The organism is Prosthecobacter sp. Pr1 (genome assembly GCF_057652315.1).
Window position 1 is genome coordinate 1 of sequence record NZ_JBYFBS010000014.1, and the last position, 181,927, is coordinate 181,927.

Annotated in this window: 134 protein-coding genes, 1 tRNA gene and 1 riboswitch; of the genes, 67 read left to right on the forward strand and 68 right to left on the reverse strand. The window is 59.8% G+C overall.

What is annotated here, in order from left to right; all coding sequences use genetic code 11:
- Window positions 1-12 precede the first annotated feature (12 nt).
- The 5 genes from AC24GY_RS20180 to AC24GY_RS20200 all read right to left on the reverse strand — a co-directional run bounded on the left by AC24GY_RS20180 (window position 13) and on the right by AC24GY_RS20200 (window position 2,995).
- Complete coding sequence (locus AC24GY_RS20180) at window positions 13-285, reverse strand: hypothetical protein (RefSeq protein ID WP_487686670.1); 273 nt, start codon at window positions 283-285, stop codon at window positions 13-15.
- A 331-nt stretch (window positions 286-616) separates the two neighbouring features.
- Window positions 617-1,555 carry a hypothetical protein gene (locus tag AC24GY_RS20185; protein ID WP_487686671.1) on the reverse strand — a complete coding sequence of 313 codons (939 nt, stop codon included), beginning with the start codon at window positions 1,553-1,555 and terminating at the stop codon, window positions 617-619.
- A gap of 18 nt (window positions 1,556-1,573) precedes the next feature.
- Window positions 1,574-1,912 (reverse strand): hypothetical protein, encoded by a 339-nt coding sequence (locus tag AC24GY_RS20190; protein ID WP_487686672.1) that lies wholly within the window; start codon window positions 1,910-1,912, stop codon window positions 1,574-1,576.
- 120 nt (window positions 1,913-2,032) lie between these two features.
- Window positions 2,033-2,644, reverse strand: a complete 612-nt coding sequence (locus tag AC24GY_RS20195; protein WP_422316389.1) for a hypothetical protein — start codon at window positions 2,642-2,644, stop codon at window positions 2,033-2,035.
- Between the two features lie 18 nt (window positions 2,645-2,662).
- Window positions 2,663-2,995, reverse strand: a complete 333-nt coding sequence (locus AC24GY_RS20200; RefSeq protein ID WP_487686673.1) for a hypothetical protein — start codon at window positions 2,993-2,995, stop codon at window positions 2,663-2,665.
- 109 nt (window positions 2,996-3,104) lie between these two features.
- Between AC24GY_RS20200 and AC24GY_RS20205 the strand changes: the two genes are divergently transcribed.
- Window positions 3,105-3,914 (forward strand): ParA family protein, encoded by an 810-nt coding sequence (locus tag AC24GY_RS20205; RefSeq protein WP_422316393.1) that lies wholly within the window; start codon window positions 3,105-3,107, stop codon window positions 3,912-3,914.
- Window positions 3,895-4,812 (forward strand): hypothetical protein, encoded by a 918-nt coding sequence (locus tag AC24GY_RS20210; protein WP_487686674.1) that lies wholly within the window; start codon window positions 3,895-3,897, stop codon window positions 4,810-4,812. Before AC24GY_RS20205 ends, AC24GY_RS20210 begins: the two co-directional genes overlap by 20 nt.
- 27 nt (window positions 4,813-4,839) lie before the next feature.
- Here AC24GY_RS20210 and AC24GY_RS20215 read toward each other — a convergent pair whose 3' ends face one another.
- Window positions 4,840-7,449 carry a protein kinase domain-containing protein gene (locus AC24GY_RS20215; RefSeq protein ID WP_487686675.1) on the reverse strand — a complete coding sequence of 870 codons (2,610 nt, stop codon included), beginning with the start codon at window positions 7,447-7,449 and terminating at the stop codon, window positions 4,840-4,842.
- A 189-nt stretch (window positions 7,450-7,638) separates the two neighbouring features.
- Between AC24GY_RS20215 and AC24GY_RS20220 the strand changes: the two genes are divergently transcribed.
- Together AC24GY_RS20220 and rpiB are read left to right on the forward strand one after the other, a co-directional pair.
- Window positions 7,639-8,115 (forward strand): low molecular weight protein arginine phosphatase, encoded by a 477-nt coding sequence (locus AC24GY_RS20220; protein WP_422316399.1) that lies wholly within the window; start codon window positions 7,639-7,641, stop codon window positions 8,113-8,115.
- Window positions 8,112-9,869, forward strand: a complete 1,758-nt coding sequence (gene rpiB / locus AC24GY_RS20225; protein WP_487686676.1) for a ribose 5-phosphate isomerase B — start codon at window positions 8,112-8,114, stop codon at window positions 9,867-9,869. The genes AC24GY_RS20220 and rpiB overlap by 4 nt, the downstream gene beginning before the upstream one ends.
- 105 nt (window positions 9,870-9,974) lie before the next feature.
- On the opposite strand, the gene AC24GY_RS20230 is transcribed toward rpiB, so the two are convergent.
- The 4 genes from AC24GY_RS20230 to AC24GY_RS20245 form a co-directional block, all read right to left on the reverse strand.
- The gene (locus AC24GY_RS20230; RefSeq protein WP_461527305.1) at window positions 9,975-10,859 is read right to left on the reverse strand and encodes a CvfB family protein; all 885 of its coding nucleotides are present in this window, start codon (window positions 10,857-10,859) and stop codon (window positions 9,975-9,977) included.
- Between the two features lie 39 nt (window positions 10,860-10,898).
- On the reverse strand, window positions 10,899-12,122 hold the full coding sequence (locus tag AC24GY_RS20235; protein ID WP_487686677.1) for an outer membrane protein assembly factor BamB family protein: 1,224 nt from the start codon (window positions 12,120-12,122) through the stop codon (window positions 10,899-10,901).
- Window positions 12,123-12,136: 14 nt separating this feature from the next.
- Window positions 12,137-13,147, reverse strand: a complete 1,011-nt coding sequence (gene tsaD, locus AC24GY_RS20240) for a tRNA (adenosine(37)-N6)-threonylcarbamoyltransferase complex transferase subunit TsaD (protein ID WP_422316407.1) — start codon at window positions 13,145-13,147, stop codon at window positions 12,137-12,139.
- Between the two features lie 896 nt (window positions 13,148-14,043).
- Window positions 14,044-16,974 carry a PQQ-dependent sugar dehydrogenase gene (locus AC24GY_RS20245; RefSeq protein ID WP_487686678.1) on the reverse strand — a complete coding sequence of 977 codons (2,931 nt, stop codon included), beginning with the start codon at window positions 16,972-16,974 and terminating at the stop codon, window positions 14,044-14,046.
- Window positions 16,975-16,994: 20 nt separating this feature from the next.
- Here AC24GY_RS20245 and AC24GY_RS20250 point away from each other — a divergent pair, with 20 nt between their 5' ends.
- The 3 genes from AC24GY_RS20250 (at window position 16,995) to AC24GY_RS20260 (ending at window position 19,652) form a co-directional block, all read left to right on the forward strand.
- A complete protein-coding gene (locus tag AC24GY_RS20250; RefSeq protein ID WP_487686679.1) occupies window positions 16,995-17,858 on the forward strand; it encodes a hypothetical protein in 864 nt (287 codons plus the stop codon).
- A gap of 87 nt (window positions 17,859-17,945) precedes the next feature.
- Window positions 17,946-18,947 carry a sugar phosphate isomerase/epimerase family protein gene (locus AC24GY_RS20255; RefSeq protein ID WP_487686680.1) on the forward strand — a complete coding sequence of 334 codons (1,002 nt, stop codon included), beginning with the start codon at window positions 17,946-17,948 and terminating at the stop codon, window positions 18,945-18,947.
- A 111-nt stretch (window positions 18,948-19,058) separates the two neighbouring features.
- Window positions 19,059-19,652 carry a Uma2 family endonuclease gene (locus tag AC24GY_RS20260; RefSeq protein WP_487686681.1) on the forward strand — a complete coding sequence of 198 codons (594 nt, stop codon included), beginning with the start codon at window positions 19,059-19,061 and terminating at the stop codon, window positions 19,650-19,652.
- Window positions 19,653-19,671: 19 nt separating this feature from the next.
- Here AC24GY_RS20260 and AC24GY_RS20265 read toward each other — a convergent pair whose 3' ends face one another.
- Complete coding sequence (locus tag AC24GY_RS20265) at window positions 19,672-21,027, reverse strand: neutral/alkaline non-lysosomal ceramidase N-terminal domain-containing protein (RefSeq protein ID WP_487686682.1); 1,356 nt, start codon at window positions 21,025-21,027, stop codon at window positions 19,672-19,674.
- Between the two features lie 5 nt (window positions 21,028-21,032).
- Window positions 21,033-22,253, reverse strand: coding sequence for a PQQ-binding-like beta-propeller repeat protein (locus tag AC24GY_RS20270; protein WP_487686683.1), 1,221 nt, complete (start codon window positions 22,251-22,253; stop codon window positions 21,033-21,035).
- A gap of 167 nt (window positions 22,254-22,420) precedes the next feature.
- Here AC24GY_RS20270 and AC24GY_RS20275 point away from each other — a divergent pair, with 167 nt between their 5' ends.
- Both AC24GY_RS20275 and AC24GY_RS20280 read left to right on the forward strand, forming a co-directional pair.
- On the forward strand, window positions 22,421-24,793 hold the full coding sequence (locus tag AC24GY_RS20275) for a Tex family protein (protein WP_487686684.1): 2,373 nt from the start codon (window positions 22,421-22,423) through the stop codon (window positions 24,791-24,793).
- A 53-nt stretch (window positions 24,794-24,846) separates the two neighbouring features.
- Window positions 24,847-25,419 carry a hypothetical protein gene (locus tag AC24GY_RS20280; RefSeq protein WP_422315023.1) on the forward strand — a complete coding sequence of 191 codons (573 nt, stop codon included), beginning with the start codon at window positions 24,847-24,849 and terminating at the stop codon, window positions 25,417-25,419.
- Window positions 25,420-25,509: 90 nt separating this feature from the next.
- On the opposite strand, the gene AC24GY_RS20285 is transcribed toward AC24GY_RS20280, so the two are convergent.
- The 7 genes from AC24GY_RS20285 to AC24GY_RS20315 all read right to left on the reverse strand — a co-directional run bounded on the left by AC24GY_RS20285 (window position 25,510) and on the right by AC24GY_RS20315 (window position 31,854).
- On the reverse strand, window positions 25,510-25,794 hold the full coding sequence (locus AC24GY_RS20285; protein WP_422315021.1) for a hypothetical protein: 285 nt from the start codon (window positions 25,792-25,794) through the stop codon (window positions 25,510-25,512).
- Between the two features lie 136 nt (window positions 25,795-25,930).
- Entirely contained in the window at window positions 25,931-26,632 is a 702-nt protein-coding gene (locus tag AC24GY_RS20290; RefSeq protein ID WP_487686685.1) for a hypothetical protein, read from the reverse strand.
- A 166-nt stretch (window positions 26,633-26,798) separates the two neighbouring features.
- Window positions 26,799-27,977: a radical SAM protein gene (locus AC24GY_RS20295; RefSeq protein WP_487686686.1), complete on the reverse strand. Its 1,179-nt coding sequence runs from the start codon at window positions 27,975-27,977 to the stop codon at window positions 26,799-26,801.
- Window positions 27,978-28,048: 71 nt separating this feature from the next.
- Window positions 28,049-29,518: an ammonium transporter gene (locus tag AC24GY_RS20300; protein WP_487686687.1), complete on the reverse strand. Its 1,470-nt coding sequence runs from the start codon at window positions 29,516-29,518 to the stop codon at window positions 28,049-28,051.
- 15 nt (window positions 29,519-29,533) lie between these two features.
- The gene (locus tag AC24GY_RS20305) at window positions 29,534-30,235 is read right to left on the reverse strand and encodes a hypothetical protein (RefSeq protein ID WP_422315013.1); all 702 of its coding nucleotides are present in this window, start codon (window positions 30,233-30,235) and stop codon (window positions 29,534-29,536) included.
- Between the two features lie 13 nt (window positions 30,236-30,248).
- The gene (locus AC24GY_RS20310; protein ID WP_487686688.1) at window positions 30,249-30,614 is read right to left on the reverse strand and encodes a hypothetical protein; all 366 of its coding nucleotides are present in this window, start codon (window positions 30,612-30,614) and stop codon (window positions 30,249-30,251) included.
- Window positions 30,615-30,774: 160 nt separating this feature from the next.
- Window positions 30,775-31,854 (reverse strand): pyridoxal-phosphate-dependent aminotransferase family protein, encoded by a 1,080-nt coding sequence (locus AC24GY_RS20315; protein WP_461527290.1) that lies wholly within the window; start codon window positions 31,852-31,854, stop codon window positions 30,775-30,777.
- A 143-nt stretch (window positions 31,855-31,997) separates the two neighbouring features.
- Between AC24GY_RS20315 and AC24GY_RS20320 the strand changes: the two genes are divergently transcribed.
- Window positions 31,998-32,771: a hypothetical protein gene (locus AC24GY_RS20320; RefSeq protein ID WP_487686689.1), complete on the forward strand. Its 774-nt coding sequence runs from the start codon at window positions 31,998-32,000 to the stop codon at window positions 32,769-32,771.
- Between the two features lie 404 nt (window positions 32,772-33,175).
- On the opposite strand, the gene AC24GY_RS20325 is transcribed toward AC24GY_RS20320, so the two are convergent.
- Both AC24GY_RS20325 and AC24GY_RS20330 read right to left on the reverse strand, forming a co-directional pair.
- The gene (locus tag AC24GY_RS20325; RefSeq protein WP_487686690.1) at window positions 33,176-33,394 is read right to left on the reverse strand and encodes an addiction module protein; all 219 of its coding nucleotides are present in this window, start codon (window positions 33,392-33,394) and stop codon (window positions 33,176-33,178) included.
- 42 nt (window positions 33,395-33,436) lie between these two features.
- A complete protein-coding gene (locus AC24GY_RS20330) occupies window positions 33,437-34,333 on the reverse strand; it encodes a sugar phosphate isomerase/epimerase family protein (protein ID WP_487686691.1) in 897 nt (298 codons plus the stop codon).
- 47 nt (window positions 34,334-34,380) lie between these two features.
- Here AC24GY_RS20330 and AC24GY_RS20335 point away from each other — a divergent pair, with 47 nt between their 5' ends.
- The 4 genes from AC24GY_RS20335 to AC24GY_RS20350 are packed head-to-tail and all read left to right on the forward strand — an operon-like array spanning window position 34,381 to window position 37,340.
- Window positions 34,381-35,181 carry an SDR family NAD(P)-dependent oxidoreductase gene (locus AC24GY_RS20335; RefSeq protein ID WP_487686770.1) on the forward strand — a complete coding sequence of 267 codons (801 nt, stop codon included), beginning with the start codon at window positions 34,381-34,383 and terminating at the stop codon, window positions 35,179-35,181.
- 43 nt (window positions 35,182-35,224) lie between these two features.
- Window positions 35,225-36,160, forward strand: a complete 936-nt coding sequence (locus AC24GY_RS20340) for an ROK family protein (protein WP_487686692.1) — start codon at window positions 35,225-35,227, stop codon at window positions 36,158-36,160.
- Window positions 36,157-36,936: a sugar isomerase domain-containing protein gene (locus AC24GY_RS20345; protein WP_487686693.1), complete on the forward strand. Its 780-nt coding sequence runs from the start codon at window positions 36,157-36,159 to the stop codon at window positions 36,934-36,936. The genes AC24GY_RS20340 and AC24GY_RS20345 overlap by 4 nt, the downstream gene beginning before the upstream one ends.
- Entirely contained in the window at window positions 36,933-37,340 is a 408-nt protein-coding gene (locus AC24GY_RS20350) for a hypothetical protein (protein WP_422314996.1), read from the forward strand. The genes AC24GY_RS20345 and AC24GY_RS20350 overlap by 4 nt, the downstream gene beginning before the upstream one ends.
- A gap of 21 nt (window positions 37,341-37,361) precedes the next feature.
- On the opposite strand, the gene AC24GY_RS20355 is transcribed toward AC24GY_RS20350, so the two are convergent.
- Window positions 37,362-38,150, reverse strand: a complete 789-nt coding sequence (locus tag AC24GY_RS20355; RefSeq protein ID WP_422314994.1) for a PEP-CTERM sorting domain-containing protein — start codon at window positions 38,148-38,150, stop codon at window positions 37,362-37,364.
- Window positions 38,151-38,370: 220 nt separating this feature from the next.
- On the opposite strand from AC24GY_RS20355, the gene AC24GY_RS20360 reads away from it, so the two are divergent.
- Window positions 38,371-39,408, forward strand: coding sequence for a methionine synthase (locus AC24GY_RS20360; RefSeq protein ID WP_487686694.1), 1,038 nt, complete (start codon window positions 38,371-38,373; stop codon window positions 39,406-39,408).
- A 36-nt stretch (window positions 39,409-39,444) separates the two neighbouring features.
- On the forward strand, window positions 39,445-39,720 hold the full coding sequence (locus AC24GY_RS20365) for a hypothetical protein (protein WP_422314990.1): 276 nt from the start codon (window positions 39,445-39,447) through the stop codon (window positions 39,718-39,720).
- A 20-nt stretch (window positions 39,721-39,740) separates the two neighbouring features.
- Here the strand turns inward: AC24GY_RS20365 and AC24GY_RS20370 are convergent, their stop codons facing one another.
- The gene (locus AC24GY_RS20370) at window positions 39,741-40,571 is read right to left on the reverse strand and encodes a PP2C family protein-serine/threonine phosphatase (RefSeq protein WP_487686695.1); all 831 of its coding nucleotides are present in this window, start codon (window positions 40,569-40,571) and stop codon (window positions 39,741-39,743) included.
- Window positions 40,568-41,671: an aldose epimerase family protein gene (locus AC24GY_RS20375; protein WP_487686696.1), complete on the reverse strand. Its 1,104-nt coding sequence runs from the start codon at window positions 41,669-41,671 to the stop codon at window positions 40,568-40,570. The genes AC24GY_RS20370 and AC24GY_RS20375 overlap by 4 nt, the downstream gene beginning before the upstream one ends.
- Before the next feature lie 149 nt (window positions 41,672-41,820).
- Here AC24GY_RS20375 and AC24GY_RS20380 point away from each other — a divergent pair, with 149 nt between their 5' ends.
- Window positions 41,821-44,982 (forward strand): protein kinase domain-containing protein, encoded by a 3,162-nt coding sequence (locus AC24GY_RS20380; RefSeq protein ID WP_487686697.1) that lies wholly within the window; start codon window positions 41,821-41,823, stop codon window positions 44,980-44,982.
- Complete coding sequence (locus AC24GY_RS20385) at window positions 44,979-45,695, forward strand: RNA polymerase sigma factor (RefSeq protein ID WP_487686698.1); 717 nt, start codon at window positions 44,979-44,981, stop codon at window positions 45,693-45,695. The genes AC24GY_RS20380 and AC24GY_RS20385 overlap by 4 nt, the downstream gene beginning before the upstream one ends.
- Before the next feature lie 56 nt (window positions 45,696-45,751).
- On the opposite strand, the gene aspS is transcribed toward AC24GY_RS20385, so the two are convergent.
- Window positions 45,752-47,590, reverse strand: a complete 1,839-nt coding sequence (gene aspS / locus AC24GY_RS20390; protein ID WP_487686699.1) for an aspartate--tRNA ligase — start codon at window positions 47,588-47,590, stop codon at window positions 45,752-45,754.
- A gap of 409 nt (window positions 47,591-47,999) precedes the next feature.
- Here aspS and AC24GY_RS20395 point away from each other — a divergent pair, with 409 nt between their 5' ends.
- Window positions 48,000-48,596, forward strand: a complete 597-nt coding sequence (locus AC24GY_RS20395) for a sigma-70 family RNA polymerase sigma factor (protein WP_487686700.1) — start codon at window positions 48,000-48,002, stop codon at window positions 48,594-48,596.
- A 104-nt stretch (window positions 48,597-48,700) separates the two neighbouring features.
- Here the strand turns inward: AC24GY_RS20395 and dtd are convergent, their stop codons facing one another.
- From dtd to AC24GY_RS20430, 7 genes are all read right to left on the reverse strand, one after another.
- Entirely contained in the window at window positions 48,701-49,153 is a 453-nt protein-coding gene (gene dtd, locus AC24GY_RS20400) for a D-aminoacyl-tRNA deacylase (RefSeq protein WP_422315664.1), read from the reverse strand.
- Window positions 49,154-49,158: 5 nt separating this feature from the next.
- Complete coding sequence (locus AC24GY_RS20405) at window positions 49,159-49,539, reverse strand: HNH endonuclease (RefSeq protein ID WP_487686701.1); 381 nt, start codon at window positions 49,537-49,539, stop codon at window positions 49,159-49,161.
- Entirely contained in the window at window positions 49,536-49,793 is a 258-nt protein-coding gene (locus AC24GY_RS20410) for a hypothetical protein (RefSeq protein ID WP_422315660.1), read from the reverse strand. The genes AC24GY_RS20405 and AC24GY_RS20410 overlap by 4 nt, the downstream gene beginning before the upstream one ends.
- A gap of 55 nt (window positions 49,794-49,848) precedes the next feature.
- Entirely contained in the window at window positions 49,849-50,772 is a 924-nt protein-coding gene (locus tag AC24GY_RS20415) for an amidohydrolase family protein (protein ID WP_487686702.1), read from the reverse strand.
- 76 nt (window positions 50,773-50,848) lie between these two features.
- Window positions 50,849-51,115 carry a type II toxin-antitoxin system RelE/ParE family toxin gene (locus tag AC24GY_RS20420; protein WP_487686771.1) on the reverse strand — a complete coding sequence of 89 codons (267 nt, stop codon included), beginning with the start codon at window positions 51,113-51,115 and terminating at the stop codon, window positions 50,849-50,851.
- 40 nt (window positions 51,116-51,155) lie between these two features.
- Window positions 51,156-51,362, reverse strand: a complete 207-nt coding sequence (locus tag AC24GY_RS20425) for a hypothetical protein (protein ID WP_397384028.1) — start codon at window positions 51,360-51,362, stop codon at window positions 51,156-51,158.
- 57 nt (window positions 51,363-51,419) lie between these two features.
- Window positions 51,420-52,652 (reverse strand): thymidine phosphorylase, encoded by a 1,233-nt coding sequence (locus AC24GY_RS20430; RefSeq protein WP_487686703.1) that lies wholly within the window; start codon window positions 52,650-52,652, stop codon window positions 51,420-51,422.
- A gap of 77 nt (window positions 52,653-52,729) precedes the next feature.
- Between AC24GY_RS20430 and AC24GY_RS20435 the strand changes: the two genes are divergently transcribed.
- Window positions 52,730-55,165 carry a PSD1 and planctomycete cytochrome C domain-containing protein gene (locus tag AC24GY_RS20435; RefSeq protein ID WP_487686704.1) on the forward strand — a complete coding sequence of 812 codons (2,436 nt, stop codon included), beginning with the start codon at window positions 52,730-52,732 and terminating at the stop codon, window positions 55,163-55,165.
- 80 nt (window positions 55,166-55,245) lie between these two features.
- Here AC24GY_RS20435 and AC24GY_RS20440 read toward each other — a convergent pair whose 3' ends face one another.
- Window positions 55,246-55,875 carry a hypothetical protein gene (locus tag AC24GY_RS20440; protein ID WP_487686705.1) on the reverse strand — a complete coding sequence of 210 codons (630 nt, stop codon included), beginning with the start codon at window positions 55,873-55,875 and terminating at the stop codon, window positions 55,246-55,248.
- A gap of 70 nt (window positions 55,876-55,945) precedes the next feature.
- Window positions 55,946-56,089: a DUF3309 family protein gene (locus AC24GY_RS20445; RefSeq protein WP_422315646.1), complete on the reverse strand. Its 144-nt coding sequence runs from the start codon at window positions 56,087-56,089 to the stop codon at window positions 55,946-55,948.
- A gap of 322 nt (window positions 56,090-56,411) precedes the next feature.
- On the opposite strand from AC24GY_RS20445, the gene AC24GY_RS20450 reads away from it, so the two are divergent.
- Entirely contained in the window at window positions 56,412-56,894 is a 483-nt protein-coding gene (locus AC24GY_RS20450) for a L,D-transpeptidase family protein (RefSeq protein WP_487686706.1), read from the forward strand.
- Between the two features lie 37 nt (window positions 56,895-56,931).
- Window positions 56,932-57,087, forward strand: a complete 156-nt coding sequence (locus AC24GY_RS20455) for a hypothetical protein (RefSeq protein ID WP_422315642.1) — start codon at window positions 56,932-56,934, stop codon at window positions 57,085-57,087.
- Between the two features lie 140 nt (window positions 57,088-57,227).
- On the opposite strand, the gene AC24GY_RS20460 is transcribed toward AC24GY_RS20455, so the two are convergent.
- The 7 genes from AC24GY_RS20460 to AC24GY_RS20490 all read right to left on the reverse strand — a co-directional run bounded on the left by AC24GY_RS20460 (window position 57,228) and on the right by AC24GY_RS20490 (window position 65,830).
- On the reverse strand, window positions 57,228-58,013 hold the full coding sequence (locus AC24GY_RS20460) for a hypothetical protein (protein ID WP_487686707.1): 786 nt from the start codon (window positions 58,011-58,013) through the stop codon (window positions 57,228-57,230).
- Between the two features lie 50 nt (window positions 58,014-58,063).
- Window positions 58,064-59,473 (reverse strand): pyruvate kinase, encoded by a 1,410-nt coding sequence (pyk, locus tag AC24GY_RS20465; protein WP_487686708.1) that lies wholly within the window; start codon window positions 59,471-59,473, stop codon window positions 58,064-58,066.
- Between the two features lie 184 nt (window positions 59,474-59,657).
- Window positions 59,658-60,449 carry a TatD family hydrolase gene (locus tag AC24GY_RS20470; RefSeq protein ID WP_487686709.1) on the reverse strand — a complete coding sequence of 264 codons (792 nt, stop codon included), beginning with the start codon at window positions 60,447-60,449 and terminating at the stop codon, window positions 59,658-59,660.
- A gap of 102 nt (window positions 60,450-60,551) precedes the next feature.
- On the reverse strand, window positions 60,552-62,300 hold the full coding sequence (locus tag AC24GY_RS20475) for a Do family serine endopeptidase (protein WP_487686710.1): 1,749 nt from the start codon (window positions 62,298-62,300) through the stop codon (window positions 60,552-60,554).
- A 418-nt stretch (window positions 62,301-62,718) separates the two neighbouring features.
- On the reverse strand, window positions 62,719-63,747 hold the full coding sequence (locus AC24GY_RS20480) for a Gfo/Idh/MocA family protein (RefSeq protein WP_487686711.1): 1,029 nt from the start codon (window positions 63,745-63,747) through the stop codon (window positions 62,719-62,721).
- Between the two features lie 376 nt (window positions 63,748-64,123).
- Entirely contained in the window at window positions 64,124-64,315 is a 192-nt protein-coding gene (locus AC24GY_RS20485; protein WP_487686712.1) for an addiction module protein, read from the reverse strand.
- A gap of 213 nt (window positions 64,316-64,528) precedes the next feature.
- Window positions 64,529-65,830, reverse strand: a complete 1,302-nt coding sequence (locus AC24GY_RS20490) for an outer membrane protein assembly factor BamB family protein (protein ID WP_487686713.1) — start codon at window positions 65,828-65,830, stop codon at window positions 64,529-64,531.
- Window positions 65,831-66,099: 269 nt separating this feature from the next.
- Here AC24GY_RS20490 and AC24GY_RS20495 point away from each other — a divergent pair, with 269 nt between their 5' ends.
- Complete coding sequence (locus tag AC24GY_RS20495) at window positions 66,100-66,354, forward strand: hypothetical protein (protein WP_487686714.1); 255 nt, start codon at window positions 66,100-66,102, stop codon at window positions 66,352-66,354.
- Window positions 66,355-66,561: 207 nt separating this feature from the next.
- Here the strand turns inward: AC24GY_RS20495 and AC24GY_RS20500 are convergent, their stop codons facing one another.
- Both AC24GY_RS20500 and AC24GY_RS20505 read right to left on the reverse strand, forming a co-directional pair.
- Window positions 66,562-66,975 carry a hypothetical protein gene (locus AC24GY_RS20500; RefSeq protein WP_487686715.1) on the reverse strand — a complete coding sequence of 138 codons (414 nt, stop codon included), beginning with the start codon at window positions 66,973-66,975 and terminating at the stop codon, window positions 66,562-66,564.
- Between the two features lie 129 nt (window positions 66,976-67,104).
- Window positions 67,105-68,607: a cellulose synthase family protein gene (locus tag AC24GY_RS20505; protein WP_487686716.1), complete on the reverse strand. Its 1,503-nt coding sequence runs from the start codon at window positions 68,605-68,607 to the stop codon at window positions 67,105-67,107.
- Between the two features lie 249 nt (window positions 68,608-68,856).
- On the opposite strand from AC24GY_RS20505, the gene AC24GY_RS20510 reads away from it, so the two are divergent.
- From AC24GY_RS20510 to AC24GY_RS20520, 3 genes are all read left to right on the forward strand, one after another.
- Window positions 68,857-69,657, forward strand: coding sequence for a class I SAM-dependent methyltransferase (locus AC24GY_RS20510; protein WP_487686717.1), 801 nt, complete (start codon window positions 68,857-68,859; stop codon window positions 69,655-69,657).
- A gap of 303 nt (window positions 69,658-69,960) precedes the next feature.
- Entirely contained in the window at window positions 69,961-70,938 is a 978-nt protein-coding gene (locus AC24GY_RS20515; RefSeq protein WP_487686718.1) for a GDSL-type esterase/lipase family protein, read from the forward strand.
- Window positions 70,939-71,127: 189 nt separating this feature from the next.
- Complete coding sequence (locus AC24GY_RS20520; protein ID WP_487686719.1) at window positions 71,128-71,568, forward strand: tetratricopeptide repeat protein; 441 nt, start codon at window positions 71,128-71,130, stop codon at window positions 71,566-71,568.
- A gap of 24 nt (window positions 71,569-71,592) precedes the next feature.
- On the opposite strand, the gene AC24GY_RS20525 is transcribed toward AC24GY_RS20520, so the two are convergent.
- Together AC24GY_RS20525 and AC24GY_RS20530 are read right to left on the reverse strand one after the other, a co-directional pair.
- Complete coding sequence (locus AC24GY_RS20525; protein WP_487686720.1) at window positions 71,593-71,991, reverse strand: PIN domain-containing protein; 399 nt, start codon at window positions 71,989-71,991, stop codon at window positions 71,593-71,595.
- Window positions 71,988-72,218 (reverse strand): hypothetical protein, encoded by a 231-nt coding sequence (locus tag AC24GY_RS20530; RefSeq protein WP_487686721.1) that lies wholly within the window; start codon window positions 72,216-72,218, stop codon window positions 71,988-71,990. Before AC24GY_RS20530 ends, AC24GY_RS20525 begins: the two co-directional genes overlap by 4 nt.
- 162 nt (window positions 72,219-72,380) lie before the next feature.
- On the opposite strand from AC24GY_RS20530, the gene AC24GY_RS20535 reads away from it, so the two are divergent.
- From AC24GY_RS20535 to AC24GY_RS20560, 6 genes are all read left to right on the forward strand, one after another.
- The gene (locus AC24GY_RS20535; RefSeq protein ID WP_487686722.1) at window positions 72,381-72,695 is read left to right on the forward strand and encodes an outer membrane protein assembly factor BamB family protein; all 315 of its coding nucleotides are present in this window, start codon (window positions 72,381-72,383) and stop codon (window positions 72,693-72,695) included.
- Between the two features lie 568 nt (window positions 72,696-73,263).
- Window positions 73,264-73,728, forward strand: coding sequence for a very short patch repair endonuclease (locus AC24GY_RS20540; protein WP_487686723.1), 465 nt, complete (start codon window positions 73,264-73,266; stop codon window positions 73,726-73,728).
- Window positions 73,729-73,988: 260 nt separating this feature from the next.
- Window positions 73,989-74,216: a helix-turn-helix domain-containing protein gene (locus AC24GY_RS20545; RefSeq protein WP_487686724.1), complete on the forward strand. Its 228-nt coding sequence runs from the start codon at window positions 73,989-73,991 to the stop codon at window positions 74,214-74,216.
- A complete protein-coding gene (dcm, locus tag AC24GY_RS20550; protein WP_487686725.1) occupies window positions 74,213-75,349 on the forward strand; it encodes a DNA (cytosine-5-)-methyltransferase in 1,137 nt (378 codons plus the stop codon). The genes AC24GY_RS20545 and dcm overlap by 4 nt, the downstream gene beginning before the upstream one ends.
- Entirely contained in the window at window positions 75,346-76,539 is a 1,194-nt protein-coding gene (locus tag AC24GY_RS20555; protein ID WP_487686726.1) for a type II restriction endonuclease, read from the forward strand. The genes dcm and AC24GY_RS20555 overlap by 4 nt, the downstream gene beginning before the upstream one ends.
- Window positions 76,540-76,628: 89 nt before the next feature.
- Window positions 76,629-77,537: an HNH endonuclease gene (locus AC24GY_RS20560; RefSeq protein ID WP_487686727.1), complete on the forward strand. Its 909-nt coding sequence runs from the start codon at window positions 76,629-76,631 to the stop codon at window positions 77,535-77,537.
- Between the two features lie 1,017 nt (window positions 77,538-78,554).
- On the opposite strand, the gene AC24GY_RS20565 is transcribed toward AC24GY_RS20560, so the two are convergent.
- The 5 genes from AC24GY_RS20565 to AC24GY_RS20585 all read right to left on the reverse strand — a co-directional run bounded on the left by AC24GY_RS20565 (window position 78,555) and on the right by AC24GY_RS20585 (window position 84,253).
- A complete protein-coding gene (locus tag AC24GY_RS20565; RefSeq protein WP_487686728.1) occupies window positions 78,555-79,496 on the reverse strand; it encodes an AAA family ATPase in 942 nt (313 codons plus the stop codon).
- A 46-nt stretch (window positions 79,497-79,542) separates the two neighbouring features.
- Window positions 79,543-82,407 carry an autotransporter domain-containing protein gene (locus AC24GY_RS20570; protein WP_487686729.1) on the reverse strand — a complete coding sequence of 955 codons (2,865 nt, stop codon included), beginning with the start codon at window positions 82,405-82,407 and terminating at the stop codon, window positions 79,543-79,545.
- A 449-nt stretch (window positions 82,408-82,856) separates the two neighbouring features.
- Entirely contained in the window at window positions 82,857-83,684 is an 828-nt protein-coding gene (locus AC24GY_RS20575; RefSeq protein ID WP_487686730.1) for a hypothetical protein, read from the reverse strand.
- A gap of 90 nt (window positions 83,685-83,774) precedes the next feature.
- Window positions 83,775-84,080, reverse strand: a complete 306-nt coding sequence (locus AC24GY_RS20580; RefSeq protein ID WP_422321991.1) for a type II toxin-antitoxin system PemK/MazF family toxin — start codon at window positions 84,078-84,080, stop codon at window positions 83,775-83,777.
- Between the two features lie 5 nt (window positions 84,081-84,085).
- Window positions 84,086-84,253, reverse strand: coding sequence for a hypothetical protein (locus AC24GY_RS20585; RefSeq protein WP_487686731.1), 168 nt, complete (start codon window positions 84,251-84,253; stop codon window positions 84,086-84,088).
- Between the two features lie 180 nt (window positions 84,254-84,433).
- On the opposite strand from AC24GY_RS20585, the gene AC24GY_RS20590 reads away from it, so the two are divergent.
- From AC24GY_RS20590 to AC24GY_RS20635, 10 genes are all read left to right on the forward strand, one after another.
- A complete protein-coding gene (locus tag AC24GY_RS20590) occupies window positions 84,434-87,847 on the forward strand; it encodes a PVC-type heme-binding CxxCH protein (protein ID WP_487686732.1) in 3,414 nt (1,137 codons plus the stop codon).
- A 328-nt stretch (window positions 87,848-88,175) separates the two neighbouring features.
- A complete protein-coding gene (locus tag AC24GY_RS20595; protein ID WP_487686733.1) occupies window positions 88,176-119,552 on the forward strand; it encodes an autotransporter-associated beta strand repeat-containing protein in 31,377 nt (10,458 codons plus the stop codon).
- A gap of 220 nt (window positions 119,553-119,772) precedes the next feature.
- Complete coding sequence (gene vccA / locus AC24GY_RS20600) at window positions 119,773-124,839, forward strand: Verru_Chthon cassette protein A (protein WP_487686772.1); 5,067 nt, start codon at window positions 119,773-119,775, stop codon at window positions 124,837-124,839.
- A 42-nt stretch (window positions 124,840-124,881) separates the two neighbouring features.
- Window positions 124,882-125,355 (forward strand): Verru_Chthon cassette protein B, encoded by a 474-nt coding sequence (gene vccB / locus AC24GY_RS20605; protein ID WP_422321995.1) that lies wholly within the window; start codon window positions 124,882-124,884, stop codon window positions 125,353-125,355.
- Window positions 125,356-125,367: 12 nt separating this feature from the next.
- Window positions 125,368-126,579, forward strand: coding sequence for a Verru_Chthon cassette protein C (vccC, locus tag AC24GY_RS20610; RefSeq protein ID WP_487686734.1), 1,212 nt, complete (start codon window positions 125,368-125,370; stop codon window positions 126,577-126,579).
- A gap of 40 nt (window positions 126,580-126,619) precedes the next feature.
- The gene (gene vccD, locus AC24GY_RS20615) at window positions 126,620-127,351 is read left to right on the forward strand and encodes a Verru_Chthon cassette protein D (protein WP_422321997.1); all 732 of its coding nucleotides are present in this window, start codon (window positions 126,620-126,622) and stop codon (window positions 127,349-127,351) included.
- An 83-nt stretch (window positions 127,352-127,434) separates the two neighbouring features.
- Complete coding sequence (gene guaB / locus AC24GY_RS20620; RefSeq protein ID WP_487686735.1) at window positions 127,435-128,892, forward strand: IMP dehydrogenase; 1,458 nt, start codon at window positions 127,435-127,437, stop codon at window positions 128,890-128,892.
- 51 nt (window positions 128,893-128,943) lie between these two features.
- Entirely contained in the window at window positions 128,944-130,464 is a 1,521-nt protein-coding gene (guaA, locus tag AC24GY_RS20625) for a glutamine-hydrolyzing GMP synthase (protein ID WP_487686736.1), read from the forward strand.
- Between the two features lie 4 nt (window positions 130,465-130,468).
- Window positions 130,469-131,104, forward strand: coding sequence for a dTMP kinase (tmk, locus tag AC24GY_RS20630; protein ID WP_487686737.1), 636 nt, complete (start codon window positions 130,469-130,471; stop codon window positions 131,102-131,104).
- Window positions 131,094-132,089 carry a hypothetical protein gene (locus AC24GY_RS20635; RefSeq protein WP_487686738.1) on the forward strand — a complete coding sequence of 332 codons (996 nt, stop codon included), beginning with the start codon at window positions 131,094-131,096 and terminating at the stop codon, window positions 132,087-132,089. The genes tmk and AC24GY_RS20635 overlap by 11 nt, the downstream gene beginning before the upstream one ends.
- A gap of 9 nt (window positions 132,090-132,098) precedes the next feature.
- On the opposite strand, the gene AC24GY_RS20640 is transcribed toward AC24GY_RS20635, so the two are convergent.
- The gene (locus AC24GY_RS20640; protein ID WP_487686739.1) at window positions 132,099-133,163 is read right to left on the reverse strand and encodes a substrate-binding domain-containing protein; all 1,065 of its coding nucleotides are present in this window, start codon (window positions 133,161-133,163) and stop codon (window positions 132,099-132,101) included.
- A 92-nt stretch (window positions 133,164-133,255) separates the two neighbouring features.
- On the opposite strand from AC24GY_RS20640, the gene AC24GY_RS20645 reads away from it, so the two are divergent.
- The 4 genes from AC24GY_RS20645 to AC24GY_RS20660 are packed head-to-tail and all read left to right on the forward strand — an operon-like array spanning window position 133,256 to window position 136,424.
- Window positions 133,256-133,999: an RraA family protein gene (locus AC24GY_RS20645; protein ID WP_487686740.1), complete on the forward strand. Its 744-nt coding sequence runs from the start codon at window positions 133,256-133,258 to the stop codon at window positions 133,997-133,999.
- Between the two features lie 41 nt (window positions 134,000-134,040).
- Window positions 134,041-135,249 (forward strand): sialidase family protein, encoded by a 1,209-nt coding sequence (locus tag AC24GY_RS20650; RefSeq protein ID WP_487686741.1) that lies wholly within the window; start codon window positions 134,041-134,043, stop codon window positions 135,247-135,249.
- A 6-nt stretch (window positions 135,250-135,255) separates the two neighbouring features.
- Window positions 135,256-135,759 (forward strand): hypothetical protein, encoded by a 504-nt coding sequence (locus AC24GY_RS20655; protein WP_487686742.1) that lies wholly within the window; start codon window positions 135,256-135,258, stop codon window positions 135,757-135,759.
- A gap of 17 nt (window positions 135,760-135,776) precedes the next feature.
- Window positions 135,777-136,424 carry a metallophosphoesterase gene (locus tag AC24GY_RS20660; RefSeq protein ID WP_487686743.1) on the forward strand — a complete coding sequence of 216 codons (648 nt, stop codon included), beginning with the start codon at window positions 135,777-135,779 and terminating at the stop codon, window positions 136,422-136,424.
- A 3-nt stretch (window positions 136,425-136,427) separates the two neighbouring features.
- Here AC24GY_RS20660 and AC24GY_RS20665 read toward each other — a convergent pair whose 3' ends face one another.
- Complete coding sequence (locus tag AC24GY_RS20665) at window positions 136,428-136,688, reverse strand: ArsR/SmtB family transcription factor (protein ID WP_487686744.1); 261 nt, start codon at window positions 136,686-136,688, stop codon at window positions 136,428-136,430.
- A 151-nt stretch (window positions 136,689-136,839) separates the two neighbouring features.
- On the opposite strand from AC24GY_RS20665, the gene AC24GY_RS20670 reads away from it, so the two are divergent.
- The 3 genes from AC24GY_RS20670 to AC24GY_RS20680 are packed head-to-tail and all read left to right on the forward strand — an operon-like array spanning window position 136,840 to window position 139,990.
- Window positions 136,840-137,889 carry an alkene reductase gene (locus AC24GY_RS20670; RefSeq protein ID WP_487686745.1) on the forward strand — a complete coding sequence of 350 codons (1,050 nt, stop codon included), beginning with the start codon at window positions 136,840-136,842 and terminating at the stop codon, window positions 137,887-137,889.
- Window positions 137,886-138,905 carry an LLM class flavin-dependent oxidoreductase gene (locus AC24GY_RS20675; protein ID WP_487686746.1) on the forward strand — a complete coding sequence of 340 codons (1,020 nt, stop codon included), beginning with the start codon at window positions 137,886-137,888 and terminating at the stop codon, window positions 138,903-138,905. The genes AC24GY_RS20670 and AC24GY_RS20675 overlap by 4 nt, the downstream gene beginning before the upstream one ends.
- A gap of 50 nt (window positions 138,906-138,955) precedes the next feature.
- Window positions 138,956-139,990, forward strand: a complete 1,035-nt coding sequence (locus tag AC24GY_RS20680) for an aldo/keto reductase (RefSeq protein ID WP_487686747.1) — start codon at window positions 138,956-138,958, stop codon at window positions 139,988-139,990.
- Window positions 139,991-140,191: 201 nt separating this feature from the next.
- Here AC24GY_RS20680 and AC24GY_RS20685 read toward each other — a convergent pair whose 3' ends face one another.
- Window positions 140,192-141,100, reverse strand: a complete 909-nt coding sequence (locus AC24GY_RS20685; RefSeq protein WP_487686748.1) for an alpha/beta hydrolase fold domain-containing protein — start codon at window positions 141,098-141,100, stop codon at window positions 140,192-140,194.
- Between the two features lie 161 nt (window positions 141,101-141,261).
- On the opposite strand from AC24GY_RS20685, the gene AC24GY_RS20690 reads away from it, so the two are divergent.
- The 5 genes from AC24GY_RS20690 to AC24GY_RS20710 all read left to right on the forward strand — a co-directional run bounded on the left by AC24GY_RS20690 (window position 141,262) and on the right by AC24GY_RS20710 (window position 147,081).
- Window positions 141,262-141,948 (forward strand): sialate O-acetylesterase family protein, encoded by a 687-nt coding sequence (locus tag AC24GY_RS20690; protein ID WP_422322011.1) that lies wholly within the window; start codon window positions 141,262-141,264, stop codon window positions 141,946-141,948.
- The gene (locus AC24GY_RS20695) at window positions 141,938-142,084 is read left to right on the forward strand and encodes a hypothetical protein (RefSeq protein WP_422322012.1); all 147 of its coding nucleotides are present in this window, start codon (window positions 141,938-141,940) and stop codon (window positions 142,082-142,084) included. Before AC24GY_RS20690 ends, AC24GY_RS20695 begins: the two co-directional genes overlap by 11 nt.
- A gap of 22 nt (window positions 142,085-142,106) precedes the next feature.
- The gene (locus tag AC24GY_RS20700) at window positions 142,107-143,735 is read left to right on the forward strand and encodes a glycoside hydrolase family protein (RefSeq protein WP_422322013.1); all 1,629 of its coding nucleotides are present in this window, start codon (window positions 142,107-142,109) and stop codon (window positions 143,733-143,735) included.
- A 44-nt stretch (window positions 143,736-143,779) separates the two neighbouring features.
- Window positions 143,780-145,480, forward strand: coding sequence for an FAD-dependent oxidoreductase (locus AC24GY_RS20705; protein WP_487686749.1), 1,701 nt, complete (start codon window positions 143,780-143,782; stop codon window positions 145,478-145,480).
- Between the two features lie 74 nt (window positions 145,481-145,554).
- Entirely contained in the window at window positions 145,555-147,081 is a 1,527-nt protein-coding gene (locus AC24GY_RS20710; RefSeq protein ID WP_487686750.1) for a pyridoxal-phosphate dependent enzyme, read from the forward strand.
- A 221-nt stretch (window positions 147,082-147,302) separates the two neighbouring features.
- Here the strand turns inward: AC24GY_RS20710 and AC24GY_RS20715 are convergent.
- From AC24GY_RS20715 to AC24GY_RS20730, 4 genes are all read right to left on the reverse strand, one after another.
- Window positions 147,303-147,376, reverse strand: a tRNA-Gly gene (locus tag AC24GY_RS20715).
- 62 nt (window positions 147,377-147,438) lie between these two features.
- Window positions 147,439-147,894, reverse strand: coding sequence for a hypothetical protein (locus AC24GY_RS20720; RefSeq protein WP_422322017.1), 456 nt, complete (start codon window positions 147,892-147,894; stop codon window positions 147,439-147,441).
- Between the two features lie 119 nt (window positions 147,895-148,013).
- A complete protein-coding gene (locus AC24GY_RS20725; protein WP_487686751.1) occupies window positions 148,014-149,807 on the reverse strand; it encodes an SPFH domain-containing protein in 1,794 nt (597 codons plus the stop codon).
- A gap of 41 nt (window positions 149,808-149,848) precedes the next feature.
- The gene (locus AC24GY_RS20730; protein ID WP_422315336.1) at window positions 149,849-150,367 is read right to left on the reverse strand and encodes a PH domain-containing protein; all 519 of its coding nucleotides are present in this window, start codon (window positions 150,365-150,367) and stop codon (window positions 149,849-149,851) included.
- A 349-nt stretch (window positions 150,368-150,716) separates the two neighbouring features.
- Window positions 150,717-150,886, reverse strand: a riboswitch (cyclic di-AMP (ydaO/yuaA leader).
- 226 nt (window positions 150,887-151,112) lie between these two features.
- Between AC24GY_RS20730 and AC24GY_RS20735 the strand changes: the two genes are divergently transcribed.
- From AC24GY_RS20735 to AC24GY_RS20760, 6 genes are all read left to right on the forward strand, one after another.
- Entirely contained in the window at window positions 151,113-152,243 is a 1,131-nt protein-coding gene (locus tag AC24GY_RS20735) for a tetratricopeptide repeat protein (RefSeq protein ID WP_487686752.1), read from the forward strand.
- 164 nt (window positions 152,244-152,407) lie between these two features.
- A complete protein-coding gene (locus tag AC24GY_RS20740; protein WP_487686753.1) occupies window positions 152,408-154,177 on the forward strand; it encodes a polyprenyl synthetase family protein in 1,770 nt (589 codons plus the stop codon).
- A gap of 149 nt (window positions 154,178-154,326) precedes the next feature.
- A complete protein-coding gene (locus tag AC24GY_RS20745) occupies window positions 154,327-157,482 on the forward strand; it encodes a WD40 repeat domain-containing protein (protein ID WP_487686754.1) in 3,156 nt (1,051 codons plus the stop codon).
- A 67-nt stretch (window positions 157,483-157,549) separates the two neighbouring features.
- Complete coding sequence (locus AC24GY_RS20750) at window positions 157,550-159,028, forward strand: sulfatase (RefSeq protein ID WP_487686755.1); 1,479 nt, start codon at window positions 157,550-157,552, stop codon at window positions 159,026-159,028.
- Between the two features lie 3 nt (window positions 159,029-159,031).
- The gene (locus AC24GY_RS20755) at window positions 159,032-160,129 is read left to right on the forward strand and encodes a sensor histidine kinase (protein ID WP_487686756.1); all 1,098 of its coding nucleotides are present in this window, start codon (window positions 159,032-159,034) and stop codon (window positions 160,127-160,129) included.
- Complete coding sequence (locus AC24GY_RS20760) at window positions 160,126-161,373, forward strand: sigma-54-dependent transcriptional regulator (protein WP_487686757.1); 1,248 nt, start codon at window positions 160,126-160,128, stop codon at window positions 161,371-161,373. Before AC24GY_RS20755 ends, AC24GY_RS20760 begins: the two co-directional genes overlap by 4 nt.
- Window positions 161,374-161,564: 191 nt before the next feature.
- Here AC24GY_RS20760 and ggt read toward each other — a convergent pair whose 3' ends face one another.
- Together ggt and AC24GY_RS20770 are read right to left on the reverse strand one after the other, a co-directional pair.
- The gene (gene ggt / locus AC24GY_RS20765) at window positions 161,565-163,226 is read right to left on the reverse strand and encodes a gamma-glutamyltransferase (protein ID WP_487686758.1); all 1,662 of its coding nucleotides are present in this window, start codon (window positions 163,224-163,226) and stop codon (window positions 161,565-161,567) included.
- A gap of 69 nt (window positions 163,227-163,295) precedes the next feature.
- Complete coding sequence (locus AC24GY_RS20770) at window positions 163,296-163,742, reverse strand: PEP-CTERM sorting domain-containing protein (protein WP_487686759.1); 447 nt, start codon at window positions 163,740-163,742, stop codon at window positions 163,296-163,298.
- Here AC24GY_RS20770 and AC24GY_RS20775 point away from each other — a divergent pair.
- Both AC24GY_RS20775 and lpxD read left to right on the forward strand, forming a co-directional pair.
- Window positions 163,741-165,063, forward strand: a complete 1,323-nt coding sequence (locus AC24GY_RS20775) for a homoserine dehydrogenase (RefSeq protein WP_422320406.1) — start codon at window positions 163,741-163,743, stop codon at window positions 165,061-165,063. The two genes, AC24GY_RS20770 and AC24GY_RS20775, sit on opposite strands and share 2 nt — an antisense overlap.
- A 75-nt stretch (window positions 165,064-165,138) precedes the next feature.
- The gene (lpxD, locus tag AC24GY_RS20780) at window positions 165,139-166,176 is read left to right on the forward strand and encodes a UDP-3-O-(3-hydroxymyristoyl)glucosamine N-acyltransferase (RefSeq protein WP_487686760.1); all 1,038 of its coding nucleotides are present in this window, start codon (window positions 165,139-165,141) and stop codon (window positions 166,174-166,176) included.
- An 818-nt stretch (window positions 166,177-166,994) separates the two neighbouring features.
- Here lpxD and AC24GY_RS20785 read toward each other — a convergent pair.
- The 6 genes from AC24GY_RS20785 to AC24GY_RS20810 are packed head-to-tail and all read right to left on the reverse strand — an operon-like array spanning window position 166,995 to window position 173,276.
- Window positions 166,995-167,741: a CAAX prenyl protease-related protein gene (locus AC24GY_RS20785; RefSeq protein ID WP_487686761.1), complete on the reverse strand. Its 747-nt coding sequence runs from the start codon at window positions 167,739-167,741 to the stop codon at window positions 166,995-166,997.
- A 13-nt stretch (window positions 167,742-167,754) separates the two neighbouring features.
- On the reverse strand, window positions 167,755-169,044 hold the full coding sequence (locus AC24GY_RS20790) for an NAD(P)/FAD-dependent oxidoreductase (RefSeq protein ID WP_487686762.1): 1,290 nt from the start codon (window positions 169,042-169,044) through the stop codon (window positions 167,755-167,757).
- Window positions 169,045-169,047: 3 nt separating this feature from the next.
- Entirely contained in the window at window positions 169,048-170,418 is a 1,371-nt protein-coding gene (locus AC24GY_RS20795) for a class I adenylate-forming enzyme family protein (RefSeq protein WP_487686763.1), read from the reverse strand.
- Window positions 170,415-171,680 (reverse strand): FAD-dependent oxidoreductase, encoded by a 1,266-nt coding sequence (locus tag AC24GY_RS20800; protein ID WP_422320401.1) that lies wholly within the window; start codon window positions 171,678-171,680, stop codon window positions 170,415-170,417. Before AC24GY_RS20800 ends, AC24GY_RS20795 begins: the two co-directional genes overlap by 4 nt.
- Before the next feature lie 7 nt (window positions 171,681-171,687).
- Window positions 171,688-173,025: a hypothetical protein gene (locus AC24GY_RS20805; protein ID WP_422320400.1), complete on the reverse strand. Its 1,338-nt coding sequence runs from the start codon at window positions 173,023-173,025 to the stop codon at window positions 171,688-171,690.
- Window positions 173,022-173,276 (reverse strand): acyl carrier protein, encoded by a 255-nt coding sequence (locus AC24GY_RS20810; protein ID WP_422320399.1) that lies wholly within the window; start codon window positions 173,274-173,276, stop codon window positions 173,022-173,024. Before AC24GY_RS20810 ends, AC24GY_RS20805 begins: the two co-directional genes overlap by 4 nt.
- 101 nt (window positions 173,277-173,377) lie before the next feature.
- Between AC24GY_RS20810 and AC24GY_RS20815 the strand changes: the two genes are divergently transcribed.
- Together AC24GY_RS20815 and AC24GY_RS20820 are read left to right on the forward strand one after the other, a co-directional pair.
- On the forward strand, window positions 173,378-173,620 hold the full coding sequence (locus AC24GY_RS20815; RefSeq protein WP_422320398.1) for a UPF0175 family protein: 243 nt from the start codon (window positions 173,378-173,380) through the stop codon (window positions 173,618-173,620).
- On the forward strand, window positions 173,617-174,102 hold the full coding sequence (locus tag AC24GY_RS20820; RefSeq protein WP_422320397.1) for a PIN domain-containing protein: 486 nt from the start codon (window positions 173,617-173,619) through the stop codon (window positions 174,100-174,102). The genes AC24GY_RS20815 and AC24GY_RS20820 overlap by 4 nt, the downstream gene beginning before the upstream one ends.
- Window positions 174,103-174,118: 16 nt before the next feature.
- Here AC24GY_RS20820 and AC24GY_RS20825 read toward each other — a convergent pair whose 3' ends face one another.
- Genes AC24GY_RS20825 through AC24GY_RS20835 form a run of 3 tightly spaced genes read right to left on the reverse strand, consistent with a single transcriptional unit; the run spans window position 174,119 to window position 178,398 of the window.
- Window positions 174,119-176,257, reverse strand: coding sequence for a fused MFS/spermidine synthase (locus AC24GY_RS20825; protein WP_487686764.1), 2,139 nt, complete (start codon window positions 176,255-176,257; stop codon window positions 174,119-174,121).
- Between the two features lie 4 nt (window positions 176,258-176,261).
- Complete coding sequence (locus AC24GY_RS20830; protein WP_487686765.1) at window positions 176,262-177,104, reverse strand: sugar phosphate isomerase/epimerase family protein; 843 nt, start codon at window positions 177,102-177,104, stop codon at window positions 176,262-176,264.
- Between the two features lie 52 nt (window positions 177,105-177,156).
- Window positions 177,157-178,398 carry an RsmB/NOP family class I SAM-dependent RNA methyltransferase gene (locus AC24GY_RS20835; RefSeq protein ID WP_487686766.1) on the reverse strand — a complete coding sequence of 414 codons (1,242 nt, stop codon included), beginning with the start codon at window positions 178,396-178,398 and terminating at the stop codon, window positions 177,157-177,159.
- A 138-nt stretch (window positions 178,399-178,536) separates the two neighbouring features.
- Between AC24GY_RS20835 and AC24GY_RS20840 the strand changes: the two genes are divergently transcribed.
- The 3 genes from AC24GY_RS20840 (at window position 178,537) to AC24GY_RS20850 (ending at window position 181,904) form a co-directional block, all read left to right on the forward strand.
- Complete coding sequence (locus tag AC24GY_RS20840; RefSeq protein WP_487686767.1) at window positions 178,537-179,703, forward strand: pyridoxal phosphate-dependent aminotransferase; 1,167 nt, start codon at window positions 178,537-178,539, stop codon at window positions 179,701-179,703.
- Window positions 179,704-179,761: 58 nt separating this feature from the next.
- On the forward strand, window positions 179,762-180,742 hold the full coding sequence (cysK, locus tag AC24GY_RS20845) for a cysteine synthase A (RefSeq protein WP_487686768.1): 981 nt from the start codon (window positions 179,762-179,764) through the stop codon (window positions 180,740-180,742).
- A gap of 115 nt (window positions 180,743-180,857) precedes the next feature.
- On the forward strand, window positions 180,858-181,904 hold the full coding sequence (locus tag AC24GY_RS20850) for a tetratricopeptide repeat protein (RefSeq protein ID WP_487686769.1): 1,047 nt from the start codon (window positions 180,858-180,860) through the stop codon (window positions 181,902-181,904).
- Window positions 181,905-181,927: the final 23 nt, after the last annotated feature.

The window sequence follows — 181,927 nt, forward strand, 5'->3', positions numbered from 1 at the left end:
ATTGAACTTTTTTCAGCAGATCATCACCCTGGGTGCATTTTTTTTCAGCCCGGCCAGAGCCTGTTCGATTGCGGCATTGTATTTCACCCATTCCATATCCTGTTGAGTCCGCACATTCAGGTCGATGGTATTGTTGCCATGGACCAGTTCTGCGTCGAGCTGTCGCAGCTCTTCATTGCCTTGAAGGAACTCTGCTTCCAAACCAGCCTGTTGTTTAGACATGGACTCATTTTTATCACAGGAGGCTGCCAATAGAATGTGCCAGCCAAAGCAGTGAAAATGCATGGGTAGTTCATGTTAAATATTCTTAGCATCAGACCATGGGGTGTCAAAAGTGACAAGAAAAAATGCCACGGCTTATGCCGGGTGTTTGGATGAAAGCAAACGCGTCAGTAGCGGCACCCAGCCTCGAAGAGGTCATTTCGAATTTAGGCACGATGGCGGCAGCCCCTGCGGTAGCACGGTGGAAATCACCATTGGGTAACGGATGCAGCAACCCCGCCAATCCTTAACCAACCGAAACTGTGAGTGTGTAGCGGCAGACTTTTGATGCGATGATAAGTGGCTTCATGGCTCATTTCACTCCGCCGAATCCGAAGATGGCGGAGCTTGGGCGTTACCTGCCTCTTATCGCATAGTCGAGTTCGACGGCGAGCTTTCCACGTTCTTCAACCAAGCCGGCCTTTTGATTCTGCAGCAAAGCTGCTTGGGCTAGATTTTTATTCGCATTGTCAGTGTGCCGGGTGGAGGGGACCCCGCGCAATTTGGCTGTCTCAGCCAGTGTCTGATGGCTTTTTGCCGCAGATAAATATTGCGCCGCTAAACCGGCGCAGTTTGCAATGCGTGAATCCAACTCAGCCATCCGCAATTTGATGCTTTTTATCTTGGAATCATCAACGGTGATTTTTTTGGCCATGGTGCTTGCGGAAGGCGAACTGCCAAGTATTTCGAGGGGCGGGATTGATAAATTGTTGACGCCGTCCATTCCTGACTCTTCCAGCAAGGATGTTTGGGCATGCTGAATCATGGAGACAAGAGCATTCGGCCCCAGATCATATTGGTCCTTCAAATTTTCAGGAGCCTGATCGGCTGGAATTGTGCCCACGCCATCAGCATGGATGTAAGAAATTCCGGACTCTTCCACTTTACGAATTTTAACGTTAAGCAGAGTTTTGCCGTTGGCTAATTTGATCTCTCCCAGCTCGGTACCGGGCGCGTTGTTTCTCGTTCTCTCCACCGATTCTTGCATGGAATCGAGGGCATATTTTAAGTCGCTCTCAGCCTTATGATAACGCTGCCCCAAAGTTTCTTGTGTCTCGAGAAGAGCGGTGTTTTTGTCAGCCTCAGCCTTGATTTTGTTTACAATTCGCTCTTTTTCGCTCCAAGCTTTTTTTCTAAGGGTTAGCAGGTCCTTCATGCTTGTCAGCTTGGACTGGCTCTGTTGCAGCGCTAAAGTAGCATCATCCACCTTGCCTTGGTGGTGGATATAATAACTAAACGAAATAATGAGGCTGACCAGAAAAAGAGTGGCCCAGATTTTTGCTTCTTCAAACATGATGACCGATGGCTAAATTTAGTACAGGTATTTGGCTTTGTAGGTGTCCAAACGAGGGCGAAATACACTCATCGCAGCTTCGGCTTCGGAGCATTTTTTGCTGAGTTCAGCGAGCTTTGCCTCCAATTCCGCATTCTTTTTCACCGACTCTTCCAAGTGGCGCTCCAAGGTCATTCCGTCCGCTAAAGGAATGGTCCGAAGCCCATCAAATTTGGCATCAATCGAGACCATTTCTTTACTGATTTGCTGAATCTCCACTTCGAGCTTGGACCGCTCATTATTCAAAGTGCCAACTTTATCGCAGGAACTTGCAAAAAGAGTGGCTGCGAGGCCAGTTAAGATTAGGGGGCGGTACATTAGGTAATGTTGTGGAGATGCTAGGAATGAATGAATCTTCTGATTATAAATACATTTAGAAACAATGTTTGCATGCGGAAAGTGGTGCAAAGAGAGCCTCTTGGAGAGCCAAAAGAAACTCTACAAGCCCTGGGGCTTGCCAGATGGGGCTGATTTGGAGGTCGTCGGCGCACTGAGCTCATCAAGCAGGCGCAGCAGGCCGACATGGATGGACTTCGGGCCTAGGTCATACTTCTGCACCAACTCCACCGGCAGCTCTTCGGTTTTTGCCTGCAGATTGGCCACCCCATCTTCGTGCAGAAAAGAGACCGAATTGTCGTTGATCTTGAAGATTTTGGCATTGTACAGGGCTGAACGGCCTGGCAGCCTGAGTTCCGGTATCACGGTGCCGATGGCGAATGTGCGGGTGTTCTCCACAGCTGCCACCATGGAATCTGCCATGTATTTGATTTCGCCGGTCAGTTTGCGCTCTTTGGCGTCCAGAAGGTCGCGCTGCCGAATGACCTCCGTCATTCGTGCTTCCAGCTGATCCACCTTGTCTTTGGCGGCTTTGATCTCAGTCCATTCCTGCCGGCGCAGCTCCGCGGTTTCTCGAGCAGCGCCGGCCTGGGATTTCAATTCGGCAAGCTCCGCCTTGAGTTTGTCGAGCTTGGAAAGGTAGTCGCAGCCGCCGATGATGCAGGCGAGCAAAAGCAGGGCCTTGAGAAAGGAGCTGAAACGGAATTCAAACACGGTGTTTTGTGGTGTGGCTTACTGAGGTTGCGAGGCTTTGAATGCTTCAGCGGCCGGCTTGAGCTTGGCGAACTCGGTTTCAATGGCGGAGAGCTTGCGCTCCCTGGGGCCATTGACAAATTCCAACGGACGCAGCTGGTTCTCTTTGATCTGGCCCTGTTCGAGAAGATGCATCAATCCCTCCCTGCCACCGAGTGCGGCGATGTCTTTATCGTACTGCCGGGTGGCTGATTCGTCCGTTTTCAATGTGGCGTCCAGTGCGGCGATTTCACGCTTGAGCTCCGTGTGCCGGTCACAAGACAGGCTCGTCAAACAGAGCACCAGACAACAAAAGAATGGAGGCAGTTTCATGAAAGGGGGCAGGGCAGATCCCCACCGGCGGAGAACCGCAGGATTTAATCTTGAATGGTCTGCCGCGCAACTTCCTTGCCATTCGCCAAACCCATCCTAGCATCGACGTGTGATAGCGATTGCAACAGCGAGTCAGAAAGGCGGCGTGGGTAAAACCACGTTGTGCATCAACCTCGCCTACTCACTGGCGCGGCGTGGCTGGCGCGTGCTGTTGATCGACACGGATCCGCAGGGCGGAGTGGGCTTGTCGCTGGCGAAGAGCACCAAGGCGCGTGAGGGCTTTCATGAGTTTCTCGTTCGAGGCGGGGATTTGAACAAAATGGTGGTGCCAACGCGGCTCCCAGAGCTGGAGATCGTACCCGCCGGGCAGTATGACACCTGCGCACGGCAGGGATGGTCGGCTCATGAGGTGCCGGCTCGGCTGGCCGATTTGCTGAGGGGGGCCGAACTGCGAGGTGTCGATGTCGTCCTGATGGATACAGCGGCCGGGATGAGCAGCACGACGGAAGCAGTGGTGAAGGCCTGTGATTTTGTGGTGCTGCCCCAGCAGGCCGAGCCACTGGCGATACGCAGCGTGCCGCATTTGCTGGAGACTCTGGCGCGTTTTCGTGCAGAGGGGGCTGGTGTGCGTGTTGCGGGCATTTTGCTGACGATGGTGATGCGGGAAAATGAGATGAGCCTGAAGGTTGCGCGGGAGCTGCGCGAAATGCTGCCTGCAAACCTGATGTTTCAGCAGAGCATTCCGCGCCTGTCCTCGTTTCTCGAAGCGAGTGCTTTGGGGGTGCCTGTGGCGCTGACAAAGCGCAACCCGCCGCCCGAAGCGTTGATTTTTGACCAGATTGCCGCAGAGCTGGAGCAGCGGATTGGATTGACCCACGAACGTGAAAGGGAGCATGGCCATGCAAGTCTCATGGATTGATGCCGAGCGGATCAAGGCGCTGGTGGCGCAGATCGCACCTCAGGAGGCAGGCGAGGAAGAAACATCAGGCTTGATTGAGATAGATACGACTCCAGAATCCTTGCTTGGTAATGCAGCCGAGGCCTGGGGGTTTGCCATGGACTGGCAGGAACCATCCTTGAGGCCAGAGCCTGTGGTCGCAGAGGCTGAAACATTGGCTGACGAATCAGAGCCACCGGCAGCGATGGAAGATGAAACGGATGATGACGAGCATGGTCTGTCCATTCCCAACCCGGCTGCCGCGCTGCCCCTGAGTCGAATCCGTGACAAGCTGCGTGCGATTCGCCAGCGTGCGACTGACGCGGGCATCCTCACCCGCATGAGCGAGAGTGTGGCAGTGGAGCCACCAGCCAAGGAACGAATCACAGTGTTTGCTCCTCCTCATGATGGAAGTGGCCACCCCGAGGAGACCGAATTCTGCAATGAAGAAGACGCAGATGATGCTGTGCCCGAATTCACGGCCGTTTCTCCTCAGACAGCCGCTTTTAAAATTCCGCAAGGCTCGCGTGAAGTGCGACTGGCTGCATTTGCCGGCTGGGCGCGACAGGTTCTGCATGATGGGGGCGGACAGCTTCTTGTGATGAGTGATGACGGTGAAGTCCTGTGGGGTGGGGAGGCGAAAGCCGGGCTGGTGCTTTCCACCATGATGGCCTGTGGAGCGGCGATCCGTGCGAGCGCGATGTCCGCTTGTGAAACGCCTCCGGTGATTCACCAGCCGCTGGCATCTGGGAAAGTGCTCACTGTGATCCCGTGTGAAACGTCCGCGGGGATGGTACATGCCGCGGTGGCTGCTCCTGCGGGGCTGAGTCATGAACAGGCACACCTCCTGCGTGGCGCCCTGTGTGATGTGATGAACTGAGAGGAGCTGCCCTGAAAGGGCGTCTGGCTACTTCTTAAACAGAACCAGTTCGTTGATTCCCCAGTAGCTGCTTGCTGTACCCAGCTGAGTGATGCGCACAAAGCGTGCTTTCTGCGGTGTCTTGAAAACGATCTCGGTCACAACGTTCCCATCTCCCTGGGCATCCGTGGGATTCCATTGTGTGCCGTTGGATGACACTTCGATTTTGTACTTGCGCGGGTAGTCCTGATTGCTGGCCTGGCTGTCGAGCGCCAGTCCGGCGATATTTTCCTCGGTGGGCAGTTCGACGGTGAACCACTCGCCGCCCTTCATGGGAACTCCCGTGGCCCAACGGGACCCTGTATTGTTGTCCACAGCCTTTGCGCAGTCTTCTTTTTTGAGGCTGGCGTTCAGTTTCCAGGCACTGCGCGGCTCGATCCAGGCAAGCCTCGTTCTCAGCCGAGTGTTGAGGGGCGGGGGAGCTGCGGGCTGGAAGTACCAATCACGCACTCGTCCGTCGATGAGCTGGGTCTGGTCGGGCTTCAAGGTAATGGAGTACACGAAGAGTTCTGCCAGATAGCCGCTGAATTGATCCTGTGGGCTGACGCTTCCACCACTGCTGTCCTGACCACGTCCGATCAGCAGCCAGTTGAGCGGCTTGGAAGGAGCGGTGGACTTGCCGCCGGAGGAGGTGAAGGTCTTGCCATCGGCATCTCGTGCACGGAGCTCCACGAGGCCCGTGCTGGCGTTCCAGCTCACAAAGGCGAGGCAGGCCAGCGTGCCGTTCACATCCTTGGAGGTCAACGTTGGGCTTCCGCCTGCGTTTTTAACTTCTGCCACGAGGTTTTTCTTCTCATCCACCAGCAGAGATACCGTGGTGCCATCATCATTGCCAAGGGTGAAAACACGCATGGGAAGCTTTGCCGCATCGGCTTGAAAGGCGATGACGACGGTGAGTCCTTTATCGTTGGGTACTCCGACATCCTTGCTTCCGAAGGGCATGTTCTGCGTTTCAGTGCCCGTGTCATCAAGCTCCAGGATGCAGGGTTTGCCATTGTGAGAATGGAAATCGAGCACGACTCGCCCCGGCTTGGGGGTGCCACCGGTGGCGGCTTCGGGCCAGTTGGCGCGCTTGGGTGCGTAGTCTGGACTCTTCTGATAGCTGCGCAGAATGTTGTCGCCGCCGCGTTCAGAAAGGTCATGCCATTCGATGACCGGCTCGTTTGGGTTGGCTTGGGCGGGTTTGCCGTCGGCGCCTTTGCGGTTGGTCAGGTTGGCGGTGTTGCCCACATAGAAGAGGGAGATGCCACGATCCACAGGAGGAAACGGTCGGTCCTGCGGGAGCTGGTAGCTGACGGGGGGCGGATTGGACGAGATGCCTATAGCTGACAGCGCGGAATTGCTGGAAGATGAAGCGCCGGGCTTTTTGCCGAAGAAAAAGCAGCCGCCGATGCCCAGCACGATGATGCCTCCGCCAATAATGGCGATTTGTTTGATCAGCTTCGCGTTTGTCTGAATGAATGAAGCCGAAGCCGAAGCCGAAGACGAAGGGCGGACCGCCGATGGCGGGCGCTGCATCGCTGTCGTGCGCCCGGTTCCAGGTCTGCGCGGCGCAGGGGCCAGCGGCGTCGTGAGTGCGGCGAGCTCAACAACAGGCTGCGCCTCGGGAATGACTTCCACGGCCACCGGTTCAGCATAGACGGGTTGAGCTTCGGGGGGAGGATAATATCCTGTCAGCGGCACCGTGCCCGTTCCCGGAGGCATGCCAGGCGGCATATAAATGGGCGGCGGCGCGTACATGCCCATCCAGGGACCGTAGGGCACCATGGTGGGCATTTTTTCCCAGGCGCGGAATTCTTCGATGGCCTGCTGTGCGTTGGCCGGACGGTCATCAGGCTTTTGGGCCATGAGGCGCGCGCACCAAGCTCCCAGCCACTGCGGTACATGCGGGGCGATTTCATGCAGCGGCACCAGGATGTGGTCGATGTGCTTGTCAATGACCTCGGCCATCGAAGCTCCATCGAACGCCTTTCTGCCTGAGAGAGCTTCATAGAAAACACAGCCCAGTGAATAGAGATCGGTGCGCTCATCCACGGGCTCGCGTGTCAGCTGCTCGGGAGCCATGTAGTAAATGGATCCCATCACCGTGCCTTCCTGGTCTTCCGTCTGCTTGCGGGCGCGCAGCCCTGCACGTGCGAGACCGAAGTCGATGATCTTCGCCTGCATACGGCCCCCGGGAAGACGCTCCACCTTGATGTTCTCCGGTTTGATGTCCCGATGAAGGATGTGGTGCTGGTGCGCTGCGAGCAGGCCTTCAAGCGTCTGCGAGGCCAGCTCTTTAAAATCGTCGTAGGGCAGCGGTCCACGGGCGACGACATCGGCGAGGTCTTCACCCTGCAGAAGTTCCATCACAATGAACAATCCCTCGTCATCGCTCGCCACATCGAAGATGGTCACGATGTTCGGATTGCGCAGGGAGGCGAGTGCATCGGCCTCACGTCGCAGCTCGGAAGCGACGCCTTTGTCGACGTCAGCTTCGTTGGCGGTCAGCAGTCGTTTGACAGCGACCCAGCGCTTCAACTGGCTGTCATAAGCGCGGAAGACGGCTCCAACGCCGCCCATGCCGAGCTTTTCATATATTTTATATCGTTCCGCCATCCGATGTTTAAGCGCTTGAAAATAAGAGGAACAGAAGCAAAGCCCATGAGCCTCCCCTTTGGCAAGCGGGATATTCCACGAAAATGCTTATGAGCAGAAACTGCTCCGCCTTTGACAAAATGATGGTGTCGCGACACACTGACCTCCCCCGTCTGCTCTGGCGGGATCGAACCAAACCCGCTCAGCATCTTGAAAAACGTTCTTTTTGTCTGCACTGGCAACACCTGCCGCAGCCCGATGGCGGAAGCGCTTTTCCGTGATCTGGTCAGGGAACGCACTGACTATCAGGTCTCCAGCGCAGGTGTGGCAGCGGCACCCGGCATGCCTGCCAGCAAACACACGGCGGCTTTGCTGAAGGAGCGCGGTCTCGATCTTGCCAGTTTCCAGAGCCGCATGCTTGACCAGAAAACCTTGGAACAGGCCACGCATGTATTTGCAATGTCCTCGCATCACATGGCGGCCATCGCGGATGAATTTCCCGAGCAGGCTGACAAAGTTTACCTTGTCTCTGAATTTGCAGCCGAAGACGCCCTGCGCGGCAGGGATGTTTCCGACCCTTTTGGGCAGGGCCGTTCAGCGTATGAAGAGACGCTGCGCAGCCTGGAAAAAATACTGCCCAGCCTGATTGCTTACATCGACCAGACCTGGAAGCAAAATGATGGATGACAGCAGCCATCGCCCACCCATCTTCGACCCTCACCCCAACGCGAAAAAAAATGACCAGCAATCCCAACGGCAGCCCTCCCCATAAACTCGCCATCGCCGCCGACCATGGCGGAGTGGAATTGAAAAATGCCGTCGTCGCACACCTGCAATCCGCCGGCTATGGCGTTGAGGATCTGGGAGTGAATTCACACGATTCCGTCGATTACCCTGATTACGCCGAAGTGGTCGCTGACAAGGTGTTGTCTGGCGAGGCTGACGCCGGCATTTTGGTGTGCACCACGGGCATCGGCATGTGCATCGCTGCGAACCGTCATGTGGGCATTCAGGCGTCGCTGGTCAGCGATGCTCAGACCGCCGCCATCACGCGCGAGCACAACAACTCCAATGTGCTGTGCCTTTCTGGCAAAAACACCCCTGCGGCCACCGCGAATGAGATCGTGGACACATGGCTGAAAACCCCCTTTGCTGGTGGCCGTCATGGCCGCCGGGTGGACAAGATGAACGCGCAGCCGCACCCGCTCGATATTTTGGAAGCGAATGATCCCGCCGTCGCCGACATCATTCGTGGCGAGCAGCACCGTCAGCAGGACCACATCGAGCTCATTGCGAGTGAAAACTTCACCAGCAAGTCGGTCATGGCCGCCCAAGGCAGCTGCCTCACGAACAAGTATGCCGAAGGCTATCCCGGCAAGCGCTGGTACGGCGGTTGCGAGGAAGTCGATAAAGTCGAGCAGCTTGCCATCGATCGCGCGTGCGAGTTATTTGGAGCCAAATTCGCCAATGTGCAGCCGCACTCCGGTTCACAGGCCAATGCTGCGGTCTATTTCAGCGTGCTTCAGCCCGGCGACAAGGTGCTGGGCATGAACCTCGCCCACGGTGGTCACCTCACCCACGGTAACCCTGCCAACTTCTCCGGCCGCTTCTACAATTTCTGCCAGTACGGTGTGAACCAGGAAAACGAACTCATCGACTACGACGAGCTCGCCGAAGTCGCCCTGCGGGAGCAGCCCAAAATGATCACCGCTGGTGCCAGCGCCTACCCGCGCATCATCGATTTCAAAAGGATGAGCGAGATCGCCAAGAGCGTGGGTGCTTATCTGTTTGTGGATATGGCCCACATCGCTGGTCTGGTGGCCGGTGGCGCCCATCCCTCCCCGATGGAGCATGCAGATTTCGTCACCACCACCACGCACAAGAGCCTTCGCGGCCCGCGTGGCGGCATGATCCTCACCAATCGCGAGGACCTCTTCAAAAAGATCCAGAGCCAGGTCTTCCCCGGCGTCCAAGGGGGCCCTCTAATGCACGTCATTGCCGCCAAGGCAGTCTGCTTCGGCGAATGCCTCAAGCCCGGCTTCAAGGACTACACCGCCCAAATTGTCAAAAACGCTCAGGCCCTTGCGGCTGCTCTCGCCGCACTCGGTTACCGCATCGTCAGCGGTGGCACGGACAACCACCTCATGCTCGTCGATCTCCGTCCGAAAGGCCTCAATGGCAAGGTTGCCAGCGAGACCCTCGACAAGGCTGCGATCACCGTGAACAAAAACGGCATTCCCTTCGACACCGAGAAGATCACCCTCGGCGGTGGTATTCGCGTCGGCACTCCTGCCGTCACCACCCGCGGCATGAAGGAAGCTGAGATGAAGCAGATCGCCGCCTGGATCGACCGTGCGCTCACGAATCGTGACGACGAAGCCGCTCTGGCTCAAATCCGCAAGGAAGTCAGCGAGATGAACCAGCGTTTCCCGCTGCCTTGAGCTGCGATTGAGTGAGTTATTTTGGAGGGAGCGCCTGGCAACGGGCGCTCCTTTTTATTGGCGCCTGCGGTGGACAGTGTGCCGGACAAGGCTCAGCAGGCCGCTTCAGCCCTTTTTGACAGAAGGCTTCCAATCACCTTCTTTTGCCTCACGAACGTCGAGGGATGCGATGCCCGGACGGGTAAACTCGATGCGGCGCTGTTTGTAGAGCGAGCCGAGTGCTTGCTTGAACGCCTTTTTGCTGGCTTCGAAGTGGCTGCGAATGGCTTCGGGATGGCTGTCGTCGTCAAAGTCGAGTTTGCCTCCGTTGTTCTTGAGCGCTTCGAGAATGCGGTCCGTCAGTGACGCGACGCGCTGATAGCCTGAGGCATCGAGGCTGAGGTCGATCTTGCCGCTGGGATGCACCGCGCTGACGAAGCCGTTGATTCGTTGTCCGACCTGCAGTGGTGCGCCGATATTCGTGTGATACAGCAGTCCGACATGTGTTCCCGCCACAATGGCATTGTAGCCTAGTGGTGTGCGGGCGGTGATCAGCAAAGGTACAGGCTGCGCCGGTTTGAACGGCGGGCGCTCGCGGCTCAGGTGCCGGTTCAGGCGTGTGGTGGCGATGATGCGGTCCGTTTTCTCATCCAGCATGATGTAGGCCACGACCTTGTCGCCCACGTACACCTGATCCGCCTGCTCACGAAATGGCAGCAGCAGATCTTTGAGCAGCCCCCAGTTCAAAAACGCTCCGATGTTACGATTCACACTCACGACTTCCAGCGTGGCAAATTCGCCAACCATGGCAAACGGCACTTCCGTGGTGGCCACGAGACGGTCCTCGGAATCACGGTAAATGAACACGTCCAGGGCATCGCCAAGGCTGGTGCCCTTGGGGATGTAACGGTTTGGCAGCAGAATCTCACCATGATCACCCCCATCCAGATAAATGCCGTGCGGCGTACTGTGAAGAACGATGAGGGAGTTGCGTTTGCCGATTTGAGCCATGCAGCGCAGACTAGACGCGCCTGCGGATCAATCCAGCGCCTACTTCACCTTCAGCACGACCAGTTTCTCCGCATCCCGGGCGTAAAGCTGGCCATTCGAGTAGGCGTCATGGCTGCGATGTCCCGCGCGGGTGATCTGGCTTCGTTGCAGGAGATTGAATTTCTTCGGGTCAGCGGTGAAGATCCACAATTCACCGGCTTCGCTGTGCAGCAGGATTTTGTCTCCCACCAGAATCAGTGTGCCGCCCTGGAGGCGGTCCGGCGCTTCCCAGGCGATCTTGCCATCGGCCACGGAGATGCAGCGCAGCGTCATGCCGCTCTCTTGCCTGCCGTGCAGGCCAAACACATGTCCGGCGTGATAAACTGGCGTGGTGTAGTGGCAGTCGAGAGTGTCGGCTTTTTTCCACACGTTGGTCAGTTTGCGTTCAGCCTTGTTCCACTGCCACAGGCCGGCTCCTACATCATACGCGGCGGTGAAAAGCAGCCTGCCATCTCCGCAGGGCACTGGAGCAGCCGCATTGACGGAGGCATCAATCTGGGCGCGGAAGTAGTCATCCGCCAGCACCTTGCCATCGCTGGTTTGCGTCAGGAGGACACCACGTCGGGTGAAAAAGGCGCTTATTCCCGGATCTCCGGTGAGCAGCAGGGGGGAGGAATAACTCGCTTCATCTTCCGTGGCCTGCCAGACGAGTTTTCCCGTGGCAAGATCCAGCGCGATGATGCCCGCCCCGCCCTTCGCATTCTTGCCACCCACATTGAGCAGCACCTTGCCATCCGTGACGAGCGGTGAGCAGGCGCGGCCAAAGTACCCCTGCGGCGATTCGAGTTCGGCGACGGTGTCATAACTCCAGATGAGTTCGCCTGTCTTGAAATCGAGCGCCTGGACCATGCCCTCCGGTCCATGGGTGATGACTTTGCCCGCAGCGATGCAAGGCACGGCGCGGGGGCCGTTGTCGAACCCAAAGCTGTCGCGGTAGGCAGTAGGGCAGGCATGTTTCCAGAGGGATTTGCCATCGGCGGCTGCCAGCGCTTCGGTGATGATCTCGCCGCCCTGGCGGTGGGTCATGATCACGCAGTTGTCGCAGACCACTGCTCCGGCATGACCGCTGCCCAGCATGCGCTTCCACACGATCTCGGGTTCAGCACTGCCGACGATGGCGGTTTCATCAGTGGCGGTGCAGTTGCGCAGCGGGCCGAGAAACTGCGGCCAGTCGCCTGCCTGGAGGCTGGTGAATGCGCAGAGGCAAAGAAAGATCGGGCGCATAAAAATGAGGGGGATTAGCTGACGAGGGAGAGATTGGGATCCACATCCGCCTCCAAGGGGGAGGTGTGGCCAATGCTGAAACGTTGCGCAGCGGCGAATGCAATCATGCCCGCATTGTCGGTGCAAAGATCCGGCCTTGCGAGCAGCAGTTGCAGGCCTGCTTTGGCGCAGCGCGCAGTGAGCGCCGCCCGCAGGCCACGGTTGCAGCTGACCCCGCCGCTCACGGTGACAAGCGTCTCCCCGCATTGCTTGGCCGCGAGCACCAGTTTTTCGACCAGCACCTCGATGATCGCCGCCTGCACACTGGCGCTGAGATCTGCCAGCACCTGTTCGCTCTTCAGGTCGACTCGTGGCAGTTCATACAGCACGGCGGTCTTCAAGCCGCTGAAACTGAACTCCAGGCTGCGGCCATCCAGGAAGCTCCGCGGAAAGGCGAAGGCTGTTGGATCGCCACGTGTGGCCAGCTTGTCGATCTCCGGCCCGCCGGGGTAGGGGAGTCCAATCATTTTGGCCACCTTGTCAAAAGCCTCGCCTGCGGCGTCATCACGCGTGCGCCCCAGCAGTTCATAGCTGCCCACGCCACGCACCCGAACCAGCATTGTGTGTCCGCCGCTGACGATGAGCGCCACACAGGCGCGTACCGGGCCGTTGCCATCCATAAAGGGGGAGAGCAGGTGGCCCTCCATGTGATTCACGGCCAGGAAAGGCTTGTTTTCAGAGATGGCCAGCGCCTTGGCCATGGACGTTCCAATGAGCAGAGAACTCACAAGCCCCGGACCGCTGGTGGCTGCAAAAGCTGACATGTCGCCGAGCGTTTTTCCGGCGTCAGCCAGGACCTGCTGAACCAGCGGCCGCACGTGGAGGATGTGATTGCGTGAGGCCACCTCCGGCACGACTCCGCCATACTGGCGGTGAATTTCAATCTGTGACGCGATCCTTCCAGCGATCAGCTCGCCGTCCAGGGTACAGATGGCCGCAGCAGTCTCATCGCAGGAGGATTCAAGGGCGAGCAGGCAGTCTGGCATGGCAGTCCATCAATGAAGTATAAACAGGTGTCCAGCATCCGGAATTCGGCGCTGAAAGGGTGAAAAAAGAAGCCGCCGTCCCCCGGTTGGGTGGGGAACGGCGGCGCAATGTGACAGTTGCCTGTCAGACTAGAGCTTGTGACCGTCTTTGCAGTCGGCCTTCGCTTTGGCGTCGCACTTCGCACATGCCGTCTTTAGCTGGAACAGGATGCATGAAGCATCACGGACGCAGCGACAGAACAGTGGCAAGACGGATCATTAAATGATCACACGTAAGTTTCACAACCAGCCGCACTAGGCGGCCGAGTGCTTACTTGCCGCTGTGCACTGGTGGTGGCGGCGGCGGAGGAGCAGGCTGCTGGCAAGCGGAGAGGACGGCGGAAGCCGCGATGAGGGCAAGGATAGCGATTTTCATGTGTGTGGGTGTTAACCTGTTTGTTAAGCTTCCCATCCACCAGACTCCTGGCAGCGGGATTTTTCGAGATTAACGACAACTTCTGTTTTTGCAAACAGCCAAATGCATTCTCTGCGAAAACGCGCAAGGGAGGCATAGGAAAGGGGATACTTGGGACTACCATAATGTTAGACTGTGTTTTGATGAGAATCACCCATAGGGCCCGTTCTCTCCCAAGCCGTAGGCCATGCCCAAGACTTCACCGTCATCTTCCGAGAAAAAGATGCGCAGAGGTCTGCAGCAAACCTCACAGTCATAGTCCACATCGCATGGCACCTCGTTATAGGATGGGGTAGAAACCTCAAATTCCTGAAAACAGCTCGGGCAGGTGACTGGGGTGGTATGCATCAATGATATTTGAACGCATCATCCTCGTCCGGTGTATGCAGTTTCTTGTGGGTTAGAGCGGGGGGAATGGGCGTGTCGCAAAGGGGGTATGTGCCTATCTCAAGCCCGCCAAGAACGCCATGAGGTCTGCGGCTTCCTGCTCAGTCATGCTTTGCAGCAGCCCTTCGGGCATCAGGGACACCGGCTGCGGCTGCTGACTTTTGATTTGGTCACGTTGGATCGTTTGCGGCTGTCCGGTGGGGAGCTTGAGAGTGATCGTCCTTTCATCGGAATGGGTGACGAAACCACTTTGCACGCTGCCGTCCTTCAATGTGACGAGCCAGGTCTCGTAACCCTTGGCGATGTTTTTTGAGGGCTTATGCAGGCTTTCGAGGATTTGCTCACGCGTCAGTCGCGCCCCCACCTTGCTCAGATCCGGGCCGAAATCGCGGCCGATGCCGTTGACGATATGGCAGGCCAGGCAGGTGGCCAGCTTGCCGCTCATGCTGACGAGTTCACTGCCGCGCTTTGCATCACCTTGGACGGCGAGGAGCTTTTTCGCGTCGAAATTCACGCCGAGGGTCTTCACCCGCTGCTCAGGCGGCAGGAAGCGCTCGAACAAGGAAGTGATGTTCGGATCACCACTCGCCATCGCGGCTTTGATGGCGGCCTCACGCCGTGGCTGAGGGATCTGCCCGGTGGACACGGCCATCATTAGGTGAGTCGGTGAACTGCGGAACCAATGCAGGGGATCGGCGTGGATCCGGTATTGGTTTTCCGGATGTTTGCCGGAGAGCAGCTCGGCCTCATATCCGGAGTCTGCCTGCTGCAGCATGTCTTCTTCGCTGACATAGCTTTCTGCGGGGCCTTTCTTGGGGTAGATGCTCGAAATCCAATCCCATAGTAGCTTCAGGCCATCAGGGTCTGGGTCATGCGCGCCGATCATCGGCATATGTCCGCTGCCTGTCCGTGCAATGCGCTGAAACAGGATGCTGCGGTGAGGAGCCCACGGATAGATTACGGCTGGATCACTGATGCCAAGATCTCCCCGCTTCGGCTTTTCATAGATTGTCATCGTCTCCGCTGTGGGCAGATCGAAGTTCACCATCAGCGGCACGCTGCCGCCGCCGTGGCGACGGTGGCAATGGGCGCAGTTGGCATGCAGCCAGGAGCGTGCGCGGGATTCGAGATCAGCCTTGGTGTCTCGACTGGAGACTAGGTGGTTTTGCAACCGTCCAAGAAAAGGGCCATCGAACAAAGCTGATGCTTCGGCTGGTTTCTTGCCGCCAATGCTGACAAGCTGATCCGGCTGAAATCCAAGAGCGAAGCCGCTCCAGTTGTTGTGACATCGGGCGCATTCGGCGCGGCCATGGATGCGCCAGGGCTGCTTTTGCGCGGTGAACTCGGCACCATCGACGTCGACGAGCTCAGCATCCGTGCCTTGGTCATTCCAGCGGTAGGAATAGCCGTTCCAAGTCTCGCCATCGAAATGGAGCACTTGGGTTTCGATACGCTGCTGGGTGGCTGTCCAGGTGATGGTCCGGGCGAGCACGGACTCGGCGGGCCATTCGACTTTGTAGTTCGGCTTCGCGGGATTGCCGCTGGTGGTGGTGCGGATGCTTTTGCCTTCCGGCAGGGCGATGAAGCGTGTGGCAGTGGCGCCGTCTTGCCACATCGGTTCGGCAATCTCAAAGTTCAGCACGCCTGTGGCGGGTGTCTGCGCAGCGGTGTCTTTGAACAAGCCTGTGTCGCTGAGTTTCCGCGGAAACTGGCTCGGTTTGCCGACGGCAAGGTTGGGTGCCAGGCGGTAGATTCGTGTGCTGTTTTCCCAGTTCATCCAGTACACCTCACCATCCTCGCTTTGTCCGAAGGTGACGATCTTGTGGGGAGTGTCGGCAATTTCCTCACGGCGCGTGACTTGTTTGCCGTCATGCCAGAGCGCCCAGATTTTGCCGGTTTCGTAGTCGCCGTAGATGTAGGCTCCGTTCAATTCAGGAAAGCGGGTGCCGTGATAGACATAGCCGCCGGTGATGCTCGCGGCCTCGGTGTGCGGATGTGCAGCCACGGGCGGGATGATGGGCTCGGGGCGTTGGGTTTCTGGCTTGATCGGCTGGCTTGCTTCATACGCGCTCCAGCCATGGTTGCCTCCGCGTTGCACGAGGTGGATCATCTCCCACAGCTCCCAGCCGACGTCCCCGCACCATAGGCGGCCTTGGGAGTCAAAGCTGATCTTCCAAGGATTGCGAAAGCCGAAGGCCCAGATTTCCGGCATGGCCTTGGGTGTTTTTAAGAAGGGATTGTCGGCTGGAATGGCATACGCTTTGCCATTTTCCTGATGATCCACGTCGATGCGCAGGATGGAGGACAGCAGATCGCTGATGTCCTGCCCTGTGTTCAGCGGGTCAGGTGGGGAGGGGACTTCAGCGTCGCCGGTGGAGATGTAGAGCTTGCCGTCTGGGCCGAACTGAAGAGAGGCCCCATTGTGGCCGCCGCTGCGCCATGTCAGCAGCACGGTCTCCGACTTGGGATCAAGCACCGGCGGCTCTTGCTGCGTGAGTTTGAAGCGCGAGAGCTTGGTGCCGTCGGGTACTTTGTCGCCGTAGGCATAGCAGAGGAAGACATGGCCGTTCTCCTTCCACTGCGGATGAAACGCGATGCCGTAGGCGTATTGCAGCGCGGGATGCTCCGGCTTGAGATCGATGAGCAGGTCTTTGGCGCTGACGTCAGGTGCGTCCTTGAAGCTCCAGATTTTGCCTCCCTTTTCGACGGCGACAAAACGCTGCGCGCCGGGTACGGCGATCATCTCCAAAGCATCCTGAAGTGGGATTGAGGCAAAAGTCTGCTCAGCAATGAAGGGTTTCGGCGCTTCAGGTGAACCATGGACGTGTGAGGTGGTCCATTGCGCATGAGTCGCGGCGGTGAAGGCGAGGCAGAGGAGAAACACACGGTGCATTTTTGCATCATGGAATGAACCGGCGGCATTCGCCAAGCATGAAATGAGTGCGCTCTGCCGGGGCTGGTACTTGCGGCTTGTGCTGGCGCGCATGCCTTTGGTAGTCTCCCAGCATGCATGCCCCGCTGCGTTACCTGCTGTTTTTGCTCATCTCCGTTCATCTGAACGCCGCTGACACTTCCGGCGGACCAGTGGACTTGGGCACCCCCTCTTCGCTTCGCACCGGCACTCTGCTGCGGGAAAAGCGCGAAGTGCGCGTGCAGGAGGGCAAAGGGCGCATGCAGAAGTCCAGTTCTGCCAATAACTTTTTCTGCCGCTTCGTTCAGCAGGTTAACCTCGTCCGGCGTCTGATGGGAACTGACACCGAGGAGGTGCAGGTGCGCGAGATGCTCTGCGAACTGATCAATTACAACGGCCCCGCCCCGCAGCCTGCCGAACAGGCCGGGCCCTTGGTGGGCAAAACCCTCCGTCTGCGCAAATCAGATGGAAAATGGAAATGCGCCTTGGTCGGAGGGAAGCCCACGGCAGAGCAGCAGAAGTTCCTCAATGATCTGGCATTCACCAGACTTTTGCTGGAGATCCCGGAGGCGTGCCTTCTCAATCAGACGCGAAAAGCCGGTGAGACGTGGAAAGTCAGCATCAATGAATCCAGCGGCAAGGACTACGGCGCGGTGGTCGCGGAGGACATCGAATGCACCCTGGTCGCCGTGGATGAGCGCTCCGACGGTTCGCAGGCAACCGTCCATATGGTCGGCAAGTTCACCATGGAGCGGCCCATGAATTACCTCAGCCGCATCGAGGTCGCTTTCGACATCACCCTCGTCCGCCGCCTCTCCGACATGCTGGATGTGAGCACCAAAATATCTGGCACCTTCAAGAATATCGCCCAAGTCAACGACGCGGAAGGCAAGCCGGCGGAGCTGATCCTTGAGCTCCCCTATACCCTCGTCCGTACCCAGGCGATCGAGCGCAAATAGCCGCCCCTCGCAAAAAATCGTCATTCACAGTCGACTTTCGCCAATCTTTCTCCTTCTTCCCCGCCTCAACTCAACCACACACCCGACATGCCACGCCCCGTCACTCTCTTCACCGGCCAGTGGGCCGATCTTTCCGTTGATACCATGATCCAGAAGGCCAAGGCTTTCGGTTATGACGGTGTCGAACTCGCCTGCTGGGGCGACCACTTCGAAGTGGACAAGGCCGATCAGGCCTACTGCGATGCCAAGCGCGCCAAACTGAAAGCCGCAGGCATGCAGTGCCACGCCATCTCCACCCATCTCGTTGGTCAGGCCGTGTGCGACAACATTGACCCACGTCACGCCCAGATTCTTCCCGGCCATATCTATGGTGACGGCAATCCTGAAGGCGTCCGTCAGCGTGCCGCTGAAGAGCTCATCAAGACCGCACACGCCGCCAAGCGTTTCGGCGTCAGTGTCGTCAACGGCTTCACCGGCAGCAGCATCTGGCACCTCGTCTACTCCTTCCCGCCGAACCTCCCCGGCCAGATCGACGCCGGCTACAAGGACTTCGCCAAGCGCTTCACCCCGATCTTCGATGAGTATCAAAAGCTCGGCATTCGCTACGCGCTCGAAGTGCATCCCACCGAGATCGCCTTTGACATCGCCAGCGCCGAGCGCGCGCTGCAGGCCGTCGATTACCATCCTGCCTTCGGCTTCAACTACGACCCGAGCCACTTCGGCTACCAAGGCGTGGATTACATCAAGTTCCTCTACAAGTTCAGCGACCGCATTTTCCACGTGCACATGAAGGACGTCGCCTGGGGCATCGGTGACGGCACCGCTGGCGTCTTCGGTGGCCACGTCGATTTCCACAAGCCAAGCCGTTACTGGGACTTCAAGTCCGTGGGCCGTGGCAACATCAACTTCGAACGCATCATCCGCGCTCTCAACGACATCGACTACGGTGGACCGCTGAGCGTCGAGTGGGAAGACGGCGCCATGGACCGCGAGTTCGGCGCCGCCGAATCCGCCGCCTTCGTGAAGAAGATCGACTTCCCGCCATCGAAGATCATCTTCGACGCGCAGTTCGCTGAGAACAGCAAGTGATGGGGGCGCACGCTCGTGCGCAACATTCGCAACTCTTTGACAGCCCGGGATCATCTCCCGGGCCGTTTTCGTTGATTGAATCAAATTCCCAAAGTGGTAGGCTTCTCCACCATGGGCATCGCAAAAGCCAAAACCAAATACACTGTAGAGCAGTACTACGACTTGGAAGAAAACGAGGTGTACAAGAGCGAGTTTCACGACGGCGATATATTCGCCATGGCAGGGGGCAGTTTGGAGCACAGCTTGATCGTGGCCAGCCTGCTTCGTGAACTTGGCATCAGGCTCAAAGGTAAAACCTGCATGCCATGTGACAGCAATTTGCGCATCAAAGTTCCCACCACCGGTCTAGTCACCTACCCGGACGCCTCGGTATTTTGCAAGAAAATCGAATTCGATCCCAAGGACAAGCGCCAGCAGACTGCGATCAATCCGACCATCGTCTTTGAAGTGCTTCCCAAGTCCACTGAGAGCTACGATCGCGGCAAGAAGGCGGAGAACTACCGTCAGCTTGAATCTCTAAAAGCCTATGTGCTTGTTTCCCAAACCAGCGCTCACATAGAGATTTACGAACGTCACGGTGACGGATTCTGGTTCCTCACCGAAGCCAAGGGACTCGATCAAGAACTCTCCATCAAAAGCCTCGGCATCCAGCTTCCACTGGCCGAAGTCTATGACCGAATAAAGTTCGGGAAGAAAAACTCCTGAGCGCTGGCCAGTTTCATTTTCACTCCACTGCTTTCCGCAGTTCCATCACCGTGTTGACGATATTCTCCTCCGTCTTGTCGCTCCAGCGCGTGGGGTGTGAGCCGTAGATCATGGCACCACCACCTTCGTAGCCGCCTTCCTGCCAGATACGCAGACTGGGGATGTAGGCCATGACGTCGTTGGTGTAGCCGCTGACCCAGACGATGGGATCTTTAATGTCCTGTTTGAGGCGGAGTGAGTAATCCACAACGACTTCACCGCCGAGCGTGACCCACGTGAGTTCGTTGCCAAGGCGAAGCACCTGTACGGGATAAGGATAGGTCGGGGACAGAGGACCTTCGTCGGCGATGCGCTGGAGCACGCGGGTGGCATGCGTGACCTGCCATTTGTTCGTGGACTTCTGTTCTTCAAGGAGCTGCTCGCGGGTGGGCAGCTTGTCATAGGCCAGTGGGATCTCGCGATACGCGGCGCGGATGTTGCCCTTGATGCGCTGCATGTGGGTTTCCAGCGCGGCCTGCACAGAGGTGGCGAGCGACTTGCCGTGGGTTTGTGCGAGTTCCGTTTTTTTGCGCGGGTAGGGGTTCTGATCGCCGCTGCATCCATTCGCAAACATCGCCACCGCATCGGGGTGCGCTTTTTCAATTTCCTGCTGCGCATAGCCCGCGTAGTCGCCGCTGAATTTTTGATGACCCAGCGTGGTGCAGTGGCAGGAGTAGCCAAAGATGATCGCGATGTCCTTGCCATCTGCGCTGCTGGCTTTGAGCACGGGCACCGTTTGATCCACCGAGCCTTTCGGATTCGGGAAATTGTTCCAGCCGCCTTTGCCGTCCGGCGTGCGGCGGTTCATGGAGACACCACAGCGGGCCGTGCTGTAGTCGAGATGTGCTGGCACTGATTTTTGCAGCGCTTCACCGACGAGTTTGACCAAGGTGTTTTCCAACTGGGCCATGTATTCAGCCGCTTCTTTCTCACGCAGCGCCAGATCATCTGCGCCATGAATCTTGCTCGTGCGCAGTTCCGGTCCGCTGTGCGTGTGGGAGGCGTTGATGGCGAGGTTCGCCGGTTCGATGCCGTAGTCTTTTTTCACCCGCTCAGCGATGGCAAGGCGCAGATTTCTCGGCACGCCGATCAAATCCATGGTGATGAGAACGAAGCGCCCGCCTGCCTGATCCGTGAGCACCAATGCTTTCGCGAACAAATCCAGCTCCACACCTTCGGAGGGTTTGGTGCGTCCTGCATAACCTGCCATCCACATCGGTTTGTCCGGGGTGATTTTTGCTGAGGCCGCGCCGGCTTTCCAGGCGGGCGCCTCGGTCACAACAGGGACGGCGGCGATAACGAAAACACAGAGGAGAAGAGGCAGCCAGAGTTTCATACTCACTACCAAAGCCGCCAGGCTGACAATTCTTTATCGCTGCGCGCAAATACCCTGTTTCCCGCGAATGCCGGATGTGCCCAGGTTTTGCCGATGATCTGCCAGCGGGCCAGTTCCTCGCGTTTGTCGGGCTTCAGCGTGACATAGACGAGTTCACCGCTGGCGTTGAGCAAGGCGGCGAGGTTGGTTGATTCCTGCATCCACACAAGAGACATCTGCGGATTGCTCTCCTTCGGAGTGAGTGAGTTGTCATCGCTCCAGAGGATTCTGCCGGTCTTGAGCTCGAAGGCTTGGAGACCGCGAGTCTTGTCGAGCATGTAAACGACGCCGTCTTTGTACAATGGAGCCGACATGAGGCCGCAGATCTCGGTTTGATTTTCCCACAGCAGCTCGGGAGTCTTTTCGAGTTGAAGCGCCTTCGCGCCATGCCAGTAGCCCGAGACGAGAAGAATGCCGTCACGATAGAGCGGTTGCGCGATGCTGACGCCATACGTGATCTTGTATGGAACGAGCCAGTTCACCCGACCGCTGTCTGGATCAAGGCTCTGCACATGCTCCGGTCCCCACGCGATGAGCTGACGAGTGCCCATATGCGAAATGATCTCCGGCGTGCAATAACCCGCTGCATCTGGGCCGCCGCGCCAGACTTCCTTGCCGGATGTTTTGTCCAAGGCGATGACGGAGCCTGCATTTGCCCCGACATGAAGGAGCACTCGATTCCCATCGATCACCGGCGACGCTGCAAAACCCCACTTTGGAATCTTCGCCCCGAAGGTTTCGACCGTGTCCACCTGCCATACCACCTGGCCCGTCACAGCATCGAGACACGATGCCACACCCGTCGCACCCAGGGCGTAGGCCCTGCCATCGGAAATGTTCACCGATGAACGCGGCCCGGTCCCGTACTCCATGCTGCCGTAGCTGACCTCCCAGCTGTGCTGCCAGATATTTGTGCCGCTCTCAGCATCGAAACACAGAATGCGTTCGATCTCTTTGGGAGTCTTGAGCCGGTCCATCACATACACCCGTCCGTTGCTTGCAGTGACACCGCCGAACCCGGCGCTGATCTCTTTTTTCCAAAGTCTCTCGGGCTCTTTCCTGGCAATGTCCGCCGGGATATCCTTCGGATTCCAGCCTCCATCCGCATTCGGCCCACGCCAGCGCGGCCAGTCCTCAGCGGCAGATGCAAGGGTTGAAACCAGAAAAGCCACAAAAAAATTCTTCATGCTGCTTCAATACGAAGCCGCCTTGGAAATTTCGCAACACGATGTCAAGCCATGGCTCCGACAAAAGTTTTTCACATGTGATCTTGAATGGTTGCTGCCCGTGATCGTCTCGCTAACTCCACTGATCCCAACCGGATTTTTATCCTTCACTTTTCCCTTTTCCAACCATGTCTGCTGCTAACGAACTCAACATCAATGTCACCCACGTCGAACGTGTCGCCAAAGAGCTGGGCCTGCGGGCCATCCAGGTCGGCGCGACGGCCAAACTCTTTGCCGATGGCGCCACCGTGCCCTTCATCGCCCGTTACCGAAAGGAGGCCACCGGGTCTCTGGATGAAGTGCAAATTCAGAACATTCAGGAGCGCATGACGCAGCTCGTGGCGCTGGATGACCGCCGCACCGCGATTGTGAAATCACTCGAAGAACGCAAGCTGATGACCGACGTCCTGCGCGCGAAGATCGACAAGGCCGAGACGATGAATACGCTGGAGGACATCTTTGCGCCGTTCCGTCCGAAGCGCCGCACACGCGCCACGATCGCGAAGGAAAAAGGTCTGGAGCCGCTGGCGGACTTCATTGAGGCCAACCTCATGACCCACGGCGTGGATCTGAATGGCGAAGTGGTGAAGTATGTGAACCCGGACCACGAAAACGAAGAGCTGCGCGTCAAGGACGCCAACGACGCGCTGAGTGGTGCGCGCGACATCATCGCGGAGCGCATCAGCGATCATGCGGATGCTCGTGCCACCTTGCGCAAATTTTTCGCGGAGCAGTCCACGGTCGTTTCCAAGGTCATGTTTGGAAAAGAAAAGGACGAAGAGGCGCAGAAGTTCCGCGACTACTTCGACTGGAGCGAGCCGCTGAAGGCCATCCCATCTCACCGCATGCTCGCCATTCGTCGTGGAGAAAAAGAAGGCTTCTTGCTCATGCGCATCCAGCCTGCGGAAGACACCGCGATCAAGTTGATCGAAAACCTTTTTGTCAAAGGCGGCAATGCCTGCTCTGACCAGATGAAGCTGGCATGCGCCGACAGCTACAAGCGCCTGCTGAGCTCCAGCATGGAGACGGAAGCGCGTCTTGAATCGAAGAAGAAGGCTGACACCGAGGCTGTGCGCGTGTTTGCCGACAACCTGCGCGAGCTGCTGCTGGCGGCGCCGCTGGGACAGAAGCGTGTTCTCGGCATCGACCCCGGCTTCCGCACGGGCTGCAAAGTCGTCGTCCTTGATGCTCAGGGCCAGCTTCTCTACAACGATGTGATCTACCTGCTCGGCGAGGGCAGTGGCTTGCTGCACGCGAAAAATTTGGTGCTCAATCTGGTGGATCGTTACAAGATCCAGGCCATTGCCATCGGCAATGGCACCGCCAGCCGTGAGACGGAAATGTTCGTGAAGAAGATCGGCGTGCCGGCCTCAATTCCGGTGATCATGGTGAACGAAAGCGGCGCCTCCATTTACAGCGCCAGCGAAGTCGCGCGTGAGGAGTTCCCCAATCATGACGTCACGGTGCGTGGTTCCGTTTCCATCGCCCGCCGTCTCATGGACCCGCTCGCGGAACTGGTGAAGCTCGATCCGAAATCCATCGGCGTCGGCCAGTATCAGCACGACGTGGATCAGAACCAGCTCAAGACCAGTCTCGATCATGTGGTCATCAGTGCGGTGAACGGCGTCGGTGTGGAGCTGAACACGGCCAGCAAGCAACTGCTCAGCTATGTGTCCGGTTTGAACAGCGCGCATGCGGCCAACATCGTGGCCTTCCGCAATGAGAACGGCCCGTTCAAGAGCCGCAAGGATCTCATGAAGGTGCCAAGACTGGGCGACAAAGCGTTCGAGCAGGCGGCAGGCTTCCTGCGCATTCGTGATGCCGTGCATCCGCTGGATGCCAGCGCGGTGCACCCAGAGCGCTACCCTCTCGTCGAGAAAATGGCGGCTGACATCGGCTGCACGGTGCCGGAGCTCATGCAGCGTGCGGACCTGCGCCAGAAGATCGACCTCAAGAAGTATGTGAGCCAGGACGTGGGTCTGCCAACGCTGCAGGACATCATGAATGAGCTCGCCAAGCCAGGCCGCGATCCGCGCAAGCAGTTCGAAGTCTTCAGCTTCGCCGACGGCGTGAACGACATGAAGGATCTCACCGTGGGCATGAAGCTGCCGGGCATCGTGACGAACGTAACGGCCTTTGGCGCTTTTGTGGACATCGGCGTGCATCAGGACGGCCTCGTGCATGTGAGCCAGCTCAGTGACACCTTTGTGCGTGATGCTGCGGAAGTCGTGAAAGTGGCGCAGCGTGTGCAGGTCACGGTCACGGAAGTGGACATTCCGCGCAAACGCATCGCCCTGAGCATGAAATCCAAGCCAGACTTTGAGAAGAAGCAGGGGGCCGCAGGGCCACGTCCTGCGGGTGGGCCTGGCGGCGGCGGTCAGCGCAGCTTTTCCAGCGGTGGTGGTGGCCAGCGCAGCTCCGGCGGCGGCATGGGCAATCCCTTTGGCGGCGGCGGTGGTGGCGACTGGTTCACTGCGGCTGCGGCCAAGGGGAAGAAGTAGTTTCAGCCGACTGCATTCTTGCCAGTCCGTGATCTTCCCATACGATTCAGCTTATGAAATCAGCCCATCTCCTCACACTGGCTCTGCCGCTGCTTCTCACGCAATGCGTGGATCCTTATCAAGGTCCGAACGGTGCTGATCCCTATGCGAATCCGTACCGCCAGGACATGCGGGACCAAGGTTCGCAGATGAACAGCATGGCGTTTGAGCGTGGCCAGCAGGACGGGCAGATGGATGCCCAGCAGGGCCAGAGCCAGAACTACCAGCGCTATCCATCACGCTATGACCGCAATACCGAGATGGCTTACCGCGATGCATACAATCAAAGCTATAGCCTGACGATGAACAGCCGCCGAGAAGTCGGGGGCTATCCGAATCAGGGCATGGCCCAGCCACCTGCGCAAAATGTGCCGCAGCAGCAGGCACCGCGTGATCCGACCTACAACCAAGGTTACGACTATGGTCTGCGTGACCGCACAGGCGGACGGGTGGCCGATCCTTCGGCGCAGGTAGGGCGCTATGATCCGCGCTATCGCTCCAGCTTTGAACGCGGCTATTACGACGGCTACAATTCAAGCTCCTCCGGCGGTGGTTCAGGTGCAGGCGGGAACTTGTGGTTCCGCTAAGCGGGGCCGGAAGCGCATCAGCACAAAAAAACACCGTCACGGCAGGCCATGACGGTGGTCTTGTTTTGAAATGACTGCGCGGCTAACCGGTTATTCCTGGGCAGCAGCTTCAGGAGCGGCGGTCTCAGCAACTTCAACGGCCGGAGCTGCGACTTCAAGGGCTGGAGTGGCTTCGGCGGCGACTTCAGCAGCCTTGGGCTTGGTGGTGGCCTTCTTGACGGCAGCTTTCTTGGCTGGAGCCTTCTTGGCGGTTTTGGCTTCGGATTTAACGGCGCGTGCTTTGCGGGAGACGCCGGCCTTGGCCAGAGCTTTCTTGCGGGCAAGATAGAGCTTACGGCGGCGGCGTTTGATGACTTTGTTCAGTTGTTGACCCATGATGGATGATCGGTTGTCGTTTGCGGTTTTGAGGGCGGCAAGAGTTCCACTGATCAAGGTCGAATCAAGATCAAATGCAGTCCGCCCCCGGTTTCCCGGGGTTCGAGCGCGGTGAAACCCTCTTTTGGAGCAGTTTTCAGGGTTTTTTGTCCTCGGCTTTGGGCTCCTCGCTGGCCTTGGGGGCCTCGGGCTTGGATTCCAATCGCGATTCCACGCTGTTTGCAGCCTGCTGGGTTGGCGGTACTTTGAACAATTTGCCAGTGTAGGGGCACTTCACGGTCTGGCCGGCACTCATGCCGGAAACATCCACCAGCTGCGTTTTGCCGGCGAAGGGGCTGTTCACCATGTTGATACGGCCCGGGACTGGGGCGCCGTAGGGCAGGCTTTCAGTGGTGGCTTCGGCACTGTCAGTGTTTTTTGGTGCCGGGCTGACGGGAGGCGGATTGTGCGCGATGCGCGGAGGAGCCGTGTGGACAGGTTCTTCCACCGGAATTTTCACATCCGGGCTGCGTACCAGCGAGGAACTGCTCGACCGCTTACGAGGCACATACCTGGAACTGCCCAATCCCGTGGAGAGCGTGCTGAAATAGTTGTTGGGCGTGTAACCGGTGCCGTAGCGAGGGCGCTGAGTGTAGGAGGAGTAACGGTGGGCGTACAAAGCACCGGTGCGGAATGGCGGTGACGGTCTCGCAGAGGTCAGGTAGGGAATCAGTCCGTTCGTCTGAATGCTGTGCCAGGCCTCCCTGGGTGGCATGGCGCACTGGACCAGAAGGACGACCGGCGTCAGCATGGCGAACATGCGCGCAACACAGGCGGTGGGGCAACGCGAAGCTTTCATGGATTTTAAGAAGATGAAGGTGATGACGTTGATGCGAAGTGTAACTTCACACAACGCCTGACCATGCTTGCAGGAGTATGCCCAAAGGGCAAGACAACAGCGTCGTAAAATCCAGTGATTACGATGTAATTCGCTAAATTTCCATACCAGCTAAACTGGATATTTTTTAAGCCGCTTGAGCGATGCCTATCTCTTGATCATTGAGATAGCAGGATGGGTCAGGCGCCCACAGATCGCCGGTCATTTGCAGAGCGCGCACGCGGAAGCCGCCACCGCAGACATCCAGGAAACTGCATTGCGCGCACTTGCCAGTCAGGTGCTGTTTGCGATCCCGCAGGGCATTGAGCGTGGCGTTGTCGCGATTGCTCCAGATGTCGCTGAACTTGCGGTCCTTCACGTTCCCCAGCGTGAGTTCATGCCAGAACTGGTCGGGGTGCACATTGCCCTGGGTGTCGATGTTGCTGATGCCGGTGCCGCTGCTGTTCGCACCGCCGCCGTTCCAGGTGAGCAGTTCCATCGCACGTGCGGCACGTTCGGGGTTCTCCCGTTTCAGACGCATGTAGAGGTAGGGGCCGTCGACAGGTTGATCGACGGTCAAAACCTCACGGGGCTTGCCGCTCGCGGCCCACTTGGCGGTGCGATCGAGGATCTTGTCGATGGCTCCGCGTGTCTCCTCGTGCGGCACTTCCATGAGATCGGCACCACGACCGCTGTAAACGAGGTGGTAAAAGCAGACGCGCTCGATGTCCTCCTTCTCGATGAAGTCGAGGATGGATTCGATGTCGGCGATGTTGTGACGGGAGAGCGTGAGGCGCAGGCCCACCTTCTGGCCCACCGCCTTGCAGTTCCGAAACGCAGCCACCGCTTTGTCAAAGGCTCCCACCTTGCCACGGAAGTGGTCGTGCGTGGCACCCATGCCATCGAGCGAGATGCCGACGTAGGAGAAGCCGATGTCCTTGATGCGCTGCGCCCACTCGGGATTGATCAGCGTGCCGTTGGTGGAAAGCGTGAGACGCAGGCCCTTGCCCGTGGCGTATTCGGCCAGTTCAAAGAAATGCGGATGGATCGTGGGTTCGCCGCCGGAAAGCAGCAGGGCGGGCACTTTGTACTCGGCGAGGTCATCGATGACGGCTTTGCACTGCTCCCAACTGAGTTCACCGGGGTAGAATTTCGAATCAGAATCTTGGTAGCAATGGACGCACTTCAGATTGCAGCGGCGGGTGATGTTCCAGACGACAATGGGCCGGCGCTCAGCGGCGGAAGTCGGGGAACCGTGGCCGCGGCCATAGCGCAGGTGGTCCATGGGCTGGGCGACATCACAGTAAAGACGGGTGAGATTGATCATGACCCGGAATCAACGCACAACCGCGTCCGGGTCGCGCCGCCGATCTTGCGCATTGCGTGACCTAGGTTGCCTCAGGCCTGTTCCGTGGTCTGGAAGTCGGGGTAGGCGTTGGCGGCGTGCTCGGCAAAGTCGAGCCCGTCGATCTGCTCATTGTCCGTGGCGCGCAGGCCGACGAGCTTGTCCACCAGCTTGAAGATGGCAAAGCAGATGGTGAACGCGGAGAGCGTGACAGAAAAGGTGCCCAGCGCCTGCACGCCGAGCTTGTGCGCATCAAAGCCGTCCTGATTGAAGAGGGCCACGCTGAGGGTTCCCCACCAGCCATTCGCGAGATGCACCGGCACCGCGCCCACGGCATCGTCGATCTGCATGCGCTCCAGCGCGATGGTGGCCACCGTGGTGATGATGCCCGCGATCAAACCGACGACTAAGGCGGAGGCGGGAGAAATATTGGCGCAGCAGGCGGTGACTCCGACGGCCCCACCCAGCGAACCGTTGAGCGTGATGCCCACGTCCGGCCGGCCTTGCACAAACCACATGGAAATCATGGCGGAAAGGGCGGCTGCCGCAGGAGCGATGGTGGTGTTCACCGCGATGCGGCCAATCGTGCCGTTGCCGATGAGGGTGGAACCGGCATTGAAGCCAAACCAGCCAAACCACAGGATGAACACCCCGAAAGCGGCGAGTGGAATATTATGACCAGCGATCAGTCGCGGCGTGCCGTCCTTGGCGAAGCGGCCATGCCTTGCTCCGACGACCAGAATGCCAGCCAGTGCGCATGCACCACCGCAGCCATGCACCACCGTGGATCCGGCGAAATCGACGAAGCCCAGCGCTTCCAGCCAGCCCTTTTCTCCGCCGACTCCAAACGCGCCGCCGAAGCTGCCCCAGGCCCAATGCCCACCGAGCGGATACACAAGGCCCGCCAGCAGGCCAGCATAAATCAGGTAGCCGACGAATTTCGTGCGCTCCGCCATGGCTCCGGAAACAATGGTGCAGGCGGTGCCGGCGAAAACGACCTGGAAGAACCAGAAGGCCCACAGCTTGTCGTCTGCCGCGTGATTGGAGATCCAGAAACTGTCACTGCCGATCCAGCCGCCCGCGCTGGTGCCGAACATCAAGCCAAAGCCGATGAACAGGAAGACGATGGCGCTGATGCAGAAGTCGAGGAAGTTCTTCATGATGATGTTGATGCTGTTTTTCGCCCGTGCGAATCCCAGTTCCACCATCGCAAATCCGGCCTGCATCACAAAGACCAGCGCTCCCGTGGCCACCATCCAGACATAGTTCAGATTCATCTGCACCGTCTCAATGTCAGACTTCAGGGCTGCGTCTGCCGGCGTGCTGGCAACAGCGGGAGCCGCCGCGGCGGGTGCGGTCGCAGGTTTCACGGCTCTGGCCACCTCACTCAGGGTGCCCTGGCTGGCATCCAGCTTTTGAATGATGGTGTCGAGCTTGGCCTCGATCTTGGCGCTGCCTTCCTGGGCAGACGCACAGGTGAGCAGTGTGATGAAGGCAAAAAGGCAGGCGCGGAAGTGCAGCATGTGTGTGGGTCAGGTTCAGAATTTCAAATGTTCCATCGAGGCGTCGAGTTCGACGAGCAGCTGACGGCGTTTCGAAGTGTTCGGCACATGCTCGATCACGCTGATGGCGAGCTTGCGCACCTCCGTGGCGGAAAGGCGGTAGGGGTCGGGGATTTTCGCTTCGTCAATGGTGCGTTGGATCAGATTGCTGGCCTGCGCACGGCCCATGACCTTGCCCAGCACGCCTTCCACGCATTTGCGCACAGCTCCCCACTGATTGACGGTCGTTTCTGCTTTTTCGGTGAGCTGGGAGAGAGCACGCGGACTTGTGACGACGAGTTCTTCGATGCCGTCTGCCGGCGGCTTTGAAGCTGGCTGCGCCTCCGTAGAGGCATCGTTCAGCACCTTGGCGTGATCATTGAGCATCACCGATGCGGCGCTGGCCGCGAGATCGGAGTCTGCACGTGAGGTGAGGAAGAACAGCATCACCGCTTCATCCTGCGTCACAATGAGCAGGGAGCCGCCGTCAAATTCCAGGAAGACCTGGTGCATTTTTCGACGCACCTGGCGGTAGCCGTCGAGCATCTGGATGATGATTTCACGCAGGTTCTCCGCACGCGTGTCGGAGAAGGGCATCTGCCGGTGGATGGTGTTGCGGCCTTTGAAAAGCATTACGCCTGCCACGCCGTCGAGGCGTTGCAGGGAGGCTGCGGAGGTGATCACAGAATTCAAACTCATGAGGAAATCGGGATCAGCGTGCCAGTGACTCGCGCACCTGTTTGATCGACCGGCGGTTGTTGCTGATCATTCCGTGCCAGCTGCCAGTCTTTTCCCCCGTGCTGATGGATGTCTGACCATCCCTGTCTTCCACGATGGCGATTTCCAAACGGCGCATGCCGAGCGTCTCCGCCAGCTTGTCTGCGAAGTACCCAACATATTTCACCTCGCCGGCGAAACGCTGGGCGGACTCGGTGTCGCCACCTGACAGAGTTTCGCGTCCCTGAAAGGACTCCATCTTGATCAGACCAGGATCGGGTTCCATGCGGACGATGTTGCTGGGTTGCGCACCCGCAGCGTGGCGGGCTGATGAGATCGGAATGATGCGAGTTGGTTCCATCTGAATGCTTATTCAAAGCATCCCGCGTGCCAACATGCCGCACACCTCGTAACAGCTTTGTGAATACAGGCTGGCGCACAAAAAAGAACGGCCCTGATTTCTCAGGGCCGTTCGGCAATGGATGAATCACCCTCACGGGGTGAAATGAGGTGGGTATCGACTAGAGCTTGGCGAGGCTGTCATCCAGCGCGGCGATGACCGTGCTGATGCTGGCTTCGGACTCGTCGCCCATGTTGGAGACGCGGAAGGTCTTGCCCTTCAGCTTGCCGTAGCCGCCGTCGATGATCATGCTGTGGTTCTTCTTCAGCAGGGCGATGAAGGCCGCCACGTCGATGCCCTTGTTGTTCGCCACGCAGGTCAGGGACTTGGAGCGGAAGCCTTCAGGGGCGAAGAATTCGAAGCCGTTGCGGCGCACCCACTCGTGCACCATGCCGTTGAGCTTGGCGTGGCGGGCGTAGCGGTTGTCCACGCCTTCGGCGAAGATCTTCTGCAACTGGTGGCGCAGGCCGTAGATCAGGGAAATGCACGGCGTGCTCGGCGTCATGCTCTTCTCGCCGTTGGCCTTGAACTCCAGGAAGTCAAAGTAGTAGCCGCGGTCGTTGATCGTGGCCGCACGTGCCATCGCCGCTTCGGAAGCGGTGAAGAGGGCAAGACCCGGAGGCAGTGCGAAGGCCTTCTGGCTGCCGGTCAGCAGCACGTCGATGCCGAGTTCGTCGAAATTCACCGGCACAGTGGTGAAGCCGGACACGGAATCCGTGATGAACATCACATCCGGGTACTTCTTCTTCAGCGCGGCGATTTCCGCGATGGGACTGAGCACGCCGGTGGAGGTCTCGTTGTGGATGAAGGTCACTGCGTCGAACTCACCCGTGGCCAGGCGCTTGTCGATCTCGTCAGCACGCACGGGCTGGCCCCACTCCACGGTGTAGGCTTCAGCTTCCTTGCCGCAGCGCTTGGAAACGTCCAGCCACTTGTCGGAGAAGGCGCCGTTGCAGCAGTTGAGGACCTTTTTCTTCACCAGATTGCGGATGGAACCCTCCATCACGCCCCAGGCGGAGGAAGTGCTCAGAAACACCTGCTGTTTCGTGCCGAAGAGAGTCTGCAGCATCGGCTGGATCTCGGCGTAAAGGTCCTGAAACCCCTTGCCGCGGTGCCCGATCATTGGCTGCGCCATCGCAGCATAGGTGTCAGGGCTGACTTCAACGGGTCCAGGGATGTAAAGTTTGACGTGGGTGCTCATGCTTGGTGGAAGGGGGAAGGCGAGTGTAGAAGGCCCGCCCGTCTGCGCAAGCCCGAGAAACTGGCGTTTGCATCCAGGCATTGCCGCCTGCGGCACATCTTGACAGGGGAGGCGGCTTTTCATACAAACGCAGTCATCATCCCATGCGTCCATTCATTATCACCGTCTTTGTGCTCTTATGCATTCTGTCAGCCAAGGCAGTGATGTTCTACAATGATTCAAAATTCATAGACTTCACGAAAATCACCAAAGACGACCCTCGCATCACAATAGCACCTTCAGACAAACTGAATTACACCCAAAACGGTCTGGGCTGGGATGGAGACAGTCAAGCATCACGAGACGGCTCCTTCACCACGGCTCCGATTGCCGTCGGAACCGACTGGCGCCCAGCGACAGGTGTCACGCTAGTGGGAGAGGTCGGTCCTGTCTCTGAGGAATTCAAATCACATGGACGGCTTTTTGCCCGGTACAGCCCGGATAAAAAGAATTGGTCAACCTGGCAGAATCTCCCTGCCGCATTAGAGCCGAGGATTCTCTCTCACGTATCAGGGCAGAAATCACGAGGCAAGGGGCTCCAGTTTTCGGGAAGGTTGCAGGTTCCCAAAATAGAACAAAGCCGTTATAAAGAATTGTTTCGGGAGTATCAAATGCTCAATATACCTTGGGCAAGCGACGAGGAGGCCGCTGTTAAATGGATTTTGAAGCAGGATCCGGACTTCTTCTCCAGGAATCTGCCTTTCATCGGCTACGTTCAATTTCATTTTGAGGGATCGTTCAGAGGCGGAGTGCGCGTCACGTCTTTCGAATACGATATTCAGAGTTCTGTTGGTGGTATACACGCTTCACCCAAAGATCCGAATGCATATAAGAATAGGGGAGGTCCTTGGCGTTTTGATGCCACGAAAGAAAAGTGAGGCTCAAGTCCGCCCCGGCCACCACTAGCGTCGCGAAGTTGCCCACGTGGGCCTCGCGGAAGCTTTTGAGCACGGCGGCATCCTTGGGGTTGCTGGTCAAGGCAGCCGCCCTTGCATCTCGCGCCACAAATCGTCTGGATCACAACGCAGATCGGCCACGCCAATGACCACGATGTCACGTGGCTCGGGTACGTAAAAGAGGGCCAGTTGGCGGCGGCGCAAAATCAGTCGCCTTACTGGAAACCGCCACTGTGCTGTCATCAGCGGGAAGCAAAGCAGCAATGCCGCTGCTCTTTCGACCTCTGAAAGCAGACGAACTCAAAAGCCTTCAGCATGATCCTCAGCAATGGCATAAAACCGCTGCATGTCGGCCTCGGCAGCCCATGTCCAAATCAACTCGCGCTTCATGCACGGGAGGCCAGGATGCGCGCCTTCACCTCGCTCCATGGCGATACATGCTCAGGATGCTGCAGATACTCTTGCCAGCGCTGTTCCACGAAAGCCGCAAGCTCCGGGTTTTCATTAGCCGTATCGTCCGTCACGTCCTGCCAAAGCTCGGCCATGAGGGTCAGCTTGTCCTCGTCAGGCAGTTGCGCGATCTCAGGGAAGCGTTCGGCGATCATGTGCTGAGAATAAGGGTATGGAGGCGGGCAGTCAAGGTGGCGTCACGCCCAGCCCAGCCACCCACTCAGCGTCTTCATATCCCTCACATGCGCCTCGCGGAATTCCTTCAGCACAGCTGGGTCCTTCGGATCGCCCTTGAGATACTCCAGATGCAGCGAAATCGGGCCGGTGTAGCCGGTTTTCATGAGCATTTTGCCGTAGGCGGGGTCCACCTGGCCTTCGCCGATGGGGACGGTCACGAGCTTGCGGCCGTCCCATTTGAAATCTTTGAAATAGGCGGCGCCGATGTGGTCTTTGACGAGGTTGAACTCCAGGGGCCAGGACAGGCCGCCTTCGCAGGTGGAATGCAGGATGTCGTAGGCGAAGCTGAAGTCCGCCGCCGGATACTCGCGCATGATGGAGTAGATGTCCCACACGGGCGCGCCGAAGTAGTCCTTGCCGCTGTGATTTTGAAACATGGGCTGGATGCCGATCTCCTTGCACAGGGCCACGAGGTCCTTGATCTTGGGGCGCACGGCCTGAAGCTGCTCCCAGATGGGCTGCTTGAGATCGTACTTGTAGTAGTTCATGCGGAAGCGCTTCACGCCCAGCTTGGCCGCTGTGCGCAGCACCTCCTCCGTGCGCTGCTCCTTGCTCACCTCATTGATGCCGGAGGTCAGGATGGTCATTTCCAGGCCCTGCTTTTTCAGCGCCTCGATGTACTTCGGCAGCTCATCCACCACCTTTTCCGGCTCGATGTGCCCTTTGGGGCGGATCGGTGACTCCACACCATTGAAGCCCGCCTCCGCGCCCAGACTGGCGATGTCATCAAAGCTCAGGCCTTGCAGGTGCTTGGTGAAAAAACACACGGTGTTCTTCGATTTCGGCGTTTCCGCCATCAGCGGAGCCGTAAAAGCCAAACTTGAGAGGTTGCGCAGGAAAGTACGTCGTGTGTTCATGAGTGAGCTTGAACAACGACATCGCACGTCCGACTCCTTCACTCAACATGCATTCCGTCTCCGGCCAGAACATCATCCTCATGGGCGGCACCACAGGCCTGGGCCTGTCTGCGGCAAAAAAGCTCGTGGCCACCGGTGCGCGGGTGGTGGTGACAAGCCGCACGCAGGAGAATGTGGACGCCGCTCTGGCAGAACTCGGCCCTCAGGCACGGGGCTTTGCCGCCGATGCCGCCACCCCGGAGGCCGCGGAGCGTGCGGTAGAGCTGACTGTCAGCGAATTTGGCCGTCTGGATGCACTCTACCACGTCGCTGGCGGCAGTGGCCGCAGCCGGGGAGACGGCCCCCTGCATGAAATGACCGACGAGGGCTTGGACTACACGCTCGCTCTCAATTTGAACTCCGTCATCTACTCCAATCGCGCCGCTGTGAAGCAGTTCCTCAAGCAGGGTGGCGGCGGGGTGATCCTCAACATGGCCAGCGTGCTCGGCTACTCGCCCTCCGCGCAGTTCTTTGCCTCGCATGCCTACGCAGCGGCCAAGGCGGGCGTCATCGGCTTCAGCAAGTCCATCGCCGCGTATTACGCCCCACAGAACATCCGCGTGAATGTGATCGCTCCCGCGCTGGTGGAGACGCCCATGTCCAAACGCGCCGCCGGCAATGAAGAGATCATGACCTTCATCAAAACCAAGCAGCCCCTCGACGGCGGCCGCATCGGCCACCCCAAAGACTGCGATGCTGCGGCGCTGATGCTGCTCTCTGCCGATTCCAAATTCATCACCGGCCAAGTCCTGGCCGTGGACGGCGGGTGGACGGTGAGCGAAGGACAGATTCCGGATGCTCGATGCTAGATTCTAGATGCTTGATTCAACAGCCACGACCATTGAAGGCCGCATGACTTCCTCCATCCAGCATTCAGCAGCGAGCAACCAGCATCTAGCCATCGGCATCGACCTCGGCGGTACGAACATCAAGGCCGCGCTTGTTGAAACGGCCAGCGCTCGCACCGTGGCCACGCTTTCGAAACCCACCCGCGATGGCGAGTTCGACGGCGACACGCCGCGTTTTGCCCTGACCGTGCGTGAGATCGTGCAAGAGTTTGAAGCGCAGGCCGGGCAAAAGCTCCGCGTCGGCCTCTCTGCGCCCGGGCTGGCGAATCCCGACGGTCACTGCATCGACTGGATGCCGGGCCGCATGCATGGGCTGGAAAAATTCCACTGGTCCACTTTTCTGGAGCGCGACTGCCGCGTGCTGAATGACGCCCACGCCGCGCTGCTCGGCGAAGTGTGGGCTGGAGCTGCGAAGGACACGCAGGATGCTTTCATGCTCACGCTCGGCACGGGTGTCGGCGGAGCGATCTGGAGTGGAGGGCGTCTGCTCAAAGGCAGGATCGGCAGGGCAGGGCATCTCGGCCACATCACCATCGATGCGAATGCACCGTGCGATGATTTCAATACACCGGGCAGTCTCGAAGATGCCATCGGCAATCAAACAATAGGCCAGCGCGGTGAAGGACGTTACGCCAACACCCATGCGCTGCTCGATGCCTTCAGCGCGGGCGATGAACATGCCGCCAAAGTTTGGCATACCTCCGTGCGCCATCTCGCTGCTGCTATTGCCTCGCTCATCAACGTGCTCGATCCCGAAGTCGTCATCGTCGGCGGTGGCATTGCCGTCGGTGCCGGTGCCCGTCTGTTTGATCCACTGCAACAAGCCCTCACCGGTTTCGAATGGCGGCCCGGCGGCCATCAGGCCCGCATCATTCCTGCCCAGCTCGGCGACAGCGCCGGATGCCTCGGTTCCGTTTTCAATCTCCTGCAACACTCATGACTCCCGCCCTCCAATACCTCGAAGCCAGCCAAGGCCTTCTCAATCGCGTCCGCGAGCAGCTTCCGCTCATCCAGCAGGCCGCCGACATGTTCGCAAAGACGATCCTCGCCGGACAGATGGTGCACGTCTTTGGCTCCGGCCACAGCCGCATTTTGGTGGAGGAAATGTGGCCACGTTATGGTTCCTTTCCCGGCTTCAATCCCATCGTCGAGCTCTCCCTGACCTTCCACAATCTCGTCGTCGGCGCGAACGGCCAGCGGCAGGCCATGTTCCTCGAAAACGTCAGCGGCTTGGCGAACCGCATCCTGCGGAATTTCGATCTTCAGCCCGGCGACAGCGCCCTCGTCATCTCCAGCAGCGGCTGCAATGTCGTCCCGGTGGAAATGGCCGAAGAATTCCAACGGCGCGGCGTCAAAGTCGTCGCCATCATCAGCACCACGCACAGCGAGGCCAGCACCAGCCGCCACCGCGATGGCAAAAAGCTGCAGGACTTCTCAGACATCGTCCTCGATACAGGCGCACCGGTTGGCGATGCCATGATCAAGATTGAAAATCTCGACACCCCAGTCGCCCCTGGCAGCACCGTGGGCGGTTGCCTGCTGGTGAATGCCGTCAAAGCCGAAGTGGCCGACCGGCTGGTCAAAGCCGGCCAGCCACCGAAGGTGCTCACAGCGGGAGCCGTCGTCGGTGCTGCGAAAGCGACGGAGCTGTTTGAAGCCGCTTACGACGAGCACGCGAGGCGAATCGCCAAGTATTATGCGAAGCTGGGGGCATGAAGACTTTCAAAATGTTATCAGGAACGCAGCGATGCCTGAGACTCTGTGGTCCAGTGTATCTCTTGTTTTTGGTGACATGCTTGCCGGGTTATTTTTTCCAAGTTCAGTTTTTACAGTCGGTGTGGGCAGGGATTGCCATGCCCGCCCACATGACAGCGCTGATGATGGATCAGTGCGTGGCCGAAATTGCGGGTGGTTATGATTCCAAAAGGGACATGGTGGTTTTTTACTTATCCTATGCCGCTGCGGCACTTGTTTGGATTGTTTGCGCCCTGAGCCCATGGTGGCTGTTTGTCCGCATGACAATGGGCAAAAGGCTGTGCCTCCAAGTGGCGATACTGGCGGCTGGTTACTTGATGTCTTTTCTCCTCGCCGTATTTCTTGATTTCCCCACGCCAGACTGACTTGTGAGGCTCATCTGGGCATTAGCCCACCCCCAGCCGTCTCCTGCGGAGCAGCATCAGCACACCCACGGAGGCGATCAGCACGCTGCCGCCGGGCTCTGGCACGGGAGTGGCGGATATATTCAGGTTCGAGATGGTGGCAAAGTCGGTGCCGAGGCTCAGTGCGGTGGCGCCGACCTGCGCATCACCAATGAACCGCACGCCAATGGGGCCGCTGGGAGCTGTGCCATCCAAGATGTAGTCCAGGTTAACGGTGCCTGTCGTGACACCCGAGCCCAGCAGGCCGGCGATGTTGATCTGGGAAGTGTTGTTGGTGCTCGTCAGCGTGTTTCCCAGTCCGTCGATCAGTTCAAAGCTGAAACTCGGGTTCAATCCCGCCACGGAGCTGAGCAGGCCGTTGTTGCCATCCACATCAAAGCTCACGCTGTAATGGGTGTTGGGGGTGTAGTTGAGAACGTCCCCGGGAGTGTCGAAATAAGCCACCGCCTGCCATCCATAGTGAATGCTGGTGCCGGCTCCCAGGAGGCCGAGCAATGAATTGTTGTCGTTGCTGATCTGAAACTGCAGGGCTGATCCTGTCAACGCCACCTGCGCGGCGGATTCGGTCAGGCTAAGGAGAATCGTCGCGTTGGCACCTCCCTGGGCGGTGAGATCCCACAGCCCCCGGGTTGCAGTGGTGGATCCGTTTGAAAGAGTGATCGAGACCAGCCCTCCGCCCGGGACATCGTAAGTAACGGGTGCGGAAGAGGGGAAAATCGAGCTGTAGCTGCTGCCGGTGCCGACGATTGGCGTTTGGGCATTAAGTGACAAAATAGTAAGCAAATTAGTTAATATAAACAAAATGAATGGGTTAGTTTTCATAAGGATGTAAGTTTTCAAAAGTACTCTACGAACTTAGTTAAGTATGCGTGTGCTAAACTAAGATTTAATTTAGAAGCGGATGAGACGAATGAACCTTCCCGCCGCATCGGTTGTGTTTTGCCGCTTGGCTTTGACGCTGAGTTACTTGCGCCGTTATGCTGGGCTCATCATGCAATCCCAACCCCTACGCACCTCCGTCATTGGCAGTTATCCGTTTCCCGGCTGGCTTGAATTTTCGGCCCGGCATCTCGCGGAATTCGGCAGCGCCGACATCGCGGAAATGCAGGATGATGCTGCTCAGGTGGCCATTCAGGATCAAGTCGCCTCTGGGCTGGACGTCATCACGGATGGCGAGCAGACGCGATTTGACTTCAATTTGTCCTTCTACGGTTTCATCGAGGGCATCGCACTGGAGCCTGCCAGTCCGCGACGCTTTGGACCGCCAGCGCATGATCAGCGCGGCAAGCATGAGATCGTGGGCGAACTGCGCGCCCCACGGGGTCTGGGCGTCGTGGAGGAGTTCGAGCGCCTGCAGCGTCTGGCCTCACACACCGGCAAGCGCTTGAAGGTCTCCGTACCCGGGCCCTACACGCTCAGTGGACGGCTGTCACCGAACGCACAGTACAAAGACCGCTACGCCATTACCGAAGCGCTGTTGCCCATTGTGAATCAGGAGATCGCGAATCTCGTGGCGGCGGGTGCTGAGGAAATCTGCGTCGATGAGCCCAGCATGAGCTGCTACGGCTACCGTGAAGACACGAAGCGCTTCGTGGACATCTTCAACCGCACCGTGAGCAGTGGCTACGGCAAGGCGCGCATCTGCACGCACCTCTGTTTCGGCAATTTCAAAGGTCATCCCGTCGGCTGGCGCAAATACGCGCCGCTGTTCCCCGCCTTCCTCGATCTGCATTGCGATGAGGTGCACGTGGAGATGGCGAACCGCGAATACGCCGAACTGGAAGTCATCAAACCGATGGCCGAACGCTATGACGTGGCCGTGGGCATCATCGACGTGAAGAGCTACCACATCGAAACACCGGAACAGATCGCCGATGCGGTGCGCGCCTGCTTGAAGCATGCGCCTGCTGACAAGCTGGTGTTTGCGCCGGACTGCGGCCTCAGCCAGACCGCTCGCTGGGCGGCCAAGAAGAAGCTCGCGAGCATGGTGGCGGGGGTGGACATCGTGAAAAAGGAGCTGGGATTGTAACGGCAAGATCTACAGCCTTGGGCTAGTTCAGCCGTCATGGAGACTCCGACGAAAGCAACACCGGCAGGCTGTGTCATCGGCTTGGTTGGCATTGCTCTTGTTGGTTATGCCATCGTCTGCGGGTGGGTCTGTTATCTCGGCATTCAATCCACCGAAATCGTAGAGAAAGGAAGTCTGCTGCGCTTCTACGGCATCTCGTGCGGAGTGTCGCTTATAGGCGGCCTCTGGCTGCTGCGTCTTGGCTGGCGCATAGCCCTGGAGTCGGACATGTCCGACCTAGATGATCCAGGCAAGCCGACGCTGCGCTTTTGAGTTTTGCGAGTTGCCGCCGGTTACCCGATCTTCACCACACCCACCGTCGTGTTGTCCTGACGGTCGTTGTTGATGCGGCGGATGGCGAAGATGATCGCATCGGCGATCTTGTCCGCCGTGGTGTGCTTGCCAAAGCTGAGCAGTTCTTCCAGCGCCTTGTGGGTGAGAGTGAAGATGCCATCGCTGGCAGCGATGACGATGTCACCTTTCTTCAGGGCCCAGGGTTCGGAGGGCGTGTCGATCATCGCCAGCGGCATGCCCAGCAACGCGGCTTGCAGCGTGTGGCGGTCGGGGTGATTTTCGGCTTCCTCACGGGTGATCTCACCGCGATCTGCACGGGCATCAATCAGCGGGGAAAGGCTGTGGTCGGCATTGAGGCGATGCAGCACGCCATCGCGAAAGAGGAAGAGCGGCGAGTCGCCCACGCTGATCCATTCCATCGTCTTCGGCGTGATGAGCACACCCACCATCGTGGTGCCCATGGGCGGAGCCACGCTGGGCATGCGGCTGGTGATGATGCCGAGGGTCTCATTCGCCGTTTCCACGGCATGCTTGAGCTTCCATGAGGGCGGGCCGTCCTGCTCATGGTAGGCACGCACAAAGGCGTTCACCCCGATGTAGCTGGCCACGCTGCCGCCGGCATGCGCGCCGAGTCCATCGCCAATGACGAGAAGCAGGCGCTCAAGGCTGCGCTCCTCGGGTTCGGCGGCGTCGGCAAAGGCATAGTAGTCTTCCTGGTTGTCACGCCGGCCCCGATACTGCCTCGCGGCAAAATCCTGCTCCTGGATGAAGGCAGGTGGCTGAGATTCAAACAGGGGGACTCGATCGGTCAGGACGGTGGTGGCGCTCACTCGGCGGAAAACTGGTAAATCGTGGTGCTGCTGAATTTTTCACCCGGGCGCAGGGTTGCGCTGGGGAAGGAGGGATGATTCGGACTGTCGGGATAATGCTGCGTTTCCAGGCAGAAGCCATGACGCTTTGCATAAATATGCCCCGCTTTGCCCGGCACGCCATTCAGGTGGTTGCCGGTGTAAAGCTGCACCCCGGGCTCCGTGGTGCGCACGGTCATCACCCGGCCGCTGGTGGGTTCCTTCACCGTGGCGGCCAGTTTCAGGCCGGTGCCAGAGAGGACGTAGTTGTGATCGTAGCCGATGCCTTGGACGAGCGGTTTGAAATCCGCGCCGATGCGTTCGCCGATCTCATGCGGGGTGGTGAAGTCCAACGGCGTGCCCTTGATGCTGGTGATCTCTCCCGTGGGGATGAGGTCGTCATCGGTGGCGGTGATTTGCTCCGTCGGAAGCGTCAGTTCGTGGCTGAGGATGTCGCCGCTGCCTTCACCGGCCAGATTGAAGTAGGCGTGGTTCGTCAGGTTCAGCACCGTGGGCTTGTCCGTGGTGGCGTGGTAGTCGATCTTCAGGCTGTTGTCCTCGGTCAGCGTGTAGGTCACGGTGCATTGCAGTGTGCCGGGGTAGCCTTCCTCGCCATCCGGGCTGGTGTAGCTGAGTGCCACGCCGCTGGGGGTCGGTTTCGCGGACCAGAGCTTTTTGTCGAAGCCCTCTTTACCACCGTGAAGCTGGTGCTTGCCGGAGTTGGCGGTCACCGGGTACTCCACGCCATCGAGCTTGAACTTCGCATGGCCGATGCGGTTCGCATAACGGCCCGCGATGCAGCCGAAGAAGGGGTTTTTGCCAAGATAGCCGTCCAGCGTGTCAAAGCCGAGCACGACATCGGAGAACCTGCCGTTTTTGTCGGCCACCTTCACCGCGACGATGTAGGCGCCCCAGTTGGTGAGACTGACCTCCATGCCCTTCGAATTCCGCAGTGTGAAGAGTTTCACTTCCTCACCCGCCGGGGTTTTTCCCCAGATGGAGGATTCAACACTGGCAGCAGGTGACGAACCGGAGATCGACATGAAAAGCAGGAAGAGGGTTGGTAGCGCGAGGAGGCGCATGGTGGCGGGTTGGGGAAGTTGGATCGCGAGTGTGACGGTACTGCTCGATTTTCGCAAGAAGGGATTCCATGACCCGGCATGAAGTTTCTGGCCTGCACCGCATGATCGTGTGTAACCTCCGCTGCCACATTCCCCATGCAGCTGGTATCATGGACTCTTCCACGCCCTCATCCGATCCCTTCCACGGACTGAACCCTGCCGACCTGATGGCCGCTGCCGCCATGCCGACGGACGGCGGAGCCGACACGCTCCCTCTCACCCCGCGTGACCTGCCTACGCTGGCGGAAATCGCCGCTGCGTTTCCCGATCTCGAAATCCTCGATCTCATCGGCCATGGCGGCATGAGCGCGGTGTTCCGTGCGCGGCAGCCGAGGCTCGACCGCATGGTGGCGCTCAAGGTGCTGCCCAAATCCCTCGCCGCCACGCCGGGGTTTGCGGAGCGCTTCACACGGGAGGGGCGCGTGCTCGCACGGCTCAGCCACCCCAACATCGTGACCGTGCATGACTTTGGGGAGAGCGGCGGCTTCTGCTTCCTCATCATGGAATACGTCGATGGGGTGAACCTGCGGCAGGCCATGCGTGCCGGCCGCTTCACCCCGGAGCAGGCGCTGAACATCATCCCCGTGATGTGTGAAGCATTGCAATACGCCCACAGCCAGGGCGTGCTGCACCGTGACATCAAACCGGAGAACATCCTGCTAGATACGAAGGGCAGGGTGAAGATCGCCGACTTCGGCATCGCCAAGATCCTCAACGAGGACGGCGACGGTGGCATGATGCTCACGCAGAGCGGCGCCAAGCTCGGCACCGCGCCTTATATGGCGCCGGAGCAGATCGAGAAGCCCGGCAGCGTGGATCACCGTGCGGACATCTACAGCCTCGGCGTGGTCTTCTATGAGATGCTCACCGGCGAGCTGCCGCTGGGCCGCTTTGCCGCACCGTCCGAAAAATCTGCCGTGAATGGCAACATGGACGAGGTCGTCTTTCGTGCGCTGGCCAAAGACCGTGCCATGCGCCAGCAAAGCGCGGGTGAGTTCAAAACACAGATTGAAGGCATCGCCTCCATGCCGCCGCAGATGCGGCGCTCGCTGGCCCTGCGGTTCAGCAGCTTTGAGTACAAGTCCAAGCGCACGCTGCTGGGCAGGCCGCTGCTGCACATCACTTCAGGCATTGATCCCACGACGGGGCGCAAGCGCACGGCACGAGGCTTCTTTGCCTTCGGAGACCGTGCCGTGGGAGTGGTGGCCTTTGGTGGTTATGCGCGTGGCTTGTTCGCCTGTGGTGGCATGGCAGTTGGTTTTTTTGCTCTCGGTGGCATGAGCATTGGCCTCATCTCCTGGGGGGGATTCGCCCTTGCATTGCTGCTGGCCTATGGCGGCCTGAGCGTCGGCTTTTTATCCGCAGGCGGCCTGGCTGTGGGCTGGGAGGCGGCGGGAGGTTTGGCGGCAGGTGTGCATGCGTATGGCGGACAGGTTTTTGCTCTTGTCAGCGGCATGGGCGGCCAGGTTCACGCACCTCAAGTGATCAAGAATCTCACGGAGGCGCCGCCCCTGCTGCTATGGCTGGTGCAGGCCACCAATCAAACCGCTTCCATGGTGACGTGGATCTGGCTGCCAATGATGATCCCATCCGTGCTCATGCCGTGGTGGGCGCGCAGGCAGCTCGAATTTGAAGCGCAGGGCGGTGCCCAACGTGCGACCGCATGGCATGAGCGCCCCTCGCGTGTGCTCTGGTTAATTCCAGCTGTTGTCCCCTTGTTTCTGTCTCTCAGCTGGATGACGCTCCACTGGGTGCATGCGAGCCAGACGGGTGTGACCGCGCAAACCTTGGTCGCGTCCGGGATTGAAATCATTGGCAGCATCCTTGCAGTGGTCAGCCTGCCGCTCTGGCTGCGTCTGGTGCCGATGAACTCCTTTTACGGCGTGCGCCTGCCCTCGACCTTTCTGTCCGACGAGCGCTGGTATGATGTGAACGCCGTTTTTGGAAAGCATCTCTATGGCTGGTCGCTCACCGTCGTCGCTGCGGGCATCGCGGGCATTTATCAATTGCCGCGCCATCAGGACGCCTACTCATGGGCTGCCATCACGCTCACGTTGGTGGCCGTTGCAGCCTCGGTGGTGTCCACACTGGTGTGGATGCACCGGCATCCGGTGGGCCGTCCTGCCATCAAGCCTCATCGGCTGGTGCGGAATCTCGAGCTTGTCATCCCGGTGGTCGTGCTGATGCTGTTCGTCCGCTCGTTCATCGCCCGGCCCTATTTTATTCCGAGTGGCAATGAACCGGGGGTGGCTAAAAACAGCCGTTGGATCGCCTCGCATCTCGACACCGGTTTTGCCCAGGGAGACCTCATCGCCTATGCACATGAGAACGGGCAGACCTGGCTGGCGCGTGTGGTTGCTGTCGAATCCAAAGGCTTGCATCTGAAACGCGGTGGCAATCCGGAGGAGTTCTTCATGCCGTGGGAGAAGATCATCGGGAAGATGCTGTTTCCGTATTATTCGCCGAATGAGTTAAAGGGGGCCGGTCTCACTCCAGCCGTTTCGCCGACAAGTCCGGTCATTGAAGGAAGTGCCTCTGCGCTGCAGCACAAACCTGTGCTGAAGTTCACGCGTCTCAAACAAAACCGCAAGGAGTGGCAGTGGCCGGTTTACACTCCTCAGGGCAGGCCTGTGCCCGCAAACGAGTCCGAACCGCTGATCGAGAAATCAACAGGCGGGGATGTAGAAAACCAAAGCGATGAGACCTGCTGGCTGCAGCTCTGGTTTGGGCATCCAGACTTTGATCAGTACAGTGTGCTGAGGGTGGACATCACAGACGTGAACGGCCAGCCCTTGCTAGATCGAGATGCAGATATTGCCGGACCTGGCTGGTCGTCTGACAAGCCGACGCCTTTTTTTAAAAGCCTGGTCATCAGCCCAGGCCGTCGCGGCAAACTGCCCGAGAAGGTGCGCATCGTGCTGCACTACAGCATTGGGCCGTGGAAATACGGCTCCAATGTTCCTACTGACTTCAATGGCTCCATGGCTCTTGGAGATGGCTGCCTGCTTGCTGCATTGGGTGAAGATCATGATCAGCGTGCTTTTCTCGCGTGGTCCAAATTTGAAGATGAGACCAGCTATGATGGGGTGGCTTTGCTGGAGAACGGAACCTCTTTGGGCTCTGTCGGCAAGTCCAGCAGCGGAACCCACAACAGCGTGACTGAAAGAATTTATTTCCTGACACATCTGCGAGAGGTGGAACGCTTTCGAATACGCAGCCGGAAAATTCAAACGGTCACGTTCGACTCGGTGGTTATTCCTCCCCTCCCATGACCTCCTCCTTCCACGAAACCCGCTGGACGCTCGTCTCACGTTCACGCGGCGAGGACACGCAGGCGAAGGTGGCGCTCAGTGAACTGTGTGAGGCCTACTACGCCCCGGTGATGGCGTTTCTGCGGCGGGATGGGCGTGCTGAAGATGTGGCCCGTGATCTGGCGCATGACTTCTTTGCCAAGCTGCTCGCGGGTGGGACCATTGACGGGGCCGATCCTTTGCGTGGGAAATTTCGCAGCTACCTGCTCACGGTCTTGAAGCGCTTTGCTGCCAACCAACGCGAGCATGATCGCGCGGCCAAGCGCGGCGGTGGCCAGATCCATGCTGTGATCGACGGTGAGTCCGACACGACGGGCGCGGGCCTGCAAATCGCCGACACGCGCACTGAGGCGCCGGATGCGGCCTTTGACCGCCAGTGGGCGCTGACCTTGCTCGCGCGTGCGCTGGCACGTTTGGAGTCCGAGATGCGGGATGAAGGCAGGTCAGAGCACTTTGATGTGTTGAAACCATGGCTGACAGCAGAAGCCGATGCGACGCCGCAAAGCGCGGTGGCCACGAAACTCGGCATGAGCATCGAAGCCATCAAAGTGGCCGTGCATCGCCTGCGGAAACGCTTCCGCGAGGCTGTGAAAGCAGAGATCGCGCAAACGGTCAGTGATACGGATACGGTGCGCGAAGAAATGGACTCGCTGATGGCGGCGCTGAGAAAATAAAAATCCCCTGTCCTTGCGGAACAGGGGATCTCGCGTTGCACAGCAACAAAGGAACTTTACGCCACCGGCGCAGCAGCAACTGCGGTCTCCGGCTTCTTCTCCTTCCAGGTGCTCTGGATGTAGATTTCGCGCAGGGTCTTGAAGTCGATGTTCGTCGGGCTGTCGGTCATCAAGTCGCTGCCCTTGTTGTTTTTCGGGAAGGCGATGACTTCGCGGATGCTGTCTTCACCGCTCACCAGCATGGCGATTCGGTCCAGACCCAGGGCGAGGCCGCCGTGAGGCGGTGCACCGAAGCGGAAGGCGTCGAGCAGATGGCCAAACTTGTGGGCCTGCTCTTCTTCGTTCACGCCGAGGACGCTGAACATCTTGGCCTGCAGATCCTTCTCGTGGATTCGGATGGAGCCGCCGCCGAGTTCGTAGCCGTTGAGCACCACGTCATAAGCTTCGGCGCGCACCTTGCCGTATTCGCCGGCGTCCATGAGCGGGATGTCTTCCGTCTTCGGACGGGTGAAGGGATGATGCACGGCCACCCAGCTCTGCGTTTCAGCATCGTGGGCCAGCAATGGGAAATCGACAACCCAGAGGAAGTTGAAGGCGGTGCTGTCCTTGGTCAGCGCGGTCATGTTGGCGATCTCGACGCGCACGCGGCCGAGGATGTCGCAGGCTTCCTGCCAGGTGCCGGCGTAGAAGAACACGATGTCGTTTTCCACGACACCGAGCTTGGCGATGAGCGCCTTCTGCTCCTCTTCGCTGAAGAACTTCCACAGCGGGCTCTTGTATTCGAGCACGCCATTCGCATCGCGCTCCACCTTGATGAAGGCGAGCTGCTTCACCTTCATGCCTGCCTGTGTGGCGATCTCGTTGAGACGAATCATCTGACCGGTGGTGATACCGGCGAAGCCCTTGGCGTTGATGGCGCGCACGACGCCGCCATTTTCAATGGTGCTGCGGAAAATTTTGAAGCCGCTGCTGGCGAAGACGTCGGCCATGTCCACGATCTCGTTGCCGTAGCGCGTGTCTGGCTTGTCGGAGCCGTAGCGGTCCATGGCTTCCTGATACGTCATGCGTGGGAAGGGTGTGGGGATGTCGCGGTCGGTGCCGGCTTTGAACATTTTGACCAGCAGGTCTTCGACAAGGTTCAGGATGTCATCGCGCTCGATGAAGCTGGCCTCGATGTCGATCTGGGTGAACTCAGGCTGGCGGTCGGCGCGCAGGTCTTCATCGCGGAAGCAGCGGGCGATCTGGAAGTAGCGCTCAAGTCCGGCCACCATCATGAGCTGCTTGTACTGCTGCGGGGCCTGCGGCAGCGCGTAGAAGCGGCCGGGGTTCAGGCGGGCAGGCACGAGGAAGTCGCGCGCGCCTTCGGGCGTCGGGTTGCTCAGGATCGGTGTTTCCACCTCGATGAAGCCTGCGGCGTCGAGGCAGTTGCGTGCTGCGTTGGTGATCTTGTGGCGCGTGCGGATGTTCTTGCTCATGCGCTCGCGGCGCAGGTCCAGGTAGCGGTACTTCATCCGCATGTCTTCGTTGGACAGCTCACGGTCCAGTTGGAAGGGCAGCACGTCGGCCTTGTTGAGCACTTTGCACTCGGTGGCCACGATTTCGATGGCGCCGGTGCCAAGCTTGGAGTTTTCCGTGCCGACGAGGCGTGCAGCCACCTTGCCGGTGATCTGCAGCACGTCTTCGTCACGCAGGTGATGGCTCTGGGCGGCGAGCTCGGCGTTCTCTTCCGGGCGGAAAACGACCTGGGTCAGGCCTTCGCGGTCGCGCAGGTCAATGAAGATGACGCCGCCATGGTCGCGGGCCGAATTCACCCAGCCACAGAGTGTGACAGTCTGGCCGATGTGCTCTGAGCGGACGGCGTTGCAGTGAAAGGTACGGTAGGCGTTGGGGATCATGGCTGAAAAAGGGCGCGTAGAGTCGGCGGATTCGGCCTGCGTGCAAGGGGTAAGGCAGGGCCAAAATCCATGCCGGGGACAGGGAGGAGGAAGGGCGATCTCCTCCGATTGGCATGGGAGCGCACTTCCCGAGCCGGGGCGAATTTACCCGAGTATCAGATTTGTACATCCAGATCCGGGCGTTCGGCGGATTAACATGGTGCCTACCCCAGCAGCTCTTTTTTCAGTTTTAGGTCAACGTGCAGGAATAATACGATGTCCATACCTCCTACAAATTGGTGGCTTTAGCACCGCTGCGGGCTCCAAAGTTAGACAAAATTCGATATTAAATTAGACAAAACAGAAACAAATCTTTGACGAAAGGGTGTTTGTCGCAATTATTCTCCGTTGTCAGGTAACTCCAATCACCATGAACATGACTGAAATTTCCCCTGAGGTTGACCCCAATGTTGTCGAAGACATCCGCCTCCTGAAGCGCATCTCGGAACGCGATTCCGCCAGCTTCCAGACTTTCTACAAGAAGTACAGCGGCCTCATCTTCGCCTCGATCTCCAACGTCTTGAACGACCACCACGACACGGAGGACGTCATGCAGGAGGTCCTCGTGCAGGTCTGGAACAAGGCCCACCTCTACGAACCCCGTAAAGGCAAGCCGCTCACTTGGCTGACGACTTTGGCCCGCAATCGTGCCATCGACCGCATCCGCTCCAAGCAGCGCCGCTCACGCCTGAACGACGACTTCGAGTCCGAAAACAAGAAGGACCAATACGAGTTTGAGCCTTCTGGCCACGAAAACCTCGAGTTCAAGGAGCGCGACACCATCCTTCACAGTGCCGTTTCCCGCCTCACGCAGGATCAGCGCGAAGCCATCGAGCTGACCTACTTCACCGGACTCACCCAGGCCGAGGTGGCCGAGCGCCTCCACGAGCCGCTGGGCACCATCAAAGCCCGCATTCGTCGCGGCGTGAACCGGCTGGAAACGCTGGTAAAGCCACGGCTGGCCTAACTTTCCAACCCCCAAAACTTGGAAAACCAAATGAGAAGAGCGGACTTCGGTCCGCTCTTTTTATGTTTGAAAAAGCAGCCTTGTTTCTGTGCAACGAGGCAACTTCACTCCCGAGCCCGCGAATCGATGCAGATGGTCACCGGCCCGTCGTTGACCAGCGCCACCTTCATGTCAGCCCCGAAGATGCCGCGCGCCACGGGCTTGCCCATCTCGGCCTCCAGTAGCGCCAGAAACTGCTCATAGAGTGGGATCGCGGTCTCAGGACGTGCAGCGCGAATGAAACTGGGGCGATTGCCCTTCTTCGTGCTGGCATGCAGCGTGAACTGGCTCACCACCAGCAGCTCCCCGCCGATGTCCTTCACACTGAGGTTCATCTTGCCCTCCGCATCGCCAAAGATGCGCATCTGCGTGAGCTTCTGCACCAGCCATGTCGCATCCTCCGACGTGTCCTCATGTTCGATGCCCGCGAGGATCATCAAGCCCATGCCGATCTGGCCGGTGATGGTGTCATCGACGGTGACGGAGGCAGAGGAGACGCGTTGGAGGACGAGGCGCATATGTTTTAACCAGCAGCACGGAGATCTAGCTGATCTGCGGAGTTTATGTTCAAGACCTGAATGGTCGTCCGTCCAACTGCGGTCTTGCCAGTGAGGCGGATTCCCTGCCATGCAAAGTGGTCATTCCAGTTTTGGAGACGAGGATGAAACAGCTCGGTCACTGTGCCAGACAGAGGGTCAATGCCCGTGAGATTAGATCCTTTGTGCAAATTGCAGTCGATGCATGCGAGAGCGAGGTTGTCAGCATCATCGGAACCCCCGTGTTTTCGCGGGCGGATGTGCTCAATATGAAGAGCGGCCAATGGTGAATCGTCCTGATGCAGGCGGCAGTATTCGCAGCGCAAGCCTGCTCGTTGGCGAACGAATGCTCTCGTCGCTTCGGTCACGAGGCTCTCTCAGATTGCATTTTCCGGGCCTGCCGACGGAGTGTGGCTACAAATTTGTTGGCCTGAACATAGCCTTCATATTCATCGCGTTCGTCATCGGTCAATTTATCTTCGGTGGACTTGGTGGCAAGTTCCTCAATGCGGGCGCTCAAGGCTTGATCTGGTTTCACTGCCAGCACAGCCGCCTCCTTGCCAGGGAGCAGGAGGTTGAGCAACGGATGCACGCCGCGATGGAAGGCAGACTGAGTACTCATAAATCTATTTTAAGATGTATCAACGGGGTGGTCAATCCATAGAAGAGGTGCCGTTTTACCTTCGTTCCACCCACCGATATGCCGCCTTCGAATTCTTCCAGAAATACTTTTCGCAGGCCTCAGCTCCTTTGGCGCGGAAGTACTCGTCCACCACTTTGAAAACGACATCATACGGCGCTCCTTTGTCAGAGACGGGCCAGTCGCTGCCGTAGATGAGGCGGTCGGGGCCGAAGGATTCCCAAAGGTGGTCGAGGATGGGGAGGTAGTAGGCGGTGTCGCTCGGGGCCTTGCCGTAGTCGCACTTCACCTGCTCCACGAGGGCGGAGACTTTCATGAAGACATTCGGCTGCTTGGCCACGGTGCGGACGTTTTCCCTCCATTCGGGACGCAGGGACTGGGGATCGCCGGAGGCACCGAGGTGATTGATGAGGACGCGCAGGTCGGGCACATCGGAGGCGAGTTTGGCGGCGTGAGGCAGGTAGGCGGGCGAGCCGTTCAAATCGAGCTCTAGGCCATGCTTAGCCAGCTCTTTGGCTCCGGCGAGCACGGCATCCTGTTTCGCGGCATCCTGCAGAAACGCGCCGCTCCAGCGCACCCCGCGGAAGATCGGATTCGCAGCGAAGCGCTCCAGATGGCCTGCAAACTCCGAGCCCGGATCGAGATGACCGACGAATCCCACGATGCTCTTTTCTTTCGCGGCGAGATCGAGAATCCACTGGTTGTCCTCCACCAGAGGGCTTGCTTCGACAACGACGGTTTCTTTGACGCCATGCGGCGCTGCCACCGCGAGCCAGTCGGCAGGCAGCACGGTGCGGTACAAAGGAGTGCCCTTGCCCGGCCATGGCACGCCACCGGGGCGCGTGGGGTCATAGAAATGCGTGTGCGTGTCGATGATCCGCGTCGCAGGCGGAGCGGCCTCAGCGGATTCATGCAGCAGGGCGGCGGCGGTGGTGGTCTGGAGAAAACGGCGGCGGTTCATGGGGAGAGGTACGGGCACACGTAAGCTTCTCAAGCATGGAGATTTTTCGCTGACTTTTTCCGCCAATGTTATGAAATCACGCTCCACCTGCGTCCAAATCCTGCACATGCCGATGGCCGTGCCAGAAGCGCAGGACGTGAACGACGTTCTCGGCTGAGTCGATCCGGTAGATGATCTTGTAGCTGCCTTTGAAGACTAAAACCTCTCGCGTGTCTGGTAGGACAGCCACACGCACAGGGCGACCACTTTGTGCGCGCAGTGGCGATGACAGTTCTGTTTCTGCTGTCTCGATAAGGTTGGGACGTACTGCTCTCCGCGGTCTGGCTCGCCATGCAGGAACCAGTAGTCGTCGATCTCATGAAGATCGTTGAGCGCCGAATCGGTCAGGCGGACTTGGAACGACGTTGAGCCCATTTGTGTTCCAGCAGCTCCCGGGCTTCCGCCAGGGGGCGTTCACGCCCGTTTCGCACATCATCCTCGGCCACGGCGATGTCGCGCAGCAGCCGGGCGTCATCATGCAGCTCGCGCCAGGCAGGCGAATCCTCCGGCAGCTCGGCCAGCCAGGACAAGGTTTGCTCTTTGGTGCTCATGTCCGCAAAACTAACATCGGTCTCTCCACCCGCAACCGAGGATTGGCGGGTGGCAGATCAGACGATGCTGATGTACTCCTGCAAAATGTCGAGCGTGCGAAACAGCGCGCCTTTGGTGCGGGCATGCACGCGCAGCAGTACATCGCCGGTTTGTACCTGCGTGCCGGTCTTGGCGATTTGATCGCAACCGACGGCGTAGTCGATGGCGTCGGCGGCTTTGGAGCGGCCTGCGCCGAGTTCGAGGACGGCCTGGCCGATGCCACCGGCATCCATGCGCATCAGCGTGCCGCTGGCGGTGGCCTTGAGTTCGCCGATGAACGGCGCGCGATGCACGGTGCTCATCTTCTCCAGTGCTTCCACGTTGCCGCCCTGGGCAGCGACCATTTGTTGAAACTTTCGCCATGCATCACCGCTGTGCAGCAGGGCGGCGAGATCGGAGCGGGAGGAAATGGAAACGGCGGAGGCGAGGTCGAGCACGATGTCCTCCAGATCCTGCGGGCCGTGGCCTTTGAGGCAGCGCACGCATTCGGCGACTTCCAGCGCATTGCCGGCGGATTCGCCCGTGGGCTCGTTCATCTCGCTCAGGCGCACGCTGGAGCGCACGCCCATGGCCTGGCCGACAGTGACGAGGCTGTGGGCGAGTCGATGGGCCTCCTCCTGCGTTTTCATGAAAGCTCCGCTGCCCCACTTCACATCCAGCACGAGGCGGTTCAGCCCTTCGGCGAGTTTTTTGCTCATGATGCTCGCGGTGATGAGCGGCACGCTTGGCACGGTGCCGGTGACATCGCGCAGGGCGTAGAGCTTTTTGTCCGCAGGGCAGATGCCGGCGGTCTGGCCGACCATGACGCAGCCGATGCGGTCGATGACGTTGTGAATCTCCACCTCATTGAGCTGCGTGCGAAAGCCGGGGATGCTTTCAAGCTTGTCCAAGGTGCCGCCGGTGATGCCGAGACCGCGACCGGAGATCATGGGCACCCACACGTTGTCGCAGGCCAGCAGTGGGGCGAGGATGAGTGAAGTTTTGTCGCCAATGCCGCCAGTGCTGTGTTTGTCCACGCGCATGGGGTCGTGGTCGTTCCACAGCAGCATGCTGCCGCTGTGCAGCATGGCTTCGGTGAGCGCGGCGGTTTCCTCCGTTGTCATGTCGCGGAAAAAGATCGCCATCGCCAGGGCGCTCATCTGGTACTCCGGCATGTCTCCGCGAGTGAAGGCGCTGATGACGAAGTGGATCTCCTCGGAGGTGAGGGTGCCGCCGTCGCGCTTGTGCTCGATGAGGGTGGGGATGTGCATTGGCCGCATGCTAGGATCGGCCACGCGTGTTTGGCAATACTGAACCTGCGGACATCGTATGCTCATTTCGTCCAACCATGCGTGTCCTTTGCGTTCTCCTCCTTTCCAGCTCCGCTCTCTCTGCGGCGGCGATTGATTTCTCGCGGGACATCCAGCCGATCCTTTCGGACAAATGCTACTTCTGCCACGGCCCGGATGCCAAGGAACGTAAAGGCGATCTGCGGCTGGATGTCGAGAAAGACGCGAAAGATGTGAAGGACGGCGTGGCGGCCATTCGTCCGGGCAAGAGCCATGAGAGCTCCTTGATCGAACGCATCTTCAGCAGTGATCCGGAAGAAGTGATGCCCACACCCAAGAGCAATCGCACGCTGACGGATGCGCAGAAGCAGTTGCTCAAGCAGTGGATCGACGAAGGAGCGAAGTGGGGCACGCATTGGGCATTCAAGCGCATCGAACGCCCCAAGGTGCCAGACGCGGGCGCAAAGCATCCCATTGATGCCTTTGTGCGGGCGAAACTGGCAGAGAAGGGGATGAAGCCTTCGCCGCGCGCCGATGCGGTGGCCTTGCTGCGTCGTGTGTCTTTGGATCTGACCGGGCTGCCTCCGACAGCGGATGAACTGAAGGAGCCGTATGGCAAAGCGGTTGAGCGCCTGCTGAATTCACCACGCTTTGGTGAGCGCTGGGCCTGGGACTGGCTGGATGCGGCGCGCTATGCAGACACCAACGGGTACCAGGGCGATCCTGAGCGCACCATGTGGCCGTGGCGTGACTGGGTGGTGAAGGCGATCAATGAAAACATGCCCTATGACCGGTTCACGGTCTGGCAGCTTGGTGGCGATTTGCTTCCCGATGCAACGCCTGAGCAAAAGCTGGCCACGGGTTTCAACCGCAACCACATGATCAACGGCGAGGGCGGACGCATTGCGGAAGAGACGCGGGTGGAGAATGTCATGGATCGCGTAGAGACGACCGGCACCGTGTGGCTGGGGCTGACGATGGGCTGCACGAAGTGCCACGATCACAAATTCGATCCGCTGACGATGCGCGATTATTACGGCCTCTACGATGTCTTCAACCAAACGAGCGAGGACGGCATTGGCCGCAGCGGTCAGGCGGCTCCGGCGATGGACATGTCAACGCCTGCCGAACTCGAACGGGTGAAAACGACCACGGAAAAAGTGAAGCAAGTCGCAGCGGAGGTGGAGGCGTTTGAGCTGACCAAATGGCCGCGTCCCGCAGGCAAACCGCTGACGGAATCCGATGCGATCAAGCTGCCTGGAAACCTGCCGAGTTACATCGCCAAAACGGAGCCGAAGAACCGGGGCGTGGATCCTCTGCTGGAGGCGGTGAACTATTTCAAAGACAAGGACGCAGGGTACACCAAGCTGCTGCAGAAGCTCCTCGCCGCTGTGCGTGCGCGCGTTTCAGCCACCAACGCCGTCACCAAGGTGATGGTCATGGACACCACACCCAAGGTGCGTGAGACCTTTGTGCTGGAGAAAGGCGCGTATGACAAGCCCAGCACGACCAAGGTCAGCTTCAATGTGCCCGCGAGTCTGCCAGCAATGAAGCCTGACGCACCGCGCAACCGCCTGGGCCTCGCGCAATGGATCGTGAACCGTGATAATCCGCTCACGGCGCGTGTGACGGTGAACCGCTTCTGGCAGGCCTTCTTTGGTGTGGGGCTGGTGAAGACGGCGGAGGATTTCGGTTTGCAGGGCGAGGAGCCACCGCAGCGCGAACTGCTCGACTGGCTGGCCTCCGAGTTCATCGACAGCGGCTGGGATGTGAAGGCGCTGATGAGGCTGATCGTGACGAGCGAGACCTACCAGCAGTCATCGAAAATCAAAGACGCGCAGGTCGATCCGGAGAACCGCTATCTGGCGCGTGGGCCGCGCTTTCGCCTGCCTTCGTGGATGCTGCGGGATCAGGCCTTGTTTGTGGCGGGTCTGCTGCAGGACAAGCTCGGCGGCCCGGCGGTCAAGCCCTACCAGCCCGAGGGCATCTGGGAGGAGGCGACCTTTGGCAAGAAGAGCTACGTGCAGGATCACGGTGATGCGCTCTACCGCCGCACGCTGTACATTTTCTGGCGGCGCATCGTAGGGCCCACCATGCTGTTCGACAACTCCGCGCGGCAGACCTGCGTGATCAAAGCCACCCGCACGAACACGCCGCTGCAGGCGCTGGTCACTTTGAACGACGTGACCTACGTGGAAGCCGCCCGCGTGCTGGCACAGCGAGTCTTGCTGGCAAATCGTGGAAATGAAGACGCGGCGCTCGTGCATGCGTTTCGTCTCGTCACCTGCCGTCAGCCTGCCAAAGCGGAAGCGGCGCTGCTGAAGGTGCAGCTTGGCAAATTGCGGGCGCAGCAGTCAGATCGTGCTGCGGCGCTGAAACTGCTGGCAGTGGGTGAGTCGAAGCGGGATGAATCGATCGATGCCATCGAGCACGCCGCGTGGACGAGCCTGTGCCTCATGCTGCTGAACTTGGACGAGGCGGTGACGAAGGAGTGAAAAGTTGCCTTGTTGCTGTGCAAAAAAGGGTGGAGAAGCCGCGAAGCCTCTCCACCCGGAGTCTGATTCAAACCCGCTGTTTAGCGGCGGTCTGAAGACTTGTTCCAGCCTTCACGATGCTCCGAACGACCACCGGACGAATGGCCGCCCGAGGAATGATTGCCGGACGAATGGTTGCCCGAGGAGTGGCCGCCCGAAGGGTGGTTGTTCGAGGGGAAGCTGCTCGTCGGATGGTAGTTCGAAGGGCGATTGTTCGACGGATAGCTGCCCGATGGGCGGTAGCCCGAAGGGCGCACGTTTGACGGATAGCTGTTGGACGGGCGGAAGCTGGAGGGGGAGCCGCTCGAAGGACGGTAGCTGGAGGGGTAGTTGCTCGAAGGACGGTAGCTCGATGGATGGACGCCAGGATGCGAGTGGTTCTGGTGCTGGCCGCCGTAGTAGTACTGCCCGTTGTGGTAGTAGCGGTTCGAGTACTGCCTGCCCTGATAGCTGTATCTGCCGGTTTGATACTGGCCGCCGGAAAAGTAGCGGCCCTGGTAGTAGTAGGCGCTGCCGGAGTAATTCCGCGGCAGGGTGGAGTAGGTGTTGAAGCCACCACCATAGCCGCCACCGTTGGAATAGCCCCCTCCGCCCATCATCGGATCCACACAGGACGCGAGGTTCAAGGTGGCGATGGCGGGAATGAGGAGAAGAAAAGGACGGAGTTTCATGAAGTTTGGGTAACGGACGGGGTGGGGTGTGTTGAGCGGACGATCGGCCGCGAAGAGGGTGGACTGGAGTTTAAATCCGTCCGGTGAGGAGCAATACGATGAGGATGATGACAAGGAGACTTGCACCACCGCCGACATAATGATTGCCGGAACGGAAACCGTAGCCACCACCACCGATAAGCAACAGAATGAGCAAGATGAGGAGAAGATTCATGGAAGGGGAGTTGTGTAAGGGGTTGAGGATGAATCGGAGGCTGGAACCAAAGCGGACGTCGTATTAAAAAATACCTTGCGGGTGTTTCATGCGGCTGCCCGGGCGAGATCCCATGCAGGAAATCGCATGCCGAGAAGGCTGATTGGAGAGTTCATCCGATTAGATGACAGACGCTGATGCCGAGATCCATGGGGTGAACACCTCATCGCATCAGCCACACCTGCTCTTCATGATGTCCTCAATGCCCTCCATCTTCTCCCATGGCTGTTCCTGCCTTCTCGCTGCTGCCCTCCTTTGCCTGCTCCCGGGCTGTGTCGGGCCCATGCCCCCGACTCCGCCTGTTGCCGTCGAAGAGTCCTTTTGGAACGGCGACTACATGAGCGGCAAACCTTCCATCCGCATCAGCCTTTCGCAGCAGCGCGCCTTCTTCTACAAAGACGGCCAGCTTACCGGCATGTCGCGCATTTCTTCAGGGCGTGAAGGACTCGATACGGTGACGGGGAAATTTAAAATCATCGAAAAAGACATCGATCATGTGTCCTCCTTGTTTGGCGATTACGTGGATGCCAATGGAAACGTGATCCAGAAGGATGTGGACACCAGCAAGGACCCCAAGCCCAAGGGGGCGATCTATGACGGCGCCAAGATGCCGTATTTCATGCGCATCGTCGGCGGCACCGGCATGCATGAGGGATACCTGCCGGGTTACGCCGCCTCGCACGGCTGCATCCGCATGCCCGGCTTCATGGCCGCCGCCTTCTTCCACGCTGTGGAGGTGGGCACGCCTGTGAGCATCGAGCCCTGAACTGATTTTTGGACTTCAACTCAAACCGGACAAACCTATGAACATCACCAAAAATCGCGGCCTGCTCGCGCTGGCCATCTACCTCATCATCGTCGGCTTTATTGGCGCATTTAACGTCAGCCTCGGCGCGCTCAGCATCCTGGTGCCCATTCTCGCCATCGTGGCAGGTGTGCTGCTGATCATGGAGAAGTGATCTGGGCGAGGAGGGCTCCAGCCAAGGCGCGGGGGTCTCTGACCCCCGGTATGGGTTTGGCTGCCGTGTGCGTTGCAAAGCGGTGGGAATGAAACGGGGGCGGAGACCCCGTCACCTTGGGCTGCGATGGCCTTGCCGCCTTAGAAGCTGATGTACTCCAGCGGCACATCCGTTCTGGCCTTGAGCTTGAACTCCCTGTCCACCATGCAGGGGGCTTCGGGCAGGGAGAGGATTTCTTTGGTGAACTTCGCGCTGGTGTCAGGGCTGGCCTCCACGTGGAGGATGCTGCCTGCTGCATCCCGAATGATGAGGACGTAGCCGTAGCTTTTCACCCCGGCATCCGGCGAGTCGCCGCCTACAAAGTAGGTGAGGCGCACGGGCTGCGTGGTGTGCACCATCTTGGACTGGGGGCGGATGGAGATGTCAAACTCCTCCTTTTGCAGCACGATGAGGTCGCCGTTGCGGTCGGAGGTGTTTTTGCCCAGAATGAGGGCCAGTCCGCAGGCATTCTGCAGGTCGCGGTTCACCTCCTGGTTGCTGAGGTTGAAGTTGTAAGTGTGCTCAAAGGTGCGCTGGTAGGGGTCTCCGCCGCTGCGGTTGCTCTTGGCCGGCTGGGTCTGGCAGACCAGGCGGTATTTCTGCACAGGGGCCGAGGGGATCGCTGCTATGGGTGCAGGAGCCGTGGCCAGGTCCGGGTGCTGCGCCGCCCAGGTGGCGATGTAGGCGCTGTCCTCCTTGCAGAGGGTCTTGCGGTTGATGGTAAGGGTCTGCTGATCGCTGCTGCGCTTCAGGGTCACATTGTCCCCTGAAACGGCGGTGATCTCTGCCTCCATCAGCGAGCCCGCGAGACTGACGAACACACGGGTGTCCGCCAGCGCCATGGGGGCGATGAGGAAGGACAGAACTAGCAGGCGGACGGATCGCATGGGCAGGAATACGGCTGACACCGCCCTAATCTGCCGGATGCCGCACGCTTTCAAGCCTCGCGCAGCAGAATCGCATCCACATTGATGCCATCGTAGAGTGCATCGCTGAGAATGACGAGGGGATCGCCGTGCTTGATGAGCTTTTCTATGCGCAGCAGGTCCAGAGCGTTGCGGATGGCCGCCTCGGGATCGCCCTCGGTGAACTGCAGCACGAAGGGGTTCACGCCACGGGCGGTGACCAGCGTGCGGCTGACGTGCAGATTGGGCGTGAAGGCAAAGATGGGGGCAAATTCGGGGCGCTGATGCGCAAGCAGATGCGCCATGACGCCACGGATGGTGAAGACGAGCAGCTTGCTGCCGGGGATGCTGTTGGCCAGCAGGATGGCGGCCTTCACGGTCTTGTGCTTGTTGGTCTTGAGCGGGGCATCGCTGGCAAAGCGGCCTGAGGGATACTTTTGTTCGATGCGGCTGATCACGGTGTCCAGCACCTCCACGCATTTCTCCGGGTAGCGGCCCACGCTGGTTTCACCGCTGAGCATCACGCAGTCCACCTGCTCGATGACGGCGTTGAAGATGTCGGTGACTTCCGCTCGGGTGGGCACCGGGTTTTCGATCATGCTTTCGAGCATCTGCGTGGCCACGATGACCTTGCGGCCATGGTAGGAGCAGCGCTCCACGATCTGGCGCTGGATGAGCGGCAGGTCCTCGATGGGGCACTCGCTGCCGAGATCCCCACGGGCGATCATGATGCCGCCGGAGGCCTCCACGAGGGCGTCGATGTTGTCGATGGCCTGCTGGTTCTCGATCTTGGCGATGACGCGCGCCTTGCTCTGCTTCTGCTCTAGGAGGAGCTGCAGGTGCTGCAGATGCCCGGGCTCACGGGCGAAGCTGAGGGCGAAGAAATCCACGCCCAGCTCCACGCCGAGATCGAGATCGGCGTAGTCCTTTTGAGTGAGCGGGGGCAGGCGCACGGGCACGCCGGGCAGATTGATGTGGCGGCGGGATTTCATCTCGCCCTTGGTCATGACGGTGCCGATGACGCGGAGGGTGGAGACCTCGGTGGCCTTCACCTGGATCATGCCGCCGTCCACCATGATGGTGTCGCCGACTTTGAGGTCCTTGCCCAGCTCCGGGTAGTTCACGCTGACGGAATAGGGCGTGCTCGGGGGAACTTCGGCCTTGCAGCGAAATTCCACGGTGTCTCCCACCAAAAGCTGCCAGGGCTGCTCCACATCGCCGGTGCGGATGCTGGGGCCGGTGAGGTCCATCAGGACGGCGATTTCGCGCTTGGAGGCGGCGGCGGCCTCGCGGACGCGGGCATAAACGGTGCGCACCCAGTCATGGGAGGCGTGGCTCATGTTCAGGCGGATGACGTCGGCACCTTTGGCGATGAGATTGGCAAGGACTTCAGGACTCTCCGTGGCAGGTCCGAGAGTGCAGAGGATTTTGGTTTTGCGCATGGATGGCATAATGAAAGCAGGGGACGGGCCAGCGTTGGCCCTGATGTGTCCGAAAGCAAGGCGCACCTCGCAACGGGGCTGGAACATCCGATGCCGGTTTGATGAGGATGGCCGCAAAAAGGCGCAAAAAAGATCACAAAAAGTGGGTCGCTTTGGGAGACTGAAAGCAGCGCCCTGTGTCCCTTTATCCAAACAAGGCCCGGTAGTTCCCGGCGATGACCTCCTCCAGCTCAGCCACTTCCATCCCGCGCACCTGCGCGAGGAGCTCGTAGCTTACGCGGAGGTTGGCGGGGTGGTTGAGGGCTTTGCCATCGGCGGCTTGCAGCGGGTGGGGGTTCAGCTCATCCGGCGGCCACATGTCGGGGGCGTCGGTTTCGGTGAGGAGGCGGTCGAGGGGGACGGCTTTGAAAACGGCGAGCTGCGCGGCTTTGCGCGGGTGGCCGAAGTAGGGGCTGAGGGAGAAGTAGGCACCGAGCTTGACGAAGCCGGGGATCATCTCGGCGGGGCCGCCGTAGGAGTGGAGGAGGAAGCCGCGGCGTGGCAGCGGGGTGCTGCGCAGGGTTTCCTCCAGAAGGCCGAAGGCGCGCAGGCAGTGGATGGTGGCGGGGCGGTCGAGCTCCACGGCGAGGGCAAGCTGCGTGCGCAAGCAATCGAGCTGCGCGTCGATGTCGGGGTTTTCGATCCAGCGGTCGAGACCGATCTCGCCGACGACGGCCTGGGGATGCTCTACCAGAAGATGCTTGAGTGTGGTGGCCCAGTCCTGGGTGCGTTCTTTGACATACCAAGGGTGCAGGCCAAAGGCGGGGCGAATGAAGGAGTGCTGGCGGGCGAGGTCTGCCACGGCGGGCCAGTCTTCCTCGCAGGAGCCGTTCACGATCATCTCCGCCAGTCCGGTCTGCGGCAGCGTGGCGAGGATCTCCTCACGCCACGGGTCGAGGCGCTCGTCCTGGAGGTGATTGTGGGCGTCGAAAAGCAAGGATGAAGGATGAATTATGAAGGATGAAAAAAGCCCGTGCACACTTTGCGGTATGCACGGGCTTGGTGGAGGCATTCGAAGGGCTGGCAGCCCGTTGCGCGATCAGTTGTTTCCAATCATGAGCAGCATGGTGTCGCCTTTGCGCCAGACGCGGAGGAGGACGGTTTTGTCGCTGCCTTTGGCCAGGGTGCGGGCTTCGGCGGCGTTGGTCACGGGCTTGCGGTTCACGTGGGAGATGACGTCGCTTTCTTCCACGCCCATGGCGGCGGCGCGGCTGTCGGCGTCCACCTTGGTGACGATGACGCCGGTGACGTTGTCAGGGATGTCGTGGCGCTCACGCAGGGCCGGGGTGAGGGTCTGGACGGTGACGCCGGAGACGAGTTCGCTGATGTTGTCCTTGGCCTGGCCGCCGGGGGCACCGGGGCGTGGGATGCCGCGCTGTCCGCTGCTGAGCTCGGAGAGGGCCTCCTCGGGCAGGGCTTCCAGCGTGGCGTTCAGGGTGAGGCGTTTGCCGCCGCGCATGACTTCGATGGGGATCTGGCTGCCGGGCTTGGTGCCGCTGACGATGAGGCGCAGACGGCTGCTGCTGTCCACGCGCTGATTGTTAATGGAGACGATGATGTCCTCCAGCTGGATGCCGGCTTTTTCGGCGGGGGAATCGGCACCGACCATCATGACGACTGCGCCGCCCTGCTCTTTAAAGCCGAGGCGTTCTGCGAGAGCGCCGTCGAGATCGGTGATCTGCACGCCGAGGAAGCCGCGCTGCACGGCGCCGTCGTCCAGCAGGTCTTCCACGATGTGGAGGGCCATGTTGATGGGGATGGCGAAGCCGATGCCGGCATTCATGCCGGTGCGGGAGAGAATGGCGGTGCTGATGCCGACGACGCGGCCCATGGCATCCACCAGCGGGCCGCCGGAGTTGCCGGGATTGATGGAGGCATCGGTCTGGATGAAATCTTCGTAGCCCTGGACACGACCGCCGCGGCCGTTGCCCTTGCCCACGATGCCTTCATTGCTGCGGCCCAAAGCGCTGACGATGCCCTGCGTGACGGAGCGGCTGAGCTCCATGGGCGCACCGGCGGCGAGGACGATGTCGCCCACGCGGAGCTTGGAGCTGTCTCCCAGAGTGGCGGGGGTGAGGCCGGTGGCGTCGATCTTGATGAGGGCGACGTCCGTAAGCGGGTCCGTGCCGATGACGGTGGCGCGGTAGGTTTTGGAGGTGCCGTTCACATCCACATCCACGTCGATCTTTTTGGCATCTGCCACGACGTGGTTGTTGGTGATGATATAGCCGTCCGGGGTGATGATCATGCCGGAGCCGACGCCTTGGGACTGATGGGCGTCATCATCGGGGGCTGGCTGCTGCGGGCGCTGGGGCTGCTGCGGCTGGCCACGGCGGCGCGGTGCCGGTGCGGGCTCGTCGTCTTCATTCATGCCGCCGCCGAAGGGATCCGTGCCGCCGCCGGGGGCGCCGAAGAAGCGGTAGAAGAAGGGACGGAGCTGCGGCGGGATCTGGTCCACTTCCGGTGCCTTGATGGGCGTGGAAGAGTGGATGGTGACGACGCTGGGCAGGATCTTTTCCACCACGGTGGCGTAGCTCATCTGCAGCTGGCCGTTGTTCGGCAGCAGGCTGGGGTCACGCAGGATCTTCGCGGAGAAATTCGCCGTCAGAGGCTCCTTCGAATCCGCAGGGGGCATCAGCGTTGGCGGTGCCACAGGCTTTGTCGATGCGGGAGGCGGCAATGCGCCCGGCGGCAGTGCTCCGGGCTGCTGGGCGTGGACGCCGGGCAGTCCTGACGCCAGCATGCCGGCGCAGGTGAACGCAATGCAGAGACGAGGTTGGGTCTTCATGGAGTGGTTTTGGGGGTGGGATATTTCAGCGGTTCTTTGAGGAGCGCATGATTCTCAGACGTAGTGACGCAGGGAATGTTGAACATATTTGGGCGAAAGAAAGGGACTCTTTCACATCGCCCGCCGCAGATACATAGGTCGGTCCTGGCGGCGTTTGGGGCTTCCCGGTACTACGGTGCTCGTGCCTGAAAGAGGGGCGTTAATCGTGGGGCAGCATCGCAGAAGCAGAGATTTTCATCGCGAATGGCGGGACCACTCCGGACGTAGGTTGGGTGTGTTTGGCGGGCTGCAGCCATCCTATTCATCCGCAGCCCCCTCCGCCAAACCGCCCGACTGCGAGGACGTTCGCACGCCCCGGCGCCTGCCGAGCGCTCACGGACGGACGGGCGGGCTGTCGCCACACGCATCCCACGACTTCTTACTTGCGCGCTTCGGCCAGGGCCTTGTCCATCACTTCCTTGAGGGTGACCTCGGCTCCGCCGCGGCGTTTGCTTTCGTCGGCGGCTTCCATGAAGGCGTAGATTTCCAGTGTTTCTTCAGGGCTCACAGGAGCGACGCCGGTGCGAAAAAAGTGCACGACGGAGTAGAGCAGGGGATCGTAGCCGTCGTAGGTGCCGATGGCGGCCTCGCCCTTCTCACCGATGGCCTTGCCGCCGTAGCCTTTGGATTCTGTGAAGGTGCCGGTGCGGCCGCCTTCCCAGGTGCCGGTGACGGTGATGCGGGCGACGGTCTGCTTGGTCTCCACCTTCGTGACCTTGTCCACGGTGGTGACTTCCTCCATGACGGTGCCGCGCTTCACGCTCTGGCAGCCGGTGCCCATGACGGTGAAGAGGGACTCCACGCCGTGGATGCCATACCAGAAGAGATCCGGGTGGTGGGGCTCCAGGCTGGCGGGGCTGGAGGTGCTGGCTTGCTTCACCTTGCCGATGCTGCCGCCGCGCACAGCCTGCGTGCCTTTGCCAAAACGCAGTGAGGATGAGGAGAACACGGGAATGCTGGCCTTCTTGGAGGCATCGAGAATCTTGATGGCATCGACGAGGGTGCCAGCGATGGGTTTGTCGAGGAAGACCGGCTTGTGCGCCTCGATGCACGGCAGCACCTGCTCCAGGTGCACGCGGCCGTCGTTGGATTCGAGGAAGACGACGTCCACTTTGTCGAGCAGTTCATGGATGCTGGGGACGATCTCCACGCCCAGGTCCTTGACCTTCTGCGTGTACTCCGGCACGCGCTCCGTGCTGGAGGGGATGTCCTTGGAGCCCTGCGCATACGCGGCCACGAGGCGCACGCCCATGACCTCCGGCTTCTGCGGCGTGGTGTTCAGCGTCTTGGTGAAGGCCAGCACGTGGGAGGTGTCCAGCCCGATGATGCCGGCGCGGATGTTCTGGGCGCTGGCATGGAGAGAAAGCAGCGCGGAAGCGCCGACGACGAAGAGCAGGGTGCGAATCATGGCCGAGGACTACGCAGCACGTGGGGCGGCCTTTCGGCAGGGTTTCGGGGAGAAATTGCCTGCGTAGGAGAAACCGCCGCTGCGCAGCACAAAAGGACTGAAACAGGTGCGAAAAAGCGGTGGGGGAACAGGAGCGGCGGTGGGCGGCAGAGGTTGGCCGCAAAGAGACGCAAAAAAGCGCAAAAGGAGAAGGCGCTGTGGTTATTGAGGGCGGACAGACCTGTCTGTTCGGTCTGAACAGACCCATTCATTGCAGGTTCGACTCTGCGGAAGATGCCGCTTCAGGGTCTCATTTTTTTTGCGCTTCTTTGCGGCCAATGATTCGGGCCTTCAGTGAGGCCTAGTACGCCTTACCGCTGCGGTTGCGCCACTAGTCTCATGCCAGGCGCTTGATGCCGAGTTCGGCAAACAAGGCATCGGTGCCACACTGCAACTCTGCACCTGAGATGAGTGTGACGCGCCCTTCTTTCACGTCCTTCACACGCTCGGTCACTTCGGCATCCCATACTGATTCAACAGCGTCAGAATCCTCTCCGATCCAAGGAATGTGTTCAATGATCACCGGCATGGCTGGATTGTATCAAACGGTACGCGGATTGTCGAGGGGGCGAATCACCGTGGCGAGGAGTCCTGCCGCATGCGCGGGGAATCTGGCCATGCAGCCTGATCTGGCTCGTCGGGGACTCCATGTGGCGGGTACGCGCACTCTGCGGTCACTCCCAGGTCGGATTTTTGTGCCTTTTTGCGCCTCTTTGCGGCCAATGATTCGGGCCTTGCGCCCCTACCTCACCCCCACGCAATACACAGCCTTGTTGCTGCGCAGAATCAGCAGGTCTCCGCTGATTGCAGGGGTGCCGTTGAAGTGGGTGGTGTCGCTGGCGAATTCGTTGGTGCTGAGCAGCTCGTAGGTGGGCTTGGCGGCGAGGACGAAGGCACCGTTGCGGCGGGAGACGCAGATGAGCTTGTCGCCGATGAGCACGGGGGAGGCGTAGAAGGGCTTGCCACCGCCTCGTGAGCCCATGGCGGCGCGCTCGCGGTAGACGTCCTGGCCGGTTTTGGCGTCGATGCAGATCGCGAAGCCCTGATCGTTGATGACATAGAGGTGGCCGTCTTTGAGGATGGGCGTGGGGACGTAGGAGCTGGAGCTGCTGTCCCAGAGAATGGCCTTGGGGCCGAGATCGCCTTTGCCGCCGATCTTGATGGCGGTGCTGCGCGTGGCGGGGAAACCGCCGAAGACATAGACTGTGTCGCCACCGGGGACGAGGCAGGGGGAGACGTTGCCGGTGAGGCCGTGTGTGGCATACCAGCGCAGCTTGCCGGTGTTGGGATTCATGCCCCACAGCTCCTGCGGCACGGCGATGACGAGATCGTCCCCGCCATCGCGCTTGAGGATGTTGGGCGTGCCGTAGGCCATGCCGAAATCGCCCTCGGCTTTCCACACGATTTTGCCGGTGGCTTTGTCCAGGCCGAAGATCGTCTGGCTTTCGTCGTTGGCGTTCACGATGAGCAGATTTCCATGAATGATGGGGCTCGCTGCGGAACCCCAGCGCCGCTGGCCGGAGCTGGTGCCGCAGGAGGTCTGCCAGAGCTGCTTGCCCTGGAGGTCAAAGGCCAGTGCGCCGCTCTTGCCGAAGAAGACGTAGACGCGCTCGCCATCCGTCACGGGCGTGTGGGTGGCGTAGCCGTGCTCGGTGATGAAGCCGGTGAAAGGATCCTCCACCGCGGCGCTGGGTACCTTGGCGTCCCACAGCACCTTGCCATCGGCGCGGTTGAGGCAGAGCAGATGCCGCACGAGCTGGCGCATGTCGTCCGCGCCCGGTTTGTCGCCGTAACCGGTCCAGCAGGTGACGAAGACGCGCTCTCCGAGCACGATGGGGCTGGAGGCACCTGGCCCGGGCATGTCGGCTTTCCAGAGCAGGTTCTCCGTGTCGCTCCACTTCAGCGGCACCTTCGATTCCGTGACGATGGCCGCACCGGTGGGGCCAAGAAAGCGCGGCCAGTCATTGCCAGCGGCGGTGAGAAGCGTGGGCGTGGCAAGCGCGAACGTGAGGGCGGAGGCGAAGGCGCGGGAGAGCAATTTCATGCGGGGAGGGATAACCCGGAGAGGGCGGGAAAGTTACGCGGGGGAATGCGGGAAGGATGGAGCGCGGAATTTATTCCGCAGCACTCCGCAGCAGGTGGCGCTCTGAGTTTCGCGTGCCGGCCGTTCACACCGAGGATTGGTCTGTTTGTGCGATGCCGTGTGGAGTCCCACCCGCTGGGGGCTTGCGACCTGCTGCGGACTGAAGTCCGCGCCCCGGACTGCTTGCCGAATTCGCAGCAACGGGATAAGTTCGCCCCAGCCATCAAACAATGATGATCGCCGACTCAATGCCCCCGGAACACCTTGCTCGATTCATGGATCTGGTCAGCGTCAAATATGGCGTGTGCCTGTCGGTCGATGCCCGCCGCTCCATCCTAGACCGTGAGGTGCTGGAGATGAAAGAGATCCCCAGACTGCTGCTGGAAAGCGAAGGCCCGGGCGAATGGTGGGATCTACATCTGTTGCGAAGCATCCGTGACGAGCTGTACAGGTTCAGCTCGGCCTGCGAGAGCATGGAAGAGTGACGAGTCCATGAAAGCGCGTGGCGCTGCCATGATCGTTCGGCGCTAAGCCGGCTCATAAGTTCAGCTCCGGAAGCGCGTAGCGCTGGCACAATGGTAGCCGTGGGTGCCAACCCACGGTTCGCGCATCAACACATCGTTTCCAAGCCGTAGAACCGCGTAGCGGTGACACATCACACTGCATTCCGCCAGCAACTGAGGTGTGTCTCTTCAATGAGTCACCAGTTCAGAGTTTGCGCATGAGGCTTCGGCGCGGACGTACTTATCGGCATGCGTTATGAAAGGAGTCAAAAAGGGTGCCAGTGACGGGTCCCCCGACAGTCCGATAACGTTCAGGGCCAGCAACAGTTCCTGGCCATCGAGATTCGCGAGTTTTTCGGCGATGGGAAGCAGGCTCAAGTTCGACGCTTCGGGACGGAGGAGTCCCATTTTCAGAACGCTCAAAGCTTCACAACGAAATTCAGAGGATTTGTGGGATAAGGCAAGATGCAGCACGTGTTGCAGCACGCCTGGAATATCATAATCAGGTTTGTAGGCTTCGAAGAGGTCATCGGCGAAATTAAGCCATGCAGTGATCCGTGCCGGATCATCCTCGCTGTTGGGAAAGGAAGGTTCGATGCTCATGATGCATTCCCTGAATTTTGGCAGAATTTGTTTTCCTACACTCCGCTGCTTTCACCCATAGTCTGACGGTTAGGGGCAGAGCCCGGGAAAGCAAAAGCCGTTTCGATTTAAAAACCTAACCGAGTCTTCTCACACCTCCACCGGCACCGGCTGCGGTGCTTGAAACGCGGACATCGAAAACCGTTTCATCAGCGATCCGGCGGCCACGTACCCGAAGCCGAAGAAGAACAGCAGGAGGAAGGGAATGCTGCCCCACTGGCCGCGCTGGGCGGCGAGGGCGATCATCCAGCCGAAGTAGCCGGTAAGCAGGACTTCGATCCACAGGGCGATGGACTTGCCGGCCTTGTAGCGGGAGCGCTGCTTGCTGGCCTGCGCTTTGTTTTCCATGCCGTATTTCGGCGTGCGGACGAATTCGGACGACTGATTCAGCAGCGCCTCCAGCACGGCCTTGCCGTTGTTGATGCTCATGCCGATGCCGAGGGCGAGCAGCATGGGCACATACGGCAGGGTTTTGAGCCAGCCCCAGCGGCCCTGGGCGCCCTGCGCGGTCATGTAAAAGATGATGACGCTGAGGGAGGCGAAGAAGAACACGGGCACGTCCACAAATACGGCCTTGTGCCACGAGCTGCCCATCACGAAATTCGCGGGGTACATCAGCACCAGGGTGCAAAGCGTGAGCAGGTAGGCGAAGTTTGACGTGAGGTGGGAGGTGGCCTCGATCTTCAGGCTCAGCGGGATGTCGCTGCGCCACACGTTGCCGAGGGTCTTTTTGCACACCTGGATGGAGCCCTTGGTCCAGCGGTGCTGCTGGCTCTTGAAGCCGTCCATGTCCGGCGGGAGCTCGGCGGGGACGACGACGTCCTTGAGGTAGATGAATTTCCAGCCCTTGAGCTGCGCGCGGTAGCTGAGGTCCAGGTCTTCCGTGAGGGTGTCGTGCTGCCAGCCGCCGCCGGTTTCGATGGCGGCTCTGCGCCAGATGCCGGCGGTGCCGTTGAAGTTGAGGAATTCGCCGTGGCGGCTGCGGGCCGTCTGCTCCAGCACGAGGTGGCCGTCGAGGAAAAGCGCCTGCAGCTTGGTGAGCAGGGAGAAATTCTTGTTCAGGTGTCCCCAGCGCGCCTGCACCATGCCGACTTTCTCGTCGGTGAAGTGGTGGATCACCTGCTTGAGGTAGTCCGGGGCGGGCTGGAAGTCGGCGTCGAAAATGCAGATGTACTCGCCCTTGGCGGTGGCCATGCCTTCGTCCAGAGCGCCGGCCTTGAAGCCGTTGCGGTTCGTACGGTGGCGGTACTCGATGTCGTAGCCCTTGGCCTTCAGGTCGGCGGAAAGCTTCTCGGCGTGCGGGGCGGTTTCGTCCGTGGAATCGTCCAGCACCTGGATCTGCAGGCGGTCGCGCGGATAGTCCAGGGCGCTGACGGTGCGCAGGAGGTTTTCCACCACGTGGAGCTCGTTGAAAATGGGGAGCTGCACGGTGATGACGGGCAGTTCGGCGAACTCATGGGGCGGCACCGGCACGTCCATGCGGTGTTTCCAATAATGGTATAACACCTTGATTCTGTGCGCGCCAAAGGCGGACAGGGCGGTGAAAACGAGGATGTAGCTGGTAAACCAGAAGAAATTATCCCAAACAATCATATCAGAAGGGGAAGCAGGGCACGGGGGCGCAATCAATCTCCACCAGTTCGAAACAATCAAGCAGCATTTCGGGTGCCAGAGGGAGAGGGATTTTTAAGCGGCTTGTGGAGCGGGGCGCTACTTGCCATGAAAAGGAGGCCTTGAACGGCAGCAGGGCGGAATGAGGAGTGACGTAGCGAAGCCCATTCGGCATTTGGCATTCGTCATTCCAATCTGGCGCACCTTCCCAAACTCGCCATCCTCCCTCCCATGCCCACCGAACAGCGCGACTGGTACGACACGCCCCTCTACTACGACATCGTCTTTGACGACGGCACCGTGCGCGAGGCGGACTTTCTGGAGGAGGCCTACGCCCAGTACGCCACGCCCGCCAAGGGCCACCGCCTGCTGGAGCCCGCCTGCGGCAGCGGCCGCCTGGCGCTGGAGCTGGCCCGGCGCGGCTGGGAGGTCAGCGGGTTCGATGGCAACGCGCACATGATCGCCTTTGCCCAGCAGCGGCTGGAAAAGGCGGGGCTGAAGGCGAAAGCCCGCCTGTGGGAGGACTGGATGCAGAGCTTCACCCTGCCCAAGGGCGTGAAGGGCGGCTTTGATATGGCGCACTGCCTCGTCAGCACCTTCAAGTACCTGCTCAAGGAAAAGGATGCCGCCGAGTGCCTGCGCCGCGTGGCCGCCACCCTGCGCCCCGGCGGCGTGTTCTTCCTGGGCCTGCACCTCACAGATTATGATCGCGAGGAAGACGAGCACGAGCGCTGGGTGGCCAAGCGCGGGAGCATCGAAGTCGTCTGCAACACCCACACTTGGTCCGCGGACCGCAAGACGCGCTTCGAGAACCTGCGCACCCGCCTCAAGATCACCGATTCCGGCCGCACCCACACGCAGGAGACCCGCTGGCAGTTCCGCACCTACAGCGCCGCCCAAATGAAGGCCCTCCTCCGCAAAGTCCCCGAGCTGGAGTACCTGGAGTGCTACGATTTTACGTATGACCTCACCGAGCCTCGCAAATTTGACGACAGCTACGCCGATGTGCTGCTGGTGCTGAGGAAGAGATGAGGGGAAGGGGGTCAAAAGGCAGGCAGCGGTGCGTACAGGGACGTGCGGTTTGCCGCAGAGGGGCAAAGGAGCAGAGAGGGCAGAGATTGAAGGCTTTTAAAGCCCCTTCCTATAGTTGCGATCTTCCTTAGAGAATGAATTTCAAACCTCTGCTCCCTCTGCCTCTCTGCCCCTTTGCGGCAAAATCGAAAGTGCCTTCAGCCTTCGATGCCCCAGGACCGTGCACCACCGCCCCACCCACCGCCAACAACCCCAAACCTCCCCCTAGACAACTCCCACCGCCTCCGCTCCAATAGCGCCCGCATGAATTTGAAATCCCTGGCCGGCCTCGTGGTGCTTCTGAGCGCCTCCTTTGCATCCGCTCAAGCTCCGGAGACGGACGCCCCTGCTGCCTCCGCACCGCCGCAGCCCTCCTCCTTTCAGTTTCAGGACGGCGACCGCGTCGTCCTCATCGGCAACACCGTGCTGGAGCGCGAGCAGCGCTATGGCTCCTTTGAGCCCCGGCTGGATCTCGCCCTCGGCGAGGAAAAAGTCACCGTGCGCAATCTCGCCTGGAGCGGCGACACCGTCTTTGGCCATGCGCGCTCCTACTTCGGCCCGCCTGAGGAAGGCCTGCAGCGCCTCTCCGGCCACCTGGAAATGCTCAAGCCCACCGTCGTCATCCTCTGCTACGGCAGCGAGCTCGCGTTTGAGCGCCTCGGCGGCCTGCCCGAGTTCCTCACCGGCTACCGCAATCTCCTCGACCTCATCCGCTCCAAATCCCCCGGCGTGCGCGTCATCATCGCCACCCCGCCCCCGCTGGAGACCCTGCCGCCCCCGCTGCCAGACCTCTCCGCCGCCAACCGCAACCTCTCCAGCCTGCGCGATGCCCTGCACAAATTCGCCCTCATGCAGAACGCGTATTTTGTCGATTGGTTCGAGCTCATGGGCGGCCTCCCCAAGCCCGGCGTCATCCGCAAGCCTCTCACCGAAAACGGCGTGCACTACACCCGCGAAGGCTATGAAAAGCTCAGCGCCAAGCTCATCGAAGGCCTCGGCCTCAAGCTGCCCGATGCACCCTCCCCCGCGCTGGAAAACCTCCGCCGCGCCGTCATCGCCAAAGACACCCTCTTCTTCAACCGCTGGCGTCCGCACAACGAGACCTACCTCTTCGGCTTCCGCAAACACGAGCAGGGTCAAAATGCCAAGGAAATCCCCATGTTCGACCCCCTCATCGCCCAGGGCGATGCGACCATCCAGAAGCTGAAGGAAGAAGCCCTGCAGCAGGCGCGCAGGCCGTGAGGTGTGGCGGCGCGAGCCGCTAATCCTACTCGTCCTCCTACTCGAACTCGTCCTCGATCCTAGCGCTCCGCCGAGGCCCAAGCCGTTTGCCATCGTTGGCGATGGTTTGCAGTGGTTTGCGATTGTTGAAGTGTCGCCGTACGCCAGCAAAGTTGCTCTGTTCCTGCGGAACAGGGAAATCCCAAGAAATTGACCGATCTTCCCGACCACATCCATTCGGAGATCACCCGCCTGTCGGAGCAAGGCGACGCCCTCGCTGATGCAGGCGACTGCAATGCTGCAGTGAGATGCTTTGAAGAGGCCCTCGATCTTTTGCCCCCACCCATCGAACAATGGTCCGCTGCCTGCTGGCTGTTCACGGCCATCGGTGACACGCTTTTTCAGTCAGCAAGATACAGCGAGGCCATTCAGCCATTGCTCAATGCCGTCAAATGCGCAGGAGGCATCGGCAATCCCTTTGTGCATCTGCGGCTGGGGCAGACCCAACTCGAACTGGGAAACGAAGTTCTCGCTGCGGATGAACTGGCGCGTGCCTACATGGGCGCAGGCAAGGAAATCTTTGAAGAGGAGCCCGCCAAGTATTTCACCTTCGTGAAATCCAAGCTGAAGCCGCCCGCAGGCGGATGGTGATAAAGGCGGCCGATTGAGGGGCTCTCACGCCAGCCAGTCTTCGACCCGCAATCCGGGAATGCGTGAAAACTCGCTCACGTTGCTGGTCGCCACACTGCGCCCTTGTGACAAGGCGTGCCCTGCCAGCAGCATGTCATAGGGGCCGCTGACTTTGCCGATGGATTCCAGATGCGCGCGCACCTCCGCCGCTTTTGCAGCGGCAGCCTCATCGAAGGGCAGCACACGCACCACGGTCATCAGCCGCAGCACTTTCTCGCGCTCGCGCACAGGGTTCTGGCACTTGAGTACTCCGGTGAGCAGTTCATAGGAAGTCACCGTGGAGATCGTGCAGTCGGAGGGTTGGAATTGCTGCAACCGGTGCACAGCCTTTTCACGCCCCTTCATCAGCGCGATGCAGGTGTTCGTGTCCAGCAGCACCTTCATGCGTCCAGAGGGGCGATGAATGGAGCGGTCCCCTGCGTCGGCCGCTCAAACGCCGCGTCATCAATGCGGATCTCATCAAGGAACCCCTTCGGCCAGGCTTCCTGAACCGGCTCCGTCTCAAACATCACAATCACACGGCAGTGGCGTGAGGGCCCATCCGGCACGGGCCTGCCCAAAGTCAGGTGCATAGGATCATCCAGCACGGCGGTGGATTCAAAAACACTCATGCGGACAAGCATGGCGGCTCCCCGTCAGCTTTTCAACCGCCTTGATCAACCTCCGTCCTCCTTCTTTGCGCCTTTTTGCGGCCATTCACTCCGCCCCCCGCATTCCAAACCGCGCCGCATCTTCTACTGGCGCGTCCACGGCCCCAGTTGCTCTTTCCCGCCATGAACCTCGACGACCTCGTCTTCACCGCATTCAACAAACGCGTCGCCGCCCTGCACCGGGACACGGGCGAAATCGTCTGGCAGTGGACCGCCCCCTCCGGCGAGACCTACGCCAGCCTGCTGCTGGATGGCGACCGCCTCATCGTCTGCGTGCACGGCTACATGTACGCGCTGGAGGCCGCCACCGGCCGGCCGCTCTGGTCCAATGCGATGAAGGGCTTTGGCTACGGCGTGGCCAGCCTCGCCTCCGTGCGCGGCAGCCTCAGCTCCAGCGCCCTCCTCCTGAACTCCGCCGCCGAATCCGCTGCGCGGTGAGGCCGTGGCAAACCGCCGCCGCGCTTTCGGTGAAGGGCCCGGATTCTGACCGCTGAGGTGACACTAATCCGGATATTCTGGTGGGCATTTATCAGCGTTTAATGAGCGTCTAGTCAGCGGTTCAAAAGCTCTGAATGCTGACCACGGAACACTCGGAATACACAGAATCTGATTTTGAACCGAACTCCGGGTTCCGTGTATTTCGTGTATTCCGTGGTTGATCAAATCGAGCCATGATTCGCTGTTCGTACGCCCTCGGTGAAGCGCCCGGATTCCAACCGCTGATGTGACGCTGACATGACGCTAATCATCCGAGCCGAGCGAAGCGAGCCAGACGACCGGAGGGAGCCCGAAGGGGGAGCGAAGCGAATCAATCCAAAATGCCAGACTTCGGCTATTCTGATTGGTTTTTATCAGCGTCTTATGAGCGTCTAATCAGCGGTTAAAAACTTCCGGTTCAAGCCCCCCCTGCGCCCACCTGCCGCCCTCCGGCCATTTGCATTTGACCGTTCTCAGTTTTCATTTTCCAGTTCCTCATCCCTCTCTTCCCGCCCACCGCTCCCGCCCCATGCCCGACGTCTTCACCCCAGCCAAGCGCAGCGAGGTGATGAGCCGCATCCGCTCCACCGGCAATGCCGCCACGGAGCTGCGCCTGCGGGATCTGCTGCGCGCGGAAAAGATCACCGGCTGGCGGCGGCATCTGTCCGTGTGCATGCCCCATCCCCGCGCCGGAGAGAAAAAGATCCGCAAGCCCCGCGTGCGACCCGACTTCGTTTTCAGAAAGGAGCGCGTCGTCGTCTTTGTGGACGGCTGCTTCTGGCACGGCTGCCCCCGCCACGCCACCCGCCCCCGGCAGAACCGGAAATTCTGGGACGAAAAGATCGCCCGCAACCGCCGGCGTGATCGCCTCGTCACCCGCGAGCTCCGCAAATCCGGCTGGACCGTCCTCCGCCTCTGGGAATGCGCCCTCGCCCGCAAGCGTCAGGCCCACACCCTGTCCCGGCTGCGGCGGGCTTTGGGGATCCCCAAGTAGCCCTGTTCCTGCGGAACAGGGAAGCGCGTGGGTCAAAGCACCCTGCAACTTTAAACTGCATGCGTGCCCTCAAGAGACGCTCATAGGCTATCTGATTTTAAATTATAATCTTACAATTATAAAGCTGATGTATCGAATGGTGGTGCGTCTTCGCCTGATAAAAAAGATCGGAAATGCTTGGATGGATATGGCGGTTAAGCCTTCAAGAGGTGGCCGCACTTGACTCATAGTCCCTAGACTCATCATCCAAGGTGGCTGGCATGACCCACCGCCACAGTGCCCTAAATACTTTTGGACAAAACATCCGCAAACACCGCACCGAGCAGGGGCTTTCCCAAGAGGCTCTTGCCGATAAAGCAGATCTCGATTCGACCTACATCAGCGGCATCGAACGTGGCGTCCGCAATCCCAGCCTGCTCAGCATCATCCGCATTGCTGACGCGCTCGGAACTCATTCAAGCTCACTTTTCCAAGGAGTTCGGGCGTGAAGGGGGCAGCCCGAAAAAAGAACCCAGAAAAGACAGCGACCGTTCTCGAAGAGGCTTCGCCTTATCAGCCCCCGCTGCGTTTCATTGATCTGTTTTGCGGCATTGGAGGCTTCCGCATCGCTTTTGAGCGGCAAGATGCCGAGTGCGTCTTTTCATCCGATTGGGACAAGTACTCCCAGATCACATACGAGGCCAATTTTGGTGAAAAGCCGATTGGGGACATCACTGCCGTTGATGTGAAGGCGATCCCGATGCACGACATTCTCTGCGGAGGGTTTCCCTGCCAGCCGTTCAGCATTGCAGGCGTCTCCAAGAAACAAAGTCTGGGCAGGAAACATGGATTCGAAGATGAAAGGCAGGGCAACCTGTTCTTTAACATTGCCGCTATCTTGGATCATCATCGCCCGCAGGCGTTTGTTCTTGAGAACGTCAAGAACCTGAAATCCCATGACAAGGGCCGCACTTTTGACGTGATCCGCCGCACGCTGGAGGATGACCTCGGGTACCACCTCTACACCAAGATCATTGATGCCAAGCCTCTCGTTCCGCAGCACCGTGAGCGAATCTTCCTCGTGGGATTCCGGGAGAAAAGGCACTTCGAGTTTCCCGAACTGCCAAAGGTCGGGCCCCGGCTCGGCACGATCTTGGATGATACCGTTCCTGACAAATACACCCTGACCGACAAGCTCTGGGCTTATCTTCAAAATTATGCCAAGAAGCACCAGGCCGCAGGCAATGGGTTCGGTTTTGGCTTGGTGACCAAGAAGGATACCGCCCGTACTCTGAGTGCACGCTACTACAAGGACGGCTCAGAGATCCTCATCAGCCAGGGACCCGACAGGAACCCGCGGCGGCTCACCCCGAGAGAGTGTGCGCGCCTGATGGGGTATCCTGAAAAATACAAGATCATCGTCTCAGATACACAGGCCTATCGACAGTTTGGAAACTCCGTGGTCATGCCTGTGGTTGAGCACATTGCGCGCGAAGTGATCAAGGCGCTGGATCGACCGTGTGATTTTATTCCTTCTTTGAACCTGGTGGCAGAGAAGGGACTGAGAGCTGTGAAAACACCCCGCACAGAGGCCAGGTATCTCACTGCGCGGCAGCTTAAAAGAAAAGGGGGCGGCAAATGAACCTGTCAGATGTCTTTGCTGCCGTTGCGCACAAACGCATCGTGCCTGTTGATCTGCCCAGTGCGCGCCAACATGAACTCAACGCCACTGCCGCGCTCAGAGGCATGTTTGGGACAGACGGCACCACCAGCGGCGCTCTAAGCTGGCATTATTTTGCCGATGACAAAGAGCCGGAGCGTGTGGAGGGCGGCTTCACCTTTTATGATGCCAGGGAGCTCAGCGCTGCCAGGACGGGGAGAAGCGAATGGCGGTTTTATTACACGGGCGAATTCCTCTCTCGAGCCAAGGCGGGTGATCTTTTAATCCTGCCCAAAACCAAGACGGGCGCTGTTTTCGGACTGCTCTTCGAAAAAAACTCCGCATGGGAGCGCGCAGCATTGGCGCTCTTCAATTTAACCGCCGGAGAAGTGCTTCCCAATCTGCATCTCGCCGATCAGTCAGAGCTCACCAAGGTGACGATCCGGCTGCTTCAATGTCAAATTTTGGAGGAATTGAACATGGACTCGCTGCTGCCTGCCATGCCGTCAGACGAGGACGTGGTGATGGAGGAGTTTGGAAAATCATGGCCGAAGACGGCGGTCATGTCTGCGTTTGCCCGATCACGTGTGGAGGTGGATCTGGCCAATCCCGATGAAGCTTTGTCGCTATGGTTGGAGCGTGAGGAGCAGCTTTTCAGGGCACTGGAAGGCGTGCACATCCGTGAGCGAATTGCTGCGGGATTTAGCGCGGTGGACGATTTCATCCAATACTCGCTCTCAGTGCAGAACCGGCGGAAATCCCGCATGGGGCACGCCTTGCAAAACCATTTGAGCGAGCTGTTCGGCAGAAAGAACCTGAGGTTTACCGCCCAGTGCAAGACCGAAGGCTCGAGCAAGCCTGACTTCATCTTTCCCGGAGAATCCGATTATCATGGCGAAAAATTTGATGCCTCACTGCTCGTGATGCTGGGTGTGAAGTCCTCCAGCAAAGACCGCTGGCGTCAGATATTGACGGAGGCAGACCGCATCAAGAACAAGCATCTGTGCACGATGGAGGCCGGGATATCTGTCAATCAGACGAACGAAATGACGAGGCATAATGTGACTTTGGTCATGCCTGCAATGCTTCATCAAACATTCACGCCCAAGCAGGGAGAGTCGATTTTGAGCGTGGAGGAATTCATTCAGATGGTGGCCAAGAAGGAGCGCTGAGGTGCAGTCTTGGGACGGAGCCGTGACGATAAATGCCAGGTAAAATTTGTATGGCATATCCCTGGATATGCTGAATCGTCAGGGCTGCTATGCCATCAGACCACAATGCACAGATCAGGATCGCAGCCGGACAGGCGGTGCAAAAAATGATCCGTGAGAAAGGCGACAATGTTTTCACCTGGGCTGAAATCCATCGCGGTTTTGAGGTGGACGGCCAAAAGATATTCTTTGCCAATCGCGCGCGGGGCATTTTCAAGCCGGGGGCGCTCACCGACGGGGCTGCGCTCAGCATCAGGCAGTCAAAGCCCTCCAGGGCGGGACGTGAAGCGCCGTATGACGATGGTGCGTTGCAAGATGGGGCCGTCAGGTACTGCCTGCAGAAGAATGGCAAGGAGGACTTCTCCAACGAGCAGTTGCAGGAGGCGTATCACAAGCAGCTCCCCCTCATTTATTTGCAGGGCATCGAAGACAGCCTGTATGAGGTTTTTTATCCCGTGTTTGTGGAGGACTTTTCGTATCAGCTCAAAATTGCACGCGTGGTGCTTGATCAGCCGATGTCAGCCGTGGCAGGGGTGAATGAGGAGGTCGCACAATACACTGTCGGTACTAGCCTCGAGCGGCCGCAGCGCGCCTTCCGCCAGCGCGTGCTCATGGCCTATGGCCTGCGCTGCGCCCTGACGGACCTGCCGCTGGTGGACTTGCTGGAGGCTGCGCACATCGTGGGCGGCAAAGGCGGCGGCAGGGCCAGCGTGCAAAATGGCATCTCCATGTCCACTCTTCACCATACCGCCTACGAGTCAGATTTGATGGGGATTGACCCTGACGGAAAAATCATTCTCAGCGAGCTGGTTCGCAGCACCCCAGAAGGCCCCCTGTTCAGCCAGGGCCTCCTCGCCATGGAAGGCCGCCGGATGCGCTTCCCCGCGTATGCCGGTCACCACCCCAACCGCGATTTTCTGGCTCAGAAATTCGAGCAGTTCACGAAGGCAGGGCGGTGAGCGATTGAGGTCGGCGCCACAAACCACGGCATCAAATTCACGCGAAAAAGATGCCGTCCTTTTCTTCGCACGCATCCAAAAGCCGCACCTCGTTGCCACGTTTTTCCTTCATCTGCTTCTGGGTGCCGCGATTCAAACGGTGAAACTGAAAAAGATGCCAGATGCTACGCCTAAGGGCGGCATCACGGCATCTTTTTTGGGGACGAGCCTTTTAGCGGCGGGGAGCAGGGCTGTGAAGGCTGGGGGTGAAGAAGGCCCTTGGTGAAGTCCTTGAGCTGCGAAGCTTGGCGGGCAGGGGAGGGATCATCCTGATCCATCCAAGCGCTGCCACTGCCAGGCGGGGGATCAAGATGATCCCCCTCCTTCTGGCCGTCCATGCGCAGGCGCTGGCATGTCCCCGCAGTGGGGAGTTATAGCGTTTTGCGAAACTGATTTCCGTCAAGCGAGAGTGGAGACGCTCGGCGGCGGCTTGAGGACAAGCCGCCCTACCTCGCGCTGGGCGCTCGCATGCCCAGCGCAGGTAGGGCTGGCTGTCCTCAGCCAGCCGCCGTCGAAGCCCATGATCCTCGAGCAAGAAACAGCCTGCTAAATGGAAATGAGTTTTACGAACCACGATAGAACAGGCTGCCGGTGGGGAGCTCACATGGCAGCGGCAGCGGGCTCTGCGAAGCTGGGGGAGATAGATCATTTCATCTCTTATTATATATTGGCCCACGGGTAGGCAGACACCACCCCTGATGCCGCCGAGGATGCGTGGTGGCAGGTGCTGCAGGCCGGGTGAAATGCTTCGGCCTTGCCGGTGGCCCACCGCCCAAATGCCTCGGAATCCACGGCATCAAATGTACGCCAAAAAGATGCCGCTGCCTACCCTTTTGGCCTCCTCAATTTTCCTCGGGATGCCATGAAGTGCCATTCCATGCTGCTGGATGCACAGGCTTTCATAAGTGGCTTTAAAAAGATGCCGTGATGCCGTGCTTAGGCGCGGCATCTGGCATCTTTTTCAGTAGGCCGTGGGAATCAGTCGTCATTGACTTCGTAGTCGTCGTCATCATCATCATCCGCGTAGGCTTTGGCGCACACCTTGGCGGCATGGGACTTGGGTGGCTGCAGCTTGCGCGGGCTGCCGGAGACGCGGCCCTCCTGCAAGGCGCGGGTCGCCCATTTGCTGACGGTGCCGCGATTCTTTCCCATCATCTCCGCGATGTCGTTTTGGTTCGTCACCCCTTCGCACACATGCTGCACGAACTGGTCGTACTCACTGTTGATGGCCAGCTCACACTGAATGTCCGTGATCCCGGTGGCCTTGTCGGTGGTGAAGTGCCAGAGCATGTCGGGCAGGGGATCGCCGGTGTTGCGGGAGGGTTTGGCGAAGTGGCTGACGAATTTCGCGCCGGGGTCGCTTTCCAGGCGGGCGTCGCGCAGCTCGATGATCCAGGAGCAGGCGTCTTCGCGCTTGGAGTGGCCGCGCATCATGCCGTTGCGCCCGGCGTGGTGGACGACGATGACGGTGATCTTCCGCCGGCGCAGCTCGAGCAGCCAGTGGGAGAGGGGCTCGTAGTCCATGCCTTTGTTTTCATCCACGCCGCTGGCCAGGGAGCTGAGGTTGTCCAATATCAGGACCTGGTAGCCCAGCTGGATGATGAGGTCGGTGACGCTGTGCAGCAAGAAGCCTTGCGCGCTGCCATTGCCCAGGCCGATGGGACCGATGCCGTCCGTGCCAGCATAAGTCGTGTGATTGAAGCTCGTCGTGTCAGCCACGGCCAGCACGACCTCATGGCTGGCCATGCGCCCCCAGGTGGCCGCACGGTGACTCTGATCAATGTCTGCGGCTTCAAGCCGTTCATTGGAAAGCAGACGGTAGGAAGCCTTGGCAGCCGCTTGGCTGCGGCTGCCTTCAGGGATGGAGGCCTGCGGCTGCGCCGCCCAATCGGTCGCCACACCCATACCACTTTCTGGCATGCCACCCGGTTTTTGTGCCCTGATCGAACACCCACCCTGCGTGAGCTCACCAGCTCACGCGAAAGCCTGCGAACACGGTGTGGCTTTGGTAGTTGGTGCGGAAGAGCTCGGCCTGGTAGGCGAGATAGACGGCGTAGCGGCTCCACGCGACATTCATGCCTGCGGTGACGAGGGCGCTGTCCCGCCCGATCCGGGGGCCGTAGGCTGTGAAGGGATTGCCGGAGCCATTGGCAAACTGGGAGGTGATGCCGAGCTGGGAGTCCAGGTACTCATGCTGCCACTGCATGCTGAGTGAGGGCGTGACCCGGGCCGCACCCACGAGGGCGGTGTACGCGGCACGCAGGCCGATGCGTGAGCGCAGCGACTCCTGGCTCTGGGAGCCAAAGCGCAGCGGCTGCAGCGAGCCGGATTCCTCAAAGCTGTCGATGTTTACGTGCGTGTAGCGCAGCGATGCCATGGGGGTGAAGGTCCATTGATTCACCTGGATGTCGTAGCCGGTGCCGAGGTAGGCGTCAAAGCTGGTGCTGTTGGTGCTCCCCGTGGCCGTGCCGCCGAGGGCGCTGCGCCGGGTGTCATAGCTGTTGAAGCTGCCGCCCACCATGAGTTCGGTGTAAAAGGCGCCGCTCATGTACATCGCATACACCGCTGCGCGCATGCCATCGGCGGTGAGCCTGCCGCCGTCCGTGAGATCGCTGTTGGAGCGCGCATAGCCGAGCGTGACACCCAGGACCCAGTTCTCGTTCAGGCGCACATCCGCACCGATGGTGCTGCCCACGGACTGCACATCAAAGCCGTTCGCATTGGCGGTGTTTCCCAGGCTGGCGTACTGGCCGGTCGCATTGGCAAAGAACCCATAGCGGTAGTTGTTGTCTGGCGACATGGCGGGGGAGAATCCAGCGACGGGGTGGACGTCTTTGCCGCTCGTGGTCGGCGCCTGCTCAGCGGCGGTTTCGCTCCAGCCCGCACTGCGGATGGAGGAGAGGCGCTGCTGCACACTGAGGATCTCCGTGTCCAGCTGGGCAAAGGCGATGCTGTAGATCGCCGTCAGCTCCTCCGGGGCGATTTTTTCCAGCTGCTGCGGCACGGCGTTGATGTTGAGACCGTTGAGATAGGCCAGCACCGGAGCCTGACGCACATCGTTCAAGGCGGAGTCCAGCGCAGCCGCCACGGCCGTTTGATTCGGGGTGAGCGGGAGGAGGCTCAGCGCATTTCCAAAGCTGTTCTGCACGGCATTTACAAAGACGGCCGTGGGGGTGTACACGACGACGAGATTCACCAGGGTGCCCGGACCTGCGAAGGGATTGACCACCGTGGCGAACTGACCCGCCACATTGCCGGCTTGGATGATGTCAAAGCTGTCGCCCAGGTTCGGGCGCAGTCCGCCGGCTGTGGTGATCACCAGCGTGCCGCCGAGATTCGCCGCGCCGCTGATGAGCAATTGGTCATGGTTGGCCGGAGTCACCAGTTCGGTGGCCAGCAGACCGCTGCCGCCCTGGGTGTAGGTGCCGTTGATGGTGAGGGCGCCCACGGCGGCCCCCGGATTCACCGTGCCCAGGTTCATCACGTTTCCGGTGATGATGCCCGTGCCATCCAGATTGCCGCCAGCCTGGATGTTCACCGCCGGGGAGTTGAGGGCTCCGGCCACGGAGACCGTGCTGCCTGCCGCCACCGTGGTGCTCAGGGCGGTGAAGCTGCCGCCCGTGAGGATGTTCAGCGTGCCCGCAGCGATGCTGGCAGGGCCGGTGACCGTGGTCGCGCCGCTGATGCCCAGGCTGCCGGTGCCTGCCTTGATCAAACTGCCTGCACTGGTGACCACGCCGCTGAAAATCGCCCCGGCTGCGTTGTTCACGGTCACTAGCGGTGCCGCGCCGGTGAGTGCCAGACCGCTGGAGATCGTCACCAGCCCTGCGCCGGCATTGATGGTGAGGCCCGGGTCGCCGGCCAGAGTCAACGTGTTGGCTCCGGCGATGGTGACCGCCGCCGGGTCGTTGATGGTCAGCGTGTTGATCGTGAAGTCCGCCCCAAGGTTGGTGCTCTGATTGGCCGCGCCGTTGGCGGAAAAGGTGATGTTGTCCAACGCGGAGGGGACGAGCAGCGAAGGAGTGCCTGCCACATCCACGGCCCAGTTGCCCGCCGTCGTCCACAGGCCGCTCGCGGCGCCCAGCCAATGCGTGGGCCCATTCACCAGCAGGGGCGTCATGGCGATGTTGTTGCTGTCCAGGGTCACCGTCCCATTCAGGGCCAGAGCCCGCCCGTCCAGCGTGGCCCCGGTGTTGAGTGTGATGGAGGTGTTTGCCAGGATGGTGCCGATAAAGGCCGAGTTCACCCCCAGAGTGGCTGAGCTGCCCACCTGCCAGAAGACATTCGCCGCCTGCGCGCCGTTGATCAGATTGATGCTGCTGCCGGCGGCGGTGATGAGCGTGGAGCCCGCCTGAAAAACCCACACCGCATTGGGATTTCCCATCGCATCCAGCGTCAGCGTGCCAGTGATGCCAAAGGAACTGGAGTCCGTATGCACCCCGGGGGCCAGCGTCAGTCCGCCTAGATCCGCGATCGGCGCATAGATGATCGTCGGCAGGCGGCCGGCGGCGTCATTGAAAGCCGTGAGCAGATCGCCCTTGCCGCTCAGGGTGATGGCATCTCCGCCGTGATTGATCCCTGTCAGGGTCACCGAGCCAAAGCCCGTCATCGTGGCCGTGGGCAGGCTGCCCACATCTCCGATGATGGTGGTGGGCCCCGTGTTGGTGATGCCCGCCCCCGCCAGCACCGCGAAGTCCGCCGCCTGCCCCAGCACGATGGGGGACTCAGCCGCCGAGAGGTGGAATCCGGCCATGGCGGCGGTGGTGATCAGGCACCAAGAAATGCGCCTTAGGAGGGTGGGTAAAAATTTAAGACTGGGAAATGAGGTCATGTTATTTGTTTGGAATTTATAGATACAATAAAAAGAATATATTTTTGGGGTGTGAATTACTATGGGGTGATCACCCCATAGTAGTTTGTTGATGCAAAGAATGGCCGTTAATGATTCTAAGCTGTCTGCTCAATGACAGGTGCTTCCCGTCTCACTCGACACCTGAATCTCGGGGAGAGATGCCAAGGTCACCGCCTCGCCTGGATAGGCAAAATGGCAATTGAAGCATCCCGGCTCATGCCCAGTGGCGGTTGTACAACCCGGTGGCTTTTCTGCTCCCAGCTTCCACCACGGCTCACATGGGGGGTTTGAAAAAACATCACCGTACGCACTCCCCGGCGATGAACCGTGGTGGTGAGGGAGGGGGTGCAGTAGGAGGGGATCATCTTGATCCCTCAGGCCAGATCTGCGGAGTCATCGGGTCCGGTTTCAACCGGGGATGCCGTCCGTCATCCCCCGTTCCCAGAGTCCCTCATCCGCGCTTCCATCTCTTTCAGCAGCCGCTCCGCCTCGGCCGGGGGCAGGTAGGAGAAGCGCAGGACTTTTTTCCCTGCCAATATCACCAGTCCGAGGGGCTTGAGCTTCAGCCCGGAGATCTCGTTCCAGGGCACCACCTGCACCGTGGCCCCATGCTCCTGGATGTGCACGCCCTCCGGCTCCAGCACCCAGGTGAATCTCCGCATCAGCAGCCAGTCCATGGAGAAAGTCAGCGAAAGAATCAGTCCAATCGCCAGCCACATGCCAACCACGAACTCCACCGGTCCCTGAAGCGGCAGCCTGCCATCGGTCAGATACCGCTGCCCGTAGTACCCGATGATCAAGATCGGCGTGAGCTTCAGCAGCTTCAGCACAGGCCGCCACAGGTGAAAGGGGAAGGGACGGGGCTGCAGCTCGGTGACTTGTTGCGGTGCGGGCACCCGGTGCTTCTTGAGCAGGCGCTTGCAGGCTTCGTAACACTCCAGCGGGCGGTAAGTGCTGGCTCCATGAAAATCCACGAGGCCGATCTCCACGGTGGCATGCACCAGTTTGCGAAAGTCGGCACGCAGCCGTGCGGGGACAGCCTCGTCCAAGTCGAAGGGCCAAGGATCGCCACGGCCATTCAGCGGCAGCCGCTGCCCCGCCTGCTCCCAAGCGGACAGGTTATCTGCCTTCGTGATGCTGAGCAGATGCGCGATCAATTGCTCCACCGCCGGATGATTGATGCCGTGGTGCCGGCAAAAAGCCTCCAAGCAGTACGCGCCTTTGACCTGAAGCGGAATGAACTTGGGCCGGGTCATGCCGTGCGGGTGAGGGGTGGAAGAGGCAGCATGCCCCACGCTAATCATGGCAGGGGCCAATTCCAAGCCCGGCATGCTTAGAACTTTAATCTACCGCAAGCCGAGCCAGCGTTTCAGCGCTGCTTCGACCTTTGCCAGTGTGGCCTCATCACAAACAGTCAGACGGCGGATCAACTGCACATCCGGCACCGTGCCGATCGACTGTACGTCAAACACGCCCGGAGCAAACTTGGCATGCTGATGCGGCACCTCGTATTCGGTGCCGCGTGCGCTGGTCGTGCGCGCCACATAGCTGACCAAGGCCCGCTCTGCATCTTTGTAGCGCTCACTGAGGATGAGCACGGGCCGCACCTTCTGCACCATGCCCAGGTCAATGAGCCAAATTTCGCCACGCATGGCAGTCAGTCTTGCCACTGTTGCTCCGCCCCTTCCTCGGCATCATAAAGGGCAAAAACACTCGCGGAGGCGGAGAGGGTGGCATCGCGCTCCATGAACCACGCACGCAACTCCAGCCACTGCTCGCGGGGCAGCGTCTCGATGGCTTGTTCGATTTCAAGGACGGTACTCATCGTTGGATTTTAAGGGGCGGAGGCGCTGATTTCAACTGGGGATGCGTCAGGTCCCATTGCTTCACGAGAAGCGGACAGGGGGCTCGCGCACCGACCCCCTCTCCACCACCCCCCTGCATTTCCCCCGAGAGAATGCTTGCCAAACGTCCGCCGCAGAGTCGTATCTTGCGTTTCCCTTTTATGATGACCCGCCTTGCCCTGATTCTCGTTGGTTCCATTGGACTCGCGCATGCCTCGCAGCCGACCTCTTTGGCCGATCTGCCGGACGCACATCCCGAGGCGGAGCTGAAGGCCTTCGTGGTCCCTGAGGGCTTTGAGGTGAATCTCTTTGCTTCGGAGCCCATGATCCAGAAGCCCGTGCAGATGAACTGGGATGCCCAGGGCCGCCTCTGGGTCGTCACCAGCACCACCTACCCGCACATCAAGCCCGGCGAAGAGGCCAAGGACCAGGTCGTCGTACTCGAAGACACCGATAGCGACGGCAAGGCCGACAAATCCACCACCTTCGCCGAAGGCCTGCACATCCCCACCGCCCTCGCCCCGGGAGACGGCGGTCTCTATGTGGCCAATTCCACCGAGGTGCTCTTTTTGAAGGACACCAACAACGATCTCAAAGAGGACAACCGCACCATCCTGCTCAGCGGCTTCGGCACGGAGGACACGCACCACCTCCTCCACACCTTCCGCTGGGGCCCGGAGGGCATGCTCTACTTCAATCAGTCCATCTACATCCACACCCACATGGAGACCCCCCACGGCATTCGCCGTCTCATGGGCGGCGGCATCTGGGAGTTCCGGCCGGAGACGCGCCGGGCTGAAATCATCAGCAAAGGCCTCATCAATCCCTGGGGCCTCGAGTTCGACCGCTGGGGCCAGAGCTTCGCGTGCGACGGCGCAGGCGGGGAGGGGATCAATTTCATCTTCCCCGGCTCCGTGTTCGCCACCTCCCCGGGGGCCAAGCGCATCCTCCACGGCCTCAGCCCCGGCCAGCCCAAGCAGTGCGGTCTGGAAATCATCGAAGACCCCCATTTCCCGGCCGACTGGCAGGGCACCTTTGTGCTCAACGACTTCCGCGGCAACCGCGTGAACCGCTTCCAGCTCACCCCCAGCGGCAGCAGCTACATCGCCAAGCAGCTCCCCGATCTCCTCGCCTCCACTCATCGCGCCTTCCGCCCGATCGACGTCAAGATGGGGCCTGACGGTGCCATTTACATCGCCGACTGGTACAATCCCATCATCCAGCACGGGGAAGTGGACTTCCGCGACGCCCGCCGCGACCACTCGCACGGCCGCATCTGGCGCATCACCGCCAAGGGCAAGCCCCTCAGCCCCAAGGTCCAGATCGCCGGTGCCCCCACGGCCGACCTGCTGGAAATGCTCAAGTCCGACCGCAACCACGTGCGTCGTTTTGCCAAACGCGAGCTCCGCGACCAAGGCGCCGCCAAAGTCACGCTGCCCCTGGACGAGTGGGCCGCCAAGCTGGACACCACCAAGGAAGCCGACTCCCACGCCCTGCTCGAAGCCGCCTGGGCGCGCGAAGGCGTGAACTCCTTCTCGCCCACGCTCTGGCGCAGGCTGTGGGAAAATGGCGATTACCGCATCCGTGCCGCCGCGCTGCGCATCCTGAGCCACCGCTGGAAGGTGTTCCCTGAAGTGATGAAGGTGCTGGAGCAGGCCGTGGCGGACGAAAACGCCCAGGTGCGCCTCTGGGCCCTGGCCGTGCTGGCAGACATGCGCAAGCCCGGAGCAGTCAGCCTCGCCCTCAAGGTGCTGGACCGCTCGATGGACGATTCCCTCGATTTCCTCTTGGAGCAGACCTGCCGTGAGCAGGCAGACATCTGGATGCCCGCAGTCGTCGAGGGCAAGCTCAAGCTCGACGAGCGGCCCAAGCACCTCGTCTACGCCATGAAGAGCACTGGCCGCAGCGATGCCCTGCCCCCCCTCTTTGCTGCGCTGAAAAGCGGCAAGCTCAGCGCCGAAGACGCGGCCGCCGTGCTCGACATGGCCGGCAGCGCCGCCGACGCCGCGCAGGCCAAGACCATGGTCGACATGGTCAACGACGCCTCCCTGGCCCCCTACTACATCGGCCTGCAGGATGCCCTGGTGAAGGCCGCCACGGACCGCAAAGTCATCCCAGAAGGCGCGAAGGACATCGTGACGGCCTGGTTTACCCGCCCTGAGCCCCATGTGGTGCACCGCACCGCCATCCTCGCCGGACTCTGGAAAGTGGAACCCGCCCGCGACACGCTGGTCGCCCTGCTCACGGACGCCAAAACCCTCCCTGCCATCCGCGATGGTGCCACACGCGGCCTCACCGCCCTCGGCGGCGTGAAATCCCGTGACCTCTTTGACAAGCTCTTCACCGAATCCCAGGACAACGGCCTGCGTGCCCTCATGATTGACGGCCTGACCAGCGTCGGACCGCAGCTCGCGGCCAAGCGCGCCGTCGAGTTCCTGGCCAAGGCAGAAGTGGATGCCGCCAAGCCCATCCTGACCGTTTTCCTCAAGAACAAGCAGCTCCCCGGCGTGCTGGCCAAGGAGCTGGAAGGCAAGACGATTCTTGACTCCGTGGCCGTCGAAGGCATCCGCATGGTCACCTCCCGTGGCATCCAGGGCCCCCTGGCCGAGGCTCTCAAAAAAGCCGGCGGCGTCAAGCAGATGGACCGCCCCCTCACCCCTGAGGAAATGAGCGCCATGGTGGCCAAGGTGAAGACCCAGGGCGACCCCGCCCGTGGCGAGGCCGTCTACCGCCGCCAGCAGATGCTCTGCACCACCTGCCACGCCATCGGCGAATCCGGCGGCGTATTGGGGCCAAACCTCGTCAGCATCGGCGCCAGCGCCCCGGTGGACTACCTCATCGAAAGCCTGCTGGAACCCAGCAAGAAGATCAAGGAAGGCTACCACATGGTCATCATCAGCAAGAAGGACGGCGGCGTCATCTCCGGCGGCCTCATTAATGATGGCGCTGAGGAATTGACGATTCGTGATCCCGCCAATCAGATCGTCAAAGTGGCCAAATCCGCCATTGCCAGCCGCCAGATGAGCCCCGTGAGCATGATGCCCCCGGGTCTCACCGCCAGCCTGCGCGAGGACGAATTCATCGATCTCGTGCGTTTCCTCTCCGAACTCGGCCGGGAAGGGGCCTACAAGACCCAGCCAAACCGCTACGTCCGCACCTGGAAGGCCATGGGCAAGATGGAGCAGAAGGACGTGGACCACGTCCGCCATGTGGGCAGCTTTGCCCTGAACGACGACAAGCATCCCTTCCCATGGCAGATGGCGCTCAGTCAGGTGAATGGCGACCTCCCGCTGGCCGATCTGCCCGCGGCGCAGAAAATGTATCCGTGGTTCCCAAAAATCGTCCAATTTGGTCTGAAATTGGACGGTGCCGGGAAGGTCAAACTCGGCTTCAGCGCCGTGAAGGGCATCGTTGTGGCGGTGGACGGGGCAGAGCTAAAGGAATTGCTGCCCCAGCAGGAGCTCGATTTGAGCGCCGGAACCCACCGAATTAGCGTGCTGATTACCCGCGATGCTGGGGAACTGGCGGCTTTGCGCGTGGAAATCCTAGATGGACCTGCAGTGGCGGTGCCATGAGGATTCTCAAAGGCGAAAAATCGTAAAGTCGATGTATTTGCATTGACGGGACAGATCCATTTTCGCTATTCTGAACGCTAGGCTTGGAATGCTGTCTTACCCCGACGTGCATCCACGCACCAACCATTTGCTTACACCCATGAGAAATCATCCCATCGACCAGACGCACAACGAAATGCTCGTTGGGTCGAACGGTTGTGACATTTTAGGGTTTCCCATGGATGCGCAGGTTCAGTGTCTAAACGCCGCCGTTTCGCTGTCTTGTGTCCCTTTCTTCCGCCTTTTTTAAAATTCTCCCGCGCCGCCCCTGCCCAAACTTTTTTCTCTGATGAAAACACTTCGACATAATCGCATCCTCCTCGGCTGGTTCATGACCGTGCTGGTGTTCGTCATGCAAGTCGCCACGCCTTTGCAATCTGCGACCATTTACTGGACGACGGATGGCAAGGTCTCCGGTGAGTTTACTTCCGGAAACTGGAACACGACCACCCCCAACTGGCTGGCTACCGTGCCTACGGGCACGGCGGGAACTCAGATTGCCTGGAACAATGGGGCCGGAGACATCGCTGCTTTCCTGGGTTCCACCAACGTGACCATCACCGCTCCCATCTCTGTCGGTGGACTGCGCTTTGAAGCGGCAGGAACAGGCATCACCTCTTCCTCCGCAGGGAACACGCTGACGTTCACCGGCGCCTCTCCTTCCATCACCATCCAAGGTAATTCCAGCGTCTCCGACACTGAAGTTACTCTCACGGCTCCGCTGGCCGGCACCAATGGTCTGTCCATCCAGTTCACCGACACGGCGAGCTCTGCCGGCTCTAAGTTTGGTATTTTGCATCTGGGCACTCGCAACAACAACTTCGCCACTTCCCTGACCGGCGGCATCACCGTTGGCAACAAAGCCATGCTCCGGGTGGATGCGAATTCCACCGACCTCACCACTGGGAAGAACCCGCTGGGCACCAACCAAGTCACCCTGCAGACAGGTTCCAAGCTGGACATTCGCGGCTTCAACTCCACCTCAAACGGCCTCTCCGGTCGTCAGTTCACCACCACCGGCACGGGGGACTCCGCCCTTGTCAACTTCACTGGTATCGCAGACAGCGTCCGCTCCGACCTCACTTTGAGCAATCTGAACACCATCCCGGCGGCCGGTGGCGCTCAGTGGGTGGGCAAGGTGGACATCTCCACAGCCGGAGCCTACACCTTCTTTGCCGCCGCTGATGACGGTGCCAAGATCTACATCGACGGGGTGCTGGTTTTGAACAACGACGGTGGCAAAGGCAACACGGACCTTTCCAGTGCGCCGATTTTTCTGGCTTCCGGCGCGCACGACATCCGCATCGACTACGTGAATGGCTCCGGCGGCGGCAACATCAATCTGGGCTACGCAGGCCCTGACACCAGCGAAGGCAGCGGGCAGATTCGCAAAGTCATTCCCAACACCCTCCTTCATCTGGCGGATGTCAACACGGTGAACGGTTCCAGCACCGCCCTGCAGTTTGGCAATGATGTCCGCCTCACGGGGAACGCCGAGATTTCCCTCTCCAACACCTCCGTCACATCGGCTGCGATGGGGCGGCTGCTGCTGGACACCGGCGTCACCCTTACTGTAGCAGCTTATGACCTCCTGGGGCAGACCGCCGTGGTGGGCAACGGGGGCGGTTTTGGCAAGACGCTGCGTTTCGGAGGGACCTCAGGGGCCCCCACCGTGTTTGGCACCTTGGGCTCAGGAACCGCCGGCACGGTCACGATTGCTTCGAATATAAACGTGGCCTTTGACGGCGTGGTTTCAGATGAAGGTCGGGCCATGACCATCCAAAAGACCGGCGCTGGCTGGCTCTACTTCAATCAAACCCAGAGCGCCAACACCCTGGGCGCCACCAGCAGCATTCAGATGATCGGCACGTCCGTGACCCAAAATGCCACCTACGTCGCCTCGAGTTATGCGACTGACGGCACCCTCAACGGCAAGGCCAGCACACTGACGACCACAAGCACTGCGGGTCTGGCCGTGGGCATGACGGTCAGCGGCACGGGCATTCCCAAGGGCACGGTCATCACCTCCATCGTCAACGGCACCCAGTTCAAGGTCTCAGGCGATGCTTCTGCGGTGTCTGCTGCCACAGCGTTGACTTTCTCCCAGACGCCCACGCTGGTGCTGACCGGCAGTACCGTCGCAGGCTCCTTTGATCCCATTGGCTCGGCGAAGGTCGTGCTCGCGGGCGGCAATTTGGTGCTGGATTCCAAAGGTGGAGCCGGTGCCGTGACCACGTTTGGCAATGCTGTCGACGTAACTTCAGACGCAGTCATTCAGGACGTGGCGAATGCGGTATCAGTGACTTTGGGCGGCGCGGTGACCATTGCCAGCGGCAAGACCCTGGTACTGGATGCGATTGCTGGCGGGCAGCCCGTCGCGGACGTGGGTGCGAATCTCATCGTCTCAGGCGGCATCACTGGAGATGCCACTACGTCTCTTGTCATCCGTTCCACCGTCAAGAACGCGGGCACGACGATCAGTGCCATCAATGCATTGGCTACGGGTGTGGTGCAGCAGACCGGCTTTGCCTCCCAGAGCGGCACGGTGAGCCTGTCTGGCAACAACTCAGGTTTCGCCGGACAGCTGGTGTTTGAACCGGGTGCGAACCTGCGTGTGCTGGGCGTGAGCGCCCTCAACAACAAGACCTTCACCATGGCGGGCGGCACCCTGCAGTTGCTGGATGATGGCGACGGCACCGGCGGCCTTCAGAATCTGGCCTTCAACCATAACATCACCGTCACAGGCACCGTCACGCTGACCACCGGGCCCGTCTCCACCTCCATTTCGCCTTTTTACACGCCTCCGGCCAACAAGCGGGCGCAGATTTCGTCGTTGAACGTAGGCAACAACGCGGTGACGCTTGCCAACAACAATGGCTATGGTTTGCAGGTGACGGGTGTCACCACCCTGACGGGCGCACCGACGTTCACGGTCAACAACGCCACCACTTCGAACAATCTGGTCCAGGGCCTTGAACTCGCCGGTCAGGTGACCGGCGCGGGCAACAGCATTCTCAAAGCCGGTGGCGGCACGCTGCTTCTCAGCAATTCCGCCAACAACTTCGGCGGTACGGTCAGCTTCAATGCCTATGGGGCCAACGCCAGCACCGTCATGACCGTCGAGAGCGCGGCGAATTTGGTCACCGGCCAGCTGCTGACCGGCACCGGCGTCAGCACCTCCAATGGTGGCACGCGTATCAACTCCATTACTTCACAGAGTTTTGCCGCCAGCGTGGCCAGCGGCCAGGCCACGCTCACCCTGACACCGAGCATCGCCAGCACCTTCGCCGTCAACATGTTGGTGAGCGGCAACGGCATCCCCCCTGGAACCAAGGTTCTCAGCATCAATGACAACGTCACCAACACGACCCTGGGAAGCACGATCTCCAACCCCAACATTGTGAGCAATGTCCAGGGCGGCACCAGCAGCTTCCGCGTGGGCATGGCCGTGTCAGGCTCAGGCATTCCTGCCGGCACCTTTGTGGCTGAAATCATTGACGGCACCACCTTGCGCCTCAGCCAGAACATCACCTCTCCCAACCCCACCCTCGTCAGACATCAGGTGACCCTGTCCAATCCGGTGACCGTGGCGGACACCACCCTGGTGCTGACCCAGGTGAACCTGAGCCAGGCGCTCACAAGCGCACTCAATGGTTCAAGCTCAGTCTCTGGCAAATCGGTGATCAGTGTCTCGGCCGGCGTGCTGGCCTTCACGAGCAATGAGGCGTTGGGAAATGCCGCGAATGAAATTTTCGTCAACACCAACTCCGCCACGGCGGGCCTGCGCGCGGACGGCACCTTCCACTCCGCCGATCGCACCTTCATCATGAACCAGGGCAGCAACGCCATTGACGTCACGGCTGGCAACACCTTTTCGATTGACAAAACCTTCAGCTTTTCCAACAACAGCAACAATCTGCAGAAGAACGACGCAGGCACGCTGGTGCTGACAGCGCCGATGACGCAGGGGCTGACAGGACTCACCTCCTCTTGGAACGGCATTCTCACCATCGGTCAGGGAGTGGTCCGGGTCACGAACTCATCCGCTCTCGGCTCCACCGGCAGCTACTCTCTCGGCTCCAATTCTGGCTCCGCCTACACTCTGGTGGCCAATGTGGCTGCTGCACTGGAGCTGACGGGAGGAATCACGGTCGCAGAAACCTTGGTTTTCAATCCCGGCAACAACAACACCTCCAACGGCATCAACGGCGCCGGCGCTCTCCGCAACTCCGCCTTTAGCGGCAATGTTCAGGTCCTGAGCAGCTCGACTTCCAGCACCACGGTCACGTTGGTGGGGGCTCCACCCGCCATGCTCGTTGCCGGAGCCTCCTTCATGGGGTCCACCATCCTGTCCGTCAATGGCAGCACGATCACTCTGGCTTCAAATGCGAACGCCACGATCAGCAGCGCCACCAGCCAGGCCTATTCCCTCAGCGGCAACAACACCTACAGCGGGACCATCACGTTCTCCAGCCCCACCTCGGCGGACAATAACAATCGTGCCGCCACCATCGGCGTGGACGCCGGAACGACCCTTCACATCACGGGTGCCATGATCGGCCGCGTGGGCACTGGCGGCACCGGGCGCGGCTCCTGGTTCGGTCTGGTCGGGGCGGGGAATGGCTTCATCGACACGGCGATGAGCTATGACGGCAATCTTTCCTTCGGCACTTACTCGCTGGACAAGGCGGGCACGGGAACCTGGACGCTGACGGCTGCCAACGTGTTCCCCGGACAGAACGTCTATGTGAATCAGGGCACCTTGGTGCTCAGTGGTGCCGGCACTCTGGGCGTGCCCGGAACCAACGGCGGCACTGGCACGGTTTTCGTGACTCCTCAGGGAACTCTCAACCTCGACAGCACCGGGACCAATGTTAACAACCGCCTCAGCGGCCGGGCGCTGTCAGTCTACGGTGGCAACATCAACCTCCTAGGAAACGCCTCTGCCGCCACCACAGAGACTGTGGGGGCGTTCACGGTGAATGCCGGACAGACCGTCATCTCGCTCTCCGGTCAGCAGGCCAGTTTCATCACAGGCTCGGTCACCCGCGCCACCAACAGCGGTGGCATCACCGGCACCATGCTCGTGCGCGGAATCAGCACAGGGACCATGCAGTCCTCCAGCGGCGGCTTTGCCTTCACTGGCCAAACCGGCGGTGCCAACACCCTCAACAAGGGTATCATTCCTTGGGTGATCGTTGACCCGAGTTCCTCGGGCTCGGGCACTTCGTTTGCCACCGCTGACTCGGTCACCGGAGTGCTGCGTGCCTTGAATACTTCAACCGAAATGACTTCGACGCTGACCAACAATCTGGCCGGTGTCGCCACTCCGCTGAACGTGCTCCTGTCCACCAACCAGACGATCTCGGCAGGCCTTAGCACCACCACCTTGCTCAACAGCCTGACCGTGAACTCGCTGACCCTTCAGACGGGCGGCGCTGTCACCCTCAATGCCGGGCAGACCCTGACCTTGGACAGCGGCGGCGTGCTGGTGCTTGCAGGCGCCACCAGCGCCAGCATCGGCGGCAGCACCATCGGACGTCTGGGCACCACCAGCAACGCCCAGTTCGTCTACTACACCTTGAGCGATCTGTCGATCAATGCAGCCATGTTCAACGTCTCGGCCGGTCTGGTGAAAGCCGGCGCTTCGACCCTGACGCTCAATACTCAGCAGTTTTACACGGGCGGCACGGCCATCAATGAGGGCATCCTGAAGCTGGCAGGCGGGACCAACACGATCTTTTACAACAATGATTTTGTCCTTCAGGGCGGTTCGCTGGACCTCAACGGCAATGTGCAGGTGCTCAACCTTCTGCGCACCAACACCACGACTGCTCAAAACGCCAACTTGGTGCCAGACATCGGCGGTACGATCATCAACTCCTCTGCCAATCAGGCCACTCTGGGCCTGGTCAATACGGGTGGAAGCTTCTCAGGATCGATCACGGGCAATGTGGCCCTGGTGCGTTCCACCAGCGCAAACAGCTACACCGACTGGAACATCTACTCCGCCAACACCTACACGGGCGCCACGATCCTCAATGGCGGCCGCCTCCAGCTCCTCGGCACCGCCACCCTGAGCAACACCTCCTCCCTCACCATCAGCCAGTCCACCCTCCTGCTGAGCAACAACAACGGCACCAGCATTCTCGACGCGCTGGTTGACGATCGGATCAACAACGCGGCCCCGATCACCATGTCCGGCGGCATGATCCAGTATCGCGCGCGCTTTGGCACTGAAGGCACGGAGGCCTTTGGCTCCCTGACCTTGGCCCAGGGCGCCAGCGTGATCGACGTTGCGGCTCCCGGCACCGGCATTAACAGCTCCACGGCCACGTTCACCAGCCTCACCCAGCAGGCCGGATCCCACGGCACGCTTCGGTTCTTCAACGTGACCGGCAATTACGGCAACGGCACCGCCCGCGTGTTCTTCGACAACATCAACGGCGTCAGCACCGCGATTGTGGGCGCTGGCCTCACCAACAATTTGATCGGCGGCTGGGCCGTGGTGGAGCGCGAATTCGCCAGCTACAACCCTGGCACTGGTGTGGGAGCCTTGAATTCAGCAGGCTACGCAGGCTATTCCACCCGCGACATCAACTCAGGCATCGCCACGGACAACATCCGCATGGCCTATGCAGCCGTGACTTCCACCGGAACCGTTGGCTCCAACCAGCTCACCGTCGCCAGCACCGCCGGCTTGAAAGTCGGAGATTCCGTCCTGGGCAGCGGCATTCCCGTGGGTGCCGTGGTGGCCTCCATCATTGACGGCAACAACTTCACCATCGACCAAAATCTGGGCACCGCCAATCCCACCCTGACTATGCCGCAGACGGTCACCCTCACGGGGAACCGCACCATCAACAGCCTCGCCATGGTGGTGTCCGGCAACAGCACTCTCGATCTCGGCGGCTTCACCCTGAACCTCGCCAGCGGTGGTTTGATCGCCTCCCAGGGCTTCGATTTGATCAACACCACGGTCAACGTGGTGACCAGCTCCACAACGAGCAACACCGTCCTGCTGGCCACCATCCCCAACACCCTGACCATTGGCTCTGTGATTCTGGGCAGCACCGTGACGGACATCAGCGGCCTGACAGTCACCCTCGCCGGCAACGCCAATGCCAACATTGCCGCCCCGACTGCGGTCAACTTCATCAGTTCCCTGAACATGCCCATCGTCATCTCCAACGGGAACCTCACTGCGGGCAGCGGCGCGGCAGATCTTTACCTCCATGCGCTTGGCTATGTGAATGGCAACGGCAACGTGTATGGTCATAACGTCATCGTCGGTGCCAACATCATCAACAACAACGGCGGGGCCGGGGCGGTGACTCTGGTCATCGACGGCACCGAAGGTCGCGGCACCACGGGCACGGGCGGCCTCAGCGGCTTCCGCTCCAATCAGGTCGTGCTCACTGGCAACAACACCTACACCGGCGGAACCTTCGTCAATGCAGGCTTCGTCTTGGCGAAATCCACCACGGGCCGCGCCTTTGGCACAGGCGATGTGACCATCACCGGCGGTGGCACCACCAATGGCAGCACCTTCCAGGAACGCACATCCACGGTGGTCTTTGGAGCCTCCAACCAGATCAACAGCACGGCCAGCCTAAACCTGAATGGCGGGGCCTCGCTCGAACTGAACGGCTTCAATCAGACTCTTGGAGCGCTGAATTTCAACAACACCGGCGGCACCACCCCGTCATTGCTCGTGGGCATCGGCACGCTCACCCTCAGCGGCGGCATCACCGCCGCCTCCTCCAATCTTGGCAGCACCTCCACCATCACCACGGGCATCATGGACGGCATCCTGACCAACGGCAGCAATGTGATCACTCTGGGCAATACCACAGGTCTCACGGTGGGCACGGCGGTGACAGGCAGCGGCATCACCGCAGGCACCATCATCACCGCCATCAACAGCCCGACTTCGATCACAATTTCCACGAACGCGGCCATTGGCACCGTGACCGGAGACAGCATGCTCACGTTTGCAGGCTTTGGTTCCATGGTCCTCACCAGCGGGGCGCACACCTTCAACATCAGCGCGGTGAATGCCAACGGTCAGAATCTGGCGCCGCTGCAGCCCTCCCTGAGCATCAACGGCATCGTGGCAGGAACCGGCAGCATCATCAAGACCGGCGACGGCGTCCTGCAACTGACTGGCCCTAGCACCTTCTCCGGCGGCATCAGCCTCCAAAACGGCGGCCTTCTCTTCAGCTCCGGCAGCGTCTTCAATGCCGGCACCACGGGCGGAGTGAGCGCCGGCCCGATGGGCACAGGCACCCTGACCATGTCTGGCAGCAACAATCTCACGCTCCTGTCCAGCACCAGCCTCACCATCGGCAACGCCGTTACATTTGATGCAGCTTTCTCAGGGCAGTTCAGGTTCGACAGCACTGTCTCCACCGGTTCCAACCTCACGCTGAGCGGCTTGGTGACTCTTCCCGGCTCGGTGAACATCAATGTCATCAATCCTGGCATGACCGCCGCCCTCGGTCAGATCACCCGCGTGGGTTCCGTCGGAAACATCGTGATCAACAAGACCGGCCTCGGCACTCTTTCCCTGGGCGCCGTGACCGCAGGCAACACCGTCACCTTGAACATGAACGGCGGCAACCTCTCGCTGCTTAACGATGGTGACGGCACCGGCTCCCGGCAGGTGATCGCCAGCGGCATCACAGTGAACTCCACCCAGGCCATCAACCTGACCGTCGGCCGTCTGGGCACCGTCTACGCACCGCTTTTCACCTCCGCATCGAACAAGCAGATTCAAATTGCCGGTTCCACTGGCACGGCCTTCACCGTCGGCGCTTTGAATGTGACCAACAACAACGGCTACGGCCTGCAGATCACCAGCGACGTCACGCTTGGCTCCAATCAGGTCATCAATGTGAGCGCCGCGTCGGACTCCAGCTGGACTCAGGGGCTGACTCTCTCAGGCATCGTCTCAGGCGGTGCCATCACCAAGCTGGGTGCGGGCACCTTGGTGCTTGGCAATGCCTCCAACGGCTTCACCGGCACTGTGGACATTCAGGGGGGCGTTGTTGCGGTCTCATCAAATGCAGCACTGGGCAACGTGGCCAACGGGGTGATTCTCAATGTGAACGCCGCCACCGCCGTCGGCCTGCGCGCGACCGGCACCTTCACCACCAGCCGCACCATCACCTTGAACCAGGCCAGCAACGCCATCGAAGTGACGGCGGGCAACACGCTGACCCTCACCTCCGCCTTCGGACTGACCTCCGTTTCCAATGCGCTGCGTAAAAATGACAACGGCACGCTGGAGCTCAACAACCTGAACAGCACCTGGAACGGCGTGCTGACCATCGGCGCAGGAGCCGTGAAAGTTTCCAATGGGGGTGCCCTGGGAACAGTGACGGGCAATACGGTGGTGACTGGCAGCGGTGCCGCATTGCAGTTGAACGGTGTCAACATCGGCGGCGAGGCCCTGACTCTGAACGGTTCGGGCATCAACAACGGCGGTGCCCTTCAGGCGCTCGCCAACGGCACCACCAGCGTCGTGACGGGGACCGTCACGCTCGCAACGGCCTCCACCATCGGCGCAGATGCAGGCGCGACGCTCTCACTGACCGGTTCCATCACCGGCGCTCAGAACCTGCTCCTTGCTGGTGCCGGCGCCATCAACGTGAGCGGCACTGGATTTGGCGCGCTCAACGCGATTACCAAGATGGGCTCGGGCATCACAACCCTGAGTGTGAACAGCGCCTCCTTCGTCAATGGTTTGGTCATCAACGAAGGAACCTTCAAAATCACCGGCTCAGGAGTCACCCTGGGCGGCACGGGAACCATCACCATTCAGGGCCCTTCGGGACTGCTGTGGGTGGATGACACCGTGGGCGCCGCCACCGCCCACTTTGCAGGTGCGCGTGCGCTCACACTGAACGGCGGGACCATCAGGTTCGACGGCGGCTCTGCCACCTCTGCGCAGACTCTCGGCCTGCTGACCACCAATCGTAGTGCGACCAACACGATCATCATGAATCAAGGTGCCGGCACCAACACGCTCACCTTCTCGGGTTGGACCAACAACGGCGACTCCAGCACGAATTTCGTTGGGACCAATCTCGGCACCGCCGGTAACAAAGTCATCTTCACCTCCGCGCCGGGCACGACCAACGGTCTTCTCTCACGCACGCTGGTCAACGGCACGGATTTTGCCGGCTATGTGGCAGGAACGGGCGTCGGAGCCTTCGGCACGGCGGGATATACGGCCTACACCGCCGGCAACAACCTCGACACAGCGGCAGCGGCGGCGACCATGCAAATCACGGGGGCCGTGACCTTCCTGGGCAGCACCAGCCGGACCGTCAATGCCATCAAGATCAACGGTTCTGGCATTGACGTGACCAACTCCGTCGCCACTCAGGGGGCGACACTGACGCTGACAGCAGGTTCCATCCTCAACGTCGGTGGCAACAACACCATCAGTGTGCCGAGATTGAATCTGGGCATCCAGGGCTACGCCGCCATCGCTGCTGGAACCAACCTGACCATCAACAGCGTCATCACTGGCACGGGCGGCTTTGTCAAAGACCTGGCCGGCACCCTGATTCTGAATGCTCCCACCAACCTTGCCGGTGTGGCCAACCTCAGCGGCTACCTCCTGACGGGCAACTTCGCCATCAACAACGGCACGGTGAAACTCAACGGCGGCAACAACACGCTCACCCCCAATCAGTTCCTCATCGTCGCCCCTGGAGCCACGCTGGACCTGAACGGCACTTCGCAATTTGCCTTCGGAACACGTGGTGATGGCGCCGCCTTGCAGGGCAATGCCGGAACCTTCACGAACTCGGCGGCGGGAGCTGCGGCACTCATCTTTGGCCTGGACAACGGCGGCTTCAATTTTGGCGGCGTGATCAAGGAGGAAGTCGGCGCGGGGGCCATGAGCTTCTTCAAGAGCAGCAACCAGCAGTACAACTTCCTGAATGCGAACACCTACAGTGGTGCCACGGTTTTTGCAGGGGGCCTCAATCTGTTCGCAGATGGCGGCACTCTCTCCAACACCTCTTCGATCGCCGTCAACTACGCAACTTTCCGCTTGGATGACAATGTCAACTTTGCCCAGGCCAACCGCGTGAACCTCAGCGCGGACATCACTCTCAAAGGCGGGTCGTTGGTCTATGTTGGACGCGCCCAGACAGACACCGCGCAATCGGTTGGCAATGTGATCCTCTCCGAGGGGCTCAACATGGTTCAGTCTGCCAATGGCGGCACCGGCATCAACTCAGCCACGCTCAACCTCCTCTCCCTCTCGCGCACGGCGGGATCGACGGCTACGATTCGCTTCCCTGACAACGGCATCGGAGCCATCGGTAACAACGGCCGCATCCTCATCACCACCCTGAACGGCGTCGCCACCAGCACCAACACGGGCGGCGTCAACATCAACAGCGGCGGCCTTACCAATGGTCTCATCGGACCTTGGGCAGTCGTGGACCGTGAATTCGCCGGCTACATCCCTGATCTGGGCGTGGGCCGCCTCAGCCAGACCGGTTTTGCCGGTTACTCCGTCAACACCCTGACAGGCACACCCATCGCCACCGACAACATTCGCGCCACCGCCAGCGTGGGACCGCTGCTGGTGGACACCACTGTCAACACCTTCAGCTTGCTCAATCCCTCCGTGGCCGCCACGACGGTGAATCTGGGTGGCAAGACACTCACCCTTCAGGGTGGAGGCCTCCTGCTGGCTCTGGCCAACGACAACGTCAACATCGCCATCAACAACGGCTTCATCACAGGCGGCCTGGCCAACACCGCGAGCGATCTCTACATCCACGTGCTGCCCTACGGCGGCACCAACCGCACCTTCACCATGAATGCGGCGATCAAGGACAACGGCACGGGAGCCCTGCGCCTGATCATGTCCGGCAGTGATGGCGCCGCCAATCTCACCCTCAATGCCACCAACACCTACACGGGCGGAACCGTCGTCAATTCTGGTGTTCTGGTGGTGGGCAGCTCCGGCACACTTGGCACTGGCGGCATCACCATCAATGGCGGCGCAGTCTCAGGAAGCGGCATCCTCGTCCAGCAGCTCGGCGGCATCATTGATTCCAGCAACGCAGTCACCATCAACGGCAGCGGCATTCTCGTGCTGGCAGGTGCCCAGACCTTGCAGGGACTGACCTTCAATGGCTCGGGTGGCGGCAATCTGGCTCCCACCGTCAGTTCGGGTGAAGGCCTGCTCACCATTGGCGCGGGTGGCATCACCTCGAATCCGTTCAATCCAGCGGCCTCACCTCTGGTCGTAGGGCGCATCGACCTCGGCAGCACGCTCAACAACATCACCGTCAACACCTTCGATTTTGGCACCTTCACCAATTTCGCTCCAACAACCCCCGGCCTCATTCTTGGCGGCGTGGTGGGATCTCTGGGCGGCTTCAACAAGCTGGGCAATGGCGTGCTGCAGATCAATCAGTCCACTTTCGTCGGCGCTCTCAATGTCGTTGCAGGCAACATTCAATCCGGCGCGATCAACAGCGGTTCACGTTTCTCCACCCTCACCCTGGGTTCGGGGACTTCGCTCAATCTCAACGGCCAGACCACCATCTGGGGCGCGCTGGCTGGCAGTGGCTCGGTGTTCAACAGCGTCGCCAACAACGCCTTGCTGACGGTTGGTTTCAACAACAGCGACACCACCTATTCCGGACAGCTCAACCGTTTCAATGACGGCACGCCTAACGCCATCTCTTTGACCAAGATCGGCACCGGCACGATGACCATCACCGGCGTCCAAAACGCCATCAGCGGCTCCACTGGCATTCTCACGGTGGGCCAGGGCGGAGTGACCTACTCAGGTGCGGGCACCGCCATCCTGCCAAACCAGACCGTGCTCACTGGCGGTACCCTGACGCTTGACAACAGCGCCGGGAACCTCAACAACCGCCTCGCCACACCGCTCACCGCTACGCCGACGACCGTTCTCAACATCGGCGGTGGCAGCTTCAACATCATTGGCAACGCCGGCGCGAACACCCTTGAAACCGTCAGCCAGCTCACCATCAGCAGCGGCAGCGGCAACATCACCCTCTCTGCCAATGCGGCGACTTCCACGACCTTCACCGTGACCACGCTCAATGGCGTGCAGACCGGCGGCACTCTCCAGTTGCACGGAAATTTCAGCGCTGTCGGCACCGCAACTGCCGCAGGCTTTGCCAATATTTTCGTGACGAACTTCAACGTCATCGGCAGCCAGGGCACGGGAGCCAACGGGACCACCACCAAGTCCATCCGTTCAGACATCATCGCTGGTCAGGACGTGGGCCAGGTCACGGTGACCTCCAGCGCCACCGATTCAAAAGTGGTGACTGTGGCCAGTGTCCCTTCCTACCTGACGGTGGGCGCTTCGCTGCTGGGGCAGAAGGTGGTCAGCATCAGCGGTCTCACCGTCACGCTCTCAGACAATGCCGACCAGGCCATCAGTTCCAACACGGTGGTCACTTACAACGGGGTGCCATCGTTCGTCACCAGGGATACGGCCACAGGCTACCTGCGCCCCCTGACCGACACTGAAATGAGCAAGACGCTGTCCAACAGCCTCACCACCAACTTCCAGCTCAGCTCCAACGCGCTCATCACCTTCAGCCAGAACAGCAACAGCCTGACCCTGCAGGCAGGCGGTGGTGTCTCCAACGGCAACGTGGCCGCTCTTGGCATGTTCAACACCAGTGCCGGCCTGCTTTATGAACTCGTCAACACCGGCGGTGTTCTTGCCTTCAGCGGCAATGCAGGCATCAACGCCCCGTTCTTTGCCTCCAACAACAACGCCGCGTTCTACTTCCACACCGTCGGTGCAGACACCGTGCTCAATGTGAACGGCAGCCTGTTCAACACCTCGGGCGGTCTGACGAAGTCAGGGGACGGCACGGTCAGCCTCAATAGACGCGGCTACTACAGCGGCACCACCACCGTCAATGCCGGCACGCTGATCCTCAACGGCGGCAACAACACCATCTGGGCTCCGCAAACGATCACCCCGCTGGGCGCTCCCACCACCACCATCGCAAGCTTCCAGGCCCTGACCGTCAATGGCGGCACCCTGGAGCTCAATGGCTACAATCAGGCGGTCGCCTTCCTGAACAGCAACAACAGTGTGGGCGGCACGGGCGTCGTGACCAACTCCTCCAGCACGCTCGCCACGCTGACAACCACCGGCAACACCACCACCTTCAATGGCAGCCTCACGGGAAATCTGGCCTTCACCACTCATTCCGCCATGACCCTGACCAATGTCAACTCCTACACAGGAGCCACCATGGTCCGGGCCAACACCCTCACGCTGCGTGACAGCGGCACGCTCTCCGGAACCTCCTCCATCGGGGTGAATTTCGCCACGCTGAACTGGGACGACAGCGGTCTCAGCTCCCTGGACAATCTCAACCCTGTTCGCATCAACGCCGGAACAACGCTGTCCCTGCAGGGTGGGGCGCTCACCATCACCGGCGGTGGTTCACTCGACACCAATGTGGTGCTGAACGATCTGGTCATTCAACGCGGCGGCAGCACCATCACCATCACTCCTGCGGCCAATGCAGGCAGCGCGGTCAGCTTGAGCATCGGATCACTCACCCGCACCGACAGTGACCGGAGCATGGTCAATTTTATCGCCGGCAACGGCGTGGGCATGGGCGGCACGGGCAACAACAACAACGCCTCCGTGCAGATCTCCTTGATCAATGGCGTCGGCGTTTCCGCCAGCCAGTTGGTGAACAAGCTGATCGGCGGCTGGGCTGTGGTCAATGGCGACAGCTTCGCCACCTACAAGGATGGCGTGGGCATCGGGGCGCTGAGCACCACGGTGGGCGGCAATGTGTACGCCGGCGGCAATGCGTTCCCCACCTACGACGGTTTTGACATCAACTCCGCCAGCACCCAGTCCACCTGGAACATCAGTGACGGCAACAGCCCGACCCTGCTCGTTTCCAAGACCGTCAATTCCCTGCGCTACACCGGCGGCACTCTGACCCTGGGCAACAGCGGTACCGCCGTCACCCTCACGTTGAATGTCGGCCTGCTCACCAACTCAGGAGGCTCCAACATCAATGCTGGCAATGCGGCCTCGGCGCTCACGGGCACCGGCCCCGATTTCTTCGTTTACATCAATCAGGGCACCACCGCCTTCAACGTCAAGGTGACCGGTGCCATCAGCCTGGTCAAAGGCGGCGGCGGCGCCCTGACGCTTAATCCAGGCACAGGGGTTTCCAATGATTACACTGGCGGCACCTTCGTCAACGGCGGCACGCTCAATTTGAACGGCGCAGCCGGCACCATCGTCATCCCCGGTGATCTCACCGTCAACAACTCCACTGTGACGATGAGCAATGCCAACAAGTTCAACTCCACCATCGGGCAGATCGCTGCGGGCAGCAACGTGACCCTCAATGGTGGGTCCGTGCTCAACCTGTTCAGCTACACCTCCGCCACCACCACCACGCTGGCCAGCCTCACCTTCAACAACACCGGTGGGACCACCCAGCCGAGGTTCGCATTCAACGCGCCCACAGCGCTGAGCACCCTCGTGCTGACCTCTGCGAATGCCATCACCGTGGTCAACGATGACTTTGCCACCACCCCCATGATTCAGGCCGCGACCACCGCCGCCAATTCCGCCATCCAGTTCTCCAGCGCGGCTCCCGTCATCAATGTCTCGGGTCTTTCCCCCATCGGCCTGGTCATCTCTGCGCCGATCACCAGTTCCGGCGGCGCGATCACGAAGACCGGCAACAGCTCGCTGGTCCTCAGTGGTTCCAGCACCTTCAACAATGGGTTCAATCTGAACGAAGGCACCTTGATCTTCGGCACCAATTCGGCGGGCAATCCCGGCGCACTCACCAGCGGTGCCGTGGGCACAGGCACGCTGACCATCGCCGGTGGCACGACCATCCAGGCGGGCAATGTCACCACCATCACCACCGGCACCACGCTCAATTCCAACGTCGTCACTCTCGCTGCCGGCGTTGCTGCCACTTTGGCGGTCGGGCAGGGGGTCTTTGGGGGCTCCGGCGTCCTGGCGGGCACCTACATCACCAGCATCGACACTGCTAACAACCGCATCACTCTGTCTTCGAACAACGTCGCCGCCAACAACACGGCCAACAACATCAATTTCTCCACCTACGCCGGCAATGCCGTCACGGTGACGGGCGATTTCAGCTTCGGCGGTCAGACTACGAATCAAAACTTCACCCTCACCGGTGCGGTCAATCTCGGGGCCGCCACACGCACCATCAATGTTGACAGCGCTTTTGTGGTTGGGGTGATCAGTGGCCAGATCACCAGTTCCGGCGGCGGACTGACCAAAACAGGCAACGGCATCTTGTTGCTGACCAACAACACCAACAACTACACGGGGGCCACCACGGTCAACGCGGGCATTCTCCGCCTGGGCATGACCAGTGACAACACCACCGGCGCAGGTGCCGGCAATGTCCTGCCGAGCGGCACCGCAGTCACGATCGCCACCGGCGCCGGCTTGGATCTCGCCGGCCGCAACCAGACCATTGCATCCCTTTCTGGAGGCGGCTTCATCACTTCTTCCGCTGCCAACACCGGCACAGGCGTGCTGAGCACCCTCACCGTGGGAGACAGCACCAACACCACCTTCTCAGGAGTTCTCACCGCAGCCACGCTTGCCAATCTGCGCCTCATCAAAGTGGGCAGCGGTGAATTGACCCTCACCGGCGTGAGCAACTTCACCGGAGCCAACACCGCCACCACAAACGCCGTCACCATCAACGGCGGCACCCTCAGCGTCAGCACTCTGGGCAACGGCGGCGTCGCAAGTGGCATCGGCGCCGCCTCCAACGCTGCGTTAAACATTGTCATTGAAGGCGGCACCCTGAAATACATCGGCGTCGCCAACACTTCGACGGATCGTGGCTTCACCATTGGCAGCACTGTGGCTGGCGCGACCGCCACAATCGATGCCTCTGGCTCCGGCTCGCTCACCTTCGCGGCTGCTGGCGGCACGATTGCTTATGGCACCACAAATCTGACCCGAAATCTGATCCTCACCGGCACCTCCATCGCCGCCATCACCAACACCTTCGGCAAGGTGATTGCCAACAACGGCACCGGCGTCACCAGCCTCACTAAGAACGGCAGCAACACCTGGGCGCTGACGGCCGCCAACACCTACACCGGGGCGACGAATGTCAACGCAGGCACACTGGTGCTTTCCGCCGGTTCCCTGGCCAATGCGGCCACGACCAACTCGACCATCAACGTCAATGTGGCCAGTGGCGCCACTCTGGCGGTCACCACCGCAGCCAGCGGCAATTACCAGATTGGGAACGCTGGCACCGGGGCGACCAACGGCGCTGTTTTGAATCTGGCGGCCGGTTCCTCCTTCACGATGGCGAACAATGACTCAACCGGCACTCTCACCATCAATCGCAATGCCGCCTGGGTTTCCGGCGCGGGTCTGATCATTGGGAACAGCACCGCAAATGCTGGCACCGTGCGCATGTCCTTTGACCTCGGCAGTTCAGCCAACAGCGCGGACACCATTGTGCTGTCTGACGTCACAACAGCCGCTAATAACACCCTCAGTGTGGGAGTCAGCGGCGCCACCGTCTTCATCCTGCCAGAATCGGGGGCCTTGTCGCTGACCGCAGGTCTGCATGATTTGATCACCTTCAAAGCCGGCGGCCTCAATCTCACCACCAATGCAAATCTGGCTGCCGCGTTCACTCTCGCCACTCCGGGGGTCTTGATCGGCTCTCAGGGTTACGGATTAACTCTTGTCATGCGGGATGGCAGCAATGCCGTGACAACCACGGTGGCCAATGCCGTTGCCATTGCAGTTCAGGTGACGGCAGCCACCGCTGCTGTGGATTATTATTGGAAAGGCAGTCTCAGCAACATCTGGTCTGACGCCAACTGGACTTCCGATGCGGGCGGTGCTTCTCCGAGGCCGTCGGCACCTGGCATTTTTGACAATGTCAAGTTCTCAGCCACTGGCGCAGGCAATCTGAGCATCACCCTGGGCAGCAATCAGGTCACGGGCAGTCTCACCTACCTGAGTGGCAGCAGCGCGGTCACCATTTCGAACAACACTTTGATGCTGCTGAGCTCCACGGCGATCACAGTCAATTCAGCCAACAATATCATCAACAGCAACCTGATCTTGGGCTCCAGCCAGACTTGGAGCGTCGGCGCTGGTCTCACCTTCACGGTCAACGGCGTGGTGGATGACAACCAGATCGGCAACAGCCTGACCAAGGCAGGAACGGGCACCTTGCTCATGGCCTCCAATGCCTTGAACAGCAGCTACCTCGGGGCGACCATCATCACCGGTGGCGTTCTCTCCGTGGCCACTCTGGCCAATGGCAGGGCGAACAGCGGCATCGGCGCCTCCACGGCAGATGCAGCCAACTTGGTGCTGAATGGCGGCACGCTGAGATACACGGGTGCGGGGGCCTCGATCAACAGGCTTTTCTCCGTGGGCTCTTCGGGCGGCAAAATCGAATCGTCCGGTTCGGGCGCGCTGATTTTCAACAGTGCTGGGGCCATGGGTTTCAACAACCAGACCACCGCACGCCTTCTGACCCTGGGCGGAACCAACACCGGCAACAACACCATGGTCGTCGCCATCGGCAACGGCACCGGTGCCACTTCCCTCACAAAGACCGATGCCGGCACCTGGCTGCTCCAGCCCAACAATGGCCGCACCAACGTCAGTGGCATCATCAACGGCACCACGACCATTCAGGGGGATGCCACCGGTCTGGTGACCAATCAGCTCATCAGTGGCGAAGGGATCCAGGCCGGATCTCGTGTCGTTTCAATCGCTTCAGACGGTTTGAGCTTTACCATCGACAAAGCCTCCGACGCAATGGCCCCCGGCGAGACGTTCACCCTCGACCTGCCCGGAAGCTCGCTTGCCGTGAATGACAAGGTCGATGCAGACGGAAACCCAAATCCCAGCGGCTTGTACACGGTCACGGCCAATAACGGGACCACGGTCACCATCAGCAAGCCTGCCGAAACGAGCCGCAACATCGCCTTCAGCGCCGCTGCAGGCAATGGTTACACCGGCGTCACTACCATCAGTGGCGGCATTCTTAGGATTCTCGATCTCCAGAACGGTGGCATTGCCAGTGCCATAGGCTCATCCACCAATGCTGCGGCCAATCTAGTCATCGACGGAGGCACCCTGCGGTACGAAGGCACCGGCTCCAGCACCGACCGCCTCTTCACCGTCGGCGGCACCAATGGCGGCATCCTGGACGCATCTGGCACTGGAGCACTGGCCTTCACCAACAACGGCGCACTGGCCTTCACCTCAGGCACCACACGCACACTGACGCTGACCGGCATCAGTGACGCAGCCATCATCAACAGCATCATTGCTGCTATTGGGAATGGCACCGGAACCACAGCACTCGCCAAGACCGGTTCCAACACCTGGCGCCTGGGCGGATCCAACAGTTACTCAGGTGCCACCACCATCAGTGGCGGGGTGCTGCAAGTCGGCGTCCTGGCAAACGGAGGCACCAACAGCAGCATCGGAGCCTCCACCAACCAGGCCTCCAATCTGATCATCAATGGCGGCACGCTGCGCTACACCGGCAACACCGTTTCGATCAACCGGCTTTTCAGTGTCGGTACCGCAGGGGCAACGATTGAGGCCTCGGGCACTGGCACATTGACCTTTAATAACTCTGTCACCATGGGCTTCGTCGGCGCTGGTGCACGCGTCCTCACCCTCGGCGGCACCAACACCGGCGCCAACACCTTGGCGGTTTCTCTCAATGACAATGCTGGAGCGACCAGCGTGGTCAAGACCGGCGCGGGCAGCTGGGTGCTCACTTCCACCACCAGCAACTACACCGGCACCACGACCGTGAACGGCGGTATTTTGCAGGTCGGCAACGCTTCTGGCGGACGCACCGGCACCGGCGCCACCACCGTCAACAGCGGAGCCACCCTGGCTGGATCTGGCACCGTCAATGGCACCGCAGGCACATTGGCTAACAACTTCAATGATGGCACCAACCACGTGTTCAACAGCGGTTCCTTCCTGGCACCCGGCGACGCCTTTGGCTCGAGCGTCGGCTCCCTCACCTTCAACGGCAATCTCACCCTGAACACCGGCTCCACTGCCACATTCCAGATTGGCAATGCGACCTTGAACGGTGGTTCCGGTCTGACCAGCTCACTGCTCACGGGCACCTATGACACCCTGGGCGGATATCGTGATCTGAATCGCGCCACATGGGATGCGACCGCAATCACCCCCGGCAGGACGGACTTCATCACGGTCAACGGCATGCTGACCCTGAACAACACCACGCTCGTCGTTTCGGACCTCAACAACTACCTCACCCTGGCCACCACCGCTGGCAAGGCGCAGAGCGGCGACATCTTCAATCTCGGCAACTGGGTGGGCCTGAATGCGCTCTCCAGCTTCAACGTTGGCGAGAATTACCGCACGGGCGGTTCCGGCGGTGGCGATCTCATCCTGCCGACTCTCGGCGGCGGACTCGTCTATGATGTGAGCCTTTTCACCACCTACGGCATCATCCTCGCGATCACCAAGCCAGGCACCATCCCGGTCCTGATGAGCAACTTCAATCTGGGCGCGAGCACTTCATGGAACGCCGCGGCCGCCTGGCTGCCTGCCGCCGTGCCAAACTCGATCGGTGCCATCGTCAGTCTGACGACCAATATCGCCGCGAACACCATCCTTACCCTCGATGGCAATAAAACTTTGGGCGTGCTCGTCATGGGTGACCAGAACAACACCGCTCGCTTCGAAATTGCCCAAGGCAGCGGCGGAAGCCTGATCTTCAACAATGGTGACTATGGCAAGGCCCTGCTCAGCAAGGTGCAGTCCAACAGCACCACCGTCGGCATCGACTTGATCTCCGCTCCGATTGTGATGGCAAGCAACCTCCGCATCAATGTCAACGCGGGTGGCAATACCGCCCGTCTCGACATCAGCGGCTCCATTTCACAGGTCGCGGGTTCGACTTTGGGCCTCGACATCATGGGACCTGGGCGTCTCACTCTGAGCGGCGGAACCGCCAACACCTACACCGGCCTGACCACCGTGTTCAGCCGCGGCTCCAGCGATGCCACCAACCCCAATCTCGTGCTGGCCAAGACCATCACCAACGGTACCATCATCGGAGACCTGAAGATCGGCAATGTCAGCATGGGCGGCTCGGGAACCCCCACCGTCCAGCTTGGCGCCAGCGAACAGATCGCCGACACCTCCCTCATCAGATTCGATTCCGGTTTTGGTGGCGACTCAACCGGCAACAACGGCAACAATTCCTACTGGAAGCTGATGGGCTTCAATGAGACCGTTCGTGGATTGTCCGATTTCACCGCCAGCGGTGTCATTGAAAACCTTGAGGGTGAAAACCAGGCGACCAACAGCACCCTGACCTTGAACACCAGCGGGGTGAGCTACTACAACGGCTTCCTCCGGGATCGTGCCAACAACACCGGAACCGGCGTGCTCAACCTCGTCGTTGGCGGCACCGGCACCCAGATTCTGGCCTTGGGCAACATCTCCTATTCCGGCCTCACCACCATCAACTCGGGAGCCACTCTGGTTCTCGAAAGCGCCACCAGCTTCGGCAATGGCATCAGTGGCGGCACCGTTGGTGCTCAAACCATCACCAACAACGGCACTCTTGGTTTCCGCATCAACAATGGCGCAGGCTGGACCTTCACCCGGTTGATCTCTGGTTCCGGTGCGGTCGTGCGCGATGGCGGCACCGGCACTCTGGCCTTCAACTCCGCTTCCACCATCGGCGGCGGCTTCCGAGTCTTGGAAGGCGGCACCACCAATATTGGCGCTAATATCACAATCTCCGGCGGCGGATTTTACATTTCCGGCAAACAGAACCTGACTGCCGTGAACTGGAACAGCGTGGTCAATGTTCAGTCCGGCGGACTGACCGTTCTCGGCAATGGCAACAACGTCACCTCAGGTGCTGTTTTGACGGTTGCTTCAGCCAGCAATGTGACAGGAGCGATCAATCTTCTCGGCGGCGACATGCGCATTGAAGGTTCGGGCTCCTTGACCGGCGTGACCAGCATCCTGATCTCAGGCAGCGGCGCACTGGCGGACGGCACAACCTTCCAAGGCTTGAGAATTAGAAACACGAGCGCAACCGCAGTGAACCGCATCAATGACTCCGCCGCCATTGTCATGAACGGTGGCCAGATCACTCTCCAGGGCGTCGGCTCTGCAGGCACTGAAAACTTCTCTGAAACCCTGGGGACCTTGTCCTTCACCGGCGGTTCCAACCGCATCGTCTCTGAACGGGCCACCTCAGCCTCCAATCTCCTGACCTTCGCCAGCTTGGGCACGCGCGCTGAAGGATCCACCGCCATCTTTAATTCGATTCGCAGCAACACGGACCTCGGCGTCATCGCACTCACCACCGCACCCACCCTCACGAATGGCATCATTGGCGGCTGGGCGGTGCGTTCCACCCTGACATCGGGGGCGCAGGCCTATGAATGGGCCACCGTGGCTGCGCAGACGGTCAACGGCAACTCGGTCAACGCCATCACGGGGCTCACATCCTACACGCTGGCGAACACCACCACCTCCATCCATGGTTGGGCCTCCACGCAAAATGTGAAGGTCTCAGTCTCCCAGACCCCCACCTCCTTTGGCAGCCGCACCATCAACTCGCTCAATATCCAGAGCTCCTCCGGCGTCACCCTCAACATCAATCCGATCTCTTCGACAACGCAGAGCACGCTCACCATCAACAGCGGTGGCATTCTTTCCTCCGGCACCACTCATACCATCACTGGCGGCAGGATCACAGCGGGCACTTATAGCGGATCACTCAATCCTTATGAACTGATCTTCCAGTTGCCGGTCAACCAGCTTAATGTTCTCAGCGCCATCGTTAACAACGGCGGCAATGCAGTCTCCGTGGTGAAATCCGGCGCCGGCACCCTGGTGCTGAATCCGACCGTGACCGCAAGCGTCGCGACGATGAATCCCAACTCCACCACCGTGACGCTCAACACGAACAACTTTAACACGGATATTGCGGTCGGATCCACGGTGACCGGGGCTGGCATTCTCCCAGGCACCACCGTGGTGGGCCTCGTCAACAACAACCAGGTCATCCTGTCCCAGAAACCCAACGCCGCAATCAGCACCACGCTGACCTTCGGAGTGTTCAACACCTACACTGGCAAGACCTACATCAATGACGGCGTGCTGCAGATCACTCGTGAAAGTGACCTGGGGGCGGATCCTGGCACCTATCAGGCTGACCAGTTGACGATCAACGGCGGTGTGCTGCGTGCCAGCACCAACCTGGTGTTCAATGACCCCAATCGTGGCATCACCCTTGGAACCGCAGATGCTTACTTCCGTGTGGCCACCAACAGCACGCTGTCCATGGGCGCTGCCAACAGCATCATAGGAAACTTCGGCAGCCTGATTTTTGCTCCCGACGCCAGCAGCCTCGGTGTGTTGCTCATCGCCGGGAACAACAATCTTTCGGGCGGCCTGGAAACCAATGGCGCGCAGGCTAATGATATTGGCACCCTCGCTTCAACATACGTCACCGGTGGAAATTTGGTGACAGTGACGACGACTGTCGGACTCGAAGTGGGGGCCACGGTTGCCGGAAATGGCATTCCAAATGGCACTGTCATTACTAGGATCGTCGACGGCACCACCGTCGAGATTTCCCAGCTTGCGACCGCAGATGGAACCAATCAAAACCTCGCATTCAACGGCTTCAACGCTGTCAAGCTGACTGGCGACAACACCATCGGCTTCATTCGCATGATCGGTTCTTCGATCGCCCTGCTTGGAAACAACACTCTTACGAGTGACATTTTGATGGCATCCGGGCTGCTGCGGCTGGGTGGCAGCAATCAATTCAATGGAACGCTGACCATCAACGGTGGCCAGGTTCGTTTTGAGAGCAATAACGGCCTGGTCAGCACAGGCAGCGGTTACGTTGTCTACAATGATGGCACGATCAATCTGAACGGTTATTCAACCTCGATGGCCAAGCTCACCGGCTTCGGTACTGTCAATAACAACGGCACTGCTCCCTCCACCCTCACGATCAATGCCTCTGACAGTAGTTTCACATACAATGGCTCGATCACGGACGGCACATCAGGACGTGGAGGCGTTTCTTTGACCAAAAACGGTAATGGCATTTTGACCTTGAACAGTGCGGACAGCAACTACTCGGGCGTCACAACCATCAACGGCGGCGGCATTCGCGTCCTGCAGCTTGGATTTGGCGGGCAAAACAGCGGCATTGGCAGTGCTTCCAATGCTGCCGCCAATCTGGTCTTCAACGGCGGTTCCCTGAGGTTCTTCAACAATGTCTCCACCTTCACAGACCGTGCCTTCACACTTGGTCTGGGCGACAGCGCCGGGGCTATCATCGCCGACGGCACTGTCATTGGCGCGACAGTGACCTTTGGTTTCGATGGCCTGTCTCCGGCAGTGGCATTTACCGGCTCCGGCTCCCGCACCCTGACCCTGGGTGGAGCCAATCGTGGTGACAACCTCTTCAATCTGGTGCTGGGAGATGGCACGGGTGGGCCGACTTCTCTCAACAAGATCGGCAACGGAACCTGGGTCCTTGGCGTCACCAATACCTACAAAGGCGAGACCATGGTCAATGCCGGTATTCTGGCAGCCACGGCAGATGGTGCTTTCGGTGCTTCAGGTGGCGCAGGCATCATCATTGCTGGCGGCACCAATGGCAGCAACCTCATCGGCAATCAGAATGCCACTCTCGACTTGCGCAATGTGGCCTACAACACCGTGCAGACGATGTATCTCGCTGGTGGCACCCTGGCCACCACCCTGGGCAGCAGCTCATGGGCTGGCTCGGTTTTTGTCAATGCCAACTCCACCATCCTGGTGCAGCAGGGTTCTATTCTCAATCTCAAGGGATCTTTTGGCGGAGACGGCAGCGTCACGCAGATCGGTGGCGGCATGCTGATCCTTAGCGGCCAGGCGGATCCCACCACCCGCAATACTTTGAATTCTTCGTTCAATGTGCCCAACCACACGGTTCAGGCCGGCACTCTGCGCCTGGATTACACCACCAACAATTCCAGCAAGCTTGCAGACACCGGCGCGCTCGTTCTTGGTGGCAGCCGTTTTGGCGGCACCCTTGAACTGCTGGGCGGCTCCCATGTGGAAATCGTCGCTGGCGTCACGCTGGGTGCTGGGGACAACCGCGTCACGCGTCCGAGCGGCGGCTCCATCCTGCGCATGAACGGCATCAGCCGCCAGGCAGGAGCGAAGATCAATTTCAGCGGAGATGACATTGCCAGCACCGACACCAACAACACGGTCGGGATTCTGGGCTCCTGGGCCACGGTCAGCGATTCGAGCTGGGCGACGAAGAGCTCCTTCAACGAATCGCTTGTCAATATGCTGAACACGACCGCTGGAGACCTCATGATCCGGGCCTACACCGACTACACCCGTAATGAGGTGAACAACGATTGGACCCTCACCACGACCACTGGAAACATGGATTTCATCGCCAGCACGGCCCAGACCAATCGGGTCGCCAACACAATGCGCTTTAACACTCCGGTGAGCGGCGGTGGAGTGAGCACGGTCACGCTCAACGGAGCCAACTCTTTGCAAGGCGGCGCCATTCTGATCTCCCCAAATATGGGCAGCGGCGAGGCCCTGATCAATGGCAGCGGCACTCTTTCCACCGGCAGGGTAGGCACCACGGTCAATGACCTGTTGATCATCCAGAACAACACCATCGCTGCCTTTGAAATCTCCGCCTCCATCATCGACAACACCGCCAGCCGGGCAGATCGGACGGCAACGATTGCAAGCGGCAGCAACCTCGTGCGCAACATCAACGGCGCCGACCTTGCCGTGGGCATGCTTGTGACAGGATCTGGCATTGCTGCGGGAACCACCATCACCGCGCTGTCTTCGGTGGCCACGGTCAGCATCACCAGCACTTCCGGCAACAGCGTGTTCGTATCCGCCGTGCCATCCAATCTTTTCGTGGGAGCCACCCTGCTGGGACGCACCGTGACTAACATCAATGGAACAATCGTCACGCTCGACGGGGCGCCGAATGAATCGATCTCCGCCACCACCACGCGGGAGTTCCAGACCAACACTATCACACTCAGCTCAAACACGTCGGCTTCCGTGACTGAAACCCTGCAGTTCAGCCAGGACCGTTCCGGCACCACTGCTGCTGGCAGCACAACAGTCACCGGACTCAATGGCATCAACGGAACCAACGGTCTCTATGTGGGGATGAAGGTTTCCGGACTTGGCATCGTGGACGGAACCACGATCACCGCCATCACTGCCAATTCCTCCATCACCCTTAGCAACGCCGCTGTTACGGGAGCTGGAACAGGCACCCTGACCTTCTCACAGGTCACCGGCCTGGACAAGACAGGCCTGGGCAATCTGATTCTCTCCGGCATGAATCTCTACACCGGCGTCACCACCCTGAATGCTGGCGTCACCACCATCCAGTCTCTTGGTGTTGAAGGCTATACTGCTGGCACGCAGCTGATCACCAACCTTTCTTCCACCGGCCGCACACTCACGGTGGATGCGACTGGCCTGACCATTGGCACCGTCGTCACAGGGGGGGCACTTCCTGCCGGCGTCACCATCGCCGCCATCAACAACCCCACCACGGTCACCTTGTCAAACGGCGCGCTCATCAGCACCACGGGCACCAGCCTGACCTTCAACAACAGCGGCATCACCGCACAGACCGGCACCATTGCAGCCGCCACCAACACCAGCAACAACACCGTCACTGTTGCCGGTGGCACTGCAGGTCTCGCCGTCGGGCAGACGGTGGCTGGCACAGGCATTTCCAATGCCGGTGGTCAGGTGGTCATCCTCTCCATTGTCAACAGCACCCAGATCACCATTGGCGTCATTTCCGGATCGGTGGGCGTTGCCTATGTCCCCACTGCGACCGCTTCTTCGTTAAACTTCGGGCCCGCGAATCTGTATACTGGCGCGCGCACCGGCAACACTCAAAGTGGCACGCAAATTACCGTGGGCAGCACCTTGGGCATGACCGTCGGCCAGACCATTTCCGGCAACGGCATCCCGGCGAACTCGACCATCGTGCGGATTCTGGATCAAAACACGATCGAGATTTCCAATCCCGTGACGACCACCGGCCAGAACAACCTCACCTTTGGGGCCAGCACCAGCATTGGCGCGACACTGCTTGCCACCACGACGAATGGCAGCGCAATGGTCACCGTGCCGACCACCGCCAATTTGAGCGTCGGAGAGCTGGTCTCGGGACCTGGCATTCCATTGGGGGCCACCGTGACCAAAATCATCGACGGCACCACGATCTACATTTCCGTGGCGGCGATTGCCACAGGTTCCAACACACTCGTGTTTGCTGGCCCTGCTTCGAGCCTGGGCGCCTCCCGCAATACTTTGGCCAATTTGGTCTTCAACGGCGGCACGCTTCAATTCAATGGCACCAGCGCCAGTTCGGACCGTGGATTCACCATCAATCAGTCCGCAGTTTGGGATGTCGGCAATGCCTACACTGTGCTGACCTTGGGCGGTAATTTCACAACCCCCGGTAACCAGGATGATTACAGCCTGGTCAAGACTGGTGCAGGCACCCTGGCCCTGCTGGGCACCTCGTTCGGTGGCTACGGCCTCGACGCATTGGTGGTGAATGACGGAACCCTGAAGCTCTCCCCCGGATTCAATGACCAGTATATTCGCAATGATGTGGGCTCCCTGACCATGGGCGGTGGTACGCTGAATGTTCAGAGCATCACCGGTCGCAACACCACGCAAAACTTCATCGGTGCGCTGACCATTGCCGAAGGTGCTTCCGTCATTCGTGTGACGGGCACCACGGGGTCAGCAACCTTCCTCAACCTGCAGGATCTCAATAATCCAACACCCGTCACTTATCAAAAGGGCGGCAATGTGCTCTTTGTGGCAGACGGCGGATCCTCTGTGGCGCGCATCGTCATCGGCGGGCAGGCTCTGGTCGACGTGGGTGTCATCATGCCTCGTGCGCTCTTCAGCATCAATGATCCCAACAACCCGGGCGTGAACAATTTTGCGATCATTGATTCGGCGACGAACATCATGTCCGGTTCCGACATCAAGGGGTCTCATTCTTTCATCCAAAATCCCGCCAACTGGACTGTCGTGAACAACGTGCATGATGGTGCGCTGATTGAGGAATCTTTCTCCGGCAGCACGGTTTCAGGCGCTTCCGTGAGCACAATCCTGTTCTACAACAACAGCATTTCATCTGCAGGCAATCTGAGCACGAGCAGCACCGATGTCACCAATGTGCCGGGAGTGGACCGCCTGCAGGTCGGACAGTTGATTCGGGGCAACGGGATTGTGCCGGGCACTTACATCACCGCCATCGACGCGGCCAACAATAAAATCACTCTGAGCCAGGCGCCGAGCCTGCAGGGAACCGCCGTGACCCTGTATGCCTTTGACACCATCACCGGCAGCACGACTGCTGGCAGCGCCGTTGTCTCCAACATCAGCGATTCTCGTCTGAGAGTGGGAATGACGATCACCGGCCCTGGCATTCCAGCCGGCACAACGGTCCTGTCCATTAATTCCGGCGCCAACTCCATCACCCTGAGTGCGGCGGCTACCGAGAGTGGAATTGTGAACCTCTATTCCGACTATCTGGCCTCCATTCCTCTGGCGCTCAATTCCAGCACCGTCACGATTACAGACACCCTTACCCTTGCCAATGGAGCCATCCTTCAGACAACTCACTCAGGCACCCACCAGAACTCGATTGTGGGCGGTGTCCTCACTAGCGGCCTGGCCAACACAGACGGCACCACGGCCGATCTCATCATCTACAACTGGAATCCGCTGAGGGCGTTGACCATCAGCTCGTCGATTGCGAACAACTCCACCGCCGGTCTTCTGGTCAATCTGGTCCTGAGTGGCAATGGCACCACCGCACTCTCCGGGACCAACACCTATACCGGCACCACTTATGTGCAGGGTGGCGTTCTGCGCCTTGATTCGGCCTCGGCGCTTCCGGCGAACAGCCATCTCCGTCTGGACGGTGGCATCATCGGTCTTAACTCAGGAGACTTCACCCGCAGCCTCGGCACCGGCAGCACGCAGGTGGACTGGACCAGCAGTGGCGGCTTTGCAGCCTACACCTCCGACCGCACCGTCAACATCGGCGGCAGCGGCGCGACTCTGACCTGGGGCCTGAACGGATTTGTTCTGGACAATGACTCGCTCCTTCTGGGCGCCCAGGACGCTGACAAGACCGTGATTTTTGCCAATGGCATTGATCTGGGCCGCAAATCTCACTTGGTGGAAGTCACCAGCGGTCGCGGGCCTGTCTACTCTTCACCATCCACTGGGACGTTGATTCCTGACGCCATCATCAGTGGTGTGATTTCGGGCAGTGACGGACGCCTGGTCAAGGGTGGTCACGGCGTGCTGACTCTGTCGGCAGTCAACACCTACGCCGGCGGCACCTCGCTGGCCGAAGGGACCTTGATCGCCCAGCAAAATGGTTCTTTGGGCGATGTGAACGGGCTGGTCGAGATCGGCACCACCACAGACACGCGTTCGAACAACGAAGCCCTGATGCTCGTCTTCAACGGCACCACCTTGTCCAATTCCCTGAAGTTTGGCAATGTGAACAGCGGTGGCGTCTCCATTCTCAACACCACGGCGGCTGCCACCACTGTCAACGGCTCCATTGAGGTGGATCGCACTGCGGGAAACAATGTCCTTCTGGTTTCCAGCGCCAATTCCACGGTCACTTACAATGGTGCCATCACGGGTCTCGGCGGCATCACTGTTCTGGGGGGCACGGTCGAGCTTGCCGGTGCCAACACCTATGGCTCGCAGACTGGCGGCCCAGGGAACACCATCACCGGTGGTACCGTGGTGCGGGCAGGGACACTGGTGCTTTCGAGTGTGACTGCCTTGGGGCAGACATCCACCCTCGAATTGGGTGACTCCACCTCCAGCCTGGGAGGTGTCCTCGGCGGTAAAATGGTTATGCACGTGTCTTACGCCACGAACGGTGCCTCGTTGCTGGGTGTGGAGACCAGCACGGCCAGCACGGCCCCCAACCTCAGCGGACTTGGCGGTGCGTTTGTGGCCACGGCTGGCGGAGTTTACAGCGCAGGAATTCTGAATGCAGGCACTGGGGCCTTCGTCAATGTCAGCCGCGTTATTGATGGCGTCACCTTTGGCGCCGCCGACGTTGGCAAAACAACGATCCTCGTGAAGGACGAAGTCGATCATCCTGAGCGCAACGGCATCTATGTCATCACGCAGATCAACGACGATCTGACCATGAATCTGGCGCGCGTGAGCGGGACCAATAACAGCACTGCCACCGATGGTGCTCTCGAGGCCTTCAACAGCACCACCAACATGGTTTATGGCACCCAGGTGACCGTCAACAAAGGAACCGCTGCCAACCAGACCTTCTTCATGGCTTCCCCCTCCGTGACCAATGTCAGCAACAGCAATGCTTCAGGAGCCAATGATGCGGTGGTCTGGGTGCTGGATCAGACAACCCCGAACGTCACTCTTCAGATCAACAACGCTGCGCTCACCAACGTCACGCAGAACATCGATCTCAATGTCAGCCCCAATCAGGGGGGGGGAATCACCAAGATCACCTCCTCCAATGCAGTGACGTTCTCAGGTGCATTGACTCTGCGAAATGTGCTGGATAATGTTTCGGAGATCACGGAGCTTCAGATCGAATCAAACACCGCGCCGGATGTTGGCACAGGCATGGTTTTCTCTGGAGTCATCAGTGAAGCCAAAACAGGCGGTGTTGAGGACTATCTCTTTATCGGGAAAACAGGGGCTGGAGTGGCCACATTCACGGGCAGCAACACCTACTACGGTGACACCGGGGTCTATGAAGGAACCCTGCTCGTTAACAACACCGCAGGCTCCGGCACCGGCTACGGTAATGTGGTGGTGTGGGACGGTGCCACCCTCGGCGGCACTGGAACCATTGCCCCCGGGTCTGACACCGGATTTTCCAATGGACTCTGGGTCCAAAGCGGGGGGACTTTGATCGTGGGTGCGGTAGGTTCTACCTCCGCGAACCAACTGCATGTGACCTTGGATTCCACGGGCTCCTTTGCAGCTGATTTTGACCGTTTTACAGGAGCTGTGACTCCCGGGGATCAGGCGTTCGTGATGTTGGATGCTGGCTCCATTTTGAAGCTCAATCTCTTCACCAATACGAGCGGCACCCCCACCTCAGAAGCCGACCGCATTGTTTTCAGCGACATCGGATTCAGCGTCTCGGAGATCACCATCACCGGGGCGACGTTGAACGTGGGCATCGGTGCCGGCAGTTCCCTCGTTTCAACCAGTTTCAACGTGGGAGACAGTTGGCAGCTCATTGACTGGGGTGGTCTGACTCCCACCGGGAAGTTCGCCAATCTCACCGGCAACACTTCGACCGATTTCGTTGACCTCCCGACCCTGAGTGGCGGCAAGTTCTGGGACATCAGCAACTTGTACACCACGGGTATCATCGTGGTGGCCGTGCCAGAGCCCGGCCGCTTGCTGCTGCTGCTTCTCGGAGTCCTGGCCTTGGGCTGGCGCCGTCGCCGCAGACTGGCTGTTTGAGCCACTCTGCGCTGGTCCTGTGGTCAAAATGCGCAGTGCTGCCTTTGTGTTTACATGATAAATACCTTGTCAGTTTGACGCGAATTTATTATTATCGTGTCATAAATCAGGAATTTACCAGGAGCTAATCATGAATGCTGCAACATTAGTCGCAAATTGGAACAGACGCAGGAAGGCCATGGCTTTAGTCATGGTGGTCACCACCGTGGCTTTGATGTCCATGCTGGTGGTCGCCATATTTTCAGTCACTCGCACGGAATACAAAGCCAGCCAGAGCTATGTGGCCTCTCGTAGCGCCAAGCAGCTTGCGGATCTCGCTGTCGTATTCACCGAGGCGCAGCTGCAAAATGCCCAGAATTCCGCCACGGGCTCCTTCAGCCGCACCATCCATGCTACCCAGCCTGGCATGGCGCGTGTCTATCAGGCCAATGGTGATTTTGTGCGTGCCCACAAGCTCTATTCCAGCTCGCAGATGGTCATCACCAGCTCTAATGAGGCGGACATTTTCAGCAGCGACCATCAAATCCCACAAGACTGGAACGCCACACAAAACGCCGCGCGCTATGTGGATTTGAACGATCCGATCGTCCGCCCCGGCCTTACCACGGGAACCATGGCACTCTATTTCCCGATCATTGATCCCCGCGCTGCTTACAACGGAACCAACCCCGACAATGGGCAGACGATGGCTGCCGTGGAAGGCTTTACCTACTCCAAGTCCACGCCCTCCATCACCGGGGCTGGTGGAGCGGTGACCTACAATGAAGTGGTGCTGCCTGCGGATGTTGGCAATGAACCCAACAAACTGCGACTGCCCATGCCGGTCGAGTGGATTTATGTCCTGCGGGACGGCACTACCGGTGCACTTGACGCCAGCAACAAGTTCATCAGTGCAGACGGCGCGACGATCCCCAGCGCCAGCAATCCTATCGTTGGACGCGTTGCTTTTTGGACCGACGACGAATCTTGCAAAGTCAATATCAACACGGCGTCCGAGCCCACCTTTTTTGCACCTCCTTATTTCTTTCACCAGCGTGACTCAAAATGGGCCAACTTTCCGCCAGCCTCGGGCGAGTACCAGCGCTATCCCGGGCATCCTGCCACAGTGGCTTTAAGCGCCGTCCTCGCACCCGGTGTCGACTTGGACGTGTACAGCCCCAACGCCAAAGTGACCGACATTGTAAACATCAAGGATGCTATTTATCGTTTGATCCCCAAGATTGCCATGGGTGGGTCCACCTCGGGCACCAGGCCGTTTGTGAAAGATGCCTTTTCGGACAGCAATGGCGAGAACGATATCGGCAGCCTCATTGACCTCACCGCCTCACGAAAAGAACGCTTGTTTGCCAGTGTGGATGAAATGCTGTTTGCCGATGGAACTTCGGATTCCGCCTATAACTACAATCCCACCAACGGTCGCATGGCTGCCAGCATCCAGCTTCCGGGCAGCAACGGACGCTACATTTTTGATCAAGGCACTTTGGAGAGGTCCCGTTTTTTTCTCACCTCCAGCAGCCGCTCTCCGGAGTTTAGCATTCATGGCCTGCCACGTGTTGCCATGTGGCCTGTCCCGGATGAATCACTGGGGCCAAAGCGCCGCACCAGCTTTGACAACATCATCGCCCTGTGTTCGACTCAGCGCGGCACCACCGCCGGCTCCGCCATTGCCAACAGCTACTTTTTCCGTCGTGCCGATCCGCATCACCCTACGTATGATGTGACGGGATCATCGTCGGACAGCGGGACTTCGTCGTCTCTGGGGCGCAATAGCAAGCTGCTCGACTATCTCTATGCAGAGATGGCAACGCTGCAGTTCCCGCAGACCTCCTCGCTCGGAGGAAGCAATAATTTTGGTGACAAGTACGGCACGGACAATGTGGCCCAGCTCGCCATCATGTTCTTTGACTACATCCGCTGCACCAATCTCTACGATGGCGTGCTGGCACGCGGGAATGATGGTTATACCCCTTATGCCGGCATTTCCTCGCTCGGCGGTACTGCATTGAATCAGGCTCTTTACAATACCCGGTCAACCATCGCCCCCGACCGTCTGACCTTCACAGAGCAACGGGTCACCCCAGCGGCTACAGGCAGTTTGAACAACGGGCAGAACCAGCTTGGCAGTACCTACCTTTCGAGTAACAAGACGGTGTTTCCCGGACATGGCCAGGTTTCTCCGGCGCGCTGGCAGCGCAACGGTGGGCAGACCGTACAAGGCATGGGGCGGATGTTCACCATTTCCGAAATCGGATTTCAGTTCATTTGCACGGCGGATGGCTACATCGCTCCCAATGATCCGTACGCAGTGGTCTGCAACGGCGTGCGGTCGGGCGGTGGCAATGCGCCCCGGACGCTTCCGAATAAGGAGGTCACCGCAGCAGCCTCATCGGCTGGCTCCGGGCCGGTTGAAAACGGTGTTTACCCACCGCCAGCGCCTAACAATGGCAACCCCTATCTCGACTACAAGCGCTGGTATTCCAATTATCCACCTCTCGATGGGAACGAGCCATTGGCTGTGAATAAGTATGGTGGTGGCCGATATTATGGATGTGATCCCACAAATCCTTCAGATTTAACCAAACATCCTAGATTCCATCCGGGCTATCAACCATCAAACTGGAACATGACCTTGGAAACAAATAAGCCATTGGCGGATGGTACAGATCCTGCCTTCCCTGCTGAAAAAAGAGTACAGGCCATGCTCACGCTGGAATTTTTCTGTCCCATGTCTGGCTGGACAAAAATGTTCCCTGAATGGGCCATTACACTGGACGGGAAGTTCTTGCGTTCCATCAAGCTCAACAACACGTCTTTGTTTCCATCGGCACAGGACGTGGTCATCAAATCCAACGGAAATGTGTATGAAACCGGCGGTTCCTCGGGTGCCTACCCTCTGGGCGGCCATGTCGGACCCAGCATTATTTCCGGGGGCAGAGCGGCTCCAGGCTGGGGTACCACGCAGATTGGTGATGACACCAATCCTTACGTCACCGGAACTCAACGTGGGAATGATCCAAGCGCCTACATTGCCAATCCTGGATCAAGCAACAACTTTCATGACGGCTTGAACAACTGGGGTTTGGTCAGCCAGTTCATTACCGTCCCACGCGACCAGCCGATGCATCTGACATTCGGTGAGCGTAGTTTGGTGATCAGGATTTATGACATGCACAAGCGTGTGGGGAACGAAAAAGAAGAAGTGCAGAGCATCAGCTTGGCCGTTGATGAAGCGTATCTGCCCGTTCCTGCCTTGGTCTATTCATCCAATGAACGGTTCATCAACGGTTCGCCGGTCACCGATCCTCTGGGCAAGGTGGAAGCTTCGCACTATTTCTGGGTTGATAGCTATGGGCGCGAAGGATTCCGGCGCTCTATCCAAGCACCCCATTGGTGGTGCTTCAACCGGATGGGATGCCTTAATCGCATGTTCGGTACCGTAAACCCTGCCTATAAAGGCCCTCTTGGTCTCCCCGTGGCAACTCGCAGGTTATACACCGTTGGGCCTAGCTTTAACACTGATTTGGATGGTCCTATCGGTCAGTTGCAGACCGGGAGACTGGATACGGATGGCCGGTTTCTTTCTGCCATGAGCGGCGGCACTCCCACCTTTGAGTTAAGCGGCAACAGCGGCATTCCCCTGATTCCAGTAGAACTCGGTGGTGCCAATGTCGTGGATGCCAATGGTAATCCGTGGTCAGGTTCAGATGTGATCCGCACTTTTGTGCCGGCCGTTGGAGACTACCGTCTCGCCGCCGCCCGCTATGAAGTGCCAAGCACCATGTGGATGAAGCATCCAGTCTGGACAAAGATGGAGTCACAAGGGCCTCTGACCCAGCCTCGCAACATTCACAGTTTTACTTCCCATTGGGGGAATGCTGAACCGGGGGTTATGCTCCCAGGAGATACCAGCATGACCAAGTTTCCCAATGTCGGCATGACCAAGGATCAGCAGCTTGTCGCCGGCGCTCCGTATTCCGATGCACGCGTTCCAGACCTCCCGCCTGATGATGGCTGGGCCGCCACCGCGAACAGCTACGGTGACTTTGACAATGGCATCGGCGACGCCCGTGATGGCCCGTATGTTAACAAGCCTGATGAAGGAAACTTCTATGCCGGTGAGACTATCCGTTATAATGTTAAAAAGTTATATCGCTCGGGCTACTTTTATGAGGCTTGGAATAACAGTGATGACTGGCGCACCGGCATTTACATGACGCCAAACAGAATGGTAAGCTCACCAGTGATGTTCGGCTCTCTCCCGACCGGGGTTTGGTCCGGCGGCAGCGTCAGTTCCAGCGCGGTGACCGGAGTCAGCTACAATGAGGGCAAGCCCTGGCAGACGCTGCTCTTCCGGCCTTACGCGAGTTCTAATGCCAATTACGGCAAGAGTACCCATCCCGGCGACAACAATCCGCGCGACCACTACCTGCTGGATCTCTTCTTCATGCCGGTGGTGGAGCCCTACGCCATCAGCGAGCCGCTTTCCATCGCTGGCCGCATCAATCTCAATTACCAGATCGTCCCCTTCACTAACATCACCCGCGCCACCGGCCTCCATGCAGTGATGAAGGGCGAATTCATAACCGCCATCCCGCTGACGGACACCAATAACGCGAAAACCTTCCAGACGGCCGCGACCTCTTCCATGTGGAGCAGTTCGGGGGATCGCTTCTGGGATGAAGGCCAGAACACCAAGTATTGGCACCGCCCCATTGATGTTACTAAAACCTTGTACCAGTTTGACCAGAAGTTCCAACACTCGGCCACTGGCTCCAATCATGCTCTCAACCGCTATCGGGGCCTCTTCCGCAGCCCCAGCCAGATCTGCGAAATGCACCTGATTCCTGATGTCAGCAAGGGGCCCTCCTCCGGTGGGGAGACCCTCGGCAGTATTTCCAACATCAATGCAACTACCAGCGGCTCCAACTTGCAGTCTGTGATGGAGCAGTTCTGGCAGAACCATCCAGGAACAGGAGACAACACGCGTGAGCGCCCCTATTCCAACATTTACGCCCGTGTCACCACGCGCAGCAACACCTTCCGTGTTCACATGCGGGCGCAGGTCATCACCAAGGCGCGTTCCACGGCTGCGGATACCATGGACCCTGCCAAAGACGCCGTTCTCGGCGAATACCGTGGGTCCTCACTGATTGAGCGTTACATTGACCCTACCGACGTGGCCAATCCTCTGCCTGATTACGGTGCTGCTTCCAACCCCCTGGGTGAAAAGCCCTTGGACACTTTCTACAAGTTCCGCACGCTGGAAAGCAAGCGTTTCAGCCCATGATGTTCTGCCAGTTGATCCCCTGGGGCCTACCTCTCTTTGCATATGAAACATCTCATTAAATCCCGCTCACAGGCTGGTTTCTCGCTGGTCGAGGTCACGCTCGCTGTGGCCATTGCGGCTCTCGCCATCATCACGCTGCTGGGGCTCCTGCCCCAGGGGCTCGACATGGCCCGCAAGACATCGCTGATGATTAATGACAGCAACATTTTGGAGCAGCTCACGCATGACATGGAAAATGCCTCCTTTGATTTGCTGCCGAATAAGATAGTGAGAAAGTACTACAATGATCAGGGGCGTGAGGTCGCGCAGGATGCCACGGATCTCGCCTACGTTGTCGAGGTTGATCCGCAGCAGGTGGTGGCGCTGCCCAAAACCGAGATGACTCAGCCTTACATGAGGCGCATGGTGATCAGAATCGCTGCGACCAGTTCGCCTGCTTTTGTGTTCGCGCCCCCCGGCAGCGACACCACATCACCTTATGTCACCTTCAATCAGTTGATCGCCAAAACTCGCTGATTTCTCCCTGCCATGAAGCTCTCCGCCTTCTCATCGCGTCCGCCATCCCATCGCTGCCCCCGGTCGGCTGCGGGGCGTGCCTTTACACTCATTGAACTGCTCGTTTCAGTGACCTTTCTGGTGATCTTGATGCTCGTCGTCTCCCAGGTCATCGGCATCGTGCAGCGCACTTGGGTGCGTGCCAATTCCCGCGTCTCGCAGTTTCGTGAAGCACGCCAGGCATTCGACACGCTCTCTCGCTCAATCTCCCAGGCCACGCTGAACAACTACTGGGACAACGAATTTGACACAGTAGGCACGGATGCCGCAGGTCAGACGATCACCCTCGCCAAAGACTACTTCAGGCAGTCGGAGCTTCAGTTTATCTGTGGCCCCACCAGCGCGGTGATTCCCGCCGCTGCCGGCAACGCACAGAACTATCCTGGACACGCTGTTTTTTTCCAGGCTCCATTGGGAATCGCAAGTCTGGTGGCGACTGCTGCCCAAGGTGGCAATAACCAGATCGTGAACACCGAAAACATGGTCAATCTTCTTTGTGGCCGGGGATATTTTGTGGAATGGGGGACGGATGCGTCATTTCGCCCGGCGTTTCTTGATCAGCTCAACAATGCTGTCCCGGTGCGCAGCCGGCTTCGCTTGATGGAATACAGTCCCACTGCGGAAAAGAACCGGATTTATGACACCAATCTGCGGCCGATCACCTCCCACTCCAAGGAATGGTATGCGGATGTGCTGGACACTGAGGTGCAAGGCACGCAAGAGACCGCCCAAACGCGTGCATTCACGCGGCCAATTGCCGAGAACATCATTGCTCTGGTGATTTCTCCGCAGATTGAGGTCACCGGCAACACGACTGTGTCTCCTTATGCCATCGCCCCTCAGTTCATTTATGATTCAACCTTGAAAGTCAATCCTGGATCCTCGCCAATCAATGCCAGCCCGCAGGGAACTCAGCACCTGCTCCCACCGCTGCTCAAGGTCAGCATGATCGCCTTGGATGAACGGTCGGGAGAGTTTCTTGCACGCGAAGAAAACAGCCAGATGAGGACGGAGTTGCTGACTGCCATTGCTGGCAAGCTCCAAAGTGCCGCGAGCTTGGTCGAAGAGCTGGATGGGGACCAAGGCAAGACAGGCACGCTGGTTCAGCTCCTGCTTGATAAGAAACTCAATTATCGAATTTTCAGCACCACCATCGCTCTCAAGCAGTCCCGCTGGAGCTTCTGATGGCAGTCTTCTTTGCTCTTTAACCCGGCCCATTTTTTCTATGACTCACTCCCCATACTTTGAGCGGCAGGCCAGGCGGGCCTTCAGCTTGATCGAGATGCTTGTCGTGATCGCCATCATCGCGATGATCATGGCTTCAGCCACTCCCGCTTTGATGCGCACCATGCAGGCCACTCGGCTGGCAACCACGGGGGATTCCATCATGGGGGCCATCACTGAGGCCAAGCAGCTGGCTTACGCACAGAATGTTCCCGTTGAACTGAGGTTTTTTAAACACCCCGACCAGGATTCCCCCGGCTCCACCGTGCAGTTGTTCCGGTCTTATCAGATGTTTAAAATTGTGACATTGTCACAAGGCGTGGGTGCGAATGCACAGGTCTCGGAGTCAGTGGTGCCAGTCGGTACCTTGTACAAACTGTCTGACGGTATCATCATCGCGGCGGGTCTGGATTTGTCCCCTCTCCTGAACGGGGAGGACGGTCAGTCCCTCGATGACATCAAGCCAAATGCTGGAAGTGGTCCGGGCTATTCCGGCGTGGCCGGTGCCAAATACAATGCCATTCGCTTCATGCCGGATGGTTCCTGCCGAAGAGTCAACGCTCAGCAGGGCGGTTTTTCGCAGCTCGATTACGGCACCCTGCCGCTTAGCTTTTTCACCATCACGTATGACAGCGGCGCGGACGTCACCGCAGGAAATCTGTCCAAAAACTTTTATACCATTCAGATCGATCCCTACACGGGCAAGGCGCGCAACTATCGCCCCGGATTCTAGTCCCTGCTGCAGGGAAGTGCCGGTCCCTTTCAAACTGCCCAATTTTCCGCATGACAGCCGCCTGATCGTCGCTTGAATGGCGTATGGGTGAACTGCCTTCTCTTGCTTTAAGTTTCGATGACGTCCTTGTCCTTCCCGGACTGAGCCAGGTTCTGCCTGGAGATGTCAATGTTTCCACTAAACTGGCCGCCATCGGTCTCAATGTGCCGATTCTCTCATCGGCCATGGATACCGTCACGGAGTCCGAACTCGCCATAGCCCTCGCACGTGAGGGCGGTCTCGGCGTCATTCACCGGAACTGCCCCATCGATCAGCAGGCGGAGCACGTGGCGCGGGTGAAGCGCTCGGAAAACACCGTCATCCAGCAGCCGCACACCGTCTCCCCTGAGACACGTCTGGGCGAAGTGCAGCGTCTGATGCACGAAAAAGGAGTCAGCGGCTTCCCAGTCGTGGACGCGCAGGGCAAACTGGCCGGCATGGTCACCAGCCGTGACATGTGGTACATCGAAGACGAAAACACCCCCGTCTCGGCCATCATGACGCGGCGTGAGAAGCTCTCTGTCGGCACCCCCCAGACCAGCTTTGAGGATGCACTGAAAATCCTCTACACACACCGCATCGAAAAGCTCCCGCTGGTCGACTCCAACGGCCAGCTCGCCGGCCTGATCACCAAGCAGGACATCGTGAAGCGCCAGATGTTTACCAACGCCGCCAAAGACGCCAACGGCCAGCTCCGCGTGGGCGCCGCCGTCGGCGTGGGTGAGGATTGCGTGGATCGTGGCCTCGCTATGCAGGCTGCCGGTGCAGACGCCGTTTTCATTGATGCCGCCACGGGTCACACCACCCGCGTCATGCAGGTCATCGCCCGCCTGCGGGAAGCCCTCGGCTCCAGCATGCCCATCGTCGCTGGCAACGTCGTCACCGCCGAAGGCGCGCGTGATCTCGTCAAAGCCGGCGCTTCCGCTGTCAAAGTCGGCGTCGGCCCCGGCTCCATCTGCACCACCCGCATCATCTCAGGCGTGGGCATGCCCCAGTTCACCGCCGTACAGGAAGTCGCTGAAGTCTGCCGTGCAGCTGGCGTCACAGTCATTGCCGATGGCGGCATTCGTTACTCCGGAGACATCGTCAAAGCCCTCGCCGCAGGTGCAGACTTCGTCATGCTCGGCTCCTTGCTGGCCGGCACCGCAGAAAGCCCCGGCAACATGGTCAAGTGGCAGGGCCGCACCTTCAAGGAATACCGCGGCATGGGCAGTCTCAAAGCCATGCGCAAAGGCGCAGGCGACCGCTACGGCCAGAACTCCTCCGGCAAGCTCGTCCCCGAAGGCGTTGAGGCCCGCGTGCCCTACAAAGGCCCGCTGGCAGATGTCGTCTTCCAGCTCATCGGCGGTCTCCGCTCAGGCATGGGCTATGTCGGTGCCAATACCCTCGACGAACTGCGTGCCAAGGCCCGTTTCGTCCGTATCACAGCCGGTGGTCTCAAGGAAAGCCATCCTCACGATGTCGTCATCACCGAAGAGCCCGTGAACTACGAGCCACATTGATTTCTCAGGCATTCGTCATTCCGCATTCCGCATTTTCGTTCCCCCTTTCTCATGACCGCCCAAGAAGTCGCCGTTCTCGATTACGGCTCCCAGTATTCCCAGCTCATAGTTCGCCGCGTTCGGGAGCTGGGCTTTGTCTCGCACCTGTATCCCCCGGCGGAACTCGCCAATCTCAAGAATCCCGGTGCCATCATCCTTTCCGGCGGTCCGCGCAGCACCTCTGATGTTGATGCGCCCGATGTCGATTACGCCAAGCTCATGTCCTTCGGCGTTCCCGTCTTGGGCGTATGCTACGGCATGCAGCTCCTCAACATCAAGCACGGCGGCACCGTCAAACCCGGCGTCACCCGTGAATACGGCCCCGCCAAGCTCGTCGTCACAGACCACACAGACCTCTTCAACGGCATCTCTCACGAGTCCCAGGTCTGGATGAGCCACAGCGACACCTGCGCCAACCTCGCCAGCACGGCCCAGATCATCGCCACCAATGAAGACGCCGTGCCCGTGGCTCTGAAGTGGTCGGACCGCTGCTGGGGCATTCAGTTCCATCCGGAGGTCACGCATTCACATGAAGGCACCGCCATCCTCAAAAACTTCCTCACCCGCAGCGGCGCGGTTCTCGCCAAGTTCGACATCCAGGAATTCAAAGCTCAGATGCTGGAGCGCATCAAAGCCGAAGTCGGCAGCCGCGAAGTGATTTGTGGCGTCTCCGGCGGTGTGGACAGCACCGTGCTCGCAGTCCTCCTCGCCAAGGCAGGCGTCAAAGTCCGCTGCATCTTCATCGACACCGGCATGATGCGTCTCAATGAAGGCGCGGAAGTGAAGCAGCTCTTTGAAGAAGTCGGCGTCCCTATCGAGCAGATCGATGCCAGCGCCATCTTCCTCGGCGCGCTCAAAGGCGTGACTGATCCTGAGCAAAAGCGCCGCATTATCGGCACGCTCTTCGTTGAAGAATTCTGGAAAGTCGCCGACAACGTCGAACTCCTCGCCCAGGGCACGCTGTACCCTGACGTCATCGAAAGCGCCACCAGCGGTTCCATCGCCAGCAAGATCAAGACGCACCACAATCGCGTCGACCGCATCATGGAACTCAAAGCGCAAGGCAAGGTGCTCGAACCTCTCGCCGAACTCTTCAAAGACGAAGTCCGCGCCCTCGGTGCCAGCCTCGGCATCCCGCATCAGGCCCTGTGGCGTCATCCATTCCCAGGGCCTGGCCTTGCCGTTCGTATCCCTGGTGAGATCACCCCCGAGCGCGTCGCCACCACCCAGCATGCAGATTCCATCTTCATCGCCGAACTCCGCCGCAGCGGCTGGTACGAGCGCACCTGGCAGGCCTATGCCGCTCTGCTTCCTGTCAAAACCGTCGGAGTCAAAGGTGACGAACGCAGCTATGAGCAGGCCATTTCCCTCCGTGCCGTCATCAGCGAAGACGCCATGACCGCCGATTGGGTCGAGCTGCCTTATTCAGTACTGCGCAACGCCTCCAACAAAATCCTCAACAGCGTCAAAGGTGTGAACCGCGTGCTTTACGACATCAGCACCAAGCCACCCGCCAGCATTGAGTGGGAGTGATGTCATGAGCGCTGGCTTCCTTCTCTCTTTCGAAGGCTCAGAAGGCTGCGGCAAATCCACGCAGATCGCCCTGCTTCGCACACGGCTCGAAGCAGCCGGGCGCAGCGTCGTCGTGCTGCGTGAGCCCGGCGGCACCGAGCTTGGCGAAAGCATCCGCCATCTCCTTCAGCATGCCAAAGAGGGAGCCTCGATGACCCCGGAGACCGAGCTTCTCCTCTTCGCCGCCAGTCGTGCCCAGCTCGTCCGCGAAAAAATCCGCCCTCTGCTGGAAGCCGGCACCTTCGTCATCCTCGATCGCTTCCTCGATTCCACCACCGTCTATCAAGGCATCGCCCGTGGTCTGCCTCTTGAGAGCGTGCGCGCGATCAATCACTTCGCCATCGGCGGCACTCTGCCAAACCTCACCCTCGTCCTCGACATGGACAGCGCCACCGCCTGGCAGCGCATTCATCAGAGCGGACGCGAACTGGACCGCATGGAAAGCCAGCCGCAGTCGTTTTTTGAAAAAGTCCGGCAGGGTTACCTCAAAGTCGCCCAGGCAGAACCGGCGCGCGTGAAAATCATCGACGCTTCAGCCACGCCTGAAGTCGTGCACGAAAACATCTGGCAGACCATCACCGCCCTATCCCATGTCGTTTAAGAGCGACCATGCCCTTGAGCTCATCGCCCGCGCCCGTGACAACGGCCGCTTGGGCCACGCCTACCTGATCACCGGACCCAAGGAGGCGCAGCATGAAGTCTTCGCCGCCAAAATGCTCGATCTCATCGTCGGCACCAAAATGGGCACGCTCGAAGCCTGGGAAGGGCAGGGGGCCATCGTCCTCCGTCCGCAGAGCAAATCACGCCGCATCACCATCGGTGACGATGGCGACGACCCCGGCACCATCCGCTTCCTGGAAAAAATGATCCACCGCACCGCCGCGCCCAACGGCTGGAAGCTCGCGGTCATCGTCGATGCCGAGCGCATGAACGCCCAAGCGCAGAATGCTTTTCTCAAAACACTCGAAGAACCACCGCCAAACACGCTCCTGCTGCTGCTCTCTACTCAGCCCCAGCAGCTCCTGCCCACCATCCAGTCCCGCGTACTTGAAGTCGCGCTGATGCCTCCCGATGGCGCGCGCATCTTTACGGAGCATGAAGGCAAGCTGCTCTACGTGCTCAAGCAGATGTCCAAAAAGGAAAGCGGCAGCATCTCCACCGCTCTCTCATTGAAAAAGGACTTCGAAGAAATCCTCGAATCCCTGCACGACGCCATCAAGAAGGAGCAGGAAGCCGACTTCGAACGCGAACAGGACCACTACGCCAAGACCACCGACGGTGCCTGGCTGAAGCAGCGTGAAGAACAAGTCGAAGCCCAGATCGAGGCCGACTACCTCCAGCAGCGTACCTCGCTCATGGAGCTCCTCCTCTCCTGGATGGGCGATGTCGCCCGCCAGCAGGCCGGAGCCGAGCATCTCGACCTGCCGAAATTCCAAGAAGCCACCGCCGCCCTCGCCGCCAAGTGGGAGCCGGGTGATGTCGCCAAACGCATCCGCGTTCTACGGCAGCTCGAAAGCCATCTCCACACCAACGTCAACGAAGGCCTCGCCCTCGAAGTCTGCTTCATCGAAGCCTTCGGCGCGTAGCGCCTTCGTTCACACCGTCTCCCCACGTCGCAGATCCGGCATCAAACGCACCGGCTTCGTGCTCGTATGCCCCGTCTGCGCCAGCTCCAGCACCAGCTTGGCAAGCCTCTTCGCAAACTTCGCCGCATCAGCCGAATAACGCGTCACCTTCGGCACCACATGATCCAGAAACGCATCATCATCCCGTGACACAATGGCGAAATCACGCGGCAGCTTGTGGCCGAGTCGCAGTAGATGCGTCACCACCGTCAGCGTGTGAATCGTACGCGCCACGAGAAAAGCCGTTGGCGCCTGTTTCCGTTTCAGCGCCTCATTCAGACTCTCGATCACCTGTTCCACGGTTTCATGGTGCTGCACCACGAAGCCCATGGCCTCACTTGTGGCAAAGGCCTCGTGGAATCCCTGGGCGCTGTCCACATCTCCGCCATGCGCTGAATCCGGCAGCAGCAGCGCGATGCGACGATGCCCTTTCTGCATCAGCATCGTCGCCGCATGCCGGCAGGTCGCACGGTAGTCCAGATCCACCGAAGGCAGCCCCATGTCATCACTACAAGATCCCGCGATGACGGTGGGCAGTTGCTTCTCCACAAACCAGCGCTGCATCACCGGCGTGGAGCGAAACATCACCCACGCCGCGGCATGCACGCGCTGCGTGAGCTTCTTCAGCCCGCCTGCAGGTTTTGCAGTGAAACAATGAGGACTCACATGCACCTCAAGCTGATATCCCGCCTCAGTCAGCAGCTCACGTAGCGCGTCCACCCAGAACAGCACAAACGGTGGCATCGCCTGCTGAGGCACAGGCGTCAGCAGCGCGATCATGCGTGATGAAACACCCCTCCCGCGCGTGGAGGGTGCCGCGAGAATCTGCCTTCGTTTGTTCACCACCGCGCTGATCACACCCTCTCGTTCCAGTTGTGCGAGCACCGCCCGCAGCGTGGGCCGGCTGATGCGCAGTCGCGTGCAAAGCGTGCGCTCCGATGGCAGCACCTCCTGCCATTCTCCACGCAGCAGGGCCTCGCGCAAAAAGTCGGCGCTGTGAGTGATGAGCGAAGGTCTGGGTGGTACAGCATGCATAAGCAGGAGTTCCCACCATGCCGTGGTAAGCTGAAATGACCACAGAGATTTCAAGTGTCGCGTCGTTCATGATGACCCATCCTTCGCACCTCATGCTTCCTCATTCCGACCTCCTTCAACTCAAACGCTGGAACACCCCCACCATCTACAACGGCTGGGAGCAGATCACCAAACGCGATCCCGCCGCCGATGGCTTCAACCTCGAAGAAACCCGCGACTTCATGCCGCAGATGGGGCCCATGGTCGGTTACGCCATCACCGTCGTGGTGGAGCCCAGCAACAAGGCGCATCGCGAAGCCAATGCGAATGCTTGGAACGAATACCGCCGCTACGTCGCCAGCATCTCCGGCTCCAAGATCGTTTGCGTCCAGGATCTCGACAAGCCCCGCACCATCGGTTCCTTCTGGGGGGAGGTGAACAGCAACATGCACCGCGCCCTCGGCTGCGTGGGCACCATCGTCGATGGCGCGATTCGTGATGTCGATGAAATGACCAACGCTGGATTCAAAGCCCTTGCCCGTCGTTTCTGCGTCGGCCATGCGCATGTGCATCCTGTCCGGTGGAACTGCGAAGTCGAAGTCTTCGGCCGCAAGGTCGCTCCCGGAGATCTCATTCACGCCGACAAGCACGGTTTCCTCGTCATCGAGCCCGAAGCCCAGCCCCAAATCCTCGAAGCCTCCCGCTTCATGGATTCCAACGAATGCCAGACCGTCATCCCCGCCGCACGCAGCAGCGCCGGTCTCAGCAGCGATGAAGTGCTGGCCAACCTCGCCGCTGCGGGAGCGCAGTTCGGCAAAAACGCCAAAGCGAAGTTCGAGCGCCACGGAGAGTGGTGATCCCATGGCCTTCTTTCCACTTTTTACCCAGACTCAACCTTATGAAATCATCCATCCTCACACTCTTGCTTGTCGGTTCGTCGCTGTTGGCCGCCGAACCCTTCATCGAAAAACAAGACCTCTTCATCGTCGGCGATAATCCTTCCTACCAGCTCTACCACATTCCCGGCATCGTGGTGACCGCCAAAGGCACCGTGCTCGCCTGGTGCGAAGCGCGCAAGCGTGCCGCCGGTGTCAGCGACTGGGACGACATCCGCATTCTCCTCCGTCGCAGCACCGATGAAGGCAAGACTTGGAGCCCACCGCAGAGCATCGCCAACGTTGAGGGACCCAAGACGAAAAACCCCTTCGCTCTCAAAATGAAAAACGTCGATCCCAACGACGTCACCTACAACAACCCCGTGCTCATCGCCGACAAGGACGGCACCGTGCACATGCTCTTCTGTCTGGAGTACGAGCGCTGCTTCTACCAGCGTAGCGCTGACGATGGCCTCACCTGGAGCAAGCCCGCCGAGATCACCTCCGCCTTTGATGCCTTCAAGAAAGACTACGACTGGAAGGTGCTGGCCACCGGCCCGGACCACAGCATCCAGCTCAAGACTGGCCGCCTCGTCGTCCCCGTCTGGCTCTCCACCGGCACCGGCGGCAATGCACATCGCCCGAGCGTCACCGCCACCATCTTCAGCGATGATCAGGGCAAAACATGGAAAGCTGGCGACATCGCCGTGCCATGCACCGAGGAGTGGATCAACCCGAATGAAACCGTCGCCGTCGAACTCAACGACGGCAGCGTCATGCTCAACGTGCGCAGCGAATCAAAGGCGCATCGCCGACTCGTCACCGTCAGCAAAGACGGCGCCACCGGCTGGAGCACACCCAAGTTTGACGAAGCCCTCCTCGAACCTATCTGCATGGGAGGCATCGTCCGTTACAATCACGATGGCCAGAGCCTCATCCTCTTCTCCAATCCCCACAATCTGGAGAAAGAGAAAGGCAAAGCCGAGCCCGGCAAAAACCGCGACCGCAAAAACGTCAGCGTGAAGATCAGCCGCGATGAAGGCAAAACCTGGCCGGTAAACAAAACCATCGAACCCGGTCCCAGCATGTACTCCGACATCGCCGTCACCAAAAGCGGCACCATCCTCTGCTTCTATGGCCGCAGCGGCGACGGTTCCGCACTTGCCCACTTTGCCGGTGGCCGCTTGACTCTGGCTCGGTTCAATCTGGAATGGCTCACGGCTCCTCAGTGAAGTTCATTGGGCGGATTCCGCCAGAACCATGCAGCGAATATCGTTCAGGAGACGATCATGCGAACAACCTTATCCATCCTCGTATTCGGTCTCTGCCTCGTGCATGCCGCTGCAGAGCCGTTGGTTGAGACCCCGCCGCCTCCTCGTGCCGGGCAGGCAGTTCCCTCCGTTCCACTGCATCGCATTCATCCGCAGACCGCGCAGGACCTGCAGGCCGTTCTCGCATTCAAAGGGCGGCATTTGCCTTTTGTCAGCGCCCATCGTGGCGGATCGGCAAAAGGCTTCCCTGAAAACTGCATTCCCACCTTTGAGCACACCCTTCCAGCATTCCAGAAGGCGACCCACACCTGCATGTTTAATGCAGCCAAACTCGTATGCGGAGACACTCCAAAAGATGGACGCGTTTTTCGAAGAACTCGGACTGCTGAAAGCAGACTGATCTTTCTTTCAGCCTTCCCTGCTGGCACAAAAGCGGCTGACAAAAATGTCTTCCTGCCGATCCATGCCTGATTCTTGATCCATTCACGATGCGACTGTTTGCCATAGGAGATATTCACGGCTGTGCGGATGCCTTGCGACGTCTGGATCAGGAGCTGGCATTGGGAGATTATGTGAACCGTGGCCCCGGCACTCGGGCGGTCATTGAGCATCTTCTCGAACTGCGCAGCCGCTGCCGGCTCGTGACGCTGCGTGGAAACCATGAAGTGATGATGCTGCGGGCCCGGGACGAACGGTCGTTCTTCTCAAAGTGGCTTACTTATAGAGGCACGGAGAGTCTGGAATCCTACGGTGCCACCACGTTAGCCGACATCCCCGCTGCGCACTGGGACTTCATTGAATCAACTGTCTGCTATCATGAGGAAGAACAGGATTTTTTTGTGCACGCAAACGTTGTGCCGGATCTTCCTCTCGTGGAGCAGCCGGAAAAAACCTTGCTCTGGGCGCACTTCGGCGTGCCATGTCCGCATGTCTCAGGGCGTCGGATGCTCTGCGGGCATACCGCTCAGAAAAGCGGCAGGCCGCTGAATTACGGTTACGCCGCCTGCCTCGAAACCTATGCCTATGGTGGCGGCTGGCTCACCTGCCTGGATGTGGCTGCGAATACCTGCTGGCAGGCTTCACAGGATGGCGCTCTACGGCATGAAATGCTGGGCCCGCCAGAATCCCTCGAGTAAATCTCACTCCCCCTGCTCACGCCGCCACGCCTTGAGAATGGCATCCAGCAGGCCAGGGAAGCGGCTGTCCAGCTCCTTGCGCCGCACCTTGCTCGTCAGCTCCACGCCGCGCCGCTCGCTGTGGATGATGCCCGACTCACGCAAAATGCGGTAATGCTGCGAGCAGGTGGACTTCGGCATCGCGCACTTCAGGCGACTGGTGGTCTCCACGCAGTTCAGGCCTTCGTCGGCCTTGCGCAGTTCGGCCACAATGCTGAGACGCACCGGATCTGACAAGGCATGCAGGATGCCCGCGACGGTAAAACTTTCGGCTGGTGGATGGTGGAGAGGTCTGATACGTGGATGCTACATTAATTTCACTTGCAGTTCAATCATTCTATTGTTCGGTAATTTTGAACTAAAGAACTAATCCCTCATGCCCACTCTCTTCGATTCCCTCCAGCTCGGCCCCCTGACTCTCCCGAACCGCATCTTCCTCGCCCCGCTCACCCGCGCCCGCGCAGGCCAGCAGCGCGTGCCAAACGCCCTCATGGCCGAGTACTACCGCCAGCGTTCCAGCGCCGGACTCATCCTCACCGAGGCCACCTCCGTCACTCCCATGGGCGTCGGCTATGCCAATACCCCCGGCATCTGGTCGGATGAGCAGGTGGAGGGCTGGAAGCTCGTCACCCAGGCCGTGCACGAGGCCGGCGGTCGCATATTCCTCCAGCTCTGGCACGTGGGCCGCATTTCAGATCCTTTGTTTCTGGATGGCGCCCTGCCCGTCGCCCCCAGTGCCATCGCAGCAGCAGGCCACGTGAGCTTGGTGCGCCCAGAGAAACCTTTCGTAACACCTCGCGCCTTGGAACTGTCCGAAATCCCAGGCATCATCGAAGCCTATCGCAAAGGCGCTGAAAACGCCAAGCTCGCCGGATTCGACGGCGTGGAAATCCACGGTGCCAATGGCTACCTGCTCGATCAGTTCCTCCAGACCAAGACCAATCACCGCACCGATGAATACGGCGGCTCCTTGGAAAACCGCGCCCGCCTGATGCTGGAGGTCACCGATGCCGTCATCTCCGTCTGGGGTGCCGACCGCGTGGGCATGCACCTCGCTCCGCGTGGCGATGCTCATGACATGGGCGATGCCAATCCGCTGGAAACCTTCAGCCACGTCGCGCGTGAGCTGGGCCGTCGCAAGATCGCCTTCATCTGCGCTCGCGAACACCAGTCCCCCAGCAGCATCGGCCCTGCATTGAAGAAAGCCTTCGGCGGCGTCTATGTGGCCAATGAAAAATTCACTCTTGAGTCCGGCAACGCGATCCTTTCCGCAGGTGATGCTGACGCCGTCGCCTATGGTGTGCCCTTCCTCGCCAATCCCGATCTGCCGAAGCGCTTTGCCACAGGTGCCGCCCTGAACAATCCTGATCCTTCCACCTTCTATGCAGACGGCGCGAAGGGCTACACCGATTACCCTGCGTTATGAAAACGCACCCCGGCCTCCTCTACTCCATCCTGGATCTGTCACCGATTCTGAAAGGAGAGACTGCCGCGCAGTCCTTCCGCCACTCGCTCAATCTGGCGCAGCATGCGGAGAAGTGGGGCTACCACCGCTACTGGGTCGCTGAGCATCACAACATTCCCGGCGTTGCCAGTGCCGCCACCTCCGTCGTCATCGGTCACATCGCCGGCGGCACCACCACCATCCGCGTCGGCTCTGGCGGCATCATGCTGCCCAATCACGCACCACTCGTCATCGCAGAGCAGTTTGGAACGCTGGAGTCACTCTATCCTGGTCGCATTGACCTCGGCCTCGGTCGCGCCCCTGGCGGAGATCAACTCACGGCCCGTGCACTGCGCCGTGGCCTCGGCAGCAGTGGAGACACCTTCCCCGCAGATGTCCGTGAGTTGCAGGGCTTCCTCGGCGCGCCATTGCCCGGGCAGCGCGTGTTTGCCGTGCCAGGGCAGGGGCTCCATGTGCCGCTCTACCTTCTCGGCAGCAGCACCTTCAGCGCCACCCTCGCCGCAGAAATGGGCCTCCCCTTTGCCTTTGCCTCACACTTCGCACCCGAGCTGCTGCATCAGGCATTGGACATCTACCGCTCCCAGTTTCAGCCCTCCGCAGCTCTTGATAAACCGCACGTGATGATCGGTGTAAACGTCATCGCCGCAGACACCGACAAAGAAGCAAAACGCCTCTTCACCTCGCTTCAGCAGGTCTTCCTCAATCTCATCCGCGGCAGACCCACACAATTGCAGCCTCCCGTCGATGACATCAATGCTCTCTGGAATCCCGTGGAAGCCACGCAAGTGTCCCGCATGACCCGCTGCTCCGCCGTCGGCGGACCGGACACCTTCCGCCAGCAGATCGAAGTCCTGCTCAATGACACCGGCGCAGATGAAATCATCGCCACCGCGCACATTCACGATCAGCAGGCGCGTCTGCTCTCCTTCGAAATCGCTGCCGACGTTTTTAAAAGCCTGCAGCATTTCAATTCGTAAATCTCTCCGAATTTCACCAACTCAAACTCAAACCTCAACTCACACCTCCTATGGAATACAGACAACTCGGCGGCTCCGGTTTCAAAGTCCCCGCACTCACCCTCGGCACCGGCACCTTCGGCGGCGGCACAGAATTCTTCAAAGAATGGGGCGCATCCGATGTCGCCGAAGCCTCACGCCTCATCGACATCTGCCTCGAAAACGGGCTCAACATGTTTGACTCGGCCGACATCTACTCAAACGGTCTCGCCGAAGAAATTCTCGGTCAAGCCATCAAAGGCCGTCGCGATCAAGTCCTCATCTCCACCAAGGGCACCTTCCGCTTTGGCGAGGGTCCAAACAACGTCGGCTCCTCCCGCTGGCATCTCATCCGTTCCGTGGAAAACAGCCTCAAGCGCCTCGGCACCGATTACATTGATCTCTACCAGCTCCACGGCTTCGATGCCATGACCCCGGTGGAAGAAGTGGTCGGCACCCTGGATGATCTCGTTCGCGCGGGGAAAATCCGCTACATCGGCGTTTCCAATTTCTCCGGCTGGCATCTCATGAAATCCCTCGCGCATGCCGACAAATTTGGCCTCACCAAATACGTCGCCAATCAGACCTACTACTCTCTCATTGGCCGCGAATACGAATGGGAGCTCATGCCGCTCGGGGTTGATCAAAAAGTCGGTGCCGTCGTCTGGAGTCCCCTCGGCTGGGGACGACTCACCGGCAAGCTCCGCCGCAATCAGCCACGCCCTGAAACGAGCCGCCTCAATCACAAGCTCAGCTCCTCCATGGGTCCGCAGGTGGACGACGAATATCTCTACAAAGTCGTCGATGCCTTGGACGAAGTGGCCGCTGAAGTCGGCAAGACCGTGCCACAGGTCGCACTGAACTGGCTCCTCCAGCGCCCCACCGTTTCCACTCTCATCATCGGTGCCCGCAATGAAGAACAGCTCCGCCAAAACCTCGGTGCCGTCGGCTGGAACCTCACCGCCGAGCAGGTGGCCAAGCTCGATGCCGCCAGCGAAAAGCCAAAGATCTACCCCTACTGGCACCAGAGCGGTTTCGAAGAGCGGAACCCCTTCCCAACCAAGTAGCACCTGTCACGAATGGCACTCGGTTAAAGGCAAGCATCACTGAATTTCGTGACCGAGGCAGAAAGAGATCGTGGAGCGCGGACTTCCAGTCCGCAGCACTCCGCGAGCCCCCATGCCTCCGCACGACCTTCTAGCATCGCAGCATCAATGTATCCTCCTACAGAGTGAATAGCTGCTTTCCCCTTGCGAACCACCTGCCGCTCACTTTTTGATGCCACGCAGCTGCGCATCAAACCACTCCGCAAACGCTGTGTAGTCAGGCTGACGATCCGCCCAACCATGCGCGGCTCCAGGTTTGACTACCAGCTGTGCTGTCGCTCCGGCCTCCTTCGCTTTGGCCACGAAGCTCTCGGATTGTTGCAGCGGCACCAGGAAATCCTGATCGCCATGAATGATGAAAACCGGCGGCAGCTGCGCGTTAATGAAATAGATCGGCGAGATCTCTTTGCCCAGGCGCTGGCGTCCTTCCGGCGTGTCGGACTCTGCGCCAAACGCCCCTTTGTAATTTTTCAGCGTCCCCACACCCACGGCGTCTTCGCCCGGCTTGCCATAGTTGAGAAAATCCGTCGGCGGATACAGACATGCAACGGCCTGGATGGCGCTGCTTTCGCGATCCACCGCATCCTTCGCCTTTGGATCCCCCGGGCCACCATGCACGGCCATGGTGAGCGAGAGGTGCCCGCCCGCGCTGCCACCGCTGATGCCCAGTTTGTCAGGGTTCACCTTCCATCTGGCCGCATTGTGCCGGATGAATCTCACCGCCCGGTGAATGTCCTGCGTGATCTCAGGGATGATGAATTTCGGCTGACAGCCATGCCGCACCGAAAACACCGTGTAACCGCGCTCAAGAAATGGAGCATAGAAAGGCGGCGTGTTCGGCGAGTACCCCGACACCCAGCCGCCACTGACCATGTACACGATGCCAAAACCGTTCGGCTTCTCCGGCGTGATGACATCCAGCGTCAGCGCCACGCCGAATTTGCGTCCATAGACCACATCGTCCGTGCGCGTATGCGCCGGTATGATCACTGCCGGAGCTTTGGTTTCAGCGTGAAGGGGGAGGTAGCCAAGCAGCAGAACGAGAGAGAGAAATTTGAAAGCGGTCTTCATGGAGAATTCATCATACGCCGCATAGTTGCCGATGCTGGCAGGCCCGATCAATTTCCCAATGGTTAGCTCTTTTTACCAGAAACATCGGTTCGGGCAGTGCGTCATCATGCGACCATGAAACCAGCCCTCGTTTTGCTTCTGTCCGCCTCCTGCGCCTAAAAATGCCTGCGGTCATCTCAGACCACATGGCGCTTCAGGCAAATGCTCCGGCAGCCATCTGGGGCTGGGCTGACGCAAGTGAAGTAGTGAAGGTGGAGGTTGCCGGACAGACCAAATCCACCCAAGCCGGTGCAGACGGCAAATGGCAGATCAAACTCGACAAACTCCAGGCCAGCGATCAAGCGCAAACACTCACGATCTCCGGCACAAACAAGATCATCATCCAAGATGTCCTCGTCGGCGTCGTCTGGCTCGCCTCCGGCCAGTCAAACATGGAGATGCGCATCAAGGACAAGATGCACGGCCTCGTGGACAACGTAGATGCCGAAATCACCGCCGCAAAGCACCCCGAGATTCGCGTCTTTGTGCATGATGTTCCCTTCGAAATTTACCAGCTTCCCGTCCCCGCCGATGAATCGGCCCAGGATCGCGCAGGCTCATGGCGTGTCTGTTCGCCGGAGACCGTGGGGGATTTTTCAGCCATGGGGTATTTCTTCGCACGCGATCTCCAGGCCGAACTCAAGCACCCCGTCGGCATCCTGACCTCCGCCGTGGGCGGGCACCCCCATCGAAGCATGGACCAGTGCTTCCTTCAGCCAGTATCTGCGTCCCGGCAAAGGCAAGTTCATGGGTCGCTCCATACGCACCGACCACTGGCGCTACACCGAATGGACCAACATGAAGAATGAAGTCGTCGGCACCGAACTCTACGACGAAGACGCCGACGCACAGGAAAATCACAACCTCGCCAAAGATGCCACGCACACGGCCACGTTGTCCGCCATGGCAAAGCAACTGCATGAGGGACCAAAAGGGTTAAGATGACTAAACCCAAAGCACCATCCACATGATCACCCGTCGGCAGTTCATTCACACCGCAGGCCTGCTCTCCGCAGCTTCCCGGCTCCCTGCCGCGGACTCATCACGCACCGCACCACGAATTCTCTACAGCAACGACACCACCAACATCACCTCCTGCATTAGCCCGTTTCACAAGGAGCGGGAACCCTTTCGAAAAGAGATGCTCGAAGCCACGGTGGATGAAGTGGCAGGCCTCGTGGACGCGCACCTCCTTCAGCCCGGCCTTGGCATGGTGCCCATGTGGCCCAGCAAGGTGCTGCCACTCACAGAGCATTACGCCTGGATCAAACAGCGCTACGGCCAGAAGCCCGATCCTTTCGGTCAGTTTGTGCTGGACGGCGGAGATGTCGTTCAGGTCTTCATCGACCGCTGCCACCAGCGCCAGCAGGCGGCCTTCATCTCCCTCCGTATGAACGACGCCCATCACAAAGAGTTCAGCGATCCCAAACCCGGTGACAAACCTGGAGGCAGCATCGGTATGAGCGTCACAAAACATTACGTTGAGCATCCCGAATTCCGCCTCAAGCCCGGCTCCCTGCGCGGAGCCGACCTCATCCAAAACTGGGCCGTGCCCGAGGTGCGCGCACAGAAATTCGCGCTCATTCGCGAGCTCTGTGAAAACTACGACATCGACGGCCTGGAGCTCGATTTTCTCCGCTTCTACGGTTACTTCCGCCTCGAAGAAACACCTCTTGAACAGCGCCGCGCTATCATGACCAGCTTCGTACGCGAGGTTCGCCAGTTGCTCGATCAAACCACCCGCAATGGCAAGCATCGCTGGCTCTGTGCCCGCGTGCCCTGCCATCTTCCAGCATTAGATGCACTCGGCCTCGATCTAAAATCCCTCGTCGCTGCCGGACTCGACATGGTGAACGCCTCCGAGCATTACTTCACCACCCAGCAGCACGATCTGGCCGCGATCCGAGAGCGGACACACGGAGCCACACTCTACTTCGAACTCTGCCACACTCTCTGGAAAGGAGACAAGGTCTTAAAAGGCTACGATGTCTTTCCCTTCCGCCGCGCCACCCGCGAGCACCTCCACACCTCCGCGCACCTCGCCTATTCGCGTGGTGCAGATGGCATCAGCCTCTTCAATTTCGCCTACTATCGCCAGCACGGTCAGGGCGAAGGCCGTGGCGTCTTTGGCGAGCCACCGTTCGAAGCCCTCAAAGCTTTGCGCGATCCGCAGACGCTCGCGCAAGAGCCGCAGCACTGGTTCATCGCCCAAGGCTGGCGCGCCCCCGGCATGAAGCCGCTCCCCGTTCCACGCAAAATCGAGCCGGGAAAACCCGCCAAGTTCAACTTCGATCTCACCCCGCCCGCCGGCGGCTGGAAACAAGATGCACGCGTCCGCATTCAATCAGACAAGTCCCTCGGCAGCAGCGAATGGTCCGCCACCTTCAATGGCGAGCCTCTTACCGTGACCGCCGACGTCTCCGAGCCTTTCCCCGTACCTTATCCATCACTGCTCGGCAAACCAGACGAACTGCGTGCATGGCTCATCCCCGCCAAACTCCTGCGCGAAGGCAAAAACAGCCTTGAGGTCACGCTGCGCAAAGGTGAATCGGTCTCGGTGATCTTTGTCGATCTCGCCACTGGTCAGCCATCTTGACCAGCAAGGCGGGCAATCCTGCCGCGTCTGCTTTGATTCAACCCATGAAGTCTTTCCTGCTCGTCTGTGCTCTCTCCTCATCTCTTGCCGCCGCCGCCGTGGTGGAGTCCGATCTCTGCGTTTACGGTGGCACCAGCGGTGGCGTCGCTGCCGCAGTGCAGGCCGCACGCATGGGCAAGACAGTGGTCATTGCAGAGCCGGGCCGTCATCTGGGCGGCATGACCAGCGGAGGCCTCAGCGCCGTGGACATCGGAGATCCTCGATCCGTCGGAGGCATCGCCCGCGAATACTTCACCAAGCTCGCCGCCACCGCAGGCGTCACACTCACCTGGGACAAAGCCTTTGAAAGCAAAGCCGGCGGTCCCGCCACCGGCGGCGCCTATGCCATCGAACCCCACAAAGCCGAGCAAGTCTTCAACGACATGGCGCGCGATGCAGGAGTAAAAGTGCATTTCAAAGCACGCCTTTCATTAGTCAAAAAAGACGGCCCACACATCACCGAGTTCGTCACCGAAGACGGCACTGTCTTTCGCGCCAAAGTGTTCATCGACGCCACCTATGAAGGCGACCTCATGGCGAAGGCCGGCGTGAGCTACACCCTCATGCGCGAGGGCAATGCAAAGTACGGCGAAACCTACAACGGCATCCACTACGCCGATAAATTCCTGCCCCACGCCAGCTACGCCCAGCCCGGAGAAAGCGGTCGTCTCAAAGGCGGCCAGGGCGTGTGGGATCGCGATTTCCCCCTCGATCCTTACGTCGTGAAAGGCGATCCCGAAAGCGGCCTGCTGCCCCTCATTCAATCCGGCGAACCCGGCACCCCAGGCGATCCCGCCCCCGGCGTCCAGGCCTACTGCTTCCGTCTCTGCCTCACGACAAATCCGGCCAACATGATCCCCGTCACCCCGCCCTCGGATTACGATCCCAAGCGCTACGAGATCATCGTCCGCTTCATCGAAGCCTGCCTCGCCAATGGCGATGACATGGACCTCCGCTGGTTCTCAAAGCATGATGCGCTTCCAAATGACAAATGGGACTTCAACACCGCGACCTTCGGCGGCAATCTCCCCGGCGCCTCACACGCATGGCCGGAGGCCTCCTACGCGCAGCGCGAGAAGATCGCTCAACAGCACGAAGACTATCATCGCGGTCTTTTGCATTTCCTCGCCACCGATGCCCGCGTCCCCGAGCAGGTGCGCAAAGACATGCAGCGCTTCGGCCTGCCCAAGGACGAATTCACCGACAATGGCGGCTGGCCGCACCAGATTTACGTACGCGAAGCCCGCCGGATGATCAGCGACCTTGTGCTCACCGAGCACCACACCTTCGGTCGCCAAAACGCACCCAAGCCCATCAGCCTCGGCAGCTATGGCACAGACACCCATGAGATCCGCCGCATCGTGAAGGATGGCGTAGTCACGCGCGAAGGCAAAACCGCCGGAGGTCGCGATGGCGCACCACCCTACGGCATCGGCTACGAAGCCATCGTTCCAAAGCAGAGCGAGTGCGACAATCTCCTCGTCACCTTCGCCCTCAGCGCCAGCCACACCGCCTTCAGCAGCATCCGCATGGAGCCCGTTCTCATGTGCACCAGCCAGAGCTCAGCCACCGCGGCTTGCATGGCCATCGATGACAAAATTCCCGTGCAGCAGGTGGATTACCCAAAACTCAAATCACGCCTGGAGCAGGATGGACAGATCTTGGAATGGAAGCATCCCGTCTCCAAGAAAAAGGCCGCGCATTGAGATCGTGAAACCTCTTGCTGATGCATGCGGGGCGGGAATGTATGCCGTCACGAATGGAACGCGAAAATTTGCCTTTGGATCGCCGCTTACGGCAGGAAATCTTGTTTGCCCGTGAGCGGGTCTACCGCTTCGGCCAGCCCACGCCCATGGAGCGTCTCATCCTCCCCGGCTCCGAGCCCGGCCCTGAAATCTGGGTGAAGCGCGAGGACCTCTCCCCCGTGAAATGCTACAAGTGGCGCGGCGCCTGCAATGCCATGACCGAGCTCACCCCCGAGCAGCGCGCCAAAGGCGTCGTCACCGCTTCCGCTGGTAATCACGCACAGGGCGTGGCCCTTGCCGCCAAAACTCTCGGCATCCACGCACGCATCTACATGCCGCGTTCCACACCCAAGGTGAAACAAAACGCCGTGCTCCACCACGGCGGCGAATTCGTCCGCATCATGCTCGCTGGCGACAGCTATGACGAAGCCGTCACCTCCGCACGCGAAGATGAGCGCAGCAGCGGTGCCACCTACGTGCACGCCTACGATGACCTCAAAGTCATGGCAGGGCAGGGGACTCTGGCAGATGAAGTGGTTCTCTCAGGCCACGGCCCCTTCGATGCCGCCTACCTGCAAATCGGCGGCGGCGGCATGGCCTCGGCCGTTTCCTGCTGGCTCAAAACCTACTGGCCCAACATGGAAGCCGTTGGTGTGGAAGGCGTGGGCCAGGCCTCCATGAAAGCCGCGCTCGCCGCAGAGAAACCCGTCGAACTTCACGACCTCGACATCTTCTGCGATGGCACCGCCGTGCGCAAAGCGGGCACACTCCCCTTCGGCATCTGCCAGCAGTCTCTGGACCGAGTAGCCACCATCACCAATGCCGAAGTCAGCGCCGCCATCCGCGTGCTCTGGGAGACGCTGCGCTGCGTCTCAGAGCCATCCGGTGCCATGGGCCTCGCCGCAGTGCTCAAAGACCGTGCAGCTCTCGCTGGCAAAAAAGTCCTCATCGTCATCACCGGTGCCAACATCGACTTCCTCCAGCTCGGTCTCATCGCCCAGTCCGAAGGCTCCAGCAGCACCGCCTCACGCGCCCTGCGCGTGCGCATCCCCGAGCGCCCCGGCGCCATGCTGGCGCTTCTGGATTCCTGCTTCGAAGGCCTCAACATCGCCGATTTTCAATACGGCCTGCATCGCACCGATGAAGCCTGGCCCGTCTTCACCGTCACATCGGAAAACTCCGAAAAACTGGCCGCACTCCCCGCACGACTGGACGCAGGCGGTTATGCCTGGGAAGACCTCACCGGAGCCGTGGATGTCGCCTTCCGCGCCATTCCTTTGCGTGGTGATCTCCTCACCCATCCCGTCTTCCTTCGTCTCGACTTCTACGAGCGCTCCGGTGCTCTCCACGACTTCCTCTCCCGCCTCATCCGCGATCGCGCCAGCCTCTGCTACTTCAACTATCGCCAGTCCGGCGAACGCATCGGCCGCGCTCTCATCGGTCTCGATTTCCAAACCGCCGAAGCCCGCGCCGCCTTCCTCACCGAACTCCCCGAGCATGGCGAAGGCTATCGCTCCTGCAAACCGGTGGACGACGCCGTCCTCGCGCGCATGACCGCCTAGCCTGCAGACCCGGTGGAGAATGATCAGTCATCTTCGTATGCAATCGCTCATGTTCGCCACCCCCTTCATCTGCCACACGCCACCGGCCTGCTCATTTTCACAGCAAGCCTTCTTCATTCCGAAACTCCAGCCGCCCCGGCGAAAATCAGATTCACCGTCGGCTGGCAAATCATGCGGCGAGGTTCTGATGACTCTCTTTTAAGCGCCGCCTTGATGCTCGGTGGAGCGGGTGATCAGAATCGAACTGACGTATGATGCTTGGGAAGCACCTGCTCTACCATTGAGCTACACCCGCGACTCACTGGAGTCAGGGCAGGATTGTGGCTGGCAGCGGTGGCATTGTCAAATGCGCTCCGCTCAGATTGTCGGCGGCATCGGGGGCATCATGAGCGCCCGGTTCATGCCGCCTCGGCCATAACTGGCGGAGGGGACGGCCATAAACGCGTCTCGCTTCGAGGAATATATCCGGTACAAGCGGCGGTAGGTGGTCGCGAGGCGCTGGTACAGCGCCTGATTTTCCGGTGTTTTGTCCAGCTTGCGCACACTGTGGCGCAGGTGGTTCATGGCCTGCCCCACACCCACATAACGCACATCAGGGCCACCGGCCGGAGGAGCTGAACTCGGGGAGCCAAACCGCGCAATCACCTGGGTGTCCTTGCCCTTGGGGCCGAGCAGGTCGCTGGCCATCGACTCTGTGCCAAAGTCATCATAGGCAAACGGCGGGCCGGGAATGGCGTTCAAGTTGGCGTCGCAGCCGACAAGAAAAAGAACACTGAAGCAGGCGAGCAGAGCAATGTGCGGAAGTGCTTTCATGCGCTTCCTCATACCATAGTTGAAACTAAAAGCGAACGCAGGAACGTCAAAACGGGCCGCGGAAATGAATCCGCAGCCCGCTGTTTTTTCAGAGCGCCAACTGGCGCCGCTGCTGCCTCTCAAGCCGTTTCACGTGTGGAGATGGGCAGGGATGCACGTTGCTTGGTGAGCATGGCCATGAGCGCGTCGAGGATGCCGCTGCTGTTCGGCCCGCTGTTCACCAGCACGTCGGGAACGACGCGGAGGCTTTTGTCGGCGATGATTTGGAAGGCCTGAAGCATGCCGTACACATCGGAACCAAGGGCGGTCACGCCTGCTTGATAGGCATCGGCCTTGGCTTGGCCCGTGGCGCGGATGGCTTCCGCTTCACCGCTGGCACGCAGCCGGGTGGAGGCGGCTTCACCTTCGCTTTTCTTCACGGCAGCCGTGGCGTGGAGTTCGGCAATGTTGACCCCTTGCTCGGCGCTCACCACCTGGTTTTGGATGTCGGCCAGCGAGGTCTGGCGCACGAGCTGCTGGCGCTGCTTCTCGGCAGCTTCCTGCATCTCATAGGTTTTGCGGCTCTCTTCCGCCAGCTTGCGGTCCGTCTGCGTTTTCATCAGCGATTCGGGCGGCGTGATGTCGCCGATCAGCGTATCGATCCCTTCCACGTCGTATTCGCGCAGCGCGGTTTCGATGTGGCTGGCGGCCTCGCCCTGGCGCTGGCTGCGGGCGCTCAGGAAGTCCAGCACGGTGTAGTCCTGTGCGGAGTTGCGGAAGTAGTTGCCAACGATGGGCTGCAGCACGTGGTCGATGAGGTTTTGCAGCGATCCCGCGCGGCTGATCACCTTGGGGGCTTCGTTCGCACCAATGTGGATGATCTGCGAAACATCGAGGTTGAAGGCGAAGCCGTCACGCGAGCGCACGGTGATGCTGCTGAGCTTCGCATCAAAGTGGTGCGCCTCCGTGCGCGTGGCCCAGTTCAGCACGATGTTGGTGGTCGGCACCAGTTCCACCCGCATGATGCGTGTGTTCACGGGATGTTTGCCCGGGAGCAGCGGTTTGCCCCAGACACCTTTGTGGCCCACGTCCACGAGGTCGCCGTGCTTGAACTCGGGTCCGCTGATGTCGAGGTGCGCCTTGCCGACATAAGAGATCACGACACCGACGTGGCCGATCGGAATCTCAAACATGGGCACCTGCTCGATCTGCGCGAACCACGGATTGATGTTCCACTGGCCGCTGAGAAGCACCTGCTCTTGCAGGCCTCGATGGCCGCCGGCATTCAGGAAGGCCTGCGCATTCTGAAAGTTGTCGTGGCCGGCCACAATGGCTCCAGCGATTTCGGTTTGCTCAATGGGCATGCCATCCAGCGTCGTGACAATGCCGACGAGATCGGGATCCACGTGGCGGATGCGCAGCAGCTGCGGTTCAAGCCCGTGCTGCTGGGCATTTTCGGACGTGATGACGGTGAAGAGCGCAGGATTGATGCGATACGAACCCGCGGTGATGACACCCAGCTGTCGGCCTTTTTCACCGCCGTGTTTGAGAAAGGCGCGGGCATCCTGGAAGTGGTCACAATCCACCGTGCGTGCCAGGATGCGGCCGGGTGGAATGGCGGCGCCGGTTTTCGCGACGATCAATGCCAGCTCCCCTTGCGGGACTCTGACCATGGGCACTTTCTCGATGTGGTACTGCACGATCCAGAAACCAAAGTGCAGTCCCGGGGCCAGCGTGTCGGCCTGGTAACCTGCTTCACCATGGAGGGCGATGATCTCACCGGGAGGCAGGTTTTTGAAGGCAAAGCGTTTGATGACCACGCCGACTTTGCTCTCCGGAATGTAAACGCAGGAGACAAAGTACAGAATGACCACGCCGACGACTGAGAGCGTGATGAGCCAGTGCTCGTAAGCAAATAAGAGAATGGAGTTCATGATGGAGATAAAAAAATCAGGGTTCAGGAGTTCAAACGGGTTCAGGCATGGAGGCGGGTGGTGACGGCACGGGCAAAAGCCTCGGGATCGTCAGGGGAGAGCACCGCCGTGCGGTTCTTCATGCGCACGATGACGGTGCGGTTCAGATCTGTGACGTAGGCGCGGAAGTGCCCAAGCTGCCTGTTCCAGTAGTAGCCGGTGAAAGAATACAGGCCGCCATTGCCACACGTGCGCAAGCTGTGGCACAGCGCGAGCGGTTCCACTTCGACAGAACTCATTTCCTCAAATGGCAGCACGGTGTTCCACCACAGGCGTTTGATGAGGATGCCGTCCTTGGTGATGACATAGCCGCGAATGATGAACGGCAGTGCTCCAAGAGGAATGAGCAGCACAACGACGGCTGACAGCGCACGTGTGGGCAGTGCAGGCAGGCTGATGAATCCCGGTGTTTGCCGGCCGAGGCTGAGCGTGATGGCAATCCCAAGCATCACGAACGTCGTGAGAATGGAAATGATGAGCAAAGTGCGGCCCCAGGGGGCTTTGAAATGGTGATGAGTCATGATGATTTCAGATTTTGGAAATGGAGTTTCAGCAGGTGGGTTATTCGGCGTGGCGGAGCAGGGCGCTTTCTTGGTCAGCAGCGCTCAGCGCTTGCTCTGCATCCAGGTCTTGTATTTCTCGGTCCGGCTGGCGGATAACGTGGATCCAGCTCAGGGGTGGAAAGGTCGGTGGCGGCGCGCCCCGGGCAGATTGATTGACCAAGCCCTCAGTGACGGGTCTTTGGTTCTCTTGGCAGTTCATGGGTATGGGTCTCGAAGGCCCCCGGTGTGCGGACGGTTTCCCGTCCACTCGCGGGTGCGGTGGTTCTGGGGAGACCATGGTCCCGGCGCACTCGCGACGGGCATAGGATCGCCCTTCCAATGTCGCCTGCGAGGTTAGCTGTCGGACTGGTCCTTGGAAGTGGACTGGTCGGTGGTTGCCCACCTTCCTTCGCCCCGCCCTGCGTCTTTCGACTCAGGGTTTTTGGGTCCCCCGCGCCACCATTCTGGAAGGAATGGCAGCTTCGGCTGCAACCCCATTGACGCATGAGGTAGGCATTTTGTCAAAACGGCGGCCCAACATAAACTGCATGTATGGGCTTGACATGGGTGGCAGTTTTTCACCTTTGCCAGGTGAAGAGCCGTCGCCTTGAGCGGTATTTTGCGGCCGTCTAGCCTGCCGCTCATCGCGGGGATGGGCCGCCAATTTACCGAGCACCTGCATTTTGATGGTTGAGACGGCCCCCGCCAGACGTAATTTCGCTCCATGAAGCATGCGTCCTCATCCCCCCTCCTTGCCGGCCTCCTCGTTGCTTTGCTGTTTGCTGCTTCCACTCTCACGGCGCAGCAGGCACAGCGCATCGATGAAAAGGATCTGCGAGACTGGGCCGATCGCGGTGATGCCGACGCTCAGTTCGAGCTGGGACTGCGCATGCTCACGGGTGAAGGCTTGAAGAAAAATCTCGAAGAAGGCGTGAAGTCCGTCGAGAAGGCCGCGAAGCAGAAGCACCTGCGCGCGCAGCATGTTCTGGGCACTCTCTATGAAGACGGTGTCGGTGTGAAAAAGGATCTCGCCAAAGCAGCGGAGTGGTACCGCAGCTCCGCTGAACTTGGCTTTGCCCTCTCACAGCACAGTCTGGCCGCCATGTATGAGGAAGGCAAAGGCGTGAAGAAAGACGTGGTCAAAGCGGCGGAGTGGTTCAAAAAAGCCGCCGATCAGGGAAATCCCCCTTCGCAGACCGCCTATGCTTCAAAGCTCGAACGCGGCGACGGCATTGACAAAAGCTCAGCCAAGGCAGCGCTTTGGTACCTCAAAGCCGCCCAGCAGGACTTCGTTCCCGCCATGACTCGCCTGGCCAATCTCTACTACACCGGTCAGGGCCTCCCTGTGGATTACCGCCGTGCCGGAGCCTGGTATCGCCGTGCCGCACGCTCCGAAGACCCTTGGGCTTCCAACAATCTCGCCTGGTTCCTGGCCACCTGCCCGGAGGACAATCTGCACAATGGCGAAAGCGCCGTTCTGCTCGCCCGGCGTGCCTTGAAGCTCGTGGCCGAAGTCGTTCAGAGCGATGAGCAGCCTTATGAAATGATCGACACCATGGCTGCTGCTCTCGCCCGCAACGGTGAATTCAAAGAAGCCGAGCTCTGGCAGAAGCGCTGCATCGCCCTGCTCAAGGAAGACAAAGACCTGCCCGACGAAGATCGTAAAAAACTGCAGGAGGAGTTCGACACCCGCCTCAAGCTCTACCAAAAGGCCACCCCTTTTGCCGAGCCCGACCCCAAAGGCGAAGAAGGTGCGGAGCCCCTCCCTCAGGACACCATTCTCCAGGACGAAGGCCTTCCCGAGACCAAGCCCAAGAAAAATACGCCCAAAGGCGGTCGTGGCACAGTGGTTTGAGGTTGGTTTTTGCCGCTGCTAAACGACTTCTGCAGCCAGTCCGTATCCTCTCGCAGCGCAAGATTCGCACACATTAGCGCAATATCTGCAAGACTAAGCCCCTGTTACACGGTTAAACCGCCCACTCTTTTCATCCGGCATTCTGCCACTTTCCCCTTTATCTCATGTCCGCTGCCGTCGTCCGTTCTGCCGCCCTTCCGCCGCCTATTCCCGGTCTGAACCGCCGTATTCGCCAGCCGAAGAAAAACATCCCGCAGACCAAGCAGGATCGTGATCAGATTCTGGGCTGGGTTCGCGCCTATGCCGAGGAGCAGAAACTCGTCCCCCCCGTGCCTTTGGCTGATCTGCAGGAGCACACGGATAAAATCGTTGCCATCCACGCCATCGACAAAATCCATCGCGACTACGTCGGCGTCCTCCTCGCCAACGAAACCTGGCGCGAATCCCTCGCCACCGTGCCGTTTGAAAAGCGTCTGCTGCTGATGCCGAAGTGCCTCCGTGTGGAAAGCAAATGCCCGGCCCCCTTTGATGAGTTCGGCCTTCTCTGCAAGCAGTGCGGCCTCTGCTCCATTCAGGATTTCCAAAACGAAGCGGAAAAGCTCGGCTACGCCGTCCTCGTCGCCGAAGGCAGCGCCATCGTGATGTCTCTCATCCAGACCGGCAAGATCGAAGCCATTGTCGGCATTTCCTGCCTGCCCGTCCTTGAGCGCACCTTCCCCTACATCGAAGCCGCCGCCATTCCAGCCGTCGCCGTCCCCCTCCTTCAGGATGACTGCATCGACACCCTCGTCGATATCGACTGGGTCTGGGATTACATCCACCTCACCAGCGACGACAAAACCCGCCGCCTCAATCTCAATGCGCTGCATGACGAGGTAAAAACCTGGTTCACCATCGAGTCGCTCAATGCACTCATGGGCCCCTCCCGTGGCCACAGCGACGACATCGCCCGCGAGTGGCTCGCACGTGCCGGCAAACGCTGGCGTCCTTTCCTCACCGTCGCCGCCTACCAGGCCCTGCGCGAAGACCCCGAAGGCCCCATCTCTGACACCGTCAAGAAAGCCGCTATCGCCGTCGAAATCTTCCACAAAGCCTCCCTCGTTCACGACGACATCGAGGACGGCGACGCCGAACGCTACGGCGAAACCACCCTGCACACCGAGCACGGCATCCCCGTGGCCCTCAACATCGGCGACCTCCTCATCGGTGAAGGCTACCGCCTCCTCGCCGATAATGACGCCGCCGCGCACATCCGCAGCGCCGCCATCCTCGTCGCCGCCGAAGGTCAGCGTGAGCTCTGCATCGGTCAGGGAGCCGAACTCCTCTGGACACGCCATCCCGTCGCTCTCAGCAGCACCCAGGTGCTTGAGATCTTCCGCAGCAAAACCGCCCCCGCCTTTGAAGTCGCCCTCAAGGTCGGTGCCGCTCTCGCCGGCCAGCTCGATGAATGCGCCGACGTGCTCCACACCTACAGCGAGAACCTCGGCATCGCCTACCAGATCCGCGATGACCTCGACGATCTCGGCGAAGACTCCGCCGCCGACAACGAATGGAACATGCGCCCCAGCATCGTCCTTTCCCTCCTGCGTGAGAAAGGCAAAGGCGAAGTCAAAGACCAGATGGAAGCCCTCTGGAACGGCGTCGCCAAAACCAAGCCCGACAACGCCACCATCCGCGATTGGGCCCTCGACAGCGGTGCCCACGAGAAGGCCATGACCCTCCTCGAAAGCTACAAGGAAGCCGCCATCCGCTCCCTGCAGGAAGTCGAACTCCCCAATCTCAAAGGCCTCCTCCGCCGCGTCATCGGCAAGATCTTCAACGAGCTTGAGATCAAAGGCTGGTGCCGTGAATTCGAGCAGAAAAATCTCAATCCCGAGCTCCGCGCCGAAGCCGCCAAAGCCGCCGAACATCTGGTGCCCCAGGTCGGGGCTTAGTGCATACCCGTCAGGAGGGGGACATCTTGATCCCTCCATCCTCGGCCTTCGGCCCGGACATTATCGCATGGCGGGCTTGTCACGGCGCACTTCGTTTGCTCCATTAGGTGGGTTGCTGAATCTGCCTTCGGGCGCTTTTTTGGAGTCGTATGAATCGTCTGCGTATTTCTAGGGATCGCTGGGTGCTCTGGTCAGCTGCCGGGGTGGTGGTGCTTGCACTTGGCTTGGGCTGGCGGGCGGAACGGGCGCGCAGGGAGGCGGCGCGGGCCTTGGAGGAAACAAGGGTGCGGCTGGGGCATGCTCAGGCGGGCGGGGTGAATCTGATGGAGGACGCGAAGAAGGAATCGCTCAAGGTCGGGGCGCTGATGGGGCAGGTGGTGGAGCAGGAGCAGCGCATGCGGGTGCAGGCGAAGAAGCTGGACGCGCAGGCGCTGGAACTGGCGGCGCAGACGGAGCGGCTGCATGAGGCGAGCCGCGCGGACCATGCGCTGGCAGTTCAGCGCATGGAGACTGACAGCAACTGGCCGGAGGGCCTGGCACTGCTGGCGCGGGCGCTGCAATGGTGGCCGGAAAACCCCCAGGCCGCGACGCGTCTGCATGCGACGCTTTCGCTGCACGCAGCGGAAAATCAGGGCTGGCCCCGCAAGGTGCTGCACCATGCGGGGACAGTGTGGAAGGGGAGTTTTTGCACGGATGGCTCGCGCTTTTTGACATGGTGTGAAGACAAGTCAGTGAGGGTGTGGGATGCGAAATCGGGCGAAGGGGTGGGCGTGCCAGTGGTGCTATCGGGCACGCTTCACGCGGCAAAATTCAGCCCGGATGGCAAACGCATCCTGACGGTGGATGGAAATGGTTCTGTGAATGCGGTGCGGCTGTGGGATGTAATGACGGGCCGGCAGATCGGGGAGCCGATGATGCAGGATGACGGCGTGCACTCTGTGCAATTCAGCGCGGATGGTGCGCGCTTCGTGAGTGTGGGCCAGAGCGGCACCTCGGCGCAGGTGTGGGATGCAGCCACGCAGCACCCGCTCGGTTCGCCGCTGGTCCATGCGGGCACGGTGAACAGTGCGGAATTCAGCCGGGACGGCTCGCGCGTGGTGACGGCGGGCGAGGACAAGACGGTGCAGGTGTGGGATGCCGCCACGGGCAAACCCCTCGGCAAACCTTTGCTCCTGCCGCTGGTGGTCACGGTGGCGCACTTGAGTCCGGATGGCGCGCAGGTGCTGACGACGACCTATGGCGAGGCCGCGCAGATGTGGGACGTCGCCACGCGGGTGCGCAGCGCGGAATACAGCCCGGACGGCACCTGCGTGATGACGATGGGGGAGGATGAGGAGGTGATTTTGTGGAGCGCGACGACCGGCGAGCAACTGGGGGCGCCGCTGCGTCATGCGGCGCTGGTGGAGAACGTGGGCTTCAGCCACGATGGGACGCGCTTGGTCACCATCGACGTGTCGCACAGGGTGCAGGTGTGGGAGGTGGCCAGCGGCAGGCGGCTGGGCGTGCCACTGCGGCATTCCGAGACGGTTTTTAGCGCAGAATTCAGCCCGGATGGCCGCTGCCTGCTGACAGCCTGTGCCGATGGCACAGCGCTGCTCTGGGACGCGCCGACGGATCTGCCGTTGGAGGAGCCCCTGCGGCATGCGGATGCAGTTTTGACGGCAGCCTTCAGCCCGGATGGAAAACGCCTGGTGACGGGGAGTGATGATGATACGGCGCAGGTGTGGGACATGACGACAGGCAGGCCGGTCGGAGTGCCGATGCGGCATGAGAATCGCAGGGTGTCGTGCGTGGAATTCAGTGCCGATGGCCGGCGTGTGCTGACGGCGAGCACGGACAGCACCGCGCGTGTGTGGGATGCGGCCACGGGCCTGCCGGTGACGGAGCCCCTGCGCCACGCAGGGATGGTGTTATGTGCGCACTTCAGCCCAGATGGCTCGCACGTGCTGACTGCGACTCTGGAGGATGGCGCGCAGCTGTGGGACGTGGCGAACGGGAAGTTGCTGGGCGTGCCGATGCGGCATGAGGATGATAAGGCGGCGGGCAGTACACCGGTGGATGCTAAGGCGCTGGGCGGGGCGGATGGGCTGAGTGTGGCTGTACTGAGTGCGGAGTTCAGCCAGGATGGCAGGCGCATTTTGACGGCAGGTGCGGATGGCACGGCGCGGCTGTGGGATGTGGCCACCTGCAAACGGCTGGATGTGTCTGCGCTGACGCATGAGGCGGAGGTGACGCAGGCGCATTTCAGCCCGGATGGCACCCTCATCGTGACGCGGAGCGAGGATGACAAAGCGAAGCTGTGGGATGCGGCCACTGGCAAGCCGCTGGAGCTGCCGCTGCTGCTTGCAACGAAGGTGCAAAGTGTGGCATTCAGCCCGGATAGTAAGCGCTTGGTGACGGTGGGCGGGGACAACGCTGCGCAGGTTTGGGACGTGGCCTCGGGCCGGCCCCTGGGCGTGCCGATGCTGCATGACCGGCATCTGGGGGGCGCAGAATTCAGCCCGGACGGCACGCTCATTGTGACGACGAGCGATGATGAGAAGGCGCGTGTGTGGGATGCTGCGACGGGCCTCATGCTGGGCGAGCCGCTGCACCACGCGGAGCTGGGCCCGCATGAGGATTTTGAGGGAAACTCGGACTTCACGCCAAATGCCTGCTTCAGTCCGGATGGCCGATGCATCGTAACCACGAGCATCGATGACGTGGCACGCCTGTGGCACCTGCCGCCCCCTGCTGCTCCACTGGTGCCGGTGCCTGAATGGGTGCTCGCCCGTGCCTATGCGGTCGCCGGCCTGGAGCCGGGGCCGAACGGGGAGCTGCGCGAGATGTCTCCAGAGCACCGCCTCACGGCGGTGCTGGCGGAAGTGCCGAAAGAAGGTGAGTGGTCAAAGCTGGCTCTCTGGCTGGCCCTGCCGGCCTACGAACGCCCGCTCTCGCCGGCTTCGCGCTTCACCCGTGGCCAGTTGGCAGAGCGTGAGCGCGATGCGGATGACTGGAATGCGCAGGAGCAGCTTCGCACACCGAACTCGGCCTCGATGGAAGCCCTGGCCTCGGCCCTGCGCTATGACCCAGGCACCCCTCTGGCCCACATCCTGCTGGCCGGTGCCCTGCTGCGCGAAACGGCCTTCATGTCCCCGGATGACATTCCCCCTTCACTGCCCCAAAGCATGGCCTTTATGCGTGAGCACGGCGTACACATCATGCCAGAAAATGACACGCTATGGTCTCGTGCGGCGGCGAGCTTGTGGGAGCAGGGGGACAAGCGTCTGGCGAAGCAGGCGGAGGAGCGGGCGGCCGGAAAGTGAAGAGGAGATTTTTTGTCCGCCTTTTTCACTGCTATTTCCATCGGTCGAGCTTCGTTTGAAGCCGACCATGAAGTTGCTTCGTCTCTGTACCGCGTTTCTGCTCCCCCTTTCAGTTGTCCACGCCGCCGACTCGCGCCCCAACGTCCTCTTCATCGCCATTGATGATCAAAACGACTGGATCGGCTGCCTCGGCGGACATCCGCAGGTGAAGACCCCTGCCATCGACGCCCTCGCCAAGCGCGGCACCCTCTTCGCCAGCGCCCACTGCCAGGCCCCCTTGTGCAATCCCTCGCGCAGTTCGCTCCTCACCGGCCTCCGTCCCTCCAGCACCGGCATCTACGGCCTCGCCCCCGGCATCCGCGAAGTGGAGCAAACCAAGCACCATGTGACGCTCCCGCAGACCTTCACCCAAGCCGGTTACTTCACCTTCAACAGCGGCAAGATCTACCACGACGGCTCCATGCGCGGCGGCGATCAAAAAGCCGAGTTCAACGAATGGGGCAATCGCGGCCCCATGCCCAAACCGAAGACGCCCATCGCCAATCTCCCCGGCCCGGACCGCCATCTCGCCATGGATTGGGGCGTCTTCCCTGAGAAAGACGAAGACAACGCGGACTGGAAAATCGCCGACTCCGCCATCGATGCCCTGAAGCGCGCTCCTGCCGACAAACCCTTCTTCATCGCCGCCGGTTTCCGCCTCCCTCACGTCCCCTGCTTCGCCTCGCAGAAGTGGTTTGATCTCTATCCAGACGCCACTCTCCAGATGCCGCCGGTCAAAGAAGACGACCGCGCTGACCTCCCCAAGTTCGCCGATTTCCTCCACTGGAAGCTCCCCGAGCCACGCCTCAGCACCCTGCGCAAATTCAACGAATGGCGTCCCCTAGTCCGCGCCTACCTCGCCTGCGTCAGCTTCATGGACAGCCAGGTCGGCCGCCTCATGACCCAGCTCGAAGCCACCGGCCGCTTGGACAACACCATCATCGTCCTCTGGGGCGATCATGGCTGGCATCTCGGCGAAAAACTCATTACCGGCAAAAACACCCTCTGGGAGCGCAGCACCCGCGTCCCCCTCATCTTCGCCGGCCCCGGCATCAAGCCCGGTCAGGTTTGCACCAGCCCCGTCGAACTCCTCGACATCTTCCCATCCCTCCTCGCCCTCGCCAAACTGCCCGCCCGCCCCGACCTCGAAGGCCACAGCCTCATGCCCCAGTTTCAAGACGCCAGCGCACCCCGTGAGTGGCCCGCCATCACCACCCACAATCAGGGCAATCACACCATCCGCACCCAGGACTGGCGCTACATCCGCTATGCCGACGGCAGCGAAGAACTCTACGACATGAAGAACGATCCCAACGAGTGGAACAATCTCGCCAAGGCCCCCCAGCACACCGCCAAAAAAACCGAACTCGCCAAGTGGCTGCCCAAGATCGACAAAGCCCCCGTCCCCGGCAGCAAGAGCCGCGTCCTCACCTACGATCCCACCACAGGTGAAGCCATCTGGGAAGACAAGCCGATTGATAAAAGCGCTCCTCTGCCGGAACCGTAGGCAGTGTCAGCCTCTCCCCACAAGCTCCGCCTCACCCTCGGCCTCGGCTTTCTCGCCTTCATCATCGCGGGATCTCTGCTGCTCCTCGCGTGGCTGCGTCAGCGCGAGCGCGAAGAGTCCAAGCACCTCTTCCAAGCCCTGGCCCAGGCCGATGCCGAATTTGTGCGGCGCATGAATCTCCCACGCAGCGGCAAACTCGCGCAGGATCTGGAACAACTGCTCGGCATGCAGATCGAGTTTCGCCCGGCAGGCACAGCTCCCGCCAACACCGAAGACCGCCTCACCATTCGGCTGGATGAAAAGAACGACATGATCTTCACCCGCACTCCCGTGGTGTCATCACTGTCTCTGCGCGATCCCGCCACACTCAATGCCTTCATCGCCTTCTGGCTCATCTCCGGCCTCATGGGCTGGCTCCTCGTCCGCGAGCGCCTCAAGCGCGCCCAGTCCGAGCGCCTCGCCATGCTTGGCCGCGTGGCCACCAGCCTCGCCCACGACATCAAAAACCCGCTCGCCTCCATTCAGCTTCACGCGCAGTTGATGTCGCCACAGAATGAGGAAGATGCCCAGGCCGTCAGGCTCATCGAAAACGAATCCGAAGTCATCGCCGGTCTCGTGAACCAGTGGCTCCACCTCGCGAATCCTCTGCCACCCAAACTCACAAAGCTCGATCTCACCGACTGCATTCGCGGCGTTGCCAGAAACATCGAGGCTCAGGCCCGCCATGCCGGCGTTGAGGTAGAGATCAATCTGCCCTCTCCCATCTGGATCATGGGCGATGCCCAGCGCCTCGCCCAGGCCGTACGAAACCTCATGATCAATGCCATTCAGGCCATGCCTCGCGGTGGCAAACTCATGGTGAGCGGCCACCCCGCCGGCCCATGGTTTGAGCTTCGCTTCGCCGACTCCGGCGCCGGCTTTTCCGAACTCGCGCTGGCTCAAGGCACCGAGCTCTTCTTCACCGAAAAAGAAGGCGGCATGGGCGTCGGCTTAAACATCGTCTCCAGCATCATCACCGCACACGGCGGCACCTTAAAATTGCAAAATGACCCCAAGGGCGGAGCGGTGATCATCGTGCTGCTCCCCTTGCTTCCCGCATGACTCCCTCCATCCTCATCATCGAAGACGAATACGCCCTCGCCGCAGCACTCTCCACCGTGGTACGCCGCTTCGAGGCCACCCCCGTCGTGGCCGCTTCAGGGCAGGGCGGGATCGACAAGCTCGCGGCGCAATCCTTCGCCCTCATCATCCTCGATGTCGGCCTGCCGGACATGAGCGGCCTGAAGGTCCTGGAGAAAATCCAGTCTCTCCCACAGCCACCCCCGGTGATGATCATCACCGCCCACGGCACGCTGGACACCGCTCTAGAGGCAAAGCGTCTCGGCGCTCGCGAGTATTTCCTCAAGCCGCTCAATCTGGCCGACATCCAGCGGGCCATCCGCGAAGTCTTCGCACCAGCGAAAACCGAGCAGCGTGCAGACACCACCATGATCGGCAACAGCGAGCCCATGCAGCGTGCGTTCGCCGTCATCGCTCAGGCCAGCGGCAACGATGCGCCCGTCCTCCTGCAAGGTCCCCCCGGCAGCGGCAAGAGTCTCGCCGCCCAGGTCATTCATCGCCACAGTGCTCGCTCTGAAAAACCGCTGATCATATTCCGCGCCGATGAGTGGTCCGAAGATCGTGCCGAAGCCGCGTTGGATGAAGCCATCGCCAAGGCAGGTGACGGCGTCCTTTTTCTCGATGAAATCAGCGCGTGGTCAAAGCCCCTCCAGGCGGCGCTCATGCATCGCCTCAGCTCTGGCATGCTCAAGGCGCGCCTCTTCAGCGCATCCAGTCAGGAGGCCGCGCCTCACCTGCGTGAAGACTTGTTCTACGCGCTCGCTGTCCTTCAGGTCCTCCTCCCCCCGTTGCGCGAGCGCACTTCGGACATCCCCGCTTTGGCAGTCTCCTTTCTCGGCGGGCAGGTGCTCTCCGCTGAGGCTCTTGCTGCACTCAAAGCCCACACCTGGTCTGGCAATGTGCGCGAACTGAAAGCCGCCATGGCGCACGCCGCCGCCGTCTGCAGCGGCGGCACCATTTTACCCCATCATCTGCCTGCCAGCATCGTCAAGACCGAGGAATCCAATCACCTCGAAGAAACGATGAAACGTGCCATCTCCGCCTGGCTGGATCAAAAGACCACCGGCACCGATGAAATGATGCCCGCGTATGACGACCTTCTCGAAACGGTGGAGGCCGCCATGCTCGACACCCTGCTCAAGCGCTTCGACGGCAAGCCCACCCGCCTCGCCACCGCCATGAAAATGAATCGCGCCACCCTGCGCCGGAAACTCCGCGAAGAGTAAAAGCTCCGGCCTCTCGGTTTGGACGAGTGAGCTTAAATTGTGCTTGTCCGATAATTCCAAGACCGCCAAAGCGGTTCTCCCTCCCCCCGCCCCTGACACACGCTGACAGCAAATTTTTACTTCGGGGAGAGGGTCGGGGTGAGGGGACTACAGGCCGCCTTCGCCTGCTTGGGATGCAGCCTCCTCTTCATTCACTTCCCATCCGCCTTCCCCGGCACTCGCGGATCATTTGCAGGAAAAAAGAGCTTCTTGTCGCGGTCAAAATAGATAGCTTGGCACGCCCCAAACCCCTCGGACTCCGCCAGCTTATGCCCCAGCGCTTTCACTCGCGTGAGCGTGCCCTCGCCAAAAGCCTTCTCAATCTTCAGCTCGTCCGGATTCCACTGATGGTGAAATCTCGGCTCCGCCAGCGCTTCTGCTGGCAGCATCCCGTCATCAATGATGTGCGTCAGCAGCAGCAGCGCCTGCGTGATGATGGTGGGTCCACCCGCCGCTCCGGTCACGATCACCGGCTTGCCATCCTTGAGCACAATCGTGGGACTCATGCTCGAAAGCGGCCTCTTCCCCGGAGCCACCGCATTCGCCTCCGCCCCCACCAGCTTGAAGGCATTCGGAATGCCCGGCTGCACCGCAAAGTCATCCATCTCATCATTGAGCAGCACCCCCGTCCCCGGAATCACCACCTTGCTGCCAAAGCCGGTGTTGATCGTTTGATTCAGCGCCACCCAGTTGCCCTCGGCATCAGCAGTGCAGAGAAACGTGGTGTGCTTGCCGAAAACGTCCCCCTCCCAATGCGGCGGCATGTTGTGCCCTGAAACAGCGGTGGCGTGATCCAGATCAATCTTCTTCGCCAGTTCCGCCGCATAAGCTGGATCCACCAGGCCCTTCGGCACCGGCGCAAAATCCGGATCCCCCAGCCAGTAGGCACGATCCGCAAACGCCAGCTTCATCGCTTCCGTGATCACATGAATCCGGCTGCTCGCCCGGAAGTGGCGGATGGGGAAATGCTCCAAAATATTGAGGATCTGCGCCACATGCACCCCGCCCGAACTCGGCGGCGGCATCGTGATCAGTTCGTAGCCACGATACTTCGAGCTGATCGCCGCCCGCTCAGGCGCTTGATAGCCGGCAAAATCCTGCGCCGTCATGATGCCGCCATGGGCCACCATCCATTCGCCAGTCTTTTGCGCAAATTCACCGCCATAGAACCATTCGATCCCGTCTGCCGCCACAGACCGGTAAGTTTTTGCGAGGTCGCTTTGGACCAGCCGCTGACCTTTCTCCAGCGGCTTGCCATCCTTGAGGAAGATGGCGGCGGAGGATGGAAACTTCGCGAGTTTGGCCGCCGTCGCCGCCAGCTTGCGCGCATACACCGCATCAATCTCGAACCCCTTTTCCGCAATGTCGGCGGCTGGCAGCAGCACATCGGCCAGCTTGAGCTTTCCATGCTTCGCTTGCGCAGCAGCACAGGCTTTCAAATATCCCGGCACTCCGGAGGCCAGCGCCCCAGTCTTGCTGGCTTCATCATCCAGTTTGCCGTTGATCACATACATGTCGCGGCTTGCCTTGGCCGGCGCCATTTCACGGCCATCAATGCACGTCACCGTGCCATCTGCCGCATGAATGACAAAGAAGCAGCCACCACCAATGCCGGAGTTGTGCCCGTCCACCACGCCCAGCGTCAGTCCCGCCGCAATGGCCGCATCAATGGCATTCCCACCCTTTTCAAACGCCTGCTGGCCCGCCTCAGTCGCCAGCGGATGCACGGTCGCGATGGCGTGTTTCGGGAAGGCTGCATCTGCGGCAAACAGTGCCGGTTGGGCGAGCAGGACAAGAGCGGCCAGTACTTTCATACCGCCAATGCTAGTCGCCGCAGTGGATGCGTCGAATCAAAAAGGCACCCCAAATCAGATGGGATCGCTTCAGGACTGCGCACTGCGCTTCCAGCTCAGCCATGCGTGCCGGTAGGTGAAAGCCATGGCCATGATTCCTGCAAACAGAAGCAAGGCCCGGCTGGGTTCGGGCACCGCGATCACACTGCTCATGGCAGTCCCCGGCACCGTCAGATCCAGCGTGCCAGCCTTGTCAGGTTCCGTCGCACCCACAGCCATGGCGGCAGCTATGCTGCAAGCTAACCAGTAACTAAAGGAACGGATGGACATTAATTTAAAATAATCTTTATCAGGTCTCCCCCGGTTCAAACAAGGTTTTTTTTGTTCCGAAATTGATGCACAACTCTCAATTTCAGCTCCTTGCTCGGTATTGATTAAGTTATTTGCCGAGTTTCTCAATAACTGCCTTCTCGCTTGCGCCTGCCCTGCGCCTCCGCCATGACTACGGCCCCCCAATTCCGGCATCTTATCCATCATGTCCAACGTCAGTACTCCGCGTGTCATCAACATAGGCTTGGCAGGTTTAGGCAATGTGGGGGCTGGAGTGTTCAAGAATCTGCAAAAGAATCGCTCCCTCATCGGTCAACGCATCGGTGCCGAACTTCGTGTCGCCAAGGTCGCCGTCCGTGACCTTTCCCGTCCCCGCGATGTGGAGGTGCCCCCAGCCATGCTCACCACAGACTGGAAGGACCTCGTCAATGATCCTGCCATTCCCGTGATCGTCGAACTCATCGGCGGCACCACCTCTGCCTACGATCTGGTCGCGGCGGCCTTGCGGGCCAAAAAAATTGTAGTCACCGGCAACAAGGCCCTCCTGGCCGAGCGCGGAAAAGAACTCTTCGCCCTTGCGGAGGAATGCAGTGTGCCCATTTACTTTGAGGCCGCCGTCGCAGGCGGGATTCCCATCATCCAGGTCCTCCAGGAAGGGCTGGTGGGAAATCACATCCGCTCCATTCACGGCATCATCAACGGTACCTGCAATTACATCCTCACCCGCATGTCCCAGGCTGGCCTCAGCTATGCTGATGCTCTGCAGGAGGCTCAGGACAAGGGTTATGCCGAGGCAGATCCCACCCTCGATGTCAGCGGCTGGGATGCCGCCCACAAGGCCATCATTCTCGCCTCCCTGAGCTACGGATTCTGGATTCCGCAGGACAAGGTTCATGTGGAAGGCGTGGACCGCGTGAACATCACCGACTTCCGCTTTGCCGAACGCCTGGGCTACACCATCAAGCTGCTCTCAGTCATCCGTGCAGACGAAAACGGCCTCGTCGAGGTGCGCACCCAGCCCTCCCTCGTGCCGCTGTCTCACGTCCTCGCAAATGTCAGCGGTGCCTTCAATGCCGTGCTCGTCAATGGAGATGTTGTGGGCGAGACCCTGTTCTACGGACGTGGCGCCGGTCAGGACCCGACCAGCAGCAGCGTCATCAGCGATCTCTGCGAAGCCGCCGCCGTTTTGATGCACGGAGCCCGCCACAGCGGCTTTGTGCCGCATGGCCTCTACGGCAAATCCAAACCCGTGGATGACACCGTCTCGCATTACTATCTACGGCTGACGGTTGATGACGTTCCGGGGGTGCTGGCTCAGGTCGCCACAGTACTTGGCGAGCGTGGGATTGGTATTTCTTCCATGATCCAGCCGGAAGATCTCGAAGACACCAGCGGAGAAACGTCACTCGTGCTCATGATTCACGATGCACGTCTGGGAGACATGAAGTCGGCTCTCGCCGCCATCAGTCAGCTCAAGTGTGTGCGGGGTGAGCCAAGCTGGATGCGCGTGGAAACTTTGCAGAGCTAGTGATTCGATCGGCAAATCTAACGCCGGTCAAAAATGGGCGTGGAATGCAGCTCTAAAAATGAGAAGATACGTTTCATGAAAATCGCCCTCTCCAATCTCGCAACTCTTGTTGGGGGGACTGTGTTGTGCGGTGATCCCGACGGGCAGATCACAGGTTTTGCATCCTTGAAAGAAGCCATTCCCGGCGATCTGAGTTTCTTTCACGACCCACGCTACAACGAGCGGCTGGTCAACACGAAGGCCAGCGCCATCCTCGTGCCCCTCGGCTGGAAGGAGTTTCCACCCAACGCCTCCTGCATCGAAGTTTCTGACCCTTCACGCTGCTTCGAGAAGATCGTGGAAACGTATGGCTTCCAGCCAGCCCCCTTTGCACCCGGAGTCCACCCGTCCGCAGTGGTCGCAGAAGGTGTCAAATTTGATCCCGCGCATGTGTGCATTGGGCCCAATGCCGTCATCGAATCGGGGGTGGAGCTCGCAGATGAGGTGGAGGTCGGCCCCGGTTGTTTTGTCGGCCGCAATGTCATCATCGGCAAAGGATCCCGCCTCCATGCAAATTCCACCGTGCATGCCGAATGCGTCCTCGGAGAAAATGTGTTTCTTCACTCCGGTGCCGTCATCGGTGCCGATGGGTTCGGCTATGAATTTGGTAACGGTCGCCATCGCAAAGTGCGTCAGGCAGGCATCGTCCAAATCGACAGCGACGTGGAGATCGGCGCTGGCAGCACGATCGATCGCGCACGCTTTGGCCGCACCTGGATCGGTGAGGGCACCAAGATCGACAACCTCGTGCAGATCGGCCACAACGTCGTTATCGGCAAACACTGCATCATTGTCGCCTGCGCCGCCATTGCCGGCAGTGCCGTCATTGGGGATTATGTGGTGATCGCCGCCCAGGTGGGCATCGCCGGGCATGTCCATGTAGGCTCTCAGAGCACCCTGGCCGCACGTTGCGGAGTCACCCGTGATCTGCCCGGCGGGCAGACCTATCTCGGTTTTCCAGCCATCCCCGTGGGTGAAGAAAAGCGTCGTCTGGCCGGCATCAACCGCCTGCCTCAGTTGGTGGCACGAGTGAAGGAACTCGCCGCCCAGATTGCCGGCGGCAAATCTGCCTGATCACCCCGGGCACCTCATTCAAAAGCCTGTCAAAAAAGCTTGGGCCCAGCGCCTTGATCAGTCCCCTCTGGGCATTCACACAATCTCTTTTCCCTCGCTCCACGACATCGCAAATCCAGCGTACGTTTTGTAGTCCCGCCTTCAGGCGGTTCCGGACGAACGTCCACAAAATAACGTCACTCATGCACCAGTGACACTTGGGTTCTGATGTCAGTTGGTTCAGCAATTTTCAGTAGTGTAGCCCAACGCAACGCTCTTGATCTGGCCGGAGAGGGATCATCCTGATCCCTCCACACTCCGCTTCCTCCATCGCTCCGAACAAGCATCTTAGTCAGCACCCAGTGCGTTCTACCGAAGCCTGACGCAACGCTCTGCGTTGGCAGGAGCATGCTCCCTCTGCATCTCTGCCCCTTTGCGGCAAAATCGAACGTCTCATCCACTTCGAAACACCCCGTCACCGAGTCCGCTTTTCGAAAATCCGTTTTGGAAAAATCCTGCCGCCCCACAGCTCGTCGTTTGAGCATCACCTGCCGCATCCCTCCTGCTTCCACAAAATCTCCGAGACACCTGATGCGCGTTCTCATCACTGCACCTCCGCACCACACCAGCCCCAAAGGGGCTTCGTAACATAGCGAAGGGTTGCTGAGCCTTGGCGAGGCTACCCTGGTACTCCGCGCCCCCCTCCGGAAAGCAAATCCAGCACTCTGCCACACCCCACGCCCACCAGCAGCGTCTGCAATTCGCTCCGCCGCACGACCTCCCACGACATTCAAGTCTCCCACCTCCAAATACCAACCCGTCGCTTTGCTGCGTCTTACTCACCAAAAACCCCACTGCTGCGTCTTCATCACATACAGCCCCAGCGCCAGATTCCCCACCGCGTGCATGAACACACACGCCCCCAGGCTCTTCGTGCGCACCGCCACAAAATAAACCAGCGCCCCCCACACGAACGCTCCCAAATAGTCCTCCGTGTTGTGAATCAGCATCACCGCCAGCGTCACAATCCAAAACACCTTCCACCGGTGCGTGCCAAAAGGAACGCGCTCAAACCGCTCGTCCTCCGTCATCAGATAGCGCATCAAAAATCCACGCCAGAACAGCTCCTCCACAAACGGCACCACCAGCACCATGCGTGCAAAGCGCATGCCCACCACCAGGCCGAACCACAGCGGTGACTCCTGCGCGATCATCGGATCAAACCCCTCCTTGCGTTCAGCAAGTCCCAGCCAGTTCCACCACGCAGCAGGTTCATGCCCCTGCTGGATCAAGCTCTCACGCAGCACCGACGGCGCCACCCACACGGCAATTCCAACCAGCCCAAGTACGAACGCCATCCCAAAACCTCTCCACGGTCTGAACGTGTAGTGCTGCCGAAACCACACCAGCACCACCGCACAGATCACCGTTTGCAGCGGATAGGCCCAGTGCTCCGGCGCACGCACGTGCCAGGGCAGTTCGGAATTTTCGATGCGAAACAGCCCGGGCACACCGTTCAGCAGTGTGAACAGCAGCAGGGGCAGCACGTAAGCTGCTAGGTTCGAGGCGCGCAGGCGTGCAAGCATCAGGTGGGGCAGTTTAAGGCAGCGCCAGATCCTTCGCACGGTCATTGTTCAGCAGCCACTTGGAGCAGCCCTTCAAATACATCCGGTTCCAGATGGAGAGCGTGCCTGCACCCGTCGCCATCAGGGCGATCACGCGGTTGGAGATATACTCCATCATGTTGCTGAATCGGCCGGGATGATCCGCCTTGAGCTGCGTGCCGCGCTCATAAAAGGCCACGATGCGGCCATCGTAGAAATACTCGATCAACTCATGCCACGCCTCATGCCAGGCACGCTGGCGCTGCTCATAGCGGCCCAGCTCCTTCGCCAACCGCTCAGGTGAATCGAGCAGCTTCTCGCCATGCTTGGCAAACATTGCGCTCAGAGACTCCGCAGAGTCCAGCGCCAGAAACACCCCGGGCGAAAGCATCGGATCCACAAACCCAAACGCATCTCCTGCCGACACCCAGCCCGGCCCCTGCGCGCGGTCTGAAATCAGCTGATAATTCGTGTAGGTGAAAACATCCGTCACGCGCTTGCGGTTGGCCGTCAGCGGTGAAAGCACCGGATCAGTCGCCAGCACTCGGTCGAGCCGTTCTTCACCATTGGCGCCAAACTCCGGCAGCGCCTTGGGATTCATCACAATGCCGAAGCTCAGTTTGTCCGGCAGCGGAATCCGCCAGCTCCAGCCCCACGGGTGGTACATGATCGCAATCTGCCCCGGCTCATACGGATGTTCGATCCCGGTGAAGTGCGCAAAGTGCGCCGTGTCCCGGCGCTGCCCGGTGGCCGCCTTGATGCCCAGCAGCTTCGCCGACGTGCGCGCCCGCCCGCTGCAGTCAATGATCAGATCCGGCTTTGCGCCATCACAGTAACCACCGGCCTCCAGCGCCGCCGCATCCAGCTCCAACTCAGGCCTGCCACCCGGATGCGCCACCAGTCCGGCTCGATGTTTCACAAACTTCACGCCCAGCTCCTTGGCGTAATCCTTCAACACATCATCAAAACCGGGGCGCGGCACATTGTACGCGTACGGTGGCAGGCGGCCCTCCACAGACCGGAAATTGAAGTTCATGCGCGTGCCCAGATGATGCAAAAAGCTCGCACCCGGCTTGAATTGCGAGATCGCAGCCACCCGGTCTTCAATGCCCATCCGTTGCAGAATCGCCACGATCGCGGGAATGAGCGACTCGCCCACCAGCAGCGCCGGACGTTTTTCATCATCATAGACCAGCGTTTGGATGCCTTGTCGGGCCAGCATCGCGGCGAGCGCGCTGCCGGCAGGTCCGGCTCCGAGAATGGCAATGCGGGGAGATGATCTCATGAGTCAATAACGGCGAAGTTTGCCGCTGGCGGTCAGCGGCAGTTCGGAAACGAACGTGTAGAACAGCGGAACTTTGTACGCGGAGAGTCGCTCCTGGCAAAGTTTTCTCAACTCAATCGCCGCTGGCGGCGCCTCGGCATTCTGCGGAATGATTTCTGCCGCAGGCATGGCTCCCAGCGCGGGATGGGCACGGCCAGACACTCGGGCGGCTTTGACCCCCGCATGGCTGCACAGCACCGCCTCCACTTCTTCCGGAAAGCACTTCAGTCCGCCCACATTGATCACGCTGCGCACACGACCACGCAGATAGAGACAGCCGTCCTCATCCATTTCGGCAATGTCTCCCGTGGCAAACCATCCTTCTCGCAAAACACTTTCGCGCGGCTGCCACGGCGTCAGGTACGCATCAAACACACCCGGCCCGCGCAGCATCAGTTCACCGTCATCCAGCTTCACCTCAAACGCAGGCAGTGGCTGGCCGATGGAAGTCGGCTTGTCTTTCGCATGCTTCAAATTCAGGATGGGCAGCCCCGCTTCAATAATGCCCATGCCCTGCGTGAGATACAGCCCCGTTTTGCCGGCAAACAGCTCCGCCACTTCAGTCGTCAGCGCAAATGCCGTCGAAACCGCAAGCCTCAGCGCACCCAGGCTGGCGGAATCAGGCAGGCCGGAAAGCATCGTGTAATGATAGGGCGATCCGTACATCACCGTCGCTCCATGCGCCTGCATCATCTCAATCATCACCTTGGGATCGCTCGCCGGAGCTAGGATCGTGGTGGCTCCGTGATACAAATAAAGCACGATGGAGACCGCAAAGTGATGCGCCATCGGCAGCACCCACAGCACCCGGTCCTGCGGCCCGATGCGCAATCCCTCGTTCGCCGCCGTGATGCGCGCCAGCAGCGTCTCATGCGAAATCACGATCCCTTTCGAGGCACCCGTGGTGCCGCTGCTGAAACGAATAAACGCCGGGTTCAAAGCCTCAAGCGCCCCTTCATCAAAAGCCGGCGGCGCATCACGCACCACCGCTTCCACCCGCCACTCCTCAGCACTCTGTGCATGCACGATGGCATCCAGCGCCGTCGCCTTGGCCAGTTGCGCACGCTCACTGACTGTCAGCTCATTCGGGATCGGCACAAAGCACGCGTTCTGCTGCAAAATCGCCAGCGCCACCACGATGTAGTCCGCCCCGCTCGGCGCATTCAGCCCGATGCGTGGCCTTGCCTTCTTCGGCCAGTTCGCATCTCCATTCAAACGGCCCGCACACTCCTTCATGCGCGCCTCCAGTTCACCAAACGTAAGCTGCAGTTCCGGGCTGACCACGGCGGAATGCGTGGGCGTGCTGCGTGCAAAAATAAGATCGACGATGTTCACTTGGCGGTTTCCAGTTGGCTCAAAATGCTTCGCACCTGCGGTGCCAGGTCGGCGGTGTCTTGTTCAGGAAAAGTTGCGGCAATGCCCGCCGCCTGCCCGGTGGCCAGCGCCGTGCCCATGACCCGCGTGCTCGCCTGCGCCCGATGTGTCGAGGAAATGCAGCGTCCCGCGATGAACACGTTCTTCAAATCACGCGCACGCAGCGCCTCCAGCGGAATGCCACAGGCCTTCGCCTCCTTCGGATACAGCAGTCGCGCTCCCCGCGCCGTCTCCCGCAGCTCCATCGGCCACGTCGCATTCGCAACCGCATGCGCATCGTTCCGGCTTTCGAGAATGTCTTCCTCCGTTAAAACAACTTCCCCAATCCATCGTCGGCTTTCCCGGATGCCAGCGCGCACGGGCAGCGTCGTGATCCGCGCTTGGCTGAAACCTTCCAGGTTTGCCTTCAAATGCTCCACGATCGCAAAAGTCACTTCACGTCCCAGCATCTCGATCTCCGTCAAGCTGCGCGCATCCGTCGCATCAAAAGAATCTCCTGGCAGATCAACCGTCAGGAACGCTTCATTCAAAGCCGAACTGGCGCGGAAATGCGCACCCGCCGCCTCAGCCGGAAGCTTTTTCTCCTGAATCGCACGCACCAGACATCCGGCGATTTTCAATGGCCCATCGCCAGTGAGGACAGCCGCATCCACATCACCGAGTCCCACAATATAAGCCGGACGTTGCAGCTCATGCTCCGGCGTCTGATCCCAGGGATGGTTCGCAAATGCCGCCACCACCGCATCCCCGCTGGCATCCACCAGAGTTCGCGGCCTCACCTTCCAGGTCGTGCCCCGGCATTGCAGCGTCACTTCCGTAATATGCTTATTTTCGACCCCGCATCCGGCGACCTCGGTGTGTAACAAAACCTGCAGTTTTTGCTGAATCCGACACAACTTGTCCAGATACAAAGCCAGCCTTTGCGGCTGATGCATCAGCACATCCACCCTCCCCATTCTCACCGGCCCGTGACCAATACCTTGTGCCAGCAGATCCCGCTCCAGCTCAACCGGCAGCCCCGGATTGGCAATACGAGGTGCTGCGTCTGGCGTCGCCGGCAGCTCATACAAACCACAGAATGAATGTACTAAAGAAGCCGTGCCTGCTCCGCCCAGAATGCCATGACGTTCCACCAGAAGCGTCTCCGCGCCACAACGTGCCGCCGCCAAAGCCGCCGCCACGCCTGCGCTGCCTCCGCCGATGATGAGAACGTCGGGATTCATGGCTGCATCATTCACCGAGAAGATCAGAACGCCAGCGTTCCCGCATCAGCTCCGTCTCAAATTCACTCAGGCAGGTGTCCAGATAGCTCACCGTCACTGTCAGCTGGTCCTGGCATTCACTCACAAACAACCCGCTGCCCGGGGGTGCATTCACCGTCGGCAGGTGGATGGCATTGACGATCTCCCCACCGCAGAATGTGGTCATGCCTTCACCAAAACTGCCGGTGTAGGCGTGATAACAGGAGGCAATTTCACCTCTTTGCGCAAATCGGACCATGTCCAGCATCGTCTTGCCCGGCATGCGCCTCGTGAGCATCTGCAGCGAATTGAACGACAGGTGCCGCTTCAGTTTGAGATGTTCCATGTGCTGTTTCATGAGCACCTTGCTTGCAGCGCCCAGGGCACAGAGGTCGGCATCCTTCAGAATGAAGAAGAACATCGACATATGATTTTGGAAAATCGCCGTGCGCCCCGCGCTGTCCTTCGGACGCTGTTGCACTGGCATGGTCACCGCATATGACAGGTCAGAGTTCCCCCGTGATTGAAACACTGCCTGATGGCAGCGTGCGGCCAGTCCCGCATAGAAAAACGTGCGCATCATGTCCCCACCTATCTTGCTGAGTGTGAGCTTGATCCGCGCTGTTTCCTCCTTGGAAAACGTCTCCCACCGGCAGCAGCGGCGTCCGCTGACGACCTTGCCCTTGCTCACGGAAACAAACGGCTCCACTCCCAAATTCATGAGGTGCCTGCCACAGCTTTCACTTTCCTGAAACAGCTTCCACCACGGCTTGTCATTTTTCACGACTGGCTGCTGCGGCGAAACAGCCTGCGGATCCTCCCACACTTCATTCATGTGCTTGAAGAGCAGTTCCACCCCGGTGCCGTCCAGCAGCAGGTGTGACCAGTTCATCAGGATCGACCACGTTTGATCACTCGTGCGCACCACGTCCAGGCGAACGTGCGGTGGCCCCAGGGATGAGCGTACATGGCCCTGCATCCTTTTGCTTCGCAATGCAGAGATCGACTCAATCACGGAGTCTTCGATTCCTTCGACACCCCTCACACGATGGAATTCAATCGGAATGGCTGCGGCTTCCCCCGAGCATTCCCAATAGGGCAAGCCAAAGACACCATTCTTGCACAGCGTTGCATGCAGCAGCGGCAGGCGTTTCGGCAGTTCCGCCGCCAACCAGCGCAGGCGCCCGGCATCCGGCTGCCCGCTGACCTGAATCTCGCTCAAGGCATCCAGTCCGCGTCCGTCCGCAGACCGTGCGAGGTGATCCAGCGCCACGACAAAGCCATCGGTGCCGGAGATGGGATACTGCGGGATTCCAGAAGTGATCATGCCGCTTGCCCCATCACCAGCGCCGCCATGGCCTGTCCGCTGCGAAAATTGGCGCGGCTCAGTTCCGTCGGTTCCACCTTCTTGCCGAATCGTTCTTCGAGATGCATCACCAGCTGCATTACCCCCATCGAATCCAGCCCCGCCTCAAAGAAATCCGCCTCGGCACCGAAATCAGCAGGCAGATCAGGCAGAACGGTTTCACGCACGAGTTCGATCATGCTGCCGGGAGAGAGGTCGGTGGTGTCTGTCATGAATGCTTTTTATGCACGGGAGGGGGCTGGGTTGCAACTGCGCAGCTCGGACATCCAACACCCTTATAGACAGCAGAAGTCCTTCGTAGTAGAATACTTTTATGACACTCGTTTTACCAGACGACCCGGTAACGGCTTCCTTCAGCCCCAAGGACTTGCTGCTGGAACTGGCTTGCGCCCTCTACGCACGGAATCGAGTGAGCATGTCACAAGGCGCTCGGATGGCAGGATTGGAGAGGATGGACTTTCAGGAAGCCCTATGTGATCGGGATATTCCCGTTCACTATTCCACAGAAGATCTGCAGACTGATATGGAGTCAATCCAAGCCTTGCTGTCTGCATGATTGTCATAGCCGACACCTCGGTGTTGCTGAATCTCGCGCTTGTTGGTCAGGTTCAGCTTTTGCGTGCGTTGTTTGGCTCCGTCATCATTCCTCTTGCGGTGCAAACCGAGTTTGAACGGCTCTCTGCCTCGGGCGGACGATTTGCAGGATTAATCCTGCCGAATTGGGTGCTGGTGAAGTCATTTCAACAACTGAGCACCACTGATGAAGCCCTCGAACGGCTTGATCCTGGCGAATTTGCAGCCATCAGCCTCGCCATCGAATTGCATGCGGATGCATTGCTTATGGATGAAAGCGAGGGACGTGCCGTTGCTCAGGCGCACGGCCTCCGGACCATTGGCATACTCGGCGTCCTCATAAAGGCTCGTACCACCGGCCTTTTACCGGCCATAAGACCCGTGTTAGAAGACTTGCGCATTCGAGCCAAGTTCCGCCTTGGCGACGCTCTGGTGCGTCATGCTTTGTCCATGTGTCAGGAATAAACACTGGAGCTTTGTATCACGGATACTCATGCCCCAGATTATCATCTGTGATGATCTTGGCACCACCCCAGGCGGACTCCATGGCCGGGCGCCGGCACCAGTGCCACATGTTGCCGGGGACGGGAAGGGCTTCACCCTTGAGGAAGTCGAGCACGCCTTCGATCTGATCGGCGGCGATGACTGGCTGACCATCAATATGATAAGCTGCGAGAACTTTCTGCCACCGTTCCCGATTCGGTTCCAGCGGCGCATTGCTGGCCAGACAGTGATTCATGATCATCATCGTGTGCGGAAACACCTCCATGCCGGTGCGTGCAGCACGAGGTGACTCGGTGCAGTTCCAGAAGGCGATGCCGTCGGGGCCGAGGTGCGCTTTGACCTCGGTCAAAAACTCGCGTGAGAGCAGGGCTGAGGCGAACTCACGCCAGTGATGCGTGGTGTTCATCACGATGGCGTCAAAACGCGCATCGGGATGCTGCCGCAGCCAGCGCCGTCCGTCGTCGATGACCAGTTCCAGCTTCGGATTGGTCAGCAGACTGGCGACTTCGGGACGCGCACGGATGAGATCGAGGTAGCCATGGCTGAGCTCAATGGCGGTGACCTTTTTCACCTGGGGATGATTGACCAAAATTTGCGTCCACGATCCGCTGGCGACACCGATAACGAGGACGTTTTCAATGCGATCCCGCACGGCGGAAAGGAAGTAAGGTCTCACAAGCCAGGATTTCGGCTCCAGCTTCGTGCCGATCATGCCGTCATACGCTCCATTGCCATAAACGGCACCACTGGTGTCCACCGTGATGACGCCATGGCGTGATTCGATGGTCTGGGCGAAGTGCATGCCGTATTTGAAATCATGCTTGTACTGCAGGCGCTCGTAGAAGCCTTGGAAGGTGCCCACAGCGACGGCAATGACGCAAAGCGGCTGCAAGCGCTGATGAAGGGGCAGTTTAAATCGCCCAATGGATTCAGCCCAGAGCCACGAAACGAGCAGCAATGCCACGCTAAGCATCTGCATGCTCATCCATTCCATGAACAGAAACCCGGTGAGCAGACTGCCAGTTCCGGAGCCGATGATGTTGGCCAGATAGAGCCAGGACAGGCGGCTCCCGGTGTCTTTGTTGGGCGGAATCGCCGCCTGGCAGAGCAGTGGGAAAGTGACTCCCAGCAACGTGCCTGCTGCTATCACGAGGTAGAACCCATACTCCCAATAAGACTGCGTCGCCATGATGGCCGTGAGCGGCGCTATCATGAAAGCACCCACACTGGAAAGGAGAACCCAGCGCCCAAACTTGAGCCGCAGGTCACCGGTTTGTTTTAGAGTCCAAGGACTGAGAAGCGAACCGAGCGCGAGTCCGAGCAGATAGCTGCCGAGCATGTAGCCGAACACAGGGGCCTTGGAGGCGCTGGCAAAGTTGAAAACCCGTGACCAGATGATCTCCCAGGAGAGCGCCAGAAAGCCGGAAAGCGCAGACCATAGCAAAGCAGTGCGGAAAGGAATCTCGCATCCCGCATTGGCCGCAGGTTGCTTTGCATTGTCTGCCGACTCTGCGGCGGGTTTTCTCAAGACGAACAGCACAATGAGAGCAGCGGCGGCATTCAAACAGGCGGCGATGCGCGTGGTGCCGCTCATGCCGAAGCTGCCGAGCAGCCAGTGTGCGGCAATAAAAGCCCCGAGTGCCGCACCAAGCGTGTTCACAAAGTAGAGGCGGCTCACACTTTGGCCCACGTGGGCGGTGTCACGCACCTGATGAGCCACCAGCAGCGGCAGCGTGGCCCCCATGAGCAAAGTGGGCAGAAACACCAGCAGGAAGACGAGCGCACCGGTGGTGAGGCCGTGGGACTGCACGGAAGTCAGCGCACCGACGGCGTCGAACAACTTCAGCGAGATAAGACCGTAGGCTCCCACGCCGAGTTCCGCGAGACCGAACAGCAGCACGAGCGGTGCGCGCGTCGATTTGGAAATCCAGCCGCCTGCAATGCTGCCGATGCCGAGTCCGGCGAGGAAGGCCGCCACGACCATCGCCACGGATTCGACGTTGCTGCCGTAGATCGTCAGCAACGCACGCTGCCAGACGAGCTGGTAAATCAGCGCTGAAATGCCTGAAAGGATGAAAACGCCATGCAGAATGATGGCGTGGAGGCGGCGTGACATGGGATCACTCGAAGCCGTTGGCGCGCAGGAAGGTCAGGCTGTTGGGAATCTGCTCCAGAGAGGAGGGGGATTCGTCTTCGATGAAATAATGCTGCACGCCATTCTTGCGGGCGGCGGCGAAAATGGCTTTCCAGTCCATCTGGCCGGTGCCGAGAGTGACATCGTTGGCCACGTCGGTCTTGCCGGTGAGAAAGCCGGTGGCGACGCCTTTCTTCAAGTCCTTGAGATGCATGAGCTTCCAGCGGCCGCTGTATTTTTCCAGCAGCTTCACAGGATCCTGGCCTGGGAACACAATCCACAGGATGTCCATCTGCATGGAGACAAACTCGGGCTTCGTTTCCTTCAGGAAGAGATCGAGCAACGTGCCATCACCATAGGGCTCGAATTCGAAGCCGTGGGCGTGGTAGAACATCGTGATGCCTTCTTTGGCCAGTGCCTCACCGGCTTTGTTGAAAACGGCGATGGCATCGCGGCACTCGGCTTCGTCAAAGCTGTCCTTGTGGTCGATCCAGGCGCAGCCTGCATACTTGAGGCCGAGGGTCTTCGCTTCTTTCACCACGTTGTCGAGATCGTTCTTGTAGCGCGCGTAGGGGAAGTGGTTGCTGACGGCCTTCAGACCGCGCTGTTCGAGCTCAGCTTTGAACTGCTCTGCATTGAGATTGTAGGTGCCTGCCAGTTCGACCTCGTGGATGCCAAACTCCTTCACGCGGTCGAGCGTCCACGGTACACCGCGCAGGGTGAACTGGCTGCGCAGACTGTAGAGCTGCAGACCGGCGGCATTCGGTGCGTCAGCGGCGAAGATCGGCGCCGTGAGTGCAAGGGCGAGGAAGATGGATTTGAGTTTCATGAGTGGAGGGAAGATTTTTGAAGAATGGGGGAGCGAATGTCACGCCCGAACTTTAAACACGCCGAATTGCCGCAGCAAAGGCACCGTCCATTTGATCATCCGGTGGGAAGCTGTGGCGGAGTTTGACGGGTTCGTAACCGGGGGTGGCTTCGAGGACGCTGGCAACGAGTTGTTCGTTTTCGGCGGGCTCGATGCTGCAGGTGCTGTACACCAGAATACCGCCTGGCTTAAGGACGCGGAGGCAGTTTTTGAGCAACTGCGTCTGAGTTTCCACCTGAGCGGTGATGTCGGCGGGCTGCAGGCGCCAGCGCACATCGACCCGGCGGCGCATGACGCCGGTGTTGGAGCAGGGGACATCGAGCAGAATGCGGTCAAAACCGGCCCTGGCAAAATCGGGGATCTGCGGGTCCGCCCAGTCGTGCTGCTCGATTTGAGTATTGGCGACATGGAGACGGTGCAGATTGCCTTCCAGACGGCGCAGGCGGCCCGGGGCGACATCACAGGCGATGATCTCGCCGGTATTTTCCATGAGCTGGGCCAGCAGGGCGGTCTTGCCACCGGGGGCGGCACAGGCATCCAGCACGCGCTGGCCCTTCTGTGGGGCGAGCAGGCGCGGGGCGATGGCGGTGCTGGGATCCTGCATGTACACCCTGCCCACGCTTAAATCTTCACGTGGCAGGTGGTCGCAGATGATGAAATCTTCCGTCGTCTCGTTCATCTGCGGGTAGAGGCGGTTGATGCGGGCGCAGATCGGGGCCGGGACCTGATTCCACTCGCAGAGGGCAGTCGTTTTAGCCTCGCCGAAGAGACCGAGCCAGTGCTCGATGAGCCATTTCGGATGCGAGGTGCGCGTTTCCAGCGGTAGCGTGGCTGTCATGGCCAGCAGTTCTTCCGATTCCCGGCAGGCACGACGCAGCACGGCATTGATCAGGCTCCGCGCGCGGCCGGTGGCGGCCACGGTTTCATTCACGGCGGCGTATTCTGACACCTTGAGAATCAATACCTGGCATAGGCCGATGCGCAGGCCCCAGCGGCTGCGGTGGTCGAGGTGTTTGTCCTCGGTGATCACGGCGATCCAATGGTCCAGCAGGGATAGATTGCGCAGTGTCGTGAGGACGATGTCACGCAAAAAGGCGGCATCGGGCAGGCTGAGACCGCAGTCGCGCTGGATGTGGTCCATCAAATCTGCGGCAAAACGTTCTCCGCCGGACCATTCACCCAAAACATCCAGCGCCATGCCTCGGATGGGGACGGTGGGCTGGCGGGAAGAGGAGGGCTGGCGTGGTTGACTCATGGGCTTTACGACTAAGGCGGTGTGGCGCTGGACACAAGCCGCCCTTTGTCTGCGGTGGGAGGAATGATTGACAAACTTCCCGCCCCCGCCTTTATAGATGGCCCCCCGCCTTTTTCACCCGCCCAACCACACCTGACCATGGATTTTATCGCCAAGAACATCGCCGAAGTAGCCCCTTCAATGACTCTTTCCATCACCGCCCAGGCGAAGGCATTGAAGAAGCAGGGAGTGGACGTCCTCAGCTTCGGAGCCGGTGAACCCGACTTCGACACGCCTGCACCCATCATCGCCGCTGCCGTGGAAGCCCTGAATTCCGGCAAAACCCGCTATACCGAAAGCGCCGGCATCCTCGAACTGCGTGAAGCCATTGCTGCAAAGCTGATGGTGGACAACAACGTGCAGTATGAGCCCTCCCAGATCAGCGTGAACTGCGGTGCCAAGCACTCCTGCTACAACGCCATCCTCGCCTGCGTGAATCCAGGTGACGAAGTGATCATTCCTGCCCCATACTGGACGAGCTACCCTGAGATGGTGCGCCTTGTCGGCGGCATTCCCGTGATCGTCGAAACCAAGCGCGAAAACGGCTGGAAGCTCACTCCGGATGAGTTCGAGGACGCCATGTCCCCGATGACGAAGATGATCATCCTGAACACCCCCGGCAATCCGACGGGCTCCATCTACAGCAAGGAAGAACTCACCGCACTGGCCGATATCGCCGTGGGTGAAGGCATCGTCATCCTGTCTGACGAAATCTATGAGAAGCTGGTCTACGGTGGCAATGAGCACATCAGCATCGCCTCCCTGAGCAAGGACATCTACGACCACACCATCACCATCAACGGTTTCTCCAAGGCCTATGCAATGACCGGCTGGCGTCTGGGCTACACCGCCGCTCCGAAGAAGATCGCCGAAGCTATCGACACCATTCAGAGCCACACCACCAGCAATCCAACCAGCTTTGCCCAGTATGGTGCGCTGGCCGCCCTGCAGATGGATCAGCAGATCGTCAGCGACATGCGTGATGAGTTCGACGTGCGCCGTCAGTATATGCTGGGCCGCCTGAACAACATCAAGAACGTGCGCGTGGTCGAGCCCATGGGTGCCTTCTACTTCCTGGTCGACATCGAGCCGACGCAGATCAAGAGCGTGAACTTCTGTGAAAAGCTGCTCAGCAAGCAGAAGGTCGCCATCGTTCCCGGCGTCGCCTTCGGTGCCGAGCACACCGTGCGTTTCAGCTACGCCACCGGCCTGGACGTGATCAACGCCGGCATGGACCGCTTCGAAGAGTTCTGCAATCAGCACTAATCCCGCACCGTTGCTTTAAACGGCCAGCATCGTCTTCAACTGCTAACCTCCAAACATCATGGGCATCTACAACAACATCGTCGAAACCGTCGGCAAAACACCGCTGGTGAAGCTCAACAAAGTGACCGCCGGCCTCAATGCCACGATCGCTTTGAAGTGTGAATTCTTCAATCCGCTCGGCAGCGTGAAGGATCGTATCGGTGCCGCCATGATCGAGGACGCAGAGAAGCGTGGGATTTTGAATGCTGACAGTATTATCGTGGAGCCCACCAGCGGCAACACCGGCATCGCCTTGGCGTTTGTCGCGGCAGCGAAGGGCTACAAGATCATCCTGACGATGCCTGAAACGATGTCCTTGGAGCGCCGCACGCTGCTCGCTCTTCTGGGTGCTGAACTCGTGCTCACGCCTGGTGCGCAGGGCATGAAGGGTGCCATCGCCAAGGCCACCGAACTCGTTGCCAGCACGCCGAACGCCTGGATGCCACAGCAGTTTGAAAATCCCGCCAATCCTGCCATTCACTCGAAAACCACCGCTGAAGAGCTGTGGGCCGACACCGATGGCAAGATCGACATCCTCGTCGCCGCCGTTGGCACGGGTGGTACGATCACTGGCGTGACCGAAGTCCTGAAGCCGCGCAAGCCAAGCTTCCAGGCCATCGCCGTCGAGCCTGATGCCTCCCCGGTCATCAATCAGACACTCGCCGGCCAGCCCGTGCAGCCCGGTCCGCACAAGATCCAAGGCACTGGTGCAGGATTCGTCCCCACCAATCTTCACCTCAAAGACAGCGCTGGAAATGCGCAGATCACGGAGTGCATCAAGGTCAGCAATGACGAAGCCTTCGCCATGGCCCGCCGCCTGGCCAAAGAAGAAGGCATCCTCGTCGGCATCAGCACTGGTGCCAACGTGGTCGCTGCCATCGAAGTCGCCAAGCGCCCTGAAAACGCCGGCAAGCTGATCGTCACCGTCGCCTGCTCCACCGGCGAGCGCTACCTCTCCACCGCGCTGGCTGATGAAGCCCGTGCCAAAGTGGGGGCGTAAGCCTCCCAAGTGCGAATGAATCCCGAATGCCAGGACGCCTTGACGGGTGACTGGCTTCGGTTCCCTTCGTCACTCTTCTGAACCAGCTGTTCACCGCTTTCAAAAACCACCCTTTATGTCCCAACTCGATTCCATCTCCCAAGAACTCCCGGCCACTGGCATGGAAAAGTTCCTGGAGGACAATGCCCGCAAGCTCGTCTGGCTTTTCATCATCGCGGTGGTCGCGATCATCGCCTTTGGCGTGATCAAGCATCAAAACACCCTCAAGGCCAATGAGGCGGCAGAAGCCTTCACGGGAGCCAAAACGGTGGAGGACTGCGATCTCGTCATCTCGCGTTATCCCGGCTCCAATGCCGCTGCCAACGCGCTGCTGCTGAAGGCGGATCTGCTCTGGGACCAGAACAAGAAAACCTCCGCAGTGGAAGCCCTCAGGGAATTCACCACCAAGGATGCCAGCAATCCGCTGGCCGTTTTTGCACTGCTCGGCCTGGGCTCCAAGCTCGATGCCATGGGCGAAACCAAGGAGGCTCAGGCCATTTTTGAGCGCATCACCAACGAATTCGCCTCCAGCGAGGCGGCTCCCTTGGCGCAAGTCCGCCTGGGGGACCTCCTGTGGGCGCAGGGCAAGACTGAGGAAGCCAAGAAAGCCTACGAAGAGCTTGCCGTGAAGTTCCCTGACATGCCTGGTTTCCAGACCATCAGTCAAAACCGTCTCGGCTGGATCGCTGCCTCACTGCCGACCAAGGAGGTGGATGCCCCGCCTGCTCCGAAAGTGGAGCCCAAGCCTGCCGCCGCCGTCCCTGGAATGCCCAACATCAAACTGAATGCAGTCAAGAGCGGCATCGGTGCCGCCACCGCTCCGGTTTCAGTGCCTGCGCCAACCGCTGCAACGATGCCTGCACCTGCGGCGACCACGCCTGCTGCTGCTCCTGTCCCCGCGCCAGCAGCAGCACCTAAGGCTCCAACTTCGCCAGCTCCTGCGCCTGCTGCCCCCGCCCCAGCTGCTATTCCTGCTCCCGCAGCAGCACCTGCGACTCCAGCTTCGCCAGCTCCTGCACCTGCTGCAACCACGCCAGCTTCTGCACCAGCAGCAGTGCCTGCTCCTGCAACAACACCGCCTGCCTCTCCAGCGCCAGCAGCACCGGCGGCTCCAAAGCCCTAAAATAGCACGACGGACACTTTTGT

Coding starts and splice junctions, on each gene's coding strand:
- AC24GY_RS20335 (WP_487686770.1), top strand. CDS start 34,381: ATGCATTCCGTCTCCGGCCAGAACATCATCCTCATGGGCGGCACCACA.
- AC24GY_RS20825 (WP_487686764.1), bottom strand. CDS start 176,257: ATGTCACGCCGCCTCCACGCCATCATTCTGCATGGCGTTTTCATCCTT.
- vccB (WP_422321995.1), top strand. CDS start 124,882: ATGAAACATCTCATTAAATCCCGCTCACAGGCTGGTTTCTCGCTGGTC.
- AC24GY_RS20640 (WP_487686739.1), bottom strand. CDS start 133,163: ATGCATGCTGTACCACCCAGACCTTCGCTCATCACTCACAGCGCCGAC.
- AC24GY_RS20235 (WP_487686677.1), bottom strand. CDS start 12,122: ATGCGCCCGATCTTTCTTTGCCTCTGCGCATTCACCAGCCTCCAGGCA.
- AC24GY_RS20735 (WP_487686752.1), top strand. CDS start 151,113: ATGAAGCATGCGTCCTCATCCCCCCTCCTTGCCGGCCTCCTCGTTGCT.
- AC24GY_RS20210 (WP_487686674.1), top strand. CDS start 3,895: ATGCAAGTCTCATGGATTGATGCCGAGCGGATCAAGGCGCTGGTGGCG.
- AC24GY_RS20805 (WP_422320400.1), bottom strand. CDS start 173,025: ATGATCACTTCTGGAATCCCGCAGTATCCCATCTCCGGCACCGATGGC.
- AC24GY_RS20565 (WP_487686728.1), bottom strand. CDS start 79,496: ATGCCAGAAAGTGGTATGGGTGTGGCGACCGATTGGGCGGCGCAGCCG.
- AC24GY_RS20425 (WP_397384028.1), bottom strand. CDS start 51,362: ATGAGCACCAAAGAGCAAACCTTGTCCTGGCTGGCCGAGCTGCCGGAG.
- AC24GY_RS20490 (WP_487686713.1), bottom strand. CDS start 65,830: ATGAAATTGCTCTCCCGCGCCTTCGCCTCCGCCCTCACGTTCGCGCTT.
- AC24GY_RS20215 (WP_487686675.1), bottom strand. CDS start 7,449: ATGGCGGAACGATATAAAATATATGAAAAGCTCGGCATGGGCGGCGTT.
- AC24GY_RS20660 (WP_487686743.1), top strand. CDS start 135,777: ATGCGACTGTTTGCCATAGGAGATATTCACGGCTGTGCGGATGCCTTG.
- AC24GY_RS20430 (WP_487686703.1), bottom strand. CDS start 52,652: ATGCACATCCCCACCCTCATCGAGCACAAGCGCGACGGCGGCACCCTC.
- AC24GY_RS20505 (WP_487686716.1), bottom strand. CDS start 68,607: ATGATTGTTTGGGATAATTTCTTCTGGTTTACCAGCTACATCCTCGTT.
- AC24GY_RS20245 (WP_487686678.1), bottom strand. CDS start 16,974: ATGCGCGCCAGCACAAGCCGCAAGTACCAGCCCCGGCAGAGCGCACTC.
- AC24GY_RS20745 (WP_487686754.1), top strand. CDS start 154,327: ATGAATCGTCTGCGTATTTCTAGGGATCGCTGGGTGCTCTGGTCAGCT.
- AC24GY_RS20830 (WP_487686765.1), bottom strand. CDS start 177,104: ATGAAACTCAAATCCATCTTCCTCGCCCTTGCACTCACGGCGCCGATC.
- AC24GY_RS20500 (WP_487686715.1), bottom strand. CDS start 66,975: ATGAGCATCGAACCTTCCTTTCCCAACAGCGAGGATGATCCGGCACGG.
- AC24GY_RS20295 (WP_487686686.1), bottom strand. CDS start 27,977: ATGATCAATCTCACCCGTCTTTACTGTGATGTCGCCCAGCCCATGGAC.
- AC24GY_RS20360 (WP_487686694.1), top strand. CDS start 38,371: ATGCAATCCCAACCCCTACGCACCTCCGTCATTGGCAGTTATCCGTTT.
- AC24GY_RS20675 (WP_487686746.1), top strand. CDS start 137,886: ATGAAAACGCACCCCGGCCTCCTCTACTCCATCCTGGATCTGTCACCG.
- ggt (WP_487686758.1), bottom strand. CDS start 163,226: ATGAAAGTACTGGCCGCTCTTGTCCTGCTCGCCCAACCGGCACTGTTT.
- AC24GY_RS20460 (WP_487686707.1), bottom strand. CDS start 58,013: ATGCGATCCGTCCGCCTGCTAGTTCTGTCCTTCCTCATCGCCCCCATG.
- AC24GY_RS20695 (WP_422322012.1), top strand. CDS start 141,938: ATGAAGAATGAAGTCGTCGGCACCGAACTCTACGACGAAGACGCCGAC.
- AC24GY_RS20720 (WP_422322017.1), bottom strand. CDS start 147,894: ATGAAAGCACTTCCGCACATTGCTCTGCTCGCCTGCTTCAGTGTTCTT.
- lpxD (WP_487686760.1), top strand. CDS start 165,139: ATGAAAATCGCCCTCTCCAATCTCGCAACTCTTGTTGGGGGGACTGTG.
- AC24GY_RS20255 (WP_487686680.1), top strand. CDS start 17,946: ATGCCACGCCCCGTCACTCTCTTCACCGGCCAGTGGGCCGATCTTTCC.
- AC24GY_RS20790 (WP_487686762.1), bottom strand. CDS start 169,044: ATGAGATCATCTCCCCGCATTGCCATTCTCGGAGCCGGACCTGCCGGC.
- AC24GY_RS20345 (WP_487686693.1), top strand. CDS start 36,157: ATGACTCCCGCCCTCCAATACCTCGAAGCCAGCCAAGGCCTTCTCAAT.
- AC24GY_RS20285 (WP_422315021.1), bottom strand. CDS start 25,794: ATGGGTCAACAACTGAACAAAGTCATCAAACGCCGCCGCCGTAAGCTC.
- AC24GY_RS20785 (WP_487686761.1), bottom strand. CDS start 167,741: ATGCTTGCACGCCTGCGCGCCTCGAACCTAGCAGCTTACGTGCTGCCC.
- AC24GY_RS20580 (WP_422321991.1), bottom strand. CDS start 84,080: ATGCGTGGCGAAATTTGGCTCATTGACCTGGGCATGGTGCAGAAGGTG.
- AC24GY_RS20440 (WP_487686705.1), bottom strand. CDS start 55,875: ATGAAACTCCGTCCTTTTCTTCTCCTCATTCCCGCCATCGCCACCTTG.
- AC24GY_RS20700 (WP_422322013.1), top strand. CDS start 142,107: ATGATCACCCGTCGGCAGTTCATTCACACCGCAGGCCTGCTCTCCGCA.
- AC24GY_RS20385 (WP_487686698.1), top strand. CDS start 44,979: ATGACCTCCTCCTTCCACGAAACCCGCTGGACGCTCGTCTCACGTTCA.
- AC24GY_RS20835 (WP_487686766.1), bottom strand. CDS start 178,398: ATGAGTCAACCACGCCAGCCCTCCTCTTCCCGCCAGCCCACCGTCCCC.
- AC24GY_RS20670 (WP_487686745.1), top strand. CDS start 136,840: ATGCCCACTCTCTTCGATTCCCTCCAGCTCGGCCCCCTGACTCTCCCG.
- AC24GY_RS20590 (WP_487686732.1), top strand. CDS start 84,434: ATGATGACCCGCCTTGCCCTGATTCTCGTTGGTTCCATTGGACTCGCG.
- AC24GY_RS20575 (WP_487686730.1), bottom strand. CDS start 83,684: ATGACCCGGCCCAAGTTCATTCCGCTTCAGGTCAAAGGCGCGTACTGC.
- AC24GY_RS20725 (WP_487686751.1), bottom strand. CDS start 149,807: ATGAACTCCATTCTCTTATTTGCTTACGAGCACTGGCTCATCACGCTC.
- AC24GY_RS20185 (WP_487686671.1), bottom strand. CDS start 1,555: ATGTTTGAAGAAGCAAAAATCTGGGCCACTCTTTTTCTGGTCAGCCTC.
- AC24GY_RS20395 (WP_487686700.1), top strand. CDS start 48,000: ATGAACATGACTGAAATTTCCCCTGAGGTTGACCCCAATGTTGTCGAA.
- AC24GY_RS20375 (WP_487686696.1), bottom strand. CDS start 41,671: ATGCGCCTCCTCGCGCTACCAACCCTCTTCCTGCTTTTCATGTCGATC.
- AC24GY_RS20455 (WP_422315642.1), top strand. CDS start 56,932: ATGAACATCACCAAAAATCGCGGCCTGCTCGCGCTGGCCATCTACCTC.
- AC24GY_RS20800 (WP_422320401.1), bottom strand. CDS start 171,680: ATGAATCCCGACGTTCTCATCATCGGCGGAGGCAGCGCAGGCGTGGCG.
- AC24GY_RS20300 (WP_487686687.1), bottom strand. CDS start 29,518: ATGCTGCACTTCCGCGCCTGCCTTTTTGCCTTCATCACACTGCTCACC.
- AC24GY_RS20705 (WP_487686749.1), top strand. CDS start 143,780: ATGAAGTCTTTCCTGCTCGTCTGTGCTCTCTCCTCATCTCTTGCCGCC.
- AC24GY_RS20815 (WP_422320398.1), top strand. CDS start 173,378: ATGACACTCGTTTTACCAGACGACCCGGTAACGGCTTCCTTCAGCCCC.
- cysK (WP_487686768.1), top strand. CDS start 179,762: ATGGGCATCTACAACAACATCGTCGAAACCGTCGGCAAAACACCGCTG.
- AC24GY_RS20560 (WP_487686727.1), top strand. CDS start 76,629: ATGCCATCAGACCACAATGCACAGATCAGGATCGCAGCCGGACAGGCG.
- AC24GY_RS20775 (WP_422320406.1), top strand. CDS start 163,741: ATGTCCAACGTCAGTACTCCGCGTGTCATCAACATAGGCTTGGCAGGT.
- AC24GY_RS20410 (WP_422315660.1), bottom strand. CDS start 49,793: ATGAGTACTCAGTCTGCCTTCCATCGCGGCGTGCATCCGTTGCTCAAC.
- pyk (WP_487686708.1), bottom strand. CDS start 59,473: ATGCGCAAAACCAAAATCCTCTGCACTCTCGGACCTGCCACGGAGAGT.
- AC24GY_RS20290 (WP_487686685.1), bottom strand. CDS start 26,632: ATGAAAGCTTCGCGTTGCCCCACCGCCTGTGTTGCGCGCATGTTCGCC.
- AC24GY_RS20820 (WP_422320397.1), top strand. CDS start 173,617: ATGATTGTCATAGCCGACACCTCGGTGTTGCTGAATCTCGCGCTTGTT.
- AC24GY_RS20435 (WP_487686704.1), top strand. CDS start 52,730: ATGCGTGTCCTTTGCGTTCTCCTCCTTTCCAGCTCCGCTCTCTCTGCG.
- vccD (WP_422321997.1), top strand. CDS start 126,620: ATGACTCACTCCCCATACTTTGAGCGGCAGGCCAGGCGGGCCTTCAGC.
- AC24GY_RS20350 (WP_422314996.1), top strand. CDS start 36,933: ATGAAGACTTTCAAAATGTTATCAGGAACGCAGCGATGCCTGAGACTC.
- AC24GY_RS20680 (WP_487686747.1), top strand. CDS start 138,956: ATGGAATACAGACAACTCGGCGGCTCCGGTTTCAAAGTCCCCGCACTC.
- AC24GY_RS20365 (WP_422314990.1), top strand. CDS start 39,445: ATGGAGACTCCGACGAAAGCAACACCGGCAGGCTGTGTCATCGGCTTG.
- AC24GY_RS20850 (WP_487686769.1), top strand. CDS start 180,858: ATGTCCCAACTCGATTCCATCTCCCAAGAACTCCCGGCCACTGGCATG.
- aspS (WP_487686699.1), bottom strand. CDS start 47,590: ATGATCCCCAACGCCTACCGTACCTTTCACTGCAACGCCGTCCGCTCA.
- AC24GY_RS20650 (WP_487686741.1), top strand. CDS start 134,041: ATGAAATCATCCATCCTCACACTCTTGCTTGTCGGTTCGTCGCTGTTG.
- AC24GY_RS20545 (WP_487686724.1), top strand. CDS start 73,989: ATGACCCACCGCCACAGTGCCCTAAATACTTTTGGACAAAACATCCGC.
- AC24GY_RS20325 (WP_487686690.1), bottom strand. CDS start 33,394: ATGATCGCCGAACGCTTCCCTGAGATCGCGCAACTGCCTGACGAGGAC.
- AC24GY_RS20330 (WP_487686691.1), bottom strand. CDS start 34,333: ATGAACACACGACGTACTTTCCTGCGCAACCTCTCAAGTTTGGCTTTT.
- AC24GY_RS20570 (WP_487686729.1), bottom strand. CDS start 82,407: ATGACCTCATTTCCCAGTCTTAAATTTTTACCCACCCTCCTAAGGCGC.
- vccA (WP_487686772.1), top strand. CDS start 119,773: ATGCTGGTGGTCGCCATATTTTCAGTCACTCGCACGGAATACAAAGCC.
- AC24GY_RS20315 (WP_461527290.1), bottom strand. CDS start 31,854: ATGAGCACCCACGTCAAACTTTACATCCCTGGACCCGTTGAAGTCAGC.
- guaB (WP_487686735.1), top strand. CDS start 127,435: ATGGGTGAACTGCCTTCTCTTGCTTTAAGTTTCGATGACGTCCTTGTC.
- AC24GY_RS20645 (WP_487686740.1), top strand. CDS start 133,256: ATGCTTCCTCATTCCGACCTCCTTCAACTCAAACGCTGGAACACCCCC.
- AC24GY_RS20740 (WP_487686753.1), top strand. CDS start 152,408: ATGTCCGCTGCCGTCGTCCGTTCTGCCGCCCTTCCGCCGCCTATTCCC.
- AC24GY_RS20810 (WP_422320399.1), bottom strand. CDS start 173,276: ATGACAGACACCACCGACCTCTCTCCCGGCAGCATGATCGAACTCGTG.
- AC24GY_RS20380 (WP_487686697.1), top strand. CDS start 41,821: ATGGACTCTTCCACGCCCTCATCCGATCCCTTCCACGGACTGAACCCT.
- AC24GY_RS20635 (WP_487686738.1), top strand. CDS start 131,094: ATGTCGTTTAAGAGCGACCATGCCCTTGAGCTCATCGCCCGCGCCCGT.
- AC24GY_RS20595 (WP_487686733.1), top strand. CDS start 88,176: ATGAAAACACTTCGACATAATCGCATCCTCCTCGGCTGGTTCATGACC.
- AC24GY_RS20535 (WP_487686722.1), top strand. CDS start 72,381: ATGAACCTCGACGACCTCGTCTTCACCGCATTCAACAAACGCGTCGCC.
- AC24GY_RS20260 (WP_487686681.1), top strand. CDS start 19,059: ATGGGCATCGCAAAAGCCAAAACCAAATACACTGTAGAGCAGTACTAC.
- AC24GY_RS20515 (WP_487686718.1), top strand. CDS start 69,961: ATGAATTTGAAATCCCTGGCCGGCCTCGTGGTGCTTCTGAGCGCCTCC.
- dtd (WP_422315664.1), bottom strand. CDS start 49,153: ATGCGCCTCGTCCTCCAACGCGTCTCCTCTGCCTCCGTCACCGTCGAT.
- AC24GY_RS20495 (WP_487686714.1), top strand. CDS start 66,100: ATGATGATCGCCGACTCAATGCCCCCGGAACACCTTGCTCGATTCATG.
- AC24GY_RS20310 (WP_487686688.1), bottom strand. CDS start 30,614: ATGGAACCAACTCGCATCATTCCGATCTCATCAGCCCGCCACGCTGCG.
- AC24GY_RS20320 (WP_487686689.1), top strand. CDS start 31,998: ATGCGTCCATTCATTATCACCGTCTTTGTGCTCTTATGCATTCTGTCA.
- tsaD (WP_422316407.1), bottom strand. CDS start 13,147: ATGCCAGACTGCCTGCTCGCCCTTGAATCCTCCTGCGATGAGACTGCT.
- AC24GY_RS20200 (WP_487686673.1), bottom strand. CDS start 2,995: ATGAAACTGCCTCCATTCTTTTGTTGTCTGGTGCTCTGTTTGACGAGC.
- AC24GY_RS20530 (WP_487686721.1), bottom strand. CDS start 72,218: ATGAGTGTTTTTGAATCCACCGCCGTGCTGGATGATCCTATGCACCTG.
- AC24GY_RS20555 (WP_487686726.1), top strand. CDS start 75,346: ATGAACCTGTCAGATGTCTTTGCTGCCGTTGCGCACAAACGCATCGTG.
- AC24GY_RS20770 (WP_487686759.1), bottom strand. CDS start 163,742: ATGATGGATAAGATGCCGGAATTGGGGGGCCGTAGTCATGGCGGAGGC.
- AC24GY_RS20270 (WP_487686683.1), bottom strand. CDS start 22,253: ATGAAGAATTTTTTTGTGGCTTTTCTGGTTTCAACCCTTGCATCTGCC.
- AC24GY_RS20280 (WP_422315023.1), top strand. CDS start 24,847: ATGAAATCAGCCCATCTCCTCACACTGGCTCTGCCGCTGCTTCTCACG.
- AC24GY_RS20750 (WP_487686755.1), top strand. CDS start 157,550: ATGAAGTTGCTTCGTCTCTGTACCGCGTTTCTGCTCCCCCTTTCAGTT.
- AC24GY_RS20415 (WP_487686702.1), bottom strand. CDS start 50,772: ATGAACCGCCGCCGTTTTCTCCAGACCACCACCGCCGCCGCCCTGCTG.
- AC24GY_RS20485 (WP_487686712.1), bottom strand. CDS start 64,315: ATGCCGGTGATCATTGAACACATTCCTTGGATCGGAGAGGATTCTGAC.
- AC24GY_RS20250 (WP_487686679.1), top strand. CDS start 16,995: ATGCATGCCCCGCTGCGTTACCTGCTGTTTTTGCTCATCTCCGTTCAT.
- AC24GY_RS20685 (WP_487686748.1), bottom strand. CDS start 141,100: ATGAAGACCGCTTTCAAATTTCTCTCTCTCGTTCTGCTGCTTGGCTAC.
- AC24GY_RS20525 (WP_487686720.1), bottom strand. CDS start 71,991: ATGAAGGTGCTGCTGGACACGAACACCTGCATCGCGCTGATGAAGGGG.
- AC24GY_RS20445 (WP_422315646.1), bottom strand. CDS start 56,089: ATGAATCTTCTCCTCATCTTGCTCATTCTGTTGCTTATCGGTGGTGGT.
- AC24GY_RS20305 (WP_422315013.1), bottom strand. CDS start 30,235: ATGAGTTTGAATTCTGTGATCACCTCCGCAGCCTCCCTGCAACGCCTC.
- tmk (WP_487686737.1), top strand. CDS start 130,469: ATGAGCGCTGGCTTCCTTCTCTCTTTCGAAGGCTCAGAAGGCTGCGGC.
- AC24GY_RS20760 (WP_487686757.1), top strand. CDS start 160,126: ATGACTCCCTCCATCCTCATCATCGAAGACGAATACGCCCTCGCCGCA.
- AC24GY_RS20190 (WP_487686672.1), bottom strand. CDS start 1,912: ATGTACCGCCCCCTAATCTTAACTGGCCTCGCAGCCACTCTTTTTGCA.
- guaA (WP_487686736.1), top strand. CDS start 128,944: ATGACCGCCCAAGAAGTCGCCGTTCTCGATTACGGCTCCCAGTATTCC.
- AC24GY_RS20730 (WP_422315336.1), bottom strand. CDS start 150,367: ATGACTCATCACCATTTCAAAGCCCCCTGGGGCCGCACTTTGCTCATC.
- AC24GY_RS20540 (WP_487686723.1), top strand. CDS start 73,264: ATGCCCGACGTCTTCACCCCAGCCAAGCGCAGCGAGGTGATGAGCCGC.
- AC24GY_RS20265 (WP_487686682.1), bottom strand. CDS start 21,027: ATGAAACTCTGGCTGCCTCTTCTCCTCTGTGTTTTCGTTATCGCCGCC.
- AC24GY_RS20230 (WP_461527305.1), bottom strand. CDS start 10,859: ATGGCTCAAATCGGCAAACGCAACTCCCTCATCGTTCTTCACAGTACG.
- AC24GY_RS20340 (WP_487686692.1), top strand. CDS start 35,225: ATGACTTCCTCCATCCAGCATTCAGCAGCGAGCAACCAGCATCTAGCC.
- AC24GY_RS20585 (WP_487686731.1), bottom strand. CDS start 84,253: ATGAGTACCGTCCTTGAAATCGAACAAGCCATCGAGACGCTGCCCCGC.
- AC24GY_RS20510 (WP_487686717.1), top strand. CDS start 68,857: ATGCCCACCGAACAGCGCGACTGGTACGACACGCCCCTCTACTACGAC.
- AC24GY_RS20840 (WP_487686767.1), top strand. CDS start 178,537: ATGGATTTTATCGCCAAGAACATCGCCGAAGTAGCCCCTTCAATGACT.
- AC24GY_RS20450 (WP_487686706.1), top strand. CDS start 56,412: ATGCCCCCGACTCCGCCTGTTGCCGTCGAAGAGTCCTTTTGGAACGGC.
- rpiB (WP_487686676.1), top strand. CDS start 8,112: ATGACAGCAGCCATCGCCCACCCATCTTCGACCCTCACCCCAACGCGA.
- AC24GY_RS20275 (WP_487686684.1), top strand. CDS start 22,421: ATGTCTGCTGCTAACGAACTCAACATCAATGTCACCCACGTCGAACGT.
- AC24GY_RS20690 (WP_422322011.1), top strand. CDS start 141,262: ATGCCTGCGGTCATCTCAGACCACATGGCGCTTCAGGCAAATGCTCCG.
- vccC (WP_487686734.1), top strand. CDS start 125,368: ATGAAGCTCTCCGCCTTCTCATCGCGTCCGCCATCCCATCGCTGCCCC.
- AC24GY_RS20180 (WP_487686670.1), bottom strand. CDS start 285: ATGCATTTTCACTGCTTTGGCTGGCACATTCTATTGGCAGCCTCCTGT.
- AC24GY_RS20475 (WP_487686710.1), bottom strand. CDS start 62,300: ATGAAGACCCAACCTCGTCTCTGCATTGCGTTCACCTGCGCCGGCATG.
- AC24GY_RS20480 (WP_487686711.1), bottom strand. CDS start 63,747: ATGATTCGCACCCTGCTCTTCGTCGTCGGCGCTTCCGCGCTGCTTTCT.